At 32.8% G+C, this 230686-nt stretch carries 225 protein-coding genes, 3 tRNA genes, 1 other RNA gene, 2 pseudogenes and 3 riboswitches (2 of these 234 cut by a window edge); of the genes and pseudogenes, 156 read left to right on the top strand and 75 right to left on the bottom strand.

The features are described from left to right. The 9 genes from uvrA to whiA form a co-directional block, all read left to right on the top strand. Window positions 1–185: the final stretch of an excinuclease ABC subunit UvrA gene (gene uvrA / locus LIX58_RS01845; RefSeq protein ID WP_226386023.1), read on the top strand. The gene continues 2650 nt to the left of window position 1, outside the view; 185 of the gene's 2835 nt are visible here — the last part of the coding sequence; its start codon lies off the left edge, out of view; its stop codon occupies window positions 183–185. A gap of 276 nt (window positions 186–461) precedes the next feature. Beyond that, window positions 462–1397 (top strand): HPr(Ser) kinase/phosphatase, encoded by a 936-nt coding sequence (gene hprK / locus LIX58_RS01840; RefSeq protein ID WP_103298322.1) that lies wholly within the window; start codon window positions 462–464, stop codon window positions 1395–1397. Between the two features lie 3 nt (window positions 1398–1400). Further along, entirely contained in the window at window positions 1401–2246 is an 846-nt protein-coding gene (gene lgt / locus LIX58_RS01835; protein ID WP_154836508.1) for a prolipoprotein diacylglyceryl transferase, read from the top strand. Beyond that, window positions 2246–2725, top strand: a complete 480-nt coding sequence (locus LIX58_RS01830; RefSeq protein ID WP_154836509.1) for an acyltransferase — start codon at window positions 2246–2248, stop codon at window positions 2723–2725. Before lgt ends, LIX58_RS01830 begins: the two co-directional genes overlap by 1 nt. Window positions 2726–2743: 18 nt before the next feature. Next, window positions 2744–4183 (top strand): tetratricopeptide repeat protein, encoded by a 1440-nt coding sequence (locus tag LIX58_RS01825; RefSeq protein WP_126565120.1) that lies wholly within the window; start codon window positions 2744–2746, stop codon window positions 4181–4183. Between the two features lie 63 nt (window positions 4184–4246). Continuing rightward, window positions 4247–5188: a thioredoxin-disulfide reductase gene (gene trxB, locus LIX58_RS01820; protein ID WP_126565121.1), complete on the top strand. Its 942-nt coding sequence runs from the start codon at window positions 4247–4249 to the stop codon at window positions 5186–5188. Between the two features lie 202 nt (window positions 5189–5390). Next, window positions 5391–6314, top strand: a complete 924-nt coding sequence (rapZ, locus tag LIX58_RS01815; RefSeq protein ID WP_154836647.1) for an RNase adapter RapZ — start codon at window positions 5391–5393, stop codon at window positions 6312–6314. Then, window positions 6311–7297 carry a gluconeogenesis factor YvcK family protein gene (locus tag LIX58_RS01810; protein ID WP_226386022.1) on the top strand — a complete coding sequence of 329 codons (987 nt, stop codon included), beginning with the start codon at window positions 6311–6313 and terminating at the stop codon, window positions 7295–7297. The genes rapZ and LIX58_RS01810 overlap by 4 nt, the downstream gene beginning before the upstream one ends. Window positions 7298–7438: 141 nt before the next feature. After that, a complete protein-coding gene (gene whiA / locus LIX58_RS01805) occupies window positions 7439–8383 on the top strand; it encodes a DNA-binding protein WhiA (protein ID WP_154836510.1) in 945 nt (314 codons plus the stop codon). 190 nt (window positions 8384–8573) lie between these two features. Here the strand turns inward: whiA and LIX58_RS01800 are convergent. Beyond that, window positions 8574–8645: transfer RNA gene (locus LIX58_RS01800), tRNA-Arg, on the bottom strand. A gap of 170 nt (window positions 8646–8815) precedes the next feature. Between LIX58_RS01800 and clpP the strand changes: the two genes are divergently transcribed. After that, window positions 8816–9409 (top strand): ATP-dependent Clp endopeptidase proteolytic subunit ClpP, encoded by a 594-nt coding sequence (clpP, locus tag LIX58_RS01795; RefSeq protein ID WP_126565124.1) that lies wholly within the window; start codon window positions 8816–8818, stop codon window positions 9407–9409. Window positions 9410–9465: 56 nt separating this feature from the next. On the opposite strand, the gene LIX58_RS01790 is transcribed toward clpP, so the two are convergent. Beyond that, the gene (locus tag LIX58_RS01790) at window positions 9466–9654 is read right to left on the bottom strand and encodes a hypothetical protein (RefSeq protein WP_126565125.1); all 189 of its coding nucleotides are present in this window, start codon (window positions 9652–9654) and stop codon (window positions 9466–9468) included. A gap of 18 nt (window positions 9655–9672) precedes the next feature. Further along, window positions 9673–10572 (bottom strand): TIGR01777 family oxidoreductase, encoded by a 900-nt coding sequence (locus tag LIX58_RS01785; RefSeq protein WP_154836511.1) that lies wholly within the window; start codon window positions 10570–10572, stop codon window positions 9673–9675. Window positions 10573–11275: 703 nt separating this feature from the next. Between LIX58_RS01785 and LIX58_RS01780 the strand changes: the two genes are divergently transcribed. Then, complete coding sequence (locus tag LIX58_RS01780) at window positions 11276–12034, top strand: DUF4887 domain-containing protein (protein ID WP_154836512.1); 759 nt, start codon at window positions 11276–11278, stop codon at window positions 12032–12034. Window positions 12035–12139: 105 nt separating this feature from the next. Here LIX58_RS01780 and LIX58_RS01775 read toward each other — a convergent pair whose 3' ends face one another. Beyond that, the gene (locus LIX58_RS01775) at window positions 12140–12358 is read right to left on the bottom strand and encodes a hypothetical protein (RefSeq protein ID WP_154836513.1); all 219 of its coding nucleotides are present in this window, start codon (window positions 12356–12358) and stop codon (window positions 12140–12142) included. A 337-nt stretch (window positions 12359–12695) separates the two neighbouring features. On the opposite strand from LIX58_RS01775, the gene LIX58_RS01770 reads away from it, so the two are divergent. From LIX58_RS01770 to ssrA, 12 genes are all read left to right on the top strand, one after another. After that, the gene (locus LIX58_RS01770; protein ID WP_154836514.1) at window positions 12696–13712 is read left to right on the top strand and encodes a sugar-binding transcriptional regulator; all 1017 of its coding nucleotides are present in this window, start codon (window positions 12696–12698) and stop codon (window positions 13710–13712) included. A 48-nt stretch (window positions 13713–13760) separates the two neighbouring features. After that, on the top strand, window positions 13761–14768 hold the full coding sequence (gap, locus tag LIX58_RS01765) for a type I glyceraldehyde-3-phosphate dehydrogenase (protein WP_103297438.1): 1008 nt from the start codon (window positions 13761–13763) through the stop codon (window positions 14766–14768). Window positions 14769–14931: 163 nt separating this feature from the next. Then, window positions 14932–16122, top strand: coding sequence for a phosphoglycerate kinase (locus LIX58_RS01760; RefSeq protein ID WP_154836516.1), 1191 nt, complete (start codon window positions 14932–14934; stop codon window positions 16120–16122). 120 nt (window positions 16123–16242) lie between these two features. Beyond that, the gene (gene tpiA, locus LIX58_RS01755; RefSeq protein WP_226386021.1) at window positions 16243–17004 is read left to right on the top strand and encodes a triose-phosphate isomerase; all 762 of its coding nucleotides are present in this window, start codon (window positions 16243–16245) and stop codon (window positions 17002–17004) included. Between the two features lies 1 nt (window position 17005). Beyond that, entirely contained in the window at window positions 17006–18523 is a 1518-nt protein-coding gene (gene gpmI, locus LIX58_RS01750; RefSeq protein WP_154836517.1) for a 2,3-bisphosphoglycerate-independent phosphoglycerate mutase, read from the top strand. A 156-nt stretch (window positions 18524–18679) separates the two neighbouring features. After that, entirely contained in the window at window positions 18680–19984 is a 1305-nt protein-coding gene (eno, locus tag LIX58_RS01745; protein WP_126565133.1) for a surface-displayed alpha-enolase, read from the top strand. A 295-nt stretch (window positions 19985–20279) separates the two neighbouring features. Beyond that, a complete protein-coding gene (locus LIX58_RS01740) occupies window positions 20280–20750 on the top strand; it encodes a hypothetical protein (RefSeq protein WP_154836518.1) in 471 nt (156 codons plus the stop codon). Between the two features lie 67 nt (window positions 20751–20817). After that, window positions 20818–21051: a preprotein translocase subunit SecG gene (gene secG / locus LIX58_RS01735; RefSeq protein ID WP_103297444.1), complete on the top strand. Its 234-nt coding sequence runs from the start codon at window positions 20818–20820 to the stop codon at window positions 21049–21051. Window positions 21052–21279: 228 nt separating this feature from the next. Next, on the top strand, window positions 21280–22020 hold the full coding sequence (locus tag LIX58_RS01730) for an alpha/beta hydrolase (RefSeq protein WP_154836519.1): 741 nt from the start codon (window positions 21280–21282) through the stop codon (window positions 22018–22020). A 42-nt stretch (window positions 22021–22062) separates the two neighbouring features. Next, the gene (rnr, locus tag LIX58_RS01725; RefSeq protein ID WP_154836520.1) at window positions 22063–24441 is read left to right on the top strand and encodes a ribonuclease R; all 2379 of its coding nucleotides are present in this window, start codon (window positions 22063–22065) and stop codon (window positions 24439–24441) included. Between the two features lie 24 nt (window positions 24442–24465). Further along, entirely contained in the window at window positions 24466–24936 is a 471-nt protein-coding gene (gene smpB / locus LIX58_RS01720; protein ID WP_103328124.1) for an SsrA-binding protein SmpB, read from the top strand. 110 nt (window positions 24937–25046) lie between these two features. Further along, window positions 25047–25408: a transfer-messenger RNA gene (gene ssrA, locus LIX58_RS01715) on the top strand. Window positions 25409–25651: 243 nt separating this feature from the next. Here ssrA and LIX58_RS01710 read toward each other — a convergent pair. Next, window positions 25652–26188, bottom strand: coding sequence for a phage integrase SAM-like domain-containing protein (locus LIX58_RS01710; RefSeq protein ID WP_154836537.1), 537 nt, complete (start codon window positions 26186–26188; stop codon window positions 25652–25654). A 271-nt stretch (window positions 26189–26459) separates the two neighbouring features. Here LIX58_RS01710 and LIX58_RS01705 point away from each other — a divergent pair, with 271 nt between their 5' ends. The 3 genes from LIX58_RS01705 (at window position 26460) to add (ending at window position 28920) form a co-directional block, all read left to right on the top strand. After that, complete coding sequence (locus LIX58_RS01705; RefSeq protein ID WP_154836538.1) at window positions 26460–26984, top strand: hypothetical protein; 525 nt, start codon at window positions 26460–26462, stop codon at window positions 26982–26984. Window positions 26985–27423: 439 nt separating this feature from the next. After that, window positions 27424–27861: a GNAT family N-acetyltransferase gene (locus LIX58_RS01700; RefSeq protein WP_154836539.1), complete on the top strand. Its 438-nt coding sequence runs from the start codon at window positions 27424–27426 to the stop codon at window positions 27859–27861. Window positions 27862–27930: 69 nt separating this feature from the next. Then, window positions 27931–28920, top strand: a complete 990-nt coding sequence (gene add / locus LIX58_RS01695; RefSeq protein ID WP_154836540.1) for an adenosine deaminase — start codon at window positions 27931–27933, stop codon at window positions 28918–28920. Window positions 28921–29002: 82 nt separating this feature from the next. Here the strand turns inward: add and LIX58_RS01690 are convergent, their stop codons facing one another. The 5 genes from LIX58_RS01690 to LIX58_RS01670 all read right to left on the bottom strand — a co-directional run bounded on the left by LIX58_RS01690 (window position 29003) and on the right by LIX58_RS01670 (window position 31816). After that, a complete protein-coding gene (locus tag LIX58_RS01690; protein ID WP_186805165.1) occupies window positions 29003–29179 on the bottom strand; it encodes a hypothetical protein in 177 nt (58 codons plus the stop codon). A 168-nt stretch (window positions 29180–29347) separates the two neighbouring features. Then, complete coding sequence (locus LIX58_RS01685; RefSeq protein WP_226386020.1) at window positions 29348–30244, bottom strand: hypothetical protein; 897 nt, start codon at window positions 30242–30244, stop codon at window positions 29348–29350. Window positions 30245–30401: 157 nt separating this feature from the next. Beyond that, window positions 30402–30629, bottom strand: coding sequence for a hypothetical protein (locus LIX58_RS01680; protein ID WP_126565153.1), 228 nt, complete (start codon window positions 30627–30629; stop codon window positions 30402–30404). Window positions 30630–30690: 61 nt separating this feature from the next. Next, window positions 30691–30978 (bottom strand): hypothetical protein, encoded by a 288-nt coding sequence (locus LIX58_RS01675; protein ID WP_126565154.1) that lies wholly within the window; start codon window positions 30976–30978, stop codon window positions 30691–30693. Window positions 30979–31069: 91 nt separating this feature from the next. Beyond that, window positions 31070–31816, bottom strand: a complete 747-nt coding sequence (locus LIX58_RS01670; RefSeq protein WP_154836542.1) for a poly-gamma-glutamate hydrolase family protein — start codon at window positions 31814–31816, stop codon at window positions 31070–31072. 145 nt (window positions 31817–31961) lie between these two features. Between LIX58_RS01670 and LIX58_RS01665 the strand changes: the two genes are divergently transcribed. Further along, window positions 31962–32570, top strand: a complete 609-nt coding sequence (locus tag LIX58_RS01665; protein ID WP_154836543.1) for a GNAT family N-acetyltransferase — start codon at window positions 31962–31964, stop codon at window positions 32568–32570. 72 nt (window positions 32571–32642) lie between these two features. On the opposite strand, the gene LIX58_RS01660 is transcribed toward LIX58_RS01665, so the two are convergent. Then, window positions 32643–33413 (bottom strand): hypothetical protein, encoded by a 771-nt coding sequence (locus LIX58_RS01660; protein WP_154836544.1) that lies wholly within the window; start codon window positions 33411–33413, stop codon window positions 32643–32645. Between the two features lie 173 nt (window positions 33414–33586). Between LIX58_RS01660 and LIX58_RS01655 the strand changes: the two genes are divergently transcribed. Continuing rightward, entirely contained in the window at window positions 33587–33823 is a 237-nt protein-coding gene (locus tag LIX58_RS01655) for a hypothetical protein (protein WP_126565158.1), read from the top strand. A gap of 103 nt (window positions 33824–33926) precedes the next feature. Here the strand turns inward: LIX58_RS01655 and lnsA are convergent, their stop codons facing one another. The 3 genes from lnsA to tsaA form a co-directional block, all read right to left on the bottom strand. Further along, complete coding sequence (gene lnsA, locus LIX58_RS01650) at window positions 33927–34493, bottom strand: lipoprotein N-acylation protein LnsA (RefSeq protein ID WP_413470800.1); 567 nt, start codon at window positions 34491–34493, stop codon at window positions 33927–33929. A 76-nt stretch (window positions 34494–34569) separates the two neighbouring features. Continuing rightward, a complete protein-coding gene (gene tsaT / locus LIX58_RS01645; RefSeq protein ID WP_103299108.1) occupies window positions 34570–34758 on the bottom strand; it encodes a type II toxin-antitoxin system toxin TsaT in 189 nt (62 codons plus the stop codon). A gap of 24 nt (window positions 34759–34782) precedes the next feature. Continuing rightward, a complete protein-coding gene (gene tsaA, locus LIX58_RS01640) occupies window positions 34783–35040 on the bottom strand; it encodes a type II toxin-antitoxin system antitoxin TsaA (protein WP_154836546.1) in 258 nt (85 codons plus the stop codon). Window positions 35041–35609: 569 nt separating this feature from the next. Between tsaA and LIX58_RS01635 the strand changes: the two genes are divergently transcribed. Beyond that, complete coding sequence (locus tag LIX58_RS01635) at window positions 35610–35813, top strand: sterile alpha motif-like domain-containing protein (protein WP_126565161.1); 204 nt, start codon at window positions 35610–35612, stop codon at window positions 35811–35813. Here LIX58_RS01635 and LIX58_RS01630 read toward each other — a convergent pair. Beyond that, the gene (locus tag LIX58_RS01630; protein ID WP_126565162.1) at window positions 35805–36047 is read right to left on the bottom strand and encodes a hypothetical protein; all 243 of its coding nucleotides are present in this window, start codon (window positions 36045–36047) and stop codon (window positions 35805–35807) included. The two genes, LIX58_RS01635 and LIX58_RS01630, sit on opposite strands and share 9 nt — an antisense overlap. A gap of 242 nt (window positions 36048–36289) precedes the next feature. Between LIX58_RS01630 and LIX58_RS01625 the strand changes: the two genes are divergently transcribed. Further along, window positions 36290–36886 (top strand): histidine phosphatase family protein, encoded by a 597-nt coding sequence (locus tag LIX58_RS01625; RefSeq protein ID WP_154836547.1) that lies wholly within the window; start codon window positions 36290–36292, stop codon window positions 36884–36886. Window positions 36887–36968: 82 nt separating this feature from the next. Here LIX58_RS01625 and LIX58_RS01620 read toward each other — a convergent pair whose 3' ends face one another. From LIX58_RS01620 to LIX58_RS01610, 3 genes are all read right to left on the bottom strand, one after another. Then, complete coding sequence (locus tag LIX58_RS01620; protein WP_226386019.1) at window positions 36969–37589, bottom strand: LysE/ArgO family amino acid transporter; 621 nt, start codon at window positions 37587–37589, stop codon at window positions 36969–36971. Between the two features lie 144 nt (window positions 37590–37733). Beyond that, a complete protein-coding gene (locus LIX58_RS01615) occupies window positions 37734–38225 on the bottom strand; it encodes a GNAT family N-acetyltransferase (RefSeq protein ID WP_126565165.1) in 492 nt (163 codons plus the stop codon). A gap of 261 nt (window positions 38226–38486) precedes the next feature. After that, window positions 38487–38909, bottom strand: coding sequence for an organic hydroperoxide resistance protein (locus LIX58_RS01610; RefSeq protein WP_103298699.1), 423 nt, complete (start codon window positions 38907–38909; stop codon window positions 38487–38489). Window positions 38910–39082: 173 nt separating this feature from the next. Between LIX58_RS01610 and aroD the strand changes: the two genes are divergently transcribed. Both aroD and LIX58_RS01600 read left to right on the top strand, forming a co-directional pair. After that, a complete protein-coding gene (gene aroD, locus LIX58_RS01605; RefSeq protein ID WP_154836549.1) occupies window positions 39083–39808 on the top strand; it encodes a type I 3-dehydroquinate dehydratase in 726 nt (241 codons plus the stop codon). A 70-nt stretch (window positions 39809–39878) separates the two neighbouring features. Further along, complete coding sequence (locus LIX58_RS01600) at window positions 39879–40418, top strand: nitroreductase (RefSeq protein WP_154836550.1); 540 nt, start codon at window positions 39879–39881, stop codon at window positions 40416–40418. Between the two features lie 97 nt (window positions 40419–40515). Here LIX58_RS01600 and LIX58_RS01595 read toward each other — a convergent pair whose 3' ends face one another. Beyond that, window positions 40516–40839, bottom strand: a complete 324-nt coding sequence (locus LIX58_RS01595) for a thioredoxin family protein (protein ID WP_126565168.1) — start codon at window positions 40837–40839, stop codon at window positions 40516–40518. Window positions 40840–40984: 145 nt separating this feature from the next. Between LIX58_RS01595 and LIX58_RS01590 the strand changes: the two genes are divergently transcribed. From LIX58_RS01590 to LIX58_RS01535, 12 genes are all read left to right on the top strand, one after another. Then, the gene (locus LIX58_RS01590; RefSeq protein WP_126565169.1) at window positions 40985–41338 is read left to right on the top strand and encodes an arsenate reductase family protein; all 354 of its coding nucleotides are present in this window, start codon (window positions 40985–40987) and stop codon (window positions 41336–41338) included. Window positions 41339–41494: 156 nt separating this feature from the next. Further along, window positions 41495–41875: a glycine cleavage system protein GcvH gene (gcvH, locus tag LIX58_RS01585; protein WP_103298694.1), complete on the top strand. Its 381-nt coding sequence runs from the start codon at window positions 41495–41497 to the stop codon at window positions 41873–41875. A 265-nt stretch (window positions 41876–42140) separates the two neighbouring features. Next, the gene (locus LIX58_RS01580; protein WP_126565170.1) at window positions 42141–42527 is read left to right on the top strand and encodes a toprim domain-containing protein; all 387 of its coding nucleotides are present in this window, start codon (window positions 42141–42143) and stop codon (window positions 42525–42527) included. Further along, window positions 42520–42816: a thioredoxin family protein gene (locus tag LIX58_RS01575; protein ID WP_126565171.1), complete on the top strand. Its 297-nt coding sequence runs from the start codon at window positions 42520–42522 to the stop codon at window positions 42814–42816. The genes LIX58_RS01580 and LIX58_RS01575 overlap by 8 nt, the downstream gene beginning before the upstream one ends. Before the next feature lie 57 nt (window positions 42817–42873). Next, window positions 42874–42980, top strand: a riboswitch (SAM riboswitch). A gap of 82 nt (window positions 42981–43062) precedes the next feature. Then, window positions 43063–44088 (top strand): methionine ABC transporter ATP-binding protein, encoded by a 1026-nt coding sequence (locus LIX58_RS01570; protein WP_154836551.1) that lies wholly within the window; start codon window positions 43063–43065, stop codon window positions 44086–44088. Continuing rightward, the gene (locus LIX58_RS01565) at window positions 44081–44776 is read left to right on the top strand and encodes a methionine ABC transporter permease (protein WP_126565173.1); all 696 of its coding nucleotides are present in this window, start codon (window positions 44081–44083) and stop codon (window positions 44774–44776) included. Before LIX58_RS01570 ends, LIX58_RS01565 begins: the two co-directional genes overlap by 8 nt. A 20-nt stretch (window positions 44777–44796) precedes the next feature. Further along, window positions 44797–45612 carry a MetQ/NlpA family ABC transporter substrate-binding protein gene (locus LIX58_RS01560; protein WP_126565174.1) on the top strand — a complete coding sequence of 272 codons (816 nt, stop codon included), beginning with the start codon at window positions 44797–44799 and terminating at the stop codon, window positions 45610–45612. A gap of 421 nt (window positions 45613–46033) precedes the next feature. Continuing rightward, a complete protein-coding gene (locus tag LIX58_RS01555; protein ID WP_126565175.1) occupies window positions 46034–46225 on the top strand; it encodes a CsbD family protein in 192 nt (63 codons plus the stop codon). 180 nt (window positions 46226–46405) lie between these two features. Next, the gene (gene cas9, locus LIX58_RS01550) at window positions 46406–49582 is read left to right on the top strand and encodes a type II CRISPR RNA-guided endonuclease Cas9 (protein ID WP_226386018.1); all 3177 of its coding nucleotides are present in this window, start codon (window positions 46406–46408) and stop codon (window positions 49580–49582) included. 1 nt (window position 49583) lies between these two features. Beyond that, window positions 49584–50486, top strand: a complete 903-nt coding sequence (gene cas1, locus LIX58_RS01545; protein ID WP_226386017.1) for a type II CRISPR-associated endonuclease Cas1 — start codon at window positions 49584–49586, stop codon at window positions 50484–50486. Next, the gene (cas2, locus tag LIX58_RS01540; RefSeq protein ID WP_154836553.1) at window positions 50476–50799 is read left to right on the top strand and encodes a CRISPR-associated endonuclease Cas2; all 324 of its coding nucleotides are present in this window, start codon (window positions 50476–50478) and stop codon (window positions 50797–50799) included. The genes cas1 and cas2 overlap by 11 nt, the downstream gene beginning before the upstream one ends. A gap of 11 nt (window positions 50800–50810) precedes the next feature. Then, entirely contained in the window at window positions 50811–51815 is a 1005-nt protein-coding gene (locus tag LIX58_RS01535; RefSeq protein WP_126565179.1) for a hypothetical protein, read from the top strand. A gap of 708 nt (window positions 51816–52523) precedes the next feature. On the opposite strand, the gene LIX58_RS01530 is transcribed toward LIX58_RS01535, so the two are convergent. Further along, window positions 52524–53378, bottom strand: coding sequence for a DUF368 domain-containing protein (locus LIX58_RS01530; protein WP_126565180.1), 855 nt, complete (start codon window positions 53376–53378; stop codon window positions 52524–52526). Between the two features lie 338 nt (window positions 53379–53716). Here LIX58_RS01530 and sufC point away from each other — a divergent pair, with 338 nt between their 5' ends. The 11 genes from sufC (at window position 53717) to LIX58_RS01475 (ending at window position 65425) form a co-directional block, all read left to right on the top strand. Next, window positions 53717–54478, top strand: a complete 762-nt coding sequence (sufC, locus tag LIX58_RS01525) for a Fe-S cluster assembly ATPase SufC (RefSeq protein WP_126565181.1) — start codon at window positions 53717–53719, stop codon at window positions 54476–54478. A gap of 173 nt (window positions 54479–54651) precedes the next feature. Next, window positions 54652–55959: a Fe-S cluster assembly protein SufD gene (gene sufD / locus LIX58_RS01520; protein WP_126565182.1), complete on the top strand. Its 1308-nt coding sequence runs from the start codon at window positions 54652–54654 to the stop codon at window positions 55957–55959. Between the two features lie 32 nt (window positions 55960–55991). Continuing rightward, window positions 55992–57242: a cysteine desulfurase gene (locus tag LIX58_RS01515; RefSeq protein WP_186805167.1), complete on the top strand. Its 1251-nt coding sequence runs from the start codon at window positions 55992–55994 to the stop codon at window positions 57240–57242. After that, window positions 57232–57693 carry a Fe-S cluster assembly sulfur transfer protein SufU gene (gene sufU / locus LIX58_RS01510; RefSeq protein ID WP_126565184.1) on the top strand — a complete coding sequence of 154 codons (462 nt, stop codon included), beginning with the start codon at window positions 57232–57234 and terminating at the stop codon, window positions 57691–57693. The genes LIX58_RS01515 and sufU overlap by 11 nt, the downstream gene beginning before the upstream one ends. A gap of 197 nt (window positions 57694–57890) precedes the next feature. After that, window positions 57891–59288, top strand: a complete 1398-nt coding sequence (sufB, locus tag LIX58_RS01505; RefSeq protein WP_154836555.1) for a Fe-S cluster assembly protein SufB — start codon at window positions 57891–57893, stop codon at window positions 59286–59288. Between the two features lie 200 nt (window positions 59289–59488). Continuing rightward, on the top strand, window positions 59489–60562 hold the full coding sequence (locus LIX58_RS01500) for an NAD(P)H-dependent flavin oxidoreductase (protein ID WP_226386016.1): 1074 nt from the start codon (window positions 59489–59491) through the stop codon (window positions 60560–60562). Window positions 60563–60831: 269 nt separating this feature from the next. Further along, on the top strand, window positions 60832–61680 hold the full coding sequence (locus tag LIX58_RS01495; RefSeq protein ID WP_154836557.1) for a DUF72 domain-containing protein: 849 nt from the start codon (window positions 60832–60834) through the stop codon (window positions 61678–61680). A gap of 13 nt (window positions 61681–61693) precedes the next feature. Then, the gene (locus LIX58_RS01490; RefSeq protein WP_154836558.1) at window positions 61694–62521 is read left to right on the top strand and encodes a sulfite exporter TauE/SafE family protein; all 828 of its coding nucleotides are present in this window, start codon (window positions 61694–61696) and stop codon (window positions 62519–62521) included. 21 nt (window positions 62522–62542) lie between these two features. Beyond that, complete coding sequence (locus LIX58_RS01485; protein WP_154836559.1) at window positions 62543–63862, top strand: bifunctional metallophosphatase/5'-nucleotidase; 1320 nt, start codon at window positions 62543–62545, stop codon at window positions 63860–63862. A 145-nt stretch (window positions 63863–64007) separates the two neighbouring features. Next, window positions 64008–64928, top strand: a complete 921-nt coding sequence (lipA, locus tag LIX58_RS01480) for a lipoyl synthase (protein WP_126565190.1) — start codon at window positions 64008–64010, stop codon at window positions 64926–64928. A 101-nt stretch (window positions 64929–65029) separates the two neighbouring features. Then, window positions 65030–65425, top strand: a complete 396-nt coding sequence (locus tag LIX58_RS01475) for a YutD family protein (RefSeq protein ID WP_154836560.1) — start codon at window positions 65030–65032, stop codon at window positions 65423–65425. Between the two features lie 70 nt (window positions 65426–65495). On the opposite strand, the gene LIX58_RS01470 is transcribed toward LIX58_RS01475, so the two are convergent. Next, on the bottom strand, window positions 65496–65762 hold the full coding sequence (locus LIX58_RS01470) for a DUF3055 domain-containing protein (protein WP_103297652.1): 267 nt from the start codon (window positions 65760–65762) through the stop codon (window positions 65496–65498). A 101-nt stretch (window positions 65763–65863) separates the two neighbouring features. Here LIX58_RS01470 and LIX58_RS01465 point away from each other — a divergent pair, with 101 nt between their 5' ends. The 8 genes from LIX58_RS01465 to dltD all read left to right on the top strand — a co-directional run bounded on the left by LIX58_RS01465 (window position 65864) and on the right by dltD (window position 72724). Further along, on the top strand, window positions 65864–66298 hold the full coding sequence (locus LIX58_RS01465; RefSeq protein WP_154836561.1) for a DUF86 domain-containing protein: 435 nt from the start codon (window positions 65864–65866) through the stop codon (window positions 66296–66298). Further along, entirely contained in the window at window positions 66298–67089 is a 792-nt protein-coding gene (locus tag LIX58_RS01460) for a TIGR01457 family HAD-type hydrolase (protein ID WP_126565194.1), read from the top strand. Before LIX58_RS01465 ends, LIX58_RS01460 begins: the two co-directional genes overlap by 1 nt. Before the next feature lie 17 nt (window positions 67090–67106). Beyond that, window positions 67107–68069 (top strand): 2-hydroxyacid dehydrogenase, encoded by a 963-nt coding sequence (locus LIX58_RS01455; RefSeq protein WP_226386015.1) that lies wholly within the window; start codon window positions 67107–67109, stop codon window positions 68067–68069. A gap of 419 nt (window positions 68070–68488) precedes the next feature. Then, window positions 68489–68614, top strand: coding sequence for a teichoic acid D-Ala incorporation-associated protein DltX (locus LIX58_RS01450; RefSeq protein WP_103297667.1), 126 nt, complete (start codon window positions 68489–68491; stop codon window positions 68612–68614). A 14-nt stretch (window positions 68615–68628) separates the two neighbouring features. Next, a complete protein-coding gene (gene dltA / locus LIX58_RS01445) occupies window positions 68629–70086 on the top strand; it encodes a D-alanine--poly(phosphoribitol) ligase subunit DltA (RefSeq protein WP_154836563.1) in 1458 nt (485 codons plus the stop codon). Next, the gene (gene dltB / locus LIX58_RS01440) at window positions 70083–71297 is read left to right on the top strand and encodes a D-alanyl-lipoteichoic acid biosynthesis protein DltB (protein WP_154836564.1); all 1215 of its coding nucleotides are present in this window, start codon (window positions 70083–70085) and stop codon (window positions 71295–71297) included. The genes dltA and dltB overlap by 4 nt, the downstream gene beginning before the upstream one ends. A gap of 15 nt (window positions 71298–71312) precedes the next feature. Continuing rightward, complete coding sequence (gene dltC, locus LIX58_RS01435; RefSeq protein ID WP_103297646.1) at window positions 71313–71549, top strand: D-alanine--poly(phosphoribitol) ligase subunit 2; 237 nt, start codon at window positions 71313–71315, stop codon at window positions 71547–71549. Beyond that, complete coding sequence (dltD, locus tag LIX58_RS01430) at window positions 71546–72724, top strand: D-alanyl-lipoteichoic acid biosynthesis protein DltD (RefSeq protein WP_226386014.1); 1179 nt, start codon at window positions 71546–71548, stop codon at window positions 72722–72724. Before dltC ends, dltD begins: the two co-directional genes overlap by 4 nt. Before the next feature lie 741 nt (window positions 72725–73465). Here dltD and LIX58_RS01425 read toward each other — a convergent pair. Further along, a complete protein-coding gene (locus tag LIX58_RS01425; RefSeq protein ID WP_002433501.1) occupies window positions 73466–73708 on the bottom strand; it encodes a NifU family protein in 243 nt (80 codons plus the stop codon). 103 nt (window positions 73709–73811) lie between these two features. Between LIX58_RS01425 and LIX58_RS01420 the strand changes: the two genes are divergently transcribed. Next, complete coding sequence (locus LIX58_RS01420; RefSeq protein ID WP_103297644.1) at window positions 73812–74144, top strand: YuzD family protein; 333 nt, start codon at window positions 73812–73814, stop codon at window positions 74142–74144. Window positions 74145–74199: 55 nt separating this feature from the next. On the opposite strand, the gene LIX58_RS01415 is transcribed toward LIX58_RS01420, so the two are convergent. Next, window positions 74200–75264, bottom strand: coding sequence for an NAD(P)/FAD-dependent oxidoreductase (locus LIX58_RS01415; protein WP_154836566.1), 1065 nt, complete (start codon window positions 75262–75264; stop codon window positions 74200–74202). Between the two features lie 333 nt (window positions 75265–75597). Here LIX58_RS01415 and LIX58_RS01410 point away from each other — a divergent pair, with 333 nt between their 5' ends. From LIX58_RS01410 to LIX58_RS01385, 6 genes are all read left to right on the top strand, one after another. Beyond that, window positions 75598–75843 carry a YuzB family protein gene (locus LIX58_RS01410; RefSeq protein WP_126565200.1) on the top strand — a complete coding sequence of 82 codons (246 nt, stop codon included), beginning with the start codon at window positions 75598–75600 and terminating at the stop codon, window positions 75841–75843. A 12-nt stretch (window positions 75844–75855) separates the two neighbouring features. Beyond that, entirely contained in the window at window positions 75856–76215 is a 360-nt protein-coding gene (locus LIX58_RS01405) for a HesB/IscA family protein (RefSeq protein ID WP_154836567.1), read from the top strand. Between the two features lie 529 nt (window positions 76216–76744). Continuing rightward, window positions 76745–77953 (top strand): NAD(P)/FAD-dependent oxidoreductase, encoded by a 1209-nt coding sequence (locus LIX58_RS01400; protein ID WP_154836568.1) that lies wholly within the window; start codon window positions 76745–76747, stop codon window positions 77951–77953. Between the two features lie 83 nt (window positions 77954–78036). Next, window positions 78037–79512 carry a M17 family metallopeptidase gene (locus tag LIX58_RS01395; RefSeq protein ID WP_154836569.1) on the top strand — a complete coding sequence of 492 codons (1476 nt, stop codon included), beginning with the start codon at window positions 78037–78039 and terminating at the stop codon, window positions 79510–79512. A 189-nt stretch (window positions 79513–79701) separates the two neighbouring features. After that, window positions 79702–81021, top strand: coding sequence for a Na+/H+ antiporter family protein (locus tag LIX58_RS01390; protein WP_154836570.1), 1320 nt, complete (start codon window positions 79702–79704; stop codon window positions 81019–81021). 20 nt (window positions 81022–81041) lie between these two features. Next, window positions 81042–81422, top strand: a complete 381-nt coding sequence (locus tag LIX58_RS01385; RefSeq protein WP_126565205.1) for a PaaI family thioesterase — start codon at window positions 81042–81044, stop codon at window positions 81420–81422. 160 nt (window positions 81423–81582) lie between these two features. Here LIX58_RS01385 and LIX58_RS01380 read toward each other — a convergent pair whose 3' ends face one another. The 9 genes from LIX58_RS01380 to LIX58_RS01340 all read right to left on the bottom strand — a co-directional run bounded on the left by LIX58_RS01380 (window position 81583) and on the right by LIX58_RS01340 (window position 89139). Beyond that, window positions 81583–82746 carry an NAD(P)-binding domain-containing protein gene (locus tag LIX58_RS01380; RefSeq protein ID WP_154836571.1) on the bottom strand — a complete coding sequence of 388 codons (1164 nt, stop codon included), beginning with the start codon at window positions 82744–82746 and terminating at the stop codon, window positions 81583–81585. Window positions 82747–82868: 122 nt separating this feature from the next. Continuing rightward, on the bottom strand, window positions 82869–83225 hold the full coding sequence (locus tag LIX58_RS01375) for a Na+/H+ antiporter subunit G1 (protein WP_126565207.1): 357 nt from the start codon (window positions 83223–83225) through the stop codon (window positions 82869–82871). Then, window positions 83203–83493 carry a Na(+)/H(+) antiporter subunit F1 gene (locus tag LIX58_RS01370; protein ID WP_154836572.1) on the bottom strand — a complete coding sequence of 97 codons (291 nt, stop codon included), beginning with the start codon at window positions 83491–83493 and terminating at the stop codon, window positions 83203–83205. The genes LIX58_RS01375 and LIX58_RS01370 overlap by 23 nt, the downstream gene beginning before the upstream one ends. Beyond that, window positions 83493–83972 carry a Na+/H+ antiporter subunit E gene (locus tag LIX58_RS01365; protein WP_126565423.1) on the bottom strand — a complete coding sequence of 160 codons (480 nt, stop codon included), beginning with the start codon at window positions 83970–83972 and terminating at the stop codon, window positions 83493–83495. Before LIX58_RS01365 ends, LIX58_RS01370 begins: the two co-directional genes overlap by 1 nt. 2 nt (window positions 83973–83974) lie before the next feature. Further along, complete coding sequence (locus LIX58_RS01360) at window positions 83975–85471, bottom strand: Na+/H+ antiporter subunit D (protein ID WP_154836573.1); 1497 nt, start codon at window positions 85469–85471, stop codon at window positions 83975–83977. After that, window positions 85458–85805, bottom strand: coding sequence for a Na+/H+ antiporter Mnh1 subunit C (gene mnhC1, locus LIX58_RS01355; RefSeq protein WP_126565210.1), 348 nt, complete (start codon window positions 85803–85805; stop codon window positions 85458–85460). Before mnhC1 ends, LIX58_RS01360 begins: the two co-directional genes overlap by 14 nt. Further along, window positions 85805–86233, bottom strand: coding sequence for a Na(+)/H(+) antiporter subunit B (locus LIX58_RS01350; protein WP_154836574.1), 429 nt, complete (start codon window positions 86231–86233; stop codon window positions 85805–85807). The genes mnhC1 and LIX58_RS01350 overlap by 1 nt, the downstream gene beginning before the upstream one ends. Next, window positions 86214–88625 (bottom strand): Na+/H+ antiporter subunit A, encoded by a 2412-nt coding sequence (locus LIX58_RS01345; RefSeq protein WP_154836575.1) that lies wholly within the window; start codon window positions 88623–88625, stop codon window positions 86214–86216. The genes LIX58_RS01350 and LIX58_RS01345 overlap by 20 nt, the downstream gene beginning before the upstream one ends. 133 nt (window positions 88626–88758) lie before the next feature. Further along, a complete protein-coding gene (locus LIX58_RS01340) occupies window positions 88759–89139 on the bottom strand; it encodes a kinase-associated lipoprotein B (RefSeq protein ID WP_126565213.1) in 381 nt (126 codons plus the stop codon). 68 nt (window positions 89140–89207) lie between these two features. Here LIX58_RS01340 and LIX58_RS01335 point away from each other — a divergent pair, with 68 nt between their 5' ends. The 5 genes from LIX58_RS01335 to LIX58_RS01315 all read left to right on the top strand — a co-directional run bounded on the left by LIX58_RS01335 (window position 89208) and on the right by LIX58_RS01315 (window position 94835). Further along, window positions 89208–89810, top strand: a complete 603-nt coding sequence (locus tag LIX58_RS01335; RefSeq protein WP_126565214.1) for a peptidylprolyl isomerase — start codon at window positions 89208–89210, stop codon at window positions 89808–89810. Between the two features lie 316 nt (window positions 89811–90126). After that, window positions 90127–90507, top strand: coding sequence for a S1 domain-containing post-transcriptional regulator Ygs (ygs, locus tag LIX58_RS01330; RefSeq protein WP_103297627.1), 381 nt, complete (start codon window positions 90127–90129; stop codon window positions 90505–90507). Between the two features lie 255 nt (window positions 90508–90762). Next, complete coding sequence (locus LIX58_RS01325) at window positions 90763–91890, top strand: NADH-dependent flavin oxidoreductase (RefSeq protein ID WP_154836576.1); 1128 nt, start codon at window positions 90763–90765, stop codon at window positions 91888–91890. 401 nt (window positions 91891–92291) lie between these two features. Beyond that, on the top strand, window positions 92292–93482 hold the full coding sequence (locus LIX58_RS01320; protein WP_126565217.1) for an ornithine--oxo-acid transaminase: 1191 nt from the start codon (window positions 92292–92294) through the stop codon (window positions 93480–93482). Window positions 93483–93590: 108 nt separating this feature from the next. Continuing rightward, a complete protein-coding gene (locus tag LIX58_RS01315; RefSeq protein WP_126565424.1) occupies window positions 93591–94835 on the top strand; it encodes a Glu/Leu/Phe/Val family dehydrogenase in 1245 nt (414 codons plus the stop codon). A gap of 98 nt (window positions 94836–94933) precedes the next feature. Here the strand turns inward: LIX58_RS01315 and LIX58_RS01310 are convergent, their stop codons facing one another. The 3 genes from LIX58_RS01310 to LIX58_RS01300 form a co-directional block, all read right to left on the bottom strand. Continuing rightward, complete coding sequence (locus LIX58_RS01310) at window positions 94934–95992, bottom strand: glycerophosphodiester phosphodiesterase (RefSeq protein WP_413470799.1); 1059 nt, start codon at window positions 95990–95992, stop codon at window positions 94934–94936. Between the two features lie 137 nt (window positions 95993–96129). Further along, complete coding sequence (argH, locus tag LIX58_RS01305; protein WP_126565219.1) at window positions 96130–97512, bottom strand: argininosuccinate lyase; 1383 nt, start codon at window positions 97510–97512, stop codon at window positions 96130–96132. Further along, window positions 97505–98707: an argininosuccinate synthase gene (locus tag LIX58_RS01300; RefSeq protein WP_154836578.1), complete on the bottom strand. Its 1203-nt coding sequence runs from the start codon at window positions 98705–98707 to the stop codon at window positions 97505–97507. Before LIX58_RS01300 ends, argH begins: the two co-directional genes overlap by 8 nt. Before the next feature lie 323 nt (window positions 98708–99030). Here LIX58_RS01300 and LIX58_RS01295 point away from each other — a divergent pair, with 323 nt between their 5' ends. From LIX58_RS01295 to LIX58_RS01260, 8 genes are all read left to right on the top strand, one after another. After that, window positions 99031–100362: a glucose-6-phosphate isomerase gene (locus tag LIX58_RS01295; RefSeq protein ID WP_154836579.1), complete on the top strand. Its 1332-nt coding sequence runs from the start codon at window positions 99031–99033 to the stop codon at window positions 100360–100362. A 472-nt stretch (window positions 100363–100834) separates the two neighbouring features. Further along, on the top strand, window positions 100835–101410 hold the full coding sequence (locus LIX58_RS01290; RefSeq protein WP_226386269.1) for a TVP38/TMEM64 family protein: 576 nt from the start codon (window positions 100835–100837) through the stop codon (window positions 101408–101410). 4 nt (window positions 101411–101414) lie between these two features. Further along, complete coding sequence (gene lepB / locus LIX58_RS01285) at window positions 101415–101939, top strand: signal peptidase I (RefSeq protein WP_126565223.1); 525 nt, start codon at window positions 101415–101417, stop codon at window positions 101937–101939. 14 nt (window positions 101940–101953) lie between these two features. After that, the gene (gene lepB / locus LIX58_RS01280) at window positions 101954–102526 is read left to right on the top strand and encodes a signal peptidase I (protein WP_126565224.1); all 573 of its coding nucleotides are present in this window, start codon (window positions 101954–101956) and stop codon (window positions 102524–102526) included. A gap of 126 nt (window positions 102527–102652) precedes the next feature. Continuing rightward, window positions 102653–106138, top strand: a complete 3486-nt coding sequence (gene addB / locus LIX58_RS01275) for a helicase-exonuclease AddAB subunit AddB (RefSeq protein WP_154836583.1) — start codon at window positions 102653–102655, stop codon at window positions 106136–106138. Continuing rightward, a complete protein-coding gene (gene addA, locus LIX58_RS01270) occupies window positions 106131–109808 on the top strand; it encodes a helicase-exonuclease AddAB subunit AddA (RefSeq protein WP_226386013.1) in 3678 nt (1225 codons plus the stop codon). The genes addB and addA overlap by 8 nt, the downstream gene beginning before the upstream one ends. Before the next feature lie 186 nt (window positions 109809–109994). Beyond that, the gene (locus tag LIX58_RS01265; protein ID WP_226386012.1) at window positions 109995–110906 is read left to right on the top strand and encodes a fumarylacetoacetate hydrolase family protein; all 912 of its coding nucleotides are present in this window, start codon (window positions 109995–109997) and stop codon (window positions 110904–110906) included. 124 nt (window positions 110907–111030) lie between these two features. After that, complete coding sequence (locus tag LIX58_RS01260; protein ID WP_126565228.1) at window positions 111031–111432, top strand: YisL family protein; 402 nt, start codon at window positions 111031–111033, stop codon at window positions 111430–111432. 82 nt (window positions 111433–111514) lie between these two features. On the opposite strand, the gene LIX58_RS01255 is transcribed toward LIX58_RS01260, so the two are convergent. Both LIX58_RS01255 and LIX58_RS01250 read right to left on the bottom strand, forming a co-directional pair. Continuing rightward, window positions 111515–112840: a CoA-disulfide reductase gene (locus LIX58_RS01255; protein ID WP_154836586.1), complete on the bottom strand. Its 1326-nt coding sequence runs from the start codon at window positions 112838–112840 to the stop codon at window positions 111515–111517. A gap of 81 nt (window positions 112841–112921) precedes the next feature. Continuing rightward, a complete protein-coding gene (locus tag LIX58_RS01250; RefSeq protein ID WP_126565230.1) occupies window positions 112922–113746 on the bottom strand; it encodes a Cof-type HAD-IIB family hydrolase in 825 nt (274 codons plus the stop codon). Between the two features lie 120 nt (window positions 113747–113866). Between LIX58_RS01250 and LIX58_RS01245 the strand changes: the two genes are divergently transcribed. From LIX58_RS01245 to clpB, 3 genes are all read left to right on the top strand, one after another. Then, a complete protein-coding gene (locus LIX58_RS01245; RefSeq protein ID WP_033079770.1) occupies window positions 113867–114175 on the top strand; it encodes a metal-sulfur cluster assembly factor in 309 nt (102 codons plus the stop codon). Between the two features lie 491 nt (window positions 114176–114666). Beyond that, window positions 114667–116490: an acyltransferase family protein gene (locus LIX58_RS01240; RefSeq protein ID WP_154836587.1), complete on the top strand. Its 1824-nt coding sequence runs from the start codon at window positions 114667–114669 to the stop codon at window positions 116488–116490. 330 nt (window positions 116491–116820) lie between these two features. Then, on the top strand, window positions 116821–119430 hold the full coding sequence (gene clpB / locus LIX58_RS01235) for an ATP-dependent chaperone ClpB (protein WP_154836588.1): 2610 nt from the start codon (window positions 116821–116823) through the stop codon (window positions 119428–119430). 230 nt (window positions 119431–119660) lie between these two features. Here the strand turns inward: clpB and LIX58_RS01230 are convergent, their stop codons facing one another. Next, on the bottom strand, window positions 119661–119861 hold the full coding sequence (locus tag LIX58_RS01230) for a YjzD family protein (RefSeq protein ID WP_126565233.1): 201 nt from the start codon (window positions 119859–119861) through the stop codon (window positions 119661–119663). A 234-nt stretch (window positions 119862–120095) separates the two neighbouring features. On the opposite strand from LIX58_RS01230, the gene LIX58_RS01225 reads away from it, so the two are divergent. Together LIX58_RS01225 and fabF are read left to right on the top strand one after the other, a co-directional pair. After that, entirely contained in the window at window positions 120096–121037 is a 942-nt protein-coding gene (locus tag LIX58_RS01225) for a beta-ketoacyl-ACP synthase III (protein ID WP_226386011.1), read from the top strand. 13 nt (window positions 121038–121050) lie between these two features. Next, window positions 121051–122295, top strand: coding sequence for a beta-ketoacyl-ACP synthase II (gene fabF, locus LIX58_RS01220; RefSeq protein ID WP_154836590.1), 1245 nt, complete (start codon window positions 121051–121053; stop codon window positions 122293–122295). A gap of 204 nt (window positions 122296–122499) precedes the next feature. Here fabF and LIX58_RS01215 read toward each other — a convergent pair whose 3' ends face one another. Beyond that, window positions 122500–122877: a DUF3899 domain-containing protein gene (locus tag LIX58_RS01215; protein ID WP_154836591.1), complete on the bottom strand. Its 378-nt coding sequence runs from the start codon at window positions 122875–122877 to the stop codon at window positions 122500–122502. A 247-nt stretch (window positions 122878–123124) separates the two neighbouring features. Here LIX58_RS01215 and opp3b point away from each other — a divergent pair, with 247 nt between their 5' ends. The 10 genes and pseudogenes from opp3b (at window position 123125) to opp4C (ending at window position 134642) form a co-directional block, all read left to right on the top strand. Beyond that, window positions 123125–124051 carry an oligopeptide ABC transporter permease gene (gene opp3b, locus LIX58_RS01210; protein WP_126565237.1) on the top strand — a complete coding sequence of 309 codons (927 nt, stop codon included), beginning with the start codon at window positions 123125–123127 and terminating at the stop codon, window positions 124049–124051. Next, the gene (opp3C, locus tag LIX58_RS01205; protein WP_126565238.1) at window positions 124051–125118 is read left to right on the top strand and encodes an oligopeptide ABC transporter permease; all 1068 of its coding nucleotides are present in this window, start codon (window positions 124051–124053) and stop codon (window positions 125116–125118) included. The genes opp3b and opp3C overlap by 1 nt, the downstream gene beginning before the upstream one ends. Before the next feature lie 17 nt (window positions 125119–125135). Continuing rightward, entirely contained in the window at window positions 125136–126218 is a 1083-nt protein-coding gene (locus LIX58_RS01200) for an ABC transporter ATP-binding protein (protein ID WP_226386010.1), read from the top strand. Further along, window positions 126208–127152 (top strand): ABC transporter ATP-binding protein, encoded by a 945-nt coding sequence (locus LIX58_RS01195; protein ID WP_154836593.1) that lies wholly within the window; start codon window positions 126208–126210, stop codon window positions 127150–127152. Before LIX58_RS01200 ends, LIX58_RS01195 begins: the two co-directional genes overlap by 11 nt. A 27-nt stretch (window positions 127153–127179) precedes the next feature. Then, on the top strand, window positions 127180–128856 hold the full coding sequence (locus LIX58_RS01190; RefSeq protein WP_154836594.1) for a peptide ABC transporter substrate-binding protein: 1677 nt from the start codon (window positions 127180–127182) through the stop codon (window positions 128854–128856). A gap of 180 nt (window positions 128857–129036) precedes the next feature. After that, window positions 129037–130749 carry an oligopeptide ABC transporter substrate-binding protein gene (gene opp4A, locus LIX58_RS01185; protein ID WP_154836595.1) on the top strand — a complete coding sequence of 571 codons (1713 nt, stop codon included), beginning with the start codon at window positions 129037–129039 and terminating at the stop codon, window positions 130747–130749. 46 nt (window positions 130750–130795) lie between these two features. After that, complete coding sequence (locus tag LIX58_RS01180; protein WP_154836596.1) at window positions 130796–131767, top strand: ABC transporter ATP-binding protein; 972 nt, start codon at window positions 130796–130798, stop codon at window positions 131765–131767. Between the two features lie 10 nt (window positions 131768–131777). Next, on the top strand, window positions 131778–132752 hold the full coding sequence (locus tag LIX58_RS01175) for an ABC transporter ATP-binding protein (protein ID WP_154836597.1): 975 nt from the start codon (window positions 131778–131780) through the stop codon (window positions 132750–132752). Beyond that, a pseudogene (opp4B, locus tag LIX58_RS01170) lies at window positions 132749–133709 on the top strand (oligopeptide ABC transporter permease). The gene LIX58_RS01175 and the pseudogene opp4B overlap by 4 nt, the downstream one beginning before the upstream one ends. A 21-nt stretch (window positions 133710–133730) precedes the next feature. Beyond that, a complete protein-coding gene (gene opp4C / locus LIX58_RS01165) occupies window positions 133731–134642 on the top strand; it encodes an oligopeptide ABC transporter permease (protein WP_226386009.1) in 912 nt (303 codons plus the stop codon). Window positions 134643–134705: 63 nt separating this feature from the next. Here the strand turns inward: opp4C and trpS are convergent, their stop codons facing one another. Then, a complete protein-coding gene (gene trpS, locus LIX58_RS01160; protein ID WP_126565247.1) occupies window positions 134706–135695 on the bottom strand; it encodes a tryptophan--tRNA ligase in 990 nt (329 codons plus the stop codon). Between the two features lie 288 nt (window positions 135696–135983). Here trpS and spxA point away from each other — a divergent pair, with 288 nt between their 5' ends. The 6 genes from spxA to LIX58_RS01130 all read left to right on the top strand — a co-directional run bounded on the left by spxA (window position 135984) and on the right by LIX58_RS01130 (window position 141711). Then, window positions 135984–136379 carry a transcriptional regulator SpxA gene (gene spxA, locus LIX58_RS01155; RefSeq protein WP_103166349.1) on the top strand — a complete coding sequence of 132 codons (396 nt, stop codon included), beginning with the start codon at window positions 135984–135986 and terminating at the stop codon, window positions 136377–136379. Between the two features lie 192 nt (window positions 136380–136571). Beyond that, window positions 136572–137291, top strand: a complete 720-nt coding sequence (gene mecA / locus LIX58_RS01150; RefSeq protein WP_226386008.1) for an adaptor protein MecA — start codon at window positions 136572–136574, stop codon at window positions 137289–137291. A gap of 99 nt (window positions 137292–137390) precedes the next feature. Then, window positions 137391–138350 carry a competence protein CoiA gene (locus LIX58_RS01145; protein WP_226386007.1) on the top strand — a complete coding sequence of 320 codons (960 nt, stop codon included), beginning with the start codon at window positions 137391–137393 and terminating at the stop codon, window positions 138348–138350. 63 nt (window positions 138351–138413) lie between these two features. Beyond that, window positions 138414–140222 (top strand): oligoendopeptidase F, encoded by a 1809-nt coding sequence (gene pepF / locus LIX58_RS01140; protein WP_154836600.1) that lies wholly within the window; start codon window positions 138414–138416, stop codon window positions 140220–140222. Between the two features lie 436 nt (window positions 140223–140658). After that, complete coding sequence (locus LIX58_RS01135; RefSeq protein ID WP_154836601.1) at window positions 140659–141039, top strand: hypothetical protein; 381 nt, start codon at window positions 140659–140661, stop codon at window positions 141037–141039. A gap of 15 nt (window positions 141040–141054) precedes the next feature. Next, entirely contained in the window at window positions 141055–141711 is a 657-nt protein-coding gene (locus LIX58_RS01130) for a hypothetical protein (protein ID WP_126565252.1), read from the top strand. Window positions 141712–141793: 82 nt separating this feature from the next. On the opposite strand, the gene yjbH is transcribed toward LIX58_RS01130, so the two are convergent. The 3 genes from yjbH to LIX58_RS01115 form a co-directional block, all read right to left on the bottom strand. After that, entirely contained in the window at window positions 141794–142591 is a 798-nt protein-coding gene (yjbH, locus tag LIX58_RS01125; protein ID WP_126565253.1) for a protease adaptor protein YjbH, read from the bottom strand. Window positions 142592–142614: 23 nt separating this feature from the next. After that, window positions 142615–142980 (bottom strand): truncated hemoglobin, encoded by a 366-nt coding sequence (locus LIX58_RS01120; RefSeq protein ID WP_207104572.1) that lies wholly within the window; start codon window positions 142978–142980, stop codon window positions 142615–142617. Window positions 142981–143064: 84 nt separating this feature from the next. After that, complete coding sequence (locus tag LIX58_RS01115) at window positions 143065–143649, bottom strand: CYTH domain-containing protein (RefSeq protein WP_154836602.1); 585 nt, start codon at window positions 143647–143649, stop codon at window positions 143065–143067. Between the two features lie 232 nt (window positions 143650–143881). Here LIX58_RS01115 and LIX58_RS01110 point away from each other — a divergent pair, with 232 nt between their 5' ends. From LIX58_RS01110 to fabI, 7 genes and pseudogenes are all read left to right on the top strand, one after another. Continuing rightward, window positions 143882–144229, top strand: a complete 348-nt coding sequence (locus tag LIX58_RS01110) for a hypothetical protein (RefSeq protein ID WP_126565256.1) — start codon at window positions 143882–143884, stop codon at window positions 144227–144229. Window positions 144230–144245: 16 nt separating this feature from the next. Next, complete coding sequence (locus tag LIX58_RS01105; protein ID WP_126565257.1) at window positions 144246–144875, top strand: GTP pyrophosphokinase family protein; 630 nt, start codon at window positions 144246–144248, stop codon at window positions 144873–144875. Window positions 144876–144888: 13 nt separating this feature from the next. Next, complete coding sequence (locus LIX58_RS01100; RefSeq protein WP_126565258.1) at window positions 144889–145698, top strand: NAD kinase; 810 nt, start codon at window positions 144889–144891, stop codon at window positions 145696–145698. Then, window positions 145695–146586: pseudogene (locus LIX58_RS01095) on the top strand (RluA family pseudouridine synthase). The gene LIX58_RS01100 and the pseudogene LIX58_RS01095 overlap by 4 nt, the downstream one beginning before the upstream one ends. Window positions 146587–146609: 23 nt before the next feature. Beyond that, a complete protein-coding gene (gene mgtE / locus LIX58_RS01090; RefSeq protein ID WP_154836603.1) occupies window positions 146610–147995 on the top strand; it encodes a magnesium transporter in 1386 nt (461 codons plus the stop codon). A gap of 9 nt (window positions 147996–148004) precedes the next feature. Further along, window positions 148005–149849, top strand: a complete 1845-nt coding sequence (locus LIX58_RS01085) for a monovalent cation:proton antiporter family protein (protein ID WP_126565261.1) — start codon at window positions 148005–148007, stop codon at window positions 149847–149849. A gap of 175 nt (window positions 149850–150024) precedes the next feature. Beyond that, window positions 150025–150795, top strand: a complete 771-nt coding sequence (gene fabI, locus LIX58_RS01080; RefSeq protein ID WP_126565262.1) for an enoyl-ACP reductase FabI — start codon at window positions 150025–150027, stop codon at window positions 150793–150795. Between the two features lie 315 nt (window positions 150796–151110). Here fabI and cozEa read toward each other — a convergent pair whose 3' ends face one another. Then, window positions 151111–152196 carry a lipoteichoic acid biosynthesis protein CozEa gene (gene cozEa / locus LIX58_RS01075; RefSeq protein ID WP_126565263.1) on the bottom strand — a complete coding sequence of 362 codons (1086 nt, stop codon included), beginning with the start codon at window positions 152194–152196 and terminating at the stop codon, window positions 151111–151113. A gap of 298 nt (window positions 152197–152494) precedes the next feature. Here cozEa and LIX58_RS01070 point away from each other — a divergent pair, with 298 nt between their 5' ends. Together LIX58_RS01070 and LIX58_RS01065 are read left to right on the top strand one after the other, a co-directional pair. Further along, on the top strand, window positions 152495–153256 hold the full coding sequence (locus tag LIX58_RS01070; protein ID WP_226386006.1) for an esterase family protein: 762 nt from the start codon (window positions 152495–152497) through the stop codon (window positions 153254–153256). A 194-nt stretch (window positions 153257–153450) separates the two neighbouring features. After that, window positions 153451–153960 (top strand): YjcG family protein, encoded by a 510-nt coding sequence (locus LIX58_RS01065; protein WP_126565265.1) that lies wholly within the window; start codon window positions 153451–153453, stop codon window positions 153958–153960. A gap of 75 nt (window positions 153961–154035) precedes the next feature. On the opposite strand, the gene ltaA is transcribed toward LIX58_RS01065, so the two are convergent. Continuing rightward, a complete protein-coding gene (ltaA, locus tag LIX58_RS01060; protein WP_186805168.1) occupies window positions 154036–155232 on the bottom strand; it encodes a lipoteichoic acid biosynthesis MFS flippase LtaA in 1197 nt (398 codons plus the stop codon). Continuing rightward, a complete protein-coding gene (locus LIX58_RS01055; protein WP_154836606.1) occupies window positions 155210–156385 on the bottom strand; it encodes a diglucosyl diacylglycerol synthase in 1176 nt (391 codons plus the stop codon). The genes ltaA and LIX58_RS01055 overlap by 23 nt, the downstream gene beginning before the upstream one ends. 405 nt (window positions 156386–156790) lie before the next feature. On the opposite strand from LIX58_RS01055, the gene LIX58_RS01050 reads away from it, so the two are divergent. The 7 genes from LIX58_RS01050 to LIX58_RS01020 all read left to right on the top strand — a co-directional run bounded on the left by LIX58_RS01050 (window position 156791) and on the right by LIX58_RS01020 (window position 166448). Next, window positions 156791–158275: a UDP-N-acetylmuramoyl-L-alanyl-D-glutamate--L-lysine ligase gene (locus LIX58_RS01050; protein WP_126565268.1), complete on the top strand. Its 1485-nt coding sequence runs from the start codon at window positions 156791–156793 to the stop codon at window positions 158273–158275. After that, window positions 158265–158525 carry a YueH family protein gene (locus LIX58_RS01045; RefSeq protein ID WP_126565269.1) on the top strand — a complete coding sequence of 87 codons (261 nt, stop codon included), beginning with the start codon at window positions 158265–158267 and terminating at the stop codon, window positions 158523–158525. Before LIX58_RS01050 ends, LIX58_RS01045 begins: the two co-directional genes overlap by 11 nt. Then, window positions 158522–160084, top strand: coding sequence for a peptide chain release factor 3 (locus LIX58_RS01040; RefSeq protein ID WP_126565270.1), 1563 nt, complete (start codon window positions 158522–158524; stop codon window positions 160082–160084). Before LIX58_RS01045 ends, LIX58_RS01040 begins: the two co-directional genes overlap by 4 nt. Window positions 160085–160195: 111 nt before the next feature. After that, window positions 160196–160326, top strand: a riboswitch (yybP-ykoY riboswitch). 48 nt (window positions 160327–160374) lie between these two features. Further along, the gene (locus LIX58_RS01035) at window positions 160375–161169 is read left to right on the top strand and encodes a TerC family protein (protein WP_226386005.1); all 795 of its coding nucleotides are present in this window, start codon (window positions 160375–160377) and stop codon (window positions 161167–161169) included. Between the two features lie 374 nt (window positions 161170–161543). Next, window positions 161544–163427: a S1C family serine protease gene (locus LIX58_RS01030; RefSeq protein ID WP_154836608.1), complete on the top strand. Its 1884-nt coding sequence runs from the start codon at window positions 161544–161546 to the stop codon at window positions 163425–163427. 18 nt (window positions 163428–163445) lie between these two features. Beyond that, window positions 163446–164804, top strand: coding sequence for a TrkH family potassium uptake protein (locus tag LIX58_RS01025; protein ID WP_126565273.1), 1359 nt, complete (start codon window positions 163446–163448; stop codon window positions 164802–164804). 132 nt (window positions 164805–164936) lie between these two features. Continuing rightward, window positions 164937–166448 carry a bifunctional metallophosphatase/5'-nucleotidase gene (locus LIX58_RS01020; protein WP_154836609.1) on the top strand — a complete coding sequence of 504 codons (1512 nt, stop codon included), beginning with the start codon at window positions 164937–164939 and terminating at the stop codon, window positions 166446–166448. 97 nt (window positions 166449–166545) lie between these two features. On the opposite strand, the gene LIX58_RS01015 is transcribed toward LIX58_RS01020, so the two are convergent. Both LIX58_RS01015 and LIX58_RS01010 read right to left on the bottom strand, forming a co-directional pair. Then, on the bottom strand, window positions 166546–167148 hold the full coding sequence (locus LIX58_RS01015) for a type II CAAX prenyl endopeptidase Rce1 family protein (RefSeq protein ID WP_154836610.1): 603 nt from the start codon (window positions 167146–167148) through the stop codon (window positions 166546–166548). Window positions 167149–167163: 15 nt separating this feature from the next. Then, window positions 167164–167340, bottom strand: coding sequence for a YkvS family protein (locus tag LIX58_RS01010; protein ID WP_103297526.1), 177 nt, complete (start codon window positions 167338–167340; stop codon window positions 167164–167166). Between the two features lie 200 nt (window positions 167341–167540). Between LIX58_RS01010 and LIX58_RS01005 the strand changes: the two genes are divergently transcribed. Continuing rightward, the gene (locus LIX58_RS01005) at window positions 167541–168530 is read left to right on the top strand and encodes a lipoate--protein ligase (protein ID WP_154836611.1); all 990 of its coding nucleotides are present in this window, start codon (window positions 167541–167543) and stop codon (window positions 168528–168530) included. 254 nt (window positions 168531–168784) lie between these two features. Here the strand turns inward: LIX58_RS01005 and LIX58_RS01000 are convergent. From LIX58_RS01000 to LIX58_RS00990, 3 genes are all read right to left on the bottom strand, one after another. Continuing rightward, window positions 168785–168873: transfer RNA gene (locus LIX58_RS01000), tRNA-Ser, on the bottom strand. Window positions 168874–168876: 3 nt separating this feature from the next. Next, window positions 168877–168951, bottom strand: a tRNA-Asn gene (locus LIX58_RS00995). Between the two features lie 152 nt (window positions 168952–169103). Next, on the bottom strand, window positions 169104–169688 hold the full coding sequence (locus tag LIX58_RS00990) for a competence protein ComK (RefSeq protein ID WP_126565317.1): 585 nt from the start codon (window positions 169686–169688) through the stop codon (window positions 169104–169106). A gap of 216 nt (window positions 169689–169904) precedes the next feature. On the opposite strand from LIX58_RS00990, the gene LIX58_RS00985 reads away from it, so the two are divergent. Next, entirely contained in the window at window positions 169905–170123 is a 219-nt protein-coding gene (locus LIX58_RS00985) for an IDEAL domain-containing protein (RefSeq protein WP_103328308.1), read from the top strand. A gap of 77 nt (window positions 170124–170200) precedes the next feature. On the opposite strand, the gene LIX58_RS12620 is transcribed toward LIX58_RS00985, so the two are convergent. Together LIX58_RS12620 and LIX58_RS00980 are read right to left on the bottom strand one after the other, a co-directional pair. Further along, entirely contained in the window at window positions 170201–170299 is a 99-nt protein-coding gene (locus LIX58_RS12620) for an SAR1012 family small protein (RefSeq protein WP_371869265.1), read from the bottom strand. Between the two features lie 84 nt (window positions 170300–170383). After that, window positions 170384–170611, bottom strand: coding sequence for a TM2 domain-containing protein (locus LIX58_RS00980; protein ID WP_126565319.1), 228 nt, complete (start codon window positions 170609–170611; stop codon window positions 170384–170386). 180 nt (window positions 170612–170791) lie between these two features. On the opposite strand from LIX58_RS00980, the gene LIX58_RS00975 reads away from it, so the two are divergent. Further along, window positions 170792–171346 (top strand): GNAT family N-acetyltransferase, encoded by a 555-nt coding sequence (locus LIX58_RS00975; protein WP_126565320.1) that lies wholly within the window; start codon window positions 170792–170794, stop codon window positions 171344–171346. Window positions 171347–171401: 55 nt separating this feature from the next. On the opposite strand, the gene LIX58_RS00970 is transcribed toward LIX58_RS00975, so the two are convergent. Beyond that, window positions 171402–172340, bottom strand: a complete 939-nt coding sequence (locus LIX58_RS00970; protein WP_126565321.1) for a 1,4-dihydroxy-2-naphthoate polyprenyltransferase — start codon at window positions 172338–172340, stop codon at window positions 171402–171404. 181 nt (window positions 172341–172521) lie between these two features. Here LIX58_RS00970 and LIX58_RS00965 point away from each other — a divergent pair, with 181 nt between their 5' ends. Genes LIX58_RS00965 through menB form a run of 4 tightly spaced genes read left to right on the top strand, consistent with a single transcriptional unit; the run spans window position 172522 to window position 177150 of the window. After that, entirely contained in the window at window positions 172522–173889 is a 1368-nt protein-coding gene (locus LIX58_RS00965; protein WP_226386004.1) for an isochorismate synthase, read from the top strand. Beyond that, window positions 173879–175549: a 2-succinyl-5-enolpyruvyl-6-hydroxy-3-cyclohexene-1-carboxylic-acid synthase gene (gene menD, locus LIX58_RS00960; RefSeq protein ID WP_226386003.1), complete on the top strand. Its 1671-nt coding sequence runs from the start codon at window positions 173879–173881 to the stop codon at window positions 175547–175549. Before LIX58_RS00965 ends, menD begins: the two co-directional genes overlap by 11 nt. Continuing rightward, window positions 175536–176339: a 2-succinyl-6-hydroxy-2,4-cyclohexadiene-1-carboxylate synthase gene (gene menH / locus LIX58_RS00955; protein ID WP_154837959.1), complete on the top strand. Its 804-nt coding sequence runs from the start codon at window positions 175536–175538 to the stop codon at window positions 176337–176339. Before menD ends, menH begins: the two co-directional genes overlap by 14 nt. Next, window positions 176332–177150: a 1,4-dihydroxy-2-naphthoyl-CoA synthase gene (gene menB, locus LIX58_RS00950; RefSeq protein WP_126565325.1), complete on the top strand. Its 819-nt coding sequence runs from the start codon at window positions 176332–176334 to the stop codon at window positions 177148–177150. The genes menH and menB overlap by 8 nt, the downstream gene beginning before the upstream one ends. Window positions 177151–177216: 66 nt before the next feature. Here the strand turns inward: menB and LIX58_RS00945 are convergent, their stop codons facing one another. Both LIX58_RS00945 and LIX58_RS00940 read right to left on the bottom strand, forming a co-directional pair. Next, on the bottom strand, window positions 177217–178380 hold the full coding sequence (locus LIX58_RS00945; protein WP_154837957.1) for an aminotransferase class I/II-fold pyridoxal phosphate-dependent enzyme: 1164 nt from the start codon (window positions 178378–178380) through the stop codon (window positions 177217–177219). 131 nt (window positions 178381–178511) lie between these two features. Further along, entirely contained in the window at window positions 178512–179519 is a 1008-nt protein-coding gene (locus LIX58_RS00940; protein WP_154837955.1) for an acyltransferase family protein, read from the bottom strand. A gap of 153 nt (window positions 179520–179672) precedes the next feature. On the opposite strand from LIX58_RS00940, the gene LIX58_RS00935 reads away from it, so the two are divergent. Then, window positions 179673–180092, top strand: coding sequence for a MarR family transcriptional regulator (locus tag LIX58_RS00935; protein WP_126565328.1), 420 nt, complete (start codon window positions 179673–179675; stop codon window positions 180090–180092). 117 nt (window positions 180093–180209) lie between these two features. Here the strand turns inward: LIX58_RS00935 and LIX58_RS00930 are convergent, their stop codons facing one another. The 4 genes from LIX58_RS00930 to LIX58_RS00915 all read right to left on the bottom strand — a co-directional run bounded on the left by LIX58_RS00930 (window position 180210) and on the right by LIX58_RS00915 (window position 187041). Continuing rightward, window positions 180210–184358: a GW dipeptide domain-containing protein gene (locus LIX58_RS00930; protein ID WP_154837953.1), complete on the bottom strand. Its 4149-nt coding sequence runs from the start codon at window positions 184356–184358 to the stop codon at window positions 180210–180212. A gap of 363 nt (window positions 184359–184721) precedes the next feature. After that, on the bottom strand, window positions 184722–185147 hold the full coding sequence (locus LIX58_RS00925) for a GNAT family N-acetyltransferase (RefSeq protein ID WP_154837951.1): 426 nt from the start codon (window positions 185145–185147) through the stop codon (window positions 184722–184724). A 156-nt stretch (window positions 185148–185303) separates the two neighbouring features. Beyond that, on the bottom strand, window positions 185304–185774 hold the full coding sequence (locus LIX58_RS00920) for a DUF2538 family protein (RefSeq protein WP_126565331.1): 471 nt from the start codon (window positions 185772–185774) through the stop codon (window positions 185304–185306). Window positions 185775–185793: 19 nt separating this feature from the next. After that, a complete protein-coding gene (locus LIX58_RS00915) occupies window positions 185794–187041 on the bottom strand; it encodes an LCP family protein (protein WP_154837949.1) in 1248 nt (415 codons plus the stop codon). Window positions 187042–187439: 398 nt separating this feature from the next. Here LIX58_RS00915 and LIX58_RS00910 point away from each other — a divergent pair, with 398 nt between their 5' ends. Next, complete coding sequence (locus LIX58_RS00910) at window positions 187440–188615, top strand: serine hydrolase domain-containing protein (RefSeq protein WP_154837947.1); 1176 nt, start codon at window positions 187440–187442, stop codon at window positions 188613–188615. Between the two features lie 75 nt (window positions 188616–188690). Here LIX58_RS00910 and rihC read toward each other — a convergent pair whose 3' ends face one another. The 6 genes from rihC to LIX58_RS00880 all read right to left on the bottom strand — a co-directional run bounded on the left by rihC (window position 188691) and on the right by LIX58_RS00880 (window position 194387). Continuing rightward, the gene (gene rihC, locus LIX58_RS00905; protein WP_154837946.1) at window positions 188691–189599 is read right to left on the bottom strand and encodes a ribonucleoside hydrolase RihC; all 909 of its coding nucleotides are present in this window, start codon (window positions 189597–189599) and stop codon (window positions 188691–188693) included. A 182-nt stretch (window positions 189600–189781) separates the two neighbouring features. Beyond that, window positions 189782–190072: a cytochrome aa3 quinol oxidase subunit IV gene (gene qoxD / locus LIX58_RS00900; RefSeq protein WP_126565335.1), complete on the bottom strand. Its 291-nt coding sequence runs from the start codon at window positions 190070–190072 to the stop codon at window positions 189782–189784. Beyond that, window positions 190069–190674 carry a cytochrome aa3 quinol oxidase subunit III gene (gene qoxC, locus LIX58_RS00895; protein WP_126565336.1) on the bottom strand — a complete coding sequence of 202 codons (606 nt, stop codon included), beginning with the start codon at window positions 190672–190674 and terminating at the stop codon, window positions 190069–190071. The genes qoxD and qoxC overlap by 4 nt, the downstream gene beginning before the upstream one ends. After that, entirely contained in the window at window positions 190664–192652 is a 1989-nt protein-coding gene (qoxB, locus tag LIX58_RS00890) for a cytochrome aa3 quinol oxidase subunit I (RefSeq protein WP_126565337.1), read from the bottom strand. Before qoxB ends, qoxC begins: the two co-directional genes overlap by 11 nt. Continuing rightward, window positions 192652–193773: a cytochrome aa3 quinol oxidase subunit II gene (gene qoxA / locus LIX58_RS00885; protein ID WP_126565338.1), complete on the bottom strand. Its 1122-nt coding sequence runs from the start codon at window positions 193771–193773 to the stop codon at window positions 192652–192654. Before qoxA ends, qoxB begins: the two co-directional genes overlap by 1 nt. A 296-nt stretch (window positions 193774–194069) precedes the next feature. Then, window positions 194070–194387 carry a DUF5011 domain-containing protein gene (locus LIX58_RS00880; protein WP_154837944.1) on the bottom strand — a complete coding sequence of 106 codons (318 nt, stop codon included), beginning with the start codon at window positions 194385–194387 and terminating at the stop codon, window positions 194070–194072. A 256-nt stretch (window positions 194388–194643) separates the two neighbouring features. Between LIX58_RS00880 and LIX58_RS00875 the strand changes: the two genes are divergently transcribed. Then, a complete protein-coding gene (locus tag LIX58_RS00875; RefSeq protein ID WP_226386002.1) occupies window positions 194644–195789 on the top strand; it encodes a globin domain-containing protein in 1146 nt (381 codons plus the stop codon). 93 nt (window positions 195790–195882) lie between these two features. Here the strand turns inward: LIX58_RS00875 and folD are convergent, their stop codons facing one another. After that, the gene (folD, locus tag LIX58_RS00870) at window positions 195883–196740 is read right to left on the bottom strand and encodes a bifunctional methylenetetrahydrofolate dehydrogenase/methenyltetrahydrofolate cyclohydrolase FolD (protein WP_154837940.1); all 858 of its coding nucleotides are present in this window, start codon (window positions 196738–196740) and stop codon (window positions 195883–195885) included. 210 nt (window positions 196741–196950) lie between these two features. On the opposite strand from folD, the gene purE reads away from it, so the two are divergent. Genes purE through purD form a run of 11 tightly spaced genes read left to right on the top strand, consistent with a single transcriptional unit; the run spans window position 196951 to window position 208186 of the window. After that, window positions 196951–197433 carry a 5-(carboxyamino)imidazole ribonucleotide mutase gene (gene purE / locus LIX58_RS00865; protein ID WP_126565342.1) on the top strand — a complete coding sequence of 161 codons (483 nt, stop codon included), beginning with the start codon at window positions 196951–196953 and terminating at the stop codon, window positions 197431–197433. Next, entirely contained in the window at window positions 197420–198544 is a 1125-nt protein-coding gene (purK, locus tag LIX58_RS00860; protein ID WP_154837938.1) for a 5-(carboxyamino)imidazole ribonucleotide synthase, read from the top strand. The genes purE and purK overlap by 14 nt, the downstream gene beginning before the upstream one ends. 3 nt (window positions 198545–198547) lie before the next feature. Next, entirely contained in the window at window positions 198548–199252 is a 705-nt protein-coding gene (gene purC, locus LIX58_RS00855) for a phosphoribosylaminoimidazolesuccinocarboxamide synthase (RefSeq protein WP_154837936.1), read from the top strand. Next, window positions 199252–199512, top strand: coding sequence for a phosphoribosylformylglycinamidine synthase subunit PurS (gene purS / locus LIX58_RS00850; protein WP_103297081.1), 261 nt, complete (start codon window positions 199252–199254; stop codon window positions 199510–199512). The genes purC and purS overlap by 1 nt, the downstream gene beginning before the upstream one ends. A 1-nt stretch (window position 199513) precedes the next feature. Beyond that, window positions 199514–200185: a phosphoribosylformylglycinamidine synthase subunit PurQ gene (gene purQ / locus LIX58_RS00845; protein ID WP_154837934.1), complete on the top strand. Its 672-nt coding sequence runs from the start codon at window positions 199514–199516 to the stop codon at window positions 200183–200185. After that, a complete protein-coding gene (gene purL, locus LIX58_RS00840; protein ID WP_154837932.1) occupies window positions 200178–202367 on the top strand; it encodes a phosphoribosylformylglycinamidine synthase subunit PurL in 2190 nt (729 codons plus the stop codon). Before purQ ends, purL begins: the two co-directional genes overlap by 8 nt. Continuing rightward, window positions 202346–203830 carry an amidophosphoribosyltransferase gene (gene purF / locus LIX58_RS00835; protein WP_126565347.1) on the top strand — a complete coding sequence of 495 codons (1485 nt, stop codon included), beginning with the start codon at window positions 202346–202348 and terminating at the stop codon, window positions 203828–203830. The genes purL and purF overlap by 22 nt, the downstream gene beginning before the upstream one ends. Then, on the top strand, window positions 203823–204857 hold the full coding sequence (purM, locus tag LIX58_RS00830) for a phosphoribosylformylglycinamidine cyclo-ligase (RefSeq protein WP_126565348.1): 1035 nt from the start codon (window positions 203823–203825) through the stop codon (window positions 204855–204857). The genes purF and purM overlap by 8 nt, the downstream gene beginning before the upstream one ends. Beyond that, the gene (gene purN, locus LIX58_RS00825; RefSeq protein ID WP_126565349.1) at window positions 204854–205420 is read left to right on the top strand and encodes a phosphoribosylglycinamide formyltransferase; all 567 of its coding nucleotides are present in this window, start codon (window positions 204854–204856) and stop codon (window positions 205418–205420) included. Before purM ends, purN begins: the two co-directional genes overlap by 4 nt. Window positions 205421–205435: 15 nt before the next feature. Next, complete coding sequence (purH, locus tag LIX58_RS00820) at window positions 205436–206914, top strand: bifunctional phosphoribosylaminoimidazolecarboxamide formyltransferase/IMP cyclohydrolase (protein WP_126565350.1); 1479 nt, start codon at window positions 205436–205438, stop codon at window positions 206912–206914. Between the two features lie 33 nt (window positions 206915–206947). Next, a complete protein-coding gene (purD, locus tag LIX58_RS00815; protein ID WP_226386001.1) occupies window positions 206948–208186 on the top strand; it encodes a phosphoribosylamine--glycine ligase in 1239 nt (412 codons plus the stop codon). Window positions 208187–208246: 60 nt separating this feature from the next. On the opposite strand, the gene LIX58_RS00810 is transcribed toward purD, so the two are convergent. The 4 genes from LIX58_RS00810 to graF form a co-directional block, all read right to left on the bottom strand. After that, entirely contained in the window at window positions 208247–209056 is an 810-nt protein-coding gene (locus tag LIX58_RS00810) for an energy-coupling factor transporter transmembrane component T family protein (RefSeq protein ID WP_154837928.1), read from the bottom strand. Continuing rightward, window positions 209049–210452: an ABC transporter ATP-binding protein gene (locus tag LIX58_RS00805; protein WP_154837926.1), complete on the bottom strand. Its 1404-nt coding sequence runs from the start codon at window positions 210450–210452 to the stop codon at window positions 209049–209051. The genes LIX58_RS00810 and LIX58_RS00805 overlap by 8 nt, the downstream gene beginning before the upstream one ends. 12 nt (window positions 210453–210464) lie before the next feature. Then, the gene (locus LIX58_RS00800) at window positions 210465–211040 is read right to left on the bottom strand and encodes an ECF transporter S component (protein ID WP_154837924.1); all 576 of its coding nucleotides are present in this window, start codon (window positions 211038–211040) and stop codon (window positions 210465–210467) included. A gap of 86 nt (window positions 211041–211126) precedes the next feature. Then, window positions 211127–211227, bottom strand: a riboswitch (TPP riboswitch). A 138-nt stretch (window positions 211228–211365) separates the two neighbouring features. After that, window positions 211366–211500 carry a glycopeptide resistance-associated protein GraF gene (graF, locus tag LIX58_RS00795; RefSeq protein ID WP_194432013.1) on the bottom strand — a complete coding sequence of 45 codons (135 nt, stop codon included), beginning with the start codon at window positions 211498–211500 and terminating at the stop codon, window positions 211366–211368. A gap of 150 nt (window positions 211501–211650) precedes the next feature. Between graF and auxA the strand changes: the two genes are divergently transcribed. The 5 genes from auxA (at window position 211651) to ptsP (ending at window position 217216) form a co-directional block, all read left to right on the top strand. Continuing rightward, window positions 211651–212946 (top strand): lipoteichoic acid stability factor AuxA, encoded by a 1296-nt coding sequence (gene auxA, locus LIX58_RS00790; RefSeq protein WP_126565355.1) that lies wholly within the window; start codon window positions 211651–211653, stop codon window positions 212944–212946. 176 nt (window positions 212947–213122) lie between these two features. Beyond that, on the top strand, window positions 213123–214295 hold the full coding sequence (locus LIX58_RS00785) for a class I SAM-dependent rRNA methyltransferase (protein ID WP_154837922.1): 1173 nt from the start codon (window positions 213123–213125) through the stop codon (window positions 214293–214295). A 66-nt stretch (window positions 214296–214361) separates the two neighbouring features. Further along, a complete protein-coding gene (locus LIX58_RS00780; protein WP_126565357.1) occupies window positions 214362–214904 on the top strand; it encodes a DUF697 domain-containing protein in 543 nt (180 codons plus the stop codon). A 327-nt stretch (window positions 214905–215231) separates the two neighbouring features. Beyond that, window positions 215232–215498, top strand: a complete 267-nt coding sequence (locus LIX58_RS00775; RefSeq protein ID WP_103297095.1) for a phosphocarrier protein HPr — start codon at window positions 215232–215234, stop codon at window positions 215496–215498. 2 nt (window positions 215499–215500) lie between these two features. Next, window positions 215501–217216 carry a phosphoenolpyruvate--protein phosphotransferase gene (gene ptsP, locus LIX58_RS00770; RefSeq protein ID WP_154837920.1) on the top strand — a complete coding sequence of 572 codons (1716 nt, stop codon included), beginning with the start codon at window positions 215501–215503 and terminating at the stop codon, window positions 217214–217216. Between the two features lie 134 nt (window positions 217217–217350). Here the strand turns inward: ptsP and LIX58_RS00765 are convergent, their stop codons facing one another. Next, window positions 217351–217584 carry a glutaredoxin family protein gene (locus LIX58_RS00765; RefSeq protein WP_154837918.1) on the bottom strand — a complete coding sequence of 78 codons (234 nt, stop codon included), beginning with the start codon at window positions 217582–217584 and terminating at the stop codon, window positions 217351–217353. A 214-nt stretch (window positions 217585–217798) separates the two neighbouring features. On the opposite strand from LIX58_RS00765, the gene LIX58_RS00760 reads away from it, so the two are divergent. The 3 genes from LIX58_RS00760 to LIX58_RS00750 all read left to right on the top strand — a co-directional run bounded on the left by LIX58_RS00760 (window position 217799) and on the right by LIX58_RS00750 (window position 220951). Further along, window positions 217799–219151, top strand: coding sequence for a cytochrome ubiquinol oxidase subunit I (locus LIX58_RS00760; RefSeq protein WP_154837916.1), 1353 nt, complete (start codon window positions 217799–217801; stop codon window positions 219149–219151). Further along, window positions 219151–220167: a cytochrome d ubiquinol oxidase subunit II gene (locus tag LIX58_RS00755; RefSeq protein ID WP_154837914.1), complete on the top strand. Its 1017-nt coding sequence runs from the start codon at window positions 219151–219153 to the stop codon at window positions 220165–220167. Before LIX58_RS00760 ends, LIX58_RS00755 begins: the two co-directional genes overlap by 1 nt. A 124-nt stretch (window positions 220168–220291) precedes the next feature. Next, the gene (locus LIX58_RS00750; RefSeq protein WP_126565362.1) at window positions 220292–220951 is read left to right on the top strand and encodes a potassium channel family protein; all 660 of its coding nucleotides are present in this window, start codon (window positions 220292–220294) and stop codon (window positions 220949–220951) included. 96 nt (window positions 220952–221047) lie between these two features. Here LIX58_RS00750 and rnjA read toward each other — a convergent pair whose 3' ends face one another. From rnjA to def, 3 genes are all read right to left on the bottom strand, one after another. Then, on the bottom strand, window positions 221048–222727 hold the full coding sequence (gene rnjA / locus LIX58_RS00745) for a ribonuclease J1 (RefSeq protein ID WP_154837912.1): 1680 nt from the start codon (window positions 222725–222727) through the stop codon (window positions 221048–221050). Continuing rightward, window positions 222727–222945 carry a DNA-dependent RNA polymerase subunit epsilon gene (locus tag LIX58_RS00740; RefSeq protein WP_126565364.1) on the bottom strand — a complete coding sequence of 73 codons (219 nt, stop codon included), beginning with the start codon at window positions 222943–222945 and terminating at the stop codon, window positions 222727–222729. Before LIX58_RS00740 ends, rnjA begins: the two co-directional genes overlap by 1 nt. A 423-nt stretch (window positions 222946–223368) precedes the next feature. After that, the gene (gene def / locus LIX58_RS00735; protein ID WP_126565365.1) at window positions 223369–223920 is read right to left on the bottom strand and encodes a peptide deformylase; all 552 of its coding nucleotides are present in this window, start codon (window positions 223918–223920) and stop codon (window positions 223369–223371) included. A 130-nt stretch (window positions 223921–224050) separates the two neighbouring features. On the opposite strand from def, the gene LIX58_RS00730 reads away from it, so the two are divergent. The 7 genes from LIX58_RS00730 to LIX58_RS00700 all read left to right on the top strand — a co-directional run. Beyond that, window positions 224051–224677 carry a YkyA family protein gene (locus tag LIX58_RS00730; RefSeq protein WP_226386000.1) on the top strand — a complete coding sequence of 209 codons (627 nt, stop codon included), beginning with the start codon at window positions 224051–224053 and terminating at the stop codon, window positions 224675–224677. A gap of 170 nt (window positions 224678–224847) precedes the next feature. Then, the gene (gene pdhA / locus LIX58_RS00725) at window positions 224848–225960 is read left to right on the top strand and encodes a pyruvate dehydrogenase (acetyl-transferring) E1 component subunit alpha (RefSeq protein ID WP_126565367.1); all 1113 of its coding nucleotides are present in this window, start codon (window positions 224848–224850) and stop codon (window positions 225958–225960) included. A gap of 3 nt (window positions 225961–225963) precedes the next feature. Then, window positions 225964–226941, top strand: coding sequence for an alpha-ketoacid dehydrogenase subunit beta (locus tag LIX58_RS00720; protein WP_103297106.1), 978 nt, complete (start codon window positions 225964–225966; stop codon window positions 226939–226941). A 210-nt stretch (window positions 226942–227151) separates the two neighbouring features. After that, window positions 227152–228453 (top strand): dihydrolipoamide acetyltransferase family protein, encoded by a 1302-nt coding sequence (locus tag LIX58_RS00715; protein ID WP_154837908.1) that lies wholly within the window; start codon window positions 227152–227154, stop codon window positions 228451–228453. A 3-nt stretch (window positions 228454–228456) separates the two neighbouring features. Continuing rightward, window positions 228457–229863 (top strand): dihydrolipoyl dehydrogenase, encoded by a 1407-nt coding sequence (gene lpdA, locus LIX58_RS00710; protein ID WP_126565369.1) that lies wholly within the window; start codon window positions 228457–228459, stop codon window positions 229861–229863. 166 nt (window positions 229864–230029) lie between these two features. After that, window positions 230030–230305, top strand: a complete 276-nt coding sequence (locus tag LIX58_RS00705) for a UPF0223 family protein (RefSeq protein ID WP_126565370.1) — start codon at window positions 230030–230032, stop codon at window positions 230303–230305. Window positions 230306–230478: 173 nt separating this feature from the next. Continuing rightward, window positions 230479–230686, top strand: partial view of a helix-turn-helix domain-containing protein gene (locus LIX58_RS00700; protein WP_126565371.1) — the start only. Its footprint extends 332 nt past the window's final position; only the first 208 of its 540 coding nucleotides appear in the window; it begins with the start codon at window positions 230479–230481; its stop codon lies beyond the right edge, outside the window.

Raw genomic sequence — 230686 nt, 5'->3', positions numbered from 1 at the left:
TCATCATTGAACATAATTTAGATGTGATTAAAACAGCAGATCATATTATTGATTTAGGTCCTGAAGGCGGTGAAGGTGGCGGTACTATCGTAGCTACCGGTACACCTGAAGAAATTGCTGAGGTTGAAGCATCTTACACAGGTAAATATTTGAAACCGGTGCTTGAACGTGATTCAGTCGAATAAATATGACACAGTAGGTATTGAGTGAAAAATAAATATATTTAAGTAGTCTTTCCTATATAAAGTGATGGAAGTGAAGAGAAGAAAAGGAATGTATGTATCGGTTTCTTCTATATCATAATAACGCTTCTAAGCTTTATAATAGGAGAGGCTTTTTTATTTGTTTAGAGATTGAAAAAACAAATTCAACGCCTAAACGACATTTTTATATTAATAGTGACATCATTTTTGATATGATAGTAGATGAATGAATTCAAGTGAAAATTTTGAGGTGAACTCATGTTAACGACAGAGAAATTAGTCAAAATATTAAATTTAGAACTGTTTACTGGTGAAAAAGGATTACATAAACATATAAAAAATACAGATATATCACGCCCTGGATTGGAAATGGCTGGATATTTTTCCCATTATGCGGCAGACAGAATCCAATTATTAGGTACAACTGAATTATCTTTCTATAATTTATTGCCAGATGAAGAACGACAAGGACGCATGCGCAAATTATGTCGTCCAGAAACACCAGCTATCATTGTGACAAGAGGATTAGAACCACCTCAAGAATTAATCGAAGCATCTCAAGAAATGGACACTCCTTTAATTGTTTCTAAAGATGCTACAACAAGTTTGATGAGTCGTTTAACTACGTTCCTTGAACATGAGCTAGCACAGAGCACCTCATTGCATGGGGTATTAGTCGATGTATATGGTGTAGGTGTATTAATTACTGGAGATTCTGGTATCGGGAAAAGTGAAACAGCGTTAGAATTAGTGAAACGTGGTCACCGCTTAGTAGCCGATGATAATGTTGAAATTCGCCAAATTACTAAGGGTGAATTGATTGGTACACCACCAAAATTAATTGAACATTTGCTTGAAATTCGAGGCCTCGGTATTATCAATGTGATGACATTGTTTGGTGCAGGATCTATTTTGACGGAGAAGCAAATCCGTTTAAATATTAATTTGGAAAATTGGAATAAAGATAAATTATACGATCGCGTTGGTCTAAACGAAGAAACTTTAAAAATTCTCGATACGGAAATTACTAAAAAAACCGTCCCAGTGCGTCCGGGTAGAAACGTAGCCGTGATAATAGAAGTAGCTGCAATGAACTACCGTTTAAATATTATGGGCATTAACACGGCGGAAGAATTTAACCAACGCTTGAATGAAGAGATTTTAAGAAAAGGTAATCAAAGCAAGGAGAAGTAAGACATGATGTTGAATTTGAATTATATTGATCCAACTGCCTTTAACTTAGGACCTTTATCTATTAAATGGTATGGAATCATTATCGCTGTGGGTATCCTTATCGGTTACTTTATCGCCCAAGAAAGTCTGAAATATGTTGGCTTACACCAAGATACATTAATCGATGTCATTTTCTATAGTGCTATCTTTGGCTTTTTAGTTGCACGTATTTATTTTGTGATTTTCCAATGGCCTTATTATATGGAGAATCCTGCAGAAATTCCTAAGATTTGGCACGGGGGCATCGCGATACATGGTGGTCTAATAGGCGGATTTATTACCGGAATAATTGTGTGTAAGATAAAAAATTTAAATCCATTTCAAATTGGGGATATCGTAGCACCAAGTATTATCTTAGCGCAGGGCATTGGCCGTTGGGGTAATTTCATGAACCACGAAGCTCATGGTGGACCTGTTTCTAGAACATTTTTAGAACAGTTACATATACCTGAATTTATTATTCGAAATATGTATATTGAAGGCGTCTATTATCATCCGACATTTTTATATGAATCGATTTGGGACGTCCTAGGATTTATTATCTTAATGACGATTAGAAAGCATCTTCGCGTAGGCGAAACCTTTATACTTTATTTAGTATGGTATTCAATTGGTCGTTTCTTTGTAGAAGGCTTAAGAACAGACAGTTTAATGTTAACGAGTCATATACGTGTTGCTCAATTCGTATCTGTTGTCTTGATTATTGTAGGACTTATTTTATTCGTTTATAGACGGTTAAAATATAATCCTCCGATTTATAAAGAAGCAGGTCCATTAAGTTGGCCTAACAATAAGGTGAATGCAAAATAATGCGACGTTTAACCAAAATAACAAGACAGGCGGTAAATCCATTATGGCGTATTTACCGCTTTGTCAGTTTTCCAAAAACATTCCGAAACACGTTAATCATTGAGTTATGTCGCTATATACCAAACTTAAAGTTGAAACGATGGATTTATATTCATCTTTTGAAAATGAATATCGGCAAACAGACCGCAATTGCCTATAAAGTCATGCTAGATATTTTCCATCCTCAATTAATATCGATTGGCAATAATTGCGTAATTGGTTATAATACTACAATATTAACGCATGAAGTATTAGTAGAAGAATATCGTTATGGTCCAGTAAAGATTGGACATAACACTTTAATAGGCGCTAATACTACTATTTTGCCAGGTATTAATATCGGACATAATGTAATAGTGAAAGCCGGCACTATCGTGTCTAAAGATATCCCAGATAATGCGATTGCATATGGAAATCCAATGCATATCCAATATAAATAGAAAGAGAGGTGACAAAGTATGGCACAAAAGAACAATAATGTGATATCAATGGTATTTGATGAAGACTTCTATCGTAAAATGGCAGATCAAAAATTTAAACAACAAGACTTTAAAAAAGCAGCAGAGTACTATAAAAAAGTGCTTGATTTGTCACCAGATGATTTTGATATTCAACTCAACTATACGCATTGTCTTACTAAAATGAATTTAGGTGGCCAAGCTGAAAAGCTTTTTTACGAGAATATTATTAAAAAAGACCATGTAGAAGAAAGTTATTATCAATTAAGTGAATTGAACATCGAACTTAATGAGCCAAACAAGGCCTTCTTGTTTGGTATTAATTATGTGATTTTGACTGAAGATAAAGATTATAGGGCTGAATTAGAAAAAACATTCGAAGTGTCTTACATTAGTGAAGAAAAAATTGAATTAGAAGCGCAGTTATTTGCGACACAACTTTTATTCCAATATTTATTTTCACAAGGGCGCTTAGAAGAAGCACGTAGTTTCATTTTGCAACAAGATGAATATATTCAAGAACATCGTGTCGTGCGTAATTTATTAGCTATGTGTTACTTGTATTTAAGTGAATATGAAACGGCAAAAGAATTATTTGAAACACTGCTAAGTGAAGATAATTCAGATGTGCACGCCTTGTGTCACTATACGTTATTGCTCTATAACACCAATGAAACTGAGAAATATCAAAAGTATCTTAAGATTTTAAGTAAAGTCGTACCAATGAACGATGACGAAAGTTTTAAACTGGGCATTGTCTTAAGTTATTTAAAACAATATGAAGCCTCACAACAACTTTTATTACCACTGTACAAAAAGGGTAAGTTCGCTTCAATTCAAATGTTTAACGCTTTAAGTTTTAATTATTATTACCTTGGAAATAAAGAACAAAGTGAACTATTTTGGGACAAATTATTACAGATTTCTAAAGTAGACGTAGGTTACGCTCCATGGGTGATAGAAGAAAGTAAACAAATATTTGATCAGAAAATTGAGCCACTATTAATGGACGATGATAGTCATTATAGATTATATGGTGTCTTCTTATTAAACCAGTTAAATGGTAAGGAAATTTTAATGACTGAAGAAATTTGGTCAGTTTTAGAAACGATGAATGACTATGAAAAACTGTATCTAACTTATTTAGTACAAGGCCTTCATTTGAATAAATTAGATTTTATTCATCGTGGCTTACTCAAACTTTATAAAAATAAAGAGTTACGCCAAGATACAGAGCTGTTTATAAGCTGGATTGATAAAGGTGAAGGATTAATCGCGAATGAAGTAGATTTAAGTGATGTAGATAGATATATAGCAGCGCATGTTTACCTTTATCATCGTTATTATGATACCCATATGACAAAAAAAGAAGTGATTGAATTGTTTAATACTTCAAAATACAAATTAGATAGCGCTATTAATCAGTTGTTGAGCATATAAATTTAAGAAATGACTTTTATAATATATAATGCGCATGATAATAAAAACGTAGGAGGCATAAAAATGACTGAAGTAAACTATGATGTTGCGATTATCGGTGCTGGACCCGCTGGTATGACTGCAGCAGTTTATGCATCACGTGCAAACTTAAGCACTGTTATGATTGAAAGAGGAATGCCAGGTGGCCAAATGGCTAACACAGAAGAAGTAGAAAACTTCCCAGGTTTTGAAATGATTACTGGCCCAGATTTATCAACTAAAATGTTCGAACATGCGAAAAAATTTGGCGCTGAATATCAATATGGCGATATTAAATCTATTGAAGATAAAGGTGACTATAAAGTCATTAATTTAGGTAATAAAGAAATCACAGCACATGCTGTTATTATTTCAACTGGTGCAGAATATAAAAAAATTGGCGTGCCTGGTGAACAAGAATTAGGTGGACGTGGCGTAAGTTACTGTGCAGTATGTGATGGTGCATTCTTTAAAAATAAAAACTTATTCGTTATCGGTGGCGGTGACTCTGCAGTTGAAGAAGGCGCATTCTTAACTAAGTTTGCAGATAAGGTTACAATTGTGCACCGTAGAGACGAATTAAGAGCTCAAAAAATATTACAAGATCGCGCATTCAAAAATGACAAAATCGACTTTATTTGGAGCCATACATTAAAATCAATCAATGAAAAAGATGGTAAAGTAGGTTCCGTTACACTAGTATCTACTAAAGATGCCTCAGAACAAACATTAGATGCTGACGGTGTATTCATCTACATCGGAATGAAACCATTAACTACACCATTTAATAACCTAGGTATCACTAATGATATGGGTTATATCGTTACTAAAGATGACATGACAACATCTGTCCCTGGTATTTTTGCAGCTGGAGATGTAAGAGATAAAGGCCTACGTCAAATTGTAACGGCTACTGGTGATGGTAGTATTGCCGCTCAAAGCGCAATCGACTACATTGAAGAATTAAAAGATAAAGCAGAAGCGTAAGTATAGAATCAAGCTAGAATAATGCCTCGATGTACTTTTCATGAATGGTATTGTTCTAGCTTTTTTTATTTGAAAATGAAACAATAAACAAAACGATCTCATTAGTTACGTTCTCTTAAACATGTGATATTATGAAAGTAATTAAATATTTATGCATACATATTAGATATAAATATAGATTAAATGGGCGGTGTTCATAGTGATAAATCAAACAGGCAATGAAACAAGTGAAAAAATAAGTAAAAGCGAATTATTAGTAGTGACAGGATTATCAGGAGCAGGTAAATCTGTAGTCATTCAATGTCTTGAAGATATAGGTTTCTTCTGTGTAGATAATTTACCACCTATTTTATTACCGAAATTTGTAGAATTAATGGAACAAGGGAACCCATCGTTGCAAAAAGTAGCGATTGCTATTGATTTAAGAGGTAAAGAATTATTTACGTCATTAGTAGAAGAAATTGATGCAATAAAGAGTCGCAACGACGTCATCGTTGATGTGATGTTCTTAGAAGCGGATACTGAAAAATTAATTTCTAGATACAAAGAATCTCGTCGTGCCCATCCATTAAATGAAAATGGACAAATGTCACTCATCGACTCTATTCTTGAAGAAAGACAACTACTTTCTAGAATTCGTACTTTTGCAAACTATATTGTAAACACTACCGACCTAACAACTAAAGAATTAAAAGAGAGAGTTAAAAAGAAATTTAAAGATGAAAATTTCAAGTCATTTAGTATCAATGTGACAAGTTTTGGTTTCAAACATGGGATTCAAATGGATGCTGACTTAGTATTTGATGTTCGATTTTTACCTAACCCATATTATGTAGAAGACTTGAGACCGATGACGGGAGAAGATGAAGCGGTCTACAATTATGTTATGAAATGGAAAGAGACAGAAATTTTCTATGAGAAGCTAATGGATTTACTAAAGTTCATGGTTCCAGGGTATAAAAAAGAAGGAAAAGCTCAGTTAGTCATTGCGATAGGTTGTACAGGCGGACAACATCGTTCAGTAGCACTAGCTAAGCGTATTGGTCAAGAACTTGGAGAGATTTTTGATTATAATGTTTATGTTCATCACAGAGATGCACATATTGAAAGTGGCGTGAAAAAATGAAACAGTTAAAAGTTGTACTCATAGGTGGGGGGACAGGCCTATCAGTATTAGCTAGGGGATTAAGGGAATATCCAATTGATATCACTGCTATCGTGACAGTAGCTGATGATGGAGGAAGCACGGGGAAGATTCGTAATGAAATGGACATACCTGCGCCAGGTGATATTCGCAATGTAATTGCAGCCCTTAGTGATGTAGAACCTATATTAGAAGAATTATTTCAATATCGCTTTGAAGAACATCAAATTGAAGGGCATTCACTTGGGAATCTTTTATTAGCTGCACTTACTAATATTAAAAATGACTTTGGTCATGCGGTTAAAGAATTAAGTAAAATCTTAAATATTAAAGGGAAAGTAATTCCGTCTACAAACACTAATGTGATGTTAAATGCCATTCTAGAAGATGGAAAAATTGTTAAAGGGGAATCTAAAATCCCTCAAAAAAATAAAAGAATTGAGCGCGTATATCTAGAACCATCTAACGTAGAACCTATGGAAGAAGCCATAGATGCTCTTACTGAAGCGGATTTAATTGTGCTAGGACCTGGCTCTTTATACACTAGTGTCATTTCCAATTTATGCGTTAAAGGCATGTCAGATGCTATTCTGAGTTCAAAAGCGCCTAAACTTTATATTTCTAATATTATGACACAACCGGGAGAAACAAATAATTATGATGTTTTAGATCATATTAATGCAATTCATGATCATGCTGGCAAGCAATTTATTGATTATGTGATTTGTAGCGATGAGAAATATGATGAAGACATTTTAAAACATTATAAAAATCGTAACGCTCAACCTGTAGTTATGAATGAAGATGATTTAACTAAGAATAATATTAAGATTATTACATCTTCTCATTTAGTAGAAGTGTATGATCAATATTTAGTACGTCATAATAATAAAGAACTTGCTAAATTAATTTATGATTTAGCACTTGAATTAACTAGTACCATTCAATTCAAACCTAAGAAATAAGATGTCATTTTTACACTATAAAAATTATGATACAATAGAAAGCATGTGTTTATAAATGACGCGTTATGCTAACTTAATTCATTTTGGAATGTTAATTACATATATTTATGATAATGATTAGAAAGGAAGGTAAATAAGGCGATGAGTTTTGCATCAGACATGAAAAATGAACTAACACGTATAGAAGTAGATGAAAGCAACGCTAAAGCGGAACTTAGCGCATTAATCCGTATGAACGGTGCCCTCAGTCTATCTAATCAACAATTTGTAATTAATGTTCAAACTGAAAATGCGACAACTGCACGCCGTATTTACTCATTAATTAAACGAATATTTAATGTTGAAATTGAAATATTAGTACGTAAGAAAATGAAATTAAAGAAAAATAATATATATATTTGTCGTACTAAGGTGAGAGCTAGAGAGATTCTTGATGAACTTGGAATTTTAAAAAATGGTATCTTTGTACACGATATTGATGCAAGTATGATTAAAGATGATGAAATGCGTAGAAGTTATTTACGTGGAGCGTTTTTAGCAGGCGGTTCGGTCAATAATCCAGAAACGTCTTCATATCATCTAGAAATATTCTCTCAATATGAGAATCATTCTGAAGGATTAACCAAGCTCATGAATAGTTATGGTTTAAATGCTAAACATTTAGAACGTAAAAAGGGAAGTATCGCGTATTTAAAAGAAGCAGAAAAAATCTCTGAATTCCTAAGTTTAATAGGCGGCTATCAAGCACTCTTGAAATTTGAAGATGTGCGTATAGTCAGAGATATGAGAAACTCAGTCAACCGCTTAGTAAACTGTGAAACCGCTAATTTAAATAAAACGGTCAGTGCTGCAATGAAACAGGTACAAAGCATTCAACTTATCGATGAAGAAATCGGTATTGAGAATCTTCCAGACCGATTAAGAGAAATTGCTAAATTGCGTGTAGAACATCAAGAAATCTCATTAAAAGAACTAGGGGAAATGATTTCGACAGGTCCTATTTCTAAATCAGGCGTTAACCATCGCTTGAGAAAATTAAACGAACTAGCTGATAAAATACGAAGCGGTGAGAAAATAGAATTATAAATATGAAGAAGGGTATTTTTGAGTGGTAATCAAAAATATCTTTTTTATTATTGGAAAAAAGATTGTATTAAATATTTTTATGACTTAAATATACGGATTAGTAAAAAAATTTAGATAATAGTTTTGAGGAAAATACTTTCTTAAATAAAAAATAAAACGCTTTAATACCAGCGTTTTATCACAGATTTGATCCCCCCGAGAGGAATCGAACCTCTATTTTAAGAACCGGAATCTTACGTGCGATCCATTACACTACGGGGAGAGAATATTAAAAGCCAAATTTCTGTACTATTTGTAATTTTAAAAGTACAATCTGTATATATGTTTATAGTGTACAAAAAACTAAAAAAATGCGTCAATAGTTAATTTTTGACCATATTTGACTTTTGTTGTAAAATGAGGACAACAGTTAATTACAAGGAGGAAATATAAATGAATTTAATTCCTACAGTTATTGAAACAACAAATCGTGGCGAACGTGCTTACGATATTTATTCACGTTTATTAAAAGACCGTATCATCATGTTAGGTTCAGCAATTGATGATAACGTAGCAAACTCAATTGTATCACAATTATTATTCTTACAAGCTCAAGACTCTGAAAAAGACATTTATCTATATATTAACTCTCCAGGCGGTAGCGTGACTGCTGGATTTGCGATTTATGATACAATTCAACATATTAAACCAGATGTTCAAACAATTTGTATCGGTATGGCTGCTTCAATGGGTTCATTCTTATTAGCAGCTGGTGCAAAAGGTAAACGATTCGCATTACCTAACGCTGAAGTAATGATTCACCAACCATTAGGTGGCGCTCAAGGTCAAGCAACTGAAATTGAAATCGCTGCTAACCATATCCTAAAAACACGTGAAAAATTAAACAGAATTTTAGCTGAACGTACTGGTCAAAGTATTGAAAAAATCCAAAAAGATACTGACCGCGATAACTTCTTAACAGCTGACGAAGCTAAAGAATATGGTTTAATTGATAGTGTAATGCAACCTGAAGATCAAAATAAATAAGTTAAATTAATATTTAAAAGGGAGCGCCGAAAATGGCGCTCCCTTTTTTCTTATACTTATCTAGAATGTTTTGATGCTTTTAATAATAATCTAACTGATACACCTAATAATAGTATACCTATGACTAAGAAAAATATAGACATTATGATAATGGCTATATTATTTTCAAAAGCAAATATACCATTCAAAATAAGAAATATGCTTGCAATAATAAGCAAAATATAGGTTAACTTGTTGTCATTCATGGTATCAAACTCCTATGTTTACTTGCTAATTAAATCTTTAAGAGCTACCTTCAGGTTAGGGTATTTAAAATCAAAATTTAACGCATCAAGTTTGTTAGGTATCACTTTTTGCGTGTCTAACACTACTGTAGACATTTGTCCTAAAGCTGCTCTCATGGCAAAGGCTGGAACCCATGTTTCATGTGGTCTATGCATAACGCGACCAAGCGTATAACCAAATAAATTTTGACGTTCAGGAATTGGGGCTGCCATATTGAATGGCCCTTTAGCAGCTGGTTCATTAATCGTAAATAAAATAGCGCGAACTAAATCATCAATGTGAATCCAAGAATACCATTGACGACCAGAACCTAATTTACCACCTACAAAGAATTTATATGGCAATTTCATCATTGGGAGAGAACCTCCCTCTTCAGATAAAATCATACTAAATCTACCTAACACAACACGGGTACCAAAATCCTCAAATTGTTTAGCAATACGTTCCCATTGATACACTACATCTGATAGGAAATCGAATGGAAGTGTGTGATATTGCTCAGTATATGTTTGATGTAAGCTTGGAGGATAATATCCCATGGCACTTGCATTAAATAATACTTCAGGTTTTTTAGAACGATTTTTAAATAAATCCACTAAAGCTTGTGTAGATTGGATACGACTAGTCATAATCATTTGTTTATATGATTCAGTCCATCGTTTGTTTAATGATGCACCTGCAAGATTGATGACCACATCAATATCTGGAACTTGGTCTTCCCATCCATCTTTAGACCAATTTATATATGAAATTTTAGGCTCATCACTTTCTTTATCACTACGCGTTAAGATAGTGATATGCGCATCCTGTTTTTTAATTTCTTCAACTAAGTGGCTACCTACCATTCCTGTGCCACCGGTAATAAGATATTGTTTCATGTTTACACCTCTTTTGAATAGTTTTTAATTCTAATAACACATTATTTTGTTCAAATAATGTCCAATGATTAGTCAATAATATGTCATTTCCTAAGCTGTAAACCTGATTATTTCTTGGAAAATTTAAGATATAATAAAGAAGAACCTTCGCATACTATTAACATCTTTCAATTAATATTAGTATACCCATAATTAGCGAAGGTCAATTTTGATTCCCTTTAGTAATAACCCATACGTTAATCGTATGGGTTTATTGTATATCTATTATAGTACTAATAAAAAATTTTTAAGAGTAATATGATTAAAGGGATAAAAATAATTGATAACAGTAAAAAATCAAAGGACGATTTTTTATCCTCATCATAATGGTCATTATTGACCATCATCGACTTATGTGTAGTTTTACTTGTAGTGCTATTATCAAAGCCTTCTTTTGAAAAGGCTTCATGCATTTTTTATCACGCTTTCAAATATAGAATGAGATAACTTATTTAAATTTAGTGTTTGTTGGTACTTATGATGTTATCATATATAAGAGATTATATATGATATTTATTTTTTAACCTAAATTCTTTCAATATGATTTTTTAGGTAATTGCTGTAAAATTATATGCTACATTCATAGAAATACACCACTATGTTTAAATGTGGAAAATGATATGACTTAGAAAAAAATTAAGATGACGGAGGCAGACAATTAAAAATGAGTGGTATTTCAAAAATTATCAGTACAATTGTCATTTTACTTTTACTTATAGGACTAGCTTTTGCTATTTTCTCATTTGTAGATAATTCAAAACGTGGCAATGAACGTTTAAGTAATCAAACTACAGAAAAGCACAAAGATGATAAGGATAAAAAAGAAGATAAGAAAGACAAAAAAGAAAAGTCTAAAGATAAGGCGGATAACGAAAAAGGAACTCAACCAAAAGAGAGAAATACAGCACAAAACAATGAACAATATAATGCAGATATCGTTGATCAAGGCAATGTAGGAACACGACAAGCGCCTAAGACACAAGAAACACAAGAATCACAACAAACACGACAAACACAACAGGCTACACCATCTTCTCAACAAAATACGCAACAAGCGCCGCGCACGAGAGAAACAACGAATGATTCTAATACTAAACAACAAAAATCAACTCAAGACTCTACACAAAATAAATCAACAGATACTCAAGAACAACCAACACAGGAACGAGACGATGATGATAATGTAAATGACTCTTCTCAATCAAATGCTACACATTCTGGTTCAGCTTCAAATAATAATAACAACAATAATGAGACAGCAACTAATCAATCGTCAAGTGCCGATAGTACTCAACAGTCGAATACACAAGAAACTGCAACTCAACAAAAATCAACTCAACAGTCTGCTCAACGTAGTACTACGCAAACGCAAACTCAAAATCAAAGTCAACAATCACAGGCATCAAATGAAAACGAAAATTAAATTACTTAAAGAAATGCCCTTCACCATAAAAAGTTGGAGGGCGTTTTTCGTGTGGAAAGGTAATATTGATGCAAGATAACATGCCTCATGTATATGAACTTCTAATTAGAACATCCAATTAAGTAAAAAAGTTAATAAGATTGAAAGAATGACAGAAATAAAAATAGAAGAAAGACAACCAAAAGGACAACCACAACCATATTGATAATGAATAGGTGAAGAATGTTCAAAATCATCTTTTTCATTTTTAAAATAATTATCATCTTTATATCTGCGATCGGATGGGTCAATAACTTCAATTTTATCTCGTTCCTCTTGACTCATGTTCAATTCCTCCTCATATATTTACTTTATTTTAAACTAAAAATATTGCAAAAATAAAATAATAACAATTCGCATAATAAATCAAATGAAAGGGTAATATTTTAAAATAAGAAGATTTTAACACCTATATGTGAACGAAAAATGTATCAATTATACTCTTTAGGAATAATTTTACAGATAATTTAAAATATTAGAGTTTTTCTCTTGCATTTTCATAAACACAATAGTACTATTGCAAGTGTAAAGAGGTTAGATTTTGTCCCAGGTGGGACATAAAAAGTCAAACCAGTTTTTTATGCTATTGGTTACCTTTGATAAATAAAGGAGGAAGGTAGTAGTGAAAGACTTGATTAAAATTCAACAAAAGCTGATACCTGATTTAATAGATAAAATGTATCGACGCTTTTCTATCTTAACTACTATCTCAAATAATCAACCAGTAGGTAGACGAAGTTTAAGTGAGCATATGGATATTACAGAGCGTGTTTTAAGATCTGAAACAGATATGCTGAAAAAGCAAGATCTTATTCAAGTTAAATCAACAGGTATGGAGATTACAGACGAAGGCACCGAAGTTTTAAACCAACTCAATGATTACTTCAATGTTTATAGTGATGATAATCAACTCGCTTCACAAATCAAAACGGCATATAACATTAAAGAAGTTCACGTCGTACCTGGTGATGCTGATAATCACGAGAATGTAAAAGCTGAAATGGGTCGACAAGCTGGTCAGTTATTGGAAAATATATTGTATGAAGATGCAATTGTATCGGTAACAGGTGGATCTACTATGGCTAATGTAAGTCGAGCGATGCACTTATTACCATTCAACGTTTTCTTTGTTCCAGCTCGAGGCGGACTTGGTGAGAATGTTATTTATCAAGCCAACACAATTTCAGCAAGTATGGCTCAACAAACTGGTGGTTATTACACGACATTATATGTACCTGATAATGTAAGTGAATCGACTTATAATACATTATTGATGGAACCTTCTGTCGTACATACATTAGATAAAATTAAACAAGCAAATATAACAATTCACGGTATTGGTGATGCGCTGAAGATGGCGCATCGTAGACAATCGTCTGATGAGGTGATTGAAAGCCTTCAACATCACCAAGCCGTTGCTGAAGCTTTCGGTTACTATTTTGACGCTCAAGGAAAGGTTGTTTATAAAGTTAAAACAATCGGTTTACAACTTGAGGATTTAGAAACGAAAGAATTTATATTCGCTGTTGCCGGGGGTAAATCTAAAGGTGAAGCAATTAAAGCTTACCTAAGCATTGCTCCTAAAAATACAGTATTAATTACTGATGAAGCAGCAGCAAAAGTAATATTAAATAAGTAATAAAAAGTTAATCACTTTTTAAATATCATTTTAAAGGAGGCCATTATAATGGCAGTAAAAGTAGCAATTAATGGTTTTGGTAGAATTGGTCGTTTAGCATTCAGAAGAATTCAAGATGTAGAAGGAATTGAAGTAGTAGCAGTAAACGACTTAACTGACGACGAAATGTTAGCTCATTTATTAAAATATGACACTATGCAAGGTCGCTTCACTGGTGAAGTTGAAGTTATCGATGGTGGTTTCCGTGTAAATGGTAAAGAAGTTAAATCTTATGAAGAACCAGATGCAAGCAAATTACCTTGGGGCGATTTAGATATCGACGTAGTATTAGAATGTACTGGTTTCTATACTGATAAAGAAAAAGCAGAAGCTCACATCAATGCAGGAGCTAAAAAAGTTTTAATTTCTGCACCAGCTAAAGGTGACGTTAAAACAATCGTATTCAACACTAACCACAAAGATTTAGATGGTTCTGAAACAGTAGTATCAGGTGCTTCATGTACTACTAACTCATTAGCACCAGTTGCTAAAGTATTAAGCGATGAATTCGGTATCGTTGAAGGTTTAATGACAACTATCCACGCTTACACTGGTGACCAAATGACTCAAGACGGTCCTCACAAAAAAGGTGACAAACGTCGTGCTCGTGCAGCAGCTCAAAACATCGTACCTAACTCAACAGGTGCAGCTAAAGCTATCGGTAAAGTAATTCCTGAAATCGATGGTAAATTAGACGGTGGTGCACAACGTGTACCTGTAGCAACTGGTTCATTAACTGAAGTAACAGTTGTATTAGAAAAAGACGTTACAGTTGAAGACGTTAACAATGCAATGAAAAACGCTTCAAACGAATCATTCGGTTACACTGAAGACGAAATCGTTTCTTCAGACGTAGTTGGTATGACTTACGGTTCATTATTCGATGCTACACAAACTCGTGTAATGTCAGTTGGTGACCGTCAATTAGTTAAAGTTGCAGCTTGGTATGACAACGAAATGTCTTACACTGCTCAATTAGTACGTACTTTAGAATATTTAGCAGAATTATCTAAATAATTTAGAAGCCTAGTTAAAACAAACTTGTGCTCAGTACAACTGTCTTTTCAAAAATTCACTTGTACAAATTATAGAAATAAGTTAGCTTATGAGTAAGCGGGGAGCACTAACGCTTCTCCGCTTATTTTTATATCAATAATTCCTATTAGAGGAGGAAATTATAATGGCAAAAAAAATTGTTTCTGATTTAGATTTAAAAGGAAAAGTTGTTCTTGAACGTGCTGATTTCAATGTACCTTTAAAAGACGGTAAAATCACAAACGATAACCGTATTGTTCAAGCATTACCTACAATTAAGTACATCATTGAACAAGGTGGTAAATTAGTATTATTCTCTCATTTAGGAAAAGTAAAAGAAGAAAGTGACAAAGAAGGTTTAACTTTAAAACCTGTTGCAGAAGCATTATCTGAAAAATTAGGTAAAGAAGTCACTTTCGTACCTGAAACACGTGGTGAAAAATTAGAATCTGCAATTAAAGACTTAAATGAAGGCGACGTATTATTAGTTGAAAATACTCGTTTTGAAGATTTAGATGGTAAAAAAGAATCTAAAAATGATCCTGAATTAGGTAAATATTGGGCTTCATTAGGTGACGTATTTGTAAATGATGCATTTGGTACGGCTCACCGTGAACACGCATCAAACGTAGGTATTTCTACGCATTTAGAAACTGCTGCTGGATACTTAATGGAAAAAGAAATTAAATTTATCGGTGGCGTAGTAAATGACCCACATAAACCAGTAGTTGCTATTTTAGGTGGCGCTAAAGTTTCTGATAAGATTGGCGTAATTAAAAACTTAGTGAATATCGCTGATAAAATCCTTATCGGTGGCGGTATGGCGTATACTTTCTTAAAAGCTCAAGGTAAAGAAATCGGTTTATCTTTATTAGAAGAAGATAAAATTGATTTCGCTAAAGAGTTATTAGAAAATAACGGCGATCAAATCGTCTTACCTGTCGATGCTAAAGTAGCTAAAGAATTCTCTAATGATGCTAAGATTACTGAAGTATCAAGCAATGAAATTCCTGCAGACCAAGAAGCAATGGATATTGGTCCTAAAACCGTTGAATTATTCGCTAAAGAATTAGAAGGTGCTCACACAGTAGTATGGAATGGACCTATGGGCGTATTCGAATTCAGTAACTTTGCTCAAGGTACAATCGGTGTATGTAAAGCTATCGCTAACTTAAAAGACGCTACTACTATTATTGGTGGTGGTGACTCAGCTGCTGCTGCAATTTCATTAGGCTTTGAAGATGACTTCACTCACATCTCTACTGGTGGCGGTGCGTCATTAGAATACCTTGAAGGTAAAGAATTACCAGGTATTAAAGCAATTAATGATAAATAATTAAACTTTTGAAAATGAATAACGTTTTTGAGTTCATTTTCAAGGGAAAACATATTAAAGCTAAGATGTTTAGCTTATTAAACATTAAAAAAATAATTATTATATATAGGAGTGTAATCAATGAGAAAACCAATCATAGCTGGTAACTGGAAAATGAATAAAACAGTTCAAGAAGCTAAAGACTTTGTAAATAATCTACCTGCATTACCTGATGAAAAAGAAGTTGAATCAGTAATTTGCGCACCAACAATTCAATTAGATGCATTAATTTCTCTAGTGAACGATGGTAAAGCAAAAGGATTAAAAATTGGTGCTCAAAACACTTATTTCGAAGATAATGGTGCATATACAGGAGAAACTTCTCCAGTAGCATTAGCTGACTTAGGTGTTAAATACGTTGTCATTGGACACTCAGAACGTCGTGAATTATTCCACGAAACTGATGAAGATGTTAACAAAAAAGCTCACGCTGTATTCAATCACGGTATGACACCAATTATTTGTGTTGGTGAAACTGATGAAGAACGTGAAAACGGTAAAGCTAATGACGTTGTTAGCAATCAAGTTAAAAAAGCTGTAGAAGGTTTATCTGATGATCAACTTAAAGAAGTTGTTATCGCTTATGAACCAATCTGGGCTATTGGTACTGGTAAATCTGCTACATCTGAAGATGCTAATGAAATGTGTGCACAAGTACGTAAAACAATTGCAGACGTTGCAAGCCAAGACGTTGCTGATGCAACACGTATTCAATATGGTGGTAGTGTGAAACCTAACAATGTTAAAGAATACATGGGTCAATCTGATATTGATGGTGCATTAGTTGGTGGCGCATCATTAAAAGTTGAAGGTTTTGTACAATTGTTAGAAGGTGCTAAATAATATGGCTAAACAACCAACAGCATTAATCATTTTAGATGGTTTTGCTAACCGAGAAAGTGAACATGGTAACGCTGTAAAACAAGCGCATAAACCTAACTTTGACCGCTATTACAGCAAATATCCAACAACTCAAATTGAAGCAAGTGGTTTAGACGTAGGTTTACCTGAAGGCCAAATGGGTAACTCTGAAGTTGGTCACATGAACATCGGTGCAGGACGTATTGTTTATCAAAGCTTAACTCGTATCAACAAGTCAATTGAAGATGGCGAGTTCTATGAGAATGAAGTATTAAGCAATGCTGCACAACATGTCAAAGACCATAATTCTGCATTACACATATTTGGTTTATTATCAGATGGTGGTGTGCACAGTCACTATAAACATCTATTTGCATTATTAGAACTTGCTAAACAAAAAGGTTTAGATAAAGTTTATGTACATGCATTCTTAGATGGTCGTGACGTTGATCAAAAATCAGCGCTTAAATATATTGAAGAAACTGAAGCTAAATTCAAAGAAATAGGCTTAGGTCAATTCGCTTCAATCTCAGGTCGTTATTATGCAATGGACCGTGACAAACGTTGGGACCGCGAAGAAAAAGCATACAACGCTATTCGCAATTTTGAAGGGCCATCTTATGCTTCTGCTAAAGAAGGTGTGGAAGCAAACTACGCTAATGATTTAACAGATGAATTTGTTGAACCATTTATCGTTGAAGGTCAAAATAATGGCGTGAATGATGGAGATGCAGTTATCTTCTTTAACTTCCGTCCTGACAGAGCAGCACAATTATCAGAAGTATTTACTAATAAAGCATTTGATGGCTTTAAAGTAGAACAAGTAAAAGATTTATTCTACGCTACTTTTACTAAATACAATGATGATGTGGAAGCAGAAGTTGTCTTTGAAAAAGTAGATTTAACTAATACAATTGGCGAAGTTGCTCAAAATAATAACTTAACTCAATTACGTATCGCAGAAACTGAAAAATATCCTCATGTTACTTACTTCATGAGTGGCGGACGTAATGAAGAGTTTGAAGGTGAACGTCGTCGTTTAATCGATTCACCTAAAGTAGCAACGTATGACTTAAAACCTGAAATGAGTGCATATGAAGTTAAAGATGCACTACTTGAAGAGTTAGACAAAGGTGATTTAGATTTAATTATCTTAAACTTTGCTAACCCTGATATGGTTGGCCATAGTGGTATGCTAGAGCCTACAATTAAAGCGATTGAAGCAGTAGATGAATGTTTAGGTGAAGTCGTTGACAAAATCTTAGACATGAATGGCTATGCAATTATCACAGCTGACCATGGTAACTCTGACCAAGTGTTAACTGATGATGATCAACCAATGACTACTCATACTACAAACCCAGTTCCAGTAATTGTAACTAAAGAAGGCGTTACATTACGTGAAACTGGTCGTCTAGGTGACTTAGCGCCAACATTACTTGACTTATTGAGTGTTGAGCAACCATCAGACATGACTGGTGAGTCATTAATCAAACACTAATTTCACAAATAACCGTGAATGAGAACTTTTTCAATATAGGTAGTAATGCTCAACCTACCTATATTGAGCTGTTCTTAAAATAGTACAAATATTTTATTAAATTTTAAAATCAAGCTATAATAATTATAGAATCTAAATTAAAAGGAGATTTTTAACATGCCAATTATTACAGATGTTTATGCTCGCGAAGTCTTAGACTCACGTGGTAACCCAACAGTTGAAGTTGAAGTTTTAACTGAAAGCGGTGCTTTTGGCCGTGCATTAGTACCATCAGGAGCTTCTACAGGTGAACACGAAGCAGTAGAATTACGTGATGGAGACAAATCTCGTTACGGTGGTAAAGGTGTAACTAAAGCCGTTGAAAATGTTAACGAAATTATTGCACCAGAAATCGTTGAAGGTGAATTCTCAGTATTAGATCAAGTATCTATCGATAAAATGATGATTCAATTAGACGGTACACCTAACAAAGGTAAATTAGGCGCAAACGCTATTTTAGGCGTATCTATCGCAGTTGCACGTGCAGCAGCAGACTTATTAGGTCAACCTTTATACAAATACTTAGGTGGATTCAACGGTAAACAATTACCAGTTCCTATGATGAACATCGTTAATGGTGGTTCTCACTCAGATGCACCAATCGCATTCCAAGAATTCATGATTTTACCAACAGGTGCAGAATCATTCAAAGAAGCATTACGTTGGGGTGCTGAAATCTTCCATAACTTAAAATCAATCTTAAGCGAACGCGGTTTAGAAACTGCAGTAGGTGACGAAGGTGGTTTCGCTCCTAAATTCGAAGGTACTGAAGATGCTGTAGAAACAATCATCAAAGCTATCGAAAAAGCAGGTTACAAACCAGGCGAAGACGTATTCTTAGGATTTGACTGTGCATCATCAGAATTCTACGAAAACGGTGTATATGACTACACTAAATTCGAAGGTGAACATGGTGCGAAACGTAGCGCAGCTGAACAAGTTGACTACTTAGAAGAATTAATTGGTAAATACCCAATCATCACTATCGAAGACGGTATGGATGAAAACGACTGGGACGGTTGGAAACAATTAACTGATCGTATCGGCGACAAAGTTCAATTAGTAGGTGACGATTTATTCGTAACAAACACTGAAATCTTATCTAGAGGTATTGAACAAGGTATCGGTAACTCAATCTTAATCAAAGTTAACCAAATCGGTACATTAACTGAAACATTCGAAGCAATCGAAATGGCTCAAAAAGCAGGCTACACTGCAGTAGTATCTCACCGTTCAGGTGAAACTGAAGATACAACAATTGCTGACATCGCAGTAGCTACAAACGCTGGCCAAATCAAAACAGGTTCATTATCAAGAACTGACCGTATCGCTAAATACAATCAATTATTACGTATTGAAGACGAATTATACGAAACTGCTAAATTTGACGGCATTAAATCTTTCTACAATTTAGATAAATAAGATAACGCTGATTAAACTTCAGTTTTAAAAAGAATAGAGTTCACGCAAATGATTATCGCCTGTCACAGAGTTGAGACTGTGGCAGGCTTTTTAAGTTTTATTTTGGGGAAATGGAGACCATACACCCCCACATAAATTCATTTCAGAGAGAGCAAACACCATACGATGAAGCTACCCACACTCTGCTTGAAATACGACATCCATGTGAACAAACTACCTTCATCACCCCCCTGTATTTAACTTACATTAGCAAACTGATATAATAAGCGTGTATTGAAAAGAAGGAGAATTAAACATGGAGCATCAATCCCCACAGGTTAGTAAACGAGAACGTAATGCGGGCAAATTAATCGGCTACAGTTCTTTAATATTTAGTATATTATTGATTATTCATAACTTTGTAGCACTAGATACACAAACGGCTAAGGAGCTATTAACGCAAGCGGGTCAAAAAGTGAATGATAGTACTGTCGCAAATATCTTAAATAGCTTTAGATACACAGGAATCATGTATATCTTAGCGTATTTAGCAGGTGTCATTGCGTTATGGAATCGTCATAAGTATTTATGGTGGTTCATGTTCGCAGTATATGTATCTAACGTATTGTTTACACTCGTAAACTTAGCAATGGTGATTAACGCAATTATCGCTGTTAAATCAGCATTATTCATTGCACCTATTGTAATCGTTATTATTGGATCAATCGTTTTAGCGATATATATGCTAGTGATATCATTTGTGCGTAAAAGCACGTTCAATCGTTAGACATTGATAAGCAAGTATTGAGTATGATATAATCTTGAACGTATATAATGAACGGAGGACAATTTTCATGCATACACTTTTTATAGTACTATTAATAATCGATTGTATTGCATTAATCACTGTTGTATTACTCCAAGAAGGTAAAAGTAATGGACTTTCAGGTGCTATTAGTGGTGGCGCAGAACAGTTATTTGGTAAACAAAAACAACGTGGCGTCGATTTATTCTTGCATAGATTAACAATTATTTTAGCAGTCATTTTCTTCTTATTAATGATTGGTATAAGTTATTTTGGTTTATAAGGTCCGACGATATAAATGTCGGGCTTTTTTATTTATAATTAAGTAGTGATAGTGTCTCATAAACAAAGTAATGGTTTAAAGACCATACAACATGTATAATTTCAGTGGAATACGGGAATATTATATACTGCTTATAACTATAATTGTCTTTAAAGAAAGTAAGAAGACATAAGTACAGGGAGTACTTAATAAAGTAACATAGATAACAAGATGGAGAGGGATTATTCAATGCAAATTAAATTACCACAACCGTTCTTTTTTGAAGAAGGCAAACGTGCTGTCTTACTATTACATGGTTTCACAGGCAATTCATCAGATGTAAGACAATTAGGACGTTTCTTACAGAAAAAAGGGTATACATCATACGCCCCGCAATATGAAGGACATGCAGCACCACCAGAAGAAATTTTAAAATCTAGTCCTCATGTTTGGTTCAAAGATGTACTTGATGGTTACGACTATTTAGTAGATCAAGGGTATGAAGAAATTGCAGTGGCAGGTTTATCATTGGGTGGTGTATTTGCATTAAAATTAAGCTTAAATCGACCTGTTAAGGGCATTATAACAATGTGTGCACCTGCAGAAGTGAAAACAGAAGGTACTATTTATGAAGGCTTCTTAGAATATGCACGTAATTTCAAGAAATATGAAGGCAAGGATCAAGAGATAATTGATAAAGAAATGGAAGATTTCCATCCTACTGAAACATTAAAAGAACTAAGTGAAACACTAGGTAATGTTAGAAATGAAATCGACGAAGTTTTAGATCCTATCCTAGTCGTTCAAGCTGAAAAGGATCAAATGATTAATCCTCAATCAGCTAATTATATATATGACAATGTAGATTCAGATGATAAACACATCAAATGGTATGCAAATTCAGGTCATGTCATTACAATCGACAAAGAGAAAGAACAAGTATTCGAAGACGTATATGACTTCTTAGAAACGTTAGATTGGTCTGAATAATAAAATAAATAATAAGAAATGAAAGAAGAAAGGAGGGGCATGATGAATTTAAAGCAATCCATTGAAGAAATCGTACAACAACCAGATTATGAACCTATGTCGGTGTCAGATTTTCAAGATGCTTTAGGTCTTAATAGTGCCGACTCATTTAGAGATTTAATAAAGGTGCTAGTAGAACTCGAACAGGCAGGTTTAGTAGAAAGAACTAGAACAGACAGATATCAACGTAAGCAATCTAAAAAAGCGACAAGTTCTAAATTAATTAAAGGAACGTTAAGTCAAAATAAAAAAGGATTTGCCTTCCTACGTCCAGAAGATGAGGAAATGGAAGATATTTTTATTCCGCCAACAAAAATTAATCGTGCATTAGATGGTGATACGGTTATTGTTGAAATTCAAAAATCTAAAGGTGAACATAAAGGTAAAATTGAAGGGGAAGTTAAATCCATTGAGAAACACTCAGTCACACAAGTAGTAGGTACGTATAGTGAAGCTAAACACTTTGGATTTGTTATCCCTGATGATAAACGTATTATGCAAGACATTTTCATCCCGAAAGGTCAAAGCTTAGGTGCTGTAGACGGACATAAAGTACTTGTCCAAATCACTAAGTATGCAGATGGTACGGATAACCCAGAAGGTCATGTGTCAGCCATCTTAGGTCATAAAAATGACCCAGGTGTAGATATATTATCTATTATCTACCAACATGGCATTGAAATTGAATTTCCTGACAGTGTCTTGAAAGAAGCGGAAGATGTGCCAGAGGAAATCAAGCCAGATGAAATTAAAGGACGTACTGATTTACGAGATGAATTAACAATTACAATTGACGGTGCAGATGCGAAAGACTTAGATGATGCCATCAGTGTGAAAAAATTATCGAACGGTCATACTGAGTTAACAGTAAGTATCGCTGATGTAAGTTATTATGTTAAAGAAGATTCAGCTTTAGACAAAGAAGCTTATGATAGAGCGACAAGTGTTTATTTAGTAGACCGTGTTATTCCAATGATTCCACACCGTTTGAGTAATGGAATTTGTTCATTAAATCCAGAAGTTGACCGCTTAACATTAAGTTGTCGCATGGAAATTAATGAACGTGGTGAAGTAGTAAATCATGAAATCTTCGACAGTGTGATTCATTCTAATTATAGAATGACATATGATGCGGTTAATCAAATTATCACTGATAAAAATCCAGAGGTACGTAAGCAATATCAAGAAATTACGTCTATGCTTGATTTAGCTCAAGAGTTATCAAATCGTTTAATTCAAATGCGTAAACGTCGTGGTGAAATTGACTTTGATATCAGTGAAGCTAAAGTGTTAGTCAATAATGAAGGCTTACCAACTGATGTTGTATTACGTGAGCGCGGTGAAGGCGAACGTCTAATCGAGTCGTTCATGTTAGCTGCCAATGAAACAGTAGCAGAGCATTTTAATAGATTAGAGGTACCGTTCATTTATCGTGTGCACGAACAACCGAAATCAGATCGCTTACGTCAATTCTTCGACTTTATTACAAACTTTGGTATTATGGTTAAAGGTACTGGAGAAGATATCCATCCTTCAACATTACAATCTATTCAAGAAGAAGTTGAAGGTCGTTCAGAACAAATGGTTATCTCTACAATGATGCTACGTTCAATGCAACAAGCACATTATGATGATACTAACTTAGGCCACTTTGGTTTGTCAGCTGAATATTATACGCACTTTACGTCTCCAATTAGACGTTATCCTGACTTAACAGTGCATCGCTTAATTCGAAAATATCTCATCGATAAATCAATGAATAATAAAGAATTACACAAATGGGAAGACAAATTGCCTGAATTAGCAGAGCATACCTCACAACGTGAACGCCGTGCTATCGAAGCAGAACGTGATACAGATGAATTGAAAAAGGCTGAATATATGATTCAACATATCGGTGATGAATTTGAAGGTATCGTAAGTTCTGTAGCAAACTTCGGTATGTTTATTGAATTACCTAACACTATTGAAGGTATGGTTCATATCTCTAATATGACAGATGATTACTATAACTTTGATGAGCGCCAAATGGCTTTAATTGGTGAACGCCAAGCTAAAGTATTCCGCATTGGTGATGAAGTGAAAGTGAAAGTGACTCATGTGGATGTGGATGAGCGTATGATTGACTTCCAAATTGTAGGCATGCCTTTACCTAAAAATGATAGAAGCCAACGTCCAGCAAGAGGTAAAACAATCCAAGCTAAAACACGTGGCAAATCTTTAGATAAATCTAAAGACGATAGTAATAAAGGTAAAAAGAAAAAACGTAAACAACGTAAAGGTAAAAACCAACGTAATCGTGATAAACAAGGTAAAACCAATCACAAACCATTTTACAAAGATAAAAGTGTGAAGAAAAAATCACGCCGTAAGAAAAAATAATCAGCAAAGAGGTGACAAATCATTATGGCTAAGAAGAAAAAGAAATCACCAGGCACATTGGCTGAGAACCGTAAAGCAAGACATGATTACAACATTGAAGATACGATAGAAGCGGGTATCGAGTTAAAAGGAACCGAAATCAAATCTATCCGTCGTGGTAGCGCAAACTTAAAAGATAGTTACGCCCAAGTTAAGCGCGGAGAAATGTTCGTGAATAACATGCATATTGCGCCATATGAAGAGGGTAACCGTTTCAATCATGACCCTTTGCGCTCTAGAAAATTATTACTCCATAAACGTGAGATTATTAAATTAGGTGAGCGTACTAGAGAAATAGGTTATTCAATTATTCCATTGAAGCTATATTTAAAACATGGTCAATGCAAAGTGTTATTAGGTGTAGCACGCGGTAAAAAACTTCATGATAAACGTCAAGCTTTAAAAGATAAAGCGATGAAACGTGATGTTGACCGTGCAATTAAAGCCCGTTATTAAGCACAATTGTTGCTTAATCGGGCTTCCTTTGATATGATAGTAAGAGTTGTTATTTATAGTTAAAGTTAGTTAAATAGTAACGATTTATTAGTTTTTCTTAATAGAATTGAGGGGGCGTTCTTGGATTCGACAGGGGTCCCCCGAGCTCATTAAGCGTGTCGGAGGGTTGTCTCCGTCATCAACACATTCGGTTAAATATAACTGACAAATCAAACAATAATTTCGCAGTAGCTGCGTAATAGCACTCTGCATCGCCTAACAGCATTTCCTACGTGCTGTTAACGCGATTCAACCCTAGTAGGATATGCTAAACACTGCCGTTTGAAGTCTGTTTAGATGAAAACCAATCAAACTAGCATAATACTGGTTGTCTGTTGCTTACTATTATGCGAAATTTATCAATAGACTACACACGTAGAAAGATGTGTATCAGGACCTCTGGACGCGGGTTCGAATCCCGCCGCCTCCATATTGGCACTCAAAACAGTTAATATCTGTTTTTGAGTGTTTTTTTAATTCATTTGAAAACCATTGATATAATAGGCTTTGTAAGAGTTTATGAATTTATAGCTTAATATCCATTAATATCTATTAAAAAAATTTTAGTCACTTTGTGACTAAAAAATTCTAAAATTGATTGAATTTAGTCACAAAAATTTAGTCACAAATATAGTGTTATGACAATGTATTTAATTCATTAATTTGTTTAAATAAGTTAATACATCTTTCTAATGGGAGTAAATCTAGAACCTGTAATAATAAGTATATAAACACATAAATACGATAAATAGGGCTTATCTTTTACATATTTAATTAAATTTTTCAATTCAGTTTCATTCATATACTTTTCATCATTTCTTTGAGCTTCTTTGTATCCGAGAGGTTTAGCGTTTATGGTAGGATCGTGTTTAATAAGTCCTTGTTCAATAGCAGTTTGAAAACCTTGTCTAAGACAACTATGTAATTTACTGACTGTACTATGTGTTCTAGGGGTATTTATTTTATTTTTACCGTATAAACCCTTTCCATAATTTTTAAGAAATTGTCTATAACTAATCAAATCTATATCTTTAATATCTATATTTCCAAAACATTCTTCAAAAATTTTAATAGACAATAAATACCTTTTATATGTAGCTTCACTTACAACATCTTCTTTAGTTACTTTTAACCACTTACGATAATAATTAACAAATGGGATATATTTATCTAAACTATATCCATCAACCAATTCTATCATTCTTAAATTCATCGCAATTTTTGCATCTTTTTTTAGTTGATATGACTGATTGATAAATCAAATATAAATCTGAAAGAAAGTAAATTATAAAAAAAGAAAGGAATAATGGCTAAATTAAATCAATTAGAAATGTTAAAGCTAAAAAAACAATGGAAATATAAAATATATCAAATAAGTGATAAAAAAGTGCAAAAATTGATAAAAATTTTTATCAACTAACACTCTTTGATTTGATATAATATAAAAAAAATATATAATAGTCTTGAAGATGAGAGGTGCAACTATGAAAATATTAAAACAACGTAAGACTTTAATGTTAATATCTTGTTTAATTCTAATTATTTTTGTTACAGCGTGTGGCAAAGAAGATAAAGCGAGTAATGAATTAGTTGGAAATACATATAAAGCAATTAAAAAAGGTAAAGTAGAAGCCAATTTCACTTTTGAAAAAGATGGCTCATTAAAAATGGTTTCAGCAGATGGGAAGCCCAATGCCGGGGAAGAAGCAAGAGCAAATTATGAAATAGTCGATGAAAATAATAATAAATATTTAATAGTACATAATGAGCCAAAGGACTTCTTCTCAGTAAAAGATGGATTTGATACAGCTAGTTATGAGCAAAATAATGATTTTTATAATATAAGTTTAATTAAATTTAAGGAAGGTAAAGTTTTTCTAAAAAAACTAGAACTTAAAAATAAAAGTTATGATACACAAAATCTTGATAGTAAAAAAGATATAAAATATTTAAAAGAATTTTCACCCTCTGTAAATGTTTTTGAATTGGAATTAGTTTCAAAACGATGATGCCTTGACAACAAAAAAGAGTTGAGGTATAAAATTACATTAATTAAATATCATTTATTTGTCTGTTAAAGATTTAATAGACAAATAAAAAAGGGGAATAAAGAGGATAAATTGGCGTTTATCCTGTTTACATCATCTAACCACTAGGATAGTAGTGACTAGACTTATTCCCATAACAGTGTATTTGGCTTTTACTATATTGGCGTATAGTAAAAACCAACAACACCTACTTAAATATATTATATTGTGCATAGCGTTGCAATTAGATTTTATAAAATTTTTAATATATTTTAAGTGAAGTTATGGTAAATATTCATTATAAATACTAAGATATTTATAATTTGATAGAGGATACATTTTAGGATTTAGCAATCAATTTAGTGGTTGTTAAATCCTTTTTTGTTCCTTATATTAAATTTAGATATTTTAGGAGGTAAGTATGCAGTTAAGTAAAATTCAATTAGAAGAAAATGATTATGACATAGTATTAGATGTATGGGAAAGATCTGTGTTAGAAACGCATGATTTTTTAAAAGAAACTGACAGATTAGAATTAAAAAAAGAAATACCTACTTATTTTAAATATGTAGAGTCATATTTATGGTACGACGGTAGTAAAGTCATCGGTTTTTCTGGAACTAATAATCAAAACTTAGAGATGTTATTTATAGATCCTAAATATTTTAATAAAGGATATGGGACAAAAATAGTACAATATTTAATTAAAGAAAATAAAGTCCAGTTTGTTGATGTGAATAAAGATAACAAAAATGCTATTAAATTCTATAAGAAAAATGGCTTTATAAAATATGATGAATCCCAAAAAGATGGACAAGGAAGAGATTATCCGATTTTGCATATGAAATTGGCTAAATAAAAAATTGAAAATTAAACCAGGTATTGTATAATGCTAACAATATATTTTTTATTAGTAGGTGAATTGGTAATGGTAAATATAGAAGAACTCATTGCAATACCCAAAATAGAATTACATTGTCATCTAGATGGTTCTGTTAGTTATGAATATTTGAAAAAACAAGCAGAATTACAAAATTTGGATTTAGATTTTAATAAAGTTTCAGCTAGCGAAGAATGTGAAGATTTAGCAGAATATTTAACATGTTTTGATGAGATTTTAAAAGCGATGCAAACGGAAGAGAGTCTAACTGAAAGTGTTATAGATGTGGTTAATCAAGCTCAAAGAGATGGAATTAAATATATAGAATTGAGATTTGCTCCAAAATTTCACACTCAAAAAGAGATGAGTATTAGAGATGCGTTAGAAGCTGTATGTAAAGGTGCAGAATTTGCAGAATCAGAATATAGCATTATGGTGAGAATACTAGTTTGCGGTATGAAACATCATTCAAATGAAGAGAACATAAATATTTTTAAACAGATTCATGATACTAATTTACTAAAAAAATATATTGTTGGCGTTGATTTAGCAGGTGGAGAAGATGACAATTCAATGTCACAACATGCTAAAGCTATTGAATATGCTAAAGATAATGGAATTAATATCACATTGCATGCAGGTGAATGTGGTTGTATTAAGAATATTTATGATGCTGTGAAAATGGGTGCAAAAAGAATAGGACATGGGGTAGCGCTATTTAATGATAAAGAACAATTAAATCATTTTCAAAATTCAAATGTATTATTAGAGATATGTCCTAGAAGTAATGTTCAAACTAAAGCTATTAACCATATTAAAGAGATAGATTTAGGGAATCTCAAACGTCTAAACATACCGTATTTAATCAATACAGATAATCGAATTGTCACACAAACTAACTTGATTAAAGAATATCTTACTTTACTTGAAAACGGCATGATTACTACCGAAGAAATTAAAAGAATTAATAGAGAAGCTTTAGAGTATGCATTTATTGACTCTTTCGATAAAAAGGAGATACTTAAAAACTGGCAATGATTCGTATATGGAATAATTTAAAAATACCTACTACTTTTTAATAAGTTTATTAAAAAGTAATGGGTATCCTAGTTTTTATAATTTAATGTTTATTAATTTTTTTGCCATCTGTACGATCTGAGTCACCAGTACCTTTATGTGCTTTTGGATTATCTTTTTTATGTGTGCTTTCTTTCACGTCTTTAGCTGTTTTATCATGACTGCTGCAAGCGCCTAATATTAAACAACTTGAAAGTAGTAAAAACGCTACTTTTTTCATATTATCACCCTTTGTATTTAATGATTTAAAAGTTTAAAATTTTGTAAAATTTAAATAATTATAATTTTAGTATGGCATATATTTATTATTATTCAATAGAAATTATCAAAATTAGAGAAATTGCCATAAATCAATAAAAAACAGATAGGCGAGGCCTATCTGCTTTTTTTATTGATTACTCACATTTCCATTTGGATTGTCTGTTTCTGCTACATTATTATCTTGGCTTTGTTCAGCATCTTCTGATTGTTCATCATTAGCTGAATACGTTTCTACATTATCAGTTTGACCATCAGTGTTGTTGTAATTATCTTGAGTGCCATTGTTGTAATCATAATCCGTTGCATTGTTATCGTTAGCAACATCATTAGTTTGATTATCAGTTTGATCATTGTTGTTATTATTGTTTACATTGTTCTGTCTAGTTGTTGAACGGTTACTTTGATTGTTATATTGATTGTTTACATTATAATTGCCTTGTTCTTGGTTGTTAGATTGATTTTGATTATTAGCGTGTTGTTCGACAGGTTGGCGTGGCTGCTCAGTACCTTGCTCTTGTTGAGCATTATCTTGTTGTTGTTCATTGTTTGCTTCTTCACCATTATCTTGTTGTTGTTCATTATCTGTCGCTTCTCCATTATCTTGTTGTCCATTGTTTGCTTCTTCAGCATTCTGGTTGTCAGTATCATTTTGCTCTTCTTCAGTGCTTTGGTCGTCAGCATTATTATCATTGTTGTCTTCATCTTTTTTGTTGTCTTTATCTTTAGAAGATTTATCCTCTTTATCTTCTTTGTCTTTTTTCTTATCTTTATTTTTGTCTTTAGAAGCTTTGTCATCATCATCTTTATGTTCTTTAGTTTGAGTTGATTCTGTAGCTGATGGATTATTGCCTTCAATTACTTTATGAAGACCTAATGCAAGCATACTTAGTAAAATAATAGTAATTGCCATTGCAAAGTATTTTAAATAACTCTTATTTTTAAATACTGCGATAATGGCAAATAAAATTATGATAAAAGCTATAAATAATAAAGCCATACCTATGTAAAATAATGCTTTATCCATACTGTACCTCCATTTGAATTTTTAAGTCATTAATTATATTGTACTATACTTATCAAGTAATAAATATTACCTAACAATTAACATCTAATTATTTTTTAAAAGATTATGTAAATCAATCGTTAATAAATTTAACATTATTTAGTCTCTTTAAGGACGATTAAGCTTTATCAAAAATATTAAGTTCTTTGTCATCAACGCTAGCAGATACAAATAGCGTCTCATCATATAACTTAGTATTATCTTTATTTGATGTGATATTAATTTCAGCTAAAATTCGAAAAGTGCCATTTGATAATGGCTCAACGATTGATATTTCTTCATTATTTTCTTGAATCATTAACGGTCTTTGTGAATGATTATTAATTTTCCAATTAGAATTAGACATGTCATCACCTTTTCAATCAAAATAAAACTACGTTAGTAAGTGCTCTAACGTAGCATTAAGTTTAACTAAAGCTTCTTTCAATTTCAGTAAAAGCCTTATTAGTTACTTTAATATTATCAATTCTATCTGCTGATATGTCGCCTTCTAAATAACCGTGATCGATGAGTACTTTACAGTTTTCTAAGAAATCACTGTATTCTCTATCGCAAAAATAATCATCTTGGGCAGTGATACTATCTTTAAAATCATTTGCTTCTGCTTCACTTTGCCCGCTGTTAGAACGCTCCATATACAATTTATAAAATTTAGCGACAGTATATTTTTGTTCTTTAGTAAAATCGTCTAACATTGCAATTCCTCCCTCAATAATAATTATTTATACCCAATTTCCGTATAGTAGGAAACCTATAAATAATTAATTTTTAAAGGCATTATCTTTATTATTGTGCATTTTTAATACCTTCGTTAACAGCTTTTGCAAACTTATAAAATGTCTTTGTATAATTATCTGAATTACTTCTAGTTTTTTGGTTCAAATTTTTATTTTTGAAAAATAGAGCTCTCTGTCCAGTGGTTAATTCAAGTTGAACACCAGACTCTTCATCATCTCTGTTAATGATATTGTCTGAAGACATCGCTTCGATTCCTTTAGGACTCTTTTGAACTGTAAAACCTTTATCTTCAAGAGAACGTTTTATAGATTTGGCTAATTTTTTATCTTGTCCACCTACATAAACGACCGGATCTTCTCCAGAATAGCCATGAATTGAGATCGTTTCATCAGTATGTTTCAACATCTTTTCAAGCGTAGGTTCATTAAAAACGGTTGAAGTAATATGCAATTTTTCATTGTGTTTTGGAAGGCGTCCTTCAAAAGAATAGAAATCGTATTTACCAATATTAGCAATACGTCTAGCTAATTCAGTAGTTCCTGGTTCAATACCACCGCCGTGAATAGCAGTAACTAATATATGATTATCTTTACGATTTTTAGTTAGAATACGCCAATCCTTGCCTTCAGTTGTATGTTTATCCAAATCTTCAAAACTTGAATAATAATCTAATGAAGAGGAGGATTGTTCTTTATGTGTTTTGTAAAAAATGAAAGAAATAATGATTGTTGCAAAAATTATAACAACGAGGAATAAATAATATAGTTTGGAGTACCGGTTACCTCTTTTATTCATGATAGGGCTCCTTATTAAAATTTTTAAAATAGAGAAAATCATTTCGTTAATTTAAATAATTGTTTATTATATATTAAATATTTTTATATCACAAATATTGTTTATTTTAAAAAAGAAAGTAAATAGTATGTTAGGAGGTAATATGATGAGTGATATACGTATTGAAAAAGGACGTCCTCAACATCAAGAGGGGGGACAACTGACTTATGCAGCTATAGATAACATGGCTGAGGTCATCCTAGGAAAGAATAATGAAAAAGAAATTGAAGCAGATTTACAAAAATTATGGAAAAATCGTGCAAATCGATTTAGTCATGATATTTCATATGTGGCGGTTCAAGATGAGAAAGTTCTAGGCGCCATTACATGTGCACCGCTTGAGCAAATAGAAAAAGCGATGACGCCAACCGTGCTTCAAATTATTTCAATGAATAAATTAAAGCCATTTCTTTCAATTGCTAAACACCCTAAACGTTTCTATGCACTTGTTTCAATGGAAGAGGGTCAAGAAGATGAATACCATATTAGTATGTTAGCTACTATGCCAGATGCCAGAGGTAAAGGCGTAGGGGGAAAATTATTAGATTATGCAGAACAACAAGCGCTTAAAAATGGGTTTAATAACATATCACTGACTGTAGTGAAAGATAATGATAAAGCGGTAAGATTGTACAAAAAGCAAGGATTTAAGATAGTAGGGAATATCGATCATCCTCCATTCCATTTATATCAAATGAGAAAAGAATTGAAGTAGAATAGCATAATTATTAGAAATGAAAAAAGTATCTGAAATAATAATTGTATTTCAGATACTTTTTACTAAATATTATTTATATTTATCATATTTACCATTTGCAATGTCTTCTTCACGTTGTTGAATAGTTTGATAAACTTCATCGGCATCGTCGCCATCATAATATCCTTGTTCAATAGCATATTTGGTTTGAAGTTCTCCTGACGATAATCCACCATGATATTTTTTACGAAGGGCATCAACATATTCATCTTCAGTAGTGGCTGCGTTAATTTCTGCGTTAACATCCTGAGTATTATCAGAATCTTGGTTATTTGAAGTTCTGTCATATATTGATTTCTCTTGACCACTTTCAACTCTCAAAGAACTAGCGTAAGCAGCACTTGCAGGTCCTTCCATTACATTACCTTGAGGAATAACACCATTAGCTACTGCGCTATTATAAGCTATGATTTTTTGCTGTTCTGTATATTCATTGCTATTAATAATATTAGCTAAAGTTGCGCGATCTGTAATGTTATTAACATTTACTTGCTCGTTATTATCAGTAGCTTTATCCTTTGTATCAGCACTTTCACTAGTCTCTATTTCTTGGTTATTAGCATTATTTTTTTCGTTATCAGAAGACACTTCTTCAGTATTATTTTCATTTGAATTATCTTCGTCATTAGATTGCTCGTCTTTAGAAGTAGTTTTATCTTCTTTAGTTGTCTTATCTTTTTTAGAAGATTCAGTAGATTTACTATCAGCTTTATCTTCATTTTTACTGTTATCATTAGATGAATTGCTGCATCCAGCTAAAATTAAAAAACTTAATAAAAATATACCTAAAACTTTTTTCAAAATACACACCTCTTATATAAAATATATTTTTATTTTACTATAAAATTAATGAATTAGTATTAAAAAAATATTGTATATACAAATATTTTAGTAGTTTACTTAATTTATACATTCAATTCACTGTTTATTTACATGAGTGTGATAAATATTAAGTGAATAGGATGTGATATAAAATGAATAAAAACTTACTAAAAAGATACTTTGAAAATAAGGATTTCAAAGCTATTGCAGTTGTTGTTGGTTCAAAGAAAATGGTATTAGAAAATGATATTCATTTAGACTATGAAAATGAAGTAATTATTTATCCGCTTAAAAATTGTACACGTATTATTCCGTTTAGTTCTATTTCTTACATTGATTTATTAGAAGAAAATGAGCATTTCATTAATTACTTTAGAGAAACAGTCTAACTATCACAAACAGATTTACTAGCATTTTTACGAAGAGAACGATAAATTAAAAAGGCGGGAAGAAATCATTTATGAGTTCTTCTCGCCTTTCTTTGTTATAAGATTAATATGTTTTAACTAATTTGAGTCGGTAATCATCCGTAAAATTATCCACAAGAGCATAAGGTGAAATGATAAGTAGACCTTGATCATTGACTGCATTTTTATTTACACCATATTTATAAGCTTGATAGATAATTTTTGTACAATAGGTAAATCGCTCGCTTTTAGGATTAATCGTTACTAAGTATGTCTTATCACTATCTTTATAATGTTGTGTTGCCCAGTTTGCAGCTTTTTGACCAGCCCCGGTTTTAGAACATCGATAAACTTTAATCCAGTCATCTTTACCTTCTCCAAAACGTTTTTTAAATGAATCAAACGATTCTGTAATAGGTTTCTGCCCAGGGCCCTCAATTTGTAACACAGTGTCATGATCCAACGCAATGCTAGAATGACCAAAAAAACCAAATAGTACTGGACCTTTAGTTAAAATAATATCTCCAGGTTGTAATTCGAAATCATCGTCTTTAGCATAAGTGTTAAATGATAGACATACCCATCCTAATAGTAGGATAGAAAAAATTTTAACAATAAGTTGTTGATTGAATGTCACTTCAATTCTCCTCAATGATATACGCTAAGTTATCAGTCATCTAAATTAAGGAAAAATAAAATATAGATTTAGATTTCTTAATTAACTTTAATTATAAAATACCAAAAATCAATACATATATAAGTAAAGCAAAACCGAAAATATAAAATACTACTGTGAATCCTAGATATGATTCTTTGCGTTCTTCTTTTTTTGATTTAAGCAGTAAGCCTAATATAATTGAGGCTGCTATCACGAAGAAAATACCTAGCCATAGTAAAATGGTTAAATGTGTACTCATATTTTAAGCCTCCTAAATTGCAGTTTAAAAGAAATTATATATTAATGGATATAAGTAATATAACAGTAAAACGATATTAATTAGAAAAATAATTTCGCTTACAAGGTTCTTGTAAATAGTTGCAGTACTCAAACTGATAATAATAATGATACTGCTAACAATTAAACCAGGAATAAGCCAAAAAAAATCATCTAATTTAGGATAGTAGGTGACTATAATATTAAACCCTAAAAACACAATTGTCATGACAATATTTAACCAAAATAGTTTGTTTGAATTCATGGGTGTCACCTCTTACATTTTATAAAATCATTATTTTAATCATATCATTAAATGAAGGTAGGGCAAACTTACTATCTAACTAAAATAAATTGTATTTTTATAATGACTTAATTTTGACAAAATTTCTCATAAATTAAGTCATAAAAAAACCGTCAACTAAGACATTTAAGCTTGGTCAACAGTGATATATTTTAATCTAAACGATAAATTTATATAAATGAATTATGTTAAAATCCAATGTCAATCAGAAAGGGAATTTAATGTAAAAATAAATAGATAAATCACTTTTAATGTTCACAATTTAGACACATTTATAAAAAAATAAAGTAGCCCCATAAAATAATATAGTGATTATTTAAAAGTTACGTGGTTTAATATTTTTAAATGGACAATTAATTTTTATACAATATATTAAACATGATAATCAATTACGCATTATCAATAATTGCAATCTATTTATAGTTAGAATATGAGTTGAATTATTAATTCGAATTTTCTAACATGAATACATAATATATAGTAAAAAACCTTTAAACATTATAAAATTGATTAAACTGAGGAGGGTAATTATGACATTTTATGATTTTATTATCGGTTTTATTAATGATGATACGCCTCTTGGAAGTTTAGCAAATTATATCGTGAATGATCACGATTTTCCCAAACACGAACATAATAATAAAGCAATTAGAACTTACGTTATGTCAAATTATGTCGACCATCAGCTTATTGAAAGTGCTAATCGTGCCATTAGTCTGTACAAATTAATTTAAGTGTGCGCTATACCAATTTTGCGTATTTAATGCCTTCCACACATCTTTTGTTTTAAAATTAATCTCATTATCTTTTATTGAAAATGGTTGAATAATGTCCTTATCCATCCATGAATTGATAAGTTCACATGGAACTCCATCTAGTAACATATCTGATTTACTTATAATAAAACATTCCCACTCTAATGAGAGCTTATTAGGATTAACATAACTATATTCATTATGATTGCTCATAATTAACACTCCTTTAGTATTTGTAAATCCTGTATTAATCTATACCCGTCATAATAGGGCTTAAACTACATAATTATTTTTTTACCTTATATCATTTTTGAAAATTAAGAAATTAATGTATAATATTATTTAATTATAAAGTTTTAAGATATAGCCAAATTTAACATTAGTGGATTAAACACATTACGCTAATTTAGTAGTAATGTTTTTATTTTCAAAAATAAAAAATTGAGGTGTAGTAAATGTCTAAAACACTTTATTTAATGAGACATGGTCAAACAGTTTTTAATTTAAGAGGAAAAGTTCAAGGAGCAAGTGACTCTCCATTAACAGAATTAGGGATTTCACAAGCTCAAATAGCTGGACAATATTTTAAAAATAAAAATATTAAGTTTGACAGTTTGTATTCATCAAGTTCTGAGCGCGCATGTGATACCTTAGAAAATGTAGCGCCTAACACGCCTTATCAACGCTCTAAAGGTTTAAAAGAATGGAGTTTTGGTTTATTTGAAGGGGAAAGTGTAGATTTGTTAACGGCGGCTTGGGATAACAGCGATTTATTTGGTAATCGTTTAGTCGCATTCGAAGGAGATTCTAGAGAAGAAGTAGAAAAACGTTTGAATCGTACGTTAACAGAGATGATGGAACAGTCAGAGGGTTCAACTGTTTTAGCAGTGAGCCATGGTACTGGCATTCAAGCCTTTTTAAGAATATGGATTGGAGATGCTGCAGCATCAGAAGTAGCTATTGGGAATTGCCATATTTTAAAATTTGAATATGACAATCAACAATTTAAATACATTGAAAAAATAGATCCAATTGAAGAAGTAAAACATTAGAGTTAAATAGCATGAGCGTGAAAGTGAAGATGTATTTAAAACTATACATACTCACTTTCACGCTCATTTTTAATTTTGCAACCTAAAATAGTATATGCCAAATTTTCATAATAATAATGAATGCAACGATTAAAATAATCATACTTGATAATTTATTTAACAGGAGAACAAGCTTGCCAGATTTGTCAATTTGACCCACTGTACGTCCAAGTATTGCTAAAAAGATAAACCACAACCAAGAAACGGAAATCGTTGCTAATGTAAATGCTATCTTTTCAGAACCAAAATAAGTAGAAGCACTGGTGCCAATGACTCCAATCGTATCCATAATCGCATGGGGATTTAATAAGGACACAGATAATGCAAAGCTAATTTGTTTACGCGGTGAAAAGGTTTGATTCGATACCTCTACTGTTTGAGGGGAAGCATTCCACAAGGTCCAGGCCATAAAAAATAAGAATATGAGGCCGATGATATAAATAATTAATTGCAATACCGGAATTTTAAGTAAAATAATAGAAATTCCTATAACCGCTAAAAGAATTAAAATTGTATCACATAAACCTGCAGTAATAATTACTGGAATAACTCGTTTAAACCTAGTGTGGTTTGCACCTTGATTGAAAATGAAAATATTTTGTGCACCTAATGGTAAAATTAATCCCAATGCCAATAATAAACCGTGAATGATTGCCTGAATCAAAAAAACACCCCATCTATTTTAATGCCGAATAATTATAATTTTCCAAAAATTTAAAATGCAACACTTATTATAATAGATTAATAGCATTTAGCTAGAGTGGTTTTTTGAGGCTACTAATGCTTATTTATAGGCATTTTTAAAAGTTTAAGTTATGTCATAAAGTAGCCAATGAACATCGAAATATTCATCGCCGACTTTAGCTGAATTTTCTTCTAAACCAAGCATTTCAAAACCGAAAGAGGTAAAGAATATTTTGCCACTAATATTATTAGATGTGACACAGGTCATTAATTTTTCAATTCCTTGTTTTTTCGCATAATTAATGACTTCACATACTAAATCTTGAGCGATGATTTCGTCTTTCTTAACTTTCAAGAAGAGGTTTTCAACAATAGCTTTATGTTGTCTTCCAATTTGCCTAAGTTGTCGCAACGTTACACAAGCAGCTAGTTCGTTATTTTTAAATATGCCAAAAATATTCCAATATTCATCATTTGAAGAGAGGATATTAAGTAGATAATCGTCTGAAACATGTTGGTGATAAAGCTGATCCCAAGAAAATGTATAGGCATTATTTGCTAATAGTGCTTTATAAATTTCTAAATCTTCAGTATTAAGTATCCGAATATTAGCCATTATATCCTCCTCATAAATCATATAAAAACTTTTAATAATATAATTTGATAATAAAGTAATATTTAAAAACACGCAATCTAATTTTTAGTGACAAGTTTTTATATTTGAAAATAGTAAAAAAATAATAAATATTTTGAGGATATAATGCGTTTTAACGAGACCAAATAAACTTTTGTTCAAAAAAGAGTAGAATGATGTACTCAATATACATCATTCTACTCTATTAAAATTTATGTTTTATTTTTTTAATGACTATTGAAATTAGTCTACAACTTGAACGTTTAAGTCAACATCTACGTTACCTTTTACTGCTTTTGAGTAAGGGCAGAATTCATGTGCTTCTTGTAGATATTTTTCAGCGTCTTCTTGTGATAATACGTTTTTAACTTTTGCATCGATAGATACGCCTAATTTTGGACTTTCAGCATTAGGATCATCTTCTAAACGTACTGTTAATGTTACTTCAGGTTCAGCATCGCGAACTTTGTTTTGTTTTAAGATAAGATCGAATGCACCATTGAAGCATGAAGCATAACCAGCTGCGAATAATTGTTCAGGGTTAGTTGCGTTTCCGTCCGCTTGTTGTGGTGGTAATACATCTACATTAATTGCATTATCGTCAGTGTGAACATGTCCTTTACGTCCACCAACGTTTGTTGCTTTAGTTTCATATTGAACTGCCATTATTATTACCTCCTAAATTTCGTGTTCAATCACTGTATACCCACCTTTAAATTTTTAAATCATACATATTTAATTTTTTTGGAAAATGAAGGACCAAAAACCTCATAAGGTTGGAGTTAGAGACACAATAGTTTAAAATAAAACAAAATAATATCGAGAAAGTAGGGAGTTCCATGACAACTGTAGAAGTAGCCGCAACCATAGCACCAACAGAATTAGTAGATACCGTCACATTAGACGATTTAAACCAATATCAGAATGAGATAGATATAGTGGAATTACGTATTGATCAATGGCCAGAAAATCATATTCAATTGCTTACTAAAAATCTCGAAATACTACACAATCAAGGTGCTGATTTTAAAGTATTGGTCACATACCGCACAATTTCACAAGGAGGTAAAGGCAGCTTACCTTATGAAGCTTATATGAAGCTTTTACAAGATATTGCACATTTGGATTACTGTCACATGATTGATATTGAATGGGATAGTGATTATGATGTCATTGCTCATCGTGATTTTGTTCGTTTAGCACAAAGGAATGATAAACAAGTTGTAGTGTCGTATCATAATTTTCAAGAAACACCAGAAATAGACATACTAAAATTTACTTATTATAAAATGCATCAATTGAATCCTGATTATGTCAAAATTGCGGTTATGCCACAATGTCGAGAAGATGTTGCTACGTTATTACAAGCGATGGCTACAAGTGTAGATGCCGTTTATCCTAAGGTCATTGGTATTTCGATGTCACAGTTAGGCGTAGTTAGCCGAGTAGCACAAGGTGCCTTTGGAGGATCTGTTTCATACGGATGTTTAGGAACACCTCAAGCACCAGGACAACTACATGTGAAAACGTTGAAAGACCAATTGTCATTCTATGAAGACATGTAGCATACATTTGAATTTACTTATATAAAAGTTTATAATTGATAATAGTTATCATTATGAAGGAGCGATAATTGTGGAACTACAAGAAGCAATTTCTTCAAGAAGAAGTATTAAAAAATTTAAACATGATATGACTATTGATGATGACGCATTATTTGATGCGATTGAGAAAGCTACAGATGCTCCTAATCATGGGATGAGAGAGCCGTGGAGAGTTATCCATGTAGCAAAAGATAGATTAGGCGATATGAGTAGAGATGTGACACCATTCGCCTTTCCAAATAGTCCAGATAAACAAGAAGATCACTATAATGCAGTGACAAATCTAGGTGGGATGTTAGTACTAGTATTAAAGACGGACCCACGCCAACGTCAAAATCGTGAGAATTTCTTTGCGATGGGCGCGTATGCTCAAAACTTAATGTTACTATTATATGAAAAAGGTATTGGCACATGTTGGAAAACACCAACTTACATCTTTGAACCTAAAGTGCGTAAAGTATTAGGTATTAAAGATGATGAAGCGATTGCTGGTTTACTTTATTTAACAGATTTAGAAGTAGTACCACCAAAAGCACAACGTAAAAGTAAAAACTTAATTTCTGAGTATTAGAATAAAAAATGACGGCTGAGACAAATCAATGTCTTAGCCGTCTTAATTAATTTGGCAATAGATGACTAAATTAAAAATGTATTTTCTGTTCTAACCCTTACTTGTTAAATGTTTCTTCTAAGAATGATTCAACTTGTTCTGGTGATTTCGCATTAGCTGAATGTAAGTGTGCAAGTTTATTGCCATTTTCAAATACTAATAAACTTGGGATGCCCATTACTTCATTATCAGCAGCTACATCTTCAAGTTCATCACGATTGACTGTAAACCATTCATATTGGTTATATTTCTCGACGATTGGATCAATCCACATGTCCATTGCTTTACAATCAGGACACCAACCTGCTTCGAATTTCACGATAACGGGTTGGTCACTTTGGATTGTAGATTTAAATTCGTCTGTTGTTTGAATGCTTTTCATTTATATACGCTCCTTTTAATTAAATGCTAATTATATTATAACGAAATATTTATTTTAATCGAAAAATTAAGCTTAAAAAATATAGAGCGTTTACATAAGTTTTCTGATATATTTAGGTTAAATCAAAATAGGAGGTTACATCTGAATGATTAAATTTTATCAATATTCAAATTGTACGACTTGTAAAAAAGCAGCTAAATTTTTAGAGACACATGGCGTAAGTTACGAGCCGATTGATATTGTGCAACATACACCAACAAAAAAAGAATTTGAAGATATCATCGAAAAAACAGGTGTAGAAATTAATAAATTATTTAATACGCATGGAGCTAAATACAGAGAATTAGGCTTAAAAGATAAATTGAAAGATTTAGCTGATGACGAAAAATTAGAACTATTAGCTTCAGATGGAATGTTAGTTAAACGTCCATTAGCGATTTCAGGTGACAAAATAACTTTAGGATTTAAGGAAGATCAATATAAAGAAACTTGGCTATAACCCTTTTATGAAGTGATAATTTTTCATATTAGTTAAAATAGTTTAATTTTACAAATATTAATTCAATAAATTGTATCAACTTTTAATATTAATAGTTGAATGAAAAGTAACGGTATGGCATCATTAAATTGTAATTAATTTTAGGAGGGGATTTTCGTGGCAGTACCGAGCGAATTAAAATATTCTAAAGAACATGAATGGGTTAAAGTTGAAGGCAATACAGTAACAATTGGTATTACTGAATACGCACAAGGCGAATTAGGTGATATCGTATTCGTTGAATTACCAGACGTTGACGATGAAATCAACGAAGGGGATACTTTTGGTAGCGTAGAATCAGTTAAAACTGTTTCTGAATTATATGCACCAGTATCTGGTAAAATTGTTGAAACTAACGAAGAATTAGAAGATAGCCCTGAGTTCGTAAACGAATCACCATACGAAAAAGCATGGATGGTTAAAGTTGAACTTAGCGATGAAAGTCAATTAGACGAGTTATTAAGTGCTGATCAATATTCTGAAATGATTGGTGAATAATTAACAGGGAACTCCTTGATTTCGTATCATGGAGTTTTTTATTTTATAAAAATTAATTTACTCAAATATTAATACAATAACCCGCACTTAAAATACATATATGTAAGGGTAAGTATATACACGTTAAAATTAAATAATGATAGTTAGTGAGCCTTTCAAAAATAAATCATTCTAAATGTTAAGTCTTAGTAAAATAAGTTTAGAATTTGATTATTCTGTGAAGAAGTTAATGATTGTTTATTATCGACTTAGAAGGTGGATGAGCATGGCAATTTTAAATAAAGTTATTATTGTTGAAGGTAAATCTGATAAGAAGAGAGTACAACAAGTCATCGCTGAACCTGTCAATATTATCTGTACGCATGGTACAATGAGTATCGACAAGATAGATGATATGATCGAATCATTATATGATAAGCAAGTGTATGTACTTGCAGATTCAGATGACGAGGGTGAGAAAATTAGAAAGTGGTTCAAACGATATCTGAGCGAAAGTGAGCACATTTATGTTGATAAAACGTACTGTGAAGTCGCGCGATGTCCTAAAAACTATCTTGCTAATGTTTTGAGCAGATACGGTTTTACTGTTCGAAAGGAGAAGCGTCTCATACCTAATTTAACGACTGAAAGGTTAGTATTAATGAATGAGTAGTACAACAAAAGTAGAAGATATTAGAGAAAACTTCAAAGAAAATAAACATCTTATATTTGGGTATACGCCCATGTGTGGCACATGTAAAATTTCTGAGCGCATGCTAGACATCGCAAATGAGATTTTAAAATTGCCTATTAAAAAGATAGATTTAAATTTTCATCCAGAATTTAGCGAAGAAAATAAAATTATGTCCGTGCCTGTGTTAATGATTATGAGTAAGGATAAGGAACTAGATAGAATCTACGCATTTCAATCTGTACCTTATTTGTTAGAAAAATTAAAATAATGATTGACGAATTTATAGTGCAATGATAGGATATAAATTAATTAAATAGTGCGAAAACTCTTATCAAGAGAGGTGGAGGGATGTGCCCTATGAAGCCCGGCAACCGTCTAGACAATAGAAATGGTGCCAATTCACATAAAGTTTAACACTTTAGAAGATGAGAGAAAGATATTTCAATGCTTTCTCAACTTAACTAAAGTGGGAAAGCATTTTTTAATTACATAAAGTTTTAAGGAGGCACTTAACGTGATTGAATTAAATCAAGTAGTTAAACGCTATCACACAAAGAATAAAGATGTTCTAGCAGTTGATCACGTTGACTTAAAAATAGAATCAGGCTCAATTTTTGGAGTGATTGGATTCTCTGGTGCTGGTAAAAGTACGTTAATTAGAATGTTCAATAATCTAGAGGAACCTACATCAGGGGACATTATTATAGATGGCGACAATATTAACAAACTTTCAAAAGCAGAGTTAAGAAAAAAACGTCAAAAAGTAAGTATGGTATTCCAACATTTTAATCTATTGTGGTCACGAACTGTTTTAAAAAATATTATGTTTCCGCTTGAAATTGCTGGCGTCTCTAAAGAGAAAGCTAAGCAAAAAGCTTTGGAACTTGTTGAGCTTGTAGGCTTAAAAGGTAGAGAAAATGCTTATCCTTCAGAATTATCTGGTGGACAAAAGCAAAGAGTAGGTATCGCACGTGCATTGGCAAATGATCCAGACGTGTTATTGTGCGACGAAGCAACAAGTGCACTTGACCCACAAACTACCGATGAAATTTTAGATTTACTATTAAAAATAAAAGAGAGTCAAAATCTTACGATTGTTATCATCACTCATGAAATGCAAGTAATCAGACGTATTTGTGATGAAGTAGCTGTTATGGAAAATGGACGTGTCATTGAAAAAGGTAGAGTAAGTGAAGTCTTTGAAAATCCTCAACACGAAGTGACAAAACGCTTTGTCAAAGATGATTTAGATGATGACTTTGAAGAGTCAATTAAACATTTAGAACCATTAGATTCAGATGCTTACATTGTGAGACTTAATTTCAATGGCAACAACACTACTGAACCTATCGTGTCTTACATAACTAAAAATTTGAATATTGATATTAATATTCTTGAAGCAAATATTAAAAATACACGTGATGGTTCAATTGGATTTTTAGTTATCCATATTCCACATATTACGCATGAGGCTTTTGAAGAATTTAAAAATGATTTACATAAGCGATATGTCAATGTGGAGGTGATTAAGCATGAATAAATCATATGGTGATATTCTTCATGAAATGGTTACAATGCCTAATGTACAATGGCCAGATGTATGGCAAGCGATTTATGAAACGTTATATATGACTATCGTTTCAACAATCTTCGCGTTTATTCTAGGCTTAATCTTAGGTGTATTACTCTTCCTTTCAGCTAGAAGCAATTCTACTGGGGCAAAAATATTTTATAGCATAGTTTCATTTATTGTTAACTTATTCCGAGCAATTCCATTTATTATCTTAATCTTGTTATTAATTCCATTTACAAGTGTTCTTTTAGGAACAATAAGTGGTCCTACTGGTGCATTACCAGCCTTAATTATTGGTGCAGCACCATTCTACGCAAGATTAGTAGAAATTGCATTTAAGGAAATTGACAAAGGTGTCATCGAAGCGGCTCAATCAATGGGAGCAAACACATGGACAATTATTTGGAAAGTATTACTTCCAGAATCAATGCCAGCACTTGTATCAGGTATTACTGTTACAGCGATTGCTTTAGTTGGTTCAACTGCAATTGCCGGTGTTATTGGTGCAGGCGGTTTAGGTAACTTAGCTTACTTAACTGGTTTCACACGTAGCCAAAATGATGTCATTTTAGTTTCAACAGTCTTCATTTTAATTATTGTATTTATAATTCAATTCATTGGGGATTGGATTGCAAATAAAATTGATAAACGATAAGGGAAAAGAGGTTTGATTTAATGAAAAAACTTTTAAGTTTATTTTTAGTACTTACACTTACTGTTGTATTAGCCGCATGTGGAAATGGCGGAGGGGACAAAGATAAAAAAATCGTAGTTGGTGCTTCACCAGCTCCTCACGCTGAAATCTTAGAAAAAGCAAAACCTTTACTTAAAAAGAAAGGCTATGACTTAGAAATTAAAACAATTAACGACTACACTACACCAAACAAATTATTAGATAAAGGTGAATTAGACGCTAACTATTTCCAACACGTACCTTACTTAAAAACTGAAAGTAAAGAAAAAGGATACAAAATTGAAGATGCTGGTAAAGTTCACTTAGAACCAATGGCTGTATATTCTAAAAAATATAAAAGCTTAAAAGACCTTCCAAAAGGTGCTACAGTATACGTTTCTAACAACCCAGCTGAACAAGGTCGTTTCTTAAAATTCTTCGTTGATGAAGGTTTAATTAAAATCAAAAAAGGTGTTAAAATCGAAGACGCTAAATTCGAAGATATCACTGAAAACAAAAAAGACATTAAATTCAATAACAAACAATCAGCTGAATACTTACCAAAAATTTATCAAAATCAAGATGTAGATGCTGCTATCATCAACTCTAACTATGCAATTGATCAAGGTTTAAACCCTCAAAAAGATTCAATCGTAGTTGAAAAAGCAAACGACAATCCTTATGCTAACTTAATTGCTGTTCAAAAAGGACACAAAGATGATGAAAAAATCAAAGCTTTAGTTGAAGTATTACAGTCTAAAGATATTCGTGATTTCATCAATGATAAATATAAAGGTGCCGTTGTACCTGCTAAATAATATTTGAAATAAGTTAAAGCCCTGTAACCGTTATGGTTCAGGGCTTTTGTTATGTAGAGACTGATGATAATAGTTATTACTTGAATGTTTTTAAAATGTCGAAAGGTATCTATAAAGTAGCGCAACTCCAAAACTACCTGAGCCTGCACTATAATCGAATTTAATTATTTCGATATTTGGGTTTTCTTCTAAAAATCGATTTACTTTTTTATTTAAACCATTTTCTGTCATTGCAGTAAAATGTATAAATCTCATTTTTAACTCAGTCCTTTCTAATATAATATGTACTGTTACCACCTATTATATACAATTTATTAAGATTAAAAAATTCTCAGTAAATGAAGAAAATATGTTTAACATAGAAAAGTACGGGTACATAATAATTAAATAAGACATACAGTCTATCAAGGAGGAATTTCAAATGGCTGAAGATAAATTTGAACAAGCAAAAGGTAATATTAAAGAAACAGTTGGTAACGCAACTGATAATAAAGATTTAGAAAAAGATGGCCAAGGTGACAAAGCTTCTGGCAAAGCAAAAGAAGTTGTTGATAACGTAAAAGAAAAAGCTAACGACTTAATCGACAAAGTTAAAGGCGACGACAATAAATAATTCGTTAAATAACTAGTAAAGCCTAGGTGCTATATGCGTCTAGGCTTTTTTATGTTTTAACTTAATAAATATTAATTAATGTATGATACTAACATATTTAAAAATTAATCAAAAAAATATTACCACGCCTATTATTTTTAAATTATAATTTAATTATAAATAAAGGGTGGGTGATTTATAATGACGACAAATTATATTTTAGGTTTAGATATTGGTATTACCTCAGTAGGTTATGGGATTATAAATTATGAAGATAAAACTATTATTGATGCTGGTGTTAGATTGTTTCCAGAAGCTAATGTTGAAAATAATGAAGGAAGAAGAAGTAAAAGAGGTGCGCGTAGATTAAAAAGAAGAAGAATTCATAGGTTAGATCGTATTAAACAACTTTTAAATGAATATAAGTTAGTGGAATTAAATGATGTACCTAAATCTACCAATCCATATGACATTCGTGTAAAAGGATTAAAAGAAGAATTAACACGTGAAGAATTAGTTATTGCATTATTACATTTAGCAAAAAGAAGAGGTATACATAATATTGATGTAGTAGAACAAGACGGTGAAGAAGGAAACCAACTTTCTACCAAAGAACAGTTGTCTAAAAATAAAAATTTATTAAAAGATAAATTTGTGTGTGAGTTATTATTAGAAAGATTTAATGAAGGGAAAGTTCGCGGAGAAGAAAATAGATTTAAGACTTCGGATATTATTAAAGAAGCTGAACAAATTTTAAAAGTACAGAAAAACATCCATAATTTAGATGAGCATTTCATTAATAAATATATAGAATTAGTTAAAACAAGAAGAGAATATTTTGAAGGTCCTGGCGAAGGAAGTCCATTTGGCTGGAATGGAGATCTAAAAAAATGGTATGAAATGTTAATGGGCCATTGTACTTATTTTCCTGAAGAATTGAGAAGTGTAAAATATGCATATTCTGCTGATTTATTTAATGCGTTAAATGATTTGAATAATTTAGTGATTCAAAGAGATGGATCAACTAAACTTGAGTATTATGAAAAATATCACATTATTGAGAATGTATTTAAACAAAAGAAAAAACCTACATTAAAACAAATAGCTAACGAAATTGGTGTCACTCCTGAAGATATTAAAGGATATAGAATTACTAAATCTGGTAAAGAAAATTTTACAGAATTTAAATTATATCATGATTTGAAAAAGGTTCTAAAAGACCAAAGCATTTTAGAAAATGTATCTCTTTTAGATCAAATCGCAGAAATTTTAACAGTTTATCAAGACAAAGGAAGTATTAAAAATGAATTAAGTAAGTTAGATGAAACAATAAATGAGACAGATAAAGAAAATATTTCTAATTTAACGGGGTATAACGGCACCCATAGATTATCATTAAAATGTATCAATTTAGTATTAGAAGAATTATGGCATTCATCGAGAAATCAAATGGAAATATTCTCTTATTTAAATATTAAACCTAAAAAAATTGATTTGAAAAAATCTAATAAAATTCCAAAAGATATGATAGATGAATTTATACTATCTCCAGTGGTTAAAAGAACATTTGGCCAAGCTATTAATGTGATTAATAAAATTATTGAAAAATATGGTATACCTAACGATATTATTATTGAATTAGCCAGAGAGAATAACTCTAAAGATAAACAAAAGTTTATCAATGGACTTCAAAGGAAAAATGAAAAAACAAGACAACGCATCAATGAAATTATCGGGGAATATGGGAATCAAAATGCTAAAAGATTAGTTGAAAAAATTAAACTACATGATGAGCAAGAAGGAAAATGTTTATATTCATTAGAGAGCATACCTTTAGAGGACTTACTTAATAATCCTAATTATTATGAAGTCGATCATATTATTCCGCGATCAGTATCATTTGATAATTCATATCAAAATAAAGTTTTAGTTAAACAGACAGAAAATAGTAAAAAAGGTAACCGAACTCCTTATCAATATCTTAATTCAGGAGAAGCCAAAATTTCTTATAATCAATTTAAGCAACATATCTTAAATTTAAGTAAATCAAAAGATAGAATTTCTAAGAAAAAGAAAGAATATTTATTAGAAGAACGTGATATCAATAAATTTGAGGTCAAAAAAGAATTTATTAATCGAAACTTAGTAGGTACGCGCTATGCTACAAGAGAATTATCAAATTATTTAAAAGCTTATTTTAGTGCTAATGATATGAATGTCAAAATTAAAACTATCAATGGTAGCTTTACTGATTATTTAAGAAAAGTATGGAAATTTAAAAAAGAAAGAAATCATGGTTATAAACATCATGCAGAAGACGCTTTAATTATTGCTAACGCAGACTTTTTATTTAAAGAAAATAAAAAGTTAAAAGAAGCGAATAAAGTACTTGAAAAACCTACAGAAAGTAATGAATTAAATAAAGTAGAAAATTCTACAAGAATAAAAAATGAAGATGAATATAAAGAATTATTTAATATCCCTCAACAAGTAACTGATATCAAAGAATTTAAAGATTTTAAATTCTCTCATAGAGTTGATAAAAAGCCTAATAGACAACTAATAAATGATACTCTGTATTCAACGAGACAAGTAGGAGACGACGCTTATATAGTTCAAACAATTAAAAATATATATAGTAAAGATAATACGGATTTAAAGAAACATTTTAATAAAAATCCTGAAAAATTTTTAATGTACCAACATGATCCTAAAACATTCGAAAAGTTAGAAACGATTATGAAACAATATTCTAATGAAAAAAATCCATTGGCTAAATATCATGAGGAAACGGGAGAGTATTTAACTAAATATAGTAAAAAAGATAATGGGCCTATAGTTAAAACAATTAAGATGTTAAGCAATAAAGTTGGTAATCATTTGGATGTCACTCATAAGTATGAAGACTCAAAAAAACAATTAGTGAGATTATCAATTAAATCGCTTCGTTTCGATGTTTACTTAACTGATAAAGGATATAAATTTATAACGATTTCGTACTTAGATATTCTTAAGAAAGATAGTTACTATTACATTCCAACTGAAACATATAATAATTTAAAAGCAAATAAAAGTATTGATAAAAGTTCACAATTTATAGGAAGTTTTTATTATAATGATTTAATTGAACTAGACGGTGAAGTATATAAAATTATAGGAGTTAACAGTGACAAGCGAAATTTAATAGAATTAGATTTACCCAACATTAGATATAAAGAATATTGCGAATTAAATAATGTTAAAGGTGAAGCAAGAATTAAAAAAACAATAGGTAAGAAAGTGAAATCAATAAAAATATTGCATACTGATGTATTAGGAAATATATATTATCAGAAAAATATTCAAAAACCACAATTACTTTTTAAACGAGGTAATTAAAATGAGTTGGAGAATAGTTTATGTTACAGATGTAAATCATATGTCATTAAACTTAAATAGCTTAAAAATAAGAAAAGGAGATTTAGAAACTAAAATTCCCCTGCCTGATATTTTTGCTTTAGTAGTTGAAGATTTAACTGTTACTATTACATCTAGACTTTTAGTCGAACTTTCGAATTATAATATTTTAGTTATTTTTTGTAATCAGAAACATTTACCAGAGTGTACCCTACAACCTATTTCTGGACATTTTAATCAGTATATACAAATGAAAGAACAGTTGAAGTGGGATGAAGCACGGAAAAGTGAACTATGGCGCATAATCGTTAAAAATAAAATTCAAAATCAAATTGAATGCATGAGATATATGAATGTTGAACATAATAGAATACAAAAAATGAACGAATTAAAAAATTCAGTAGCTCTCTTTGATAGAAATAATATAGAAGGCCAAGCTGCTAAGTATTATTTCAATAGCTTTTTTCAAAATTTTACTAGAGATAATGAAGAGCTAATAGAAAATGCTGTATTAAATTACGGCTATACCATTCTTAATTCTGCCATTGCTAGGACAATTGTAGCTAAAGGATTAATACCGGCTATTGGTATCCACCATATTGGAGGAAGAAATCATTTTAACCTAGCCTTGGATTTAATAGAGCCTTTTAGAGCATTAGTTGATCTATTCTTGTTAAAACATCCACCTGAAGATTATTTAACAAAAGAATATAGGTTAAAAATAATTAATTTACTACATGCGCGTGTTGAAATTGATGGTAAGATGCAAACGGTGATAAGGGCAATAGATATCATGGTACAATCAATAATTGAGTACTTTAAAGATGGTGACATTCAATCATTAAAATTTCCTAATCTTAAGAAATATCATTTTTATGAGCTATAGATTTATGAGAGTATTACTAATGTTTGATTTACCTGTAGAAACAAAAAAACAAAGAAGAATTTATAGTAAATTTAGAAAAAGGTTAATTGAAGATGGTTTTTTAATGATGCAATACTCAATTTATATTAAAAGTGTTATTAATAAAGATGCTGCAAATCAAACTATAAAAAGAGTGAATTCTTTTTTACCTGTGGAAGGACATGTTAGAGCATTAATTATTACGGAAAAACAATATCAACATATGCAAATATTATTGGGTGAAGAAAATCAAAATATTGAAATATTAGGGGATAATCGTACGATTATTTTTTAAAAGGATGGCTTATGGAACATATAATTTGGCAAATAAAATCTGAGTTAGTGCCTAAAGTTAATTTGAATATTGGGAATTATACTGCTATTTATAATGAGCATGAAACAATTGAAGAAGATTTACTAGAAACTATTAGTCAATATTTTAAAAAAAGAAATTCAAACAAAAATGAGGTTTCCATCATTGATGTTTTAAATCAAGAGTCAGTATCAAATTTAGAATATGAAAGTATAATAATTGATAATAACAAAATTGAGGAAGAACATGCTTTAAGTTCCTCCTCAATTTTAAATAAGAAAATTCAAAGAGATTACTCCAATAATTTTGAAAGTTCGGGATACATAAATTCAATGAACATTCTTTTATCTGATTTATTAGAGAATATAAATCATAATGATTTGCCCTTAAAAACAAAGACTTTCGATATAAAGCAATTTATTAAATTATTAAGTTTTGAATTTGAATTAAAAAAAGATTACTCAAAGCTGATTACTCGAATTGAAAACATTCTACCTTTAATAGTAGACGAATTGAACACTCAATTCAGTAATAAATTATTGTTAATTTATTTATATCCAGAAGCAAATTTAAGTCCCAATGAACAAATAAAGTTAAAAGCTTTATTGGAGTCACTAGGAGTTAAAATTATTGTTTTAACAGGATCGCTGCATTTTATGTCTAAAGAATGGAAATTTAATAATTATATAAGAAATGAAGAACAAAAGATAAATAATGATTTTATTGATAAACTACTTTGGCATGCACCTCTTAATTATCGAAGAAAAGAATTAGAAGAAAGTTTAAACCGTTTTATTTTAACTTATCATGATAAAATCGAAGTAAATCCTACAATATCTAATTATCAAATATCACAAATTATGTTATTTAATTCTATTGATTTGTATGTAGGAATATCATATTTACAACATTGTAATCATAAATTTAAGTTAAATCTTAAAGATGACCAATTATCAGAAAGTATTAAAAAATATATTGATCAATTATCAAAATATTAATTGATTAACTACATATATTAGATTTATTATTAAAGTAATGGGGGAGTTTAGATAGCTTCCCAGTACGTACTAAATTTTCTCTTACTAAATAGTGCTAGAGGTTTTAGTACTCTGTAATTTTAGGTATAAGTGAGACTTGTTTTAATGAATAAATAACCATCTTTTGGTTTTAGTACTCTGTAATTTTAGGTATAAGTGAGACGGATTGATTAAATATGACTGAAACAATTAAGTTTTAGTACTCTGTAATTTTAGGAATAAGTAAAACCCAATGGATTGCCTTACTTTACTCGCGGGCGTTTTAGTACTCTACAAAATTAGTAATGATGATAAATATTTAAATGTTTAATTAGTTTTGATTTCTAATATTTAAATTTAAATGAATTTGAGAGGGGATAATATACTCGGAAAATCAGTAATCTTGGTTAAATGAAAAAAGGCTATTTTGAGTAATATATCTATAAAATACATAAGTCAATTAATAGTTGACTTTATGCCACTGTTAGAAATATAATATAGTTGTAGAACAAGTTTAGCTAACTTGTACTTATACCTAAAATTACAGAATCTACTAAAACAAGACTATATGTCGTGTTTATCCCAACAATTTATTGTTGGGATTTTTTGTTTGAAAAATAATTATTTGTTAATCAAAAACGTCAACGAAGTTATTCTCTTCGCTGACGTTAATTTTATTTTTTAAATTTACTAGTTCTCATTTTCACTGGTAATTTTACCTAATGTATAACTACCGGCAAATCCAATTATCAATAATACGATTGCTATTAACCACTCAAATGAACCACTAGGTAAACCAGGGAATACGGCATAAATTGAGCCAATAACAAATCCAGTAATTAAAGCAAATGTCATGACAAAATGATGATGTAAAAAGTATTTGATCATACGGCTTGAAAGTAAAAAGCCTACGATAATACCAAGTCCTACAATTATCAATACAGGCAAGCCATCAAAGTTAAATTTAACTAGGTCTGCAACTGCTAACATTACTGTTCCATAAGCACCAAATACTAACAACATAAACGATCCTGAAATTCCAGGTAATAACATAGCACTAGAAGCACATACACCAGCTAAAAAATATTTAATAATAAGACTAAAAGATAAATGAAGTGTTGTGTCTGCACTTTGTTCACCTGAATTCATTAAAGTGATTGCCACTAGAATGATGATACCTAGTATTAAAACCACATAGTGCTTGGCTTGGAATGTTTCTTTAAAATTCGCCGTTCTTAATAAGTATGGAATAATGCCAATGATTAATCCAGTAAAGAAAAACATGGTAACCACTTGATGATGTTCTAATAAATAATTAATAAGGTTACTTAAAATACCAATGGCTAATCCCATTCCTATTATTATAGGAAGTAAAAATTTCAAACTAGGCCAAAATCGCTTAGAGAATAAACCGCTAATCGATGAAATGAAATCATCGTATATACCTAATAATAAAGCGATAGTACCTCCACTAATTCCGGGAATTAAATCAGTCGTTCCCATTCCAAATCCTTTTGCAATATTAATCCACCTAAAACCTTGCATGAATGTCTCCTTTCTAAATAAAAGTTAAATTGCATCATAACAGATTTTCATAGATTAAGGAAATCTTTTGAAAATAAAATTACAAAATAGTTATAAATATATTCTAATAAGTTATTGAGAACAACAAGCCTATGATTATCAGTTTCATTGTACTAAATTAAGCTAGATAAAAATCATTTTAGTTAAATAATGACTCTAATTTAGCGTTTTAATAAGTTTATATTAGGGGATATTTGCGTTATAATGAAGTGTATTAAAGTACACAAAGTCTTTTTGACTACAAATTAAAATTATTATAAACTAGTTAAGAAAACTTTATATTTACGGAGGGAATATAAATGTCATCAACATTAGAAATCAAAGACCTACATGTGTCTATTGAAGATAAAGAAATTTTAAAAGGTGTTAATTTAACAGTTAGTACAAATGAAGTACATGCAATCATGGGACCAAATGGTACAGGTAAATCTACTTTATCATCTGCAATTATGGGACATCCATCATACGAAGTAACACAAGGTGAAGTGTTATTAGATGGCGTTAATATTTTAGAATTAGAAGTTGATGAAAGAGCTAAAGCAGGTCTTTTCTTAGCTATGCAATATCCATCAGAAATTACTGGTGTAACAAATGCGGACTTCATGCGTTCTGCTATCAATGCTAAACGTGAAGAAGGTCAAGAAATTAACTTAATGCAATTCATTAAGAAATTAGATAAACAAATGGACTTCTTAGATATCGATAAAGATATGGCGCAACGTTACTTAAATGAAGGTTTCTCAGGCGGTGAGAAAAAACGTAACGAAATTTTACAATTAATGATGTTAGAACCTAAATTTGCCATTCTTGACGAAATTGACTCAGGTTTAGATATCGATGCATTAAAAGTTGTATCTAAAGGTATCAATGAAATGCGCGGTGAAAACTTTGGTGCATTAATGATTACGCACTATCAACGTTTATTAAACTACATTACTCCAGACAAAGTACACGTTATGTACGGTGGTAAAGTAGTTAAATCAGGTGGCCCAGAATTAGCTAAACGTCTTGAAGAAGAAGGTTACGAATGGGTTAAAGAAGAATTTGGTGCTCAAGAATAGTCTATAAATGTTCATTTAAATGATGAAACATGACAGAGCTTAGTCAATGTCACTAGCTTAACTAAAGCTATTAAATATGTAAGGCTGGGAAAGCTTACCTTGCGAAAGTAAAAAAGAGGTAAAGTCGTTCTACAGTCGCTAAAACTTTTCATCAAGTAGGAGGAAAAAGAGTTATGACAACTGAAACTTTGAACATTTCTGAAGAACAACTTGTTGATTATTCTAAAGCGCACAATGAACCTTCTTGGATGACTGAATTACGTCAAAAAGCGTTGAAATTAACAGAAACTTTAGAAATGCCTAAACCAGATAAAACTAAATTAAGAAAATGGGATTTCGATACATTTAAAGAACATAATGTTGAAGGAAAAGCATTCAATGATTTATCAGAACTTCCTGAAGCAGTAAAAAACATTATCGACGTTGAAAACTCTAAAAACTTAATTATCCAACACAATAATGCGTTAGCTTATACACAAGTATCTGAACAAGCGCAAAACAACGGTGTTATTATTGAAGGTTTATCTGACGCATTAGTAAATCACAGTGATTTAGTTCAAAAATATTTAATGACTGAAGCAGTAAGTGTTGATGAACATCGCTTAACAGCATTACACACTGCTTTAATGAATGGTGGCGTATTCGTTTACGTTCCTAAAAATGTAGTAGTTGAAGATCCTATTCAATACGTTGTATTACATGATGACGAGAATGCTAGCTTCTACAACCATGTGATTATCGCAACTGAAGAAAGTGCTGAAGTCACTTACGTTGAGAACTATCTTTCAACTGCAAGTGGTGAAGGTAACCAATTAAACATTATTTCTGAAGTTATCGCAGGTGCTAACTCAAATATCACTTACGGTTCAGTAGATTACCTTGATAAAGGCTTCACTGGTCATATCATTCGTCGCGGTACAACTGCAGCAGATGCTTCAATTAATTGGGCATTAGGCTTAATGAATGAAGGTAGCCAAATTATTGATAATACTACAAATTTAATTGGCGACCGTTCTACGAGTGAACTTAAATCAGTAGTCGTTGGAACTGGCGATCAAAAGATTAACCTTACATCTAAAATCGTTCAATACGGTAAAGAAACAAATGGTTATATCTTGAAACATGGGGTTATGCTTGAGAACGCATCATCTATCTTTAATGGTATTGGCTATATTAAACATGGTGGTACGAAATCTATCGCTAACCAAGAATCACGTGTTTTAATGCTTTCTGAACATGCACGTGGTGATGCTAACCCAATCTTATTAATTGATGAAGATGACGTAGAAGCAGGACACGCAGCATCAGTTGGACGTGTAGATCCAGAACAACTTTACTACTTAATGAGCCGTGGTATTTCTCAAAGAGAAGCTGAACGCTTAGTCATTCATGGTTTCTTAGATCCAGTTGTACGTGAATTACCAATCGAAGACGTTAAACGTCAATTAAGAGAAGTTATCGAATTAAAAGTAAACAAATAATCGAAGACGAGATTTTTAATAACAGAAAGGTCGTGAATAAAGTGGCCGAAACTTCATTAAATATTGAGGAAATTATCAAAGATTTTCCTATTTTAAATCAAAAAGTTAATGGAAAAAGATTAGCCTATCTTGATTCAACAGCGACAAGTCAAAAACCAGTCCAAGTGTTAAATGTGTTAGATGATTACTATAAACGTTATAATTCTAACGTTCACCGTGGCGTACACACACTTGGTTCACTTGCAACAGACGGTTATGAAGGTGCACGTGAAACGGTTCGACGTTTCATTAACGCAAAATATTTTGAAGAAGTCATCTTTACTAGAGGAACAACAGCTTCTATTAATATTGTGGCACGTAGTTATGGTGATGCGAATATTGAAGAGGGCGATGAAATTGTTGTGACTGAAATGGAACATCATGCGAATATCGTACCTTGGCAACAATTAGCTAAACGTAAAAACGCATCTTTAAAATTCATCCCTATGACAGATGAGGGAGAATTACGCATTGAAGATGTCAAAGCGACAATTAATGATAAAACAAAAATCGTAGCAATTGCTCATGTATCGAATGTACTTGGTACAATTAACGACGTTAAAGAAATCGCTAAGATTGCTCATGAACATGGCGCAATTATTAGTGTAGATGGTGCGCAATCTGCCCCTCATATGGATATTGATGTCCAAGACTTAGATGCTGATTTCTTCAGTTTCAGTGGTCATAAAATGTTAGGTCCAACAGGTGTCGGCGTATTATACGGTAAACGTGATTTACTTAAAGATATGGAACCTGTTGAATTTGGCGGTGACATGATTGACTTCGTAAGTAAATATGATGCGACTTGGGCAGACTTACCTACGAAGTTTGAAGCAGGTACGCCATTAATCGCTCAAGCTATCGGTTTAGCTGAAGCTATCCGTTATATTGAACAATTAGGATTTGAAGCGATTCACAAACATGAAAAAGAACTTACAGAATATGCATATGATCAAATGTCAGCTATCGAAGGATTAGAAATTTATGGTCCACCAAAAGAAAGACGCGCTGGTGTGATTACATTTAACTTAGCTGACATTCATCCTCATGATGTTGCAACTGCTGTTGATACAGAAGGTGTTGCAGTAAGAGCAGGACATCACTGTGCGCAACCATTAATGAAATGGCTAAATGTTTCATCAACTGCTCGTGCTAGTTTCTACATTTACAATACGAAAGAAGATGTTGATCAATTAGTTGAAGCATTGAAACAAACGAAGGAGTTTTTCTTTTATGAATTTTAATAATTTAGATCAACTTTATAGATCTGTAATTATGGATCATTATAAAAACCCTAGAAACAAAGGCGTTTTAGACAATGGATCAATGACAGTAGATATGAACAATCCTACTTGTGGTGATCGCATCAGATTAACATTTGATATCGAAGACGGCATGATTAATGATGCTAAATTTGAAGGTGAAGGTTGTTCAATTTCAATGTCTAGTGCATCAATGATGACTGAAGCCGTAAAAGGCCATACGTTAGGCGAAGCGATGCAAATGAGTCAAGAATTCACTAAAATGATGCTTGGCGAAGACTATGAAATTACTGAAGATATGGGAGATATTGAAGCATTATCAGGTGTTTCACAATTCCCTGCTCGAATTAAATGTGCTACTTTAGCTTGGAAAGCACTCGAAAAAGGTACAGTTGAAAAAGAAGGTAAAGCTGAAGGTACTACTGAAGACTAAGCAGTTCTGACTAAACTTTTGAGTTGAGTAAAGTTATTATTCAACTCAAAAGATAGTAGTATTAAAAACATAACTTCATTTAACTTTTTACACTTTTGACTTTTTATGTAAGTTGCATGTTGTTACAATGACAATATAAATAATGAATATTAAAAATCTCACGCACGACGTTTAAATATATTTAAGGAGTGATTGAAATGGCTAAAAAAGCACCTGATGTTGGGGATTATAAATATGGTTTCCATGATGAGGATGTTTCCATTTTCCGATCAGAACGTGGTTTAACAGAAAATATTGTTAGAGAAATTTCTAAAATGAAGGACGAGCCAGAATGGATGCTTGACTTCAGATTAAAAGCTTTAAAATTATTCTATAAAATGCCAATGCCTCAATGGGGTGGCGACTTATCAGAATTAGACTTTGATGACATCACATACTACGTTAAACCTTCAGAGCATACAGAACGTTCTTGGGACGAAGTACCTGAAGAAATTAAACGTACATTTGATAAATTAGGTATTCCTGAAGCTGAGCAAAAATATCTAGCAGGTGTTTCTGCGCAATATGAATCAGAAGTTGTTTATCACAACATGGAAAAAGAATTAGAAGAAAATGGTATCATCTTTAAAGATACGGATAGTGCGTTACGTGAAAACGAAGAACTATTCAAAGAATACTTTGCTTCTGTTATTCCAGCAGCTGACAACAAATTCGCAGCATTAAACTCAGCAGTATGGTCAGGTGGTTCATTCATCTATGTACCTAAAAACGTTAAATTAGATACACCATTACAAGCATACTTCCGTATTAACTCAGAAAACATGGGACAATTCGAACGTACATTAATCATTGCGGATGAAGGTGCTTCAGTAAACTACGTTGAAGGTTGTACTGCACCAGTTTATACAACAAGCTCACTACACTCAGCAGTAGTTGAAATCATCGTTCATAAAGATGCACACGTACGTTATACTACAATCCAAAACTGGGCAAACAACGTTTATAACTTAGTTACGAAACGTACGTTTGTTCATGAAAATGGTAACATGGAATGGGTTGACGGTAACTTAGGATCTAAGTTAACAATGAAATACCCTAACTGTGTACTTTTAGGTGAAGGTGCGAAAGGTAGTACGTTATCAATCGCATTCGCTGGTAAAGGACAAGTTCAAGATGCTGGTGCCAAAATGATTCATAAAGCACCAAACACATCTTCAACTATCGTTTCTAAATCTATTTCTAAAAATGGTGGTAAAGTTATCTATCGTGGTATCGTTCACTTCGGACGTAAAGCGAAAGGTGCGCGTTCTAACATTGAATGTGATACTTTAATCTTAGATAACGAATCTACTTCAGATACAATTCCTTACAATGAAGTATTCAATGACAATATTTCATTAGAACATGAAGCGAAAGTTTCTAAAGTATCAGAAGAACAATTATTCTACTTAATGAGCCGTGGTATTTCTGAAGAAGAAGCAACTGAAATGATCGTAATGGGCTTCATTGAACCATTCACAAAAGAATTACCAATGGAATATGCAGTAGAAATGAACCGTTTAATTAAATTCGAAATGGAAGGTAGTATCGGTTAATTTCAACCTATAAGACTACCTATTTCTTAGTAAATAATATGAACGTCAACGTATTTATGTTTTATAAATACGTTGGCGTTTTTTATTGATTTATAAGAAAGGAATTAGCGTTTATCTAAATTTAGCGTAGGGAATGGTAGATATAAACTAAGTACTTTTCAATTATCAAAAATAATAATTAGAAAGGGGATGCTTGGTATATGTGGAATTCAAATCAACTCTCCCAATTATTAAAGGTCCAATATCCCATTATTCAAGCAGGTATGGCTGGTAGTACGACACCGGAGTTAGTTGCTTCAGTAAGTAATAATGGTGCTCTAGGGACAATTGGGGCAGGTTATATGTCAGCAGAAAAACTGGATGCAGAAATTCAGAAAGTTCAAGCGTTAACGTCTAAACCATTTGGAGTGAATTTATTTGTAACTGGTTACAATGATTATTCACATCAACAAGTTGAACAAATGAATGCATGGTTAAAACCATATCGTCGAGCATTAAATCTTGAAGAACCTACAGTCAATATCACGGAAGAACAACAGTTTATGAATGCAATTGATAATGTCATTAAACATCAAGTGCCAATATGTTGTTTTACCTTTGGTATTCCTGAACAAAATATTATCAAAAAGCTTAAACAAGCGAATGTAACATTAATTGGAACTGCGACGACTGTAGAAGAAGCCATTGAGAATGAGCGTGCGGGCATAGATGTGGTCGTTGCTCAAGGGAGTGAAGCAGGTGGACACAGAGGTTCATTTCTACCTCATCCTAAGCAACAACAAGCACTTATAGGGACGATGTCACTTGTCCCTCAAATGGTAGATCATGTTTCAATACCTGTTGTAGCTGCAGGTGGAATTATGGATGGTCGCGGTATTGTAGCAAGTTTAGTTCTTGGTGCACAAGGTGTGCAGATGGGGACGGCTTTCTTAACAGCTAAAGAAAGTGGCGCTAATAATGTGGTGAAGCAGACGATTTTGAATAGTATAGAAACTGACACAGTAGTTACGAATGTGTTTAGTGGGAAATTCGCACGTGGGGTAAATAATGACTTTGTAAAAGAAATGAGTCAATATGATGGAGACATTCTACCTTATCCAGTGCAGAATCAGTTAACAAATGCTATTCGTAAGCATGCAGCTTCTAATGGTAATAAAGAATGGACTCATATATGGAGTGGTCAATCGCCACGTCTAGCTACGACACAACATGTAGACCAATTAATGAATAATCTTGTTAAGCAAGTTGAGGATTTAGTTAGGATTGTAGAGTAATTTTTTAAAAAATATAACTGTAAACAACCCCTTTCACTCGTGGTCAACTTATACGTTTTTTGGTCATTTACTTGAAGTAAACTTCTGACGTTACGTATTCTGTTTCCTCGATTGAAAGGGTTTTTCAATTTTTTATACATTTTATTAATAACATCAAATATCGAGTATGGGGGAGTGCATTTTCCAAAAATAATAAGAAAATGTAAAGTTAGTATTGAACAAGTGATAACTTAAAAATGAATATGGTATCATAAAGCTGGTGATAAAAAATGATTAATATAGGTCTTACTGGATGGGGAGATCACTACTCATTGTATGAGGATATGGAGCGACAATCGGATAAGTTAAAGACATATTCAGGGCACTTTCCGCTTGTTGAACTTGATCCCTCTTATTATGCCATCCAACCAGAACGAAATATACAGAAGTGGATTAAGGAAACGCCAGATCGCTTTGAATTTGTCGTGAAAATTCATCAAGCATTGACACTGCATGCCGATTATAAAGCGTTTGCCGATTCACGACAAGAATTATTTGAGCAATTTAAACTGATGCTTCAACCGTTGATTGAACATCGTAAATTGGCAATGGTGTTAGTGCAATTTCCACCATGGTTTGATTGTACAACACAGAATATTAATTATATCTTGTATGTACGAGAACAACTAAAAGATATTCCTATGTGCGTTGAATTTCGACATCAGTCTTGGTTTAATGAACAATTTAAAGAACAGACGTTAGCGTTTTTAACTGAACATCAGATTATTCATGCTGTTGTAGATGAACCTCAAGTGAAAGAAGGTTCGGTCCCATTAGTTAATCGTATTACCGCTGATAAAGCCTTTGTACGTTATCACGGTAGAAATAAGCAAGGATGGACGAAAAAAGATATGACAGATCAAGAATGGCGAGATGTCCGTTATTTATATGATTATAATAAGGAAGAACTTACAGATTTAGCGAAAAAGGTTAAAATATTAGAACAGAAAGCTAAAAAAGTTTATGTGGTATTTAACAATAACTCGGGTGGCCATGCAGCACAAAATGCGAAAGTGTATCAAGACATATTAAATATAGAATACACGGGCTTAGCCCCACAACAATTAAAATTATTCTAAGAGGCGAAATATAGTGTTATTGACAATTATTTTATTAATTTTAATCGGTTTATTATCAGCTGTACTTGGGTCACTGGTAGGGATAGGTGGCGGCATTATTATCGTGCCAACACTAGTGTATTTAGGTGTTAATCATGATTTGTTACATGGGATTACCACTCAAATCGCAATAGGAACATCTTCAGTCATTTTAATTGTTACAGGGCTGTCTTCTTCTATTGGATATTTGAAAACGAAGCAAGTAGATATTAAAAATGGTTCTATCTTTTTATTTGGTTTACTACCGGGGTCATTAGTTGGGTCATTTATTAGTCGATATTTGACGCTAGACTCTTTTAATTTATACTTTGGTATTTTTATGATTTTAGTTTCTATTTTACTTATGGTACGTCATAAAATTAAACCATTTAAAATTTTCGATAAAGAAAAGTACCGCAAAACGTATATTGATGCTGATGGGAAAACATATCATTACAGTGTGCCACCATTCTTTGCGTTTTTCGCAACGTTATTTATTGGTGTGTTAACTGGATTATTTGGTATAGGTGGCGGTACGTTAATGACACCACTAATGCTGATTGTCTTTAGATTTCCACCTCATGTCGCAGTGGGTACAAGTATGATGATGATTTTCTTCTCAAGTGTAATGAGTTCGATTGGACATATTATTCAAGGACACGTCGCATGGTCGTATTCAATTGTCTTAATTATTTCAAGTTACATAGGTGCCCAAATCGGTGTACGTGTGAACCGCTCTATTAAGTCAGAAACAGTAGTGACGTTATTACGTACTGTAATGTTGATTATGGGTATATATTTAATTATTAAATCTTTTCTTTAAATAAATATAGGGGGAATTTAAGTGAAGTTAACTATTTATCATTCAAATGACATTCATAGTCATTTAAACGAATATGCACGCATCACATCATATATGGCGGAACATAGACCTAAACTTCAACATCCCTCGTTATATCTAGATATTGGCGACCACGTAGATTTATCGGCGCCAGTCACAGAAGCCACTTTAGGTAAGAAGAATGTAGAACTACTTAATGCAGCACATTGCGATATTGCCACAATCGGTAACAATGAAGGCATGACGATTTCTCATGAAGCGTTAAACAATTTATATAATGAAGCTAAATTTGAAGTCATTTGTACCAATGTAATTGATGAAGAAGGGCACTTACCTCATAATATTGCAACATCGACTATTAGAGAAATTAAAGGTGTGCGCTTTTTATTTGTAGCAGCGACAGCACCATTTACACCGTTTTATCGTGCGTTAGATTGGATTGTGACAGACCCTTTAGAAGCGATGAAAGATGAAATTGCGCAACGGCATGGTCAATATGATGTACTTATCGTCATGAGTCATGTTGGTGTCTTCTTTGATGAGAAATTATGCCAAGAAATTCCAGAGATTGACGTGATTTTAGGTAGTCACACCCATCACCATTTTGATGAAGGTGAAATTAATAATGGTGTGTTAATGGCTGCTGCTGGTAAATATGGCTACTATTTAGGTGAGGTCAACTTAACTATTGAAGATAAGAAAGTCGTGTCGAAAGAGGCGGTTTTACATCCTGTCGAAACGTTACCATTAGTGGAGACAGATTTTGAAAATGAAGGCAAAAAACTTTTAAGTGACCCAGTGATTAATCATCCAGTGAAACTACTTGGCAAAACTGATGTTATTACAGAAACAACATATTTATTAGCTGAGAGCGTATTTGAATTCACAAATGCAGATTGTACCATTATTAATGCAGGATTAATCGTTAATGGAATTGAAGCGGACAAAGTAACAGAATACGATATTCACAAAATGTTACCACATCCGATTAACGTGGTCAGAGTGAGACTTAAAGGTGCAGATTTGAAAAAAGTCATCGTTAAAAGTCAAAAACAAGAATATATGCATGAACATGTCCAAGGTCTTGGATTTAGAGGCGATATCTTTGGCGGTTACATCTTATATAACTGTGGCTTTATTGAATCAGAAAATCGTTTCTTTATTAATGGAGAGGAAATCGAAGATGACGGCAATTATATTTTAGGTACTGTGGATATGTACACATTTGGTCGCTATTTCCCTCTATTAAAAGGGAAGTCAATTGATTATTTAATGCCAGAATTTTTACGAGACATTTTTAAAGAGAAATTGCTAGACAAGTAAATAAATCATAAAAAATTTAATACCTTTTCATAAATAAAAGTGAAAACCAATAAGAGTTTTAATTTTATAAGTTATTACATTTTAATTTAAAGTAAATTTCGTTATAATAGGAAAAGATAGATTATACAGGAGGGTATGCGTTGTTATGGCTACTAAAAATGAAGAAATCTTACGTAAACCAGATTGGTTGAAAATAAAGCTTAACACGAATGAGAACTATATTGGCCTCAAGAAGATGATGCGAGAAAAAAATCTACATACAGTATGTGAAGAAGCTAAATGTCCAAACATACATGAATGTTGGGGAGCTAGACGTACTGCTACGTTTATGATCTTAGGAGCTGTATGTACAAGAGCATGTCGTTTCTGTGCGGTAAAAACAGGGTTACCAAACGAATTAGACTTAAATGAACCAGAACGTGTAGCAGAATCAGTAGAATTAATGAATTTAAAACACGTTGTTATTACAGCAGTTGCTCGTGATGACTTAAGAGATGCAGGTTCTAACGTTTATGCTGAAACAGTACGTAAAGTACGTGCGCGTAATCCGTACACTACAATTGAAATCTTACCATCAGATATGGGTGGAGATTATGAAGCACTTGAAACATTAATGGCTTCAAAACCAGACATTTTAAACCACAATATCGAAACAGTTCGTCGTTTAACGCCAAGAGTACGTGCGCGTGCGACTTATGATAGAACTTTAGAATTCTTACGTCGTTCTAAAGAATTACAACCAGATATCCCAACTAAATCAAGTTTAATGGTTGGTTTAGGTGAAACATTAGAAGAAATCTACGAAACAATGGATGATCTTCGTGCTAATGATGTTGATATCTTAACAATTGGTCAATATTTACAACCATCACGTAAGCATTTAAAAGTAGAAAAATATTATACACCATTAGAATTTGGTAAATTAAGAAAAGTAGCTATGGAAAAAGGTTTCAAACATTGTGAAGCTGGCCCAATGGTACGTAGTTCATATCATGCTGATGAGCAAGTAAATGAAGCAGCTAAAGAAAAACACCGTTTAGGTGAAGAACAATTACAACAAAAGTAATTAAAAACGTTTAAATAAAACAATTTAAGAACTTAGGTTGCACATTTCAAATGAAATCGTGTAATCTAAGTTTTTATTATATGGAATAAAGGTGACAAGTGATGATTAAAGTAGATCAGCAGTATTTTGAATTAATTGAAGATTACAGAGATTGCTTTGATGAAGAACTCTTTGCCTCAAGGTATTCTGATATATTAGATAAGTATGATTATGTAGTGGGAGACTTCGGTTATGATCAGTTACGTTTAAAAGGCTTTTATAAAGATTCAAATAAAAAATCAGAGATATCTAAACGTTTCTCAAGTATCCAAGACTATATCTTGGAATATTGTAATTTTGGATGTCCATATTTTGTAGTCAGACATTTATCTAATAAAGAAATGGCACAGTTAGATATGGAACAAGAAAAAGTAATCGCTGACAAAGAAGATAAATTACATGATGTAAAAATTAAACCAACTATTCAAAACGTCGAAAAGCAACGCAATGATGAATAAGCATGGAAAAAAGGAAGTGGAGCAGAAATCTTTTGAGAAAAACGATTTGTGTCCGACTTCCTTTTTATTTTTATTGGATAACTTGGTTAAGGTATTCAATAATTTCATCACTTTCTTCTTGAGTCACGCCTAAAATATGCGCGATATAACCTTCTTCTTCAATATCATCAGTTCCAATAATGCCAAATTTATTGGTTTGCATATTCAAAACAAGCGTTTTACCATAATGACGGTCTGTTTGTATTAACATTAAATCATAACGACTATGTTCACCAACAAAACCTACAAATTGCACTTGGCTTTGTTCTTCATCATCGTATAAAAACATATCTATCATAAGAGTAGAACTCCTTTTTTCTCATTTTTAAATTAAGTATAACGACAAATGAAGACCTATGCAAAACTGTGATATGATAGAGATATTAAGAGGTGACTGATATGTATTTTGTTGATAAAGATAAATTAAATTTAAAGCTTAACTATTTAAATCAATTAACTCAAGACTATGAAGCAAATCAATCAAATCATTATGCTTTTGAGCGTATTGCTCAAATGTTAATTGAGTCTTCAGTAGATATAGGTAATATGATTATTGATGGTTTTATCTTAAGAGATCCAGGCAATTATAAAGATGTGATTGATATCTTGGAATTAGAGGGTGTCATTACTAAAGAAACACAACAGCATATTAATGAAACCGTAGAGGTTAGAAAGCAGTTCGCTCATAATTATACTGAGCTTGATAGTGATGTGATTCAACCACTTTTTGATAAAGCATTACCTTATTATGAACAATTTATTCAAGAAGTCATGCAATTTCTTGAAAAAGAAAATGTTCCAGTCACTGCTTTCGGAAAGGGAGGCAACCAGTAATGAAAAACTATAAAGGTTATTTAATTGATTTGGATGGCACGATGTACTTAGGAACAGATGAAATTGATGGTGCAGCTCAATTCATCGATTACTTAAATCAAAATGACATCCCACATTTATACGTAACGAATAACTCTACTAAAACACCCGAAGAAGTAACTCAAAAATTAAAAGAAATGAACATAGATGCTAAACCTGAGGAAGTTGTAACATCTGCGTTAGCCACTGCTAATTACATTGCTGAAGAAAAAAGTGATGCTACTGTTTATATGCTTGGCGGTAGTGGATTAAGAACGGCTTTAACTGAGGCAGGATTAACTGTTAAAGATGATGAACATGTAGACTATGTAGCGATTGGTCTAGATGAAAAAGTAACTTATGAAAAATTAGCTGTCGCAACTTTAGCGGTACGCCAAGGTGCGAAGTTTATTTCTACGAACCCTGATGTTTCAATTCCTAAAGAGCGTGGGTTCTTACCTGGTAACGGTGCTATTACAAGTGTGGTAAGTGTTTCAACTGGTCAACAACCACAATTTATAGGTAAACCTGAGCCGGTCATTATGGATATTGCCTTAGATATTTTAAAACTTGATAAATCAGATGTTGCGATGGTTGGTGACCTTTACGATACAGACATTATGTCAGGTATCAATGTAGGGGTAGATACAATACATGTTCAAACAGGCGTGACATCATATGAAGAATTACAAGAAAAAGATCAACAACCAACGTACTCATTTAAAGATTTGAATGTTGCAATTGAAGAATTAGAAAAAGCAGCAGAAGAATAAAAAGGAGTGCCGGAGTTATGGATAAAATATTAGTCACACGCAAAATTCCTGAAAAATTTGTTCAACAGTTAAAACAACTTGGTGAAGTTCAAATGTGGGACGAAGAATTTGAGCCCATGCCGAGAGAAACATTTTTAAAAGAAATAGAAGAGGCAACTGCTTGTTTTATTACACTAAGTGAGAAGATAGATGAAGCATCCTTGAAGCAAGCTAAGCATCTCAAAATCATTGCGAATATGGCAGTCGGTTATGACAACATTGATATAGATAGTGCGACGAAACATAATATTGTCGTTACGAATACACCAGATGTATTAACTGAAACAACGGCGGAATTAGGATTTACATTAATGCTTACCGTTGCACGTCGTATTATTGAAGCAGAACATTATGTTCAAGAAGGCAACTGGAAAAGTTGGGGCCCTTATTTATTATCTGGAAAAGATGTCCATGGTTCGACGGTAGGTATTTATGGCATGGGAGAAATTGGTAAAAGTTTTGCACGACGACTTCAAGGTTTTAATACAGACATTTTGTATCATAATCGTTCAAGACATAAAGATGCTGAGCAAGAACTCAATGCCCAATATGTATCATTTGATGAGCTGTTAGAACGCAGTGACTTTGTTATTTGTACAGCGCCATTGACTAGTGAAACAGCGAATAAATTTAATGGGACTGCATTTTCAAAAATGAAGAACGATGCTATCTTTATCAATATTGGTAGAGGGGCTATCGTTGATGAAGAAGCGTTAATTGAAGCGCTTGAATATCGTCAAATCGCTGGGTGTGGTCTTGACGTTTTACGCGAAGAACCTATTAGGCTAGATCATCCATTGCTGAAAATGAAAAATGCAGTGATTTTACCGCATATCGGTAGTGCTTCAATGGTGACAAGAGATCGTATGATTCAACTATGTGTCGACAATATTAAAGCGGTTATACATGGAGAACAACCGTTAACTCAAGTTCATAAATAAAAATAAAAACTTCTTATTCTCTATATTGTTTTGTATAAGAGAATAAGAAGTTTTTCATTTTCAGAATCTAACAGTTTTGTTAGACATTATGTAATTGTGATAAAGCACATTTAGTACTATTATAATTATTATCATTTACGTTCGAATTAAACGAATAAATACGATAGTTGTTTTGTAATTCATTTTGAAAAATAATCCTCTATAACACAATTTGAACAAATATGTATAAAAAATATACTGAAAAAATAGTTTGCTTTAAAAAATATATTGCTTATAATGAAGTGTAAAAATAAAATATTAAAATTATATTTTGTGATTTCAACTTCTTTCTGGGAAAAGCTTTTAATAATATTTATAAGTAATTCATAGTGAGGTGCGATACGCCATTGAAAGAAAAGAAAACAAATACTAGTAAAGGTATGCTTTATTTCGAAAAAGCTAAGCCTTATTTATTAACGATATTATATTTAGCGATTTTTATAGCACTGTACCTAATATATGGTTCAGGCGATACACAGAATAATTTCATTTACAATGAATTCTAATAAGGAGTTAAATTATGTCAGATATTATCAATTTAATTAATGACTTTGGTCAAAAAAATCCTGACCGTATAGCGATTAGACATAAAGATGATGAATTAACATATCAACAATTAATTGATGAATCAAGCAAGTTAGCACATTTGCTTCAAGATACACAAAAACCATTGGTCATTTATGGTCATATGTCACCTTATATGTTAGTAGGGATGATAGGTGCAATTAAAGCTGGTTGTGGTTATGTACCAATTGACACATCTGTTCCTCAAGAACGCGTACAAATGATTATTGAAAAAGTCCAACCACAATTTATTTTAAATACATCTGAAGAAACATTAGAAAATCATTCAGCGCAAGAGATAACTGTTAATGATATTCAACAATCAGAGAATCCGACTATTTTTGATAGTCAAATGTCTCCAAACGATGTGGTTTATACTATCTTTACTTCTGGTTCAACTGGTGAACCTAAAGGTGTACAAATTGAATATGCTAGTTTAGTAGAGTTTGCAGAATGGATGGTATCATTAAATGAATCAAATGAGCCTCAAGAATGGCTTAACCAAGCGCCTTTCTCATTTGATTTATCTGTAATGGCAATTTATCCATGTTTAACTTCTGGTGGAACTTTAAACTTAGTAGATAAAGAAATGATTAATAAACCTAAATTATTAAATGAAATGTTGGTTAATACGCCAATTAATGCGTGGGTATCAACACCTTCATTTATGGAAATGTGTTTATTACTTCCAAACTTAAATGGAAATGATTATCCAAGTTTAAATCATTTCTTCTTCTGTGGGGAAATCTTACCGCATAGAACTGCTAAAGCATTAGTGGATAGATATCCAGATGCGATTATCTATAATACTTATGGTCCTACAGAAGCAACTGTTGCTGTAACTGGTGTGAAGATTACACCTGAAATTCTTGAACAATATAACCCACTACCAGTTGGAGTAGCTAGACCTAACACATCTTTATCAACTACAGATGAAGGCGAACTTATTATTAAAGGAAACAGCGTAAGTTTAGGTTATTTGAAAAATAAAGAAAAAACAGAAGCGGTATTCAATTTTGAAGATGGCATTCGCACATATCATACAGGCGATAAAGCAGTTGAAAAAGATGGTCATTGGTTTATCCAAGGACGTATCGATTTCCAAATTAAATTAAATGGTTACCGTATGGAACTTGAAGAAATTGAAACACAATTACGTCAATCACAATATGTGAGGGAAACAGTCGTTGTACCAATTTATAAAAATGACAAAGTGGTATATTTAGTGGGTGCAGTAGTACCAACTGAAGAAGTGGAAAATGATTTAGAAATGACAAGAACAATTAAATCCGAGCTAAAATCTCGCTTACCTGAATATATGATTCCGAGAAAATTTGTTTGGATGGAACAACTTCCATTGACTTCTAATGGGAAACTAGATCGTAAACAAGTTGCAAAGGATATTGACGCATGATTCCTTATGGTACGTTTACCTTCTTCTTAATTGCGTTTATTGTACTTTTACCTGTGATTATACTCGGGTTTTTAGGTAAGCGAAGCTACATCTATAATGGTATTAGTACTGCAATTATGATTGTTATCATTTTTGCTTCAGATAAACATAACTTATTTGGTAATAAATATTTAAGTATTCAATTACTAAGTTTTGTTATTTATCTAATTTGGCAAGTGGCGTTAATTATGGCTTATTATAAGTCACGCCAAAAGAACAACACATTTAGTAAATTTGTCATAGTAATGATTTTATCTATTTTACCGCTTGCGATTGTTAAAGTATTACAAAGTTCATGGTTAGGCGGACATCAAATTCATTTTCATGAGCATAAATTAATTGAATTTGTAGGATTCTTAGGTATTTCCTACGTTACTTTCAAAAGTATTCAACTTATCATGGAAATTAGAGACGGTTCAATTAAAGAGATTAAAGTAGGGAAATTAATTCAATTTATTTCATTCTTCCCAACAGTATCTTCTGGACCAATTGACCGTTATAAACGTTTCGTTAAAGACGATAAAAAAGTGCCAACTGGAAATCAATATAGAGAAATGGTATTAAAGGCCATTCATATGATTATGCTTGGTTTCCTATATAAATATATTATTGCGCATTTAATTAACGTATATGCAATTCAACCATTAACTATGGACTTACACGGTTTTACACATAAATGGTTATACATGTATGCGTATAGTTTCTATCTATTCTTTGACTTTGCAGGTTACAGTTTATTCGCTGTAGCTGTGAGTTACTTGTACGGTATTAACACACCACCTAACTTTAAACAACCATTCAAAGCACGTAATATTAAAGACTTCTGGAATAGATGGCATATGTCATTATCATTCTGGTTTAGAGACTGTGTATACATGCGTACATTATTCTATATGTCACGTAAGAAATTAATGAAGAACCAATTTGCAATGTCTAATTTTGCATTCTTCTTAAACTTCTTTATTATGGGTGTGTGGCATGGTTTAGAAGTATTCTATATTGTTTATGGTATCTATCATGGATTGATGTTTATCGGTTATGGATATTATGAACGTTGGAGAAAGAAACACCCACCTCGTTGGCAAAATGGTTTCACTACTGCTTTAAGTATTATCATTACATTCCATTTTGTAGCATTTGGATTTTTAATCTTTTCAGGAAAATTAATATAAAAGGAGTAATTAATTATGGAATTTAGAGAACAAGTATTAGATTTATTAGCTGATGTTGCGGAAAACGATATTGTAAAAGAAAACCCAGACGTAGAAATCTTTGAAGAAGGTATTATTGATTCTTTCCAAACAGTTGGTTTATTACTTGAAATTCAAAATAGATTAGGTATTGAAGTATCTATTATGGACTTTGATCGTGATGAGTGGGCAACTCCTAATAAAATTGTTGAAGCATTAGAAGAATTACGATGAAATTAAAACCGTTTTTACCTATTATTATCAGTGGCCTGTTATTCTTAGCGTTTGTGCTAATGCCGGCAAGCTGGTTTACTGGTTTAGTATCAAATAAGACAGTCGCTGATAATAGAATTTCTTTAACAGATCAAGTACTTAAAGGTACGCTCATTCAAAATAAACTGTTTAGCAGTGACAAGTATTATCCAATTTATGGTTCAAGTGAATTGAACAAACAAGACCCATTTAACCCAGCCCTTGCATTACATCATAGAAAAGGGACGAAACCTGTCTTCTTAGTAGGTACAGGTGGTAACACTGATTTAATCAATGCGATTGAATTAGCTGGTCAATATGACCAGTTAAAAGGTAAAAAAATGACGTTTATCATTTCACCGCAATGGTTTAGTACTCATGGTGTGAATGATAGGGACTTTGCAGCACGTACAACAGCAAATCAAATTGATCAGATTTTCCAACAAAAAGATATGCCTGCAGAATTAAAGCAACGTTATGCTAAGCGTTTATTACATTTTAAAAGTGCTTCAAATAAAGCATATTTAAAAGAACAGGCTAAACACCCTGGAGATGTGAAAGGGCAATATGTTTCTAAGTTTAAACAGAATCAGCTTCTTAAAATTGAAGCGATTAAATCTTATTTCTCTTTAGATAAATCACCATTAGAGCATGTTCATCCTTTTACAGAACCTAATGTATCTTGGGATACTATGCGTGAAAAAGGTGTACAATTAGGAGAAAAACGTTCAACTTCTAATAAATATGGCATTCGTAATGAATATTGGAAACAATTAACAACTAAGAAACCAATGAATCATCGTAAATATGAGTTCAAAATGAACTCTCCTGAGTTTAAAGATTTATCATTACTTGTAGACACAATGCATCAAGCTGGTGCGGATGTTCAATATGTCATTCTACCAGTTAACGGTAAATGGTATGACCATTTAGGCATTCACCGTTCAACTCGTGAACCTGTTTATAACAAGATTCATAAAACTGTAGTTGATCATGGTGGTAAAGTTTACGATATGTCTGATAAAGACTATGAAAAGTATGTATTAAGTGACGTAGTGCATGTAGGTTGGAAAGGTTGGGGCTATATGAACCAACATATTGCGCAACACATGCAAGATAATAACTCTAAAGATGAAAAGCATCATCAACATCATTAGAATGAATAACTATAAACGTATTAGTAAAGACTGTCGACAAAGTTTCTAACTTTGTTGGCAGTCTTTCTTTTTATTGAAATACCATATGTGTAAAGGCGTTCTAAGATAGATATTAACTTGTTTGAGTTGTTGCGCTTTACTGTGGGAAAGGCTCGTGCCTGTAGTCCTGCAAAGTAGTTCTTAGGTAGATATTCACTCGTTTAAGTTGTTTCGCTTTCCTGGGGTGCTGTCTCAGCCTGTAGTCTTCGACTAGCACTGCTCCCCTAGGAGTCTTCACAACTACACTTCGTTATCTATCTTAGAACTACTTACGTAAGTGTGTGAACACTTACGTTCATCAATCACTTTAAACCCCTCAGGCGTCACTCAACTACGTTCCATAATCCATTTTAGAACTACTTACCTAAGTGCTAAAGCACTTAGGTTCATTAATAATTAGCATAGGAGTCTCATAACTACGCTTCGTAATCTATCTTAGAATTACTTACGTAAGTGTTTGAACGATTAAGTCATCAATAACTTTAAATCCCTCGAGTGTCATACAACGTCGTTTTGTTGTCCATATTTAGAATTTCTTACTTAAGTGTTTTAGTACTTATGTTAATTAAAACTATTCCTAGCACAACCACCTTTGCAGTTTGTCTTTAGAATGTCTTTTCATCATTAGTATTTATAAAATAAAAAAGTCATAGGAGGGAGCGTATGCTCTTTCCTATGACTTTTGTTTATATATGAGGCGTTTTAGAAGACTTGTTCTACTTCGATAACGCCTGGAACTTCTTCGTGTAATGCACGTTCAATACCAGCTTTTAATGTGATTGTTGAGCTTGGACAAGTACCGCAAGCTCCGTGTAATTGTAATTTCACGATGCCGTCTTCAACATCTACTAATGTGCAGTCTCCGCCATCACGTAATAAAAAAGGACGTAAACGTTCAATAACTTCAGCTACTTGATCAAACATTGTTGCATTCTCAGTAGGCATGAGATATGTCTCCTTTCAAGTAAATTACTTCATAAATTCATTATTAATTTATTATAATAGATAAAGAAAGAAAAATCTATAAAACAAAACGGGGGATTTAAGTATGACTAAAGTGAGTGTTGTCGTATACGGCGCAGATGTTGTCTGTGCAAGTTGTGTAAATGCACCAACTTCTAAAAATACTTACGAGTGGTTGAAACCATTACTAGAACGTAAATATCCAGATATTAATTTTGAATATACGTATATTGATTTTCAAAATGAAACGGAAAATCTTAGCGATCATGATCAACAATATATCGAGCAAATTGAAGAAGATGAACTCTTCTATCCATTAATTACAATGAACGACGAATATGTCGCAGACGGCTATATTCAAACGAAGCAAATCACAAATTTTGTGGATAAGCATTTCGCAAACAAAGATAATGAATAGTTAGATAAAAAGCGCAATTCTCATTCAATAATGAATGGAAATTGCGCTTTAATAATTATCCGTTATGATATTTATATAACCATAGTACGCCTGATTTAAGGATATGTGCTAAACGCCCTGTAACGGTGCGATCCATAATATAGGCGAATCCTTTTTTCTCTCCTAATGAACCTAAGAAACCTTGAACTTTAAGTTCTGGCATTTTTTCAGGAAGGGGTTCACTATTCCATTGCTTTTTAAGTACTTCTGCAATTTGGTCGCCTTGAACTTCGGCTAATTGCGCACTCGGTGCATGTGGTAAATCTGCGCAATCTCCCACGACATATACATTTCTATATGTAGGAACTTGATGATATTGGTTGATAATCACGCGACCACTTCGATTAATATCAATGGGTAAATTTCTTACAATTTCAACTGGTTGAATACCTGCTGTCCAAACAACTAAGTCGACGTCTTCTGGTGTACCGCCATTATAAATTTTACCAGGTTCAACTTTATCAATAAGTGAATTTGGAACTACTTTAACATTATTTTCACGGAACCATTTCGCAATATAATTACTTAACTTTTCAGGGAAATTTCTTAAAATACGTTCGCCACGGTCATACAAAATGACTTCTAAATCTTCGCGACTTTCACGTAATTCACTAGCCAATTCAATTCCACTTAAACCAGCACCTACGATACCTACGCTAGCACCTTTAGGTAATTCACTAATACTATGGAAAGTTTCACGCGCTTTAGATAATGTTTGAATACTATGTGTGTATTCTTCTGCGCCTGGCACGTTATGATATTTGTCTTCACAACCTAAGCCAATCACTAACTCATCGTAATCTACTTTAGTGTTTCCAACTGAAACAATTTGAGATTCTAAATCGATATCATTAATTTCCCCGTAAATTGTATTGATTCGATCAGAGTCTGGAAAGTTCATACGTACATCATTATCAGATTTTGTTCCTGCCGCTAAAGCGTAAAACTCTGGCTTTAATCCATGAAATGGCATGCGATCAATAAGTGTTAATGTGTAATCTTGAGGAAGCGCATCAGGAAGAATACGTGACATAATACGCATATTACCATAGCCGCCACCAAGCAATACTAAATTTTTCATATGCTATACCCCTTTTTATATTTTTATTTCCGTAAAATATTAGATAATTAATAGATTAATTTACCTCTGAATGTGTTGAATAAACAGAAAATATGGTAAATTACGCCATCGTTATTTTATTGCCCCTTACAATAAAATACACGATTTATGTATAATTTTATTATATATGTTTTTCAAAATGACTACAATCAAATGTATGATACAAACAATTAGCTAGCAATTTCGATTATTATGATGAAATAATTAAATTGTAAGTTTATTGAGCTAGGGCAATGCAAGGCCTTAATTGATTTGTTATAATAGTGTAATTAAAAATGAAGAAGAAGGTGAAGTATGTTTCCATTAGTCGAGTTCTGTATTTCGAATATGGCCAAAGGCGGAGACTACGTTTACGATAAATTAGAAAACGACCCAGATGTAGATGTATTAGAATATGGATGTTTAAACAACTGTGGCGTTTGTTCATGCGGGTTGTATGCATTAGTCGATGGTGATACTGTTGAAGGTGATACACCGGAGGATTTATTAAATAACATTTATAAACATATTGAAGACAATGATTTTACAAACTTATTATAGGAGGAATTGATTATGCCAACGGTAACACTAACAGAATCTGCTGCTTATGAAGTAAAAGATATGTTGAAAAGCAATGATATGGAAGATGGCTATTTAAAAATTAAAGTCAACGGTGGAGGATGCACTGGTTTAACATATGGTATGTCTGCTGAAGAACAACCTGGAGAAAATGACGAAGTATTAGAATTCTACGGTTTAAAAGTTTTAGTAGATAAATATGATGCGCCTGTACTAAATGGTACGACAATTGATTTCAAACAATCACTAATGGGTGGCGGTTTCCAAATTGATAATCCGAATGCTATTGCTTCATGTGGTTGTGGTAGTTCATTTAGAACGGCGAAGGTTGCTGGAAACCCTGAGAATTGCTAATTAAGACTATAGACAAACCCTTTCACTCTTCGTCAACTTATGTGTAACTTACTTATTTACGCGTAGTAAAATCCTTTCGTTACCCATTTGATTACCTTGATTGATAAGGGTTTTCTTTCAGTCTGCATGCTTTAAACAATAATATAGTTGCTAATTGATTATTTGAAAAATGAAGATAAATTTTCTCAAAGAGTTCTAAAATTATAATAAAAAAATTTATATGTAATTATTTAAAGTATAGTCCTGTTGTCGCTTGAAAATGTAATGTAAAAACTATAAAATTAAATATGGATTGAACTTTGTCTTTTTTGTGAATGAAAGTTCATAAAAAATATATTGGAAGATAAAAGTGTTGATTAGGACTATAAATGGGGATGAACAATTAGGTTAAGTGCAAAGTTTTTAATGAATTAGCAGACTGATAAATGATGTTAAATGATTCATGAGAGGTCTGAACTTTGTTATGTTCTGAAATTTGTAGCCTTTATCTACATTTAAGAAAATACTAATGAAAGCTTAGGTGAATGAAATGGCTCAAGATCGTAAAAAAGTACTTGTTTTAGGTGCTGGTTATGCAGGTTTACAAACAGTAACTAAATTACAAAAAGAACTTTCTGCTGATGAAGCGGATATCACTTTAATCAACAAAAACAAATATCACTATGAAGCTACTTGGTTACATGAAGCTTCAGCTGGTACATTAAATTATGAAGATTTAATCTACCCAATCGAAAGTGTTATTAAAGAAGATAAAGTTAAATTTATCAACGCTGAAGTAACTAAAATCGACCGTAATGCTAAAAAAGTAGAAACTAACCACGGTATCTACGATTACGATATTTTAGTAGTAGCTTTAGGTTTCGAAAGTGAAACATTTGGTATCGACGGTATGAAAGACCACGCATTCCAAATTGAAAACATCGAAACAGCTCGTAGATTATCTCGTCACATCGAAGATAAATTTGCAAACTATGCTGCTTCAAAAGAAAAAGACGATAAAGATTTAGCTATCTTAGTTGGTGGTGCTGGTTTCACAGGTATCGAATTCTTAGGTGAGTTAACTGATAGAATTCCAGAATTATGTAACAAATATGGCGTAGATCAAAACAAAGTAAGAATTACTTGCGTTGAAGCTGCTCCAAAAATGTTACCAATGTTCTCTGATGAATTAGTAAACTACGCTGTAAACTACTTAGAAGATCGTGGCGTTGAATTCAAAATCGCTACTCCAATCGTTGCTTGTAACGAAAAAGGTTTCGTAGTTAAAGTTAACGACCAAGAACAACAATTAGAAGCTGGTACTGCTGTATGGGCTGCTGGTGTTCGTGGTAGCAAATTAATGGAAGAATCATTCGAAGGCGTTAAACGTGGCCGTATCATCAATAAACAAGATTTAACAATCGAAGGTCATGACGATATCTTCGTAATTGGTGACTGTTCTGCATTCATCCCAGCTGGTGAAGAACGTCCGTTACCAACTACAGCTCAAATCGCTATGCAACAAGGTGAACACGTTGCTAAAAACATTAAAAATATCTTAAACGGTCAAGCTACAACTGACTTTGAATATGTAGATCGCGGTACTGTATGTTCATTAGGTGCTCATGACGGTGTAGGTATTGTTTACGGTAGAGACATTGCTGGTAAAAAAGCTGCATTCATGAAAAAAGTTATTGATACTCGTGCAGTATTCAAAATCGGTGGCGTAGGCTTAGCATTCAAAAAAGGTAAATTCTAAGTTGTCATTTTAAAAGTATAATATTAAGCCTCTTGCTACTCAGCAAGAGGCTTTTTTTGAAATTAAAGAGGAGTGAGTAGTAAATGGTCAATTTCACTAATAACAACAGCAGTTCAACTCAGGAAGAAGTTCTCATCTTAGGTTTACCGGACCATATTAACCAATTAGGTACTATCAACTATAATAATGAAGATTTAACACAACGTATTGATACATATCGTCATCATCATATTATTGGCAGTACTTTAGGTAAAATATCTTCAACGCTCTTATCACTTGAAAATGACTCTAAACGCTTAATAACGGTAGGTTTAGGTAATTTAAAATCACTCAATTATGCAGAATTATTGAAAGCGTTCGGTCATTTGTTTCAATTTTTAAAAGAAGAAGGCATTACAAGTGCAGATGTACTCTTTGAGACGTTCATCTCTAAACAAGTGAATCAAGAAAAAGTAGCGGAAGTCTTTGGATTACAAAGTGAACAAGCGATTTATGTGTTTGATCATTATAAATCGAATAAGACTGCACCTTATCAATTAGATTTAAATATCATTTCAGAAAATGAACATTTAGTCTCAGAAATTGAAAAAGGTGTAATAGTAGGTCAATCTATTAATCTAGCTCGTGATTTCAGTAATATGCCTCCTAATATTTTAACGCCAGCCTATTTTGCTGAACAAATTGAAAATCATTTTGCAGAAACTAAAGTAGATATAGACATTAAAGATGGTGAAACGTTATTAGCAGAAGGCTTTGGATTAATTCATGCAGTGGGAAAAGGCTCTGAGAATCAGCCAAGAGTGATTACCTTAACTTATAACGGAGCTCAAAATGACATGCCTCCTATAGCACTCGTCGGCAAAGGTATAACTTATGATTCAGGTGGTTACAGTATTAAATCTAAAATAGGCATGCAAACGATGAAATTTGATATGTGTGGCGCAGCGAATGTGGTAGGGATGATTGAGGCAGCATCACGACTTGAGCTTCCAATTAATATCGTTGGTGTGATTGCATCTGCTGAGAATATGATTAATCATAACGCAATGAAACCAGATGATGTGTTCACCGCGCTTAATGGAGAAACAGTGGAAATGTTAAATAGCGATGCGGAAGGTCGATTAGTCTTAGGAGATGCGGTCTTTTATGCCAATCAATTTAAGCCAAGCCTCATTTTAGATTTTGCGACATTAACAGGTGCAGCAGTGGCTGCATTAGGTGAAGATAAAGCAGCCTTATTTAGTTCAAACGCGGATAATGCTATTCAAGAAATATTAGCGAGTGCTAAAGCAGTAGATGAGTTTGCTTTTGAGTTACCAATCACGAGCACTGAACAGCGCTTAATTCGTAATTCAGACGTGGCAGATTTAGTTAACCATACTAATGGCCAAGGAAAAGCATTGTTTGCTGCAACCTTTGTGACGCACTTTAGTGGAGAAACACCACACATACATTTTGATATTGCAGGACCAGCTACCACAAACGTAAAGAGTTATAGAGGGCCAAAAGGACCTACTGGTAGTATGATAACTACAGTAGTCAATTGGTTACGCCAATAAAGTCTGTTTAATCAATGGTAAACTCACTTTACATAATAGAACCAAAGCTAATTTTAAATAGCTTTGGTTCTTTATTTTTCATATGAAAAGTTTTCAAACGCACATATTGACAATAATTAGACGACTTGGTATGATAGTTCACATAATCAATCGCTTTAGTTCGGTAGAGTGTTAAAGGATGTGGGAACTATGTTAAATGCAGTAGTGATTGCTGTCATTTTAATGATTGTCTTGTGCCTGTGTAGGCTCAATGTAGTGATTAGCTTATTTATAAGTTCATTAGTAGGCGGGCTAATTTCAGGGATGAGTCTAAATAAAGTGATTAGTGTTTTTGGTAAGAATATTGTAGATGGTTCAGAAGTCGCTTTAAGCTATGCTTTATTAGGTGGTTTCGCAGCACTTATTTCATATAGTGGGATAACAGATTACCTTGTAAATAAAATTATACGTGCGATTCACACTGAAAATAGTCGACTTTCAAGAGTTAAAGTAAAAATTATTATTATCGTTGCACTTCTTGCAATGAGTATTATGAGTCAAAACTTAATTCCAGTACATATTGCTTTTATTCCTATTGTGATTCCGCCACTTATTAGTCTGTTTAATGATTTAAAAATTGACAGACGTTTAATTGGTTTAGTAATAGGCTTCGGATTATGTTGGCCATATGTTTTATTACCTTATGGGTTCGGTCAAATTTTCCACCAAATTATTCAAAGTGGTTTCCAAAAAGCACATCACCCTATCGAATTTAATATGATTTGGAAAGCAATGATTATTCCATCTATGGGTTATATCGTAGGTTTAATATTAGGTATGATTGTTTATCGTAAACCTCGTGATTATAAGACGAAAGCTTATGTTGACAACGAAGATACAGTAACTGAAGTGAAACCATATGTATTAGTGGTCACAGTAGTAGCTATCTTAGCTACTTTCTTAGTACAAACATTTACGGACTCAATGATATTTGGTGCATTAGCAGGGGTACTTATCTTCTTTATCTCTGGCGTATATAAATGGAATGAATTAGATAGCCAGTTTGTTGAAGGTATCAAGATTATGTCATTTATTGGTGTCGTGATTCTTTCTGCCAATGGTTTCGCAGGTGTAATGAATGCTACTGGTGATATTCAGAAATTAGTCAGTAGCTTAACGGAAATTACGAGTGGACATAAATTAATTAGCATCATTGCTATGTATATTATTGGTTTAATTGTAACGTTAGGTATTGGTTCATCATTCGCGACGATACCAATCATTGCTACATTATTTATTCCACTAGGTGCCTCACTTGGTTTAGATAGTATGGCATTAATTGCACTAGTAGGTACAGCCAGTGCATTAGGAGATTCTGGTTCTCCAGCAAGTGATTCAACATTAGGACCAACTGCAGGGTTAGCGGTAGATGGCCAGCATGATCACATAAGAGATACATGTATCCCGAATTTCCTTTTCTACAATATACCTTTAATGATTTTTGGTACAATTGCAGCTATGGTATTATAGTTGTAAATGAGGTGAAATAGGTGACCAATTTATTAGAAACCTTTGAAATGAAGATTGAAGAAACATCGAACGGTAAAGTTGTCGTATCTATGCCTGTTACCGATAAAGTGAAGCAACCATTTGGATATTTACATGGTGGCGCGACGATTGCATTAGGTGAAACAGCGTGCTCTATCGGTGCAGCAAATTTAATTGATACTAACCACTATATCCCATTAGGGTTGGAAATGAATGCGAATCATATTCGCTCTGTAAAAGAAGGGCGAGTGACGGCAACGGCTACAATTATCCATCAAGGTAGTACAACGCACGTTTGGAATATTGAAATCAAAAGTGACAATGACCAATTGATTAGTATCATGAGAGGTACCATTGGCATTAAACCTTTAAAAAATAAATGATATATGTTAAAAAAGTGACTGGGACAATCAGCCTACTTTATCATTTTGGCAGTAGCTGACTGATTTGAAAATGCGCTTAAAGCAAGCTTTTTTCAAACCTAGTCATCCTTGCCGGGGCAGAACGACGAAATTATTTTAATTTCTGTTCTGCTCCCTTTTTTTATGCAAATTTATCCTTAGAATAATTTAATTTTTCGAAAGCGTTATAAATTCGTTGAGCTGCTTCTCTGCCTCCCATTATATTTCTAGCAAATGGTCCTAACTCTAAGTCAGCTAATCCTCCAGCTACAAACAGTTGAGGTAACCATTCTAAATCAGAAGTTATATCAGGCAAACCACATTGTGTGAGAGGTGCTTGTTCGTGTTGAATTAAAGATTGAACCATCTTTTGATTTAATAGGGTAGCTTGGAAACCTGTGGCTAATAGAACGAAATCATAAGGCGTGGACGATGTTTCTGTGAAAATTTGATGATTTTCAAGTCTTATAATCTGATCGTGATGTATGATTAAACGACCGTTTTGAACATGCTTTTTCAAACGTAAATACAACTCTTGTGGCATCGAACCTTTGTGGCGTGCTTGAGAAATGACTTCCATTCGTTTTTTAGAAGATGTTATTTCCAAGAAAGGCCCCATATTTTTAGGGCCTAACCATCCTGGATCTGCATCAAAGTGATGAATATCAATATCTTTATTCATCCATAGATGAACGATTTTATCAGTAGATTGGTTCAATAATTTAAGCGTTAAATGAGCTGCTGAAATACCACTTCCAACGACATGCGAACTTTGATTGTACATCGCTGGATTAAATTCTTTCTCGAAAATGTGACAAACGTTGCTTTCATTTTCAAAAAGAGAAGGAATATAAGGTCGATGATTACACCCTTGAGCTAAAACCACACAATCTGTATGTAAAATTTGAGCGTTAGCCAATGTAATCGTCCATTTTGAGTCAGTACGAGCAATTTGATTTACGTAGCCTTGAAGATGGCAATCATTTAAACGATAGCGATGCACTAATTCATGAACATGATGCATAAACATATCTGTTTGAGGACGTTGATAGCGTCCATATGTAGCATTTGTATAGTGTTGATACTTCGCAAATTGCTTTAGATGAAATGGATTGGGATGAATATGATGAACGATAGGTGAGCGTAAAAAGGGCATACTAATTCTATGAGTGAAGTCATTGAATTGTTCACATAAAGATGAATAAGGATCAATAATGGTTAAGTGATCAATTGAAAGACCTGCTTCACGTAATTTAATTGCGATGGTTGTACCTTGAATGCCACCGCCGATAATAGTCCAATGCATAAGAACACTTCTTTCCTTATAAAACGTAATTATTACGATTTATGATAGCATAAGTCCCTATTGATGACAATCATTTAAAAAGCTCTAGTCGAAGATTATTCAACTAGAGCTTTAAATTTAAATTATATTTTCTTGTCTTTAAATTCGTCTTTGATTTCATCAATTTTAGTATCTTTAGTATAAGGTGTTTTATTATTATAAGCGGCTCTCATAATTAAATGACTTGAAAGAGGACCGGTAATAAAAATAAAGATAATACCAAAAATCAATTGCATATTAATATACTTTTCAGTACCAATAAAGTATAAGAAGGTACCAAATAGTAAGAACATAGCGCCTAATGTTGCCGACTTACCTGCAGCATGTCCACGTGAGTAAATGTCTTTCAAACGTATTATACCAATAGCAGTAACGACACTGATGAATGCGCCAGCAATAACGAATAGAATAGATAAGCTAATCATGATTGTTGATATCATGTTCAATCACCTTACCTTTATCTATATATTTTGAAAATACTGCTGTACCTAAAAATGCTAAAATACCGATTAATAAGATCGTTACTAGTAAATATTGAGCGCCTATGAAAATACTGTATAGAGCAACGCATGCCATTAATTGTAAACCTACGGCATCAAGCGCTAAAATTCTATCGGCTAAAGTAGGGCCTTTAATAATGCGAATAAACATAGCTAACATAGAAAGTACGACCACAATAAGTGCAATTAGCATAATGAATTTTACCATTAGTCTTCGCCCACCTCTCTAACCACTTTTTCAAGGGATGATTTAATCCCTTCAACTTCTTCTTCCTTCGTACTAAAATCAATCGCATGAATATAAATCTTAGTTCTATCATCGCTAATACCTAATACGACTGTTCCCGGCGTAAGTGTAATTAGATTTGATAATAACACAATTTGCCAATCTGTTTTTAAATCAGTGTGATACGTAAAAAATCCAGGTTGATTTTGTAGTTTAGGTTGTAAAACAATCTTTAATACATCGATATTTGCTTTAATTAATTCTATAAGAAATACAATAATTAGCTTGATGATTTTATAAACTTTAATTAAATAAAATTTGCCAGGTAACGCTTTATTAAATAAATAAACAATTCCTAAACCAAGTAGAAAGCCTAACAATAAATTATTTAATGTGTAACTTCCACTTAGAAATAACCAAATAAATGCTAAAAGAAAATTTAAGGTAATTTGAATGGCCATCATTATCTACCTCCTAATACACTATGAATATAAACGCTAGGATCATAGAATGATTTGGCTGCTTCTGATATTAATGGATATAAAAAGTCAGCAGATAAACCAAATAATACAGTGATAGCGACAGCTGTAATTGAAATAGTGGCCGCGTAGTTAACATTAATTTTTTGATTTACATTATAACCTTTAGGTTCTCCGAAGAAGCCTTGTAAAAATATACGTATGACAGAATAAAGTACTACTAAGCTTGATAATAATACGATAATGCCACTAACGTAGAATCCATTGTCAAATGTTGCCTGCACAATATAATATTTGCCATAGAAACCACTTAAAGGTGGGATACCTGCTAAACTTAGCGCAGCGATAAAGAATGACCATCCAAGAACAGGATAAGCTTTAATTAAACCACCAAACTCTTTTAAATTAGTCGTCTTAGTGATTTGATACATCACACCAATTAGTAAAAATAAAGCAGTTTTGACTAACATATCGTGTAATGTGTAGTAAATTGCACCAATCATACCAGCTTGGTTCATCATTGCTACACCGACTAAGATCACACCAACTGCAATCATAATATTATAGATAATAATTTTTTTAGTATCATAATATGCGATAGCACCGACTGAACCAAAGATAATCGTTAGAAGCGCTATGAATAAAATAGTGTAGTGTGAAAAGCTGATACTGTTTTGGAAAAATAAGCTTAGTGTTCTTGCAATCGCATAGACCCCTACTTTAGTTAATAGAGCACCAAAGAAAGCGATAATCGCAAACGGTGGTGCATAGTATGAACCTGGTAGCCAGATATACATTGGAAATGCGCCAGCTTTTGTTGCAAACACAAATATAAATAAAATAAAGACAATACTTAAAAGACCGCTATGCGTATGATTAAGTTGGGCAAGTTTATCACTGATGTCTGCCATATTTAACGTGCCTACAATAGAATACAAAATACCTACTGCAATAACAAAAAACGTTGACGTCACGATATTAACAAGTAAATATTTTACAGTTTCACGTAACTGTATTCTTGTGCCACCTAATACAAGTAGGGCGTAAGAAGACATTAAGAATACTTCAAAGAATACGAAGAGGTTAAATATATCTCCTGTCGTAAAGGCACCAATGATACCTACTAGCATAAACATAATTGAAAAATGAAAGTAATAACGTTCTCTATCAATCCCAGCTGTAGTTACTGAATAGGCAGTAATAAGGATTGTAATGATAATGCTAATTACAATAAGCATGGCGCTAAATGAATCTAATAAAAAGATAATGCCATAAGGTGGTGGCCACGAACCTAATTCTACTTTAAGGGGGCCGTACTTAACGACATTGACTAAGTTCATTATGGCTACAATTAAAGTCAAAGCTAATCCAATTAATGTGACATAACGTTTAGCTTGTATACGTTCGCCTAAAAATATAAGTACAATTGCAGTGATAATAGGTACAACTAATGTTAGGACTACTAAATTATTTACCATCATCTTCAGGTACTCCTTTCATTAGTTCTACGTTATCTGTACCTAATACTTTGTACGTTCTAAAGGCTAATACTAAGAAGAACGCGGTTGTCGCAAAAGCTATAACAATAGCTGTAAGTATTAAGGCGTGAGGGATAGGATCCACATATTGAGAAATACTTTTTTCATAAATAGGCATTTCTCCATGTTTTAATCCACCCATTGTAATTAAAAATAAATTTGATGCATGTGTGATTAATGTGGTCCCCATAACAATTCGTATCAAACTTTTAGATAAAACGAGATAGACACTAATTGCTGTGAGAATACCACATACAATAATCATGATAATTTCCACTATTCGTTCTCTCCAATCGTTATAATAATTGTCATGACTGTACCAATTACTGCGCACATTACCCCAAAGTCAAAGAACATTGGCGTGTTCATATGCACAGGTTGGAGTAGGGGCAACGGAATGTTAAATTCTGTATGTGTGAAAAAGTTCTCTCCATAGAAACAACTTGCAATAGGTGTGCCTACACAAAACAATAATCCGATACCTATTAATATTTTAAAATCCCAAGGAAATACTTTGCGCATCGATTTAATATCAAACGCAATTGCAATAATTGTTAAAGCACTTGAAAGTAATAAACCGCCGACAAAGCCTCCACCTGGTGTATAGTGACCAGCGAAGAATAAACTCATGCCGAATAAAGCGATGAGAAAAGCGATAATGACAGCTGCGTATTGGAACATTAAATTATTTTTCTGTCTGTTCATCGCGTTTCACCTCACTTGCTTTATGTTTGCTGCGTAATTTAATCATAGTATAAACACCTAAACCAGCGATACCTAATACAGAAGATTCGAACAATGTATCCATACCACGGAAGTCAACAAGGATGACGTTAACCATATTCTTACCATGTGCTAAATCATAAACATGTGCTTTGTAGTACTCACCGATTGAAGTAAAGTGGCGATTACCATATGCAATTAAACCTAATACAATAACGACTAAACCTACACCAATAGAAATAATAGCATTGGTCATTTTAAAAGAAGGTTTCTCATTATAACGATTTAAATTAGGTAAGTGATAGAAACATAATAAGAATAAACCTGTAGAAATAGATTCTACGACAAATTGAGTTAACGCTAAATCTGGTGCTTTGAAAAAGACAAATAAAACCGATACGGAATAGCCAACTACACCAAGCATGATAATACTGAATAAACGTGAAGATGCGAATACTACCATGAATGATGCCGCTATTAAAATAAGAAGAATGACAATTTCATAGATATGAATGTTATTAATGTCTTTAAAATTAAAGCTAAATGGCACGCTGAATAGCGTTACAATCGTCATTAAAATTAACATACCAAAAATAATTACTAAACTATCTCTAACGTAGCCATTTACATAACTATTTGTCATTTTCGCTGATGTTGATGGTAACCATTTTCCAGTAGAATCGTACCAATGATTAAATGTAAGTTTCGTTGGTTGAGCCTGTAATAAACGAATCCAGTAACCAAATGTAAGTAATAGTAATATCCCTACTATCCAAATAGTTAACGTTGAAATAAAGGCAGGGGTAATACCATGGAACATATGGAACTCAGCGTGCGTGTTTGACAAGTTACTGATCGCTAAGGTAGCTGGTTCAATAATAGATTGAGTTAATAGACCAGGCGCAAAACCAAAGACAATCACTAAAATAGCTAAAATACTCGGAGAAATTAACATTAGGATTGAAACTTCATGTGCCTTCTTAGGTAATGCATTCGGTTTATGCTGACCAAAAAATACATGTAAGACGAATTTAAACGAATATACAAAAGTGAAAATACTACCAACGATAGCTAAAATCGGAAAGATAATACCTAATGTATTAAGACTAAAAATGTGCGCATGAGAAACTTCAATCATGGCTTCTAAAAATTTCTCTTTAGATAAGAAACCGTTAAACGGCGGAACGCCAGCCATACTCAAGGCTGTGATGACTGAAATTGTGAATGAAATAGGCATGATTGTAAGTAAACCGCCCAATTTCTTCACATCACGTGTCCCTGTTGCGTGATCAATGGCACCAGTGACCATAAATAGTGCGCCTTTAAATGTAGCATGGTTAATTAAATGGAATACTGCAGCAGTGAATGCAGCTACGTAAAGTTGACTTTGACTACCTTCAAAATGATAGCTCACCGCTCCAATACCTAACATAGACATAATCATACCGAGTTGAGAAACGGTAGAGAAAGCCAAGATACCTTTAAGGTCTTGTTGTTTCGTTGCATTTAATGACGCCCAGAATAACGTGATAAGCCCGACTAAAGTTATGGTCCATATCCAACCTTGTGAAATGGCAAATAGTGGGGTAACACGTGCGACTAAATATAATCCAGCTTTAACCATCGTTGCTGAGTGCAAGTAGGCACTAACTGGTGTAGGTGCTTCCATAGCATCGGGTAACCAAATATAAAATGGTACTTGTGCAGATTTAGTAAATGCACCTAGCATGATTAAAATCATTGCTAAAATAAATATTGGACTATGCTGTATTTCGGACACATTTTCAAGTAAATGATGGAGGCTTAAAGAATTTCCCGCTAGAGAAATAAGGATGAAGCCACCTAGTAAACTTAATCCACCCAATACGGTGATGATAAGCGATTTCTGAGCACCGTAGATAGATGCTTGTTTCTCTCTCCAAAATGAGATAAGTAAGAAACTTGAAAATGATGTTAACTCCCAAAATAGATATAAAATAATTAAGTTATCTGAGAGTACAACTCCCAACATTGCACCCATGAATAGTAATAAATAACAGTAGAAATTTCCAAGTTGTTCGGATTTACTGAGGTAGCCGATAGAATAAAGTACAACTAAACTACCGATACCGGTAATGAGTAAACTAAACAATAGACTTAAGCCATCTAGATATAAATCAAAGTTCATACCGATATGTGGCATCCAATTTAACGTATTTATTACTGTATTACCTGACTGAGTAGTCGATATAAGGGATAAGAAATAAATAAATAAGACAACAGGAATAGGTAATACAAACCAACCTAAATGAATCTTCTTAGAGAATCGATAAAGGATTGGAATAATGAGTGCAAATATTAACGGTAAAATGACCGCAATATGTAACAAACTCACTATGTTTTCCTCCTTTAAAAATGATTATGGCATTCATTATACATGAATCATTCCGTTCTGAAAAACGGTGAAAGCCCATGTAAACAGTGATTTCTTAGAACTTGTTAAATAAGAAGAAACACGTCAAAAATGCCTAGAAAAATTTTTGTTTATATTGAATTGAGTAGTCTTTTTTTAAGTTTTCAAGATTATTTAAAGCTAATTTTGCAAATTCTGTATCTTGCTGTTTTAAATCATTTTCCATTTTTGTGATAGCTTGCTGAAGAGAATCTTCGTATTTCATTTCTTCAACATTAAAATCACGAAGTTGTGAACGTGTTGCATAACGTTTTTCATAATGACTTAATGCACGGCGTTCATGAAAGAAGACACCTTCGACTTTGCCGGGATTGTGTAAATCGCCTTGTTTGGGGTGCTTGATGACTTGTTCAACTTGTACAAGTACTTGGTCTTCATTCTCTTCTTTAATCGTCACGCCATAAGCGCCTGTCTTATGTGAGAATCGATATAACATGCTATATTACTCCCTTTCAAATATGTTAATATATACCTATATCATCATAACATGAATGGAGAATCTAAATGACTAACTATCCACAGTTAAATAAAGAAATACAAGATAATGAAATTAAATTAGTTATGCATACAAATAAAGGGGATATGACATTTAAATTATTCCCAGAGATCGCACCTAAAACAGTAGAGAACTTTGTAACTCATGCGAAAAATGGTTATTATGATGGAATTACTTTCCATCGTGTAATTAACGATTTCATGATTCAAGGTGGCGACCCAACTGCAACAGGTATGGGCGGAGAAAGTATCTATGGTGGTTCATTTGAAGATGAATTCTCAATGGAAGCTTTCAATTTATACGGTGCACTTTCAATGGCTAATGCAGGCCCAAATACAAATGGTTCACAATTCTTCATTGTTCAAATGAAGGAAGTGCCAGAAACAATGTTAAATCAATTAGTTGATGGTGGTTGGCCAGAGCCAATTGCTAAAGCTTATGGTGAAAAAGGCGGTACACCTTGGTTAGATCAAAAACACACTGTATTTGGTCAATTAATCGAAGGTGAAACAACATTAGAAGATATCGCTAATACTAAAGTAGGCGCTCAAGATAAACCAGTTCATGATGTGGTTATCGAATCAATCGACGTTGAAGATAAAAAAGCGTAAGTAAAAAGTACGCATGAATTTTAATTTCTGATGAGAGCGGTTGACACATTGCTTTCTCTAATAGATGACTGAAGAAAATATTTTTAGAAGTAGAGCGAGTCGATCAATAGTTTGTCGGCTCGCTTTTTGAATGCTTTTTCTTAAAAATATGATATATCCATCTCTTATAAATATGTAGGTTGAGCTAAATCAAATAGTGAAGTTTAAATTTAATAAACGCTTGAAAAATAAAATTTTTATCCCTTAATAGTTAGTCCAAGTTTATATTTTATGCTATTATAAATATGTTAAGAATATCGAATAAGGGGTTATCAAGTTGAATACTCACTATAAAGTAGGTCAGCATATTAAAGTGCGTGTGACTGGCATTCAACCGTATGGCGCTTTTGTTGAGGCCCCTGACCATACTGAAGGACTAATCCACATTTCAGAAATCATGGATGATTATGTCCATAACTTAAAAAAATTTCTATCAGAAGGACAAATTGTTAAAGCGAAAATTTTATCAATTGATGATGAAGGCAAACTTAATTTGTCACTCAAAGATAATGATTACTTTAAGAATTATGAACGAAAAAAAGAAAAGCAGTCAGTATTAGATGAAATTAAAGAAACAGAAAAGTATGGGTTTCAAACACTTGAAGAACGCCTACCGGTCTGGATTAAGCAGTCTAAACGTGCGATTCGTAATAATTAATTGACTGTAAACACGCTAAGCTAACGTTATTTACTCTTAATAACGTTAGCTTTTTTATTTTATAGAGAAAAACTATATGTCTGCTTAATCAACACGAGGATGAGGTGATGGTGGTTACTTCCTTTAATGATTAAAAACAACGTCTAAGGGAATTAAATTAAGGGATATATGCATGCACATGCAAGCAAAAAACTAGAGATTCATTTTTTATCCGTGCTATAGTTTGGGCATAAATTAAGGAGGAAAGGAATCGTTATGAATACTAAATATGAAAAGTTATTTGAAACTGTAACATTACCTAATGGCGTTGAATTAAGAAATCGTTTTGTGTTAGCACCTTTAACACATATTTCATCAAATGATGATGGAACAATTTCAGACGTTGAAATTCCATATATTGAAAAACGTGCTAAAGATGTAGGCTTAGCACTTAATGCCGCAAGTAATGTGAATGATATTGGTAAAGCTTTCCCAGGACAACCATCTGTTGCGCAGGATTCAGATATTGAAGGTTTAAAACGCTTAGCACAAGCGATGAAGAAAAATGGTGCAAAAGCCTTAGTACAAATCCATCATGGCGGTGCACAAGCTCTACCCAACTTAACACCTAATGGCGATGTCGTAGCACCAAGTCCAATCTCACTTAAAAGTTTCGGCCAAGAACAAGAACATGATGCGAGAGAGATTACACCTGAAGAAATTGAACAAACAATTAAAGATTTCGGTGAAGCGACACGCCGTGTTATTGAAGCAGGATTCGATGGCGTTGAAATTCATGGTGCCAATCATTACTTAATTCATCAATTCGTTTCTCCATATTACAATAGAAGAAATGACGAATGGGGCGACCACATGAAGTTCCCTACAGCTGTCATTGATGAAGTACTCAAAGTGAAAGAACAATTTGCTAATAAAGACTTTATCGTTGGTTATCGTTTATCTCCTGAAGAAGCAGAATCTCCAGGTATTTCAATGGAATTAACTGAACAATTAATTAAAACTATTACTAAGAAAGCGATGGATTATGTGCATGTTTCAATTGGAGATATCCATTCAGAAACACGTGAAGGTAAATATGCTGGTCAAGAACGCTTGAAATTAATCCATCAATGGGTAGATGGACGTATGCCAGTCATCGGTATTGGTTCAGTATTTACTGCAGATGATGCCTTAGATGCCATAGAATCAACAGGCGTAGAATTAGTCGCACTCGGTCGTGAAATTTTATTAGATTATAATTTTATTGAGAAAATTAAAAAAGGAAAAGAAGACGAAATTATTTCTTACTTCGATCCAGAACGTGAAGATAATCATGAACTAACACCAAATTTATGGAAACAATTTAACGAAGGGTTCTATCCATTACCTCGTAAAGATAAATAATAGATTGCTAGGACTAAATAATATGTCTTAGTATAAATTGCCATTTGCTAGTAGCTAACAAAATGGAAAAGGTGCTTATAATAATTTTTTAAACTCTAATGGCTTTTTAAAGCGAGACGATGAAATGAATTTATTTCTGTCTCGCTTCTTTTTTATCATTTTATAGTATAAAAATTTTATTATTAAAGTTATCCGAAAATTTTCATTATTTTACTTGTAAAAATACAATATAATATGTCATTATATATGTAAGGGCTTTCATATAATGTATACCTTCTTAATAAAGTGGACTAACTCTATTTTCATATTCAAAAAAGGAAAAGTATACCTATGTATTAAACATGAAAGCCGCTCTCGTATGACCATTAGTTTTAATATAATTTAAGCAAAGGGGAGATATTATGACTAAGTCAGAACAAATTATTGAATTAACAAATCACTATGGAGCACATAACTACGTGCCACTACCAATCGTCGTAGCGGAAGCAGATGGCATTTGGGTAACTGATCCAGAAGGTAATAAATATATGGATATGTTATCAGCATATTCAGCTGTTAACCAAGGACATCGTCATCCTAAAATTATCCAAGCATTAAAAGATCAAGCAGATAGAGTAACTTTAGTATCACGTGCGTTCCACAGTGATAATTTAGGTGAATGGTATGAAAAGATTTGTAAATTAGCTGGCAAAGATAAAGCACTACCAATGAATACAGGCGCAGAAGCGGTTGAAACAGCATTAAAAGCAGCACGTCGTTGGGCTTATGATGTAAAAGGTATTGAACCAAATAAAGCTGAAATTATTGCCTTTAATGGTAACTTCCATGGTCGTACTATGGCGCCAGTATCTTTATCTTCTGAAGCTGAATACCAACGTGGATATGGTCCATTATTAGATGGTTTCCGCAAAGTTGATTTCGGGGATGTTGATCAATTAAAAGAAGCAATCAATGATAATACTGCAGCAATCTTAGTAGAGCCTATTCAAGGGGAAGCGGGAATTAATATTCCGCCAGAAGGTTATCTTAAAGAAATTAGAGATTTATGTGACGAACATAACATCTTATTTATTGCTGATGAAATTCAAGCTGGTTTAGGTCGTTCAGGTAAATTATTCGCAACAGATTGGGATAATGTAAAACCTGATGTTTATATCTTAGGAAAAGCACTAGGCGGCGGCGTGTTACCAATTTCAGTGGTATTAGCTGACAAAGAAGTGTTAGATGTGTTCACACCAGGTTCACATGGTTCAACATTTGGTGGTAACCCATTAGCATGTGCCGTATCTATTGCTGCATTAGATGTTATTATCGATGAAGATTTACCTGGCCGTTCAAATGAATTAGGCGAATACTTCAAATCAGAATTACAAAAAATTGAACACCCAGCGATTAAAGAAGTTCGTGGACGTGGCCTCTTTATTGGTGTTGAATTACATGAAAGTGCTAGACCTTTCTGTGAAGCGTTAAAAGAAAAAGGTTTACTATGTAAAGAAACACACGATACAGTGATTCGATTTGCGCCACCATTAGTTATTTCTAAAGAAGAATTAGATGACGCATTAGAGAGAATTAGAAGTGTTTTTGAGTAAGTTCAAAAAGTTGTAACATTCATTTTGAAAACCCTTTAAAAAGCAAAGACATGTGTTACAATATGTATGAAAGCGAAATCATTTGTTAAAAAAGAGGCGAAAGTGAACATGACTGAGAATAATAATTTAGTGACTTCTACACAAAGTATTATTAAGGAAGCATTACACAAATTGGGATTTGACGATGGTATGTACGAACTAATTAAAGAGCCATTGCGCTTCTTACAAGTTCGCATCCCAGTACGTATGGATGATGGTACAGTTAAAACATTTACAGGTTACCGTGCACAACATAACGATGCAGTAGGTCCTACAAAAGGTGGGGTACGTTTCCACCCAGACGTAGATGAAGATGATGTAAAAGCATTATCTATGTGGATGACATTAAAATGCGGTATTGTTAATTTACCTTACGGTGGTGGTAAAGGTGGTATCGTCTGTGACCCACGTCAAATGAGTATTCATGAAGTTGAACGTTTATCACGTGGTTATGTACGTGCCATTTCTCAATTCGTAGGTCCAACAAAAGATATTCCAGCACCAGACGTATTTACTAACTCTCAAATTATGGCTTGGATGATGGATGAATACAGTGCATTAGATAAATTTAACTCTCCTGGTTTCATCACAGGTAAACCAATTGTATTAGGTGGTTCACAAGGACGTGACCGTTCAACTGCATTAGGTGTTGTAATCGCAATTGAACAAGCGGCTAAACGTAGAGGTATTGATGTTAAAGGTGCACGCGTAGTTATCCAAGGTTTCGGTAATGCAGGTAGTTTCTTGGCTAAGTTCTTATATGATATGGGAGCAAAAGTTGTAGGTATTTCTGATGCATATGGTGCATTACATGATCCAGAAGGTTTAGATATTGATTACTTATTAGATCGTCGCGATAGCTTTGGTACAGTTACAAATTTATTTGATAACACAATTTCTAACAAAGAATTATTTGAATTAGATTGTGATATCTTAGTACCAGCAGCAATTTCTAACCAAATTACTGAAGAGAATGCACATGACATTAAAGCGGATATCGTAGTTGAAGCAGCAAATGGTCCAACTACACCTGAAGCAACACGTATTTTAACTGAACGTGACATTTTATTAGTACCTGACGTATTAGCAAGTGCTGGTGGTGTAACAGTATCTTACTTCGAATGGGTACAAAATAACCAAGGTTACTATTGGACAGAAGAAGAAGTTAATGAAAAATTACGTGAAAAATTAGTAACTGCGTTCGATACAATTTATGAATTAGCTCAAAATAGAAAAATTGATATGAGATTAGCAGCTTACATCGTAGGTATTAAACGTACTGCAGAAGCAGCACGCTACCGTGGTTGGGCATAAGTTAAATAAGTTAATCACTCAATAAAAATATAGCGGTTAATGAAACTGAGTAAGGTTTCATTAACCGCTTTTTATTACATTAAAGATAATAATAAATGTTATTGTTCAGTTGATACTGCTTTATATTGATCTGCATAGTTAGTGAATACACCGTCAACGCCGTATTGATTAAGTCGTTGCATATCAGCAACTTCATTAACTGTGAAAGGATGAATAATGAAGCCTAAATCTTTTAAATGAGCGGTATTTTGCGCAGTTAAATCACTATATTCAGGACCAATACCAATTGCGTATGAACGGATACGCTGTAAATCCGCTTCGCTTTGTTGAGGTAGTTCACTTTTATCTAATAGTCGAATTAATGGAACGCTAGGTGCTAAATGATGCATCTTTTGTAAGCTTTCTTCTGAAAATGATTGTACTAACACATGACCATTATTTAACGAATCTGGCGTTAACATATGATGACGTTTTAAAGTATCAAGAAGTTGTTCTTCCATACCAGGATAAACATCTGGTGTCTTAGTTTCAATATAATAGTTCGCGTCAGTACCATAGCGTGATAATATTTCATCTAATGTTGGCACCTTAGCATTGCTATATTCAGCATTCGCATATTGAGGGTTTGCTTGATTAAACCAAGAACCAGCATCAAGTTGCTTCAACTGAGCTAAAGTATAATCTTCAACTCGGCCAGTTCCATTTGTAGTACGGTCTACCGTTTCATCATGCATAGCTACTAAATGGCCATCTTTAGTGCGTTGTAAATCAATTTCAATATATGATGCACCTAATTGATTGTGACTTTTATCATAAGAATAAAAAGTATGTTCTGGTGCATAGCCACTCGCCCCACGATGAGCGATAGTGCTGAATCGTTCACCTGTTAAATTTGTAGCCCACTTAGGATTATCTTTACGATAATGTGTATTAACAGGAATTTGTTGCGTTTGATTACCTTGGCTTACTTGATAATTATTTGAAGATGATGTTGAAGTGATAGGGCCTGTACCAGCACCACTTGCTTCAACTGGAGTATGTAAAACAGTAAGTCCTAAACTAGCGACAGTTAAACTTGAGATTATTGCTTTTTTTGTTGCTTTCAAAAAAATCCACCCTTTCAAATTTAATGTACAACTTAAATTTAGCAAAGCCATATTTTGAAAGGAAGTCTCTTAGTGAAAGCTTATCGGAACTCTTAAAATTTTAAAAATTACTCAATATAATTAACGTAAAATATAGAAATAACCCCCTATACATACGTGTTAGCGTATGGTAGGGGGATAGGATTAAACTATTTCTCTTTTAAAATAGTTTCAGCTACTTTTAATTGCTGACGTACAGCATCTTGGCCGGTAGACCCGTAGCTTTTTCTGCGATTAAGACAACGTTCTGGTTTTAAATAATCATAAACATCTGTATCGATAGCTTCATTTAATTCTTGATAACGCTTAAGAGGTACATCGAGTAAATAAATACCTTGTTGAATACATTCGAAGACAATTTTACCTACAATTTCATGTGCTTTTCTAAACGGCACTTGTTTCTCTACTAAATAGTCCGCAAGTTCTGTGGCATTAGAGAAATCTTGATGTACTGTTTCATTCAAACGATCAGTATTAACTGTTAATGTATTTAGCATACCTTCAAAGATACGTAGTGATCCTTTGACTGTACGTACTGAATCGAATAAACCTTCTTTATCTTCTTGAAGGTCTTTATTGTAGGCAAGTGGTAACCCTTTTAATGTAACAAGCATACTCATTAAATGCCCCGTAGTACGTCCAACTTTACCTCGAATCAGTTCGGCCATATCCGGATTCTTTTTCTGAGGCATTATGGATGACCCAGTAGAAAAGGCATCGGCTAATGTAATAAATTTCGCTTCATCAGTAGACCAGAAGATAATTTCCTCTGCAAAACGTGATAAATGTACCATTGTTAATGAAATATTATGCAATGTTTCTACGATATAATCACGATCACTTACAGCATCTAAACTATTTTCATAAATATATTCAAAGCCCAGCAATTTTTGAGTTTCATGCCTATCAATAGGGTGGGTAGTTCCACTTAAAGCGGCTGCCCCTAATGGTGAAATATCAATACGCTTCATACTATCAGTGAAACGTGAATCATCGCGTTCAAGCATCCAGAAATAAGTCATGATATGATGCGCAAACGAAATAGGTTGAGCACGTTGTAAGTGTGTATAACCTGGCATAATTGTATCTACATGAGATTGCGCAAGTGTTAAAATTGATGACTGGAATGAACGAATAAGTGCTTGGATTTCTTGAACTTCTTTTTTAACGTATAAGTGCAAGTCAGTAGCTACTTGGTCATTTCTACTGCGGCCCGTATGCAATCTGCCACCAGCGTCACCAATTCTTTGAATCAATTCATGCTCAATATTTAAATGTATATCTTCAAGAGACTTTTTAAAGTCTAGTTTATTGTGATGGAAGTCATGTTGAATGTCTTTTAGACCTGTAATAATCGCTTCTTTATCTTCATTAGAAATAATATGTTGATTGGCTAACATTGTTGCATGAGCAATACTACCTTGTATATCTTCATCTAATAGTGCTTGGTCAAAGTCTATTGAAGCGTTGAATTCATCAACCCATTCTTCAGGTTGCTGTTGAAAACGTCCGCCCCACGCTTTATTACTCATTACTATAACCTCCATGTAAGTAAGCATTCACTTGAGTAGGTAAGCCATAAATATCAATAAATCCTACCGCTGCAGATTGATTAAAGGCATCTTCTTTTGTATATGTTGCTAGTTTTTCATCATATAACGTATATGGAGATTTTCTTCCATTAACAATCGCATTACCTTTGAATAATTTCACTCTTACGTCACCTTCAACGTATTTTTGAGTGCTATCAATAAATAGTTTTAAACTATCAGTTAAAGGTGAGAACCATAGTCCATTGTACGTTTGTTCTGCAAATTGTTTTTCAATAACAGGTTTGAAGTGAGCGACATCTTTAGTTAAGGTAAGTGTTTCAAGTGCTTTATGCGCTTTTAAAATCACTTCAGCACCTGGAGTTTCGTATACTTCACGAGATTTAATACCTACTAAACGATTTTCAACATGGTCAATACGTCCAATACCGTGTTTGCCAGCAAGTTCATTTAATTTAAGAATTAACTGATCTAAGTCATAGTCTTGATGGTTAAGTTGCACTGGAATACCATTTTTAAATGAAAGAATGATTTCTTCAGGTGTATCAGGTGTATCTTCTAATTCAGCTGTTAAGTCATAAGCGTCTTTAGGAGGCGCTGCATATGGGTCCTCTAAAATGCCACATTCATTGGCACGGCCCCATAAGTTTTGGTCGATTGAATAAGGAGAATCATGATTAATGCTCACTGGAATATCATGTTTAATTGCATAATCGATTTCCTCTTCACGGCTCCAGCCCCATTCTCTTACTGGCGCAAATGATTTAAGATTTGGATTTAACGCCTTAATTGCTACTTCAAAACGCACTTGGTCATTTCCTTTACCTGTACAACCGTGCGCAATACCAATTGATTGCGTTTGTTCAGCAATTTCAACTAATTTCTTAGCAATAAGTGGACGAGATAATGCAGAAACAAGTGGATAACTGTTTTCATACATTAAGTTTCCTTTAATCGCATAACTTACAAAGTCATCACTAAATTCTTTAGTTGCATCAATAATATGACATTCAACAGCACCCATATCTAAAGCTTTTGAATGTACTAAATCTAAATCTTTACCTTCACCAACATCTAAACAAACAGCTACTACGTCATACCCTTTATCTATTAGCCATTTCACTGCCACACTTGTATCTAAACCACCTGAATATGCTAATACAATTTTATCTTTCATATACTCACCTCATAATTTTTCTGAAAATTAATATAACTTTATACTAACAGAACCATAATGAAAATAAAACCATTTTTTTACATAATTATACATAAAAGTGGAATGAGTATAGAATTTTAAGTATGTTTAAAGCTTTTAAATAAAGAGTTTTTGAGTGTTTTTTAAAATAATAATTAATGTAAAATATTCATTTTTTTCTAGCGAAAAGTGGCTAAATATTGACTTATATGACAGATATTTTTGAATTGACAGACTTGTTAATTGAATAGGGAACTTAAAGTTAGTAGAATTAAATTAATAAGGAAATCAGGAGGCTTTTTTAAATGACTCATATTCAATTAGACTATGGTAAAACTTTAGAATTTTTCGGACAACACGAATTAGATCAACAAAAAGATATCGTTAAAACGATTCATAAAACGATCCATGAAGGAACTGGCGCTGGGAGCGATTTCTTAGGATGGGTAAATTTACCTGAAGATTATGATAAGGAAGAATTTTCAAGAATCGTAGAAGCTGCTAAACGTATTAAATCAAATTCAGATGTATTAGTAGTGATTGGTATTGGTGGTTCATATTTAGGTGCACGTGCGGCAATTGAAATGTTAACTCCAGCTTTCCGCAATAATACGGAATTCCCAGAAATTGTCTTTGTAGGTAATCACTTATCTTCAAGCTATACACAAGAATTAGTAGACTATTTAGCTAATAAAGACTTCTCGGTTAATGTTATTTCTAAATCTGGTACAACAACTGAACCGGCTGTAGCTTTTAGATTATTTAAAAAGTTAGTCGAAGATAAATATAGTAAAGAAGAAGCGAAACAACGTATCTTCGCTACAACTGACAAAACGAAAGGTGCTTTAAAACAATTAGCAGATAATGAAGGATACGAAACATTTGTGGTACCTGATGATGTAGGTGGTCGTTATTCTGTATTAACAGCAGTAGGTTTATTACCAATCGCAGCAGCTGGTATCAATATCGAATCAATTATGATTGGTGCTAACAAAGCACGTAAAGAATTATCATCTGATAATTTAGATGAAAATATTGCTTATCAATATGCAACTATTCGTAACATCCTTTATAGCAAAGGCTATACTACTGAAATGTTAATTAACTATGAGCCTTCTATGCAATATTTCAATGAATGGTGGAAACAATTATACGGTGAATCTGAAGGTAAAGATTTCAAAGGTATCTATCCATCAAGTGCAAATTACACAACTGACTTACACTCTTTAGGTCAATACGTACAAGAAGGTCGTCGTTTCTTATTTGAAACAGTTGTAAAAGTGAACCATCCTAAACACGATATTACTATTGAAGAAGATAGTGATGATTTAGATGGTTTAAATTACTTAGCTGGTAAAACAATTGATGAAGTGAATACTAAAGCGTTTGAAGGTACTCTATTAGCACATACTGATGGAGGCGTTCCAAATGTAGTAGTTAATATTCCTCAATTAGATGAAGAAACATTTGGTTACGTGGTATACTTCTTCGAATTAGCTTGCGCAATGAGTGGTTACCAATTAGGCGTTAATCCATTTAACCAACCAGGTGTAGAAGCATATAAACAAAACATGTTTGCTTTACTTGGTAAACCTGGATATGAAGATAAGAAAAAAGAATTAGAAGAACGTTTATAGTAGTTAAGAGAAATTCAATTTTATATTTATCATAAGATGAAAGAGGCTGGGACAAAATTAAATGTCGCAGCCTACTTTAATATTTTGGCAGTAGCTGACTGATTAGAAAATGTGCTTAAATCAAGCTTTTTCAAACCTAGTCATCCTTGCTAGAAAAGCAAGCCCCAACATAGAGACTTTCGAAAAGTAAATCTATAGCTAACGCTAGTTAGAAAACGAGCCCCAGCACAAAGAATTTCAATAAGAAATTCCACAAACAAAGCAAGCTGGAGATCGGCGAAATGATTTTAATTTCTGTCTCGCTCCTTTTTCTTTTCTATACTATTAAATTTAAAACTAAGGGATGAGTTGAGGCTACTACCTGTGACTGATTTATTATGATAAATGTAGATTTCTAATATAATATGTGTAAAATATTTCATGTATAATAGCGTTAAAGAGTGCTATTAACTTTAAGGAAGGATTCGATGCGATAGTGTTCCATCAAATTGAGCAATGGTTTAACGTATTACAGGAATTAGGTTATTTCGCAGGGTTCATCATACTCTATTTGAGAGCTATTGTACCTGTACTTCCGCTAACATTATACGTTATTATGAATGTTCATGCGTACGGTTTTCTTATAGGAACGGTAATTAGCTGGTTAGGTATTGTTTCAGGTACCTATACTGTATTTTATATTTGTAGAAAATTTGTGAATGCTCGTTTTATGCAAAAGATTAGAAAAAGAAAATCAGTAGAGAAATTAATTCATTTTATTGATAGACAAGGTATTGTTCCTATTTTCATTTTAATGTGTTTTCCGTTCACGCCGAATACGCTTGTCAATTTTGTAGCAAGCTTATCTCATATTAAAGCAAAATATTATTTTTTGATATTACTAGTTTCTAAGTTAATATCTATTACTTTTTTAGCTGTGATGGGAAAAGAAGTTACAACATTTTTAACTCATCCAATACGTGCGATTGCTCTAATATTAGTCACAGTGGCACTGTGGTTTATTGGGAAAAGAGTAGAAAAACATTTTATGGGTGCTGACGAGGAGTGACGATGTGCGAAAGATAATGACATGGATTGTGCCTTTAATATGCGCCATTATATTTGTAGTGTTTATTCAAACCTTTATTGTTAGAGGCGCAGTAGTAACTAGTGATGAAATGGCACCGACACTTAATAAAAACGATCGTCTCATCGTTAATAAAATCAAAGTGTTATTTAATTTATTAGATGATGGTGATATCATTATGTATCGTCATAATCATCAACTTCATTTTAGTCGTATTATCGGAAAAGCCGGTGAATCAATCGAAGTAAGAGATGGTAAATTATATCGTGACGATAGACAAGTGAATAAAAATTATGCTAAAAATAGAGATATTAATAATTTAGCATTACGCGATTTAAATAATTCTAATGGAGATATCATTCCACCAAATTCGTATTTTGTATTAAACGATAATGGTGATAATAAAAGCGATTCAAGAACTTATGGCTTAATCAAGGACAAAGATATTGTTGGCGATGTAAGTTTAAAATATTATCCATTTAAAGAATTTACCTATCAGTTTAACAAGTAGATGAGGTGTTATATTTGAAAAAAGAAATAATTGAATGGATTGTCGCTATAGCGGTAGGTCTATTACTTGTATGGGTAATGGTTAACTTTGTCGCTAAATCATATACCATTAAAGGCGACTCAATGGATCCAACATTAAAGGATGGTCAACACGTAATGGTAAATATTCTTGGATATAAAGTTGGAGACGTAAAAAAAGGGAATGTTATTGTTTTTCATGCTAATAAAAAAGATGATTACGTAAAACGTGTGATTGGTGTTCCTGGAGATAACGTTACATATAAAAATGACAAACTTTATATCAATGGGAAAAAGGTAGATGAACCTTATTTAGATTATAATGAGAAACGTAAACAAGGAGAATACATTACAGGATCATTTGAAACAAAAGATTTAACCAATGCCAATCCAAATTCTAATGTTATTCCTAAAGATAAATATTTAGTACTTGGAGATAATCGAGAAGTAAGTAAAGATAGTCGTGCATTTGGTTTAATAGACAAAGAACAAATTGTCGGTAAGGTTTCATTCAGATTTTGGCCATTAGACGACTTTAAATTTAATTTTAATCCAGATAATAATAAGTAAATTGTGAGTGGGGCAGAATTCAGTACATTGAATTCTGTCCCACTTTATAATTTCTATGAAGAAATTATAAATTACTTTAGGGAACGTATGTTCTATGTTAAAATAACATTAAAGGAGTGGGGAGTAATGGAATTAAATGCTTATCTTGGTAGAGCAGGCACTGGTAAATCACATCAAATGATTAGTAATATAAAAAGTCAAATGAAGCAAGATCCACTAGGTGATCCAATTATTTTAATCGCACCTACACAAAGTACGTTTCAATTAGAGCAATCATTTGTGAATGATAAAGAATTAAATGGAAGTTTAAGAACCGAAGTTTTACACTTTGAACGATTGAGTTATAGAATTTTTCAAGAAGTTGGGGGCCTAACGGAAGAACGCTTAACTCAAGCTGGAACAGAGATGATGATTTATAACCTTGTTCAACAACATAAATCAGAGCTTAAACTATACAAATCACAAGTGAATTATTATGGATTTAGTGAAAAATTGAGTGAACAAATCCAAGACTTTAAAAAATATTCAGTTACCCCTGAACATTTGGATTTATTCCTTCAAGAGAATGAACTTCAAACAAGAACGCGTCATAAATTAGAAGATATTGCACTTATATATCATTATTTTGAGGAACGTTTACAAGGAGAATTTATTACCGCTGAAGATAGTTTGAATCAGTTTATTCAAATTATGCCTCAATCTGAGTGGCTTAAACGCGCAGAAATATATATAGATGGTTTCTATAACTTCTCGACACTTGAATACCAAATTATTAAGGCCTTGGTACAGAATGCTAAAAAGGTGACAGTCCTTCTTACAACTGATGGCAAAGAAGATCCATTTAGCTTATTTAGAAAGCCATCCGAAGTTTTAACGCATTTAAAAGAAATTGCCAATGATTTACATATTGAATTAAATGAAGTTTACTTCAAGAAACCATATCGCTTTAACAATCACGACTTACTTCAAATTGAACAACAATTTGATGCTTTACAAATAAATCCAACTGCACACCAAGGTCATATCAACATTTTAGAATCTTCTAGTATGCGTGAAGAGGTCAATGAGATAGCGCGACAAATTATTAAAGATACACGTGATAAACAGTTTAGATATCAAGATATTGCTATTTTATATCGTGATGAAGCCTATGCGTATTTATTTGATTCCGTATTACCTCAGTACGACATTCCATTTAATATTGATGTGAAGAAATCAATGACACACCATCCAATTATGGAAATGGTGCGCTCATTGCTTGAAGTCATTCAAACCAATTGGAATATAAGTCCGATGATGCGTTTATTTAAGACGAATATTCTTTCTAATCATTTTAAAAATAGTGATTATTTAATTGATTTACTGGAAAATTTTGTTGTTGAACGCGGCATCTATGGCAAACGTTGGTTAGATGAAAAGTTATTTAGTATTGATAATTTCACCAAAATGGGCCGAAAAGAACACAAGCTAACTGAAGAAGAACGAGCAACATTTGAACAAGTGGTGCAATTGAAAAATGATATGATTGATAAAATATTGCGCTTCGAAAAAGCGATGAACAGTGTTAATCATGTTAAAGGGTTTGCGACCGCTTTCTATGAAACAATGGAATCATTTGATATACCAAAGTATTTAATGGCGCATCGAGATCAATTAGATGTAGATGGTTACCACGAAGCAGCTGAAGAAATCGATCAAATTTGGAATGGTTTAATTCATATTTTAGATGACTTAGTCATGGTCTTTGATGAGGAAGAAATGACATTAAATCGATTTTTAGAAGTATTCGACATTGGCTTAGAGCAGTTGGAGTTTTTAATGATTCCTCAAACTTTAGACCAAGTGAGTATTGGTACGATGGATTTAGCTAAAGTTGATAATAAAAAACACATTTATATGGTAGGAATGAATGATGGTGCCATGCCTCAACCGATTTCTTCATCTAGTTTAATTACAGACGAGGAGAAGAAAGTTTTTGAGCAACAAACACGTGTGGAATTGAGTCCTACTTCTGATATTTTACAAATGGATGAAGCCTTTGTTTGTTATATTGCTATGACACGTGCCTGTGAACAAGTGACCTTTTCATATAGTTTAATGGGCGTGCAAGGAGACGAAAAAGAAAAAAGTCCATTCTTAAATCAAATTCAAGCATTATTTAATGGTCTTGAAGTCACTAACATTCACTATAAACATAATGCGCATCCATTAGAGCTTATGGAACATCCTCATCAAACTAAAATCACGTTATTTGAATCGCTCAAAGCATGGCTAGAAAATGAAATGGTTGCTGATGTATGGTTAGATGCGTATCAAGTTATGCGTGATAATGACGATTTAAATGAAGGACTAAATTATTTATTAACTGCATTAACTTATGATAATAAAACAGTACAGTTAGATGAAGTATTAGCGACTTCATTATACGGTAAGGCTATTAATGCTAGTGTGTCTCGGTTTGAAGGGTATAATGATTGTCCTTTCCAACACTATGCCAATTATGGCTTACGTCTAAATGAACGTACGAAATATAAATTAGAAACATTTGATTTAGGTAACATTTTCCATACCGCTTTAAAATATATTTCGGATAAAATTAATGGTGATTTTAAGCATCTTGATAATCAAAGAATTCATGCATTAACGCTTGAAGCTTTAGAAAATGTGTTACCAAACATTCAGTTCAATCTAATGGATTCTAATGCATACTATCGTTATGTCTCTAAACGTATCGGCGTGATTGTAGAAAGTACATTAAAAGCTTTACGTTATCAGAACGAGCATACGAAATTTAGACCACAACGTTTTGAAACGGGATTCAGAAAAACACCCCGTGATGAAGAAGAATTAATAGCTCAACCTTTAATTACAAAACAAGGTATTCCAGTGAATATTCGTGGACAAATCGACCGTATTGATACTTATACGACAAATAACAAAAGTTTCATCAATATTATAGACTACAAATCTTCCAATTATAGCGCTAACCTTGATTTGAAAAAAGTTTACTATGGTAAACAAATGCAAATGATGACTTATATGGATATTGCCTTACAAAATGCGAAACGTTTAGATTTAAGTGAAGAAGTTAAGCCAGGCGGATTGCTATACTTCCATGTCCATGATGAACGTCTTAAGTTCAAAGATTGGGGAGAAATGGCTGAAGATGCTCTGAAAGAAGAAGCGTTGGATAAAGCGTTCCTTCAAGAATATAAATTACGAGGTTTAGTTAACAGTGATGTAGATGTGGTAGATGCTATGGATATTCGCTTAGACACGACACCTAAATCTGATATAGTACCGATTACATTAAAAAAAGACGGTGGCCTTAGCAAAGCAAGCAGTGTAGCAGATGAAAACACGATTCATAAATTCATCAAACATAATAAAGATAACTTTATTGAGACTGCTTCAAATATAATGGATGGTCACACAGAGGTGGCACCATTAAAATTTGATAATCAATTGCCATGTCAATTTTGTAGTTTTCAATCAGTTTGTCATGTCGATAGCATTATAGATAGTAAGCATTATCGTCATGTTGATGAATCTATTGATCCTATACAAGCGATTCAAGAAGTGGAGTTAGAAAGTGGGGATAACGATGAATAATATACCTGATAAGCCACAAGATGCCCAGTGGACAGATGCACAATGGGAAAGTATTTATGCTAGCGGGCGAGATATTTTAGTAGCAGCCGCTGCCGGTTCAGGTAAAACAGCAGTTTTAGTTGAACGTATTATTCAAAAGATTCTTAGAGATGGAATAGACGTTGATAAATTACTTGTCGTTACTTTTACTAATTTAAGTGCGAGAGAGATGAAACATAGAGTTGAACAACGTATTCAACAAGCCTCTTTACAAGAACCTGATAATGAACATCTTAAAAACCAACGCATTAAAATTCATCAAGCCCAAATTTCAACACTGCATAGTTTTTGTCTGAAGATTATTCAACAACATTATGATGTTATCGATTTGGACCCTAACTTTAGAACAATTAGTGATGTTGAGAATATTTTATTATTGGAACAATCTATTGATGAAGTGTTAGAAAAACATTATGAAGATCCAGATATAGCATTTCTTACGTTAGTAGAACAATTATCTAATGACCGTAATGATGACCAATTTAGAGATATATTAAAACGATTTTATAATTTCAGTATCGCAAATCCTTCGCCCTTTGCATGGTTAGATTCTTTAACAGATTTGTATGACAATGAAGCCTTGCAACAGGAGTATATTGCAGAACTTAATAGATTAGCATTAATTTATATTAAAGCTGCCTATGGCTCATTATTAGAAGCGGATAATAATTTTTCTAATGGTATTGGAACAGAAAAACATCTTGATGTGATGAAGTTAGAAAAAGCAAAATGCGCCAAAATGATGGAAGGTAGTGTAGTTAATCGTGAAATGATCATCAACTATACTCCAGAGAAGTTACCTCAAATTTCTAAAAAACTTAAAACTGATAACGAAGAGGAAGGTATTGATCCTCAAACTTTAGTAGATGCTAAAGGATTTTATGATGAATATAAAAAAATAATCAATAAAGTTAAAAACGAATATTTAATGCGTTCTGTTGAAGAATTAAAAACAGATATGAATAAGCTAGGACCTCGTATCCATTATTTAATTCAAATAGTCAAAGATATTATTAATGATTTCGCTGAGAAGAAACGAAGTCGAAATGTTTTAGACTTTGCTGATTATGAACACTTCGCATTGCAAATATTAACTGATGAACAAGGGAATCCATCAAATGTTGCTAGAGATTATCGTCAACAATTTGAGGAAATCTTAATTGATGAATATCAGGATACGAACCAAGTTCAAGAAGCGATTATTTCAACTATTAAACGTGGTGACGAATCGAACGGTAATTTATTTATGGTTGGAGATGTTAAACAATCTATTTATAAATTTAGACAGGCCGATCCTACGTTGTTTATGAATAAATATAATCGTTTTGAGAAAACTGGAAATCAAACAGGTTTACGTATCGATTTATCAAAGAATTTCCGCTCTCGTAAAGAAGTCTTATCAACAACGAACTACTTATTCGATCATATGATGGATGAAGAAGTAGGCGAAATTAATTATGATGCTGATGCAAGATTATATTTTGGCGCTACAAAGTATTCGGATAAATCAATGCCACTTGAATTACATGCGCTTATTCAGTCTAGTAGTGAAGATAATGATTTAGAGAAGTCAGAACAAGAAGCGCAATACATTGTCAAACAAGTGGAGGATATTATTAAGAATAAGCTTGTCTATGACATAAAAACGGCGTCATATCGCCAAGCTACATTCAAAGATATTGTCATTCTAGAACGTGGATTAAGTAATGCACGTAATCTACAACAAGCGTTTAAAGATCACAATATTCCATTTCATGTTAAAAGCAAAGAAGGCTATTTTGAACAGACAGAAGTGCGTCTCGTTTTATCATTTTTAAGAACAGTTGATAATCCACTACAAGATATCTATCTAGTAGGATTAATGCGTTCAGTCATCTATCAATTTACTGAAGATGAGCTAGCGCAAATTCGAGTGGTAAGCGCTCATGATGATTATTTCTATCAATCCATCATACATTATCTTCAAGACGACAATGCGCAACCAGCATTGAAAGAGAAATTACAATATTTCTTAGATGATTTATCACAATATCAAGACTATAGCCAAGAACATCCTGTATATCAACTCATCGATAAATTTTATAACGATCATTATGTTATCCAATACTTTAGTGGATTAGTAGGTGGAAAAGGCCGACGCGCCAACCTATATGGCTTATTTAATAAAGCGATTGAATTTGAAAACTCAAGTTTCAGAGGATTATATCAATTTATTCGCTTTATCGACGAACTCATTGAGCGTAATAAAGACTTTGGTGAAGAAAATGTAATAGGACCTAATGATAACGTTGTCAGAATGATGACAGTGCATAGTAGTAAAGGCTTAGAATTCCCATTTGTTATCTATTCAGGTTTATCTAAACAATTTAACAAAGGTGATATAAGACAGCCGTTAGTACTTAACCAAAAGTTTGGTTTAGGTATGGAATATTATGATTTAGAAGAAAATATAGCGTTCCCTTCTTTATCTTCAGTAGTGATTAAATCTATGATTGAGAAAGAATTAATTTCTGAAGAAATGCGTTTAATTTATGTCGCATTAACAAGAGCTAAAGAGCAATTAATATTGATTGGAACTGTTGATAAAGAAGAAACATTAGCTAAATTTGAACGTCTACCAATTTCTAAAAATCATATTGCACTACATGAACGTTTGTCGGCAAATAGACCGTTCGATTTGATTTATGGTATTTTGGCGAAGCACCAATCAACTTCATTAGTACCAGAATTACAATTTGAAACTTCTATTGATAATTTAGAAGAAAGTTTATATCCTTCAGTAGATATTAAAACGGTTTATTTTGATGATCTTACTTTTGAGAATGAAGCTCAAAAAAATGAACATAGAACGGTAGAGGATATTGAGACAAGTGGTTCTAATGATGATGGTTTAAAACAGCAAATTAATGAAAAACTATCATTTAAATATCCTTATATTAAGGACACTAAGAAGCCGTCGAAACAATCCGTTTCTGAATTGAAACGCCAACTTGAAACAGAAGAAAGTGGTACAAGTTACGAAAGAGTAAGACAATATCGTATTGGTGTAGCAACTTATGAACGCCCTCATTTCTTAAGACAGAATAAAAAGCGTAAAGCGAATGAAATAGGTACGTTAATGCATACAGTCATGCAACATCTACCGTTTAGAGAAGAACGTTTAACAGAAACTGAATTAAATGATTATATTGATCGTTTAATAGAGAAACATATTATTGAAGCAGATGCGAAACAAGACATTCAATATGAAGAGATTATGAGGTTTGTAAGAAGTAAGTTGTACATGAAGATTGCTCAAGCCGATAAAGTATTTAGAGAGTTACCTTTTGTAGTGAACCAAGCTAAAGTAGACGAAATGCCAGAGGAAGATGAAGACGTATCTATTATTCAAGGTATGATTGACTTAATTTATTTAAAAGATGGTCAATATTATTTCGTGGATTATAAAACAGATGCGTTCAACAAACGTAGAGGAATGACAGAAGAAGAAATAGGTCATCAACTACGCGAAAAATATAAAATCCAAATGAAATATTATCAAAATACTCTAGAAACGATACTTGGCGCGAAGGTTTCAGGTTCACTTTATTTCTTCCAATATGAAGAAATTAGCGTAGATGAACATGAATAAAAATTTAAATACTATGTGGTTTTATGAGATTTTAAATTTATATCTAAATAGTTCAATTTGTTTAAGTTACTTTTAAAACTGAATTAAATATGCTAAATTTCTAAAATTTCAGACAGATATATTTGTGATTTAATTATGTTTAAAGTTATAATATGAACTAAGATATAGATGAGGAGTTGATAATGAATGAAATTCTTATCATTCAAGTATAACGACGCTGAATCATATGGCGTTAAAGTTAAGCGTGAAGACGCAGTTTGCGATTTAAAACAAGTTTTCGCAGAGTTCGGTGAAGGTGATTTCCATCCGAAAACATTGTTAGAAGGTTTACAACAAAACCAAACGTTAGATTTCCAAGAGCAAGTACGTAAAGCTGTTGTTGCTGCTGAGGAAAGTGGTAAAGCAGACGATTATAAAATTGCGTTTAACGATATTGAATTCTTACCTCCAGTTACGCCTCCAAATAATGTGATTGCTTTTGGACGTAACTATAAAGATCATGCAAGTGAATTAAATCATGAAGTAGAGCGCTTATATGTATTTACGAAAGCCGCTTCATCATTAACTGGTGACGAAGCAACAATTCCAAATCATAAAGATATCACAGACCAATTAGACTACGAAGGAGAACTTGGTATTGTTATTGGTAAAGCCGGAGAGAAAATTCCAAAAGCTTTAGCATTAGATTATATTTACGGTTATACAATCATTAATGACATTACTGACCGTACTGCACAACAAGCGCAAGACCAAGCATTCTTATCTAAAAGTTTAACTGGTGGTTGCCCAATGGGACCTTACATCGTAACTAAAGATGAACTTCCAACACCAGAGAATGTTAATATCGTTACTAAAGTTAACAATGAAATTCGTCAAGATGGTAATACAAGCCAAATGATTAATAAAATTGATGATTTAATTGAAGAAATTTCTAAATATGTTGCTTTACATCCAGGCGATATTATCGCTACTGGTACGCCAGCTGGTGTAGGTGCAGGTTTACAACCACCACAATTCTTACAACCTGGAGATGAAGTTAAAGTTACAATCGATAACATCGGTACGTTAACAACATATATTGCTAAAGATAGCGAATAATATATTATGCTATAATCTCTGAAAGGTCGCCGTTATGGCGACCTTTTTTAATTATAAGAATATTAACAATATATGTTATGATATTAAGGTGAAAGTAATAATAAGTATGGGGGAGGAATTTGTCTTGTTACATATGCATATTGTAAGTTGGGTTCTAACAATTGTGTTATATGTTATAGCATTTTTACATATTTCTAAAAAGCAAGGCCCTACACCAATGTTTAAACCATTACAAATGGCATTAAGAGTATTTATGTTGTTTACATTATTCTCAGGCTTCTGGCTTTTAATTCAAGAGTTCATGGCAGCGAGTCATGGCGGTGGTGGCAATCATATGTTACTAACGTTAAAAATGCTTTGTGGTCTTGGCGTCGTAGCTTTAATGGAAGTTTCGATTGCTAAAAGAAAAAAAGGCCAAGCAAGTCATGGTTTATTCTGGTCAACAATAGTGCTAATCATTATTACAATGGCATTAGGCGTTATTTTACCATGGGGACCTATAACTAAAATGTTTGGTTTAGGATAGATTTTAAAATTAATAATATAAAAACTCGAAGTCACTTGATAGGAATTACTAGGAATACTATCTCGTGTCTTCGAGTTTTGTTTTATTTAATATCGCGAGCTTGATAACCAATCATATTGATTAAATCTTTGGGATGACTATATGGTGGCGCATATGCTACTTCAAATTCTGTAAGTTCATCGACAGTAACGCCTGTCATCATGGCCATAGATAATACATCTATACGTTTATCAGCGCCTTTCTTGCCTACAGCAGCTACACGTAATAATTGTCTATTCTCTTTATTAAAATAGACACGTAAGTGCAAATCGCTATTACCTGGGTAATAACCAGCGTGAGCTCCACCTTTTAATTCAACCATTTCATAATTAAAATGATCTAATTCTGAAGGTTTCACTCCAACGCTAGCGAAGGTATAGTTGAAAAATTTCACAATATTAGAGCCGAGATAACCTTTGAACGTCACCTTGTTATTACCAGCGAGTTGTTCCGCAATAATACTTGCGCCACGATGTGCACCCCATGCTAATGGCACTTGCGCTGATAAGTCTACGTGACGATAATGAGACGTAATAGCATCGCCTAATGCATAAATATTAGGAATATTCGTTTCAAATTTATCATTCACCGGAATAAATCCTTTGTCGTCCAACTTAATATTTGATGAGTTCAAGAACTTAGTATTAGGGTGTGTTCCTACGCCTTCAATGATTAAATCGTAATCCTCTTTTCGTCCAGATTTGAATGTTACCGTTTTTCCTTCAATTGTTTCAATTTCTTCATTTAAGCGATAAGCAATGTTATTTGCCTCGAGTTCATCAAAAATAGGTTGATTCATATCTTGATCCATTAATTTGTTTACCTGTTCAGAGCGATGAATCAATGTCACATTTAATCCACGGTGATGCAAATTCTCAACTACTTCTAAAGAAATATAACCTGCACCTACAACTAAAGTTTTCTTAACTTGGTATTGTTCAATATAGTCATCGATTGCATCAGTATCTTCCATGTTACGCAATGTGAATATCATGTCACTATCGAATCCTAGGTGATTTGCGCTTGCACCAGGACTTAAAACTAACTTGTCATATGATTCCTCAAATGTTTCGCCTGTTTGATGATTTAATACACGCACAGTTTGCGATTTATCATCTACACTAATTACTTCATGATACGTTTTTACAGTTATGTTTTTCTTATCTTTAAATGTTTCAGGTGTAATAGGTAAGACTTTTTTGCGTTCAGTTATAACATTACCGATGTAGTAAGGTAAACCACAATTCGCGAAACTCATATCGCGGTCCTTTTCAAAAATAATAATGTCACTTTCTTTGTCTAGTCGACGAATCTGGCTAGCACACGTTGCGCCTCCAGCTACAGCGCCGATAACAATAATCTTAGTCATATATAAACCTCCATTATCTATATCATAAAAAGAGTGAGGCAAAATTTAATGATTAAATTCTGTCTCACTTATCATCAACATTTATCCTTTATAAGGCATATTTAGGTCAAAGAAATCATTGAGATAACGTCCAATCCCATCTTCATTATTAGAATGCGTAATATGGTTAGCGATATGTTTTAATTCATCTAAACCGTTATCCATAGCGATACCATATTTAGCATACTTAATCATTTCGATATCATTATCTTCATCACCGAAAGCGATAATACGAGATGGGTCAATGTTTAAATAGTCTTTCACATGATCGATGCCACGTGCTTTACTTATACCACGTTTCACGATTTCAATAACAGGAAATGGTGCTCCCCAACGACGATGTTCAATATTCTCAGCATAGAAGCGCGTTAGCATTTGTTTGATACGTGGAATATTGACTTCCTCCGCCTCAACTAGAATAGAAGTAGGGGGTTCATCTAATTCTTCTAATAAATTACCCGTTTGGATTTTAGGATTTCCCATTGAAAAGCCTTCAAATAAACGTGGGTCATGATTATTAATAAATACATGATCTCGAACTTCAGCGATAATATTCGTCACATTCGCTTTCTGAAGTGCTTCAATCATGTTACGAGATAAATCAACATCTAACACTTCATGTGTCGTTTCAAAATCATCAGCTTTAGGATGATGGACATAGGCACCGTTAAAATTAACGATAGGTGTATCCATATTAAGTTCATGATAGTAAATTTGACTCGCACGATAAGGACGGCCAGTCGCAATCATGATACGGTGTCCTTGCTTCTTCAATGTTGTCAAAACTTGTTTTGTATATGAACTGATTTCTTTATTATCATTTAATAATGTTCCATCTAAGTCTAAACAAATTAAATAAGGTTCCATAAATTTCTCCTTGAGTAACATATCATCAAATTTCTTGTTTAGTAGTATCATAGCATTTTATTGGCGTTTTGTCGGATATTTGATATATTAAGGGAAAGATAATATTGAGAGGTGATACTAATGGAAGAAGCATTAAAAGATAGTATCCTTGGTGCACTTGAAATGGTAATTGACCCTGAATTAGGTATTGATATCGTTAATTTAGGTTTAGTATATAAAGTGAATGTTGATGACGACGGTCTATGTACAGTCGAAATGACATTAACATCAATGGGTTGTCCACTTGGACCACAAATTATTGAACAAATTAAAACTGTATTAGCTGAAATTCCTGAAATTCAAGATACAGAAGTGAATATCGTTTGGAACCCACCATGGAATAAAGATATGATGTCTAGATACGCTAAGATTGCCTTAGGCGTGAGCTAGATTTGGTGCTGAAGCAATAGTACACATAAACGTTGTACTATTGTTTTTTATTTTCTTTAAAAGGCAGTACCAAATAACAGACAAATGAATAAAATAAATATCAGTTTCAAAAAGAAACAATGTTAACAGAATGACATTATTGTAATATAAATTGAATTTGTTTATAGGTTATACTACAATACATAGGACTTATATCATAAGTGATACATAAAGAAAGTTATATTTAGTAAATTTTTAAGAAATATATTTATAATGTAATAAGCTAGTCGAGAACTTAATTTAAAGAACATACAGTATTATATCGTGCATTGAAGTTCAGGCACCTCAGTATAAAACACGACAATCATACACATTGATATTTGAAAACTTAGAGTAACTCATATTCACTTATGTTGATGATCATCGGCTTACGTTTTATCCTAACTTGCAGTGCTTTTAAATGTAATGAATTTATATGAAATTTATTATTTTACAGGGAAAGAATGTGAACAATGAAACTAGAGTTAAACAAAAGTAAGCATCGTAAGACTAAAATGCGCTACATGCCTGGGTTAGATGGTTTAAGAGCAATCGCTGTTATTGGTATTATTATTTACCATCTAAATCGACAATGGCTTAAAGGCGGCTTTTTAGGTGTAGATACATTCTTTGTAATTTCTGGTTACTTGATTACAAGTTTACTATTAAAAGAATACGAAGAAACTGGCATTATTAATCTTAGACAGTTCTGGACGCGACGTATTAAACGTTTACTTCCTGCTGTTTTAGCACTTTTACTTGTGGTAGGATTAGCTACATTAATATTTGAACCGCAACAAATTGTTCGAGTGAAACATGATATGTTAGCCGCATTATTTTATGTTTCAAACTGGTGGTACATTGCAAAAGATGTAAACTACTTTGAACAATTTTCATTTATGCCGCTTAAACACTTATGGTCTTTAGCTATTGAAGAACAATTTTATTTATTTTTCCCATTCGTGTTAGTCATTTTATTATTAACGATTAAAAAGTATAGAAATGTTACATTGATATTTTGGATTGTATCGCTAATCTCACTATTAGCAATGGTGATCATTTCACAACCAAATGTAGGATATTCTCGTGTTTACTTCGGTACAGACACGCGTTTACAAACATTGTTACTTGGTGTGATATTAGCGTTTATGTGGCCACCTTTTAAATTAAAAGCGAATCCACCAGCTGTTTTACAACGAACAATTGATGGCGTGGGTATCGCCGGTTTGGTCATGTTAATTATATTATTCTTTACAGTAAGCGATAATAGTTCATGGATATATAATGGAGGATTCTACCTCATCTCAGGCATGACATTATTTATTATTGCAAGCGTGGTTCATCCCACTTCAATATTAGCAAGGATACTTAGTCATCCAGTCCTCGTTTATATTGGTAAACGGTCTTATAGTTTATATTTATGGCACTTTGCGGTTATCAGTTTCGTACATATTCACTATACGGATGGGCAAATTCCAACTTATGTCTATATTATTGATGTTATCTTAACTGTTCTATTCGCTGAATTGTCTTATCGTTATGTAGAAACGCCAGTTAGAAGAGAAGGGGTTAAAGCTTTCTCATTCAATCGTTTACGACGACCTAAGTTTATTAGAACTATCGTTACAATAGTGTTAACTATTCCATTACTGTTGATATTTGCCGGTGCTTTTGACCGTTTTGGAAAAGATGAAATAGCGGATAAAGCAAATTCATTTAATACGAATGAAACGGACAAATATTTAGTAAGAATGATGCCAGGAGAAAATATTAAACTTGATGGTTCATCAACTAAGAGTAAGAAAAAAACCCAAGTTTATACAAATATTAGCCCAGTATTAATTGGGGACTCTGTAATGGTTGATATTGGAGAAACATTCAAATCTCAAGTTCCAAAAGCTACGATTGACGGTAAAGTTGGACGCCATTTACAAGAGGCATTAACCGTGGCTAATAGCTATACCAATTATAATAAACCTTCCGATCAGGTTGTTTTAGAACTCGGTACAAATGGTGACTTTACTAAGGAAGAGCTTGATCAATTGATTAGTAAATTTGGTAAAGCGCAAATTTACTTAGTTAATACACGCGTACCAAGAGATTGGCAAGACAATGTTAATAAACAATTAGCTGATGCAGCTAAAACACATAAGAATGTTACCTTAGTCGATTGGTATAAACGTTCAGAAGGACATTCAGAATACTTTGCTTCAGACGGTGTTCACTTAGAAAATAGTGGTGTTGAAGCATTATCTGATGAAATTCTTAAAGCAATTAAGAAAAATACAAAAAATTAATAATAGTGACAGACCAGTAGAGTGAAACGACTCATTGAACTGGTCTGTTTTTTGTTTTCATTTATTTAGACAAAGTTTGACTATTATACTGTGAAGGTAAAAAATTTGATGTTTATTTGTGAGCACAATGTGATAAAACATGAAGTGAAAGATAATAATGAAAACACGTGAGACCAGTGGTGGCACGCATTTTCAAAAAATAAAAAAAGTTGAGTATAAATGTTGCTTAATAGTCAAAGAAGGTCTATAATGTAATTAAGGTCAAAGAAAGTCAAAGTCAAACAGAAGTATTTGACCTTGCTCTTATTAAATAAGTAGGGGTGAATAAATTTGGATATTAATCAAATGACATATGCAATTCAAGGCGCACTACAAAAAGCGGTTGAATTGAGTAAAGAAAATGAATTACAAAATATTGAAATTGAAGCTATATTAAAAGGAACTTTAGAAGAAACTGATAGCTTATTTAAAAGTATATTAGAACGCGCAAATATAGATACAGATGAATTAAATCAAGCGTATACAAATAAATTAAAAAATTATCCTTCAGTACAAGGAGATAACATTCAATATGGACAATATATCGGTTCAAAGGCAAATGAGTTATTAAATAAAGCTGAATCGTATATGAAAGAATATGAAGATGAATATATCTCAATGGAACATATCTTACGTGCTGCAATGGATATTGATGACATCACTAAACAATTTGTAGGTAATAAAGAAGAAGTAGTGAAAGAAATTATTACTAAAGTTAGAGGGGGAAATCATGTGACTTCACAAAATCCAGAAGTAAATTATGAAGCTTTAGAGAAATATGGTCGTGACTTAGTAGAAGAAGTACGCCAAGGTAAAATGGACCCTGTCATTGGTAGAGATGAAGAAATTCGTAATACAATTCGAATCTTAAGTCGTAAAACAAAAAATAATCCTGTGTTAATCGGTGAACCAGGGGTAGGTAAAACTGCGATTGTTGAAGGTTTAGCGCAACGTATTGTAAGAAAAGATGTGCCTGAATCTTTATTAGATAAAACCATCTTTGAATTAGACTTAAGTGCCTTAGTTGCTGGGGCGAAATTTAGAGGTGAATTTGAAGAACGTCTTAAAGCAGTGCTTAAAGAAGTAAAAGAATCTGATGGACGTATCATCTTATTCATCGACGAAATCCACATGTTAGTTGGTGCGGGTAAAACTGACGGCGCAATGGATGCTGGCAACATGTTGAAACCGATGTTAGCACGTGGTGAATTACATTGTATTGGTGCTACTACTTTAAATGAATATAGAGAATATATTGAAAAAGACTCTGCATTAGAACGTCGTTTCCAAAAAGTAGGCGTAAGTGAACCAGATGTTGAAGACACTATTTCAATCTTACGTGGTTTGAAAGAACGTTACGAAGTGTATCATGGGGTACGAATTCAAGACCGTGCCTTAGTAGCGGCAGCTGAATTATCAGATCGTTACATTACGGATAGATTCTTACCCGACAAAGCGATTGACTTAGTCGACCAAGCGTGTGCAACAATTCGTACTGAAATGGGTTCAAACCCAACTGAATTAGACCAAGTTAACCGTCGTGTAATGCAATTAGAAATCGAAGAAAGTGCATTGAAAAATGAATCTGACAATGCAAGTAAACATCGTTTAGAAGAGTTACAAGAAGAACTTTCTAATGAAAAAGAAAAACAAGCTGCTTTACAATCTCGTGTTGAACAAGAAAAAGAAAAAATTGCGAAAGTACAAGAAAAACGTGCTGAATTAGACCGTAGTCGTCAAGCATTAGAAGATGCACAAACTGAAAGTAACTATGAAAAAGCAGCTGAGTTACAATATGGTACCATTCCTCAATTGGAAAAAGAATTAAAAGAATTTGAGGAAGCATATCAAGATGAACAAGGCGACAGTGAACGTATGATTCGTGAAGTTGTTTCTGACGAAGAAATCGGCGACATTGTTAGTCAATGGACTGGTATTCCAGTATCTAAATTAGTTGAAACTGAAAGAGAAAAATTATTAAGCTTAGGCGATATCTTACACGAGCGTGTAGTAGGTCAAGATAAAGCCGTAGACTTAGTATCTGACGCTGTAGTTAGAGCACGTGCAGGTATTAAAGACCCTAACAGACCAATTGGTAGTTTCCTATTCTTAGGTCCAACTGGTGTAGGTAAAACTGAATTAGCTAAATCACTTGCTGCTTCATTATTCGATTCTGAAAAACACATGATCAGAATTGATATGAGTGAATATATGGAGAAACACTCTGTGTCTAGATTAATTGGTGCCCCTCCAGGCTACGTAGGTCATGATGAAGGCGGTCAATTAACTGAAGCGGTAAGACGTAATCCTTATTCAGTCATCTTGCTAGATGAAGTTGAAAAAGCACATAGTGATGTATTCAACGTATTACTTCAAATCTTAGACGAAGGTCGTTTAACTGACTCTAAAGGACGTAGCGTGGACTTTAAAAACACTATCATTATTATGACTAGTAACATTGGTTCACAAGTATTACTTGAAAACGTTAAAGATAGTGGTGAAATTACTGAAGACACTGAAAAAGCTGTAATGGATAGCTTACATGCCTTCTTTAAACCTGAAATCTTAAACCGTATGGATGATATTGTATTGTTCAAACCATTATCTATTAACGATATGAGTATGATTGTTGATAAAATTTTAACTCAATTAAACATTCGCTTAATGGATCAACGTATTTCAATTGAAGTATCTGATGATGCTAAAAAATGGTTAGGCGAAGAAGCATATGAACCACAATTTGGTGCAAGACCATTGAAACGATTTGTACAACGTCAAATTGAAACGCCATTAGCACGTATGATGATTAGAGAAAGTTTACCAGAAGGTACTGTAGTGAATGTCGGTTTAGATGACAATCACGAATTAACATTCGATGTACAAAAACCTGAGAATGAATAATGAGTTATGAAAAGAACCTAGGAAGTGTGATACGCACTTTCTAGGTTTTTATTTTGGGGGTGACTCCAATGTGTTTCTGCATATTGTGGGATTCGCTTAATCAAAGTATAGCTTAATCAAATGATGTTGGTAAGGGTTAGTAATTCATTTATAAAGTAAATGAAAAAATACGGTTGATGGAACATTAGAAGTTACATCAACCGTACTTTTGAACTATTTAATAAGTAATATTAAATATGTCTGTTACCTTTACGGGCATAATCGTTTGGTTTAATCATTGCGCCTAAGATAGCAATCATAATTGTAATGAATACTGCTAAAATGACTGGTGTAATAAAGTTTAAAGGGCCACCACCGTTTAAACTGTTTAACACGAAGTTAACCATTTGCATTAAGATTAACGCCCAGATAAATGTGATGAGGTGTTTCATACAAATGACCTCCAAAATTTATATACTTTTATTTTAATGTAAAGCGAATGGTTTGTATAGTGGTAGTAGAGTAAGTGTTAAAATTTATTCTAAAATTAATGACGTGCTATATTTTTGATTCATTTTCTTAAAGAGAAAAGAAAGACTAAAAAAGTATAACTACTTGAGTTGAGAAGAAAAAATGTGTTAAATTAATACCTGGTATTAAAAAACGAAGTAAGAAGGTGTACGTTCATGAACGTAGGTATAAAAGGTTTCGGTGCTTATGCACCTGATAAAGTGGTAGATAACGCCTATTTCGAAGAATTTCTAGATACATCAGATGAATGGATTTCAAAAATGACAGGCATTAAAGAAAGACGTTGGGCAAGTGAAGACCAAGATACGTCAGATTTAGCTTACGAAGCGAGTAAAAAAGCTATTGCAGATGCAGGCATTGAACCTACTGATATAGATATGATTATTGTTGCGACTGCGACTGGAGATATGCCATTCCCATCAGTAGCAAATATGTTACAAGAGAAATTAGGTACAGGCAAAGTGCCAACAATGGACCAATTGGCAGCATGTTCAGGCTTTATGTATTCAATGATTACTGCGAAACAATATGTACAATCTGGTGACTATAAAAATATTTTAGTTGTTGGTGCAGATAAATTATCTAAGATTACTGATTTAACTGATCGTTCTACAGCAGTATTATTCGGTGATGGCGCTGGTGCGGTAGTTATCGGTGAAGTATCTGAAGGACGAGGCATCATCAGTTACGAAATGGGATCTGATGGCTCAGGTGGAAAATACTTATACTTAAACAAAGATACTGGTAAACTAGTAATGAACGGACGTGAAGTGTTCAAATTCGCAGTTAGAATTATGGGCAATGCGTCTACACGTGTCGTAGAAAAAGCTGGTTTACAATCTGAAGATATTGATATGTTTGTTCCACATCAAGCGAACATCAGAATTATGGAATCAGCACGCGAAAGATTGGGTATAGAAAGAGAAAAGATGAGTGTTTCTGTTAATCGATTTGGTAACACTTCTGCAGCTTCAATACCTTTAAGTATTCAACAAGAACTAGAAAATGGAAGAATTAAAGACGATGATACTTTAGTATTAGTAGGTTTCGGTGGTGGCCTAACTTGGGGCGCTATGGTTATCAAATGGGGTAAATAGGAGGAAATAATGTATGACTGAGAATAAAAGAGTTGTGATTACAGGCATGGGTGCATTATCACCTATCGGAAACGATGCCCATTCAAGTTGGGAGAATGCTTTAAAAGGTGTGAACGGTATTGATACAATTACACGCGTTGACACTGAAGATTATAATGTTCATTTAGCAGGAGAACTTAAAGACTTTAATATTGAAGACCATATGGAGAAGAAAGAAGCACGCCGTATGGATCGTTTTACACAATACGCAGTAGTAGCTGCGCGTCAAGCAGTGGAAGATGCGAAGTTAACAATTAACGATGACAACGCGAATCGTATTGGTGTGTGGATTGGTTCAGGTATCGGTGGTATGGAAACGTTTGAAGTGGCACATACGACTTTACAAAAGAAAGGCCCAAGAAGAGTAAGCCCTTTCTTCGTGCCAATGCTAATTCCTGATATGGCGACTGGCCAAGTGTCAATTGATTTAGGTGCAAAAGGACCAAATGGTTCTACTGTGACTGCATGTGCAACAGGTACAAACTCAATTGGCGAAGCATTTAAAATCATCCAACGCGGTGATGCAGATGCAATGATTACAGGTGGTACGGAAGCACCTATTACACATATGGCGTTAGCAGGATTTAGCGCGAGTCGTGCTTTATCAACAAATGATGATAAAGAAACAGCTTGCCGTCCTTTCCAAGAAGGCCGTGATGGTTTCGTAATGGGTGAAGGTGCTGGTATCTTAGTTATTGAATCATTAGAATCAGCACAAGCCCGTGGTGCAGAAATTTATGCTGAAATTGTTGGCTATGGTTCAACAGGAGATGCATATCACATCACTGCACCAGCGCCAGAAGGTAAAGGTGGTTCTCGCGCTATGCAAGCTGCGTTAGATGATGCAGGCATTGAAGCGAAAGATGTTCAATACTTAAATGCCCACGGTACAAGTACACCAGTAGGCGATATGTACGAAATTCAAGCGATTAAGAACACATTTGGCGATGCTGCGAAAAACTTGAAAGTAAGCTCAACTAAGTCTATGACTGGCCACTTATTAGGTGCTACAGGCGGACTTGAAGCTATCTTCTCAGCATTATCTATTCGCGACTCTAAAGTGGCACCAACTATTCATGCTAATACGCCAGATCCAGAATGTGACTTAGATATCGTTCCAAATGAAGCACAAGACTTAGATATTACTTATGCTATGAGTAACAGCCTTGGCTTTGGTGGACACAACGCCGTATTAGTATTTAAGAAATTCGAAGCTTAAATAAATTATTTTTGAAAATGAAGGGAGCAGGACAGAAATTAAAATAATTTCGTTGTCCTGCCCCGGCAAGGATGACTAGATTTGAAAAAAGCTTGATTTAAGCGCATTTTCAAATCAGTCAACTACTGCCATAATGTTAATGAAGGCTGAGACATTTTATTTTGTCTCAGTCTTTCTTTTGTGTTGTGTGGAAAGGAAAAACATTTATAAAGCTAAAGAAATCATAATTGTAAAAATAAAATAAACAACATTACTCATTAAGGCAGGCCCTACCCATGTAGAAACAAAATAAGTCTCTTTCTTAGCATGTTGAGGATTAAAAAATTCATCATGTTCCATAGTCTTTTTTTTAGCGCGTGAAGAAAGTTGATAACGAATTCTTCTAAACCCATAACTCGTCGCATCAAAAATGCCTTCTTGAACAAGCAAAATGAGAAATATGATGATAAATATAATAAGAGATATGTAAAACAGGGTATTGATATATGAAATAAATGAATGATTAGTAAAAACAAGCCACAGTATTCCAGATAAAATGGGAGTAAGTAGTAACCATATTATCCAATTCTTTAAATCCCTCATAATGATGCCTCCAGTTGACGATTTAATTTATTTTAACTTACTTATAAAATAATATAAATACAGAATTTTAAAAATAATTTTAATAAAACATATGTGTTTATTAAAGATTGCAAAAAATTACACTTTTATTAATAAAATGTAAAATAATATTGCAAATGTATGAAAGTTGTATATATAATATTACTAAATATTTCTGAAAATTGTGAAGGGAATGTTAATTTTGAAAATTTAAAAAGGGGGATGCTTGATGACAAGGTATATATTGAAACGTTTAGGTTACATGTTTTTATCGCTATTCATTATTATTACAATCACATTTTTCTTAATGAAATTAATGCCTGGTTCACCATTTAATGATGCGAAATTAAGTGCTGAACAAAAGGAAATACTTAATGAAAAGTACGGTTTAAATGATCCAGTAGCAGTGCAATATCTTCATTATTTAAAAAATGTTGTCACAGGGGATTTTGGATATTCATTTCAATATCATAATCAACCGGTATGGGAGCTTATTAGACCGAGATTGATTCCATCAATGGAAATGGGTATTACCGCTATGGTGATTGGGGTTATTTTAGGTTTAATCCTAGGCGTAGCGGCAGCAACGAAACAAAATACTTGGGTGGACTATACAACAACTGTCATTTCAGTTATTGCTGTATCTGTACCTTCATTCGTATTAGCAGTACTTTTACAATATGTGTTTGCAGTACGATTACGCTGGTTCCCAGTAGCAGGGTGGGAAGGATTTTCAACAGCAGTCTTACCTTCATTAGCATTATCTGCAGGGGTAATGGCTACAGTAGCAAGGTATATTCGAGCAGAAATGATTGAAGTATTAAGTTCAGATTACATATTATTAGCAAGAGCAAAAGGGAACTCTTCTATGAGAGTATTGTTTGGGCACGCATTGAGAAATGCATTAATACCAATTATTACCATTCTTGTACCAATGTTAGCGGGGATACTAACAGGTACATTAACGATTGAGAATATTTTTGGTGTGCCAGGTTTAGGGGACCAATTTGTTAGATCGATTACCACAAATGATTTCTCAGTAATTATGGCTACAACACTATTATTCAGTACGCTATTTATAGTATCTATCTTTCTTGTTGATATCTTATATGGCGTGATTGACCCACGTATCCGTGTTCAAGGAGGTAAAAAATAATGGCAGATAAAAATTTTGAAAAAACGTTCGATGATCATTCAAATGCAGCTATGACACATACCTCTGAAGGTGCGGTATCTACTGGTTTTGTATTAAGAGAGCTAGATTTAAATAAAGAACCAGAAATGCAACGTGAAAGTAGAAACTTCTGGCAAGATGCTTGGACGCAACTTAAGAGAAATAAATTAGCATTAGTAGGAATGATTGGTCTTATTCTTATTATACTAATGGCGCTTGTTGGTCCACTGATGAGTAAACATGATTATGCAGAACAAAATGTTCAATATCGTAATTTACCAGCCAAGATTCCTGTATTAGATAAAATACACTTTTTACCTTTTGATGGTACAGGAAGCGATGGGAAAAACGCTTATAAGGAAGTAGGCGCAAAAGATAATTACTGGTTTGGTACAGACCAACTCGGGCGTGATTTATGGTCTAGAACATGGAAAGGCGCACAAATATCATTAATTATCGGTGTAGTTGCTGCACTACTAGATATCTTTATTGGGGTTGTTTACGGGGCTATATCTGGTTTCTTTGGAGGCCGAGTAGATAATATCATGCAACGTATTTTAGAAATTATTGCTTCAATTCCAAACCTTATTGTAGTTATTCTATTCGTACTTATCTTCGAACCTTCAATTTGGACAATTATTCTAGCTATGTCTATCACAGGATGGTTAGGAATGAGTAGGGTCGTTCGTGGTGAGTTCTTAAAATTAAAAAACCAAGAATTTGTTATGGCATCAAAAACATTAGGTGCATCAAAATTCAACTTAATATTCAAACATATTTTACCTAATACATTAGGGGCTATTGTAGTAACATCTATGTTTACTGTACCAAGTGCGATTTTCTTCGAAGCATTTTTAAGCTTTATTGGAATTGGTGTTCCTGCACCAAAAACATCACTTGGTTCATTAGTAAATGATGGACGTGCAATGTTATTAATTCATCCACATGAATTATTTATTCCAGCAACAATTTTAAGTTTATTAATCTTATTTTTCTATCTATTTAGTGATGGTTTACGCGATGCATTTGACCCTAAAATGCGTAAATAATAAAGGAGGCACACGTTATGTCAGAAAGAGTATTAGAAGTCAACGACTTGCATGTTTCCTTTGACATTACTGTTGGGGAAGTGCAAGCGGTTAGAGGCGTAGATTTTTATTTAAATAAAGGGGAAACATTAGCTATTGTAGGTGAATCAGGTTCAGGTAAGTCTGTGACTACAAAAGCAATTACAAAGCTATTCCAAGGAGATGCGGGTCGTATTAAAAAAGGTTCAATTGATTTTCTTGGGGAAGATTTAGCAAGTAAATCTGAGAAAGAATTAATTAAATTACGCGGAAAAGATATCTCAATGATATTCCAAGATCCAATGACATCACTTAATCCAACGATGCAAATTGGGAAGCAAGTCATGGAACCTTTAATTAAGCATCGTAATTATAGTAAAGCAGAAGCAAAAAAACGAGCATTGGAAATTTTAAACTTAGTTGGATTACCAAATGCTGAAAAACGTTTTAAAGCATATCCACATCAATTTTCAGGTGGTCAAAGACAAAGAATTGTTATCGCAACGGCTTTAGCATGTGAACCTAAAGTATTAATTGCAGATGAACCAACAACAGCATTGGATGTAACAATGCAGGCGCAAATTTTAGATTTAATGAAAGATTTGCAGAAAAAGATTGATACTTCAATCATCTTTATTACGCATGACTTAGGTGTAGTAGCGAATATTGCTGATAGAGTAGCAGTAATGTATGGAGGACAAATGATTGAAACAGGGGATGTAGACGAAATTTTCTATGACCCTAAACATCCATATACTTGGGGACTTTTATCATCTATGCCAGATTTAACAACAAGTAATGAAACTGAATTAATCGCAATTCCAGGTACACCACCTGATTTATTACACCCACCTAAAGGAGATGCTTTTGCAAGAAGAAGTCAGTATGCATTAGATATTGACTTCAAAGAAGAAGCACCTTGGTTCAAAGTATCACCGACTCACTTTGTAAAATCATGGTTATTAGATGAGCGTGCACCTAAAGTAGAGCCGCCAACAATGGTTAAACAGAAACAACGTCCTATGCCTAATAATTATGACAAACCACGTCGAGTAGAAAGGGTGTCGTTCAATGAAGAATAATAAAGAGACTTTACTACAAATAAGAAATTTAAAACAATACTTTAATGAAGGTAAGCGTAACGAAGTTAGAGCCATTGAAGACATCTCTTTCGACATCTATAAAGGGGAAACATTAGGATTAGTGGGAGAATCTGGATGTGGTAAATCAACGACAGGAAAAGCAATTATTAAACTGAATGACATTACTAGTGGAGAAATCTTATACGATGGTCAAGATATTCAAAAGATTTCTAAACGTAAAGACTTATTAAAATTTAATAAAAAAATTCAGATGATCTTCCAAGACCCTTATGCTTCATTAAATCCTAGACTTAAAGTGATGGACATTGTCGCAGAAGGTATTGACATTCATAAACTGGCAAGTAGTAAAAAAGACCGTAAACGTCGTGTTTATGACTTGCTTGAAACGGTAGGTTTAAGCAAAGAACATGCGAATAGATACCCACACGAATTTTCTGGTGGGCAACGTCAACGTATTGGTATTGCGCGTGCGTTAGCAGTAGAACCTGAATTTATTATTGCGGATGAGCCTATTTCAGCGCTAGACGTATCTATTCAAGCTCAAGTAGTTAATTTAATGTTGAAACTTCAGAGAGAAAGAGGTATTACATTCTTATTTATTGCCCATGATTTATCAATGGTTAAATATATTTCTGACCGCATTGCAGTCATGCATTTTGGGAAAATTGTCGAATTAGGTTCAGCTGACGAAATCTATTATCATCCATTACATGATTATACGAAATCATTGTTATCAGCGATTCCTCAACCTGACCCAGATAGCGAAAGAACGCGTAAACGTGTAGCGTATCAAGAAGATGAATCTAAGAATTCAGAGCGAAGACTTCAAGAAATTAGACCAGACCATTATGTATTTGTGACGGATGAAGAAGCGGCTCAATTAAAACAAGAACATCAAGCGCAAAGCGTTTAATAATAGGGGAAGGAGGATGAATTTACTATGAAAAAGATTAACTTTAAACTGATTTTAGGATTAATTGTTATGTTGCTCATTTTAAGTGCATGTAGTAAAAGTGGGGGACTATATGACGATAAAGGCCAAACATATCGTATAGCAACATCTTCAGATATTAATACTCTTGATTCAACATTAGCTACAGATACTGTGTCATTTACGATTTATAATCAAGTTTTTGAAGGTTTATATACACTTAATGGTAAAGATGAAGCGGTACCTGGAGTAGCAAAAAGTGAACCTAAAAAAACGAACGGTGGAAAAACTTGGACAATTAAATTACGTAAGGATGCAAAATGGTCTAATGGAGATCCTGTAACGGCTCATGACTTTGTATTTGCATGGCGTAAAGCAGTTGATCCAGCAACAGCTTCTGAATATGCTTACATAATGTACGATATTAAAAATGCAGAAGATATTAACTTAAATAAACATGGTAAAAAGCCAAAAGATTTAGGGGTTAAAGCTTTAGATGATTACACATTACAAATTGACTTAACAAAGCCAATCCCATATTTTAAACAAATGTTAGCATTCGGCACATTTATGCCACAGAATGAAAAAGTAGTTAAGAAGTATGGTAAATCTTATGGTACAACTGCCGATAAAACAGTTTATAACGGTCCATTTAAAATTAAGAAATGGGCAGTTGAAGATAAAATTATGCTAACTAAAAATAATGATTATTGGGATAAAAAATCAGTTAAATTAGATAGAGTTAATTACAAAATATTAAAAGACACGCAAGCAGGAGCTTCTCTGTATGAAACAGGTTCAGTAGACGTTGCTGGTATTACATCAGAACAAGTAGATAAATATAAAGATAGTCCGGCATTATTCAAACGTCTATTAGCTTCTACATTCTTTTTAAAAATGAATGAAAAACAACAACCAGAATTTAAAAATAAAGATATGCGATATGCGATAGCACAAGCAGTTAATAAAAAAGATTACGTCAATGAAGTTCTTGGTACAGGAGCCAAACCGTTTGATGGATTTACAGCTAAAAAGACAGCTAAAACGCCTGATGGCAAAGATTATGCAGATACTGTAAAATCACCATTAAAATATAATCCAAAAGAAGCGAAAGAACATTTAGAAAAAGCTAAAAAGGCTTTAGGTAAAGATAAATTTACGTTCACATTAAATACTGAAGACACACCAGATTCTAAAATTTCTGCAGAATTTATTAAATCTCAAATTGAAAAAAACTTACCAGGAGTAACGGTTAAAGTTAAACAATTACCATTCAAACAAAGAGTTCAAGCAGAATTAACAATGAATTATTCTATGTCATTATCAGGATGGGGGCCAGACTATCCAGACCCTATCACATTCTTAGATACTATGACTACGACTACGGGTAATGCTCAAAACAATACTGGATGGGGCAGTAAAGAGTATGATAACTTATTGAAAAAAGCCAATGGCGAATTATTACAAAAACCTAAAGAACGCTTTGCAACAATGCGCGAAGCGGAAGAATTATTCTTAAATGATGCACCAGTCGCACCAATTTATCAAAAAGGTGGAGCATCTCTGAAAAATCCACAAGTTAAAGGTATTGAATATCACCAAATTGGTGGCGATTATTCATTAAAACATGCGTATATTGATAAATCTATTGATCGTAAAACTGGTGAGAAAAAAGAAAAAAATTAAATAATTTTAAAATTAGCCTTGAATACTTAATGTATTCAAGGTTTTTCTAATTTATAACCTTAATATTTGCCAATTTATAAATATATAGTTTTCTGAAAATTCTATAAAATAAGTTGTCTTTTTTAATTTTAGTAGTAAAATGAAACAAACATCATAGAATCTACAGGAGGATTGATATTAGTGAAAGCCATTGGTAAATACCTAGTTCTTTTATTAGTAGCAGTATTAGTATTGAGTGCATGTGGAAAAGGAAAACAAGATGATAGTTCAAAGGATGTATCTAAAACTGAAACATCTAATCATAAGGGTGGGGAATTAAATGTCGGTTTAAATGCCGCACCTTCAGGAACACTATCATCAGTGCTGAGTTCTGATGCTTCGGATTCAGCAGTTGAAGCTTACTTCAATGAATCATTAATTAAACTGGATAAAAATATGAAACCTAAACCATTTATTGCTTCATGGAAAGATATTGATCCAGGTAAGAAGATTAAATTTTCAATTAAAAAAGGCATTAAATGGCAAGATGGTAATGAGTTCAAAATTGATGACTGGATTTATACTTTAAATGTTTTAGCAGATAAAGATTATCAAGGTAGTTATTTCCCTATCGTTGAAAACATCGAAGGTGCTAAAGAAAAACATGAAGGTAAAGCGGATACGATTAGTGGATTGAAAAAATTAGATGACTATTCTATGGAAGTTACTTTTAAAGAGAAGAAAGTAAACTATCTTGAAGGCTTCTTTGCTGGTCCATTATTAAGTAAGAAATATTTAAGCGATGTAGCAGTTAAAGATTTAGCGAAATCAGATAAAATCAGAAAACATCCAATTGGTATTGGACCTTATAAAGTGACAAAAGTAGTTCAAGGTGAAGCAGTTCAATTAGAGAAATTTAATGATTATTGGCAAGGTAAACCAAGTTTAGACAAAATTAATTTAAAAGTTATTGATCAAACACAAATTGTAAAAGCTATGAAAAATGGCGAAATTGATATGACTGATTCTACTACAGGTAGTATCGCTAAAGAAGCTAAAAAATCTGGAGAAGGTAAACTTAAAGTCTTATCATCACCTGGTACTGATTACTCAATAATTGGTTTCGTTTCTCATGATTATGATAAAGAAAAGAATAAAACTGGCGCTGAGCGTCCTAAATATAAAGAAAAAGAACTTAGACAAGCAATGTTATATGCAATTGATAGAAAAAAATGGATTAAAGCATTTTACCAAGGTTATGGTAAAGAGTTAAATAGCTTTATTCCATCTATCCATTGGATTGCAGCTGATCAAAAAGACTTAAATAATTATAGTTATGATCCTGAAAAAGCTAAAAAAATGTTAGATAAATTAGGATATAAAGATAGAAATGGAGATGGCTTCAGAGAAGATCCTAATGGTAAACCATTTGAAATTAATTTAAAACATTATTCTGGTTCAAACCCTACATTCGAACCTAGAACTGCAGCGATTAAAGACTTCTGGGAAAAAGTAGGACTAAAAACAAATGTGAAAATGGTTGAGTTTGGTAAATATAACGATGACTTAGCTAGTGCTTCTAAAGATATGGAAGTTTATTTCAGAACATGGACTGGCGGCTCTGACCCAGACCCTTCTGATTTATATCACACTGACAGACCACAAAACGAAATGCGTACTACTGATAAAACATCAGATAAATTGTTAGATGATGCATTAGATTTCAATAAAGTTGGAAATAACGATAAAAAACGTAAAGAAATTTATTTAGAATGGCAAAAACATACTAATGAAGTTCTTCCAGCATTACCAATTGTTCAATTAGATACTATTACAGTAGTCAATGATAAAGTGAGAAATGTTGATATCTCAATTGGCTCAGATAAGGATTTATATCAAATAACTAAAGAATAAAAGATGAACCTCGACTTTAGTCGAGGTTTATTGATTGGAGCAAATTATGGATAGCTATTTATTAGAAATAAAAGATCTAGAAACATCAATTAAGATTGAAAACGAGTGGTATCCTACAATTGATCAAATTTCTTTTAAATTAAAAAGTAATGAAATATTGGGAATTGTAGGAGAATCAGGGTGTGGTAAATCAATTTTAAATAAATCGATAGTTAAACTCTTACCTGAAAAAATATCTAAAATAACACAAGGGCAAATTATATTTAATGGCAAAGCATTGCAAGATGCTAGTGAAAGTGAGTACCGAAAAATTCGAGGTAAAGATATTGGGATGGTTTTTCAAGAGCCTATGACAGCTTTAAACCCAGTATTTAAAATTAAAAACCAATTAATTGAGCCTATTATTTTACACTTAAATAAAAGTAAAAAAGAGGCCTATGATTTAGCTAAAGAATTGTTGCAACAAGTAGGTATAGCTCGAGTGGAAGAGGTATTGAATAGTTACCCTCATCAACTATCTGGAGGAATGCGTCAAAGAGTCATGATTGCAATAGCAATTTCTTGTAATCCAAAATTGTTAATTGCTGATGAACCAACGACAGCTTTAGATGTGACGATACAAGCACAAATTTTGGATTTATTAAAAAAATTACAACAAGACAATAATATGTCGATTATATTAGTGACTCATGATTTGAGTGTCGTATCGGAATTTTGCGATAAAGTCATTGTTATGTATGCGGGTCAAATAGTCGAATATGGAGAATTACATCAAATTTTAAATCATCCTCAACATCCTTATACACAAAAATTATTACGCACAATACCGAGACTAAATGAAGATGTAGAGTATCTTGAAGTGATTGATGGTATGGTGCCCGGTATAACTCAATTTAATAAAAATCAATGTCGTTTTGCTAACAGATGTGCAGTGAGAATGGAAATATGTAACCAAAAAGAACCAAAACTTTTGAGTAAAGATGGTAGCCAAGTGCGCTGTCATTTATTTGATGAATAGAGGGAAAAATATGGATAACATCTTAGAAATACAGAATTTAAAAACCTATTATCCTATTAAATCTGGACTTTTTAAACCTACTCAATATGTAAAAGCAGTAGATGATATTTCTTTTACAATTAAAGAAGGACAAACATTTGGTTTAGTAGGAGAATCAGGATGTGGTAAATCAACACTTGGTAAGTCGATTGTACGCTTAGAAAATATAACATCTGGCAAAATTAAAATTAATGATATAGATATTACTCAATTAAAAGGTAAACAATTAAGAGAAGCACGTAAAAATTTTCAAATGATTTTTCAAGATCCGTATGCTTCCTTAAATCCAATGCAAATGGTTGGGGATATCATAGGAGAACCATTACAAAATTTCCATATGGTTGATAAAAAGAAATTAAAAGATGAAGTAATGTACTTATTAAACTGTGTAGGTATGAGTGAAGATACTTATTATAAGTATGCACACCAATTTTCAGGGGGGCAAAGACAAAGAATAGGTATAGCTAGAGCCTTAGCGATAAGACCTAAACTGATTGTAGCGGATGAACCTGTAAGTGCCTTAGATGTATCAGTCCAATCTCAAGTGCTGAATCTAATGAAAGATCTCCAGAAAGAATTTAACTTGAGCTATTTATTTATCGCTCATGATTTAAGTGTAGTTAAACATATTAGTGATGTTATTGGTGTAATGTACTTAGGCCATATGGTGGAAATAGCCGATAGTACTGAATTGTATAAGAATCCTCAATATCCATATACTAAAGCTTTAATATCTTCTATTCCTCAGTTTAATAAGGAAAAGATAGAAAGAATTACATTGCAAGGTGAATTACCTTCTCCAAGTAACCCTCCAAAAGGATGTCCGTTCCACACTAGATGTCCAATTGCACAAGCAAAATGTCGAGAGGAAAGACCGAAATTAGAAGAGATTAAGCCTAATCATCATGTTGCGTGCTTCTTTACTGAAAGGGTGAATATCAAATGATAAAACTTATATTAAAGATTTTTGCTAATGATTCCATTACTGTTTTTGATATCAATTGTGGTATTTAGTTTGGCGATTATTCAACCAGGTGATCCTTTCAGTGGACAATATAATCCTCATGTTAAGCAAGAAGCAATTGAAGCTCAAAAAGAAAAGTTAGGTCTTAATGATTCTATACCAACCCAATATGTGAGATGGATAGGGAATGTAGCACATGGTAACTTAGGCGAATCTATTAAATATAAACGTCCCGTAATTGATTTAATTAGCGAACGCTTGCCTAATACAATCTTGCTTGGTGCAGTTTCTCTAATTTTTACTTATATCCTATCTTTCGCATTAGGGATTATCTCAGGAAGATATGCGTACTCAATCGGAGATTATACTATCCAAGTTTTCAACTATGTCATGTTAGCGATACCTTCATTTATTGCAGGGGTTTTTGCTATTTACATATTTGCGTTCCAATTCCCAATATTTCCTTTTCAAGGGTCAGTCAATATTAATCTTCAAGAAGGTACCTTTACTTATTATATGAGTAAGCTTTATCATACGCTGTTGCCTGCATTAACATTAGGGCTATTATCAACAGCAGGATATATTCAATATTTGAGAAATGACATTATAGATAATGCGAACAAAGACTATGTTTTAACTGCTAAGGCAAAAGGTCTAACAATGAATAAAATTTACAATAAACATATTTTACGTAACTCATTAATTCCAATTATTACTTTTTTAGGAGCAGATATTGTAAGCATTTTAGGTGGTGCAGTCATTACTGAAACTATTTTTTCATTTAATGGTATTGGTAAATTATTTTTAGAATCTGTAACTGGTCAAGATTATCCATTAATGATGGCATTAACTTTGTTCTTTTCATTTTTGGGGTTATTCGGAAATCTTATATCTGATATAACATATAGTTTCGTCGATCCTAGAATTCGTAGTAATTAAAATGAGAAGAGGTAAAAGCATATGATAAAAAAACGACATAACAATTTAAAAACAGTAAAAAAATCATCTTCTCCTACTCAGATTGCTTTACAAAAGTTTGTTAAAAATAAAATTGCCATGGCTTCATTAATCTTTTTAATCTTAGTAGCCGTTATTTCTATTATTGCGCCGTTGTTAGCACCATTACCAATTAATCAACAAGATTTATTAAATATTAAAGGTGATATGACTTCGCAAAATCTTTTAGGAACAGACTCAGGTGGTAGAGATAATTTCAGTAGATTACTATATGCTGGCAGGGTTTCACTTACGATTGGCTTGGTATCAACTATTGGAATGTTAGTTATAGGTATAGCAATCGGTGTAATATCAGGGTATTTCGGAGGGTTGCTTGATACGTTATTAATGAGAATTACTGAATTTGTAATGCTTTTCCCATTTTTAATTTTTGCTATCGTTTTAAATGCAGCGTTAGGTGATAAAATTAAAAATCCATATGGTTCAGCTATTATATTAGTGGGAGTTATTATCATTTTAAGTTGGGGAGGCATTGCCAGATTAGTACGCGGTAAAGTCATGCAAGAAAAGGAAAATGAATACTTCTTAGCTGCGAAATCTATAGGTACACCTACTTATAAAATTATTTTAAAACATTTATTACCAAATATTTTAAGCGTAGTCATTGTACAAGCCACTTTGACTTTTGCTGGAATGATAGTAGTAGAATCTGGTTTAAGTTTCTTAGGTTTTGGGATTAGTAAATCAATTCCGTCATGGGGTAACATGTTAAGTGATGCTCAAGAAGGGGACATCATTAGTTCTAAGCCATGGATATGGATGCCACCTGCATTAATGATTATGTTTACGATATTAAGCATTAATTTCGTGGGTGAAGGACTTAAAGATGCGTTCAATCCTAAAGGTAGAAAATGATTAAATGAATTAGTAAAAAAATGAGACAGGATATTATAATCTTGTCTCATTTTTTAAGTACTATTATCTTTTACGTCCTAATCCCATAGCACGTTCCATTTTTTTCAATGTTTTAAATGAAGCTTTTTGAGCTTTATCGCGACCATGATCTAAAATGTCATCTAATTTATCAGAGTTATAAAACTCATTATATTTTTCTTGGAAATCAACTAAGAATTCCTTAACGATTTCTGATAAATCAGTTTTAAATTTGCCGTAGCCTTCATTTTCATATTTAGCTTCTAAATCTTTAATAGATTCATTTGTTAAGCTTGAATAGATAGTTAATAAATTTGAAATACCCGGTTTATTTTCACGATCAAATTTGATGATGCCATCTGAATCGGTTACAGCACTTTTAATTTTTTTAGCTGCTACATTTGGTTCATCTAATAGTGAGATAAAGTTTTTCTGGTTGTCATCACTTTTACTCATCTTTTTAGTAGGGTCTTGTAAACTCATAACGCGTCCGCCAACTTTAGGCATGCGAATTTCTGGTTTTACTAATACGTCGTTATAACGGCTGTTAAAACGTTCTACTAAATTACGTGTTAATTCCATGTGTTGTTTTTGGTCTTCTCCAACTGGCACAATATTCGTATTATAAATGACTATATCTGCTGCCATTAATGGAGGATATGTTAATAGACCTGCTGGGATGCCATCTGTACGTTTTTGAGCTTTATCTTTATATTGAGTCATACGTTCAAGTTCACCAACGCTTGAAATCGTAGTGAGCATCCAACCAGCTTGAACATGCGCAGGAACTTCAGATTGAATAAATAATGTTGATTTCTCTGGGTCAATTCCTGACGCTAAATAAATTGCTGCAAGTTGACGTATTTGTTTACGCAATTTGATTTTATCTTGTGGTACTGTAATCGCATGTTGATCCACGATACAGAAGAAACAATCATAATCATCTTGGACATCTGCAAATTGTTTTAATGCGCCAATATAGTTACCGATTGTAGGGATACCACTTGGTTGAATTCCTGAAAATAATGTCTCCATATTTGATGCCTACTTTCTTTTAATAATTCATATTATCTAAATTATAACAGTATTTCTTTAAAATGTAAGATATGTTAATATATAAGTACACATTGATTTTTAAGAGAGTCTATAAAAAATTTTTAGAAAATTTGAGATTTCTCTGAAAAATTAGGATTTTCTCATTTAATTTTAATGTTAGATGGTTATAATAACTGTGTAAGGTTAAGAGAATAATAAAATTAATAATTCTTAATCAATAAATTTTAAAATAATGAATATTATTCATTCAATAGGAGAGTGAGATGTATGGTAACATTATTTACTTCACCAAGTTGCACATCTTGCCGTAAAGCGAAAGCATGGTTACAAGAACATGACATTCCGTATACGGAGCGTAACATTTTTTCTGAACATTTAACAATTGATGAAATTAAACAAATTTTAAAAATGACTGAAGACGGTACAGACGAAATTATTTCAACTCGTTCTAAAACTTATCAAAAATTAAACGTTGATATTGATTCTTTACCATTACAAGATCTATATTCTATTATCCAAGATAATCCTGGTCTTTTACGTCGTCCAATTATCTTAGATGAAAAACGTTTACAAGTTGGTTATAACGAAGATGAAATTAGACGTTTCTTACCTAGAAAAGTTCGTACATTCCAATTACAAGAAGCACAACGTTTAGTAGACTAAAATAAAAAACTAAATTTATTTATATTTAACAGCACTTGTTATAGTGCTGTTTTTTGTAACTAAAAAAGGGAATATGTTAGTATAAACCTTGAATATTTAATAGTAAAATTTAATCAAACAAATAGATTGTAATTTACCTTACGTTCTAATACAATATGGTTACTATTCATCGACTGTAAGGAGTGAGATGATATGAGAATAGAACGCGTTGATGATACAACAGTCAAATTGTTTATAACATACAGTGATATTGAAGCACGAGGATTTAGCCGTGAAGATTTATGGACTAATCGCAAACGCGGTGAAGAATTCTTTTGGTCTATGATGGATGAAATCAATGAAGAAGAAGACTTCGTTGTTGAAGGCCCATTATGGATTCAAGTACATGCCTTTGAAAAGGGTGTGGAAGTAACGATTTCTAAATCTAAAAATGAAGATGCAATGCATATGTCTGACGAAGATGCGAATGAGCAATTTGAAGAGCAAGTAAATGAATTGCTAGCGAATACATTAGAACAAGAAGAAAGTATTGAAGATTTATTTGAGCAACGTGCTCAACAGAAACAAGCTCAAAAATCTGAGCGCAAACGTTCTAAACCACAAGCTCGTATAAGAACAATCATCGTTAAGTTTGAGGATTTAGAGCAAGTGATTAATTATGCTTATCATCATAATCAAGCTACAGATGAATTTGAAGATTTATTATACATGCATGATTCAAATTATTATTATGCTATTCACTTTGATGATTCTGTTAATCAAGAAACGATAAATGATAGTTATAGCCAATTATTAGAATTTTCTACGCCAACTGATAGAACGGAAGTTTATTTAAATGATTATGCTAAGATAATTATGAGTCATAATGTGACATCACAAGTTCGTCGTTATTTTACAGATGCAACTGAATAAATCGTATTTGCGTATCGAAGTACAATAAGTGCTTCGATTTTTTTATATTTTGAAAAGTAAAACGGCCACTTCGTACGTTTATATTTATGAGGTGACCAAATGTTAGTAGCAATTAATCAACATGGCGAGCGTGTGAGTGCAACTGAGGCTATAAAGGAGAACGATTACTTTTGTCCTTATTGTAAGTCAGAACTTATTTTGAAAAAGGGGATAAAAGTAACTACACATTATGCTCATAAAAGTAATATACATAGAAAATGTGCTAAATCAGAAACTGAAAAACACTATTATGCGAAATTTTTTATCGCAAACTTATTGAAACAATATGGGTACAATGTAGAAATAGAACCTTATTGTCCGTTAATTATGCAGTATCCAGATATTTTAATTGAGTCTAAAATTGCTATGGAGATTCAATTTTCAAGAATTAGTTTTCAAGAAATTAGAGAAAGATCATTAGGCTTTAAAAGATTAGGTTTAGAGGTGGTTTGGATAATAGAAGATAGTAAGTATCATAAGGGTGTGTTGTATCTTAATACATTTCAAGCCTACTTTATTAATTCTCTTACCCGAACCCTTATCACATGGGATAAGCGTAAGCAGTTATTATATAAATATAGTCAGATTCAACATTTAGAAGGAAGAAGATTTTTAGCTAATAAAGAAATATTGCAAATGAATCATATTAAAACCGAAGAAAAAGCAATATATCATTATACGTTTAAACTATCTAATGAGAAAATTAACAAGTATATTTACCAATGTCGTCGTAAAAATTCAGTATTAGAACCTACTTTAAGTGCCATGTATCAGCTTAGAATGACTGACATGGATGTTTGTAACGCTTCAGGATTTGTTTTTCCTCAACAACTCTACATTGAAAATCATCCAGTTCAATGGCAGCTTCAATTAAATCTCCTCAAATATCAAAATAATTTATCCGAAGATTCACTTATAAAATGCTTAAGATTTAGATATTTCTATTTTAATAATTATGATCAACATTCTATTACTTCTGAACTTATACATGCGTATATTAACAAGACTAATAGTAGTTAAGACGTGCAATATAAATCATTTAATGAGAAAATTAAGTCAATAGCAAGTATAGGAGGTTTACTTATGAGTCAACAATTAACAAGAGAAGAACAGGAACGTAAATATCCTGACTACACTTGGGATCTAACAACTATTTTTGAAAGCGATGATGCATTTGAAAGTGCATTAAAAGAAGTTGAAGGATACCTTGGAAAAGAAGAACAATTTAAAGGTCATTTAGGTGATAGTGCAGAAACTTTATATAATGCCTTAGCATTAGAAGATGAAATTGAAACTAAGCTTGAACAAGTCTATGTTTATGCACACTTAAAACAAGACCAAGATACATCAAATGATAAATATACTGGCTTTGAATCACGTGCACATCAATTAATTATTAAAATTAGTTCAGCTTGGAGTTTCTTAGTTCCAGAAATTCTGCAAATTGATGAAGATAAATTAAAATCATTCGTAAATGAAAATGAAGATTTAAAACGTTATGAATTTGATTTAAAACTTATTAATGAAAAACGTCCACATATTCTAGATGCTGAAAAAGAAAAATTATTAACAGAAGTACAAGATGCTTTATCAACACCAAGTAATGTTTATGGTATGTTTAGTAACGCTGATTTAGAATTTGAAGATGCAGTAGATAAAGATGGTAACAAACACCCTTTAACTCAAGGTACCTTTATTAAATATTTAGAATCTGACGATCGTGAATTACGTCAATCTGCATACAATAATGTATATAAAGGTTATGGTTCATATAATAATACTTTAGGTGCAACTTTAGCTGGTGAAGTGAAAAAGAACGTGTTCAATGCACGTACACATAACTACAAATCTGCTCGTGAACGCGCTTTAAGTAATAATCACATTCCAGAAGAAGTATATGACAACTTAGTTAAAACTGTACACAAATATTTACCATTATTGCATCGATATACGCAATTACGTAAAGAATTATTAGGTATTGATGATTTAAAAATGTATGACTTATATACACCACTAGTTAAAGACGTTAAATTTGAAATGCCATATAACGAAGCAAAAGACTGGATGTTAAAAGCGTTAGAACCAATGGGCGAAGAATATTTAAATGTGATTAAAGAAGGTCTAGATAATCATTGGGTTGATGTTTACGAGAATAAAGGTAAACGCTCAGGTGCTTACTCTTCAGGCGCGCACTTAACAAACCCATTTATTTTATTAAATTGGTCAGATACCGTGTCTGATTTATATACACTCGTACATGAATTTGGTCACTCAGCACATAGTTACTTTAGTCGTAAAAACCAACCATCTAACTCTAGTGATTATTCAATATTTGTGGCAGAAGTTGCGTCTACATGTAATGAAGCGTTACTAAGTGATTATATGGATAAACACTTAGATGACGAACATCGTTTATTATTATTGAATCAAGAATTAGAAAGATTCAGAGCAACATTATTCCGTCAAACAATGTTTGCTGAATTTGAACACAAAATTCACCAAATTGAAGAAGCGGGCGAACCACTTACTTCTACGCGTATGAATGAAGAATATGCTAAATTAAATAAACAATACTTTGGTGATGTAGTAGAAACTGACGACAATATCAGTAAAGAATGGTCTCGTATTCCTCATTTCTATATGAATTACTATGTTTATCAATATGCAACTGGTTACAGTGCAGCTCAAAGTTTAAGTCATCAAATTTTAACAGAAGGTAAACCAGCTGTTGAAAGATATATTAATGAATTCTTGAAAAAAGGTAGTTCAAATTATCCAATAGAAATTCTTAAAAATGCTGGTGTCGACATGACTACTCCAGAACCTATTGAACAAGCATGTGAAGTATTTGAACAAAAATTAGATGCATTTGAAAAACTAATGAAAGCGTAAAATAACTGTATCCGTTTTCAATTTGTCAAGTTTGTGACAATTTTAATTTTAGGGGATGTAGTTGTTGAAACACCTATTTGAGCGTGTTATATTATGAACATGAAATTAATCACATAACAAACATACCCCTTTGTTTGAAGTGAAAAATTTCTCCCATCCCCTTTGTTTAGCGTCGTGTAATCAGACACGGCGTTTTTTTTATATCTATTTTTAGATTCCTTCTTTAAATTTTTATTTACTATGATACGCTTTGATTAATTCCTTTTTGAATTTAAAATTTCTAAAAACACAATTGTATTTATGTTGTTACATTTCAGCATTATATTAAATTTCAATATTAATAGAATAATTAATATAAAATTACTGATTTTTAATAAGTTATTGTTAAAATTAAGTGTAGATAATTTTATAAAAAACAATGAAATGAGGCGTATGAATGAAAAAATTAATTTCACTAATAAGTATCATTTGTTTAACTGTATTATTAGCGTCATGTGGTGACTCTGGTGAACAAAAAGAGCCTTCTAAAGAGAGTAAAGACTCTAAGAAGTATGAATATGTTTATTATGAAGTATTAAATAATGGAGATGAAGATTTACCTAATGTTGAAATTAAGTATTTAGATAAGCAGCATAAACCACATATCCAAAGAACAAGCTTAGACAATGTGTATGAGCATATCTTAAGTGACGGAAATGAAAAACCATACATAATTAAAGACGATAGTAACATTCACGTTTATCGACCACCTTATATGACTTATGGTGATGATGAAGTAGAAGGAGAAGCTGTGTCAAAAGACAAAGTAACTAAATAGAAGGGGGGACGTTGAATGAAAAAAGTCTATAAAGTAGTTAGTTGTTTAAGTATAGTCGGTTTGTTATATACTATGGGGCCTACTAATCAGTTAGATGCAGCCACTTCAAGTGGAGGTTCCTCAAGTAGTTCTGCCTCGAGCGCAAGTAGTTCGTCATCAAGCAGTTCATCAGCTGCTAGAGGCTCTACTTCTTCTAGTTCATCAATGAGTCGTTCAAGTGCAGCTAATGCGTCACGTTCAGCAAGACAATCAAGTCAACGTGCAGCTGAACAAGCAGCTAGAACTAGTAGTATCACTTCAAATGCTATGAGAAGTTCTGCTAAACAAAACCCAAAGTATAATCAATCTAGCAGACAGACACGTTCATTAATGAATCCTAAAAGAAGATATAGTTCTACGTCGCCTATGGCAGCTCAATATTTATCCACTGGATTTTATAACAACTGGCTTTACTATTACCTATTTGTAACTCATTTTCATGATCAAAAGAAACAAGATAAAAGCTATCAAATGAATATGTTGAAAAAACAAATGAAAAAGAATGAATCACTGTATACAGTTACCATTAAAACGAAACACGGAGATAGGGTAGTCGTCTTGCCTAAAGAACAATATGACAAGATAAAAACGGGTAGTAAGGTAAAAGTAAAAAATGGTATTGTTCAACCCTAACGAGTCGTAGATATAGAAACAGCCATTCAATGATATTAATCTTGTAAATCATTGAATGGCTAATATTTTATTGCTATAAGCGTTATATTTTAGGCATTTTAGATTGCCAAAATTCTCCTTCAGGATAATCAAGTTTCTCAACTTTTTGTTGTAATGCAAGTTTTTTTAATTCTTTAGTAAGTAATTTTTCTGGCCACTCGTATATTGTTAGAAGTTCTTCCATAGTAACGAGTTGTTTCTTTTGAATATAATGTTCTAATTTAGGTGGAAGATTTTTTTCTATAGGCGTACCCATTAATTCATTAATAATATAAGTATAAATATGATAAGGGTATAATCCTTCGACCTTTAAGCCTTCTTCATGTACATCTTCATTAAAGAATACTAATGAGGGTGCTTGTTCAATTTCCATTTCACGTGCAATATGCAAGTCTACTTTTAAGCTTTCAGTAAGTTTATTCTTCTGTAAGTCTTCTTTGAAAACATCATAGTCTAAACCAGCATTTTTTATGCAATCGCAAATCATCTTCTCAGTGATTATATCTCGTTTAGGAATAATTTCATTCTGCATTAAATGAATAAAGCGTTCCGCTCTTAGTCTTCCTTGCAATTCTGCCGCTTTATATGCTAAAGCAATATTGTCAAAGTCTGATGTACTTTGAGCTTGGCATTTGGTAAGCACTTTTAAAGACGGGTTTAATATATGTCTAATACGGATATATTGATTATATTCAATTCTTAACTTTGAAATAATCGCTGATAACTTGAAACAATCTGTATTAAACGGATCAAAGAATGAATAAATTTCGATTTTATTTACAGGTGACAGATTCGCATCTTCACGACTATTATTGTCTACAATTTTCAGTTCTTCAGCCATGTTTTACTCACCTTCAATTAAATTTAGGAATTTACCATGTGATTAGCAGTTAGACGCAATCGTTCATATAAATAGTCTCCAACTCCAGCTGGAAAGTGGGCTTCTGTAATTGCAGTGTGCATATTTTCTAGCCAAGCGTCACGTTCGAACGTCGTTATTTTAAATTCCATATGTCTCATCTTCAACATGGGATGTCCATGTTCTTGTGTGTATAAATTAGGTCCCCCTAGAAATTGAGTAAGAAACTGCTTTTGTTTTCTGCTCGTTTCTTTAAAATCTCCAGGAAATAAATGATTGATTCTGTCATCTTTTTCAACGAGTGAATAAAAATGGTCAATCATGTCATATAGTGCTGTTTCGCCTATAACGTCGTACGGTGTTTTAGACATAATATCACCAATTTCCATTAATATATATCTAATATAACATGAATTTTTACATTTAAAAGTAATTTGACTTTTGACTATGTTCGCTTATGAATTAGCGTTTTGCGCTTTGTAATCAAAAAAGCGTTGAACTTTATTTTTAGGGATTTGATGTTTTAAATCGAATTGACCTAATAAGTGATTAAATTTTTCTAAGCCTTTTTCATAGTCTTGCACTTCGAATTCTAATTCATAATCGGTTTTATCGAAATATTCACTTTTATCTAATACTAATAAATCATCTTGATATTGTGTTTCCATACGGTATGTAGTTAATGCGCCTAAGACACTGAGTTCGTGTTCAGCCACTCCATAGTCGTCTAAGATATTTCTTATATCACTCGGTAAGTCAGATTTTGAGATTGCTAAATCGATTGAAGGAATGATATCTACCATATGATTGTATTCTGTTAAGCCAACTTTGGCTGGCACTTTTAATGTCATTTCATAAGTGCCATTTTTTACACGGATTCTTATTGCTGATTTATGGTCGCGCAGTTTGAAATCTGGTGTGTCGATATAATAATTTGTTTGCGTAAATGGTTCTGCATTTTCAAAAAAAGCAGCTTTAAATTTATCATAAGTTTGAGAATCTAATAATTGTTTAAATTCTATTTCATTATTTGTAGCCATGTGTTACTCCTCTATAAGCATGTTTAATCATTATTGTCTTTCATTATGAGGGAGAAATTTAAAAATTTAAAGCAATAACCCTATTTCAGAGTAATTGAATCGAATATTCAAGGTAGCTATGAGAAAGTAGAACTTTAATAACTCAATTTACTGTGGTTTTATCTTCAGTTCAGGCGTGTGTTATAAGGATAAATTATGTTAAACTAGGAAGGAATAATAAGGAGGAACAAGCATGCGTATTTATGTAAATGAAATTAAAATTAAAGACGATGGCATTTATTGCTACTCAGAGGATCCAACTGATGGATTAGTTGAAGTAGGACAAATGCTTGTTGATAGCGATAATTATGGATTTGCATACTTATTAGATGATGGTCAATCCTATTCTTATCTGATATTTGTCCAAGAAACTTGGTCGATGTTACATGAGCATCGAGATAAGAAAGTTGTCGTAAATGATGAGTTAGTATTAGAGCATTTCCAAGAGGAATTAGATTATATCTTGGAGAATGTTGAAGGAAATAATAACTATGGTAAGGAGTTTGTTTCAGCTGTTGAAGAAACTTTCGAACTAAAGTGAAGCGGAGTGAAACATTATGAATCAATGGGATCAATTTTTAACACCATATAAACAAGCTGTTGATGAGTTAAAGGTGAAGCTAAAAGGTTTGCGTAAACAATATGAAGTTGGAGAACATGCCTCACCCATTGAATTTGTAACGGGCCGTGTTAAGCCAATTACAAGCATTATTGATAAGGCAAATAAAAGGGGAATCCCATTTGATCGATTGCGTGAAGAAATGTACGATATTGCGGGGCTGCGAATGATGTGTCAATTCGTTGATGACATAGATGTGGTAGTAAATATGTTGCGTCAACGTCAAGATTTCAAAGTCGTAGAAGAAAGAGATTATATTAACAATACTAAACAAAGTGGTTATCGTTCTTATCACGTGATTATTGAATATCCAATTGAAACGTTAAATGGTCAAAAGGCTATTTTAGCGGAAATTCAAATTCGTACATTAGCGATGAATTTCTGGGCAACAATTGAACATACATTACGCTATAAATATGATGGAGATTATCCTAATGAAATTCAGCATCGTCTTGAACGTGCTGCAGAAGCGGCTTATCTATTAGATGAAGAGATGTCTGAGATTAAAGATGAAATTCAAGAAGCACAGAAATATTATTCTCAAAAACGTGCTAAAAAACATGACTAATGGGGTGTAGACGATGCGTTATACGATTTTGTCTAAAGGTGATTCTAAGTCCAATGCATTAAAACATAAGATGATTAACCATATGAAAGACTTCCATATGGTTGAAGACGCTGATAATCCTGAAATTGTGATATCAGTTGGAGGAGATGGCACCTTATTACAAGCCTTTCATCAATATAGTCATATGTTGTCACAAGTAGCTTTTGTTGGTGTACATACAGGACATCTTGGATTCTATGCTGATTGGTTACCTCATGAAGTTGAAAAGTTAATCATTGAAATCACGAATTCAGAGTTTCAAGTTATTGAATATCCATTACTAGAAATTATTGTGAGATATAATGATAATGGATATGAAACGCGTTATTTAGCACTTAATGAAGCGACGATGAAAACTGAAAATGGCTCTACATTAGTTGTAGATGTAGGTATCAGAGGCAAACATTTTGAACGCTTTAGAGGAGATGGATTATGTATTTCTACGCCATCTGGTTCTACCGCTTATAATAAAGCTTTAGGTGGGGCGCTCATTCATCCTTCGCTTGAAGCAATGCAAATTGCGGAGATAGCATCTATTAACAATAGAGTATTTAGAACAGTAGGTTCGCCTTTAGTGTTACCAAAGCATCATACTTGTTTAATTACGCCTGTTAATCATGATACGATTCGCACTACAATTGATCACGTAAGCCTTAAACATAAAAATGTGAATGCTATACAATTTAGAGTAGCTAATGAAAAAGTACGATTTGCACGTTTTCGTCCTTTCCCGTTTTGGAAAAGGGTGCATGATTCGTTTATTGAAAGTGAAGATGAACGATGAGATTTGTTTATGATATTGAACATGAAGAAACACTCAAATCATTTTTACAACGTCACCATTATTCTAAAAAAAACAATTAGCGCCATTAAACTTAATGGCGCTTTAATTATAAATAAATTACCCGTCACTGTGCGTAAATGGATGCAACAAGATGATCAATTAGTTGTTGAGTTACCTCAAGAATATCCTAGTGAATATCTTATTCCCTCTAGTACGCCGATTGAAGTAATCTATGAAGATGATTATTTAATAGTTGTAGCTAAGCCTATACAATTAAATAGTACGCCTTCAAGAGAACATCCCCATGATAGTTTAATCGAGCGTGTATTGTATTATCTAAATCATTCTTATCCTAAGCAAGATGAAGTTGATAACAGACATTCACAACAAAATATTGTGCCTCATATAGTGACACGCTTGGACCGCAATACTAGTGGTATCGTTATCTTTGCTAAACATGGACACATCCATCATTTGATGTCTACTATAAATGTAGATAAACGTTATATTTGTGTATGTTATGGTAAGACCCAAGAAAACGGCATTATAGAAGCGCCTATTGCGCGAGATGATAATAGTATAATTACGCGAACTGTTTCACCAACAGGTAAATATGCCAAAACGTCTTACAAGACATTGAAGCACAACCAAAAAGCGAGTTTATGTGAAGTGGCATTGCATACAGGTCGTACGCATCAAATTAGAGTACATTTTGATTTTATTGGTCATCCTTTAGTGGGTGATGATTTATATAATGGAAGCCACCCTAAAATTAACACGCAATCTTTACAATGTTATAAAGTCAGGTTTATACATCCGATATATAATAAAGAAATTGAGATAAGCATTGATTATAAACGCTTAGAATACATATATAATATAATGTAATTTGTAAATAGGAGGGACGTCCCGTGTCGTCAGAAATAGAAAAACACGACAAAAATGAATTAGAAGAATATAATAAACGTCTACTAGACGATATTTTAGCGCAAGATGATATTGATCGTTTCAGAGAAGAATTTCTAGCGATTCATGAATATGAACAAAGCGAGTATTTCGAGAATACAACCTCAGAGAACAGGCAAAAGATTTTTGAATTTTTATCTCCAAAAGAAGTAGCTGAATTCTTCGATCAATTAGAAATAGATGAAGATGAATATGAAGATTTATTTGATACTATGGATGCGCATTATGCAAGTAAAGTGTTGGAAAATATGTCTTCCGATAATGCGGTAGATATTTTAAATGAATTATCAAAACCGAAAGTAGCAAGTTTACTTACGTTAATGCATCGTGATGAAGCGAATGAAATTAAAGACTTGTTACATTATGAAGAAGACACTGCCGGCGGTATTATGACTACCGAATATATTTCGTTAGATGCAGATACACCGGTAAAAGAAGCTTTATTGTTAGTAAAAGAGCAAGCGCCTGATGCTGAAACTATTTATGTTATTTTTGCAGTCAATACGACTGGACAACTTGTCGGCGTCTTATCTTTGAGAGATTTAATTGTTGCGGAAAATGATGCTTACATCGAAGATATTATGAATACACGTGTAATAAGTGTCGACGTAGCAGAAGACCAAGAGGACGTTGCGCAAAAAATGAGAGACTATGATTTTATCGCTATGCCTGTAGTAGATTATCAAAGTCATCTTTTAGGGATTATTACGATTGATGATATCTTAGACGTAATGGATGAAGAGGCTAGTGAAGACTACTCACGCTTAGCCGGGGTTTCAGATATTGATTCAACAAACGATTCAGTAGTGAAAACAGCAACCAAACGTCTACCGTGGCTTATTATCTTAACGTTCTTAGGAATGATTACCGCAACCATTTTAGGAAGTTTCGAAGATACATTAGCTCAAGTTGCTTTACTAGCAGCGTTCATACCGATTATCAGTGGGATGTCAGGAAATTCAGGCACCCAATCACTTGCGGTTTCTGTAAGAAATATTTCTACCGGGGAAATTGACGAGCAAAGTAAGTTTAAAGTTGCTTTAAGAGAAGCTGGTAGTGGATTTTTATCGGGCATTGTTTGTGCCACTATACTTTTTATAATAATTGTAATATTGTATCGTCAACCGTTTTTAGCACTTATCGTTGGTGGCAGTCTAACTATCGCAATGACTGTAGGTACTTTAGTAGGTTCAATGATTCCATTAATAATGAATAAATTAAATATTGACCCAGCAGTAGCGAGTGGTCCATTTATTACTACAATTAATGATATTGTTAGTATGTTAATTTATTTCGGATTGGCAACAACATTCATGTCATATTTAACATAGGGGGACAAAATGGAGTTCTTTTCTCTAGTAATTGTAGTTGTAGCAGCATTTTTTACACCCATCATTGTAAATAGATTAAATATTACGTTTTTACCTGTAGTAGTGGCTGAAATTATTATGGGAATAATAATTGGCCACTCATTTTTAAATATTGTTGAAAAGGATAGTGTACTTAGTATTCTTTCAACACTTGGTTTTATCTTTTTAATGTTTTTAAGTGGTCTTGAAATTGATTTTAGTACGTTTAAAAAGGATACACGTAACCGACAAGGTACTAATAAAAATGAAAAACATGTACCAAGTCATCTTAATTTAGCTTTAACAGTATTTGCTTTTATCATGATTATTTCAATCATCCTAGCATACGCCTTTAAATGGTTAGGGCTTGTGGATGATGTCTTATTAATGATTATTATCATTTCAACTATTTCATTAGGTGTAGTCGTACCTACATTAAAAGAAATGAACATTATGCGTACTACCATTGGTCAATTTATTCTACTTGTTGCGGTTTTAGCCGATTTAGTAACAATGGTCTTATTAACCGTTTATGGCGGTATCAATGGCAACAGTGGTAGCTCTGTATGGTTATCTGCTATACTGCTTGTCTTTACAGCTATTTTTTATATACTAGGTGTTGTCTTTAAACGTATGAAGTTTTTACATCGTTTAATTGGCGGAACAACACAAATAGGTATTAGAGCTATTTTTGCGTTAATAATATTATTGGTCGCTTTAGCTGAAGGCGTTGGGGCTGAATATATATTAGGTGCTTTCTTAGCAGGTGTGGTTGTATCTTTACTGAAACCAGACGAAGAACTAGTACATACATTAGATTCGTTTGGATATGGTTTCTTTATTCCGATATTCTTTATTATGGTAGGTGTAGATTTAAATATTCCTTCTTTAATTAAAGAACCATCATTATTACTTATTATACCTGTGTTAATTTTAGCTTTTATTATTTCAAAATTAATTCCAGTATTCTTTATCAGACGTTGGTTTGATAGTAAGACAACGATAGCGTCAGCGTTCTTGTTAACATCAACATTGTCATTAGTTATCGCATCAGCAAAAATTGCAGAACAATTACATACTATTTCATCTGAAATGTCAGGTATTTTAATATTAAGTGCGATTATTACCTGTGTGTTTGTACCTATCATTTTCAAAAAAGTCTTTCCAGTTCCAGATGAAGCGAATCGTAAAATTGATATTGCCTTAATTGGTAAAAACCAATTAACTATCCCAATTGTTCGAAACTTGTCACCACATTTATATAATGTGACATTGTATTATCGTAAAGATTTAGGTGATAAACGTAATTTACCAGATAACGTGACAGTGGTTGAAATTTCGGAATATGAAGAACATTTGTTAGAAAGACTAGGATTATTCGATCAAGATATCGTAGTATGTTCGGCTAATGATGATAGCTTAAACCGAGATGTTGCTAAATTAGCTAAAGCACATGATGTGAAGCGAGTGATCTGCAGACTTGAAAGTAGTAGTGAAGATGATGAAATGAAAGCGGAAGGTATTGAAGTATTCAGTAACTTTATTAGTAATAGGGTCTTCCTTCAAGGTTTAATTGAAACACCGAATATGTTAAATATCTTAAGTAACGTTGAAACATCATTATATGAAATTGAAATGTTGAATCATAAATATGAAAATATACAATTACGTAATTTCCCATTTGGTGGCGATATAATCTTCGTGCGAATTATTCGCAATAACGAGTCTATCGTCCCACATGGTGATACACAACTTAGATATAAAGATCGTTTAATCGTTACAGGTTCTAAAGAATATGTAGATGAATTGAAATCAGAACTCGAATTTTATTATTAAAGTTTAGAAAAGAAGGTACATCATATGTTGGTGTACCTTCTTTTTAAATAAAACACTGATATTGCTTTATAAACCTTTATTAAGAATGGTAAAATATATTCATTAAAGTATTCTTTATTGTTTTAAACAATATGTTTACAGATTAAATAATAAATGATTATAAGGAGTTATTCGCATGATTAATCTTGAAAATAAAACATTCGTTATTATGGGTATTGCTAATAAACGTAGTATCGGATTCGGCGTTGCTAAAGTATTAGACCAATTAGGTGCTAAGTTAGTATTTACATATCGTAAAGATCGTAGCCGTAAAGAATTAGAAAAATTATTAGACCAATTAAATCAACAAGATCCAAAATTATACCAAATTGATGTCCAAAAAGATGAAGACGTAATAAATGGTTTCGCTAAAATTGGCGAAGAAGTTGGAAATATTGATGGTGTTTATCATTCAATTGCTTTTGCAAATATTGAAGATTTACGTGGTCGTTTCTCTGAAACATCTCGCGAAGGTTTCTTATTAGCTCAAGATATTAGTTCATATTCATTAACTATCGTTGCGCACGAAGCTAAAAAGATCATGCCAAATGGCGGTAGTATCGTAGCTACAACTTATTTAGGTGGCGAGTTTGCTGTTCAAAACTATAACGTTATGGGTGTAGCGAAAGCTAGTTTAGAAGCAAACGTTAAATATTTAGCTTATGACTTAGGTCCAGATAATATCCGTGTTAATGCGATTTCTGCAGGTCCTATCCGTACATTAAGTGCAAAAGGTGTTGGCGGATTTAACACAATTCTTAAAGAAATCGAAGAACGTGCACCATTAAGACGTAATGTTGATCAAGAAGAAGTTGGTAAAACAGCAGCTTACTTATTAAGTGATTTCTCAAGCGGTGTAACTGGTGAGAATATTCACGTAGACAGTGGTTTCCACGCAATTAAATAATAGTATGAGATATAGAGGCTGAGACAAATTAAAATGTCTTAGCCTTTGCTAATATATTGGCAGTAGCTGACTGGTTTGAAAATGCGCTTAAATCAAGCTTTTTTCAAATCTAGTCATCCTTGCCGGGGAGCGGGGCCCTAGCACGGAGAATTTCATTAAGAAATTCCACTAATAAAGCAAACTGGGGTTGAACGACGAAATTTATTTAATGTCTGTCCCACTCCCTTATTTTGTTTTGTAGTAAATGAAGTTTCCTATATATTGCAACAAAAGCGCTACTCTATCAACATAGAGTAGCGCTTTTCAGTAATACTATTAATCTTTCACATCGCTGTTTGCTTTATCAATAATACGTTGACGGTATTTAAATATATTACTAGCAACCGTTTTAAGTACTGCATATAAAGGCACAGCAATTAAAATAAGTGTGAATCCACCTAAATCCCCAGCAGCTAAAATGACTACAATGATTGTAAGCGGGTGAATACTTAAAGATTTACCCATAACATTTGGTGTGATGACGTTACCTTCAAGTTGTTGTGCAATTAAAGTAACGATACATACCCAAATGAACGTCGTTGGGCCATCAATTATACCTAGAATCGCGGCAGGTGCAAATGATAACCATGGTCCTAAGAAAGGAATTAAGTTTGCGAAAGCTGCAAATAATACAAGTAACGGCGTATAAGGTAAACCGATGATTGTATATCCAATATATAAGATAATACCTAAGATAACACTTACTGTTACTTGACCTTGAATATAAGATTTCAAAGTAAAGTTTAAGTCTTTTAATAAATCAACTACGAAGACTTTGCGTTCTCCTTTAAAGAATTTAGCAGTTGCAGGAATAAATTTTTCGTGATCCTTTAACATATAAATTAAGAAGAAAGGCACCATAACCAATAAGAATATAGTAGAAATCAATGATGTTATGTAAGTAAATGAATTTGCTAAAATACCAGTCATACTATCACCAATTGATTTTACTGCAGAATTGATGCGATTAGTCACATCACTAGGTAATTTATCCATTTGGTTAAGTGAGAAATTAATAATTTTTTCAGCCTCACGTTGTAATGTCGGCGTTGCTTTAATTAAATTATTAACATTTGAAAGAATAATCGGTGCAACGAAAGCTACAATAATAGCGATAATTGCAATTAAACCAATAAATATTGTTAAAATACTCGCCCAACGAGGGAAGCCCCATTTTTCAAGGATGTTCTGGAAAGGTAAGCAGACATAGAATAAAAATCCGCTAATTAAGAATGGAAGGAATACAGAGCCAATAATTGTTGCGATAGGGGCAAAGACGCTTTGTACTTCCATAAATAATTTAATTAGCACGAACAGAATGATTAGCGCAATCCCTGTTCGAAACCATACTTTGTTAAGCATAAGCTTACTTCCTCCTAAAGTAATCATTTCATTAGTATAAGTATATATCAAAAGAGTATTGTTAAAAAGGGAAATTTTAATAGTGAAAAAGATATTAAAATATACTATTTCAAATTAAATAAATATAACAAGTCTAAATTTTATTTTTTATAATAACCTTTAAAAGTGTTGAGAATCAAAATAATATATATTATTGAGTATTTAATTAAATATTACTATTTGATGTTAATCAGTGATTTAAAAGTCATATTTAAATTTGATACAATAAAGATATTATTTAGAGGGGGCAACAATAACAATGGTGAATTTTAAACCAGGTAAAATCAATAAACACGTTTTACATAGTAATATTTTAGAAAGAGATGTTACGCTATCTGTTTATCTGCCAGAGGATTATTCAGAACTATTTAAATATCAAGTCATCATTTGTTTTGATGGACTCGACTTTTTACGTTTCGGGAGAATTCAACGTGAATATGAACGCTTAAGAAGAGAAGAGCAAATTCAACGCGCTATTATCGTTGGTTTCCATTATGAGGATGTTGATAAGCGTCGAGAAGAATTTCATCCTCAAGGTAGTCGTAGTAGCAAGACGGTTCAAGCAGTGGGGAAAGAGATATTACCGTTTATCGATAACACCTTCCCAACTTTCAAAGTAGGAAATGCCAGAATATTAATGGGTGATAGTTTAGCGGGTAGTATTGCATTGCTTACAGCACTTACTTATCCAACTATATTTAGTCAAGTTGCTATGCTCAGCCCACATTCTGACGACACAGTACTTGATAAATTGAATAGCTGTATACAATATAAAGAATTAACAATTTGGCACGCTATTGGTAAAGAAGAAGATGATTTCGAACTCCCAACTACTGGAGAGCGCGCGGACTTTTTAACGCCTAACAGAGCGCTTGCTAAAGCCATTGAACAATGTAGCATTACTTATCAATATACTGAATTTGATGGTGGGCATAATTGGAAATCTTGGAAACCTATGTTAGATGATATTTTAAATTATTTCTTAAATGAAGACATCCTATTACCATCTAATGAAGTGTAAATAGTTATATTTTTCGGGAAAAGGGTATTGATTATTAATAACATGGTTTAAATACACTCTTTCAATAAAGAGAAAAGACAGATTAGGCTTTATATTTCAATATTGTAAACCTTTTCAAAAAATTCTATTAACTCATAACCTAATATATAGAATTTTGCTATAATGAAACTATGTTAAACAAAGGAGGAATTTCAATGAATATAGGATTAGCATTAATTCCGTCAGAATCATTCCAAGAAGAAGTGAACGGTTATCGTAAACGTTATGATACTGAATATGCACGTATCATGCCACATATTACGATCAAATCACATTTTGAAATTAATGATGAAGAGTTAGATTCAGTAAAAGAAGAAGTTTCAAAAAGATTAGAAGGTTCAAAACCAATTGAAGTACATGCAACAAAAGCTTCAAGTTTCAAACCTACAAATAATGTTATTTATTTTAAAGTTGCTAAAACTGATGAGTTAGAACAACTTTTCGATAAATTTAATACTGGGGATTTCCATGGTGAAGCGGAACATCCTTTCGTACCTCATTTTACAATTGCTCAAGGTTTATCTAGTCAAGAATTCGAAGATATTTATGGCCAAGTAGAATTAGCAGGGGTAGACCATAAAGAAATTATCGATGAACTTTCATTATTACGTTTTGACGAAGAAGAAGATAAATGGAAAGTAATTGATACTTTCAAATTAGCGTAATTATTTAATATATTGAAGAAGGGTCTAGAAATCAGTGTGATAACACTCGTTTCTAGACCCTTTTTTAAATACGAATTAAAAACGTTTTTGTTTATGCCCACTTTTCATAAAATAAATGCCATAAAATACAGCTAGCATTAAAAAGATGAATGCTGAAAAATAAAATGTATAACTTAAACCATTTGAAAACTGTGCAATAAGACCACCGAATAAAGGTCCAATCATTGAACCAAAGCCTTGTACACTGTTAAATACGCCCCATGTTTCTTCTTGTTCAGAAGAATCTATTTGACCTGCCATAAATGTATTCCAAGCTGGTAATAAAATACCATACATTAATCCTATGAAGATAGCTACAATCCATACAACGATAATGTTAGTAACTAATGACAATCCGAAGATAAAAGCAGTAAATAATATGAAACCTGTAAAGATAATTCCATACATAAATCCTCGACTATTTCTATCGATAATCTTAGATAAAAATAGCATTGAAATAGCACAACCAATACCGCCAATCGCAATTGCAACAGTATATTCAATGGTACTCACACCAACGACTTTAGTGGCATAAGTAGGTAAAATAGGAAGTAAGGCTGAGATTGAAGCGCCTTGTAATAAGATACCTGGGAATAATACAATATGACGTTTCATTACATCAACGATTTGACCAAGTTGTTCACTAACGGGTTTAGTATTATAGTTCGTTAGTTTAATATCAACAAAGTAATATAATACCCACGCAATAACGACCACTAGAGACATCATAAATGCAAAGCGTGTTGGATGTAATTTTACTAAGACATTCATAAATGCCCAACCTACTAGCAAACCTAATAACCATGCAAAGTATACATATCCCATTTGTTTACCACGCTGATCCTCTTCAACACTGGATAACATAATGACCCAAATAGGACTGACAGCAATACCTAGCATAATCGCACTAAAGATAATGATTATTGGATTTGCGGGGAAAAAGATAACTAAAAATAAACTAATGAAAGCAAGCAAAAATCCTAAAGTTAAGACGATTTTAGTTCCAAACTTTTTCAATAGGAAGCCGATGACAAAATTGGTTGCTGCATCGGAAATAAAATGAATCGATAATGCTGCTGAGGTTACTCCTACTGCAATAGAAGTGACAGTAGGTAAGTAATTAATGTAACTTAAAATATACATTCCTCTAGCAAATTCCATTAAAAATAGAATGATAAGCATTATCTTAAAGTTTTTACTTATATTTTTATTATTTAACGAAGAACTTGGCATAAAGTGGCACCTTTCCATAAATTTCCTGTTGTTGTGATGAACTATCTAGGATATCTAATAGATCGTTACATAGTCTATATGTTGAATAATCAACTTTTTCATTCGCCATTTTTTCGCTCATTGTTTTAAGTTTATCTTCATGATTAGTTAAATCAGACACGACATCAATTGCTTCTTCAGGTGTATTAGCAATTTTGCCATATCCTTTTTCTTGGAAGTAATATGCATTTTCTAGTTCTTGCCCAGGAGCAGGATTTAAGAAAATCATAGGTAAACTTCTAGTTAAGCCTTCAGAAATAGTGATACCGCCTGGTTTTGTAATCATAAGTTGGCTAGAAGCCATCCATTCATTCATGTGTTTTGTATAACCTAAAATAAGGACATTATCATATGATTTAAATTGTAACTCTAAATTACGTTTTAATGCCTTACTTCGACCACACACCATTACAATTTGAGAATGTGGGCTTTTTTCTAAAATATTTTCAATCATATATTCAAAGCCTTTAGAAACACCAAAGGCACCAGCTGACATTAAAATAGTAGGCTTGTCTGGACTAAGATGATGCTGAGTTAACCATGACTCTTTATCAATGTCCTCTTCAAATTTATCTGAAATAGGGATACCAGTAACTTTAATATCAGATGCAGGGATACCTACATTCATAAAGTCTTTCTTCGTATCTTCCGTCGCTACATAGTATCTGTGAGAATTTGGCGTAACCCAGTTCTTCTGCAAACGATAGTCAGTCATTACAGTCGCAATTGGAATGCGCATGTTAAATTGTTCAGTCAAAACTGACATAACCGGAGTAGGGAATGTCAATAATATTAAATCTGGCTTCTCTTTGAGAAGTAAATTAATTAATTTATTCAAGCCATAATACTTATAAAAACATTTATCTAATTCATCTGGGCGACTATAATAAAAGTTTTTATACATATTTCTAAAATATTTAAAGCTATTAATATACCATTTCTTACATATAGAAGTTAATATAGGATGAGCTTCCATAAATAAGTCATGCTCAATCACCGTTAAGTGAGGTAAATTCATTTCATTAAGTTGATTAACGACACTTTGTGTTACTTGTAAATGACCATTTCCAAATGACCCGGTAATAATCAATAACTTTTTATTTTGAGAAACCATTAATAGTCACCCTCCAATAATTTAAATTTATCACTGATAAAAATTAGGAATATATTAAGGTTAAAATTAATATTTATGAAGAGAAATTTATAACCTATATAAAACCTATTAATTTCATTTATAGTGCATTATAGCACAATGAAATAGTGAATACTCGTTGTTTATACTTATATCCTAGCATTAAAGTGTTCAAATGTATTGCTATAAAGCTACATATATATAAAATTTTAAAATAATTAACTTCAAATTAATAAATAGAATTTATAAGTGAGATTGAAATGATTGTTGGATTGTGAGGAAGTATCAAATCAAGTGATTAAATTGATTTAATCTGATAATAATGAATTTATCAACGTCTTTAAAACGTGTATAATAGAATTATTGTAAAAAAAGGAGCGAGACATTTTGAATGCGAATGAGTTGTTCGAAAAAATAAGAGTCAAAGAAGTTATTGGAACTTTAGATATAAATGTAAATGATATTACTACAGATTCACGTACAGCAAAAGAAGGAAGTATATTTGTCGCATCAAAAGGATATACTGTTGACAGCCATAAGTTTTGCCAGAACGTAGTGGATCAAGGCGCTAAAGTTATAGTAGTGAACCACAAACAAGAAATTAATGGCGATGTAACACAAATCATCGTTCCAGATACACTAAGAGTAGCAAGTTTACTTGCTCATACTTTATTTGATTATCCTAGCCAAAAGCTAGCTACATTCGGTGTAACAGGTACAAATGGTAAAACATCAATAGCTACGATGATTCATCTCATTTTCAGAGGTTTAGGAAAAGGTAGTGCATACTTGGGCACAAACGGCTTTCAAATTAATGAACAAAAGACTAAAGGTGCCAATACTACACCAGAAACTGTTTCATTAACTAAAAAAATTAAAGAAGCGGTTGATAAAAATGCAGAAGCGATGACAATGGAAGTTTCAAGCCACGGTTTAGCGTTAGGAAGATTACGAGGCGTAGAATTTGATGTTGCTATCTTCTCTAATCTTACACAAGACCACTTAGACTTCCACGGTACAATGGAAGCTTATGGGCACGCTAAATCATTGCTATTCAGTCAATTAGGCGAAGACTTATCTAAAGAAAAATATGTCGTATTAAACAATGATGATGGTTTTTCAGAATATCTAGCTTCAGTAACACCGTTTGAAATTTTTAGTTACGGTATAGATAATGAAGCACAATTTATGGCAAAGAATATTCAAGAGTCATTACAAGGTGTTCAGTTTGACTTTGTAACCCCAGTTGGCACATATCATGTTCAATCACCATATGTTGGTAAGTTTAATATTTCAAATATTATGGCAGCAATGATTGCTGTTTGGAGTAAAGGCACTGCAATGGAAGATATTGTACGCGTCGTTAAATCATTAGAACCAGTAGAAGGTCGTTTAGAAGTGTTAGATCCATCATTACCTATTGATTTAATTATAGACTATGCTCACACTGCTGATGGCATGAATAAGCTTATCGATGCGGTTAAACCATTTGTTAAGCAAAAGCTTATCTTCTTAGTAGGTATGGCTGGAGAACGTGATTTAACTAAAACACCTGAAATGGGCTCGGTTGCATGTCGTGCAGACTATGTAATTTTCACACCGGATAACCCAGCGAACGACGATCCAAAAATGTTAACTGGAGAATTAGCCAAAGGTGCCACACATGATAACTATGTTGAATTTGACGATAGAGCTGAAGGTATTAGACATGCGATTGACGTTGCAGAACCAGGGGATACAGTGGTTCTAGCTTCTAAAGGAAGAGAACCATATCAAATCATGCCTGGACATGTTAAAGTGCCTCATAGAGATGACTTAATCGGATTAGAAGCAGCTTATAAAAAATTTGGCGGTGGCCCAGTTGAAGATTAAGCAACTTTCTGAACAAAATGAAGTTGTCAATGTATATCTTTATAAGAATGATGAGATAGAACAGCTAATGATAGCTATTCCAGACATGTTTTGGTCTGTTGAAATTGATTATAACGACATGAATATAAATGAAATTCAAGAAGAATTAGTAATGCAATTATTTACTTTTAAAGATGAAAATGAAGCGACACGTATTGCTTCTAAATTATCTGAATGGATTGCGAATGATTTGAAGGAGAATATTAAATGAGTTTAAAAGAAGAAGTAGAGTCAAGAAAGACGTTTGCCATCATCTCTCACCCGGATGCTGGTAAAACAACGTTAACTGAAAAATTATTGTATTTTAGTGGAGCGATTCGTGAAGCTGGTACAGTTAAAGGTAAAAAGACTGGAAAGTTTGCTACAAGTGACTGGATGAAAGTAGAACAAGAACGTGGTATCTCTGTAACAAGTTCTGTAATGCAATTTGATTATGACGATTATAAAATTAATATCTTAGATACACCAGGACACGAAGACTTCTCTGAAGATACGTATCGAACTTTAATGGCTGTAGACAGTGCCGTCATGGTTATTGACTGTGCTAAAGGTATCGAGCCTCAAACATTAAAATTATTCAAAGTATGTAAAATGAGAGGTATCCCGATTTTTACATTTATTAATAAGTTAGACCGTGTAGGTAAAGAGCCATTTGAATTATTAGATGAAATTGAAGAAACATTAAATATTGATACGTACCCAATGAACTGGCCAATTGGTATGGGACAAAATTTCTTTGGTATTATTGATCGTCATTCTAAATCAATTGAACCGTTTAGAGACGAAGAAAATGTCTTACATTTAAATGACGATTACGAATTAAAAGAAGATCATGCTATAACTAATGACAGTGCTTTCGAACAAGCGATTGAAGAATTTATGCTAGTTGAAGAAGCGGGAGAAGAATTTGATAACGAAGCGTTATTAAACGGTGAATTAACACCTGTATTCTTCGGTTCAGCTTTAGCTAACTTTGGTGTTCAAAACTTTTTAAATGCTTATGTAGACCATGCACCTATGCCGAATGCACGTCAAACTAATGAAGACGTAGAAGTAAGTCCATTTGACGATGAATTCTCAGGATTTATTTTCAAAATTCAAGCGAATATGGACCCTAAACACCGCGATAGAATTGCGTTTATGCGTGTAGTAAGTGGCGCATTTGAACGTGGTATGGACGTTACATTACAACGTACTGAGAAGAAACAAAAAATTACACGTTCAACATCATTTATGGCGGATGATAAAGAGACGGTTAACCATGCCGTAGCAGGGGACATTATTGGTTTATATGATACTGGTAACTATCAAATTGGTGATACATTAGTAGGCGGTAAACAAAAATTTAGTTTCCAAGATTTACCACAGTTCACGCCAGAGATATTTATGAAAGTGTCTGCGAAGAACGTTATGAAACAAAAACATTTCCATAAAGGTATTGAACAGTTAGTACAAGAAGGTGCAATTCAATACTATAAAACATTGCATACGAATCAAATTATTCTTGGGGCAGTGGGACAATTACAATTTGAAGTGTTTGAGCACCGTATGAAAAATGAGTACAACGTAGATGTAGTTATGGAACCTGTAGGTAGAAAAATTGCACGTTGGATTGAAAATGAAGAAGATATTCAAGATAAAATGAATACATCTCGTTCAATCTTAGTGAAAGATAGATATGATAACTTCGTCTTCTTATTTGAAAATGAATTCGCAACACGTTGGTTTGAAGAAAAATTCCCAGACATCAAACTCTATAGTTTATTATAAGTATGGGATATTAAAGTGAAATTATAATTAAAATCAATCAATATAATCAATTATGATTGTTTATTACTATGAATATTGGTTATAATACACATAACAAATGAATACCTATGACATGTTGTCAGAGGGGAGTAACTTGAAACCACTATTTGAACAAAGTGGTTTAGCACTTTATCGTCATTACGAAGTAAATACTTCCGGTAAAGTGGGTAAATGAATTGCTAAGTGAGACCTTTGCTATTATTTAGCATAGGTCTCTTTATTTGTATAAAATGAAAAAGGAGTTGTCCCCTATGGATCCGAGTTTAATATTACCGTATTTGTGGGTAATCTTAGTCCTTGTATTCTTAGAAGGATTATTAGCAGCAGACAATGCTGTTGTAATGGCTGTAATGGTAAAACATTTACCACCTGAGCAGCGTAAAAAAGCACTATTCTATGGCCTTTTAGGCGCATTTGTATTCCGTTTTATTGCATTATTCTTAATTAGTATTATTGTTAATTTCTGGTTCATCCAAGCTCTTGGTGCGGCATATTTAATCTTTATGTCCATTAGAAATCTATGGAATTTCTTCCATAAGAAAGAGAATGAACATGAAGCTGGAGACGATCATCACTATGATGAATCTGGCGTTGAAAAGAAAGTAAGTCCTTTACAATTCTGGGGCACTGTATTTAAAGTAGAATTCGCAGATATCGCATTTGCCATCGACTCTATGTTAGCTGCTATGGCAATCGCCGTAACACTTCCTAAAATGGGCATTCACTTTGGTGGAATGGATTTAGGTCAATTTGGTGTTATGTTTATAGGCGGAATGATTGGTGTTATTTTAATGCGTTTCGCTGCCACATGGTTTGTTGACTTATTAAATAAATACCCAGGCTTAGAAGGAGCTGCCTTCGCTATCGTTGGTTGGGTAGGTATTAAATTAGTCGTTATCGTGCTTGCTCATAAAGATATCGGTATTTTACCTGAAGACTTCCCACATGGTGCTCTATGGCAAACTATCTTCTGGGTTGTTATGATTTTATTAGTTGTAATTGGCTGGTTAACATCAGTACGCAACAATAAAAAGAAAGCAAAATAATATATAATATACATTTAGTGTCTTTCTAAGTTTAATTTTAAACAAACTTTGAAAGACACTTTTCTTATAAAATTAAGAAAATAAACGGTCTATTCATTGCTTATTAGTACTTTTGATATTAAAATTTAATTAATGAATAAATTACTTAAAATTAACAAATTTTATTAGGCATCTTCTACTTGCCTATAAGTTAGAATTTGCAAGACTGTTAGAAAGCCCTTGTCAATCGAGGAAACGAAATACGTAACAACGGGTGTTTACTTTGTGTAAATGAGCTAGTTATGTATAAGTTGATGAAGAGTGAAAGAGTTTGTCTATAGTCTAAAATGATACATATTTATAGCTAGTGATTATAATGTTAGGAGTGGACAGCTTTGAATAATGATAAAAAGCACGTCATACCACGCGATAGATATCGTCGTAAGCGTCATGAATATTTTCATAATGAAGAACGTGAAGAAAGAATTGCGCGTGAGAAAGAGCAACGTGAACGTTTAGCTGAAAAAGAGCAACAATTAGTAAAAGTAAATGAAGAACGTGTTCGAGATAATTTAAGAAAAGCTAGAATTGAAAAATTAACACAAGAAGAAATACAACAGCAACAACATGAAGCCAAATTAAGAGCAAATAACAATAGTTCTTCAACCAATGAAAATAAAGAACATAATTTAACATTGCCTGAAGAACAACGTTTAAACGAAGAAAAAAATAATGCGACAGATAGCGATCAATTAAAACATCAGCGAAACAAAGAAAATTCAACTGAAGAAAAAGAATCCCAACCTGTATATAGTAGGGTAAACAAAAATAAAGAAAAAGGTACGCAAGCTACTAAAAATAAAGATAAAGCAAAAGAGCAAAAAGTTGAAACAGTCTATGATAATCAAACAAATGACATAGATAGTAAGCGTGAACCACATAGTGTAGTAAATAACACAACATCAATAGAGAAAAACAATGAAGAAAATAAATATGATACAAAAGATAATCACAAAAAAACATCTACTCAAAAAGTAAAAGAAGATAAAGAATTAAAGGCTCAAGAAGCATCAAGAGATGAAAATAACGCTAAGAAGAACTTTGATTCTCAAAATGAAACCCAACCGACAAAATCAAATAATAGTAATGAAATGATGGATAAAGTGAAAGTCTTTCTACAACGTCACTGGATTAAGATTGTTATTGCTATCATTATTCTATTATTAATTTTAGTACTAAATTCGATTTTTTCTCACTCAAAACATAATCAAAATATTAATCAAAGCGAAAATAACGATAAGAAGTATACCACAACTATGAAAATTGCTAATAATGCTGTTAAATCAGTCGTAACAGTCGAAAGTAACACACCTAAGAATACTTCAGTTCAAAAAACAAATACAAATTCAGATAATGAACTTGGCTCAGGTGTCGTCTACAAAACTGTAGGCGACACTATTTTTATTTTGACCAATACACATATTATTGATCAAAGCGACGATATTAAAATAACTTACGATGATAATAAAACTGTACAAGCAAAAGTTGTAGGTAAAGACAAATGGTCTGATGTAGCAGTGCTTAAAGTGAAATTAAAAGATGGTAATATTAAACCGCTTCATATTGGAAACTCAAATCATTTAGTAGTTGGGGAATCTATTATAGTTATAGGAAATCCGCTAGGAAATGACTTTAAAAATACTGTTTCTAAAGGTATTATTTCAGGAATTAATCGTTTAGTACCAGTCGATTTTGATAAAGATAATAATAATGATGAACTCATTAAAGCCTTTCAAATTGACGCGCCTGTGAATCCTGGTAATTCTGGTGGTCCGGTCATCAATAAAACCGGAGACTTAATAGGGATAGTATCTCTCAAAATAAATATGCCAAGTATTGAAGGAATGGGCTTTGCAATACCTATTAATGAAGCACAATCTATAGCTAATGAATTGGAAAAAAACGGGAAAATTGAGTATCCAAATACTGGAATAGCAATTGAAAACGTAAAAGACATGAACAGTTACGAAAGAAAAATGATTAAGTTACCTAATGAAATTAACCAAGGTATTGTAGTTAAAAATTTAAAAGATGGTGGGTTAGGAGAAAAATCTGGTTTAAAAACTGGCGATGTCATTGTAGAATTAGATAGTAAAACTTTAAAAAATAATTTACAGTATAGACAAATTCTTTTTGAACACAGACAAGATTTAAAAACATTGTCCGCGAAAATTTTTAGAGAAGGAAAATCTCAAAAGATAAAAATAAAATTAAAATAACGTTGAGGTGACAAGTTAGTGTCTATTTTTAGTAAGTTACTTAAAAAATCAAGTCCTCAACAAGGGATTGTTTTATATTATTTAATAGCCATAATTGTCGCTTTTTTATTATTAAACCTTCCTTTTGTGCATAAGCCAGGTGTGAATGTTTCGCCAATTGATACTCTGTTTGTAGCCGTTTCTGGTATCAGTGTAACAGGATTAACCCCAGTGAATATAGTTGATACATACTCTGCATTTGGGCAAATCATTATACTCATCATTCTAAATATCGGTGGTATTGGTGTCATGGCCATTGGTACGGTTTTATGGGTAGTGCTTGGTAAACACATTGGGATTCGAGAGCGTCAATTAATCATGTTAGATAATAACAAAGATACGATGAGTGGCACAGTTAAACTAATATTAGAGATTATTAAAACAATTGTCACTATTGAATTTATAGGTGCATTGTTACTAGCATTTTACTTCTATAGAGATAATCCAGATTTAAAAAATGCATTAATGCAAGGTTTATTTGTTTCTATATCTGCTACTACAAATGGCGGTTTAGACATAACAGGTCAATCATTAATTCCTTATGCAAATGATTATTTTGTTCAGACGATAGTAATGTTTCTTATAATCTTAGGCTCTATAGGATTTCCTGTGTTATTGGAAGTACGTGCTTATATTAGAAATAGGGTAAGTCATTTTAGATTTTCATTATTTACTAAAATTACTACTACTACATATTTCTTTTTATTCACATTTGGGGTACTAGCTATTTTAGCACTAGAGCATAATAACGCGTTTAAAGGGTTAAGTTGGCATCAATCATTGTTTTACGCGCTGTTTCAATCAGCTACTACTCGAAGTGCTGGATTACAGACTATTGATGTAACGCAATTAAGCGATGCTACGAATGTAATCATGAGTATCTTAATGTTCATTGGGTCTTCTCCTAGTTCTGTAGGTGGGGGTATTCGTACAACAACATTTGCGATACTAATTCTATTTGTCATTAATTTTAATAATAATTCTGAGAAAACTTCAATCAAAGTATATAATCGAGAAATTCATGTGGTAGATATTCAAAGATCATTTGCGGTATTTACAATGGCTTCAATTCTTACTTTTGTGAGTATGATTATTATTCTAGCCACTGAAAAAAATAACCTTAGTTTCTTGCAAGTCTTCTTTGAAGTAATGTCTGCCTTTGGTACATGTGGCTTGTCATTAGGTGTAACAGATAATATAAGTAGCATTACTAAAGTTGTTCTGATGATTCTAATGTTTATCGGTCGTGTTGGACTAATATCATTTATTATTATGATATCAGGACGTAAAGAACCAGATAAATTTAGTTATCCTAAAGAACGTATTCAAATTGGTTAATTCGATTTAGACATTTTAAGTAAATTTATTTATGAATTTGCTTAAAATGTCTTTTTCATTTTCAAAAAATATATCAATAACACTAAGATAATAATAAATGTTAAACTAGCCTTAAATGAGGGGTGTGTAAACGTGGATAGAAATGAAAGTTTTAATATCGATATTTTAGCAACGTCTGATATGCATAGTCAGTTTATGAATGGAGATTTTGGATCTAATATTTATCGAGCAGGAACATATGTGAAAAATGTTAGAGAACAAAATAAAAATGTTATTTTATTAGATAGTGGGGGGAGTTTAGCTGGTTCGTTAGCTGCTCATTACTATGCAATAGTTGCCCCTTATAAACGACATCCCATGATTAAATTGATGAACGCAATGCAATATGATGCTAGTGGTATTAGTCCAGATGATTTTAAATTCGGGTTATCCTTCTTGACTAAGGCGGTTTCATTAGCACGTTTTCAGTGGTTATCAGCTAATATAGAATACGCGTTGACAAAAGAACCATATTTTTCGACGCCATATGTTATTAAAGAACTCAATAATGTAAAAATTGCTATTGTAGGCTTAACAGCTGAAGGTTTAATGAAAAATGAATACGCAGAAATGGAACGAGACGTTAGTATTGAAAAATCATTACTTTCTGCAAAGCGCTGGATTAGATATATACATGAAAAAGAACATCCAGACTTTTTAGTGGTGATATATCATGGTGGGTTAGATAAAATTAATACAACAAATCCACGTCATGGAGAAAGTTCTCACGAAGCGGAAAAATTAATGAAAGAAATAGGTATCATCGACTTACTAATTACAGCACATCAACATCAAACTTTTATTGGTAATGATTATGAAACGACATATATTCAAGCAGGACAAAATGCACAAGATTTAGTTCATGTGAAAATAAAATTTAAAAAACGTACGAATACATTTGAAAAGGAAGCGATACAATCTGAAATCATTGATTTGAGCGACTATCCAGAAAATGAGGAACTATTAGATATAACTCGTTATGATCGAAAAGCCATTGAACATTGGTCTAAAGAGATTGTGTCAGAAAGTGACTGGGGTATGCAAGTGAATGGATTAGAAGATTTATTAAGTAGAAGTCATCCATTTACACAAATAATCCATGATAGTATCAAGCTGGCTTATGATAATGATATTACCTGTGTTAATGTACCTAAAAATGGCGAGCAAGGCTTTAAAGGCATGATTACAAACAAAGATATTTATAATGCATATCCTCATCCTGATAAGGCTATGGAGTTAACGTTAAAAGGGAGCCAAATCAAAGATATTATTGAGTATACGTATTCTTATATTCAGTTTGATCAGAATCAACTCAGTATGACAATTGTAGATGAAACGTTATGCACCTTATGGCAAGGGTTCCGTTATGAAGTGGATATGACTGAATTACCATTTCATCGTGTGACCTTAAAAGACATTAAGTTAGATAAAGCATATCGTGTAACGATGACGGATTATACCTACAGAAATTACAAGCATTTGTTAGATAATGTTAAAGTACATCATAGTTCTTTTGACCATCCTATGAGTACACTTATTTCTGAAAAATTGAAAGATCCTGATTACAAGTTAAATGTAATTGATAATTTTCAAGTTAAAGCTTAAAGCTTAAATTTAAGGCTTACACTTATATAAACGGAGCATACAAATAAATTACTTTAAAAAAACTTTTCTTAGCTAAATTAAACTAAGAAAAGTTTTTTTATCCATGGAATATTAACAACAATATAATCGCAACAATTTGGCCAAGTGATGTCGTTACAATTCGACGAGTATATTGATAACTTATTGATAATACGATTTGCGTAACAAAAATAAAAGCTACAATCCACCATTTATCAAGATATATGAACAATGAACTTGAACATATAGCTGGAATAAGGATGACTACCCAAGTAGGTAGTTTGAAATTGCTTAATTCTTTTTGTAACACAGTTCTCATATATAGCTCATGGCATGGAATAACAAAAATTAATGTTACTAGCATTTGCCATTTAAAATAAACACCTGTTCTACTTAATTCTTTAATAAGTTCAGGATAGGATATTTGTGAAGACAATAATGAGAAAATTAATTGTATTATAATTAAAACAATACCTGTCAAAATACCTACGCCAATCGATGTTAATAAGCGTTTCGAATTAATATCTCTTTGATAAAAAACGTAACTTATTCCTGCTATTAACATGATTCCAGTATATAAATACCAGTATTCTTGGTGCTCACCCCACATGATAAACAAGATAAGGTGAAAAACAACAAAACTTGCAATAAACCAAATTAATGCTTTTGATATATTTTTCATTTACTATTAACCTTCTTATTCAACGATTTTATATCGTTTGTGATTAATAACTGTTTTTTCTGGTAAGTCTAGTTCATTGAAGTTATCCATTATAGTTAAGTCAACAATTACTGAATTATCATTAATTTTTTCAACACGGCCTCTTAAACCGTCATAAAATTCTACGATATTTCCTACTTCTGCAACAGTCATTTCGAGTCCTCCTCAAATCATAGCTAGACTATATTGTACTAAAATTTAGCTTACAAATAAACAAATATATACTAAAAATAGAAAATAATAATTCAATTGAAAAATTAATGTCATATTTGAGTATATAATTGGCAATAATTTTTTATTTAAGGCATAACTAATATAAGGGCATATATGAGAAATATTAAGGAGAGATAAATATGAAATTCGTAAGTAATAATAATATTACCGATCCTACAATAAATCTTGCCATGGAAGAATATGTATTAAAACATTTACCTGTTGATGATAGCTACTTTTTATTTTATGTAAATGAGCCGTCTATTATTGTTGGTAAAAATCAAAATACCATCGAAGAAGTTAATAAACAATACGTAGACGAACATAACATTCACGTAGTGAGACGTATTTCTGGAGGCGGCGCAGTATACCATGATCAAGGTAATTTAAATTTTAGTTTTATTACGGATGATGACGGTAATAGCTTCCATAATTTTAAAAAATTTACAGAACCGATTGTGCAAGCTTTACAATCTATGGGTGTAAATGCAGAAATGACAGGGCGAAATGATATTCAAGTAGGGCAAGCTAAAATTTCAGGAAATGCAATGGTTAAAGTGAAAGAAAGAATGTTTAGTCATGGCACACTTATGTTGAATAGTGACTTGGGAGAAGTTCAAAATGCGCTAAAAGTTAATCCTAAAAAAATTCAATCAAAAGGTGTGAAATCTGTACGTAAACGTGTTGCTAATATTGATGAATTTTTAGAAGAATCTATCTCTATTGATGAGTTTAAACAAATTATTTTAAAAACAATCTTTGGAGAGCATGAAGTTGAAGAATACAAACTTACAGATGAAGATTGGAAAAAGATTGAACAACTAAGTAATGAAAAATATCGTACATGGGATTGGAACTTTGGTAGAAATCCAAAATATAATTTCGAACGTGATGAAAAATTTGAAAAAGGATTTGTACAAATCAAATTTGATGTTAAGCAAGGCAAAATAGAACACGCAAGAATCTTTGGTGATTTCTTCGGTGAGGGAAATGTCAGAGAACTAGAAGAAGCGCTTATTGGTGTATTACATGATTACACACACATTAAAGAAGCCATGGCTGACTTTGATTTCTATCATTACTTCGGAGATATTGAAAAAGATGAAATCTTAAAATTAATGTCTTATTAGATAGAGAAAAGCGGTTAACAGAGGATAACACCTGTTAGCCGCTTCATTTTTAATGTGGACAACAAAGTGGACATTTTTTTGCTTTTTATTGTCAATGTTGTCCACTTGTTGACAAAAATTTAAGGATTCTAGAATAAATTGAGCAAGTTAATTTTATTTCAACAAATCAAAATAGCTTAAAACCCCGTTAAATCAGGCTTTTATAAACGAAATAGAAAAGAAAACACCACCGAAAAAACGGTGGTGTTAAATGACGGAAACGGAGGGATTCGAACCCTCGCGCCGCTCTCGCGACCTACACCCTTAGCAGGGGCGCCTCTTCAGCCAACTTGAGTACGTTTCCATATGGCTCCGCAGGTAGGATTCGAACCTACGACCGATCGGTTAACAGCCGATAGCTCTACCACTGAGCTACTGCGGAATAATGAAATTTTTAACTCATCTCTCTAATGAGCACAAATATTATTATATCAATAAACTTAAAATATGCAAGGGATAATCTTAAAAAAATATACGGAACATTTACACTATATTAATATAAACGTTCCGTATAATTTAATATTAAACGTAAAACTATTTATCTTGTAATAATGAATAATGGGAAAGGGCTTCAAAGATGTTGAGAGTAGTTTTTTCGTAGTCAATTGGCATTTCTGGATTGTTAGATTTCATACGGGAATGTTTATCAACCATGTAGTAGTAAAAAATTGCGTTGGTATATTGGTGCCATAAACTGTGGAAAGAGACATTTAAAGTGAGGGTTTCTTGATTAGCGAAGATGATTTTGCTACGACGATTTTTAAGAGGTTTAATATCTGAGATGTAATGCATATTAATCCATATATTTGCTTCTAAACGATCTGAATGTGTTGGGAAAAAATAGGTAGGAAATAAAGGGGTTAATAAAATAGGGGGCTTGCTCGTGATACCTGCGATTCGTTGCGTTTCTGCTTTCTTACTTAGATAATTGTTACCATAGAATTTACAAGAGCGTTCAATAATCTTTTGCGTTTTGAAAGGGCTGATTTCTTTAGTAGTGTCAAACTTCATTATTTCAGTGCCTTGAGGTTGTTCATATTCATTGAAAATGGGTTTGACTACCATATCTCCTTTCCGGATGACATAAACAGTATTGTTGAGTTCTTCAGTCTTATTCATAGAAAAACTCCTTTTCAATTAAATTTACTATTAAAAGCTACAATGAAGGCGCAATTAATAATATAAAATTATTATATAAAAATTTTATCAGTTGTCAAGATTTTCTTTTAAAATAATATTACACTTATTTTTACAGAAATGTCTGAATATTCGATTGATTTAAAAAATAAAAGCTTGTATACTATCCTTAAATAAAAAAGAAAGGCAGTGATTGTAATGTATTACAACACGAACGTCAAACATACGACACTAGAAGATTTTGTAACTACAGTTAATGATCTTGGAGTTGAGCTTATAATTGATGAGGCCCTTCGACAAGCGCGCAAAAAGCAACTTGTTAAATTAATTGATGAAGCATTAATTAATAAAAATGAAACTGATTTTATGAACTACACTAACGAATATAAAACTTTGGAGGCAGTTTTCAATGAGTAAAATAGGATCCTGTCACTCATTATAAAAGGTCTATTTCTACTTTGATTTAAAATAGTAAATAGACCTTTTTTATATTATTATTTTCTACCTTTTGAATTACCTTCAATCATATTACGAATCCACTTTACTAAATATCCTGTAATAATTATGCGAAATACGCGTTTAATGATATTCATATTTACTAACCCCTTTTTCTAATTATCTTATCTTTATTTTTACCCGTTCTATCTAGATTTAAAGCTAAGTTTTTAAATACATGTTTAAATAGTAAGATCCTTTTTAGATAAAGTAATATATCCATTTCTATCAGCTTTTGTTGTGAATATAACAATGATACCGTGAATAATAGAAATAATTGTTGGAATAAATGTCCAAAAGAATACTAAGTGAAAGACACCTTGCCATACTTTATCAGCGTAAAATTTATGCAAACCGACGCCACCTAAAAAGATTGCTAATAATACATAAATTGTTTTGTTTACTTTCATTGAATTTAATCCTCCCATAACTTGACACATCAACACTATTTAAATAATGATTATATATTTATTTATATGATTACCATTAGAATCAGAACCAAACATCAAGTTTTTTGCAATTAATTTATTAAAATTTGAAACTTTTATATAATAATAGATAGATAAAAGTATAAGGGAGGAGAGTATGCAGTGATACGCAAAGCACATCCGAGTGATAATAAACAAATTGCAGAATTGTGTTATATGATTTGGCAAGATATGGAACTTGAAATGGTTAAAGAGATAACTAAAGAACGTGTGTTGAATGCATTAGAAGAGAGTATTGTTAACATTCGTTATCGTGCTTTTTATGACAATGTATGGGTATACGAAAAAGATAATCAAGTAGCAGGATGTATTATTGCTTATGATGGGGCACAAGAAATGGCGTTAGAAGCTACGTGGAATGATTTACCACTTGAAGAAGATATGAAAGCGTATGGTACCCCTTTACCCATTAAAGAAGCGAAAGATGATGAATGGTACATTGAAACGGTAGCTACTTTTCCGGAATATAGAGGGCAAAGGATTGCTACGCAACTGTTTGAACATTTAATTGATACTTATCCTAATAGAAAGTGGAGTTTAAATTGTGATTACGATAATCCGAAAGCGCGCAAATTATACGAACGTCTAGGATTTAAATGGGTAGAGGATATTGATTTATATGGTCATAACTATTTGCACATGATTCATCAAGCATAAAAAAATCCAACATTTAACTGTTATAAAAACAGCAATGTTGGAAAGTAATTATTTATTAAATGCCACCTAGTAATGCACTAATATAAATTCCTAAGGCATAAAGAATACCAAAGATAGTATTCGTTTTACCTGTTGCGGCCATTGCAGGCATCATGCTAGCAGGCGTATCGTTCTTCTTGAAGCGACGAATCGCTTTAACTGGCATTGGGAATGAAAGTAATACGAGTAAGTAAAATAGAGAACCGCCTTTATTAAAGAAAGCAATAAATACGACAACAGCATAAGCTAAAATATACATTGCTGCCATAAATGTAATTGAAGCGCTTTTACCTAATAAAATTGGTAAAGTTTTACGTCCGCTTGCTTTATCTTTAACGCGGTCACGGATATTGTTTGCCATATTAATTAAACCGATAGTAATCACAATTGGAATACTAATCCATACAACAAATCCATTGATGTTACCTGTTTGAATGAAAAACGCAAGTAAAATAATAATCATACCCATAAATAAACCAGAGAACAATTCGCCAAATGGTGTCCATGAAATTGGGAATGGGCCTCCAGTATAAAGATAACCAATCGCCATACAAACGATACCTACTGGAATGATCCAAAATGAGCTTTTAACAGCAAGGAAGATACCAAGTAAAGCGGCTATAATATAAAATGCAATTGCTAGATTCATGACAAGTTTAGGACTCATACCATTTCTTACAATTGCGCCACCTATGCCCACAGAAGTGTGGTCATCTAAACCTTTTTTAAAGTCATAGTATTCATTAAACATATTCGTTGCAGCTTGGATAAGAAGACATGCAATTAACATAGCTAAAAACAAGCTGAATTTAATATGGTCTTGACTACCTAATAAAAAAAGTTTAGCTGTTGCTGTACCTACTAATACAGGTACAATCGCAGCGGTTAATGTATGAGGTCGCATTAGTTGCCAATATTTTCTAACAGTAGAATATTGTTGATATTGATCTGCCATAATATAATCTACCTCTTATTATATAAAGTTTTAACATATGTATTTTAAAGGAATAGGTTATAAAGGTCAATCTACGTGAAATATTTCCCAATTCGATTAAGCAATTATGCCACTATAAATAATGAAAAATGATACAATATTATAATGAGTAAAAATAGAAAAAATGAAAGAAGTGAAATGAATGGCTGCGAATTTAAAAGAAGACGAAATTATTGAATCAATATACGAAAGCAATAAAAATTGGATTTCTGTAGAAGTAATTTTAAATAGAACTTTACCACCAACTGCTTTATTTCAATTAACTGAAGACCAAGCAGGTGATCGCTTTTATCTACGTTTAAATGATAATCAGTCTTCGTTTTTCGGCTATCATGCAGTTCAAAGGTTTAAAAATAACTTTGAAAATAAACAATCTATTTTCCGTGAATGGGAAAAATTTAAAAAAGATGTGGAACTGATACATCTTGAAACTTCTAAACACCACTTAAAAGTAGTGGGAGGATTCCAATTCTCAAGTCATAAATCTGATGATGAATGGCGTGAATTTGGTATTAATCATTTTGTTGTTCCAAAAGTCCTTATTTCTAATGTTGATAATCAAACGCTATTAACTTATACCGTTGAGAGAGAAAATTTTGATATAGACCAATTTAAAGAAATTATAGATTACTTTGAGAACGCTGAAATTCATGAACCAGATGTGAATGACGCAATGGGCAATATCACACGTATGGAAGACATTTATAAAGATGAATGGAAAGAATTAGTAAGCGATGCGATTGCTCAATTAGATGAAGATAAAAAGATTGTCTTAGCACGTCGTCGTTTAATTAAATTTGATAAAACTATCAGTGTTCCTTATGTTTTAAAACGCGCACTTGAAAATGAGAAGAATAGTTACATTTTCATTTTAGAATCGAATCAATCGGTCTTCTTTTCACAAACGCCTGAACAATTATTAAAAGTAGACGAAGGTGTATTATCAACGAAGGCCGTTGCAGGTACAATTAAACGCACGCACAATGAAAATGTCGATCAACAAAATGTGAAAGCTTTCTTAGAAGATAAAAAGAACTTAGGTGAACATCAATTTGTAGTAAGAAGTATCTTACATGATATTGAATCATTTGTAGATGATGTAGAGTATAATCAAACACCAAATATCTTAAAAAATGATCATATGTATCATCTATATACTGAAATTAAAGGTAAATTAAAAAGTAATTCATATATTGGTTTAATTGACGAATTACATCCAACGCCTGCTTTAGGCGGTTATCCGAAAGATGAAGCGGTTAAATTTATTGAAGAGAATGAATTTGGTACGCGCGGTCTTTATGGTGCACCGGTAGGCTTTATTGATATGGATGATGATTGTGAATTTATCGTAGCTATACGATCAATGTTGATTAAAGAGAAACAAACGACATTATTTGCCGGTTGTGGCATAGTTAAGGATTCTGATCCTGAGAGTGAATTAGCTGAAACAGCGGTTAAATTCTCACCAATGATGAATGCTTTAGGAGTAGTGGATAAGAATGAATCATAATGAAGCACTAACGAAACAAGTATATACATTTGCCTCAGAGCTCTATGCTTATGGCGTGCGAGAAGTAGTGATTAGTCCTGGCTCCCGCTCAACGCCATTAGCGATTGCTTTTGAAGCACATCCAAACATTAAGACTTGGATTCATCCTGATGAACGTAGTGCTGCCTTTTTCGCTTTAGGTTTAATAAAAGGAAGCGAAAGACCGGTAGCGATATTATGTACTTCAGGTACTGCAGCAGCTAATTACACACCAGCTATTGCAGAAAGCCAAATTAGTCGCATTCCATTAATTGTATTAACGAGTGATCGTCCACATGAATTAAGAAGTGTAGGAGCACCACAAGCGATTAATCAAGTGAATATGTTTGAGAACTATGTAAATTTCCAATTTGATATGCCAGTAGCAGATGGTAGCGAGCAAATGTTAGATGCCATTTATTATCAAATGCAAATCGCAAGTCAATATTTATATGGTCCTCATCGTGGACCTATTCATTTCAATTTGCCGTTTAGAGAGCCATTGACGCCTGACCTTGAAAAGGTAGAGTGGCTTACTTCGTATCATAAAACATTGCCACATTATCAAAAAAATATTAATGTGCAAGATATTCGAGACGTTTTAAAACAGTTAAAGGGTCTTATTATAGTAGGAGACATGCAACATCAAGCGGTAGATCAAATCCTCACATATGCGACTATACATGATTTACCAATATTGGCTGATCCGTTGAGTCAATTACGTAAATATAATCACCCTAATGTAATTACAACATATGATTTATTGTATCGTGCAGGATTAGATTTAGATGTTGATTTTATTATCCGTGTCGGTAAACCTGTTATTTCTAAAAAATTAAATCAGTGGTTGAAACGTACGAATGCTTTTCAAATTCTTGTACAAAATAATGATAAAATTGATGTTTTTCCAACTCCACCAAGTATTTCATATGAAATTTCAGCGAATGACTTTTTCAGAAATTTAGTTGAAGAATCAACGGTTAATCGTAAATCTTGGATAGAAATGTGGCAAACACTTGAAACACAATCTCGCGTAATGATTACTAAACATGCCGAACAAGCTACAGATGAAGCGGCTTATGTAAATGCATTAATTAAAAAATTGACTAAAGATGATGCATTATTTGTTAGTAATAGTATGCCTGTGCGTGATGTCGATAATTTATTGTTTGATAGTGAAGTAGAAGTTTATGCTAACCGTGGCGCTAATGGGATTGACGGCGTAGTGTCGACTGCCGTTGGTATGGCCGTTCATAAAAATATCACGTTATTAATTGGCGATTTAGCTTTTTATCATGATATGAATGGTTTATTAATAGCGAAATTGAATAATATCCATTTAAATATTGTGTTATTAAATAATGATGGTGGAGGCATTTTCTCTTATTTACCACAGAAATCGTCTGCCGATGCTTACTTTGAACGTTTGTTTGGCACACCAACAGGCTTGAATTTTGAATATACAGCATTGCTTTATGATTTTACATTCAAGCGTTTTAACACGATTACTGATTTTTCTCAGGAAAAGTTATCTCATATGAGTTCACACATTTATGAAATGATGACAGACCGTCAGGATAACCTTGAACAACATCAAATCTTATATAAGAAATTGAGTGATATTCTAAATGTTACATTATAATTTTCATAAATCAGAAAAGGAAACATCTCAATTATTAATATTATTGCATGGATTTATTAGTGACAGTCGTACGTATAGCCAACATCTTTCAGCGTTATTACAAGAAGTTAATGTATTAACGATTGATTTACCAGGCCATGGTCAAGATGAATCATCAATGGAGGAGACGTGGGACTTCCCATATCTTGTGAAACAATTAGATGAGGTCTTAGATCAATTCAAAGCGTACACATTACATTTACTAGGCTATTCTATGGGTGGACGTGTAGCGTTATATTATGCATTACACGGTCATCATGTCTTGAAGAGTTTAATATTAGAGAGTACATCGCCAGGTATTGACAATGAAGATGATCGTCTTGAACGTCAACAAATTGATGCAGCAAGAGGTATGGTACTTGATATAGCTGGCTTAGAAATCTTTGTTAATGATTGGGAAAAATTACCATTGTTTTATACTCAATATGAACTAGATAAAGAAAAGCGTAAAGCGATTCGCGAGATGCGAATGTCACAGGATCCTCATAGGTTAGCGAAAGCGTTACGAGATTATGGCACAGGCCATATGCCAAATTTATGGAATAAAGTAAAAGATATTCAAATGCCGTGCTTCATTTTAGCAGGAGAATTGGATAAGAAATTCGTGAAAACTGCGCATGCTATGGCTGATAAAATGAATGATAGTCAAGTTCATATCTTTAAAGAAGTAGGCCATACAATTCATGTGGAAGATGAGACGGAATTTGATACAATAGTATTAGGTTTTTTAAAGGAGGAGCAAAATGACTAGACAGTGGGAAACACTAAGAGAATATGATGAAATAAAATATGAATTTTTCGAAGGAATTGCTAAAGTAACAATTAATCGCCCAGAGGTACGTAATGCATTTACACCTAAAACAGTTGCTGAAATGATTGATGCATTTTCACGCGCACGCGATGATCAAAATGTATCTGTAATCATCTTAACTGGTGAAGGCGATAAAGCATTTTGTTCAGGCGGAGATCAAAAGAAACGTGGACATGGTGGTTACGTAGGCGAAGACCAAATTCCTCGCTTAAACGTTTTAGACTTACAACGTTTAATCCGTGTTATTCCTAAACCAGTTATCGCTATGGTAAGAGGTTATGCAATTGGTGGCGGTAACGTCTTAAACGTAGTATGTGACTTAACAATTGCTGCTGACAATGCTATCTTTGGTCAAACAGGACCTAAAGTAGGTTCATTCGATGCAGGTTATGGTTCAGGTTACTTAGCTAGAATCGTTGGACATAAAAAAGCACGTGAAATTTGGTACTTATGCCGACAATATAATGCACAAGAAGCATTAGACATGGGCTTAGTAAATACAGTTGTACCTTTAGATGAAGTAGAAGACGAAACAGTTAAATGGTGTAAAGATATTATGAAACATTCACCAACTGCTTTACGTTTCTTAAAAGCAGCGATGAATGCTGACACTGATGGATTAGCTGGTTTACAACAAATGGCTGGAGACGCTACATTATTGTACTACACAACTGATGAAGCGAAAGAAGGTCGTGACGCGTTCAAAGAAAAACGTGATCCAGACTTCGATCAATTCCCTAAATTCCCATAATAGATTTTAGATAAAATGAGAACCCATAGTGAGATGTCAATACATTTCACTATGGGTTCATTTTAGTTATAAATCATAATTTTGTTTTAAAAATGCTTCTAAACGTCGCATGCCTTCTTTTAATACGCTCATTTCATAAGCATAGGAGATACGCACATAGCCTTTACCAATATTAGTAAAAGATGATCCTGGTACGATAGCTACATGAGCTTCTTCTAACACTTTAACACAAAAGTCAAAATCTTCTTCAGTATAATTCTTAATACTTGGGAAAATATAAAATGCACCTTCTGGTTGAGCCTCAAGTTCAAAGCCTAATTCTATAAGCTTATTTTTTAAATAATCTCGACGTTCAACATACGCTTCATTCATATATTGAGGTGCTTCTAAACCTTCATTTAATGCTGCGATACAAGCAATTTGTGCAGGTACATTAGCACAGATACAATTATATGCATGCATAAAGGTTAATTTTTCAATAAGATATTCAGGGCCTAATAAAAATCCAATGCGAATACCTGTAGCTGAATGTGATTTACTCAAACCACCAATCAATAATAATTGATCACGAATAACTTCATATTCTGCAAAAGATGTATGCTCACCTTTAAATGTATTTTCAGCATAGATTTCATCACTAATAATGAAGATTTCTTTTGTTTTTAAATATTCTACCAAAGCTTCTACTTCGTGACGTTCTAAAATAACACCAGTAGGATTAGTAGGGTAATTCAGTAGAATGGCTTTCGTTTTATTTGTGATATGTTGAGCGATTAACTCAGGTGTGACTTTAAAATTGGATTGCGTTGTATCGATATACACTGGTTCCCCGCCAAGTGTTTCTACAAGAGGGATGTAACCAGCATAAATTGGACCAGGAATAAGAATTTCATCTCCAGGTTCAATGATGCTACGTAAAGAAGTATCTAGCGCTTCACTTGCACCATTTGTTACGATAACTTCCTCTTCACTATAATAAAAGCCATACTTATTTTTAAAATATTGGCTAATAGCCTGGCGCGTTTCAGTCAATCCTTTATTGTGAGAATAACTTGTTTTATCTTCTTTAATCGCATTAATATAAGCTTCTTTAACAACATCTGGCATTGGAAAATCGGGTTGACCAATCGTTAAATTGACACAATCATCAATATGTTTCATGCGATTAGAGAATTGGCGAATACTTGGTGCTCTTAAAAATTTAGAATTTGAATTTAATGATAATTTCATGTTTTACACCTCAAAAAAATACCAAACTATAGTCATCTTGTATGTCACTATAGATTTTTTAGAATAATCTAATAATAACATATTTTAATACTATAATTTGGTATACGTCAGTTGTTTTTCATTTTCAATAGTTAAAAATTAAATTGGGATGGTCTCTTAAGATTAATGACTGGATTGGTCCATTTACATATAAAATTACTTGAAAGAATGTAAACAATTACCATTGAAGTCCCAATCAAATAAATATAAGTCCATAGTGAAATGGTATCGTGAAATGGGTATAGCTTAAATCCTCGCACTACACCAATTACAAGTCCATGCAATAGATAGACATACATCGTACGTGGCCCAATATAAGTATAGAAACGTTGATGGTTACTCATTAAATTTAAGAATGCAAACATTGTTACAAAGATAATGACGTAATGCATTAAACGTTTAAGTGGACTATAAACACTTTGATTATGATTCTCGAGAGACGTATAGGGACTACTACCTAAGAGCCAATCTCCGTTAATAGGGTGAATATAGTAACCAATAAAGAAACCAATAAGAATACATATTGATATAATGCTTAGTTTCTTATTTCGAAAAATTTGTGTCTGAGCTGTCGTCATTAAATAGCCAATATAGAACACAGGGAAGAATACTATCGTACGTGAGACGCTTAAATAGCCATCCACGTTATCTGAGAAGCCTGCTAATACTGCGACAATAATAGTAATAGGCAAGACATACATTGGATTATAACGACGAATAATGACTAAAATAACATGGAAAAAGAACAGTGTTAGTAAGAACCATAAAGCAAATACAGGATTGAATGGGTCCATTTGAATGGCATCACTTTTTCCAGTTATAAAATAATAAATTGAGAAAAAAGCATAAAAAATAGCATAAGGTGCAAGCAATTTTTTAGCAACATTCTCTAAATAATTGGGTTTATCTAAATGCTTTGCGAAGTATCCTGAAATAAATAAAAAAGTTGGCATATGGAAACTATAAATTACAAGATACAAAGCTAACATATAGTTACTTTCAGAAGTATAAGGCTGAATCATATGACCTAATACAACTAAAAATATTAGTACGGCACGTGCATTGTCGAAAAAGTAGTCTCTATCTTTATTTATAGACATACGATGTGCTCCTTTATTTAATGCTAACTGTATATAACTTAGTATATAATAATATAATAATGCAACAAATTTAGTCAATTTGTTGAATAGTATTGTATAATGATAGAATAAATTTTATAATAATAACAATTACAAAAGTGGAGTAGAACAACTATGTATAATCAACTAGAAAAACTTATCACATTAACGAATAATGATCTTAATTTAGTAAATAGACGCTTTGGACAACGAACAGATATTACTAATGAACAATTAGAATTATTGAGAATATTATATAATTATGACCGCTTATCTCAATATGATTTAACTATGAAGATTAGTAGAGAACAGTCCATTGTTTCACGATGGATTAAAAAATTGGTTTATAAAGGCTATATTACAAGCCAACAGTCACATGAGGATTTACGTTGTAAAGAATTAAGTTTAACAGAAGAAGCACGCGATTTAATTAAGCAGATCAATACTGCAAGATGTGAATTAATTGAAGCACGATGCCAATGTTTATCAAAAAAAGAAATCGAAAATTTAAACTCATTGTTGAATAAATTAAATAGTCGTCATATATATTTTTAAAAAATAAAACCCTATGTCATCACTTTTAATTAAGTGAAATGACATAGGGTTATTTTAGTATAAAAATATAAGAGGTGCATGTTATTAACACTACCTCTTATATTTTAATTTTAATTGTTATTTGATAAAGCTCGTTACTTCGAAATATTTACCTACTGCTTTAATTTTATCGTAAAACGATTTTAAGATTTCAGCATTAAGGTTTGCCCAATTGACATCAGTTGCGTATTGATGAGTACCTGGATGATCAGGGTTCCAACGCATTTTGTAAAGTGTATTTTGACCGGCTTTAATATAATCTTGACCAATGAATTTAGCGCCACCAATGATAGCTTTAGAGACTGAATTCCATCCAGCATTTTTAGCATAGTTTATACCACTAGAAAGAGGGGTGCTATCATATGCTGCAATGCCAAATACATTATAGTATTTATTTGCGCTATTTGGATTAACGTAATTATTCACTACATCTGCACCTTTAGCTAATTGTGACTGACCATTTCCAGTTTCAATTAAAGCATGAGCAATTAAGTAAATTTCATTGATACCTGCTGCTTTAGCTGCTTCACTAAATGCTTGACCTTGATTTTCTAGAACACCTTTACCTTTAAGTAGCTTATTCATACTTGCTACTGATAAGTTTTGTGGGCGATCTAAACGTAAAAATTGATATTTAAGTGTATCATTTTTAGATAATGCATCAGAGTTCATGGCATTTTTTATTTCACTAGTTGAAGCGTTTGCCCACCCGTATGCATTACGTTGTATTTGTGGTGGAGCACCATAAGCATTTTGTTGTGTTGCTACAGCTTGGTCTAATGTTTGATATGATGTCTTACGTTTCACTAATTGCTTTTTCAAATCTGAATCTTTAATCCAAGCATATTTGTTATTACTTAATTTACCGTAGTACCAAGTTTTACCATTAACTATTTTACGCTTAGTCACATGGAACATTTTTTCATTATACGGTTTTAAATCATAAGCTTTCGCTGAAGAAGGTGCATCATAGTAGAAACTATTTGTGCTATCAATAATTAATTCATCTTCATAATTTTCAGCATCATCAACAGTTGCGTTAGACGATAAATCGTTTTGTGCCATCCAACCAGTTTTTCCATTTACCGTACCATAATAATAAGTTGTATTACCAATAGTAGCAGTTTTTGAAACTTTGAATGTTTGGTTTGCTAAATCTTTATTATCTAAACGTTGTTGGGCTGTACCCCAAGCTACTGAATAAAGGCCATTGTTTGCTTTATTTACAGTATAAGTTCCAGAAAGTTTTTGTTCCTTACTTAAATTTTGAATATTTAAATCTTTAATATTGAACCAACCTAATGGTGTATTTTGAATTGGATTTTGTAACAGCACATACGTATTATCATCAATTGTTCGTTCTTTAGTTACTTTATACGTTTTATTAGCATATTTCGCTGCATTTTTACCACTTTTATCATAAACGGTAGCACGAATACCATCATTATTAGCATTCACTTGTGCCATACTAGACACAGTTTGTGTTGTGGCAGGTTTAGCAAACTTAGCATTGAAGTGTGGTTTAACGATATCATCACTGTTTACCCAACCCCATACACCGTTAACTACACCATGAAGATACGTAGTATTACCAATTTGAACATTATCTATTGATCTTAATTCTTCATTACTAGTTGGAATTGTCGCTTTAATTTGTTTATCGCTGCCCCAAGGCGTACTATACACATTTGTATTACTGTTCACTTTATATGAAGTAACATCAGTTTTAGTAAGTGTAGCAGACTTAACGGAAATATCAGACGCTGGCACCCATCCACGTAAATGGCCACTATTATAATCAGAAATTAAATAGAATTCTTGATTATTTAAGTTTGCTTTTTTAGTGATACGATACGTATTACCGTTAAGTTCAGGATTAGTTTTGGCAACTGTATCATAAACTGTTGAATATACACCTTTACTATTTGAAGAAACTTGACCAAGTGTATTCTGTAATTCTGAAACTTTCATTACGTTGTCGTTAGATGTTAGGGGACTTAAATAGTATTGACTTATCCAACCATTTTGTCCGTTAACTGAACCATATAAATAAGTAGCTGTTCCTACTTGCTGAGATTTAGTTGCTTTAAATGGTGCAGTATTTGATTTAGAAATAGTACCAGCTTCTTGATTATAATTACCCCAAGGTACTGTATATAACGTTGAACCAGGTTTAATAGTATAAGATTGGTTAACTTTTACTGGAGATTTAACTGTATTATAAGTTGTTTCATTTTGTTTAACCCAGCCATAAGTTTTTCCGCTATTATAATCTGAAAGTAAGTAATACTTATCAGAACCTAATTGGGCTGATTTAGTAACTGATAATGTGTTATGAACTTGGTCAGTGGCTTTGCCTGAATCGTCATAAACTGTAGTATAAACACCACTGTTATTTGAATTTATTTGAGCTAAACCAGTTGCTGATTTAACTGTTAATTTATTATTTTTAGCAGTGCTTGAACTATTATTTCTTTTATTACTATTGCTGTTATTATTAGAACCTGAATTGTTATTAGAATTATTTGATGTTGTGCCCCATGGTGCTACTTTTCCCTCTTTAATCAAATATTTCTCATTAATTAAATCGTACAATTCGTCATAGCTATAATTATGTGCTTGGAAGTACGCATGTGGATCAGAATGGTCAGAGCCACCTAAGTAACGACTAATAGCATAATGTGTCCAAACTGTACCTTGACCATCATATTCAGCGCTATTTGGTTGTAAATCATAATATTGTAACTGAGTAGCTGCATAATCTGCATAGTTATTCATTGAACGTGCGAATGAATCATAGTCATGCGTGTGCACGATTTCAACATTGATAAAACGTTCGTTACCTTGTGGACCTGCGCCCCAAGATAAGTAATCTGTTGGCGCTGTTTCAATAATACGATTACCATCGACGAAAGCATGTACAAAGGCATTTTGATAGTTATTCTTCATATAATTAATTTCGCCTTCAATAGTTGAGTTATCGTTAGCAGTATCATGTACAACAATTCCTTCAGGATTACCTACGCCATTACGATATCCATATTGAGGGAAGTAAGATGTATAATCTTCTTCAATTCGTGGCGCTTGTAAATTGTGAGAACGAATATAATTATTAATTGAAGAACTCACTTGAGGTTTATATTTAGGTAATGATGAAGTTGTTGCATAACGTTTTACAGCACGAACGTTAGTAGCAGGGCCACCTTTACCTCCTACAGATCTAACGGATGAATCACCAGTCATAGGTTGAGCATATGTCGTTACGTTTGTATTTGTATTATCTTGTGTCTGTGCATTAGTTGTAGGATTTGTTTGTTTAGTTTGTGTTGATTTCGTGTTACTAGTAGTTGATGCTTTACTTGAATGAGTCGCATCGTTTTGAGTCTTAAGTTGCTCATTGTTTTGCTGAACAGTCGTGTTTTGAGCGTTTACTGTTGAATTAGTATTTGCTTTTTGAACTTGAGTTGTTTGTGTATTATTTTGAGACTTGTTACTACTATTATTTAAATTTGATGCATTATATGTTTGGATTTTATTTTGTGATTGAACAGCAGTATTAGCTTTTTCAATATCTCGTTTTTGATTACCTTGATTAAGGTTAGCAACCGATGATTGTTGTTTATTAATGTTTGAATTTTGAGTTGCATTAGTTTTACTCGTTTGTGTTGAGTTACTATTTTGAGTCGCAATGTTTTGATTAATATTTGTATTTTGTTGGTTAGCTGTACCTTGAGTTTTCTGTTGTGATGTTGTTTGTGTATTATTTGTTGCACTAGAATTTAATTGTTGAGCATTATTTGTTCGAGTAGCATTTGTGCCTTGGACGTTACTCGTCTTATTTGTTGCAACATCATTAGTTGTTGCTTTGTTCACAGTTGCATTGTTTGAAGATTGAACACTAGTTCCGTTTTGGATTTTAGATTGACTATTTGAATTATGTAAATTATCTAAGTTAGCATCATACGTACGAACATTAGAAGATGTGTTTGGTTTTACTTCTGATGGATTGTGATAAGCTTGAACGCCAGAAACATTTTGAGTTGATTGCGTTACTTGTTGTTTAGCTTGTTTAGCACTATTTAACTGGTGTTGATCATCAATTACATTTTTAGCATCAGTATTAGTTTGATTGTTTTCAGCTGCATGAGCTTGATGCGATGTAAATGCAGCACCAAATAGTGTGAGTGCAATCATTGAAGGGAATTTTAGGTTGAATTTTTTTGTCATGTTTTTACTCCTAATAATTGTTGTTATTTCTCTATTATAGTAATTAAATAGATGAAAATTATTAATTTAACGATTTTGTAAACTAACTTTAATTTTTTCTTACTTATATCAAACAAAGAATAATAATACTAATGGTAATTAAAAATTTAGAATAAACTTTTCGGTATTTTGAATAATGATTAAATTTAGAAATATATTTGTTTTACAATTATTACCATGTGTAGGGAGCAAAAGGATATAAGTAATTAGCTTTAATTTGCAGTAGATAAAATTGTAAATATTAAATTTATAAAAGTTAGCAATTTTAGGTACATATAAATAAAGAAATCATTTTTCAGTTTAATTACAAATTATAAATGCATATTAAATATTTTTGTACATTTTAATATGCTCAATATTTTCTTCTAAAAACACGTCGCCTGTAGGTGTATAACCTAATTTTTCGTAAAAACCTTGAGCTTGTGTTTGAGCATTTAAAACAAGGCATTGGTGTTCTTGTGCTTTGGCAAAATGTTCTACAGCAGTCATTAAAGCATGACCATAGCCATATTTACGATAGTCTTTTAAGATGGCCACACGTTCTATTTTAACAGCATCTTCGTAAGGTCGAAACCTTGCACAAGCGAATGGTTGATGATTTTGATCGTCGTACCCAATAATATGAGTAGAGTGTTCTTCAAATTCATCGAGTTCATTTTCAAGAGGAACGCCTTGTTCTTTAACAAATACTTCTTTTCTAATTGTAAAGCAGTCTGATAGCATATTTTTATTTTTTACAATTTCAAACATTGTGTAGTTCTCCTTTTAAAAAAATTAGTATTAGTCAAAATGAATATAAGTATAGAGTTGTTCTATATTAAATAATGAGATAAAAATAGAGCGGACCAGAAATCAATAGTCATTTAATTGATTTCATCGGCCCGCTCATTACATAAATAATTATGATTAAAGAGCTTCTTGACGCACGATGGCACAGTATTGCCAAAAAATTCTAAGTTGTGCAATATTCCAATTATTCATGCCCATAGTATAGCCAGAAGGTTTAAATAAGTTGACATCAGTAACTTCTAACGCCGCAGCAATTAAATATTGAAGCGGTATGCTAATGTTTTGCATCGTTTCTGTAATGCCATTTTCATTGTATACCCAAGAAAATGGTAACTCTGATTCAAATACATCTACCTTATTGAAAATATCTGGAAGAGCTACGATATAACAAGCACCATTAACAACAGGGTTCTCAGACGTATTACCGTAATACAATAATAAAGCTTCATAATTCTCACGATGTTCATGATTAACGTAGAAGAATTCATTTCTAAATAACGCCATATCTTTACTATGAATGATTTGTTGCTCTAAAACATTGAACATCCCGTTGATATTGGCAACTTTTTCATACGTTTTACGTGACATTGTACGTGCTCCTTTCAACTTAATATAACTGATTGTTTTGATTGTTATCTAATTCATTTGATTGGTCTGGAATATAGGTAGCATCTGAGTTGTTATTATTTGAAGATGATTGGTTTGTATTATTGGGTTCATTATTGTAAGAATTAGCATCTTCACCATTACTATCATTTGATTGGTTATCTGTTTCATCATCATTGTTATCTTTTGAAGTCGTATCTTTTTGGTTATCTTTTAATAAAGATTGATCAAGTGGTGTTAATGGTACTAATGAGCCATAATGCTTGATAACACGTTCATCTAAAAAGTCTTTCTTATCTGTTATTTTAGATAGTCCTAAATCTGAACGCAATAAATTTGAATATTTAGCGATACTATCGACGCTTGGATTATAGTAATAGACACCATCTAAGTAATCATCTTTACCTTTGAGTTGGGACTTTTTGAAGTCTATATCATCAGATAAATACATTGAAGCGAGACTTTTGATTTCTTGAGATGTTAAATTATGTTTCGCATTTTTACCTACAATTTGAACTAATTCATCTAATTTACTATACGAATTTAAATCCTTCGCTTTTTGGAAAAGAAGTTTAATTAAATCCATTTGGCGTTCGCCACGTTTAAGATCAGAATCATGGTGACGCGTTCTTGCTACTGCTAACGCTTCATCACCATTAAGTTTTTGATAACCTTTTTTGATTTTGATTCTACCAGTATCATCTGTATTAGGTTCATTTAAATCATAAGGTACATCATAATAAATGCCTCCAAGCTCATTAACTGCTTGAACAAAAGCATCCATATTAACTCGAACGTAATAGTCAACTGGTACGTTTAACGTTGCTTCTACAGAATCCATTGCAGCTATTGGACCACCATATGCATGTGCATGAGTAATTTTATCGTAATAGCCAACTTTAGGAATATAACTAATTGTATCACGGGGGATACTTAGTAATCTAATTTGATGTTTTTTTGGACTAAAGGTTGAAAGAATCATTGAATCTGTTCTTGAGTGCTCTGTAGTTTGGCCATTTTTTCTACGGCCTTCATTATCATCAATACCTAAAAATAAAATTGAAACAGCATCTTTAGATGGATCAACTTTTCCTTTTCTTATATTAGATTGTCGTTTAGCATCATCTTTACTATAAGAATCTTTCATAGCATCTTCAGAACTATGATATAAATGGATAATAAAAATTACAGGAACTACTATAAGAACTAAAGTCAATAACATCATAAAGTATTTTAAAAAACGGTTCATAATTTTCGCTCCTATACTTAAATTTTAATAGTTATCAATTAAACGAAGAAATTATATTTTTTACTAAGATGACTTAGGTTACTTAATTTTTTAAATAATCTTTAACTCTCATAACCATAAATTGTATTACTCTTCGGGAGAAATTACAACTTAAATTTTGTCACAAAAAAGGAAAGAAATTAAATTTCTATATACGCTTAAGTTAAGTCTGATTAAGAAAAATACACTCACTTTATCAGACTAAAGGATGATGTGATTTTTAAAAATAAGCGTATGATAAATTAGAGATGATTTTTTTTATAGCATAATTTATAATATAAAATATTAAATGAATATAAATTAAATGGATAACTTAATTTAATTATAGCGTTATCTGCTTAATTATAAAGAGGCAACAGATGAAGACAAATAAAATTAAAGCAATATTTTTTACAGTAGTATTATGTGTATTAGTTTTGCTGATTATCATTTTCTCAATGAAACTCATTAGCGCTAGGCATAAAGAAAGCGAATATAATAAAGAAAATGATAATAAATTGTATCTTTTAAATAAAGATAAAGAGCCAAAAAAAATTCAACATCTAAAAACTGTTGAAGCGAACGATATCAATATGAAAAATGTTGATACATATTTAAATGGCGTGCAATTTAACGGTTCAATCACAATTCTTGACCGTGGCAAATTAGTATTTAATAAAGGTTATGGTTATCGTAATATTAAAAAGGGCATAAAAAACACCCCAGATACAATGTATTTAATTGGTTCAGCACAAAAATTTACTACAGGTTTAATATTAAAAAAATTAGAATTAGAAAATAAGGTTAATATTAATGATCCAGTATCTAAATATCTTCCATGGTTTAAAACTTCTAAGACTATAACGCTAAAAGATTTAATGTTACACAGAAGTGGATTATTTAAATTTGAGGCCTCTCCAAAGTCTAAAAGTTTAGAGAGTGCAGTACACATGATTCAACAAAGAGGTATTGATAATAAGTTTTACCATAAACATTTATATAATGATGCAAACTACTTGGTTTTAGCACAAGTAATCGAAAAGGTAACACATAAGTCATATGTTGAAAATTATTATGAAGAGATTGCAAAGCCAAATGATTTAAATAATAGTGCATTTTTCAATGAAAAGCCTTACCAAAAATATATGGCTACTGGATATAAAATAATCAATAATAAGCTCAAAACGATGCATCCAACTATTTTAGACCAGTACTATGGCGCAGGTAATTTATTTATGACAACATATGATATGGCACATCTAGTTCGAAACTTGCAACAAAATAAAATATTCAACGAATCAACAACCACGCCTTTACTACATCAAATGGGAAGTACAATGTATCCAGAATCATATCGATACGGTTTTTATGTAAGTCAACAACGGGATCGTATCAATGGAGTATTTTTCGGGCAAATATTCACTGTATATTTTAACCAACGTTATATTGTTGTTATGGGAACTAATATCGCAAATGACAACAAAGTTTCAAATGAAAATAAAATTTCACATATTTATGATAGATTATTAAATCAAACATCATATTACAGTTATTAGAAAGTAAAACGCTGTATTGATTTAGAGTGAATAAAAATGATTCACTCTAACAATACAGCGTTAATTTTTATACCATTATTTACATTTTTTAAGCATTTCTAAAAAGACTTGTTCATATTTGTCGTTAACTGTAGATGTTACTACACTACAGTTAGGGGAGTCGGATTTAAAATTCACTACTGTAGCGCCACGCGTCAAATTTCCTTGTAACTCAATTTGAACATTAGCCTCTTTAACCTCATAACTCTCACTATCCATTAAATATAAAATAGTAAACACATCATATAATTTTAAACCTACTTCGAAATCATCTTCTCTATAATGTTGGAATATATTATAAAGCATTGAACCAGTTTTATTCATCTTCTTAAAAGAGGTGATAAACTCATGGGTAAATAGCGCTTGACGTGCCAAATCTAAGCCAATCATGGTTAAAGGTATGCCACTATTAAATACCACGTGTGCAGCTTCAGGATCACAGTAAATATTAAATTCTGCTAGGGGAGTTATGTTCCCACGACCTGTACTTCCACCCATTAAAATAATTTCTTTAACAAGAGATTTACTCTCAGGATAGGAATTGAAAAGTAGGGCAATATTAGTAAGTGGACCTAAAGCGATAAGAGTAATAGGTTCATTAGTATTTTTTAAAATATTGTACATAGCATTTACTGAATGGTGTGAAGTAAGTTCTTTTAAAGATTCATTTGGAAAGTTATAACCATCCATACCACTTTCTCCATGAACATGGCTTGCATTATTTATCTCATTTAATAAAGGTCTTTCAGCTCCGCTATGAACAGGAACATCACTTTCAAAAAAGGCTTTAAGTTTTAATGCGTTCATAGTTGTTTTCTCAATATCAACATTACCATTAACAGTAGAAATCATCTTAACGTCAAAGTTTGGATGACACAGCGCTAAACTAATCGCAGCTGCATCATCTATGCCTGGATCAGTATCTATGATAATAGGTAAAGCCATCTCAATTACCTCCCAAATAATATTTCTCTTATTTTAATTTTACTACTAATGAAAAGAATAGCTATTCATAAATATAAAAGAATAATGAAATTATAGTTAACCACTTAAAAATATGTATAAAAAAACCTGCATGAAACGAAAATCGTTTCAATACAGGTTTATAAAGTAGGGTGCTTATTAAATTATAAGTGGTGAGAATGTCCACCTTGCATAACCCAATAAGTACCAATAACGATTGCTAAAGTGATGATAATCGCAAAGATAACTTTGAACGATTGTAAACGACCATCTTTACCTTCAGTTAAGTGCATGAACATTAATAATTGTAATGCAGCTTGAATGAAAGCAAAACCAAAGATGATAGTTGTTTTAGCTTGGAATGTCATGTTTGTGTATAGAGTTACGAAAACTGCTAATAACGTTAAAACGATTGAGGCAATAAAGCCGACTGTATGTTTTACAATTGTATTCATCCGCTATACACCATCCCTATCATATATACGGCAGTGAAGATGAAGATCCAAACAACATCTAAGAAGTGCCAGTATAAACTTACGATAAATAATTTTGGAGCATTGAATTTATTTAATCCACGTGTAGCAACTTGAATTAATAAACAAATGATCCAGCCAATACCTAATGATACGTGGGCACCATGAGTACCTAAAAGGATGAAGAAACTAGACCAATATGATCCAATTTTAGGTGTTACACCTTCAGAAGCATAGTGCGCAAACTCGTAAATTTCGAAACCTACGAACACTAAACCTAAAAGTAATGTAAGAATCATCCAAAACATCATTAAGCCTTGTTTCTCTTTACGCATGTAGTAAATTGCAATACCACATGTATAAGAACTAATTAATAAGGCAAATGTCATAATTAAAACAAGTGGTAACTCGAATAATTCAGTTGTCATTTTGCCAGCGTAATCGCCACCATGTTGCAACGTTAATAACGTTGCAAACAGGGTACCGAATAACGCGAATTCGGCTGTAAGGAAAATCCAGAAGCCAAGTTTATTCAATTGACCTTCATGCGTACGTGAATCAACAGTATTTGTATCATGACTCATGACCTACAGCCTCCCTTTCTTTAATACGAGCTTCTCTTAAGCGAGCTTCATTCTCGGCAACTTCAGAAGCAGGGATATGATATCCATGGTCTTGTACGAAACTTTGATAAACTAATGTACCTAAAATACCAACTAAGCAGATAATTGCAGGAACGATTGTATCAAAGATTAAGAAGAAACCACCGATTAACATGAAGATACCCATGAAGAAACCAGTATGAGTATTGTTTGGCATATGAATATCTTTGTAATTATGGTTATCTAAGTAATGACGACCATGTTCTTTCATATCAACAAATGTATCGTAGTCATTCCAATCTGGAGTAATGGCAAAGTTGTATTTAGGTGGAATTGCTGAAGCAGTTGTCCATTCTAAAGTACGTCCTAGACCATCCCAGTTATCACCAGTTGCTTCGCGAGGTGATTTAATATGACTGTAAACGATGCTTGCCACTAAGAATAGGAAGCCAACAGCCATCATTAATGCTCCGATAGTTGAAATAACGTTTAATAACCACCAACCATCTGATGGCATATAAGTGTATAAACGACGTGGCATACCATCTAATCCAAGAATGAATTGTGGTAAGAAACATACGTTAAATCCAATCATGAATAACCAGAAGCACCAGATGTTAAGTTTTTCATTTAATTTGTAACCCATCATTTTAGGATACCAGAAGATTAAACCAGCTAGGCAGGCAAATACTACACCAGTAACTAATGTGTAATGGAAGTGGGCTACTAAGAAATAAGTATTGTGATATTGATAGTCAGCAGATGCCATCGCTAACATTACACCTGTAACCCCACCTAATAAGAAGTTAGGGATGAAGGCTAATGAGAATAACATAGGTGACTCGAAAGTAATACGTCCTTTATACAATGTTAATAACCAGTTGAATAATTTAACTCCGGTAGGAACACCGATTAACATTGTTGAAATTGAGAAGAATGAGTTAATTAAAGCACCATTACCCATTGTGAAGAAATGGTGAACCCAAACTAAGAAACTTAAGAATGCGATACCAGCAGTTGCCCACACCATGCTTTGGTGACCGAATAAACGTTTACGAGCAAATGTTGGAATAATTTCTGAATAAATACCAAATGCAGGCAAGATAACGATATATACCTCAGGGTGCCCCCATACCCAGAAGAAGTTTGCCCATAACATTGGCATACCGCCGTCTGCTACTGTGAAGAAATGAGTTCCGAATATACGGTCAGCTGTCATTAATGCAAGAACAACTGTGAATACTGGGAATGCTAAAATTACGATTAAAGTCGTAATGAAAGTTGTTACAGTAAACATTGGCATTTGCATGAATTTCATAGTTGGAGTTTTACATCTTAAAATTGTTACGAAGAAGTTGATACCAGTCATTAGGGTACCGATACCCGAAATCTGAATCGCAACTAAGTAGTAGTTAACTCCAGGTCCTGGACTAAATTCGCCAGCTAATGGCGCATAGTTTGTCCAACCAGCTGCTGGTGATCCACCTACGATGAATGAAAGGTTGAATAAGATCATACCAACAAAGAATAACCAGAAACTAATGTTATTCATAACTGGGAATGCCACATCGCGTGCCCCAATTTGTAAAGGAACTACTACGTTCCATAAACCAAAAATGAACGGCATAGCCATAAAGATAATCATGATTACACCGTGTGTACTGAAAATTTCATTGTAGTGGTTAGATTCTAAGAATTTGTTATCTGGAATCGTTAACTGAGTACGTAGTAATAACGCATCAATACCACCACGGACGAACATGAGTACAGCACAGATTAAGTACATTAAACCGATTTTTTTATGGTCTACGGATGTGAACCATTCTTTATAAAGATATTTCCATAATTTGAAATAAGTAATTACTGCGATAAGTCCGATAACTAAGAATGGCGCACCAATTTGGGCCATTGTAATCATCCAGTTACCTTTAACGAGCAATTGATCCCATGGAAAATTCATTAATGTTCACCTCCATGATCATTGTCTTTGTGCTGAAGCTTAGACGCATTTTCGTCTTTAGCTCCTTTGTTGATTTTTTCCATTTCCTCAGAATTATGAGATTCTTCTTTCTTGAATTCATTATCATAAGGATCGTTGTTGCCTAAAATCATTGGCTTCATACCATGACGCTTATAGTTAGCGTTAGTAATTTGAACCTTACGAGCTGGTTTCTGAGGTTTATCAGTTACATCTTCATATAATTTGTCTTCAGCAACGAAGTTTGGATCTTTTTGAACGTAGTTGTAACGTTTATAAGCGTAGAAGATGTACTCTGGATCAGCTGCAGGGTCAACGAATGCCATATGTGTACCATTGAATGTTAATTCTTTATTAGGCGTACTTGGAAGAATTTGTTTATCAAATTCGTCTTGGCTAATTGTTTTCTTACCTTTAGCTTCTTTTACCCAAGTATCGAAATCTTTTTGGTCTACAGAGTGAACTTTAAATGTTTGACGAGCAAAACCTTCACCATTGAAGTTTGAGTTACGTCCTCTGAAAGTACCAGTTTGATCGGCTGTTAAAGTCCAATCCATTGTCATGCCAGTCATGGCATATTTTTGACCACCTAATTGAGGAATCCAGAAACTAGTCATTGTGTCCATAGATTGTAGTTTAAATACTACTGGACGATTTTTTGGAATAGTTAATGTATTAACTGTTTCAATTTTTTGTTCTGGATAAGCAAAGAACCATTTATATCCAGCACTAACTGCATAGACAACCATAGGATCTTCTTTACTTTCAGGTGGTTTTTCATAATCGTATAACGTTTTAACTGTTGGAATAGCTAAAGCGATAACGATAATGATAGGTACCACAAACCAAATTGTTTCAATTAAAGAATTGTGGTGCATCTTACCAGATTCGTTATTTTTATTATAGCTATACTTGAAAATAAAAATAGCGAACATTGTAAGTACAACAGCAACAATAACAAGCATGAAGATGATTGAATAGATAATCAAGAACTTCTGACTACTTGCTACTGGCCCTTTTGCATTAAATACTTCTAAGTTTGAACATCCGCTAAGTAAAATAAGCGTCCCAAACATTAGAAGCAAAGACTTAAATTTTGACACTTTTTTGACCTCCTAATACTACAAATGTAGGGCTTACCACTAATTTTAGTTTATTACGCAATATTTACAAGTACTTATAGGAAAAAAATTATATTTATAAATAGGAAAAAACTAATAACAATAGGAATGACGGGGAATGTAAGATTTGTTAAAATTATGTGTCTATTCTGTGAAAAATGACAAAATTAAGACTTGAGTGTTTGTAGTTGAGAAACGTTATCATTTTCAGCGTTTTCAAGGGTTTGAGACAAAAAAGATGAGAATTTCTTCTCATCTAAATTTTATAAATATGACATTTATTTAACTTCTATGTATCTATATGATGTTTCTTGAGCACCATCTGAGTCAATAACATGATATTGTACTTTGTATTTACCAACTTTTGATGTATCAACATGACCATCTACAGTGATTTTATGAGTTAAATCACCATCTTCTTTATCATAAGCACTAATTCCATTTAATAAATTATACTTTTGACCTTTTTGAATAACGATATCGTTGACGCCTTTAAGTTCAGGTGCGTGATTGGATGTTGCTTCGGCACTTAAATTTGGGGTAACAAGAGTTGCGGAGACTCCGAGCGCTGAAAGTGACTGTATTAGTTTATTCATTACGTTAACCTCCGAATTAATAAATCGTTGTTTATTTAACTAAACTATACTTTATTTTCTGATGATAAACATCATACTATAGTCTTAATATAGCGTATTACTTCTGAAATTTAAATAATATAAAGGAAAATATATATTAAGTTTATGTAAATTGAACATTTTGTGAAAATAATAACAATAGATAACGCAATCTTTTTAAAATGTATTACAATATGGTTGTAGTCATTACAAGTTATTATTAATGGGAGTGATTTTAGTGTTAAATGAACAAGAAAAGGCCATTATCAAAGAAACAGTGCCTGTATTACAACAAAAGGGGACAGAAATAACATCGTATTTCTATAAAAGAATGTTTCAACAACACCCTGAATTAAAAAATATGTTTAACCAAACTAACCAGCAGAAAGGTTTTCAATCGACTGCTTTAGCGCAAAGTGTATTAGCAGCGGCAGTTAATATTGAAAATTTAGCTAATATCTTGCCGGTTGTTAAAGAAATCGCTTATAAACATTGTGCTTTACAAGTACCACCTGCAGGCTATGATATTGTGGGAGAGAATTTAATAGAAGCAATCAAAGTTGTTGTAGGGCTTGGTGATGAGGATCCAATTATTCAAACTTGGAAAAAAGCATATCAAGAAATCGCTGATGTATTTATTCAAGTTGAAAAAGACATATACAGTAAAATGTTATGGGATGGATTTAAACCTTTTAAAATTGAAAAAATAGAACAACTTTCATCAAATATTAAAGCATTTACAGTTACTTCAAATGAATATGATTTAAGTCAATTTATTCCTGGTAACTACATTACAGTAGATGTAGGTAGTAGTAAGATGCCTTATCGTGCAAAACGTCATTATTCAATCGTTAGTGGAGACAACACACATTTAACATTTGCAGTTAAGAGAGATGTCACTACAGATCATGAAGGTGAAGTATCAACCATTCTACATGATGAATTAAAAGAGGGCGATGATATTAATTTATCAGCACCAGTTGGGCCTTTTATGGTAGACAACACTGAACATCCTCAATTGTTTATTGGAGCTGGTATTGGTGTTACACCATTAGTCTCAATGTTTAAAGAAGCGGCTGATAAAGGTAGTCAAGCTCAATTTATTCAGGTTACTGGAGATGTGAATGATACGCCATTCACTACACTATTAAAAGATATTAGCGGAAAAGTAGAATCAGCTAATTATGAATTATATGATAGAGCATCAAAAGGTTATTTAACTAAAGAATATTTAGAACAATTTATTAGTGACGATACAGAAGTTTATGTATGTGGTGGTACTCAATTTCTTCAATCAGTTATTGAACTATTGAAAGAAATGAATGTTGATCAAAGCCGTATTCACTTTGAAACATTTGTACCTAAATTAAGTGTGGCTGTTTAATAACTAAATCAGATAATAAAAGGGATAATAAGCGAAACTGTTTCGCTTATTATCCCTTTTTTTAATCATTCATTGCATTGACAATCAATAGAATTATTCAATGCCACGACGCATTTTTTCAGCTAATAAAGTATTATTTAATACCATAGTGATTGTTAAAGGACCAACGCCACCTGGAACAGGAGTGATTGCGCCAGCAACTTCTTTAACTTCGTCAAATTCAACGTCGCCTTTTAATTTACCGTTCTCATCTGGTGTATTACCTACATCGACAATAACAGCGCCTTCTTTAACGTCATCTTTAGTTACAAGACCAGGTTTACCAACTGCACTTACAATAACATCAGCCTCTTTTAAATGACTGTGCATATCTTTAGTACGTGAATGTAAAATAGTTACAGTCGCATTAGCTTGTAATAATAATTTAGATACTGGTTGACCCACAATGTGGCTACGACCGATAACAACTGCGTTTTTACCTTCTAAATCGATATCAGCATGTTTTAAGATTTCCATAATACCTAGAGGTGTACATGGTACGAATGTTTGTTCATCGATATATAATTTACCGATATTTGATGGGTGGAAACCATCAACGTCTTTTTCAGGATTAATTGCTTCTAGGATTTTTTGTTCGCTTACTTGTTTTGGAAGTGGAACTTGAACTAAGATACCGCTTACTGAATCATCATTGTTTAAACGGTCTAATTCTTTTAATACATCTTCTTCTGAAGTGTCTTCATCTAAATGAACAATTTCAGAAATCATGCCAATTTTTTCAGCAGCTTTCTTTTTAGAATTAACGTAACTTTGACTAGCCCCGTCATTTCCCACTAAGATAACAGATAATTTAGGAGTGTAGCCTTTTTCTTTCAAAGCTTCTACTTGATCTTGTAATCCCTGTCTGTAGTCCTTAGAAATTTGTTTCCCATCTAAAATTTTTGCAACCACAAAAATTCCTCCTTGTTTGTTTAAATTATAATTATAGCTTAACTTTCAAACCCTAATTACGTCAAACTTTAGGCAAAAGACGTAAATTACATTAAAAATTATAAATAAAGTTCGATTTTTAATTGAAAAAGCGTTCAATGATTGTTATGCTATATCTGTAATATACAACTAATCGTATCAATATTTCAAACTTTTGAAAGGGTGTACAAAGTGAAAGTAGCAGTCATTATGGGTAGTTCCTCAGACTGGAAGATAATGCAAGAAAGTTGCGCTATGTTAGAGCAATTTGAAATTCCGTACGATAAGAAAGTAGTATCTGCACATCGTACGCCAAAGTTAATGTTCGATTTTGCTAGCCAAGCAAGAGCTAATGGCTATGATGTTATTATCGCGGGTGCAGGCGGAGCTGCACATTTACCTGGAATGGTAGCATCTATGACGACGTTACCAGTTATTGGAGTTCCTATTGAATCTAAAAGTTTAAAAGGTTTAGATTCATTGTTATCAATTGTACAAATGCCTGGTGGTATTCCAGTTGCAACGACAGCCATTGGTAAGGCTGGTGCAAAAAATGCTGGAATTTTAGCGGCCAGAATTTTAAGTATTGGTAATGAAAATGTTCGAAAAAATTTAGAGAATTATGAACAATCACTTGTAGACAAAGTAGGTGAAATGCAAAATGAACTTCAATAAATTAAAGTTTGGTGACACGATTGGTATTATCGGCGGAGGACAGCTTGGCAAAATGATGGCCCAATCTGCTCAGAAGATGGGATTTAAAGTCGTGTGTTTAGATCCTAATGCTGATAGTCCATGTAAACCAGTGGCGCATGAATTTATTAATGCAGCTTATGACGATGAACAAGCATTACAAGAGTTAGGTCGAAAAACTGACGTGATTACTTACGAATTTGAAAACATTTCGGCTAACCAACTTCAACACCTAACTGAACAATTTAATATTCCTCAAGGTTATCAAGCCATTCAATTATTACAAGACAGATTAACTGAGAAACAAACATTAGAGCAAGCTGGTTCTAAAATTGTTCCTTTCCTATCTGTTCAAAGTGATGAAGACCTCCAAATGGCTATAAATGAATTAGGTTATCCTTTCATTCTTAAAACACGTTTTGGTGGATATGATGGTAAAGGACAAATACTAGTTAAAGATGAAACTAATATTGAAGAAGCTAAAGCACTTATTTCTAATCAAGAATGTGTAGCTGAACAATTTTTAGATTTAGCACTCGAAGTCTCTTTAACAGTTACAATTGGTAATCAAAAGCAAATCACTTATTTCCCATTACAAGAAAATGAACACCGAAATCAAATCCTATTTAAAACTATCGTGCCAGCAAGAAGCGATAAAGAACAAGAAGCAAGAGATGAAGTAAATAAAATTATTGAAGCAATACATTTTGTCGGAACGTTTACGGTTGAATTCTTCATTGATAAAAACAACCATTTGTTTGTAAATGAAATCGCACCACGTCCTCATAATTCCGGACATTACTCAATCGAAGCTTGTGATTATTCACAATTTGATACACATATCTTAGCAGTTACAGGACAAACACTGCCAAAGTCAGTTGAAATATTGAAGCCTGCTGTCATGATGAACTTACTAGGTCGTGATTTAGACTTACTAGAGGATAAGTTTAGTGAACATCCTGAATGGCATATTCATATTTATGGTAAATCTGAACGTAAACCCGACCGCAAAATGGGTCATATGACTGTTTTAACTGATGATATTAACGGTACAGAAGCTAACATGCTTAAGGAATTTGAAGGGAGAGAATAACTCATGTCTCTATTATATGAAGGTAAAGCTAAAAGAATCTTTTCTACTGACACACCACACCAATTAAGAGTGGAATATAAAGATGAAGTTACAGCTGGTAATGGTGCGAAAAAAGATACTATGGAAGGTAAAGGACGTTTAAATAATAAAATTACTTCCATTATCTTCGACTATTTAACTGAACAAGGAATTAAAAGTCATTTTATTAAGCAACTATCAGATACAGAACAATTAGTTGAAGAAGTCAAAATTATTCCACTAGAAGTAGTAGTTCGTAATATCGCAACAGGTTCTATTACAAAACGTTTAGGATTTGAAAAAGGACATCAATTTGAAGCACCATTGGTAGAGTTCTTTTACAAAAATGATGATCTAAACGATCCACTTATTACAGATGACCACGTTAAACTTCTTAATATTGCAAATGACGAAGAAATCGAAACATTAAAAACGATGGCAAAAGATATCAATCATGTGCTCATTCAACTCATGGATGAAATGAACTTGCGCTTGGTAGATTTTAAAGTTGAATTTGGCAGAACACAAGATGGCAAAATTTTATTAGCTGATGAAATTTCTCCAGATACATGTCGCATTTGGGATAAAGATTCAGATACTAACTTTGACAAAGACGTTTATAGAAATGACACAGGTTCACTTATTGACACATATCAAACATTTTTAAATAAATTGGAGGAACTTAAATAATGAAAACGATTGAACTTCACATCACACTACAACCACAGGTATTAGATACGCAAGGACAAGCCTTAAATCGAGCAGTACATGATTTAGGATACAAACAAGTTAATGATATTCGTGTAGGTAAAGTATTATATATGACTGTTGATGAAGCTACAGATGAAGCGGTGGATAATATTATCACAACGTTAAGTGAAAAATTATTCGCTAATACAGTGATTGAAGAATATAGCTACAAAATTGTAGATGAAAAGGAGAATGCATAAAATGAAGTTTGCAGTTCTCGTATTTCCCGGATCCAATTGTGATAGAGACATGTACAATGCAGCAATCAAGTCAGGCGCTGAAGCAGAGTATGTTGACTATCGAGAAACATCATTAGAAGGTTTCGATGGCGTACTTATCCCAGGTGGTTTCTCTTTCGGTGACTATCTTCGCTCAGGTGCAATGGCAAGTGTAGCACCGATTATTGATGAAGTTAAACGTTTTGCAGATGAAGGTAAACCTGTATTAGGTGTTTGCAATGGTTTCCAAATTTTAACGGAAATAGGTCTATTACCTGGCGCATTGCTACACAATGATTCTCATCTATTTATAAGTAGAAATGAAAAACTGAAAATTGCTAATAATCAAACTTCATTCACTAACCTTTATGGTGAAAATGAAATTGTAGTTTATCCAGTAGCACATGGTGAAGGTCATTATTATTGTACAGATGAAATGTATGAGGAATTAGTAGAGAATAATCAAATTATCCTTACTTATGAAGATAATCCAAATGGCTCTCATGAACATATTGCAGGTATTGTAAATAAAGAAGGTAATGTTTGCGGTATGATGCCTCATCCTGAAAGAGCACTTGAAACAATCCTTGGTACAGATAGCGGCGTGAAATTATTTGAAGCAATGGTAAATAGTTGGAGGGAACAAAATGTCTAAGTTTATTGAACCTAGTATTGAAGAAATTAAGCTGGAAAAATTATATCAAGATATGGGTTTAAGCGATGCAGAATACGACAAAGTATGTGAAATTTTGGGAAGAGAACCTAACTTTACTGAGGTTGGTATCTTTTCAGTAATGTGGAGTGAACACTGTTCATATAAACATTCTAAGCCTTTCTTAAAACAATTCCCTACAACTGGGGAGCATGTGTTGATGGGCCCAGGTGAAGGCGCAGGTGTTGTTGATATCGGAGACAACCAAGCTGTAGTGTTTAAAGTTGAATCACATAACCATCCATCTGCCATTGAACCTTATCAAGGTGCAGCTACAGGTGTAGGCGGCATTATTAGAGATATTGTTTCAATTGGTGCTAGACCAATTAATTTGTTAAATAGCTTACGCTTTGGCGAATTATCAGTGAAACAAAACCAACGTTTGCTTAAAGGTGTCGTAGCAGGTATTGGTGGTTACGGTAACTGTATTGGTATTCCAACAACTGCTGGAGAAATTGAATTTGATGACCGTTACGATGGTAATCCATTAGTTAATGCTATGTGTGTGGGTGTGATTGACCACGATATGATTCAAAAAGGGACTGCTAAAGGTGAAGGTAACTCAGTCATTTATGTCGGTTTAAAAACAGGACGTGACGGTATTCACGGGGCTACTTTTGCATCAGAAGAGTTAACTGAAGAAAGTGAAAGTAAACGTCCATCAGTCCAAATTGGTGACCCATTTGTTGGTAAAAAGTTAATGGAAGCAACATTAGAAGCGATTACGTTTGATGAATTAGTTGGTATTCAAGATATGGGTGCAGCTGGATTAACGTCTTCTTCATCTGAAATGGCAGCTAAAGGCGGAAGCGGTTTAGAATTACATTTAGATAAAGTACCAACTCGTGAACCTGGTATTTCACCATATGAAATGATGCTTTCAGAAACGCAAGAAAGAATGTTATTAGTCGTTGAAAAAGGAACAGAACAAAAATTCTTAGACTTATTTGATAAACATGAACTTGATAGCGCAGTAATTGGAGAAGTAACAAACACAGACCGCTTCGTTCTTAAATATGAAGATGAAGTGTTTGCAGATATTCCGGTTCAATCGTTAGCTGATGAAGCACCTGTTTACGTTCTAGAAGGCGAAGAAAAAGAATATAACACTTCTAAAAATGATTACAGTTCAATCGATGCTCAAGATGTATTTGAAAGATTGTTAACACATCCAACTATCGCTTCAAAACATTATTTATATGAACAATATGATCAACAAGTTGGAGCAAATACAATTATTAAACCAGGTTTACAATCTTCAGTAGTCCGTGTAGAAGGTACGAATAAAGCTGTTGCTTCTACAATTGATGGCGAAGCAAGATATGTCTTTAACCAACCTTATGAAGGCGGAAAGATGGTTGTAGCAGAAGCATATCGTAACTTAATTGCTGTTGGGGCTACACCATTAGCAATGACAGATTGTTTAAACTATGGCTCACCTGAAAAGAAAGAAATCTATCAACAATTAATTGATTCTACTAAAGGCATGTCTGAAGCATGTGAAGTACTAAAAACACCAGTCGTTTCTGGTAACGTCTCATTATATAACGAAACACGTGGCACATCTATTTTCCCAACACCAGTAGTAGGTATGGTAGGACTAATCGAAGACATTAATTATTTAAATGATTTCCACCCTCAAGCTGGTCACAAATTATATCTAGTAGGAGAAACTAAAGATGATTTCGGTGGTAGCCAAATTGAAAAATTATTATATGGCAAAGTTAACCATGAATATGAATCAATCGATTTGAGTGATGAAGTAGCTAAAGGTGAAGCCGTTAAAACAGCAATTAGAAATGGTGTCGCTTCTCATGTACAAACAGTTGGTAAAGGTGGCTTATTAATAACGTTAGCGCGTATTAGTGCTTACCATAGCCTTGGTTTAACTGCTCATGTAGATCTTTCAGATGCGCAATTATTCAGTGAAACACAAGGTCGCTACGTGGTCGCGGTAAAAGAAGGTGAAACACTAGATATCGACAACGCTATTGAAATTGGTGAATTAACGGATGTAGACGAATTTAAAGTTTCAAATGCTCAAACTACTATTGAAGAAAAAGTCTCAGATATTAAAGAAAATTGGGAAGGAGCCATCGAAAAATGTTTAACTACAGTGGATTAAACGAAGAGTGTGGGGTATTCGGAATTTGGAACCATTCTGAAGCAGCTCAATTAACTTATATGGGACTTCATAGTTTACAGCATCGTGGCCAAGAAGGCGCAGGGATTGTTGTTTCTGATGGCGAAACATTAAAAGGCGAACGTGGTTTAGGCTTGCTAACTGAAGCAATTAAAGCACCTCAAATGGAAAACCTTAAAGTAGGACATAATGCTATTGGTCATGTGCGTTATGCTACTTCTGGTAATAAAGGCATTGAAAATATTCAACCGTTCCTTTATCACTTCTATGATATGAGTGTAGCGATTTGTCACAATGGTAACTTAATTAACGCTCAAGCACTTCGTCAGTATTTAGAAAAACATGGTGCCATCTTCCATTCATCATCTGATACTGAAGTTATTATGCACCTTATTCGTCGCAGTAAAGCGCCAACTTTTGAAGAAGCTTTAAAAGAAAGTTTACGTCAAATTAAAGGTGGTTTCACTTTTGCAATTTTAACAAAAGACGCATTATATGGTGCAGTTGATCCTAATGCTATCCGTCCACTTGTAGTTGGAAAAATGCAAGATGGGACATATATTTTAGCAAGTGAAACATGTGCGATTGATGTGCTTGGCGCTGAATATGTTCAAGACATTCACGCTGGAGAATATGTCGTCATTAATAAAGATGGTATTGAAGTGAAATCTTATACAAGCCATACCAATACAGCAATTTCTGCAATGGAATATATTTACTTTGCACGTCCGGATTCTACGATTGCTGGGAAGAACGTTCATGCTGTACGTAAAGCGTCTGGTAAAAAATTAGCACAAGAAAGTCCAGCTAATGCTGATATGGTGATTGGTGTACCTAATTCTTCATTATCAGCTGCAAGTGGTTACGCTGAAGAAAGCAGATTACCATATGAAATGGGCCTAGTGAAAAACCAATATGTAGCACGTACATTTATTCAACCAACTCAAGAATTACGAGAACAAGGTGTTCGCGTAAAATTATCCGCTGTTAAAGATATTGTCGAAGGAAAAAGTATTGTCTTAGTCGATGATTCCATTGTACGCGGTACTACAAGTAAACGTATTGTGAAAATGTTAAAAGATTCAGGTGCAAAAGAAGTGCATGTACGTATAGCGTCTCCTGAATTTATGTTCCCAAGTTTCTATGGTATTGATGTCTCAACGACAGCTGAACTGATTTCGGCGAGTAAATCACCAGAAGAAATTTGTGACTATATTGGCGCAGATTCATTATCGTATTTAAGCGTGGATGGATTAATTGAATCCATTGGCTTAGATTATGATGCGCCATATAACGGCTTGTGTGTTGAAAGCTTCACTGGGGACTATCCGGCAGGCCTTTTCGATTATGAAGAGAATTATTATAAAAACTTGAGTCAACGTCAAAAGGATTATATTGATAATCATAAACACTACTTTGATAGAGAGGGTAATATTCATGTCTAAAGCTTATGAACAATCAGGTGTTGATATTCACGCAGGTTATGAAGCAGTTGAAAGAATGTCGAGTCACGTCCAACGTACTATGCGTAAAGAAGTGCTTGGCGGTTTAGGCGGATTTGGTGCAACATTCGATTTATCACAACTAAATATGAAAGCACCTGTACTTGTCTCTGGTACTGATGGTGTAGGCACTAAATTAAAGCTTGCCATCGATAATGACAAACACGATACTATTGGCATCGATGCTGTAGCAATGTGCGTCAACGATATTTTAACTACTGGTGCTGAACCACTTTATTTCTTAGACTATATTGCTACAAATAAAGTGGTTCCAGAGGTCATCGAACAAATCGTCAAAGGTGTAAGTGATGGTTGCGAAGAAACTAATACAGCTTTAATTGGTGGCGAAACTGCCGAAATGGGCGAAATGTACCATGAAGGTGAATATGATCTTGCAGGTTTTGCGGTAGGTGCAGTTGAGAAAGAAGACTACATTGATGGCTCAGCAATTCAAGAAGGTCAAACCATCATTGGCCTTGCATCAAACGGAATTCATTCTAACGGTTACAGTTTAGTTCGTAAATTAATTAAAGCATCAGGTATTAATTTAAATGATGAATTCGATGGTCGTACGTATCTAGATACGTTTTTAGCACCAACAAAGTTATATGTTAAGCCTATTCTTGCTCTGAAAAAGGCTGTCCAAATAAAAGGCATGAATCATATTACAGGTGGGGGTTTTTACGAGAACATCCCACGTGGGTTGCCTAAAGGATTAGCAGCCAAAATTGATACTCAATCCTTCCCGACACCTAAGGTATTTGAATGGTTACAACAACAGGCTCAAATTGAAACTCAAGAAATGTATAACGTATTTAATATGGGAATAGGTTATACGGTTATTGTCGATAAGGAAGAAGCTAAAAAAGCTATCGACATATTAAACAAAGAAGGTATTTCTGCATATGAAATTGGTGAAATTATTACAGATAAAGATACGCCTATCCATTTAGAGGGGGTAGAGGCGTGACTAAAGTAGCTATCTTTGCTTCAGGTTCAGGAAGCAACTTTGAAAATATCGTTTTAAAAGTAGACAAAGGTGAACTTAACAATATTGAAATTACGTCTTTATATACAGACCATGACGATGCATATTGTATAGATCGTGCAAAAAAATTAAAAGTAGCGACACATATCAATGAACCTAAAAACTTTGAATCTAAATCTGCCTATGAACAACACTTGATTCAATTATTAAAACGTGAAGAAGTAGAATGGATTATTCTTGCAGGTTATATGAGATTAATAGGTCCAGATTTATTAGACGCATACGAAGGTAAAATACTAAATATTCATCCATCATTATTGCCAAAATATAAGGGGAAAGATGCTATTGGACAAGCGTTTAATAGCGGTGATAATGTAACTGGTTCAACTGTCCATTATGTTGATAGTGGCATGGATACGGGAGAAATTATTGAACAAAGACAATGTGATATTAAACCGGACGATACTAAAGAACTATTAGAAGAACGTGTTAAACATTTAGAGTATGAACTTTATCCTAGCGTTATTGCTAAGGTTATCAAGTAAGGAGATAAGTAAATCATGAAAAAAGCAATTTTAAGTGTTTCAAATAAAAGTGGAATTGTAGAATTTGCTAAAGCATTAAGCGACTTAGATTATGAATTATATTCAACTGGCGGTACGAAACGTGCACTTGAAGAAGCTTCTGTTCCAGTAAAATCTGTGTCTGATTTAACTCAATTTCCTGAAATTATGGATGGTCGTGTTAAAACGTTACATCCAGCAGTACATGGAGGCATTTTAGCGGATCGAGATAAACCTGAACATCTTGAGCAATTATCAGAACAACATATTGATTTAATCGATATGGTAGTCGTAAATTTATATCCTTTTCAAAAAACAGTGTCAAATCCAGATGTAACTGAAGCGGATGCCATTGAAAACATAGATATTGGTGGTCCAACGATGTTACGTGCGGCAGCTAAAAACTTTAAACATGTTACTACAATTGTTCATCCTGCAGACTATAATGAAGTGATTGAACGAATTAAGTCTGACCGTTTAGATGAAGCGTTCCGTAAAGAATTAATGATTAAAGTATTTGCGCATACAAATGAATATGATCACGCAATTGTAAGTTTCTTCAAAGGAGATAGCGAACAATTACGCTATGGTGAGAATCCACAACAATCTGCACGCTTTGTGCGCACATCTTCAAGTAAACACACGATTGCAGGTTCTAAACAATTACATGGTAAAGCGCTTAGTTATAATAACATTAAAGATGCTGACTCAGCGTTATCTTTAGTGAAGAAATTTAGTGAACCAGCAGCTGTAGCAGTGAAACATATGAATCCATGTGGTGTTGGTATCGGCAATACAATTGAAGATGCTTTCAAGAATGCATATGATGCGGATAATCAATCTATCTTTGGCGGTATTATTGCTTTAAATAGAACGGTAACGGCTGAACTTGCTGAAACGTTGCATGCTATCTTTTTAGAAGTAGTAATTGCCCCAAGATTTACTGATGATGCATTAGACATTTTAACTAAAAAGAAAAATATACGTTTACTAGAAATTGATATGACTATTGATAATCGAGAAGAAGAATTTGTTTCAGTATCAGGTGGTTATTTAGTTCAAGATAAAGATAACTATGAAGTTACTAAAGATGACATGAAAGTAGTGACTGATGTGGAACCAACAGATGATCAATGGGAAGCAATGCTGCTTGGTTGGAAAGTGATTCCATCTGTAAAAAGTAACGCAGTTATTTTAAGTAATACAAAACAAACAGTAGGTATTGGTGCAGGTCAAATGAACCGTGTAGGCTCTGCGAAAATTGCATTAGAACGTGCAATTGAAATTAATGATAATGTTGCTTTAATTTCTGACGGTTTCTTCCCAATGGATGATACTGTTGAATTAGCAGCTAAACATGGTATCAAAGCAATTATCCAACCTGGTGGTTCAATTAAAGACCAAGATTCAATCGATATGGCAAATAAATATGGTATTACTATGGTAATGACAGGTATGCGTCACTTTAAACACTAATAAAATATTGAAAAGGATGGAGGGACGATTTAGATGAATGTTTTAGTTATAGGTGCAGGTGGACGTGAACATGCTTTAGTTTCTAAATTGCATCAATCACCTTTAGTTCAACAATTATTTGCGATTCCGGGTAATGATGCTATGGAGAATATGGCAGAAACACACACTGAAATTGCTGAAAATGACCACGAGGCTATTTTAAAGATTGTAAAAGAAAATAATGTTGAGTGGGTAGTGATTGGTCCTGAACAACCTTTAATTGATGGATTATCTAATCAATTGCGTCAAGCGAATATTAAAGTGTTCGGACCAAATAAAGAAGCGGCACAAATAGAAGGTTCTAAATTATTTGCTAAACAGTTGATGGAGAAATACGATATTCCAACTGCTGATTACAAAGAAGTGAATTCTAAAACTGAGGCGCTTGATTATGTCAATCAATGCGAGTTGCCAATTGTAGCTAAAAAGGATGGTTTGGCAGCTGGCAAAGGCGTAATTATCGCCGAAACACGTGAAGACGCAATCGAAGCGGTTGAAACATTATATCCTGAAGAACAGGGCAAAGTAGTATTTGAGCAATTTTTAGAAGGCGAAGAATTCTCATTAATGACCTTTGTTAATGGCGACTATGCAGTACCATTTGACTGTATTGCACAAGATCATAAACGTGCTTATGATAACGATGAAGGTCCTAACACTGGAGGAATGGGTGCGTATTGCCCAGTCCCTCACATTTCCGAAGATGTTCTAAAACGTACGGATAAAGAAATTGCTCAACCTATTGCGAAAGCGATGAAAGCAGAAGGATATGACTACTTTGGCTTACTTTATATTGGAGCAATTTTAACTTCAGAAGGTCCTAAAGTTATAGAGTTTAATGCACGTTTCGGAGATCCAGAAGCCCAAGTATTATTAAGTCGTTTAGAAAGTGATTTAATGGCTCAAATCGTGGCTTTAGACCGTAAAGATCCTATCCGCTTCCAATGGCATGATGACTATGTCGTAGGCGTTATGCTAGCATCTAAAGGTTATCCAGGTAGCTACGAGAAAGGTGCCAAAGTCACAGGTTTCGAATTAAATGATAATTATTTCGTTAGTGGCTTACGTAAAGAAGATGATGCTTTTGTTACTTCAGGAGGCAGAGTTTTATTAGCTATCGGAAAAGGGGAAACAATTGAAGAAGCGCAAGTTGCAGCTTATAGTAACGTCGAAAAAGTAAAAAGCGATAATTTATTCTATCGTCATGATATTGGAAATAAAGCGTTGAAATAAAGGTATTAATAAAAAAAGAGAGCGTATCATATTTTGAGTGATACGCTCTCTTTGTGTGCTTTAAGCTGTATATCCTGATACACGTGCATCTGTAATACCGGTAATAGGTAAGTACTGTGAAAGATAAAATGCAATGATTAAAATGGCCACAACGCAGATTACAAATAAAATGTCTTTATAAGAAAAAGGTGCTTTGTAATAATACGTTCTTGGACCATCTTTAAAGCCTTTTGATTCCATTGCCACAGATAATTGATGTGCACGACGGATATTTTGACTTAAGATTGGGATTAATAAATGTTTGAGACGTTTAAGTCCTCTATAATTTGAAGCATCTATCATTTGATAACGCATTTTTAGTGAACGTCTCAATTGAATGAATGATGTAAAAATGAGAGGGACCATTCTAATCGCAGCCATAAACGCATAAGCGATTTTAGGTTTAACTTTTAAATGTTGCATTAAACTATAAAAAATCATGACAATTTGCGAAGTTAAAGCGATTAAGACACCAAACATAGAAACAGTTATTGTACGTAGAGATAAATGAAGTCCTCTAACGATACTTTCTGTACTAACTTGAATAATTCCCCATTTAAATATCATGTGGGTACCATCGCCATATAAAATCATAAATAAAGAAGACAATAATGCAAATAATGAAGATACAACTATAAATGAACCGGTAATTTTAAAAGCAGTGCCATTAAAAGCAAGTAAAAAAATGAACATTAATAATGTTATATAAATCATATAATCAAAATTATGAACAAAGATAACAAAGAAGAATAAAGATACTCCAAGTAATAATTTAGTGATGATATTGACATCATCAACGAATGTGTAATGTTTTTTCCATCGTTCAAACATGAAGTTCACCTGCCATCTCTTTAAGTTGTCCATTTTCAACGTTTAATCGACGAGTTGGGTAACGGCGAATAATTTCCGGATCATGGGTAACCATAATAATTGTTTGTCCATTAGAAACGCGTTCTTGAAATAACTCTATTAATTGAAATGTATTATGACTATCTAAACCAAATGTAGGTTCATCAAGTAAAACGACATCAGCTTTTGAACTTAGAGCGGTTGCTACACTTAAACGTCGTTTTTGGCCCATTGATAATTCAAACGGATGTTGCTCTTTTACATTCTCTAAATGTAAGAGTTTTAATAATTGTTGAGTTTCATTATCTGCTGCTTTTCGATCTAAATGATTGTAATGAATATTAATTTCATCATAGACAGAATTCGTAATAAATTGAAGTTCTGGATTTTGATAAACTAGATACATGTGTTTAGCAGCATCCTTAATTTTTTTCAATTGTTTATCTTGATAGAACATTTGTCCTCTATATTTAATTAATTGAAGAATAGATTCTAATAGAGAAGTCTTTCCAGCTCCATTTTTACCAGTAATAGTAATCCATTCTCCCGGATGAACACTAAAATCATCTACAGCAAACAATTTATTTTTTCCACGAATAATTTCACCATTTTTAAAATCTAATAATACTTCATTTTTATTAGGCGATAGTGATTTTGACTTTGGTGCGTGTGCCCAGGCATGAGGATGCCAAACTCCATATTCTGTAAGTAATGCTTCGCAATTTTGAAGTATGTAATCAGGTGTATCATCTGCGATAATTTCACCTTCGTAATTCATTAAAATAACACGGTCAACATATTCCCAAATATGTTCCACTTTATGTTCCACAATAAGTACAGTTTGATCTGTCCACAAATGGATTAGTTTTTTCCATAAATCTGCTGTAGCATCTACATCTAACATAGCAGTAGGCTCATCTAAGAAAAGTGTGTTCGCTTCTTGAAGAATTGTTTCTACTATTGCCAATTTCTGTTTCATACCGCCACTTAAGTGATTAACAAAGGTATCATCTGTAACATTTAAATCTACAGAAGCAAGGGCATTTTCAATTTGTTGATCCATTTCATGACGAGGCACTTGTTTATTTTCAAGTACAAATGCTAATTCTTCATATACTTTAGGCATACAAAATTGTGTGTCTGGGTCTTGAAAGATTACACCAGATTGTGAATCGATTTCTAATTCATCATACTTCATAGGAAGTTCAATAAGATTAGGAACGATTCCACTTAAAACATTAAGCAATGTGCTTTTACCAGATCCAGAAGGACCTAGTAAAAGCACTTTTTGTTTATCTTTAATTTCTATATTTAAGTTATCGAAAATTTTTCGATTACCATTTGGGTATTTTAGGCGTAAATTTTTAACTCTTAACACATGAATTTCCCCTTATAGGTTGTCGTAATCTTTTTGAGAAGCAGGGCGGAATAATTTGGTTACACCAGTTTGATCAAGTGCTTTAACAATTAACCAAGATAATATTCCTGAAAGTACAATTCCGCTAATTGCTCGGAAAACTATAAATAACACTAAGTTCCATGTAGCTACATCTTTTAAATAACCATAGTAATAATCAACTGGGAATGATATTAATGCAGTTGCTAAACCAGCTAAAGCAGCTACCATTAATGAACGTGATTTATATTTGAAAATAGCAAAAACAATTTCACAAGCTAAACCTTGTAAAACTGCGTAAACAATAGTCGGAATATCAAATTTCCCCATTACGATTGTTTCACCAGCTCCAGCAGCAAATTCAGCAATTAAAGCAATTCCTGGTTTAGGAATGATTAAATATGCTACTACAGCAGCCATGAACCATACACCATAAGTTAATTGCTCTAAATGAATCCCTGCTACTTGAGCAAAATTATATGGTAACCACCATAAGTTATAAATAATTGCAAATACAACAGCAATCAGCACCGTTACTAAGATTTCTGATAGCTTTAAACCTTTTGACATACTACTTCCTCCTAAAAAACGCACAACCCTCCGTAGAAAGTTGTGCGTGAATTTAAATAAAATGCATTATGTATGTATTACAATTATTTATATTAGCGACACTTTCCTACGCTAGCTTTTAACTAGATCAGGTTCAAAGGGTTCGAGGATACTCCTCATCTCAGTATACACACCCCTAGTGCGTTGAATATTTAATTTAACTTAAATGTATGACTTTTAAGAAATATTGTCAAGATGCTTTTAAATTTAAATATATTTTAAAGAAAAAATTGAAAAAATAAAAACTACCAGTCAATGAATAATTGACTGGTAGCAAAAAATTAAATTAATCTAAAGTATCTTGAACATCTTGCTTAGTTTGCTCTAGATCGTCAGTTTTTTCTTCTTTTTGTTCTTTTAATTTGTCTTCAGCTTCTTTAGCTTGTTCAGCTGCTGTTTTTTTAGCATCTTCGTTTGTCATCATACAACACTCCTCGTTGAATAATTGTTACATCTATTGTTTACCCAATAAAAAGTAGGTTAAACTTAAATAGGTCTAGAGAAGTATTTTATTTTTTTATTAAAGACAAGATGAAAATCTTCATATATAATAAATTTTGAGGTGAACAGTATGTCTTTTCTTAAGAAACACACCGAGATTATCTATAGTTATTTAATCGGTATCGTTTCACTCTTCACGGGTCTCATTATCCTAATCAATTTACCTTTAATTAAACAACTAAAAGATAAAAATAAAGCTGAATTAAGGATACATAATTTATGGGATTTTCTTAATGCATTCTTTAGTGAAATAATTAGAGTGATGAGTAGATTCATAGGCAACTTTCCTATTATTAGTGCAGTCATCATTATTTTGTTTGGTATTCTTTTAATGTTAATTGGTTATACATTATATAGAACTACGAAATATGATTACGACATCTCAATTTTCTTTTTAGTTATTGGAATTCTATATTTCCTTATTACAATTACATTAATGACGCAAGTATATGGTTTTTGGGCAGTGATTTTCGTCATTCCATTTGTTATCCATACAGGCTATATCGTCTATAAAGATGAACTTTATAGCGAAAATAGAAAAAGTCACTATCTATGGATTATTGTTTCATATGGTATTGCTTATTTAATTACTCAAATTTCTTTATACGGCAAAATTGACGCAAATGAAATTGCACCAATTGATATTTTAAGTGTAGATACTTTCTTCTTAGTGATGTGGCTATTAGCTCAAGCATCTATTTGGAACTTCTTATTCTTAAGAAGATCACTTCCATTAACTAAGGAAGAATTAGGGGAAGAAGAACCAGAATTATCAAGAACTACTAAAGGAAATGTATCGACTCAATCTAAAGTTCATTTCAAACAACTTCAAGATAAAACATCAGAATATGCACATAAGACGAGAAGAAGTGTAGACTTAGAAAAAATTAGATCTAAACGCGATAAATTCAAAAGTAAATTTAAAAATGTGTTTGATATTCAAGAAGACGATATTCCTAATTGGATGCGTCGACCTAAATGGATTAAACCAGCGTATGTAGAAATCTTCTGTGGTTTTGTTTTATTCTTATTTACATTTATAGAATTTAACAATCGAAATTCATTATTTGTGTCTGGTGAATGGCAATTATCGCAAACACAATATGTTGTTGAATGGGTAACATTATTATTACTAATGTTTATTATCATTATTTATATAGCTACTACATTCACACATTACTTGAGAGGTAAATTCTACTATTTACAACTCTTTATGATTAGTATTTTATTCTTTAAATTACTAACAGAATTCATTAACATTATGCTTCACGGTCTGCTTTTATCAATATTTATCACACCGACATTAATCATTATGTTAATACCAGTCATTATTGCCTTTACGCTACAGTTAAGAGATCGTCCTTAATATCATCACGTATATGATTAACTCCCTTCAAAGTTTTAAAAATGAAGAACTTTGAGGGGAGTTATTTTATTTAGTTTTGTTTAGTATAAAGTGAAATTTAATTTTGTTAAAATAGACAAGAACGTATAATGGAAAGATTTTCTAATAAAAATATGATTTAAATAGGAGCGTTAGAAATGAAAATAGCAACTTTAAATAAAGGAAAAGAAACAAAATATTTAAATCAATATCCGTTAGTCGATGAAGAAGATATTTATCAACACGACCATTTAAAAGAAGGCGACTTATTTTATCTAATGACTGAAAGTGATCAATACATTGCAACTGCATATGTTGGACGTCAACATAAAGGTTTAGGGTGGGTATTGAGTTATGACCAAAACGAAGTCATTAATACTCAGTTTTTCGAAAGTTTGTTTAAACAAGCGTTAGAAGAAAGAGAATATTATTATCATATTGAAGGCACAAGTGCTTTCAGACTGTTTAATGCTGAAGGTGATGGCGTAGGTGGTCTTACAATTGATAACTATAATGGCCATTTACTTATTCAATGGTATTCAAGAGGGATTTACAAGTTCCGTTACAACGTGGTAGAAGCCATCCAAAATGTATTTGAGTTTAAGTCAATTTATGAAAAGATGCGTTTTAAAGATACAGAGTATACTGGAGGCCATGTGTTAGGGGAAACGCCAGAATTCCCAATTGTAATAGAAGAAAACTTTACATTTTATAATGTAGATTTAAATGATGGTTTAATGACAGGTATCTTTTTAGACCAAAAAGAAGTACGTAAAAAATTACGCGATCATTTTTCAGAAGGAAGAACAATACTTAACTTATTTAGTTATACAGGGGCATTCTCAGTTATAGCAGCTCAAAATGCGGAAATGACGACAAGTGTCGATTTAGCAAATCGTTCACGTGCTCTAACTGAAGAAAACTTTGGACTCAATGGTATTGACCCTAAAAGTCAGTATATCTACGTAATGGATACTTTTGATTTTTATAATTATGCCGCTCGTCATGCCAAACAATATGACACAATTGTAATTGATCCACCAAGTTTTGCACGTAATAAGAAGAAAACTTTTTCAGTGCAAAAAAATTACGATGACTTGATTAATGGTGCATTAGATATTTTAGCGCCAAATGGCTCAATGTTATTATGTACGAACTCAAGTGTCTTTCCGTTAAAATCTTTTAAAAACGTGATTAAAAAGACATTAGAATCAGCAGGCGTAGAATATGAAATAGAAGAAGTAATGGGCTTGCCAAAAGACTTCAAAACACATCCACATTATAAACCATCTAAATACTTGAAAGCAGTATTCTTAAATATTAAGCATTAACATAAATAAAAGTGGGTATAATGGTTTAATGAATGAAAAAGAATCAACATGAAAGGGTGTCAAAGTATGGGAATTATAAATAGATTTACAAATAACATGACAAATAAAGTGGGTAACAAAGTATTGAATATGGAAGAAATTAAGGAAAAAAGTGCTTTACCTACTACTAAAGAAGAGATTGAAGAGCGTAGAGTGAGAGCAGAAGCGCTTGTTAAAAAGAAATCTCTTCTATCTTCTGGGATGAGCGTTGTTCCTATTCCAGGACTAGACTTTGGTGTGGATATTAAATTAATGAGAGACATCATTGAAGATGTTAATAAAATTTATGGTCTTGACCACAAACAAGTGAATAGTTTAGGCGATGACGTTAAAGAACGTGTATTATCTGCTGCGGCGATTCAAGGTAGCTCATTTGTAGGGAAAAAAGTATCAAGTGCTGTATTAAAGGTAGTAATAAGAGATATGGCGAAACGTACTGCTGCCAAACAAACAAAGTGGTTCCCAGTCGTTGGACAAGCAGTGTCAGCTTCTATTAGCTATTACTTTATGAACAAATTGGGACGAGACCACATAGAAAAATGTGAAAAAGTTCTATATGATATTATTTAAAATGGAAATGTTGTAGTATAATTAATATAAAGTGTTAATAAGATAACAATTATAATATTGATTGAATTTATTAACAAAATAATAGCAAGCAACAGATTGGCGATATTTAAGTAGAAATATTAATTTTAAATAGGAAAGTATTAATATTGATATTGAAGTTTATTGACAGTCTGAATTGCTTGTCTAGTCATATCATTTACCATTATAATAGGGTTTCAATCGTATAAGAATTGAATTCGCTATTATATTTTGGTAGTGTTATGTTATAAAATTATGTTAGACTATGATAAATTTGAATATTCTAACTTTGCGAAGGAGAAATAGATTATGGAACAAAAATCTTATGTAATTATCGATGAAACTGGTATTCATGCACGTCCTGCAACTATGTTAGTTCAAACTGCATCAAAATTTGATTCAGATATTCAATTAGAATACAACGGTAAAAAAGTTAACTTAAAATCTATCATGGGTGTTATGAGTTTAGGTGTAGGTAAAGATGCTGAAATCACTATCTATGCTGACGGAAGCGACGAACAAGACGCAATTCAAGCTATCAGTGATGTCTTATCTAAAGAAGGTTTAACTGAATAATTATGTCAAACTTAATTAAAGGTATTGCAGCGTCTGATGGCGTTGCAATTGCTAAAGCATACTTATTAGTAGAGCCAGATTTATCATTTACGAATGAAAAAGTCACTGATACTGATGCTGAAATTAAAAAGTTTAGAAATGCGTTAGAAGCTTCTAAAATTGAGTTAACTAAAATCAGAAATAACGCTGAGAAACAATTAGGTCCTGATAAAGCTGCTATCTTTGATGCACATTTATTAGTACTTGATGATCCTGAGTTAATTCAACCAATCGAAGATAAAATTGCGAATGAAAAAGCAAGTGCTCCAGAAGCATTACACGAAGTCACTACGCAATTTATTACAATCTTTGAATCAATGGATAATGAATACATGAGAGAGCGTGCTGCAGATATTAGAGACGTTTCTAAACGTGTGTTAGCACATCTTTTAGGTGTTGATTTACCTAACCCAAGTATGATTGATGAAAGTGTAGTTATCGTCGGAAATGATTTAACACCTTCTGATACTGCACAATTGAATAAAGAATTTGTTCAAGGCTTTGTTACTAATATTGGTGGACGTACTAGTCACTCAGCAATTATGAGTCGTTCATTAGAAATTGCTGCTGTAGTTGGTACTAAATCAATTACTAATGAAGTGAAACAAGGCGACATGATTATTGTTGACGGTACAACTGGTGACGTAATCATTGATCCTACTGAAGACGAATTAATTGCTTATCAAAATAAACGTGAACGTTTCTTTGAAGATAAGAAAGAATTACAAAAATTACGCGACGCAGAAACTGTTACAGTTGACGGCGAACATGCTGAATTAGCTGCGAATATCGGTACGCCTGATGATTTATATGGCGTAATGGAAAATGGCGCTGAAGGTATTGGTTTATATAGAACTGAATTCCTTTACATGGGTAGAGATCAAATGCCAACTGAAGATGAGCAATTTGAAGCCTATAAAAAAGTGCTTGAAACTATGAAAGATAAACGTGTAGTTGTGCGTACTTTAGATATTGGTGGGGATAAAGAATTACCTTACTTAAATTTACCTAAAGAAATGAATCCATTCTTAGGATATCGTGCAATTCGTTTATGCTTAGATCAACAAGATATTTTCAGAACTCAATTACGTGCATTATTACGTGCGTCTGCATACGGTAAATTAAATATCATGTTCCCAATGGTAGCAACTATTAATGAATTCCGTGATGCAAAAGCGATTCTTTTAGATGAAAAAGATAAACTTAAAAACGAAGGTCATGAAGTGTCAGATGAAATTGAATTAGGTATCATGGTTGAAATTCCATCAACTGCTGCTTTAGCAGATGTATTTGCTAAAGAAGTTGATTTCTTCAGTATTGGTACGAATGATTTAATTCAATACACTATGGCCGCTGACCGTATGTCAGAACGTGTTTCTTACTTATATCAACCATATAATCCAGCGATTTTACGCTTGGTTAAACAAGTTATCGAAGCTTCTCATAAAGAAGGTAAATGGACTGGTATGTGTGGTGAAATGGCTGGAGACGAAACGGCTATTCCATTATTACTAGGTTTAGGATTAGATGAGTTCTCTATGAGTGCAACATCTATCTTAAAAGCTAGAAGACAAATTAATGGTTTAAGTAAAAATGAAATGGCAGAATTAGCACATCGTGCAATTAATTGTGCTACACAAGATGAAGTTAAAGATTTAGTAAATAATATTTCTAAATAATTATATAAATAGCACCTTTGTTTAATTTGACATTAGACAAAGGTGCTTTTCTTGTTTTAAACGTTTTACATCAAGAGTTAACTTTACAGACTAGATGTGCGACGTTTTTTGATGAAAATTATTTATTAAAGGGACTAGTTCTCAATATTAAAAGCTTTATTAATCTTTTCCATATCAACATTGTACATAGGTTCATCATTTAAAAGTATAAATGGTGTTGCAAATGCATCATAGTTCATCATTTCTTGTCGATATTCGTCTTTAGCAATATTTTTTTCTTCATAACTTACATGATGTTCGCTTAAATAATTTTTAACAAAAGTGCAAGGCGGACAATCATTTTGTGTGTAAATCGTGATTGAAGACATTGATTAACACTCCTTTTTGTCAATTATTTCAACTGAAATTACTATATAAAATATATCTAAGAAATGCAAACTGTGAAAATTATGTGAAATACATTGTTAAAAATTTATGAAGATTAAGCAAAACAATTTAGGTAGAAAAATGAAAGTAATATAATTTAAAGCAATTGTTTCTAAAAACATAAATCTTAAATATAAAGAAAAAGGTGATTAATATATGGATTCTGTTGAAATTAGTCGATTTCTAACGGGTATGACATTAGCGGTTCATATCATCTTTGCTACCATTGGTGTAGGTATGCCGTTAATGTTTGCCATCGCAGAATTTTTAGGGATTAAAAATAAAGATCCTAAATATATCGCATTAGCCAAACGTTGGTCGAAAGGTTATACGATTACAGTAGCAGTAGGGGTAGTTACTGGTACAATTATTGGTTTACAACTTTCATTGATTTGGCCAACTTTCATGAAATTAGGTGGGCATGTTATAGCTTTACCACTCTTTATGGAAACATTTGCATTCTTCTTTGAAGCTATTTTCTTAAGTATATACTTATACACATGGAATCGTTTCAAAAATCAATGGATACATTTTCTTATCAGTATTCCAGTAATAATAGGTGGTTCATTCTCAGCTTTCTTCATTACATCAGTTAACTCATTTATGAATACACCAGCTGGATTCGAAATGAAACATGGCAAAATGGTTAATGTACAACCATTTGAAGCAATGTTTAATCCCTCATTTTTAGTTAGAGCATTTCATGTAGTCGCTACAGCTGGTATGACAATGGCATTTCTTTTAGCTGCTATTGCTGCTTTTAAATTATTGAAGAATAAATTTAGTAAAGATGCTGACTATCATAAAAAAGCATTGAAAATGACAATGATCGTTGGTTTTATAAATACTTTACTTGCAATGCTTGCTGGAGATATGTCAGCGAAATTTCTTCATAAAGTACAACCTGAGAAATTGGCCGCTTATGAATGGCATTTTGATACACAATCTAAAGCTGATTTAGTATTTTTCGGTGTATTAAATGATAAAACACAAGAAGTTCATGGTGCGATTAAAATTCCTGGTATGTTAAGCTTCTTAGCTGATAATAATATTAATACAAAAGTGAAAGGGTTAAATGATTTTCCTAAAAATGATTTACCTCCTTTAATTGTGCATTACTTCTTTGATTTAATGGTTTCAATGGGTATATTCTGTTTTATCGTTTCAGGGCTATTTTTACTTACATTAATCTTTAAAAAATTACGCAAGTTTACACTGAACAAAGGTTTATTATATGCAGTATTACTAACAGGACCTGCGTCGTTATTAGCTATTGAATTTGGTTGGTTTTTAACTGAAATGGGTAGACAGCCATGGATAGTTCGAGGCTATATGCGCGTAAGTGAGGCAGCTACACAAGCTGGTGGAATTACATTAGTTACAATTATGTTTGGATTGTTATATTTAGTTCTGTTATTTACTTCGGCTTACGTCTTATTACGTATGTTTAAAAATAAACCAGCCCAAGATGATGTAGATAAAGTCATTGAAAAAGGAGGTCAAGCATAATGGATTATACTAGTATTGGTATTGTTGTATTATGGACATTCTTATTTTTCTATATTATTGTAGCTTCAATTGATTTTGGTGCAGGATTTTTCACATTGCATACTAAATTAACTGGAGAAGAAAAAAAGATTAACCACCTTGTTGAACGCTATCTTAATCCAGTTTGGGAAGTTACAAATGTATTCTTTGTCTTCTTCTTTGTAGGTTTTGTCGGATTCTTTCCAGATTCTGCCCTATATTTAGGCACAGTGCTATTAGTACCTGGCTCAATTGCGTTAGTGCTTATTTCAATTAGAAGTAGTTTTTATGCTTTTGAACATTATGGTCAAGATACGAAATTACCGTGGATCTTTTTATACGGGGTGACGGGATTATTAATTCCAGCTTCATTAGCAACCGTATTAACTATATCTGAAGGTGGTTATATTAACCAAAGAGGCTCACACATTGATTTAGACTGGGTCCAATTACTCTTAAGTCCATTTGCTTGGTCAGTGGTATTTTTAGCAATTATCAGTGTATTATATATTTCATCTGGTTTCTTAACTTATTATGCAGCTAAAGCTAAAGATGACATAGCATATTCGTTTATGCGTCAATGGTTTATGTTTTGGGGACCACCAATGATTATTATTTCATTATTTGTGTTCCTCTCATTAAGAATTCAAAACTCAAACCATTTCTATAATGCAGTTACGAATTATTGGTGGATGTTTGCCATTAGCTTTATCTTTTTCTTAATTGCTGGTGTATTAAACTTAATGAAAAAATATCATGGTTTAGCGTTTATTATGGTTATTTTACAAATGGCTTTTGCTTTTTATGGTTATGGTATGAGCAAGTTACCTTACATTTTATATCCATACATTAAAATTACAGATTCAGGCGTCAATTCATCAATGGGACTAGCACTTGTTATCGTGTTTATTTTAGGTTTACTTTTATTAGTTCCATCGTTAATATTATTATTGAGATTATTTGTATTCGATAAATCGTATGTCGAAGGCAAGAAATAACTACAATAATGAAGGGGCTGAGATAAGTTTAATTTATGTTTTGAAGTGAGTGTGTTTACTTTTCAAAACATGGAATAGGCTTTCTTGGCTCCTATTTTTTATAGAAGATAGGGGTATCTACGGTATGGAGAAGGAATATGTTGTTATAGGTCTAGGGCGTTTCGGCGGTAGTATCGTAAGAGAACTAAATGCGCTTGATATGGATGTTATGGCAATTGACAGAGACGAAGCAAGAGTGAATGAGTATAGTGATATTGCTACGCATGCAGTGGTGGCTGATACTACAGATGAAGCGGTAATGAAAAGTTTAGGTATACGTAACTTTGATCACGTAATTGTAGCAATTGGGGAAAATATTCAATCGAGTACGTTGACGACCTTAATTTTAAAAGAATTAGGGGTTAAGAAGGTTACGGCTAAAGCTCAAAATGATTATCACGCTAAAATATTAAATAAAATCGGGGCAGATACAGTAGTGCATCCAGAAAGAGATATGGGACGACGTATTGCGCATAACGTGGCGAGTGCAAGTGTATTAGATTATCTTGAATTAGCGGATGAGCATTCATTAGTTGAATTGAAAGCAAGTGAGAAGATGACAGGACAGTCTATTATAGATTTAGATATTCGTCGTCAGTTTGGAATTAATATTATTGCGATTAAACGAGGCAAGGAGATTATCGTGTCACCAGATCCAAATATGAATATTGAGTTTGGAGATATACTCATTATGATTGGTCACGATAATGATTTAAATCGTTTTGAAAAGAAAATTGTACGTTAAAATAGGATATAAAAACACTAGTAAAGGAAAAAAAGCACGGTATAGTACATGTTCAAAAAACATGTCTATATCGTGCTTATAATTTATTTATAATAATTAATCTTCATTAACTTTCATAATAACTGGTAAAATCATTGGTCTACGAGCTGTCTTCTCGTATAGATATGGTTGCAATGTTTCAATGATTGAAGATTTAATTTGATGCCATTGAATATCTTTATTTGAATTCAATTTAGAAATAACATCTGTTTTAATCTTACGTTGCGCATCGTAAATGAGTTGACCTGATTCACGCATGTAAACAAAACCACGTGAAATAATATCAGGACCAGAAAGTAATTTATTAGTATTGAAATCGATACTTACTACAACAATAACTAAACCTTCTTCAGAAAGTAACTTACGATCACGAATAACAACATTACCGATATCTCCAATACCGCTTCCATCTACAAGAACATTACCTGAAGGAATACGGCCGGCTTTACGTGCTGAATCGTGTGTAAGTGCTAAAACATCTCCGATATCGAAGATAAAGACGTTGTCTTCTTTAACACCACAATCAACACCAGTTTGACCATGTGCTTTTAACATGCGATATTCACCATGAATTGGTAAGAAGTATTTAGGTTGAATTAATCGTAACATCAATTGTTGGTCACCTTGAGAACCATGACCAGATGTGTGGATGTTAGAAATTTTACTATGAATAACATCTGCACCCGCTTTATATAAAGCATTGATTGTACGATTGATACTTTTAGTATTACCTGGAATAGGTGATGAACTAAATACTACTGTATCTTCAGGGATAATTTTAATTTGTTTATGTGTACCATTGGCAATACGTGATAACGCCGCCATTGGTTCACCTTGAGAACCAGTACATAAGATTAATAGTTCATGTTTAGGAATATTATTAATTTTATTTGGTTCTACAAATGTTTCAGGTGGTGCTTTAATATAGCCTAATTCCATACCGATTTTGATATTATTTTCCATTGAACGACCGAAAGTTACAATTTTACGATTATACTTAATTGCCGCTTCAACTGCTTGTTGCACACGATAAATGTTAGAAGCAAATGTTGCAAAAATAATACGACCTTTGCAGTTACGGAAAATTTTATCAACGTTTTGACCAACTTCTCTTTCACTTAGAGTGAAATCAGGTACTAATGCATTTGTTGAGTCAGAAAGTAAACACAATACGCCTTCTTTACCCAATTCTGCCATTTTAGCAATATTAGCTGGTTCACCGACAGGAGTGAAGTCAAATTTAAAGTCACCAGTGTGAACGATTTTACCTTCTGGTGTATCTACAATGACACCATATGCTTCTGGAATACTATGTGTAGTTAAATAGAATGAAATTTCAAAGTGTTTAGATTTAATCACGCTATCTTCATTGATTTCATGTAGTGTAGCACTACGTAATAAATTATGTTCTTCTAACTTGTTACGAATTAAACCTAAAGCTAATGGACCACCATAAATAGGTACATTAATTTGCTTTAATAGGTAGGGCACACCACCTATATGGTCTTCGTGTCCATGAGTGATAAACAGACCGACAATTTTATCTTGGTTCTGTTCAAAGTAAGTGTAATCTGGAATCACATAGTCGATACCTAATAAATTATCATCTGGGAATTTAATACCAGCATCGATAATAACGATTTCATTTTTATACTCTACGGCATAAGTGTTTTTACCCACTTCGCCTAAACCACCTAGAGCATATACACCTACTTCATTAGAATGTAGTTGTTTCATTATTGAGCATTCTCCACATTAAAATGATCAGAGTGTTCTTTTTCATATTCTAAATGTGCGCCCTCTAATTTAGTAATAAATTCGATGTTATAATTGCGGTCTTTTAAATAACGTCTAACTTGTTCTTCAGTTTCACCTTCAACGTAAATTGTACTTGTATTTTCACGAACGATTACTTCGTCTTTATTATGTTGAAAAAATACTTTAAATACTGCCATTATGAATAATTCCTCCTAAAATATATTAATATGCGACTCTAGTTAAACAATTGAGTATAGCAAAGTACATCGATTATTTTTATTTTCAATTTAATACAAATATTGAATGCTAAGTAAGTAAAAATTCAATTTTAATAATATATATTCGATAAATTTAAGCGATTAATAATTATTTTACTTTGTTACTATTATTGTTCACAGAGTAGTGATTAATTTCGTTCATTAGTTGAAAAATAGTATTAAACTATCTTGTCAGTTAATACTCATTTTACATTATGTATCTAAATAAATAAAGCAGTTTATATTTAGCCTGAAATTATATATAACTACTCATTTTACTGAAAGCTAGCATAAAAAAACGCCTAATATATTTTCAAAGAAAGCACGCTCCTTAAAAATATATTAAGCATATAAATGTATCAATTATACTTCTACTGAATCTGGTAATGGCGTTAATGGATGATCTTTATCGATATAATCGTAGAACATAATGCCATTTAAATGATCAATTTCGTGTTGGAATATAATAGCTGGGTAGCCTTTAAGTCTCAATTTAACTTCATTACCGTCGATATCGTAAGCTTTAATAGTCACTCTATAATGACGGTGAACTAGCCCTGGAATATTCTCGTCAACACTTAAACAACCTTCACCAGTAGGTAAATAAGCGTGTTGAACGCTATGACTCATTACTTTAGGATTTACTAACATATAGTCATATGATTTACCTTCACCATCATCTGGTAAATAAACAGCAATCATACGTTTAGAGACATTAATTTGAGGCGCAGCTAAACCTACACCAGAACGTAACCCATATTTTTTAGCAATTTCATCGTCTTGACTATTAATTAAGAATTCACGCATAGCACGTAATGTATTTTTATCTTCATCAGAGAGTGGTAGTTTTACTTCTTCAGCTTTCTCACGTAATGTAGGATGACCATCTCTTATAATATCTTTCATAGTTAACATGTCATACACCTTCCTTATAATAAAATATAACAGATTAGAGGTTGTTAAGTACATTATCTGATTTTATTTGATTTATAACTTATCTTTTTATAATATTACATTCGAATCACTACGAGGAGGATAACAATTAATGAAATTACGTAAAACACTTGCTGTAGCAGCCGCTTCAAGTATTTTATTAGCAGGTTGTACGACTGATAAAAAAGAAGTACGCGCTTATGATGATAATATTCAAAAAGCTTTTGAAAAAGAGCAAGGAATTACAAGCACAAGCAAAAAGCTAAATGATCTTGAAGTGAAAAAACAAGATTTATACAAAAAAGCAAACAGCAATAATGATGAAACACGTAAAAAAGCAGCTGATGACATTCTCGATAACATCAAACAACGAGAGAACACATTTAACGATGAAATTTCTACAATTGAAGATTCTGAGAAACAATTTAAAAAAGGACAATCTCATATTAAAGAAATAAAAAGTGATGATAAGCGAAAAGAAGTTAAGCAATTAGATGATGCGGTTAAAGATAAATATAAAGCGCATGATGATTATACTAAAGCCTACAAAAATGTATTAAATAAAGAAAAAGATTTATTCGAATTAATAAAACAAGATGGCATCACTCAATCTCAAGTGGATGAAAAAAATGACGCTTTAAATAAAGCACAAGATAATTTCAAAAAGAAATTCAAACACTATTCTAAAGCGATGAATACAGTAAATAAAGAAAAACAAGATGTCGATCAACTTTCATAGTATATCTATTAATACAGTAGTGTAATTGTCACTAATACAGTTTAAAAAATCTGTATCTTTTTTTAGTAATACAGAACTTTATTAAAATATTTAACAGTACAAATAAATTGTGGTACACTATGAGAGGATAAAATGAATTTCTATTATATGGGAAAGGTATGGTGAATTGAATGGCTCCTAAGTTACAAGCCCAATTCGATGCAGTAAAAGTATTAAATGATACTCAGTCGAAATTTGAAATGGTTCAAATTTTGGACGAAAATGGTAATGTCGTAAATGAAGACTTAGTACCTGATTTAACTGATGAACAACTAGTAGAATTAATGGAAAGAATGGTATGGACTCGTATCCTTGACCAACGTTCTATTTCATTAAACAGACAAGGTCGTCTAGGTTTCTACGCTCCAACAGCAGGACAAGAGGCTTCACAATTAGCTTCTCAATATGCTTTAGAAAAAGAAGACTTCATCTTACCTGGTTACCGTGATGTACCACAAATCATTTGGCACGGTTTACCTTTAACTGAAGCTTTCTTATTCTCAAGAGGTCACTTCAAAGGTAACCAATTCCCTGAAGGCGTTAATGCATTCAGTCCACAAATCATTATCGGTGCACAATACATCCAAACTGCTGGTGTAGCATTCGGTCTTAAAAAACGTGGTAAACAAGCTGTAGCTATTACTTACACTGGTGACGGTGGTTCTTCACAAGGTGACTTCTATGAAGGTATTAACTTTGCTTCAGCTTACAAAGCTCCAGCAATCTTTGTAATTCAAAACAACAACTACGCGATCTCAACTCCACGTAGTAAACAAACTGCTGCAACAACATTAGCTCAAAAAGCAATTGCAGTAGGTATCCCTGGTATCCAAGTTGACGGTATGGATGCTTTAGCTGTATATCAAGCTACTAAAGAAGCTCGTGAACGTGCAATTAATGGTGAAGGTCCAACATTAATCGAAACTATGACTTATCGTTATGGTCCACATACAATGGCTGGGGACGATCCAACTCGTTACAGAACTTCAGATGAAGACGCTGATTGGGAGAAAAAAGACCCATTAGTACGTTTCAGAAAATTCCTTGAAAACAAAGGTTTATGGAATGAAGATAAAGAAAACGAAGTTATCGAACGTGCTAAAGACGACATCAAGAAAGCTATTAAAGAGGCTGACAATACTCCAAAACAAACAGTTACTGATTTAATGGACATCATGTATGAAGAAATGCCTCAAAACTTAGCTGAACAATATGAAATTTACAAAGAGAAGGAGTCGAAATAAGCCATGGCACAAATGACAATGGTTCAAGCGATTAACAATGCGCTTAAAACTGAATTGCAAAATGACGAAAACGTATTAGTTTTCGGTGAAGACGTTGGTGTTAACGGCGGTGTATTCCGTGTTACTGAAGGTTTACAAAAAGAATTCGGTGAAGACCGTGTATTCGATACTCCATTAGCTGAATCAGGTATTGGTGGTTTAGCTCTTGGTTTAACTGTTGAAGGTTTCCGTCCTGTAATGGAAATCCAATTCCTTGGTTTCGTATTTGAAGTATTTGACTCAGTTGCTGGTCAAATCGCTCGTACACGTTTCCGTTCAGGTGGTTCTAAAGTAGCACCTGTAACAATCCGTGCACCATTTGGTGGTGGGGTACACACTCCTGAATTACACGCAGATAATTTAGAAGGTATCTTAGCTCAATCACCTGGTATCAAAGTAGTAATTCCTTCTGGCCCATATGATGCTAAAGGTTTATTACTTTCTGCTATTCGCTCTAATGATCCAGTTGTATATTTAGAACACATGAAATTATACCGTTCATTCCGTGAAGAAGTTCCAGAAGAAGAATATACAATTGACTTAGGTAAAGCGAATGTGAAAAAAGAAGGTAACGACATCACATTAATCGCTTACGGTGCAATGGTTCAAGAATCTGAAAAAGCTGCTGAAGAATTAGAAAAAGAAGGTTACTCAGTAGAAGTCATCGACTTACGTACTGTTCAACCTATCGATATCGATACTTTAGTTGCTTCAGTTGAAAAAACTGGTCGTGCTGTAGTAGTTCAAGAAGCTCAACGTCAAGCTGGTGTTGGTGCTACTGTAGCTGCTGAATTAGCTGAACGTGCAATTCTTTCATTAGAAGCTCCAATCGCACGTGTAGCTGCTGCTGACACAGTTTACCCATTCACTCAAGCTGAGAATGTTTGGTTACCAAACAAAAACGATATTATTGAACAAGCTAAAGCTACTTTAGAATTCTAATAATATCAATCAGTTTAATTTTAAAATGTTAGTTAGCATATAGAAGGTTAGTAAGTAAAATGTTTACTTTTTACTCTGTATGTCAATAGTTAAGTGTACATTAGAGATATAGGACATAATAATTGGATGATGTTTAACATTATTATGTCCTTGCTCTATGTTATAAATTTAATTTAATGAATGAATATAAAATCTTAGGAGGACAAGAACGTGGCATTTGAATTTAGATTACCCGACATTGGTGAAGGTATCCACGAAGGTGAAATTGTAAAATGGTTTGTTAAAGCCGGAGATACAATTGAAGAAGATGATGTATTAGCAGAGGTTCAAAACGATAAATCTGTAGTTGAAATCCCATCTCCTGTTAGCGGTACAGTAGAAGAAGTTGTAGTTGACGAAGGTACTGTAGCAGTAGTAGGTGACGTAATCGTTAAAATTGATGCACCTGATGCAGAAGAAATGCAATTCAAAGGTGGTCATGATGACGATGCTTCATCTAAAGAAGAAGCACCTGCTCAAGAGGAAGCTAAAGAAGAAGCTCCAGCAGCATCAGCTTCACAAGATGAAGAAGTAGATGAAAATAGACAAATCAAAGCTATGCCATCTGTTCGTAAATACGCTCGTGAAAAAGGCGTCAACATTAAAGCTGTAGCTGGTTCAGGTAAAAATGGACGCATCACTAAAGAAGACATTGATAATCATGTTAACGGTGGCGGTGCACAAGCAGCATCTGCTTCAAACGAAAGCGCAGCAGCAACTTCAACTGAAGATGCTTCAGCAGCTCAAACTCAATCAGTACCAGCAGGCGACTTCCCTGAAACTACTGAAAAAATCCCTGCTATGCGTAGAGCAATTGCGAAAGCAATGGTTAACTCTAAACATACTGCACCTCACGTAACATTAATGGACGAAATTGATGTTCAAGACTTATGGGATCACCGTAAGAAATTCAAAGAAATCGCAGCTGAACAAGGTACTAAATTAACATTCTTACCATATGTTGTTAAAGCACTTGTTTCTGCACTTAAAAAATACCCAGCACTTAACACTTCATTCAACGAAGAAGCTGGCGAAATCGTACACAAACATTATTGGAATATCGGTATTGCAGCTGACACTGAAAGAGGTTTATTAGTGCCTGTAGTTAAAAATGCAGACCGTAAATCAATCTTCCAAATTTCAGATGAAATCAATGAATTAGCTGTTAAAGCTCGTGATGGTAAATTAACATCTGAAGAAATGAAAGGTGCTTCATGCACAATCAGTAATATCGGTTCAGCTGGTGGACAATGGTTCACTCCAGTTATCAACCACCCAGAAGTAGTTATCTTAGGTATTGGCCGTATTGCTCAAAAACCTATCGTTAAAGATGGTGAAATTGTAGCAGCTCCAGTATTAGCATTATCATTAAGCTTCGACCACAGACAAATTGATGGTGCAACTGGTCAAAACGCTATGAATCACATTAAACGCTTATTAAATAATCCAGAATTATTATTAATGGAGGGGTAAAACATGGTAGTTGGAGATTTCCCAATTGAAACAGATACTATTGTAATCGGAGCAGGTCCTGGTGGTTATGTTGCAGCAATTCGCGCAGCACAATTAGGACAAAAAGTTACTATCGTTGAGAAAGGTAACTTAGGTGGTGTATGCTTAAACGTTGGTTGTATTCCTTCTAAAGCATTATTACACGCTTCTCACCGCTTTGTAGAAGCTCAACACTCTGAAAACTTAGGTGTAATCGCTGAAAGCGTATCACTTAAATTTGACAAAGTTCAAGAATTCAAACAATCAGTTGTAAGTAAATTAACTGGTGGTGTTGAAGGCTTATTAAAAGGTAATAAAGTTGAAATCGTTAAAGGTGAAGCTTACTTCGTAGATAACAACAGCTTACGTGTTATGGACGAAAAAAGTGCTCAAACTTATAACTTCAAAAACGCTATTATCGCAACTGGTTCTAGACCAATTGAAATTCCTAACTTCGAATTTGGTAAACGTGTTATCGATTCAACTGGCGCGTTAAACTTACAAGAAGTTCCAGGTAAATTAGTCGTTGTAGGTGGCGGTTACATTGGTTCAGAACTTGGTACTGCATTTGCTAACTTTGGTTCAGACGTTACAATTTTAGAAGGCGCTAAAGAAATTCTTGGCGGTTTCGAAAAACAAATGGTTCAACCAGTTAAAAAAGGCATGAAAGAAAAAGGCGTTGAAATCATTACTGAAGCAATGGCTAAAAATGCTGAAGAAACTGAAAATGGCGTTAAAGTTACTTACGAAGCTAAAGGTGAAGAAAAAACTATCGAAGCTGATTACGTATTAGTAACAGTTGGTCGTCGTCCAAATACTGACGAATTAGGCTTAGAAGAATTAGGCATTAAATTCGCAGATCGTGGATTATTAGAAGTAGACAAACAAAGCCGTACTTCTATCGACAACATTTATGCAATTGGTGATATCGTTCCTGGTTTACCACTTGCTCATAAAGCAAGCTATGAAGCTAAAGTAGCTGCTGAAGCTATCTCAGGACAAGCTTCAGAAGTTGATTACATTGGTATGCCAGCTGTATGCTTCACTGAACCAGAATTAGCTCAAGTTGGTTACACTGAAGCTCAAGCTAAAGAAGAAGGTTTAGATTTCAAAGCATCTAAATTCCCTTATGCTGGTAATGGTCGTGCATTATCATTAGACGATACTACTGGTTTCGTTAAACTTATCACATTAAAAGAAGATGGAACTGTTATCGGTGCACAAATTGCTGGTAATGGCGCTTCAGATATCATTTCAGAATTAGGCTTAGCTATTGAAGCTGGCATGAATGCTGAAGATATCGCATTAACAGTACATGCTCACCCAACTTTAGGTGAAATGTCTATGGAAGCTGCTGAAAAAGCAATCGGAATGCCAATCCACACTATGTAATATCTAGTCAATTAGACTATTTATTCAATAACAACACATCTTTAAAGGGTGGGACTATGAATTCACTTTAGAATTCATTGTTCCACCCTTTTTTTGAATATATAAGTGGTAAAAAGGGCATTAGTAAAGTATTGATAGTTATATTTTTTGAAAAGGAGGAGTGTATATGGAATATCAATATCCATTAGATCTAGATTGGACAAATGAAGAAATGGTTGATGTTATAGCATTTTTTAATAAAATAGAGAACTATTATGAACAGTCTGTTAATGGCGCTGACTTAATGGCTCATTATAAACGTTTTAAAGAAATCGTACCTGGAAAGGCGGAAGAAAAAACGTTATTCAAAGAATTTGAAGATAAAAGTGGCTATAACAGTTATAAAGCTGTACAAAATGTAAAGAATCACCCTGAACAACAAACGTTTAGTGGTAAAAACTAGTCACCTCTATAAATGACACAATTTTTACAATTAAATAGGTCTTAAAAAGATTTATTTTGAATAATTTTTATAAACCTATTGAAGTTAAAGCTGTATTTTGTTATTTTTATTAAGCATTAAACAAAATGTTTAATATTACTAAACATGATACAGCTTTTTTTAGGTGGTTAAATATGCAAATTGGTACTAAATTACGTAACTTACGACGTCAAAAGAACTTAACACAAGAAGAATTAGCAGAGCGTACTGATTTATCAAAAGGTTATATTTCGCAAATCGAAAGCCAACATGCTTCGCCAAGTATGGAAACATTTTTAAATATATTAGAAGTATTAGGAACATCACCAAGTGACTTTTTCAAAGAGAAATCTAAAGAAAAAG

This window comes from Staphylococcus sp. Marseille-Q1834, from assembly GCF_916858875.1.
GTDB classification, from domain to species: domain Bacteria; phylum Bacillota; class Bacilli; order Staphylococcales; family Staphylococcaceae; genus Staphylococcus; species Staphylococcus pragensis.
Note: the sequence above shows the minus strand (reverse complement) of the source record. Positions and strands in the feature narration are given on the sequence as shown.

Bases quoted from the DNA above. Each gene is read 5' to 3' on its own strand.
- LIX58_RS01005 (WP_154836611.1), top strand. From the start codon at position 167,541: ATGAAATTCGTAAGTAATAATAATATTACCGATCCTACAATAAATCTT.
- LIX58_RS01340 (WP_126565213.1), bottom strand. From the start codon at position 89,139: ATGTTATATCGATTCTCACATAAGACAGGCGCTTATGGCGTGACGATT.
- LIX58_RS01590 (WP_126565169.1), top strand. From the start codon at position 40,985: ATGATTAAATTTTATCAATATTCAAATTGTACGACTTGTAAAAAAGCA.
- LIX58_RS00730 (WP_226386000.1), top strand. From the start codon at position 224,051: ATGAAATTACGTAAAACACTTGCTGTAGCAGCCGCTTCAAGTATTTTA.
- LIX58_RS00775 (WP_103297095.1), top strand. From the start codon at position 215,232: ATGGAACAAAAATCTTATGTAATTATCGATGAAACTGGTATTCATGCA.
- LIX58_RS01610 (WP_103298699.1), bottom strand. From the start codon at position 38,909: ATGGCAGTTCAATATGAAACTAAAGCAACAAACGTTGGTGGACGTAAA.
- LIX58_RS01580 (WP_126565170.1), top strand. From the start codon at position 42,141: ATGGCAATTTTAAATAAAGTTATTATTGTTGAAGGTAAATCTGATAAG.
- LIX58_RS01825 (WP_126565120.1), top strand. From the start codon at position 2,744: ATGGCACAAAAGAACAATAATGTGATATCAATGGTATTTGATGAAGAC.
- LIX58_RS01380 (WP_154836571.1), bottom strand. From the start codon at position 82,746: ATGCATTGGACTATTATCGGCGGTGGCATTCAAGGTACAACCATCGCA.
- menH (WP_154837959.1), top strand. From the start codon at position 175,536: ATGTTACATTATAATTTTCATAAATCAGAAAAGGAAACATCTCAATTA.
- LIX58_RS01115 (WP_154836602.1), bottom strand. From the start codon at position 143,649: ATGGCTACAAATAATGAAATAGAATTTAAACAATTATTAGATTCTCAA.
- LIX58_RS01830 (WP_154836509.1), top strand. From the start codon at position 2,246: ATGCGACGTTTAACCAAAATAACAAGACAGGCGGTAAATCCATTATGG.
- hprK (WP_103298322.1), top strand. From the start codon at position 462: ATGTTAACGACAGAGAAATTAGTCAAAATATTAAATTTAGAACTGTTT.
- LIX58_RS01040 (WP_126565270.1), top strand. From the start codon at position 158,522: ATGAGTTTAAAAGAAGAAGTAGAGTCAAGAAAGACGTTTGCCATCATC.
- cas1 (WP_226386017.1), top strand. From the start codon at position 49,584: ATGAGTTGGAGAATAGTTTATGTTACAGATGTAAATCATATGTCATTA.
- purF (WP_126565347.1), top strand. From the start codon at position 202,346: ATGTTTAACTACAGTGGATTAAACGAAGAGTGTGGGGTATTCGGAATT.
- LIX58_RS00930 (WP_154837953.1), bottom strand. From the start codon at position 184,358: ATGACAAAAAAATTCAACCTAAAATTCCCTTCAATGATTGCACTCACA.
- LIX58_RS01615 (WP_126565165.1), bottom strand. From the start codon at position 38,225: ATGGCTAATATTCGGATACTTAATACTGAAGATTTAGAAATTTATAAA.
- LIX58_RS01690 (WP_186805165.1), bottom strand. From the start codon at position 29,179: ATGAAAAAAGTAGCGTTTTTACTACTTTCAAGTTGTTTAATATTAGGC.
- LIX58_RS01035 (WP_226386005.1), top strand. From the start codon at position 160,375: ATGGATCCGAGTTTAATATTACCGTATTTGTGGGTAATCTTAGTCCTT.
- LIX58_RS01775 (WP_154836513.1), bottom strand. From the start codon at position 12,358: ATGAGTCAAGAGGAACGAGATAAAATTGAAGTTATTGACCCATCCGAT.
- LIX58_RS01410 (WP_126565200.1), top strand. From the start codon at position 75,598: ATGTTTCCATTAGTCGAGTTCTGTATTTCGAATATGGCCAAAGGCGGA.
- LIX58_RS01120 (WP_207104572.1), bottom strand. From the start codon at position 142,980: ATGTCTAAAACACCGTACGACGTTATAGGCGAAACAGCACTATATGAC.
- addA (WP_226386013.1), top strand. From the start codon at position 106,131: ATGAATAATATACCTGATAAGCCACAAGATGCCCAGTGGACAGATGCA.
- LIX58_RS01560 (WP_126565174.1), top strand. From the start codon at position 44,797: ATGAAAAAACTTTTAAGTTTATTTTTAGTACTTACACTTACTGTTGTA.
- tpiA (WP_226386021.1), top strand. From the start codon at position 16,243: ATGAGAAAACCAATCATAGCTGGTAACTGGAAAATGAATAAAACAGTT.
- purK (WP_154837938.1), top strand. From the start codon at position 197,420: ATGAACTTCAATAAATTAAAGTTTGGTGACACGATTGGTATTATCGGC.
- LIX58_RS01730 (WP_154836519.1), top strand. From the start codon at position 21,280: ATGCAAATTAAATTACCACAACCGTTCTTTTTTGAAGAAGGCAAACGT.
- LIX58_RS01700 (WP_154836539.1), top strand. From the start codon at position 27,424: ATGCAGTTAAGTAAAATTCAATTAGAAGAAAATGATTATGACATAGTA.
- trxB (WP_126565121.1), top strand. From the start codon at position 4,247: ATGACTGAAGTAAACTATGATGTTGCGATTATCGGTGCTGGACCCGCT.
- ptsP (WP_154837920.1), top strand. From the start codon at position 215,501: ATGTCAAACTTAATTAAAGGTATTGCAGCGTCTGATGGCGTTGCAATT.
- LIX58_RS01405 (WP_154836567.1), top strand. From the start codon at position 75,856: ATGCCAACGGTAACACTAACAGAATCTGCTGCTTATGAAGTAAAAGAT.
- tsaA (WP_154836546.1), bottom strand. From the start codon at position 35,040: ATGAATTCAAACAAACTATTTTGGTTAAATATTGTCATGACAATTGTG.
- LIX58_RS01015 (WP_154836610.1), bottom strand. From the start codon at position 167,148: ATGAAAAATATATCAAAAGCATTAATTTGGTTTATTGCAAGTTTTGTT.
- LIX58_RS12620 (WP_371869265.1), bottom strand. From the start codon at position 170,299: ATGAATATCATTAAACGCGTATTTCGCATAATTATTACAGGATATTTA.
- LIX58_RS01565 (WP_126565173.1), top strand. From the start codon at position 44,081: ATGAATAAATCATATGGTGATATTCTTCATGAAATGGTTACAATGCCT.
- LIX58_RS01225 (WP_226386011.1), top strand. From the start codon at position 120,096: ATGAACGTAGGTATAAAAGGTTTCGGTGCTTATGCACCTGATAAAGTG.
- rnjA (WP_154837912.1), bottom strand. From the start codon at position 222,727: ATGAAACAACTACATTCTAATGAAGTAGGTGTATATGCTCTAGGTGGT.
- LIX58_RS00985 (WP_103328308.1), top strand. From the start codon at position 169,905: ATGTATTACAACACGAACGTCAAACATACGACACTAGAAGATTTTGTA.
- LIX58_RS01370 (WP_154836572.1), bottom strand. From the start codon at position 83,493: ATGGTAAAATTCATTATGCTAATTGCACTTATTGTGGTCGTACTTTCT.
- LIX58_RS01300 (WP_154836578.1), bottom strand. From the start codon at position 98,707: ATGAAAGATAAAATTGTATTAGCATATTCAGGTGGTTTAGATACAAGT.
- LIX58_RS00785 (WP_154837922.1), top strand. From the start codon at position 213,123: ATGAAAATAGCAACTTTAAATAAAGGAAAAGAAACAAAATATTTAAAT.
- dltB (WP_154836564.1), top strand. From the start codon at position 70,083: ATGATTCCTTATGGTACGTTTACCTTCTTCTTAATTGCGTTTATTGTA.
- LIX58_RS01215 (WP_154836591.1), bottom strand. From the start codon at position 122,877: ATGAGGGATTTAAAGAATTGGATAATATGGTTACTACTTACTCCCATT.
- LIX58_RS01500 (WP_226386016.1), top strand. From the start codon at position 59,489: ATGTGGAATTCAAATCAACTCTCCCAATTATTAAAGGTCCAATATCCC.
- LIX58_RS01265 (WP_226386012.1), top strand. From the start codon at position 109,995: ATGAAATTCTTATCATTCAAGTATAACGACGCTGAATCATATGGCGTT.
- LIX58_RS01495 (WP_154836557.1), top strand. From the start codon at position 60,832: ATGATTAATATAGGTCTTACTGGATGGGGAGATCACTACTCATTGTAT.
- LIX58_RS01190 (WP_154836594.1), top strand. From the start codon at position 127,180: ATGAAAAAGATTAACTTTAAACTGATTTTAGGATTAATTGTTATGTTG.
- LIX58_RS01110 (WP_126565256.1), top strand. From the start codon at position 143,882: ATGCGTATTTATGTAAATGAAATTAAAATTAAAGACGATGGCATTTAT.
- purD (WP_226386001.1), top strand. From the start codon at position 206,948: ATGAATGTTTTAGTTATAGGTGCAGGTGGACGTGAACATGCTTTAGTT.
- purS (WP_103297081.1), top strand. From the start codon at position 199,252: ATGAAAACGATTGAACTTCACATCACACTACAACCACAGGTATTAGAT.
- LIX58_RS01130 (WP_126565252.1), top strand. From the start codon at position 141,055: ATGAAAAAAGTCTATAAAGTAGTTAGTTGTTTAAGTATAGTCGGTTTG.
- LIX58_RS00810 (WP_154837928.1), bottom strand. From the start codon at position 209,056: ATGTTTGAACGATGGAAAAAACATTACACATTCGTTGATGATGTCAAT.
- LIX58_RS01465 (WP_154836561.1), top strand. From the start codon at position 65,864: ATGTATTTTGTTGATAAAGATAAATTAAATTTAAAGCTTAACTATTTA.
- qoxB (WP_126565337.1), bottom strand. From the start codon at position 192,652: ATGAATTTTCCATGGGATCAATTGCTCGTTAAAGGTAACTGGATGATT.
- LIX58_RS01135 (WP_154836601.1), top strand. From the start codon at position 140,659: ATGAAAAAATTAATTTCACTAATAAGTATCATTTGTTTAACTGTATTA.
- LIX58_RS01655 (WP_126565158.1), top strand. From the start codon at position 33,587: ATGAATAAAAACTTACTAAAAAGATACTTTGAAAATAAGGATTTCAAA.
- LIX58_RS01630 (WP_126565162.1), bottom strand. From the start codon at position 36,047: ATGAGCAATCATAATGAATATAGTTATGTTAATCCTAATAAGCTCTCA.
- LIX58_RS01055 (WP_154836606.1), bottom strand. From the start codon at position 156,385: ATGGTTTCTCAAAATAAAAAGTTATTGATTATTACCGGGTCATTTGGA.
- LIX58_RS01315 (WP_126565424.1), top strand. From the start codon at position 93,591: ATGACTGAGAATAATAATTTAGTGACTTCTACACAAAGTATTATTAAG.
- gap (WP_103297438.1), top strand. From the start codon at position 13,761: ATGGCAGTAAAAGTAGCAATTAATGGTTTTGGTAGAATTGGTCGTTTA.
- LIX58_RS00945 (WP_154837957.1), bottom strand. From the start codon at position 178,380: ATGAAATTATCATTAAATTCAAATTCTAAATTTTTAAGAGCACCAAGT.
- secG (WP_103297444.1), top strand. From the start codon at position 20,818: ATGCATACACTTTTTATAGTACTATTAATAATCGATTGTATTGCATTA.
- LIX58_RS01705 (WP_154836538.1), top strand. From the start codon at position 26,460: ATGAAAATATTAAAACAACGTAAGACTTTAATGTTAATATCTTGTTTA.
- LIX58_RS01085 (WP_126565261.1), top strand. From the start codon at position 148,005: ATGGAGTTCTTTTCTCTAGTAATTGTAGTTGTAGCAGCATTTTTTACA.
- sufC (WP_126565181.1), top strand. From the start codon at position 53,717: ATGTCATCAACATTAGAAATCAAAGACCTACATGTGTCTATTGAAGAT.
- opp3C (WP_126565238.1), top strand. From the start codon at position 124,051: ATGGCAGATAAAAATTTTGAAAAAACGTTCGATGATCATTCAAATGCA.
- LIX58_RS00910 (WP_154837947.1), top strand. From the start codon at position 187,440: ATGAAGACAAATAAAATTAAAGCAATATTTTTTACAGTAGTATTATGT.
- LIX58_RS01460 (WP_126565194.1), top strand. From the start codon at position 66,298: ATGAAAAACTATAAAGGTTATTTAATTGATTTGGATGGCACGATGTAC.
- LIX58_RS00940 (WP_154837955.1), bottom strand. From the start codon at position 179,519: ATGTCTATAAATAAAGATAGAGACTACTTTTTCGACAATGCACGTGCC.
- purH (WP_126565350.1), top strand. From the start codon at position 205,436: ATGAAAAAAGCAATTTTAAGTGTTTCAAATAAAAGTGGAATTGTAGAA.
- lipA (WP_126565190.1), top strand. From the start codon at position 64,008: ATGGCTACTAAAAATGAAGAAATCTTACGTAAACCAGATTGGTTGAAA.
- LIX58_RS01375 (WP_126565207.1), bottom strand. From the start codon at position 83,225: ATGATATCAACAATCATGATTAGCTTATCTATTCTATTCGTTATTGCT.
- LIX58_RS01065 (WP_126565265.1), top strand. From the start codon at position 153,451: ATGAATATAGGATTAGCATTAATTCCGTCAGAATCATTCCAAGAAGAA.
- whiA (WP_154836510.1), top strand. From the start codon at position 7,439: ATGAGTTTTGCATCAGACATGAAAAATGAACTAACACGTATAGAAGTA.
- LIX58_RS00720 (WP_103297106.1), top strand. From the start codon at position 225,964: ATGGCACAAATGACAATGGTTCAAGCGATTAACAATGCGCTTAAAACT.
- LIX58_RS01455 (WP_226386015.1), top strand. From the start codon at position 67,107: ATGGATAAAATATTAGTCACACGCAAAATTCCTGAAAAATTTGTTCAA.
- def (WP_126565365.1), bottom strand. From the start codon at position 223,920: ATGTTAACTATGAAAGATATTATAAGAGATGGTCATCCTACATTACGT.
- gpmI (WP_154836517.1), top strand. From the start codon at position 17,006: ATGGCTAAACAACCAACAGCATTAATCATTTTAGATGGTTTTGCTAAC.
- LIX58_RS00990 (WP_126565317.1), bottom strand. From the start codon at position 169,688: ATGAATAAGACTGAAGAACTCAACAATACTGTTTATGTCATCCGGAAA.
- rnr (WP_154836520.1), top strand. From the start codon at position 22,063: ATGAATTTAAAGCAATCCATTGAAGAAATCGTACAACAACCAGATTAT.
- LIX58_RS01310 (WP_413470799.1), bottom strand. From the start codon at position 95,992: ATGGCTTTGCTAAATTTAAGTTGTACATTAAATTTGAAAGGGTGGATT.
- LIX58_RS01595 (WP_126565168.1), bottom strand. From the start codon at position 40,839: ATGAAAAGCATTCAAACAACAGACGAATTTAAATCTACAATCCAAAGT.
- add (WP_154836540.1), top strand. From the start codon at position 27,931: ATGGTAAATATAGAAGAACTCATTGCAATACCCAAAATAGAATTACAT.
- purM (WP_126565348.1), top strand. From the start codon at position 203,823: ATGTCTAAAGCTTATGAACAATCAGGTGTTGATATTCACGCAGGTTAT.
- argH (WP_126565219.1), bottom strand. From the start codon at position 97,512: ATGAGTAATAAAGCGTGGGGCGGACGTTTTCAACAGCAACCTGAAGAA.
- LIX58_RS01200 (WP_226386010.1), top strand. From the start codon at position 125,136: ATGTCAGAAAGAGTATTAGAAGTCAACGACTTGCATGTTTCCTTTGAC.
- LIX58_RS00925 (WP_154837951.1), bottom strand. From the start codon at position 185,147: ATGTTTGAAATTGTAAAAAATAAAAATATGCTATCAGACTGCTTTACA.
- LIX58_RS00970 (WP_126565321.1), bottom strand. From the start codon at position 172,340: ATGGCAGATCAATATCAACAATATTCTACTGTTAGAAAATATTGGCAA.
- fabF (WP_154836590.1), top strand. From the start codon at position 121,051: ATGACTGAGAATAAAAGAGTTGTGATTACAGGCATGGGTGCATTATCA.
- LIX58_RS01350 (WP_154836574.1), bottom strand. From the start codon at position 86,233: ATGAACAGACAGAAAAATAATTTAATGTTCCAATACGCAGCTGTCATT.
- mecA (WP_226386008.1), top strand. From the start codon at position 136,572: ATGAGAATAGAACGCGTTGATGATACAACAGTCAAATTGTTTATAACA.
- dltA (WP_154836563.1), top strand. From the start codon at position 68,629: ATGTCAGATATTATCAATTTAATTAATGACTTTGGTCAAAAAAATCCT.
- LIX58_RS01175 (WP_154836597.1), top strand. From the start codon at position 131,778: ATGGATAACATCTTAGAAATACAGAATTTAAAAACCTATTATCCTATT.
- sufD (WP_126565182.1), top strand. From the start codon at position 54,652: ATGACAACTGAAACTTTGAACATTTCTGAAGAACAACTTGTTGATTAT.
- LIX58_RS01810 (WP_226386022.1), top strand. From the start codon at position 6,311: ATGAAACAGTTAAAAGTTGTACTCATAGGTGGGGGGACAGGCCTATCA.
- LIX58_RS00765 (WP_154837918.1), bottom strand. From the start codon at position 217,584: ATGTCTTCAATCACGATTTACACACAAAATGATTGTCCGCCTTGCACT.
- addB (WP_154836583.1), top strand. From the start codon at position 102,653: ATGGAATTAAATGCTTATCTTGGTAGAGCAGGCACTGGTAAATCACAT.
- LIX58_RS01450 (WP_103297667.1), top strand. From the start codon at position 68,489: ATGCTTTATTTCGAAAAAGCTAAGCCTTATTTATTAACGATATTATAT.
- cas9 (WP_226386018.1), top strand. From the start codon at position 46,406: ATGACGACAAATTATATTTTAGGTTTAGATATTGGTATTACCTCAGTA.
- qoxD (WP_126565335.1), bottom strand. From the start codon at position 190,072: ATGAATACAATTGTAAAACATACAGTCGGCTTTATTGCCTCAATCGTT.
- LIX58_RS01360 (WP_154836573.1), bottom strand. From the start codon at position 85,471: ATGATGGTAAATAATTTAGTAGTCCTAACATTAGTTGTACCTATTATC.
- LIX58_RS00760 (WP_154837916.1), top strand. From the start codon at position 217,799: ATGGATTCTGTTGAAATTAGTCGATTTCTAACGGGTATGACATTAGCG.
- tsaT (WP_103299108.1), bottom strand. From the start codon at position 34,758: ATGAGTACACATTTAACCATTTTACTATGGCTAGGTATTTTCTTCGTG.
- ltaA (WP_186805168.1), bottom strand. From the start codon at position 155,232: ATGCCAAGTTCTTCGTTAAATAATAAAAATATAAGTAAAAACTTTAAG.
- spxA (WP_103166349.1), top strand. From the start codon at position 135,984: ATGGTAACATTATTTACTTCACCAAGTTGCACATCTTGCCGTAAAGCG.
- LIX58_RS00750 (WP_126565362.1), top strand. From the start codon at position 220,292: ATGGAGAAGGAATATGTTGTTATAGGTCTAGGGCGTTTCGGCGGTAGT.
- LIX58_RS01740 (WP_154836518.1), top strand. From the start codon at position 20,280: ATGGAGCATCAATCCCCACAGGTTAGTAAACGAGAACGTAATGCGGGC.
- clpP (WP_126565124.1), top strand. From the start codon at position 8,816: ATGAATTTAATTCCTACAGTTATTGAAACAACAAATCGTGGCGAACGT.
- LIX58_RS01535 (WP_126565179.1), top strand. From the start codon at position 50,811: ATGGAACATATAATTTGGCAAATAAAATCTGAGTTAGTGCCTAAAGTT.
- LIX58_RS00740 (WP_126565364.1), bottom strand. From the start codon at position 222,945: ATGGCAGTATTTAAAGTATTTTTTCAACATAATAAAGACGAAGTAATC.
- LIX58_RS01180 (WP_154836596.1), top strand. From the start codon at position 130,796: ATGGATAGCTATTTATTAGAAATAAAAGATCTAGAAACATCAATTAAG.
- fabI (WP_126565262.1), top strand. From the start codon at position 150,025: ATGATTAATCTTGAAAATAAAACATTCGTTATTATGGGTATTGCTAAT.
- menB (WP_126565325.1), top strand. From the start codon at position 176,332: ATGACTAGACAGTGGGAAACACTAAGAGAATATGATGAAATAAAATAT.
- LIX58_RS01760 (WP_154836516.1), top strand. From the start codon at position 14,932: ATGGCAAAAAAAATTGTTTCTGATTTAGATTTAAAAGGAAAAGTTGTT.
- LIX58_RS01390 (WP_154836570.1), top strand. From the start codon at position 79,702: ATGTTAAATGCAGTAGTGATTGCTGTCATTTTAATGATTGTCTTGTGC.
- LIX58_RS01320 (WP_126565217.1), top strand. From the start codon at position 92,292: ATGACTAAGTCAGAACAAATTATTGAATTAACAAATCACTATGGAGCA.
- LIX58_RS01100 (WP_126565258.1), top strand. From the start codon at position 144,889: ATGCGTTATACGATTTTGTCTAAAGGTGATTCTAAGTCCAATGCATTA.
- LIX58_RS01365 (WP_126565423.1), bottom strand. From the start codon at position 83,972: ATGGCCATTCAAATTACCTTAAATTTTCTTTTAGCATTTATTTGGTTA.
- LIX58_RS01780 (WP_154836512.1), top strand. From the start codon at position 11,276: ATGAGTGGTATTTCAAAAATTATCAGTACAATTGTCATTTTACTTTTA.
- LIX58_RS01575 (WP_126565171.1), top strand. From the start codon at position 42,520: ATGAGTAGTACAACAAAAGTAGAAGATATTAGAGAAAACTTCAAAGAA.
- lgt (WP_154836508.1), top strand. From the start codon at position 1,401: ATGATGTTGAATTTGAATTATATTGATCCAACTGCCTTTAACTTAGGA.
- LIX58_RS01325 (WP_154836576.1), top strand. From the start codon at position 90,763: ATGAATACTAAATATGAAAAGTTATTTGAAACTGTAACATTACCTAAT.
- yjbH (WP_126565253.1), bottom strand. From the start codon at position 142,591: ATGGCTGAAGAACTGAAAATTGTAGACAATAATAGTCGTGAAGATGCG.
- LIX58_RS00800 (WP_154837924.1), bottom strand. From the start codon at position 211,040: ATGTCAAAAGGTTTAAAGCTATCAGAAATCTTAGTAACGGTGCTGATT.
- LIX58_RS00980 (WP_126565319.1), bottom strand. From the start codon at position 170,611: ATGAAAGTAAACAAAACAATTTATGTATTATTAGCAATCTTTTTAGGT.
- smpB (WP_103328124.1), top strand. From the start codon at position 24,466: ATGGCTAAGAAGAAAAAGAAATCACCAGGCACATTGGCTGAGAACCGT.
- LIX58_RS00965 (WP_226386004.1), top strand. From the start codon at position 172,522: ATGGCTGCGAATTTAAAAGAAGACGAAATTATTGAATCAATATACGAA.
- LIX58_RS01670 (WP_154836542.1), bottom strand. From the start codon at position 31,816: ATGAATAAAAGAGGTAACCGGTACTCCAAACTATATTATTTATTCCTC.
- pepF (WP_154836600.1), top strand. From the start codon at position 138,414: ATGAGTCAACAATTAACAAGAGAAGAACAGGAACGTAAATATCCTGAC.
- LIX58_RS01635 (WP_126565161.1), top strand. From the start codon at position 35,610: ATGACATTTTATGATTTTATTATCGGTTTTATTAATGATGATACGCCT.
- cozEa (WP_126565263.1), bottom strand. From the start codon at position 152,196: ATGCTTAACAAAGTATGGTTTCGAACAGGGATTGCGCTAATCATTCTG.
- LIX58_RS01710 (WP_154836537.1), bottom strand. From the start codon at position 26,188: ATGAATTTAAGAATGATAGAATTGGTTGATGGATATAGTTTAGATAAA.
- lpdA (WP_126565369.1), top strand. From the start codon at position 228,457: ATGGTAGTTGGAGATTTCCCAATTGAAACAGATACTATTGTAATCGGA.
- LIX58_RS01070 (WP_226386006.1), top strand. From the start codon at position 152,495: ATGGTGAATTTTAAACCAGGTAAAATCAATAAACACGTTTTACATAGT.
- LIX58_RS01230 (WP_126565233.1), bottom strand. From the start codon at position 119,861: ATGAAACACCTCATCACATTTATCTGGGCGTTAATCTTAATGCAAATG.
- LIX58_RS01785 (WP_154836511.1), bottom strand. From the start codon at position 10,572: ATGAAACAATATCTTATTACCGGTGGCACAGGAATGGTAGGTAGCCAC.
- trpS (WP_126565247.1), bottom strand. From the start codon at position 135,695: ATGGAGACATTATTTTCAGGAATTCAACCAAGTGGTATCCCTACAATC.
- qoxC (WP_126565336.1), bottom strand. From the start codon at position 190,674: ATGAGTCATGATACAAATACTGTTGATTCACGTACGCATGAAGGTCAA.
- LIX58_RS01195 (WP_154836593.1), top strand. From the start codon at position 126,208: ATGAAGAATAATAAAGAGACTTTACTACAAATAAGAAATTTAAAACAA.
- LIX58_RS01665 (WP_154836543.1), top strand. From the start codon at position 31,962: ATGAGTGATATACGTATTGAAAAAGGACGTCCTCAACATCAAGAGGGG.
- opp3b (WP_126565237.1), top strand. From the start codon at position 123,125: ATGACAAGGTATATATTGAAACGTTTAGGTTACATGTTTTTATCGCTA.
- LIX58_RS01400 (WP_154836568.1), top strand. From the start codon at position 76,745: ATGGCTCAAGATCGTAAAAAAGTACTTGTTTTAGGTGCTGGTTATGCA.
- LIX58_RS00705 (WP_126565370.1), top strand. From the start codon at position 230,030: ATGGAATATCAATATCCATTAGATCTAGATTGGACAAATGAAGAAATG.
- LIX58_RS01295 (WP_154836579.1), top strand. From the start codon at position 99,031: ATGACTCATATTCAATTAGACTATGGTAAAACTTTAGAATTTTTCGGA.
- LIX58_RS01685 (WP_226386020.1), bottom strand. From the start codon at position 30,244: ATGGATAAAGCATTATTTTACATAGGTATGGCTTTATTATTTATAGCT.
- LIX58_RS01530 (WP_126565180.1), bottom strand. From the start codon at position 53,378: ATGCAAGGTTTTAGGTGGATTAATATTGCAAAAGGATTTGGAATGGGA.
- LIX58_RS01475 (WP_154836560.1), top strand. From the start codon at position 65,030: ATGATTAAAGTAGATCAGCAGTATTTTGAATTAATTGAAGATTACAGA.
- LIX58_RS01470 (WP_103297652.1), bottom strand. From the start codon at position 65,762: ATGATAGATATGTTTTTATACGATGATGAAGAACAAAGCCAAGTGCAA.
- LIX58_RS01395 (WP_154836569.1), top strand. From the start codon at position 78,037: ATGGTCAATTTCACTAATAACAACAGCAGTTCAACTCAGGAAGAAGTT.
- LIX58_RS01625 (WP_154836547.1), top strand. From the start codon at position 36,290: ATGTCTAAAACACTTTATTTAATGAGACATGGTCAAACAGTTTTTAAT.
- cas2 (WP_154836553.1), top strand. From the start codon at position 50,476: ATGAGCTATAGATTTATGAGAGTATTACTAATGTTTGATTTACCTGTA.
- auxA (WP_126565355.1), top strand. From the start codon at position 211,651: ATGTCTTTTCTTAAGAAACACACCGAGATTATCTATAGTTATTTAATC.
- LIX58_RS01255 (WP_154836586.1), bottom strand. From the start codon at position 112,840: ATGACTAAGATTATTGTTATCGGCGCTGTAGCTGGAGGCGCAACGTGT.
- LIX58_RS01425 (WP_002433501.1), bottom strand. From the start codon at position 73,708: ATGCCTACTGAGAATGCAACAATGTTTGATCAAGTAGCTGAAGTTATT.
- LIX58_RS00920 (WP_126565331.1), bottom strand. From the start codon at position 185,774: ATGTCACGTAAAACGTATGAAAAAGTTGCCAATATCAACGGGATGTTC.
- aroD (WP_154836549.1), top strand. From the start codon at position 39,083: ATGACAACTGTAGAAGTAGCCGCAACCATAGCACCAACAGAATTAGTA.
- LIX58_RS01675 (WP_126565154.1), bottom strand. From the start codon at position 30,978: ATGTTAGACGATTTTACTAAAGAACAAAAATATACTGTCGCTAAATTT.
- LIX58_RS01245 (WP_033079770.1), top strand. From the start codon at position 113,867: ATGGAAGAAGCATTAAAAGATAGTATCCTTGGTGCACTTGAAATGGTA.
- LIX58_RS00880 (WP_154837944.1), bottom strand. From the start codon at position 194,387: ATGAATAAACTAATACAGTCACTTTCAGCGCTCGGAGTCTCCGCAACT.
- sufB (WP_154836555.1), top strand. From the start codon at position 57,891: ATGGCTAAAAAAGCACCTGATGTTGGGGATTATAAATATGGTTTCCAT.
- dltC (WP_103297646.1), top strand. From the start codon at position 71,313: ATGGAATTTAGAGAACAAGTATTAGATTTATTAGCTGATGTTGCGGAA.
- LIX58_RS01010 (WP_103297526.1), bottom strand. From the start codon at position 167,340: ATGACTGTTGCAGAAGTAGGAAATATCGTAGAATTTTATGACGGTTTA.
- LIX58_RS00780 (WP_126565357.1), top strand. From the start codon at position 214,362: ATGGGAATTATAAATAGATTTACAAATAACATGACAAATAAAGTGGGT.
- purC (WP_154837936.1), top strand. From the start codon at position 198,548: ATGTCTCTATTATATGAAGGTAAAGCTAAAAGAATCTTTTCTACTGAC.
- LIX58_RS00915 (WP_154837949.1), bottom strand. From the start codon at position 187,041: ATGAACCGTTTTTTAAAATACTTTATGATGTTATTGACTTTAGTTCTT.
- rihC (WP_154837946.1), bottom strand. From the start codon at position 189,599: ATGGCTTTACCTATTATCATAGATACTGATCCAGGCATAGATGATGCA.
- LIX58_RS01790 (WP_126565125.1), bottom strand. From the start codon at position 9,654: ATGAATGACAACAAGTTAACCTATATTTTGCTTATTATTGCAAGCATA.
- LIX58_RS01250 (WP_126565230.1), bottom strand. From the start codon at position 113,746: ATGGAACCTTATTTAATTTGTTTAGACTTAGATGGAACATTATTAAAT.
- dltD (WP_226386014.1), top strand. From the start codon at position 71,546: ATGAAATTAAAACCGTTTTTACCTATTATTATCAGTGGCCTGTTATTC.
- LIX58_RS01335 (WP_126565214.1), top strand. From the start codon at position 89,208: ATGACTAACTATCCACAGTTAAATAAAGAAATACAAGATAATGAAATT.
- LIX58_RS01415 (WP_154836566.1), bottom strand. From the start codon at position 75,264: ATGAAAAATTTAGTATTGCTTGGTGGCGGCTATGGTAATATGCGTATT.
- LIX58_RS01420 (WP_103297644.1), top strand. From the start codon at position 73,812: ATGACTAAAGTGAGTGTTGTCGTATACGGCGCAGATGTTGTCTGTGCA.
- purL (WP_154837932.1), top strand. From the start codon at position 200,178: ATGTCTAAGTTTATTGAACCTAGTATTGAAGAAATTAAGCTGGAAAAA.
- purQ (WP_154837934.1), top strand. From the start codon at position 199,514: ATGAAGTTTGCAGTTCTCGTATTTCCCGGATCCAATTGTGATAGAGAC.
- graF (WP_194432013.1), bottom strand. From the start codon at position 211,500: ATGACAAACGAAGATGCTAAAAAAACAGCAGCTGAACAAGCTAAAGAA.
- LIX58_RS01680 (WP_126565153.1), bottom strand. From the start codon at position 30,629: ATGTCTAATTCTAATTGGAAAATTAATAATCATTCACAAAGACCGTTA.
- LIX58_RS01145 (WP_226386007.1), top strand. From the start codon at position 137,391: ATGTTAGTAGCAATTAATCAACATGGCGAGCGTGTGAGTGCAACTGAG.
- sufU (WP_126565184.1), top strand. From the start codon at position 57,232: ATGAATTTTAATAATTTAGATCAACTTTATAGATCTGTAATTATGGAT.
- menD (WP_226386003.1), top strand. From the start codon at position 173,879: ATGAATCATAATGAAGCACTAACGAAACAAGTATATACATTTGCCTCA.
- LIX58_RS00755 (WP_154837914.1), top strand. From the start codon at position 219,151: ATGGATTATACTAGTATTGGTATTGTTGTATTATGGACATTCTTATTT.
- LIX58_RS00935 (WP_126565328.1), top strand. From the start codon at position 179,673: ATGTATAATCAACTAGAAAAACTTATCACATTAACGAATAATGATCTT.
- LIX58_RS01555 (WP_126565175.1), top strand. From the start codon at position 46,034: ATGGCTGAAGATAAATTTGAACAAGCAAAAGGTAATATTAAAGAAACA.
- eno (WP_126565133.1), top strand. From the start codon at position 18,680: ATGCCAATTATTACAGATGTTTATGCTCGCGAAGTCTTAGACTCACGT.
- LIX58_RS01240 (WP_154836587.1), top strand. From the start codon at position 114,667: ATGAAACTAGAGTTAAACAAAAGTAAGCATCGTAAGACTAAAATGCGC.
- LIX58_RS01105 (WP_126565257.1), top strand. From the start codon at position 144,246: ATGAATCAATGGGATCAATTTTTAACACCATATAAACAAGCTGTTGAT.
- opp4C (WP_226386009.1), top strand. From the start codon at position 133,731: ATGATAAAAAAACGACATAACAATTTAAAAACAGTAAAAAAATCATCT.
- pdhA (WP_126565367.1), top strand. From the start codon at position 224,848: ATGGCTCCTAAGTTACAAGCCCAATTCGATGCAGTAAAAGTATTAAAT.